Below are 230,686 nucleotides of genomic sequence, written 5' to 3'. Positions count from 1 at the left end.
TTGGCACTCTTTCAGGCAATTCCTGGTCGGTGGTCACAGTGGCTTTCAGTGCCGATGGGAAAAGGTTGATGACCGGCAGTAGAGACAAAACACTCAAGCTGTGGAGGGTGAGCACAAAAGAAGAAGTTGCTACTCTTTCTGGTCATGTAGACTCAGTATCTGGCGTTGCTGTTAGCCCTGTTGCACAACTGATTGCTAGTGGCAGCAGGGATAAAACCATCAAACTCTCGGAGCTTCTTCAACAGCAGGGCAGTTGATTATACAACTCTAGGCGCTACCTGTAAAGCCAACTTCGGGAAATTTTAACTGAGCTTCAGCCATCGGACGGTTTCTGCCTTCTTCTTGCCAGTAGTTAATAACTTCTGTGGCTTTATTGAGCAATTCCACCCGATCCAGTTCAGTAATCCAGTGTTTTGATTCTAGCTCCTTTTTTAACTCTTCCCAGGCATCATTCCTTGGCCAGAAAAAGTACTTAGTCAAAGGACTTGTGCCTTTGCCTACGACTTGATCGACTGCCAAAGCGACGTTTTCGTCTAACCACAGTATTTTCAAAATAAACTTGGACAATCACACCTCCCTTGGAGTATCCGGGCAACATTCACTAACGCATGCGATCGCTTATTTTAACGCAATATCTAGCAGCTTACCAAATAGGAATTAGGCTTTGAGTATTTTGGAATTTTGAATTTTCTCACCATTTCCCAATCTAAAATCTAAAAATCTAAAACCTACACGTTCTATGACCGAACAATCCTCAACAAAAGCGATAATCGTTTTCGATATTGACGGCGTTGTGCGCGATGTCAGTGGTTCCTATCGACGAGCGATGGCAGATACTGTGGAGCATTTCACGGAGGGAGCGTATCGCCCAACACCACTCGACATAGACCAACTCAAGTCCGAAGGCATCTGGAATAATGATTGGGAAGCATCCCAAGAATTAATTTACCGCTACTTTGAAACTCATTCCTACTCCCGTGAACAATTACAACTCGACTACAATGCCATTGTCGCCTTTTTTCAATCGCGCTATCGAGGCTTAGACCCCCACAATTGGACGGGATATATCTGCAATGAACCATTATTGTTACATCCTAGCTACCTAGAGGAACTGACAAAAGCTGAGATCCCTTGGGGATTTTTCAGTGGTGCAACTCGTGCTTCTGCAACTTATGTTTTGGAAAAACGCCTTGGCTTGAAGTCTCCAGTATTAATTGCAATGGAAGATGCTCCTGGTAAACCAGATCCCACTGGACTTTTTGCTACCATTCACCTGTTGGAGTCTTGTGGTAGTAAAGAGAATCACAAATCAATACCAGTCATCTACGTGGGAGATACAGTTGCTGATATGTACACAGTGGAAAAATCCAGGGTCTTGGAACCTACGCGCACTTGGATTGGTGTAGGTATTTTACCGCCACACGTACAGGAAACAGCAACGCGACGTGATGCGTATACTGAGACATTACTAACAGCAGGAGCATCGATAGTTTTGAGCAATGTACAACAACTGAGTCCGCTCAAAATAGAAGAACTACTGGGGATATAAGAGGTGTAGGAGGTAGGGATGTGCGTTAAAGGAAAACCCTTACCTCTTATATCCAATCTTAACCAACAAATAGATGCGTAAGTCCTATGAAAATTTGGCAAGCTGATTTTTATCGTCGTCCGCAGACAGAAGCATCAGGACAAGTGATGTGGGAGTTGTTGATTTGTGACGAAACTCGCAACTTTGAGTATCAAGCAACTTGTCCGCAATCGCAAGCAAATTCAAGTTGGGTTGCTTCTCAACTTCAACAAGCAGCTGGTGAACATTTACCAGATGTTATTCAGGTGTTTCGTCCTCAGTCTTTAAGTTTAATAGAACAAGCTGGACGCAGTTTAGGCATTAGTGTTGAACCAACCCGTCGCACATTGGCATTAAAACAGTTGTTGCAAGAAAAGCAATATGCCATATCCTTGGATAAACCACCCCCAATGCCATTACCAGAAAACCTTTGGGGAGAAAAATGGCGTTTTGCTTCACTGAGTGCTGGTGATATGGCAGAAGCGTTTAGCGATCGCCCCATTCCTATTTTAGAAATACCAGAATATCTCTTGCCGATCAATCTCGGTTTGGCGTCAACAGTTGCTGTCCCCGGTATAGTCATTGATGGTGGAAGGCAATCGATGCGTTTGGCTCGATGGCTGGAACAAGCGCATCCCGTAGCATTAAATTACGTTGCTGGTGCGCCTAATGGTTTAGTGTTAGAAGCTAGCTTGGTTGACAGATGGATTGTTGCCACGTTTGAAGATCAACAAGTCACTGCTGCTGCTCAAGTTTATCAACAGCGTCAGCAGCAAAGTCAAGGACTACATTTTTTGTTAGTGCAACCCGATGATTCCGGGATGACTTACACCGGCTTTTGGTTATTGCGTGAAGAGTGAGCGATTGCATTTTCAAATCTCTGAGTTCGTTGTTGGGTATAATACAACGTTTTCATAATGACTTCTTGCGCCACAGCTTTTACTACATTAATGCTCACCGAATTTCCCAATTGATGGTAAGCCTTATTATCATTGGGATGAAGTATAAAGCTATCAGCAAAACCTTGTAATCTCGCCGCTTCGCGGGGGGTTATTCGTCGAACTCTATTATTGTGGTAAACTCCTAACCTATTAGCATCACTGGCAACAAGTGTAACAGAAATCTTACTTGGATCTAGAAACTTATAAACTTCAAAAGAAAAGTTACCAGCTACAGGTTTATATTGACCATTAATAATCTTTAAATATCTCTTAGCAACTAAAGAATCTAAAATTTCTTCAAGGTTTGGATGGTCAAAAAAACTAGCTATTTGGTCTCTAGTTAATAATTTACCGTCTTGCTCATTGCCAAATATTTTGTTACGTCTCTTTAAAATAAAACGGTTCATTAATTCTATTTCATCTGCACTACACTTGCCACGTAATCCTAATTCCCATGAATGAATAGAGTTTCCTCCTCGATAATCGATTAACCGTACCCCGTGTAACCGATTTAAATCATTATTATATATCTGTTTCAAAACCTCAACAAAAGCTGATGAACAATCATACTTGTTGTCTGGATTCTCTTCCAAAACATCCGCAACAGCAACAGATTTTTTAAGCGGGTAAAATAAAGATAATTGCTGTGGATTATAAGAATGTGAATCTTTTGGTCCTACATCAGAAATCAATCCAAACGTAGGAGAAGCATCTAAAATTCCCACTAGATAAATTCTGACACGGTTTTGCGGTAAACCAAAGTTAGCACTGTTTAGCAAAAAAGCGTTAAAGCTATAACCTCTGTTTTCAATTTCGTGCTTAATTGTCGCTAGAGTTCTTCCTTTCTCATGGCTATACAGTCCCCTCACATTTTCAAAAATGAAAGCTTGTGGTTTATATGTATCAAGTAATCTCGTTATTTCAAAGAATAATGTTCCTCTCGTATCTCCAAAACCCTCTTTTTTACCTGCGTGAGAAAAAGCCTGACATGGAAAACCAGCTAACAAAAATTCATGTTCTGGTAATTGTTCTATGAGGTGAATGTCGCCTAAAGGCTTGTGACCAAAGTTTTTTTCATAAACAAATTGGGCATCAGAATCTATTTCGCTACTTAATACGCATTCAGCCTCTATCTCTAGGGAATAAGCAGCTTGTTCAAAGGCTAACCTTATTCCACCAATTCCTGCAAACAAATCTACAAACCGAATTTTTCCCATACTTCAATTTTTTATTATTTTTTTATATATAAAAACTAACATATCTAGTCTTCTCCAAAGTATGCTTTCAAAAAGCTACAAAGCAAATTAAGCTCCTCACGAGAAAATGCTACTGTACAATGACTGTATAAACAAATTATCGAGAGGGCATTTTCTCTTTGAAAGTTACCAGCACCATCTAGGACATAAGCTATTTTATAACCAAGACTTTCAATTTGTTCAAACCGGGATTTTGCTTGTCCTGCCTTACGCTCAATTACGCTATTTGTAGTTACCTGAAAGCTAACTTCTATGGCTACATACTTGTTTCCCTGAGAAACTACAATATCAAAATTTGTCGGACGGTTGTTATTTTCAGTATGGCTGACACCAGGTAAATTTCCATTAAGCTGAATCTTTACAGTAGTAATAGCAAGGTTGTCTTCTAAATAATTTTTTACAAATTTTTGAGTTATTTGCCCTAACGTATTTGATTGAGAACCAGAAGTGATACGACTAACCCATATATATCGTTGCTTAATAAATTTTTGCAGTTTGTCCGGTTGACCTACATAATTACCAATTTCACACTTTGTTAGTATTTCCGCAGTTTTTTCATCTGTGGAACTGCTACCAAACAAAAGTACCGCTATTACGTCTTTTTGAAGTTCTGAAAGAGGTTGGGTTTCCAGTAGTTTTTTACCTGTAATGCCAAGTTTAGTATTGTTGAGTTGTCCTTTCACAGGCAAAACACGAAAAGTATAACAGTAATTTTCTCTACTCCATAAGTAATCTAGCCTTCTTAAGGGTAAGATGGAGTTAAACTGGGTGTTTAACCGTTGTAACATTTCACCTCCAAAGTCAGCCAAAACAATTAAATGTTTAAGAAACAGATTTGCCTGCAAGTTTGAGGAATCGATGATTTGAAATAATCCATCCAGGGTAGCAACACTTACACTCAGAATTGCAATGAATTGTTCTTGAGTTTCTAAGAGTTTGGGAATTATACTAAGTTCTGCCTCTTGTTTCGATAATTCTGACGGCCAAAAAATAGATGCTAATTGACTTAGCTCCTTAACTGTTCTCCGATAATTTATCTTCGACATAAATAACTGATTCTATTAGGTGATATTGCAACACCTCATGATAGTGACAAAATTTGCTATTGTGTCCATTGCACACCGTTGCAGGCACTACTTGTTAATTATCAGTATTTTTACGTAAAATTACTGATGTAGAAGTTTTAGAAAAAATTAAGATTTAAGAATGGAACTTCTATGTCTAAAAATTAAGTTAAATATAGTTGCTTTGTATATTACGAATAAGGAGGATTGTTATTTACACTTACTTGAATGACTTCTAATTTAGATTAAATTTAAATTTTTGAACTTTTCTTACCCATATTTACGAAATCAACTGGGTCTACAGTGTAGCACAAGTATTAGGCAAAGTTATTGAAGCAAAGAGCTGATGAGCGCAACTAGCTATCGCCGAATTGTTATTGGGGACGTACATGGTCACTATGAAGGTTTAATGACATTGATGGAGGCAATAGCCCCCACATCAGATGATCAAGTCTATTTTCTTGGAGACTTAATTGATCGCGGACCCCAAAGTTCACAGGTAGTTAAATTTGTCAAGGATAGTTCCTACCAGTGTCTGCTGGGGAATCATGAGCAGATGTTATTGAACATTCTTACCAACGCACAAGTTCCCACCTCAATGGTGCAAGCATGGCTGTACAGTGGAGGGCAAGCAACGCTAGCCAGTTACCAACAAGCTACAATACCCCATGACCATCTGGAATGGTTTAAGGCTTTACCCACATATCTTGACTTGGGGGATATTTTGTTGGCTCATGCTGGTGTTGACCCCTCAATTCCTATCGCAGAACAAACCGCTGAACAGCTTTGCTGGGTGCGCGACAAATTTCACAGCATGGAAAAACCTTATCTCCCCGATAAGCTGATTATCGTCGGTCACACCATCACCTTTACCCTACCTGGCGTTACTCCTGGTAAACTGGCACAAGGACAAGGGTGGCTGGATATCGATACTGGCGCTTATCATCCCCGAAGTGGCTGGCTAACAGGACTAGACATTACAAATCAACTGGTTTATCAAGTCAATGTCTATCGTCATTGTCTCCGCACCTTGCCGTTAGAAGAAGTGGTGACAATTGTCGATCCAGCCAGAATCGAAGTTGAGCGCTGCAACAGGCGAGGTGCGTAAGTGGATAGTAGGTAGTGGAATAACCAACCAACAACCAACAACTAACGAACTAATGCTTTGATATTTGCTTGATAAGCAGCATTATCCATACCAGCACTTCCACCGCCAGGTTGAGCGTTGATAGAACTTTGTAAGGCTTTAATGCGATCGCCTGTTGCGGGGTGGGTACTCAAAAATGTGGGAGTCCCAGAACCCTTTTTAAGCAGCTTCTGCATGAAAGAAACCATCCCCGATTGAGCATAACCAGAGCGTGTTAAAGTTCTTAATCCTCTTCTATCGGCATCATATTCATCTTCACGACCGCGAGGACGGTTAAGGGCTAATTCTACACCAAGCGACACCGCTTGATTGCTGTCTAAACCGGCTGCTGATGCCAAACCACTTGCAACGGCTTTTTGCCGCATCTGCTTTAAAAGGTGCTTCCCGCCTATGTGACCAATTTCATGACCGATGACACTAGCTAGTTCCGCTTCATTTTCTGCGGTTTTCAGCAAACCTTTGTTGACATAAACAAAGCCTCCCAAGGTCGCAAAAGCGTTGATACCGTCATCATCAATGACTTGGAAGGTATAGGGGAGGTCAGGGCGATCGCTATTAGCGACTAGGCGCTGACCAATTTGTTGTACATAGCGATTAACTGCTGAATTGCGGTATAGCCGAACTTGACCGCTTACCAATTGCTTATCCATCTGCTTGCCAAGCTCAACTTCCTGCTTAGGCGATATATTAGAAAGCTGAATGACTTGGACTCCTTGCAAAATGAAAGGTAACCACCGTTGAGCATCAATAGCCCTGGCGGTGATTGGTGTATTTAGACACAAAATCAAGGCAACGACTATGGAAATTAACGGATAAAACCAGGGACGCCGAAAAACACGGGGATTTACAGAAAAGTGCTTTCTATTCATCATAATCCGGTTTAAGGAGAGATTTGGGGGAATGTAAAACTATGGGACGTATTTATAGCTTTATAAGTTGCATTCTAAACTCTTGCCAAGATATCGTGCATCTTCTCAACTACAGTCACTTAAAACAGCAAAAAGTCCATCCTAAATTAGGAAGTTGTGATAAACTGTCGCATGACCGCAATGCCCAGCTACTTGAAGTTCTATGACGTAAGTAAAAATGCACCGTTTCCACTAAACCATAATGCTACAATCAGCAACTTTACTCTTAATCTGGAAAGACTTCTTATGACTATTTTAGATTCAAAAGGTCGTTTATTCGGTAAAATTAATATCCTCGATTTAGGTGCTGCACTGGTCATTCTGTTAGTGATACTTGGCATCTTTTTCTTCCCTGGCGGTTCTGGTTCGGTTGCCCAAGTCGGTACAAAAACAGTACCTATTGAGGTAGACTTAGTTGTACGGGGATTAAACGTACTTGACACTCAACAGTTATACGCGCAAGGGTTTAACAAAGGCGGTAAAACTAACGTTATTATCCGCAATCAACCCTACGGTCAGATTGAGATTAAATCTGTGGAAGAACTACCCAGAACCGTATTGGTTCCCCAGCCTGATGGTTCCGTTAAAGAATTGCCAGAACCGAACAGAGCAAACAACTTTAGTAAAGATTTGCGCTTAACTGTGGCAGGCAAAGCGAAAATCACTAATGAGGGGCCAGTTCTAGGTAACAGTAAAGTTAAAATCGGTATGCCAATTGAGTTAGACGGCTTCAACTACAACTTTAATGCCACTGTCATTGATGTCAGATTGAAAGAAAAGTAGCATTTCCATTGTTTAGGTAAAAGCTTATTAAAGCCTCCTCAACTGGGAGGCTATTTTGTCAATAGAAATAATTCACTATGAATCGTATAGCCCTCGAAGCCTTTACCTTCTGCTTAATATGTCTTCCTCTTGCTTGCGCTTATGTGAAGGCTGAAAATCAGTGGACACCGCAAATGGAAGCAGAGTTTCAATTGCGGTCAAAGGAAGTTATTAAAAAACTTGCAGGAAGCAACTACGGAAATACGGCTTTTGAGAGCGAAAAGAGATCTTACCCCAAAGCAATGATAGATTTTCTTGCAGGAAATCAACAAAAGGCAATCTCTTTCCTGCAATCTAAGGATGCTGACGCTAAAAGTCACGCTCACACCTTGGGAATTGACTTCTACTCTGGCTTTACCCTCAAAGGTCAAGTCCGCAAATACTTTTATTTTGGCAAATATCTTGACCCAGCATATCGTCAGCGGATGAAACAGGCGATGCAAATTTGGACAGAGGTCGATCCGCTGACGCGCCGTTTTCCCAACCGTCAACAATTCTGGGCAAAATCAACAGACAATTGCGATAGCTGGGTAGACTGTCGCAACACCGATAACCTAAAAGCCATGCGCGAAGTCGCTGTCTACTTATTTGCTGAAGAAACAGGAAACGAAGCAACACGCAAACTTTATAAAGAACGCATCACAAGAAATGTCCGCACTCTCTACAACATTGGACAAGGTGAATGGGATTCGGAAAACTACCTAGGACACGCCGTAACGACTTATGTCAATCTTTATGATTTCGCTAAAGACCCAGAAGTGAAATCAGTTGCTAAATCTGCATTGGATTGGTTTTTCACTTCCGGGGCGCTGAAATATTGGCGGGGAGGATTTGGTGGTCCTTCCAAACGCGATTACAGTCAAGGGAACTGTGTTTGGTGTTCCCTCGCCACCCATGAATTAGGACTGTACTTTGGTGATTCACCCCTTGCAGATCCCAAACCATCTCCCGACTCAGTACACCTCATCACCAGCAGTTATCGTCCACCATCAGCGGTTGTCGCCTTAGCACGGAAGCAATTCCAAAAGCCACTAGAACTCCTCAATTCTAAACCAACATATGAGAACTGGAAGCCTGGTGGCGACGCTGCACCAGAGTTTTACGAAACTCTCTATTTCGGAAACACCTTTCAACTCGGTACATTAGCTCAAGGTTCCGGTGGAGACTGGAACGGCTTTAAAATGATGGCATACAATTCTCAACGCGGCGTCGATTATTTTATAGCTGCAACGGGAACAAACCCGACTCAAATTTCGTCAGCGTCTGTTGGTGGAGATAATGTTGCTCACTACCGCAATTTGGTTATTTGGCTCAACAATAAACCTAAGGTTCCATTCCAATTTTTTTTACCCAAGTCTGCCAAGCTAGAAACAAACAAAGGTGTGACTTTCATCCACTACGAAAAGACATGGTTGGCATTAACGCCAATTAATTTAAAAATAGAGGGAATCAACACCGCAGCCAGTGAGAAAATTCGCGATAAATATCCCAATGACCAAATTCTAACTGCTGTAGGCAATGGTGGAACCGAAAGCGGATTTGCTCTTGAAATAGGTGAGAACAAAACCCATGGTGATTGGAATCAGTTTCAGCAGTCTGTGCTGCAAAAGTCCCGCCTAAACCTGAGTCAGATGAATGATGGAGTGGTTGAGTATCAGGGTGTTTCGGGAAAAGTAAAACTTCAATATCAAAGTCAGGGATTACCTAAGGTTTGGCGAAATGGACTTTTTCACGACTGGCGAAATCATTATGCAGTCTACCAAAACGCTCAAGGTAGTAAAACGCCAATCTATCAAGGATGGAAACAAGGTCAACTGGAAGTGACAGCAGGTGGTTATAAATTGAGGAGTTATTAAACTTCTTGCAAAAGTATGTATTTAGAAGTGAAAACCACAGATCCACACGGATGCACACAGATAACTCATCTGTGTTCATCTGTGTCCATCTGTGGTTTAATTTTTATTTCATTTTTATTTTCTACTCATGACTAATGACTAACTCAGCAAAGGCAAAAACTGTCTGATTAAACCAATAGTCACCGCTGGCTGTTCCAATTGAGGTGTCAATCCCACATCATCCAGCAACTGAAAAATACGGATTGCTTGCGGATTCATTTGGGCGAGACGACGACCAATTTCTGGACCTGTAAGTTGGGACTTTTGACCCCAGATAATTGCCGTAGGAGTAGTCAGTTGTTGAATATAGAGCGACAAATCAAAGGATAAGTCGCCACGTACAAAAGACAGCGCCGCATATTCAGCATTAGGTTGTTGTGCCGACTCCAGGTAAGCGTTGACAATCTCCTCGTACACTCGACTAGGTTGAGCGAATTGCCTTTGCTCTAAAAAGCTGCGAATGCCCTCTTTTGTGGCGATTCCCGTACTATACACCAATCGGTCGAGAATGGGAATACTGATGAGCTGGGCAAAGAAGTTGTTGGAGTTATCTTCGCCAAAATCGGAAAGTCCGGCGGGTGCAGTGAGAATCAAGGACTTAAATAGTTCGGGATGAGCGATTGCAACTCTGATTGTCAATGCTGCTGTTAGGGAAGAAGCAATGACTATGACTGACTGATTGCAAGTTTGTTGCAAAAACTCCCGAATACTCGTCAGATAATCCTCAATCCTGTAATTCCGTGCTGGATGCTCAGATCTCCCCCAACCTATCAAATCTGGTGCGATGATACGATATTCGGCAGCAAAGGCTGGATAAATTTTTGACCACTCATATGCAGAAGACCCACCACCAAAGCCATGCAGAAATACCAATGTGTCCTTATCTGCACTGGCACTATTGTGGTTTTGCCACGGTGAGCCTTCATTAGTGAAATAGGTCATTCTACCTAAAGAGGTAATGATAGAGCGTTGCTCAAATCCTAGTGGTTGAAACATAAGTATTAATCTTTAGTTATTATTCATTAATTTTCTGGCTTCACTCTCTCCAAAAACTCCTCTTACCTCTATATATAGTCGATGGCATCTCAATACTACCTATCGCTGCTTCTAATTCAGCGACGGTATAAAAATATTACATAGTATGTAAAGATTTGGTGATTTTTTTTTCACTCTTAAAGTCTTTTTTACTTGTAAGTCCTATTATTGCAAGCCATATACTGGTAGCAGGTACAACTTAGGTATGAATCCCTCTATCACTTTTTTATGGTACTCTATCAGAAACATTACTGATATGTGTGAGCGTCCAGAAAAGTGTAAACGCTCAATGAATATATTAAGTAGACCCAGGTGTGCTTCATCCTGCTAGCAGATTAACTGGCTTTTGTAGCTAGAATCCTATGCAACTTAGCAAAATCAATAGATGTCTATGTAGTTAATAATCTAACAGTTCTCTAGACAATGACAAAGCGGGGTGTCGTGGTAAAACAGGTTAGTCTTCAATCTCATACAAAGCCAACTATTGAAGACAATAAATTCTCTGGTGATGAATTTGATTTGAAAAATCAAATTAAAAATTCACCTTCGCTAGATAAAGTGGAACAAGCTGTGGACAGCGACGTGGTATCAGTACCAACCTCTATCTGTTTGAATTTGGAAAATTTGCGATGTTTTGAAGCAGTGGAGCGACAGTATGAGCAATGGGGCATTGTTTTTAATAATTGTATAGCAATACAGCCATCAAATCCAGCATTCCCCACCCACTCTGGAGTGGTAGTCTTAATGGGAGCACCTAAGAATGGATATTTAGAAGCAACTTTTCTGCGTTCTGTCCATTTTGTAAGTGCCTATGTAACCAGTTCGCGACGGCTTGTGCTTTCAGCATACGGTCGCGATCGCCAACTGCTTACCCAAACGGTACTACCAGGAGCAAATCTTGCTAATTCTGACTCTGCAGTGCCTCCCAACGCCTTATTATCTGTATCAGCCAACGAAATCCACCGCGTTACCTTCTGCGCTTTTGATGGTCAATTCACCATTGATGAGTTTAGTTTCTGCTATTAACGAGCCAATCTAAACACTCCCTGTGCAAAGTTGGTGGTAAGCGCCTTATTCCTCAGTATTGTGTTAGTTGTGAGTTGTCAACGATTACAACTTATACCAAATCTGAGCCAATAACCAGTAACCATAACCACAAACACTTAACTTTTTCGATAAAGCCGACCATTTTGGACTTGCACCACTGGATGATTGCACCTCCGTACTAACTGTTCATCGTGGGTTGTCACAATCACTGTTGCTCCAAAAGAGTTTAACTTTTGGAGAATCTCGATCACTTGCCAGGCATTATCTGGATCAAGGTTTCCAGTAGGTTCATCAGCCAAAAGGATTGGTGGTGTTCCGATGATTGCTCGCGCAATGCTCACCCGTTGTTGCTCTCCACCAGAAAGCTGCTCTGGAAAGCAGTCTGCTTTGGAAAGTAAACCCACCAGTTTCAAACTAGGTTCTAAACGCCGTTGAATTTCCTTACGAGTATATCCTTGAGCTTGTAGCACGACAGTCACATTTTCCGCCACTGTCCTTTGAGGAATGAGTTTGTAGTCTTGAAACACAACGCCAATGCGTCGCCGCAAAATTGACAAGCGATCGCCCCTCAAAGCCGCCACATTGGACTCATCAACAATCACATCTCCTTGTGTTGGTAACTCATCGCCATACAGCAGTTTTAACAGTGTGGATTTACCTGAGCCGCTTGATCCTGTGATAAACAGAAATTCGCCTTTTTTGACTTCCAAATTCACGTTGACAAGGGCATGGCTGCCATTGGCATAGGTTTTTGACACACAATACAATTGCACCATAGCTACAGCAGTAGCATTGCTCTGTTGAGTTTCGTTGTTTTGAGTAGAGACAGCTTTTTCAGTAGCTTGCTTCGTTGTTATAGCAGTTTTCATTCGGCTCGAACACTCCTCGGATCACTGAATGTGGTACTCTATTTTTGGTGGCAGTAGCTAAGTTTTAAAAATCCCTAATAGGGATTGAAATGAAATAATACTGCCATTGCTAAATAGGAGTTTATACTTTAGATATGAGATTGAATACAATAAGTATTCCCAGGCAGAACCTGGGAATTTCAATCTGAAACCTAATTTTTCTTTAAACAAGAATTAACAGTTTGGGAAGGGTGTCTCATGTAACACCCCACATCGTTAGTTCCTAATTCGACGCTACACCTACCCCCCAGACTTGAAAGAATCGATAAATTAAGGCTTTCAAGGCAAACTCAGGCAAAGCTAACATCCGCCGCCAGCGCCAAGGTTCTTGATACAGCCGATACAGCCATTCCAAATTGTTATCTCCCAACCAAGCAGGAGCGCGAGTTTTGATCCCCGACCAAATATCAAAACTACCTCCAACACCAACCCATATTGCTTGAGGACATAAATGGCGATTGTTGGCAATCCATAACTCTTGACGTGGGACTCCCAAGCCAACAAAAACAACTTGTGGTTGTAGTTGGGTGAGAGTTTGTCGCAATTGTTCTTCTTCTTCTTTTGAATGGAAGCCGGAATGGGTACCTGTTACGACCAAACCTGGATTTTGAGAAAGCCAGAACTCTGATGCTTTTGCGGCTATACCAGGCGCTCCTCCGTAGAAAAATACCTTTGCGCCTCGTTGTCCCAGTTCTTGCAAGAGTGCTTCTGCTAGTTCAATTCCAGGAGTTCTTTGGACTTTTTGCCGTAATAGCCATCGCAGGTACAGAACGACCCCGGCTCCATCTGGAACCACTAACTCAGCATCTTTTATGACCTTAGCTAGGGATGAATTCCGCTCTCCCTGCATAGTCATTTCTGCATTGAGCGTTACCACATGAGTTCCCATACCGTTTTGCAAGCGTTCTAGCAACCAGCCTGGATAGTTAGTCATCACATGAACTGGTAGCCCTAATACTGAAAACTTTCTAGGCAGTTCAGACATAGCCTATTCTTAATAAGTCTCACACCTAACTATATAGAACGATAGCTTATCAAATTGTTTCCAAAAGCTAAATATGGGAATTTTACAAATTTATAACAACCCAACCCTCCCGCGCCAAATTGGACGGCTATGGCGTGAAACTTATCGCCCACTAGACTCCCCTAAGTTAAATCTATGGTATGCTGCTCGAATGCTCATACAGCATACTTCACCAACAAGCCACAAATTTGGGCATAGCTTGTGCTATCTATTTAGTTATTAGTTTACTCACTATAGTCATTAAAATGCAGAATAAAACTCATTAATATCAGGCACAGCTAGGCAGGAGTAGCACCTTTTATTTTTATTCTTGAAGCTCATGTCCTCAAGGAGAATCAGTAACTTCAGTACTATTTAACCTGACATATCAGCCGTGGGGGTTCGGTGGAGCTAATATCTCGGTGAATGCCTGCGGTACGAGAGCAATGCTTTTGTGTGCTAGTCTAACTCAAAAAGCTCTCTTCTTTCCCACAGACACCTTTAAACTGCATCTCCTGAAACTTTTTAGTAAACTCAATTCTACAGCTTTTGAGTGTAAGGGCGGTAATAGACCATGGCTAAAATTCGTGTGGCTTTGATTGAAGATCATGACCTCACCCGTGTGGGTATTCGGACAGCGCTCCTGCAAAAGGAAGAAATCGAAGTTGTAGGGGAAGCGACGAATGCAGTAGAAGGTCTGAGAATGTTAAAAACACTACAACCAGATATTGCGATTGTAGATATCGGTTTACCAGATAAGGATGGAATTGAGCTAACACGGGAGGTGAAATCTACAACTCATGGGGAAGATTTAACTACCAAAGTATTGATTTTGACGCTACGCGATAACAAAGAAGCAGTGCTAGCAGCTTTTGCAGCAGGGGCTGACTCTTATTGTATGAAGGATATCAGGTTCGATAATTTACTTGAAGCTGTACGAGTGACTTACAACGGTAACGCTTGGATCGATCCGGCGATCGCCCGAATTGTATTGCAACAAGCACAACAAAATCCACATAAGCCTGAAATCACACCCCAAGATAATAAGACTGTTGACACTCATTTAGAGTCCCCTGAGAATCAGGAGGATATGATAGATCCTTACACCTTAACAGAAAGAGAATTAGAAGTCTTGCAATTGATTGTAGAAGGTTGTAGTAATGCGGTCATTGCGGAAAGACTTTACATTACAGTTGGAACTGTAAAAACACACGTCCGAAACATTTTGAATAAGCTATGCGCCGATGACCGCACACAAGCAGCAGTCCGGGCTTTGCGTTCTGGGCTTGTGGGATAGGGTTGATTTTGGGGTGTGGCAAACTTTGAGGAGACTATATTGTAATTTACATAAAACTTTGAGAAATTATGCGTTCAAAGCCAATGAGTTCGATTTACTTTTGTTTTTCTAATTGTGCTTTAATTATTACGTGGAAGCCACACCACACGATCTCGTCATCAAAATATCTGGAAAGTCAAGTATGACTGAGACAGAGGCAGGCAAATTCAAGCTCATGGTAGTAGATGATGAGCCTGATAACCTAGATTTACTCTACCGCACTTTTAGGCGAGATTTTCAGGTATACAGAGCAAGAGATGCCCTGACTGCCCTAGATATCTTGGACAAAGAAGGCGAGATGGCTGTCATTATCTCTGACCAAAGAATGCCAGAGATGAATGGCACAGAATTTCTCGGTCGAACTGTGGAGCGCTTTCCTGATACAATTCGGGTTTTACTGACTGGTTTTACTGATGTTGAAGATTTGGTAGAGGCGATCAACTCTGGTCAGGTGTTTAAGTACATCACCAAACCTTGGAAACCAGATCAACTCAAGGCAGTTGTTGAGCAAGCAGTTGACATATACCGAGTCGTCAAACAACGCACACAAAAACTAACTCGTGCTTGGCGGCGAGAATCTCTGTTTAATGCAGTCACAACAGCGATTCGAGAGTCTTTGGATTACCATAGTATGCTACAAAAAATTGTAGCAACAATAGGACAGACTTTTGAAGCACATTATTGCCTGCTCAGACCAGTGGAGGGCGATCTCCTAACAGTAGATCAGTTCTGCTACCAAGATCCGAAATCAAGCGCAGCAAGTTATCATTTCGACCCAAATCCTTTGATTAAGAAGGTTCTCGAAACACGTCAATATCAAGTTGCTCAGTATACACATGATAACAAAGCCTGTCAGCAACTGGTTATGCCACTTATGTATCAGCAAAACCTGCTTGCTGTTCTTGCCCTCAATCAGTATCACCACGCTCGCTCTTGGCAAGAAGAAGATATCCAGCTCATTGCAGGTGTTTCTGAACAAGCAGCCTTAGCCCTCTCCCAGGCAAAACTCTATCAACGTCTACAAGAAAAGCAAGAGCAGACCCGTGTCGAGTTGGAAGTGGCTCGTCAAATTCAAAACAACCTGCTGCGCCAAACCATGCCTAAGATTGCGGGTGTGAGAGTGCAAGCTTGCTGCTACCCTGCGCGTGAAGTGGGAGGGGATTTTTTTGAAGTGTTTGCCCATCCCAACGGAGACTTGTGGGTAGCAGTGGGAGACGTGTCTGGCAAGGGTGTCCCAGCTGCTTTGTTCATGGCTAGTGCCATTTCGGTATTGCGCCGAGAGTTGTCTCAAGAATCGTCACCAATACCAAATGTGGTGATGCAAAATCTCAACCATGCTCTAAGCGATGATTTGATCAGCAATAATTACTTTATCACCCTCTTCTTAGCTCGTTATACTCCTACTACCAGGGAATTCGTCTATGCTAATGCAGGTCATATCTATCCCCTGCTTTGGTCACGTCAAGAAACTGTGGAAACAAACCCTAAGTATCTTGAGGAACGCAGCGTTCCCCTAGGTATCTTGCCTATATGGGAGGCAAAGTCTAGTCATTTGGTTCTTGCTCCTGGAGATATCCTACTGCTAGCTAGTGATGGTATTACTGAGGCAAAAGTTTTCATAAATACGAATCCATCAGTAAAAGCCGTGGATGGCACTCAACCAGTCAGCCGTTCTATGCTGAATCAAGAGGGTCTTTGGCAACTCCTCAAGATGGAAGCCCAACCACTTCATCTTAACCATTTACTAGCGCGTATCCAAGCAGACAACCAAGTTCAAGAAGATGACCAAACTATACTTTCGCTGGAGGTTTTATAACTTATGAAAAGTGAGCTTCATGTCCCAAGCGACTTAAAATTTCTGACCATTGTCGAAAACTGGTTGCTAAGTTGCTTAGAAGTCCAGTTCAACGATTCAGTTGATTGGTCCAAGCAATCAAGCCGCTTACGGCTGGCTTTGGTGGAAGCCTACTCTAACGTAGTGCGTCACGCTCACAAGGATCAGCCCTATTTGCCAGTTCTAATTCGTTTGGAACTAAGAGACCAAGATATTGCTTTGGAAGTTTGGGATCACGGTCAAGGCTTCGATTTATCCAACTATTTGCCTCCAAGTCCTACAGACAGACAAGAAGGTGGTTATGGTTGGCTCATTATGCATCGTCTCATGGATAAGGTGGAGTACCAGTTGCAGGTCAATGGTGGTAACTGTCTCAAGTTAGTGGTTTCTTTGCCAGAAGTAGCCCAATCTGCATAACTTAATACCTGCTCTAGCTTTTTTATGAAAGACAAGCGTGCCGACTACTCACACGCAAGCAATTAACATACCTGATACTTTTTCGGGCATTAGGTCATTTAAAATTTAAAATTAAATAACTCGTTACTAGCAAACAGCTTACCTACTGACAGTATACATAAGTTAAGAGTTGACTGAAATTCCACCTCAACTGTCAATGGTTCGGCGTGTTTTTCATGCCACTTGCCATAGCGGGTTCTGACACCTTTTAGAAAAAGGGTTTGAATAAAAACTTAGTAATTCTATCTAGAGTCAGTAGATTTTTTAGCGTAAATAAAAATTTTAAGAAACATTAATAAAATTAATAAGTTTTGCTACGTTTATTTGATTTACAGCGTCTAAATCCTTAAATCTTTAAACAGAAGCAGTAATCTAGCAAAAAAACTCAGAACTCAGGTGTCAAAAATTAGTAGAAATTCTGTACGACTGAGTGACTAGTCCACGGATAAACTAAGCCAATTTACTCGTGGTAAGCATCTAAATTCTGAGTTCTTTTTAGTAAATACTTATAACCAAAGTCATGATTCCGCCTATGGAAGCCTCGATTTGTTTGTCACCACGCTATCGCCTCGATGATGAATTACCTTGGCTCGAGGGAATTGACCCTAGTCGTCATTACTGGATTGCGGTGAATGGAGACAAAAATCTCACGGTAGCGATTCCTGGATTAACGGTTTCCTCTATAAGTGAGTTGAAGCAGACTATCCGCAAGTTTCGGTCGCTGCAACCTGGAGAACAAATGATTTTGGCTAGAGTAGCCAGTACTTGCACAATTCAGTGTGTCAGCCCCAACTGTTATGCAGTTGAAGCTCAAATCAATGGATTTCCCGTCTGGCATCTGTTCGATCAAGAAACTTTAGAGAGTCTATTAAGGACGGCACACCCAGATTGGCAATGCGCTCCTAAAGATATCGAGCTAGGACGAAAATTGTTAATGCGCTCCTTCCAACAAGCAGCAGTTACTAAGAGCTAAAAAAGACGCAAAGATAATGAGATACAGTGACGCAAAGAAAAAATGTCACCGTATCTCCGTGTCAGTCTTTTCACCGCCGCAAATTGAGTAACTCCTGGGGAGAGGCTAAAAGTTTTATTCTTGTATAAAGAATTTCGCTTTGTTGGTTGAGGATAAATGTCCACAGGACATTGACACCACACCAAGAAGTTTGTGCTTTGCCTGTCACCTGAAATTGGGTTTGCTCTTCATCTAATTTCTCTGCAATAGCTTCACGGGGGTAGGCTTTCACGTCTTTGGCTTCTTGTTGCAGATAATGAGCGATGGCATCTCGCCCAACAAAACCAGATTCAAATGGGGGATGCATGACACCATCTTCTGCAAACAAAGCAGCAGTTTCCTCAAATGTTCCTGCATTTAAACTTTTGAAGTAACGCAGTAGAGTCGGTTCTGTAATTCCCTCTATCTGGAGTGTTTCATCTACTGTTGTGGGTGTAAATTCAGCAGCTGCCATAGATTTACCTGTATCACGCTAGCTCTCCATCCATTGAATACAAAAGCAAGCGCCCTCGAAAGCTGCTTTCGAGGTATATTTCCTCAGTCAGTACAAATCATCCTGATGATGGAGATAACTCAAGATTTTGAAAGAAAGTTCCCAGACAAAACAGCCTAGGAACGAGAAAGGGAATATGGAAGGTTAGGAGGATCTGGCAGGGATATTAGTCAGCTAGTGGGTCAACGCCCATGTCTGCTACGATTTTACGGAAAACTGTAATTTGTTGACCAAAATCGAGTTGCTTGAGCTGTTCCAATACCTTGACACCATCACGAGAGAGTTGATAGCCGTTTGGCATAGGAACGACGAAGCCTTGAACCATTAATTCTGATAGTTCGTACCAAAAAGCCAATTTGGTATTGTTGCTCAGAATGCCGTAGGAGCGACAAACCTGGGTATTTCTTTTAGCAGCCAGGTCACGCATTACCTGTAACTGCTCATCATGATGAGACATTTGCTTAATTTGATTCAACAAACCTTCGGCTAACTGTAAACGCGCTACACCTGTGGCTGCTGGTGTGATAGAATTGCTCATCTCTGTGTAAGCATACCAAAGCACTGCCAACTGGTCATCTACGCTTAGGCTCTGGAAAACAACCACGGCTGAGGTAACAGCATCACTAGGTTGGGTGCTGTAATTGAAAGCATAAGGGTAACGGCTTTGTGCTGAATCAGTAGTAAAAGTCATGATTGCACCTCAGTCGATTAATAAGTACGCTGTGAATCAGTGGGAGGCTTGTATCTTTTTGTGTTGCCTCATCATTTACATGATGCATTGCTTCTTTACAAAATGCAAATAAAATTTACAAATAAGAACTGTAGGAAAAAGAAATAGGTGTATTGACTCGATGGTGTAGAATATAGGAGCCAGAGATTGGGCAAATTGAAATAAGATAAATGAATCGATCCCCGGGAACAAACAGCACTGAGGTAAAAAAGAAGGCTCTAGAGTTGGGATTCCACAAGGTTGGGATTGCTGCGGTAGACGGGGAAGATGCCACACAGACGCAAAGATTGCAAGCTTGGCTGGCATTGGGTTATCACGCTGATATGGAATGGATGGCAAATCCTAAGCGCCAAGATATTCGCTCTTGTATGCCAGAGGTGCAAACTATAATTAGTGTCGCTCTTAACTACTACACACCTCATCAACGTCCCGAAACAGAAGAACACGCCAAAATTTCTCGGTATGCTTGGGGACGCGATTATCACAAAGTCATGCACAAAAAACTCAAAGCACTGACAATTTGGCTGCAAGGACTTGATGAAGGCATTCAAGCACGATATTATGCAGACACTGGTCCAGTGCAAGATAAAGTATGGGCGCAAAGAGCTGGAATTGGTTGGATTGCCAAGAATGGGAATGTGATAACGCCCGAGTATGGCTCTTGGGTGTTTTTAGGGGAAGTGCTAACGAATTTGGAGTTGGAAAGCGATCGCCCGCATACAGAACACTGTGGTAGTTGTACTCGTTGTATGGAGGCGTGTCCCACAGATGCTATTACCCAACCGTTTGTGGTAGATGCCAATCGCTGCATTGCCTATCATACAATTGAAAATCGGAATGAAGAATTGCCCCAGACAGTGACACCCCATTTACAAGGCTGGGTAGCTGGTTGCGATATCTGTCAAGAAGTTTGTCCTTGGAATCAGCGTTTTGCCAACCAAACAGATGTTGCAGAATTTCAGCCATATTCTGGGAATCTTGACCCTAAATTGCTAGAATTAGCCCAAATCTCAGATCAGGAATGGGATAGACAATTTCCGGCATCGGCGTTGCGGCGGATTAAGCCAGATATGTTACGACGGAATGCCCGTGCTAATCTAAACGCATTCCCCCAGGCGAAAGAATGACCCAGAAAGTAATTATTTTTGATTTTGATGGCACAATTGCTGATACAGTAGATGCTTTGGTAAGTATTGCCAATCGTTTAGCCCAAGAGTTTGGTTATATACAAATCACTCACGAGGAACTTGCCCTCTTGAGAAACTTAAGCTCTAGAGAAATTATTAAGTACTCAGGAATCTCAATTTTGAAAATTCCTTTTTTGGTTAAAAAAGTTAAAGCTGAATTGAAAAGTAAAATTAAAGAATTAAAGCCAATTTCAGGAATTAAAGAAGCGCTAATAGTGCTCAAGAATGAAGGTTACAGATTAGGGATTATAACTTCTAATTCTCAAGACAATGTTACAAATTTTCTCAAAGCCAATGACTTAGATAACTTATTTGATTTTATCTACTCAGGAGTCACGATCTTTGGAAAAACAACGATAATTAACAACGTATTAAAACAAAAACAAATAAAACCTCAAGAAGTTATTTATGTAGGAGATGAAACCCGAGACATAGAAGCATCAAAGAAAGCAAATATTAAGGTGATTGCGGTAACTTGGGGGTTTAATTCACAAGAAGTTCTGGCAAAACAAAATCCAGATTTTTTGATTCATCATCCCTACGACTTGTTGGAAGTGATAAAGGGGTTAAGAAGCTGTTTGTAAACAGTAGTGAATTAGAAGAATTAGAAGAATTACTACTAATGGGGTATTTGTAACGTTTTCATGCCTGTAGAGACGCTTCAAACAGCATCTCTCTACATTAAGCGTCGCACCTAAAAACAATCTTATCTGAACCGTATTGCGCTATAAATGATGGGCAATGCTCTAGCATAAAAGCCTGCGTAGGCAGGCTTTGTTTGTAAGGAGAAGGCGTAATTTTACACTTAATACACATCCATTGGCAGACAAGAGCAAACAAAATTTCTATCGCCGTAGGCATTATCAATCCTACCAACTGCAGGCCAGAATTTATGCTCACGAGTCCAAGGTGCGGGGTATGCGGCTTGTTCCCGAGAATAGGGATGATTCCATTCCCCAACAATCAAGCTTTCTGCTGTATGAGGTGCATTCTTCAAGACGTTATCTTGAGCATCCATCTTACCTGATTCAATTTCAGCGATTTCTTGACGAATCGCAATCATCGCATCACAAAAACGATCTAACTCTTCTTTAGATTCGCTTTCTGTGGGTTCTACCATAATTGTACCCGACACGGGCCAGGAGACAGTGGGCGCATGGAAGCCATAGTCCATCAGGCGCTTGGCAACATCATCAATTTCGATCAGAGCAGATTTTTTGAGAGAACGCAAATCCAAAATGCACTCATGAGCAACTAAACCATTTTTCCCTTTATACAAAACGGGATAGTAAGGTTCAAGTTTCTTGGCGATGTAATTAGCATTGAGAATTGCCACTTTGGTTGCTTCCGTCAAACCATCTGCACCCATCATCGCAATGTACATCCAAGAAATCACAAGGATGCTGGCGCTACCCCAAGGCGCAGCGGAAACTGCACCAATGCGTTGTTCACCGTCCATTTTGACAACAGAGTGTCCTGGGAGAAAAGGCATCAGATGGGAAGCGACGCCAATGGGTCCCATACCAGGACCACCGCCACCGTGGGGGATGCAGAAGGTTTTGTGCAAGTTCAAGTGACAGACATCTGCGCCAATATCCTCAGGACGGCAAAGTCCGACTTGGGCGTTCATATTCGCCCCATCCATGTAAACTTGTCCGCCATGAGCATGGACAACAGCGCAGATTTCTTGAATTTGCTCCTCGAACACACCATGAGTTGAGGGATATGTTACCATTAATGCCGCAAGTTCTTTGCTATGTTTTTGAGCCTTAGCCTTGAGGTCATCTAAGTCAACATTCCCCTCAGAGTCGCAAGCAACAGAAACCACCTTCATCCCACACATCACAGCACTTGCAGGGTTTGTCCCGTGTGCTGACTGGGGAATCAAACAGATGTTGCGGTTTCCTTGAGAACGGCTTTCGTGATAGTTCCTGATGACTAGCAACCCTGTGTATTCACCTTGAGAACCAGCATTCGGTTGCAGCGAAATTCCTGCAAACCCTGTGATTTCAGCTAACCATTCCTCAAGCTGCTGAAACAGAATTTGATATCCTTGGGTTTGCGACTGAGGAGCAAAAGGATGTATCTTACCAAACTCAGCCCACGTTACTGGGATCATTTCAGATGTCGCATTTAGCTTCATTGTGCATGATCCTAAGGGAATCATCGATGTCGTCAGCGATAAGTCCTTGGTTTCCAGCTTATGCAGGTAGCGCAACAACTCAGTTTCTGAGTGATAGCGGTTGAAGATGGGGTGGGTGAGGTAGGTAGTGGTGCGCTTGAGAGGGAGATGGGGAGATGGGGAAGTGGGGAGAGCTAAATCTTCCACACAGAAAGGCAAATCATCTGTACCTGCGAAAATTTCTAGCAGGTCGATTAAGTCTTTTTCTGTAGTGGTTTCGTCTAGGGATATACCTACAGTCCTGGCATTGAAAATGCGTATGTTAATTTTACGTGCTTCACAAGCTTGTAAAATCTCTTCTAAACTGCGTTTTCCTAAATCTATCCGCAGGGTATCAAAGAAATGTTCCGAACCGATGCCGTAACCCAAACGCTTTAATCCTTCCGCCAGGATCATGGTTATCTGATGGATGTTTTCGGCAATTCTTTTAAGTCCAGTAGAACCGTGGTAGACAGCATACATACTCGCCATCACTGCCAGCAACACCTGTGCTGTACAAATATTGCTAGTCGCTTTTTCGCGACGAATATGTTGTTCCCGGGTTTGTAAGGCAAGACGCAACGCAGGTTTAGCCTGAGCATCTTTTGACACACCAACAATTCGCCCTGGAACTTGCCGCTTATACTCTTGTTTAGTGGCAAAGTATGCAGCGTGAGGTCCACCGTAGCCCAAGGGGATACCAAAACGCTGAGTGCTTCCCACGGCAATATCAGCGCCAAATTCACCTGGGGGTGTCAGCAAAGTTAGGCTTAAGGGGTCTGCTGCTACCGTTACCAATGCTCCCTCAGCATGTGCCTTTTCTACAAAAGCGCGGTAGTTGTAAATTGTGCCATCACTGGCGGGGTATTGCAGAATTGCTCCAAAAATCGGTTCAGAAAAATCAAAGGTTTGATGGTCGCCGACAATGATATCGATCCCCAAAGCTTGAGCACGTGTTTGTAACACGTCTATGGTTTGGGGATGACAATCACGAGAAACAAAATAGGTATTTGCTTTATTTTTACAAAAACCATAACTCATGCTCATCGCTTCTGCTGCTGCTGTGGCTTCATCTAGCAATGAAGCATTGGCAATTTCCAAACCGGTCAAGTCGATAATCATGGTTTGGAAATTCAACAGCGCTTCTAGTCGTCCTTGGGCAATTTCTGGTTGATAGGGAGTGTAGGCGGTATACCAACCAGGGTTTTCCAGGATATTGCGCCCAATTACGGGTGGGGTGATACAGTCGTAGTAACCCATGCCAATAAACGAGCGGAAAACTTGATTTTTTGAGGCTATTTCCTTTAACTGAGTCAGTGCGGCGTATTCACTTTGTGCCTTTGGCAACTTTAAGGGACGAGATAACCGAATTGCATGCGGTACTGCTTGGTTAATAAGTTCATCAAGAGGCGAAAAACGGTGAGATGATTCTTCCGTATTATTGCCGTTGGTATAGCCTAATACCTCAAGCATTTGCTGGGCGTCATTGGGTGATGGTCCAATGTGCCGTTCTTGAAAAGAACTGATTTGACTGCTTTCCTCCAGCATCTGCTGATGGTTTGATTTGGGATGAGAGGCGTACAATACCACAAATTGTTCTCCAGACGCGACTACTTCATATTTTGCAACAAGTATATTTGACGCGTCGGGTATGTGTGATTAATTTATCTAAATTTCTTGATATTTTTCCGGACGGTTTCGCCCATGGGGAAAGGAGTAGTAGAGACGCGCCATGGCGCGTCTCTACTACTACCCTTCTACCTGGGAACTATACTCATTTGCAGTCAAAGCATCATCAATTTCACTAGGGTCGTTGACGCGTAATTTCAGCAACCACCCCTCCCCGTAAGGGTCTTCTGCCAACTGTTCGGGTGATTCTATCAAGATTTCATTGCGTTCTATAACTGTACCAGTCATTGGGGAGTTAAGGTCTTCCACAGCTTTCACTGATTCAATTGTGCCAAAGCTTTCTTCCTTCATGAGAGCATCGCCGATTTCTGGGAGTTCCAAAAACACAATGTCACCCAATTGATCTACGGCAAAGGCGGTAATGCCAATGGTGGCAATTTCGCCCTCAAGACGCACGTATTCATGAGTATCCAAGTATCTCAAATCTTCGGGATATTCAAACATACATATCACTTCCTCTTCCACATCAAAAAATTACCACCCCAATAGCGATTAATACCATATTTGTTCATAAGTTTTGAGTTCCAAGCTATGAGTGCTGAGTCATTTACACTTGGCAATCAGCACTGTTGAGTGAATTAACAATACTGGAGATTTCGTCACTAACAACACATTATTCCTCAAAAACATGAACGGTTATCAGTGAGTGACACGATTTTTTGACCGATAAAACGGACGTTTTACCACAACCGCTGGGTAAGCTTTACCACGAATTTCCACTTCTAGCTGCTGACTAACAGTTGCTAGCTCGGTGGGAACGTAGGCTAAGGCAATGGGATAACCAAGCGTTGGTGATAGTGTACCACTGGTTACTTCACCAACGACTACACCTTGTGATAGTACTTGGTAGGCGTGACGGGCAATATTGCGTCCTTGCATTTGCAAACCTACCAGTCGGCGTTGAACTCCACCGGCTTTTTGCCTTTCTAGGACTGACCGACCAATAAAGTCTCCTTTGGTGTCAAGATGAACGAGCCAACCTAAACCAGCTTCCATTGGGGTCGTCGTGTCGTCGATATCTTGCCCGTAAAGTGCCATTGCTGCCTCTAGTCTTAGGGTGTCTCTCGCACCGAGTCCGCAGGGAATAACACCAGCATTGAGCAGACTTTGCCATAATTCTATCCCTACATCTGGATCTACCATCACCTCAAAGCCATCTTCCCCAGTGTAACCTGTGCGGGCAACGAATGCTGGTTTACCTAGTATTGTCGTCTCCAAGTGTCCAAATGCTTTGACTGGAGTTAAGTCTTCTGGCACAAAGGACTGAAGGATGCTACTTGCTTTTGGTCCTTGCACGGCAATTAAGACTTTTTCTGGTGAAAGGTCTTGGAATTTCACCTCATTCTGGTCAAGGTGTTGCAACAGCCATGCTTTATCCTTGTAAGTGGTAGCAGCATTGACAATTATCACTCCCCGTTGTTCACCAGTGCTGTCTTCGCCTTGGTAGTAAAAAATGATGTCATCGATGATGCCAGCTTGGGGGTTTAACAATACGGTGTATTGCGCTGTCCCTTGTTGCAAACGGCTTAAGTCTGAAGGAACTAAATATTGGAGTTGCGAAATCAGGTTTTTCCCTTGAAGGGTAAATTTGCCCATGTGGGAAATATCGAACATTCCTGCTGCATTTCTGACAGCTTCATGTTCCTTGGTAATGCCAACAAACTGTACAGGCATTTCCCAACCGCCAAAACTGGTGAGTCGTGCTTTCAGTTCTTGTGCAAGTTCATATAAAGGCGATCGCGCTAAGGATAGGGCAATTTCTTCTTGATTAGCCACAGGTCTTTTTGTTGTTATCGTTGGTCAACACTGTATAATTATGTCTTTTAAATCTTACGCAAAGACGCGCTTGTTAAACTTTGCTATGAGATATTAGTGGCAGCTTCATACTAGAACCTCAGTCGAGTCCTCACGGTTTTGTGCCAATCTATATTTCAGGTCGTCAGGTCGATGATTCCAAGGTCTGGACGAGTCCTGTGTTTATCACGTTTGAGAATTAAGCACGGATACTTCCTGAGAAAGTCTGTTTCTTAATAGGGTTTAATGTAGTTGTGGCAGTGTTGAGATTTATTAAGTTGGCAATATGAGGTATCGGCAAGTCCTAACTGGGTTGGTCTTAGCTATAGTTCTTTTCTTGTTTCCCCTGTCGGCAGAAGCAGCAAGTTCTTCCAGTATCAGCCGTTCTGCAGGCAATGCACTCAAAGGTCAGGATTTCTCTGGTCAAAGCTTGATTGGCGAAGAGTATAGTAATCTCAATTTGGAGAACGCTAACTTTAGCAATGCAAATTTGCGTGGTGGAGTTTTTAACAGTTCGGTATTGCAGGGAGTCAATCTGCATGGTGTAGATTTTAGTGAGGGCATAGCCTACCTTGTCGTCTTCAAGGACGCTGATTTAAGCGATGCAATTTTTACAAACGCAATGATGTTGCGTTCTACTTTTGATAATGTTGAGATCACAGGTGCTGATTTCAGCAATGCAGTTATAGATCGTCTACAAGTGAAAAAACTTTGTGCTGAGGCAAGTGGGGTAAATTCTAAAACTGGTGTTTCTACAAGTGAGTCTCTAGGGTGTAGTTAGAAAACTTTACCCCCTCTTTGCTAGCAAAGAGGGGGATAAATCAAATAATGAGTCTAGCATAACTAGGCATGAAAAATGACAACTCTTGGAAATTTATCTTTGCTCCAATGGGAGAACTTCAGGCTATAATTATGAGCCTCCATTTAAGAGGACTTCTGTTGCTTTTTGGGCAGAAAGCGGTCGGTAGAACAGGAAACCTTGGACATCCTCGCAGTTGATAGATTGTAAGAACTCCAGTTCTTCTTCCTTCTCTACCCCTTCAGCAGTGAGTCTCAACCCTAAGCTGGTTCCTAAAGCAACGATCGCCTTGACAATGTGAGCGACTTTGACATCTGTTGTCAAATTTTGGATGAACGACCTATCAATTTTCAAATTATGAAGTGGTAATAGTTGCAAGCGTGAGAGGGAAGAATGACCCGTACCAAAGTCATCAATGGAGAGGTGAACGCCCATATTCTCCAGCTTTTGCAGCACTGTTTTGGTAAAATCTAAGTCTTCGATAGCAGTCGTTTCAGTCACTTCTAACTCTAAAAAGTGCGGCTCTAGCCCCGTCTGGTTTAAAATCATTGCTACCGTCTCCACCAGGTTGGGTTGGCGGAACTGCTTGGGAGAGAGATTGACAGCCATTGTCAGCTGAGGCAATCCCGCCTCCTGCCAGGCTTTATTCTGTTCGCAGGCTGTCCGCAGAACCCACTCGCCGATGGGGATAATTAATCCACTTTCCTCAGCAAGGGGAATAAAAACATTGGGAGCGACCAATCCCATCTCAGGGTGCTGCCAACGCAACAGAGCCTCCATACCAGTAATACTTCGCGTTGCAATGTTAACCCGAGGTTGGTAGTACAAGACTAATTCTTCCCGTTCCAATGCATGGCGTAAGCTCTTCTCTATCGTCAGGAGATTGGGAGTTTTGGCACCAAGGGAAGCAGTGTAGAATTGATAGTTATTCCTGCCCGCATCTTTGGCTTGATACAGAGCAGCATCTGCATGCTTGATCAGAGTTTCGGCATCAGGACTGTCTTCATTAAACAAAGCAATGCCAAGGCTAGCACTGACATAAAGTTCGTGTCCTTCAAGATAGAAAGCACTCTCAAATGCTTGCAGGATTCTCCGGGCTACATGAACGACTTCTTCAACTTGATGAATGCGAGGTAGTAGGATAGTGAATTCATCACCTCCCCAACGGGCAACAGTGTCCCCTGCTCTGAGGGCATCTCTCAATCTTGTTGCAACGCTTTTTAACAAATGGTCTCCCAACGTGTGCCCGAGAGTGTCATTAATGGTTTTGAAGCGGTCCAAGTCGAGGAAGATCACGGCTAAACTTTCCCTACTCCGATCTGCATTGGGTAGAGCATTGGAAAGTAGCTCGCCAAATAGCAGGCGATTGGGCAATTCAGTGAGCAGGTCATGCAGCGCCTGGTAGCGAATCTTCTCCTCCACCTGCTGACGTTGTTTAGCACCACTAATACTGGCTGCCATTGTTAACAGAGTTGATTCTTCGTGCCTTGACCATTGACGCTGTGAGGAGCAGTCAGCCAAGCCAAGGTACCCCCAGAATTTCTCATCGAGCCGCAGGGGGACTAAAAGGAGAGACTGAATGCCGCATTGGGTAAGAAGTTCTCGTTCAGCAGTGGGAAATTCTTGGGTAAGTCCGCTGATGGAGTTTCCACTCTCAAGAGATGTGTTCCAGCGAGCGAGTCCGCAAGCCTGATCTGGCTGGTTTTGCCAGTGGTGAAGGGAAGGTTCATGGTTGGAACACGTCCATTCACACCTCAGGCTCAAAGCCATCTTACCTGTTACAGGATGAGGACGGCTCTCGCAGAGGTAAACACGATCCGCTTTGGCAGCTTCGCCTAACACAGCGAGGGCTTTGTCAATAGCTGTTTGGTAGTTCAATTCTGCCAGTAAATAATTCGTGGCTTCAGCAACTGCTTGCAGCAAGCGATCGCGTTGGCGGAGTTCTGCTTCAGCTTGCTTTTGTTCTGTAATCTCTCTAGTAATGAAAGTCCTGATTAAATCACTTTCAGCAAGGTAGTGAATGGATTGTTCAAAAACTTCTTTGCCAACTTCTACTTCCCGAACAAAAGAACTTTCCTTGTCATTCTGAACTGCGGTGAGGAGTCCTGCCAATATGGGGTGCTGCTGACCACTTTCCCTAAGATTGGGAAATTTGAAAGCAGCAGCGGGATTGAGATAAGTTACGCTTCCCTCCAAATCCATCTCAATTATCGGGTTGGGAATGAGTTCAGGGAATGATGCTAGACGGGCTAAGGCGACTTCACTAGCTCCTTCAAGAGTGGAATCAAGAGGGAAACTTAGGGTTTCAAAAGGATTAGCTGGATTGGCTTGCTCCAATATCAACCTAGATATATCCTCAGCTGTACAAGATTCAGAAAACGCTTGTTCTAATATGTTAGAAAGGGCATAGTATTTAGCCTGAACTTGATGGTTGCCAAAATCTATAACATCTCCATGTTTCAGGTCAGCAGAGAAGCATTTTGCACCGTTTAGAAACAAGCCATTTGTACTTCTTTTCCCCTTAAAGCTGCCATCAATAATCCGAAAACCATATTGATCAGTCTCTGGAACAGTAACCCGCAATAGAATCGCGTGTTGCCTAGAAACTGACCTAGAACGCAGGACAATAGCGTTCCTCGAATCCCGCCCGAGAGAATAAGTCGCCTCTTGAAGGGGGATAGTTCGCTGCCCTTGGAGGTCTTTTATAACCAAAAGGTGGCGTATTTTTTCCCGCTCATTTGTTGGCATCGCTCTTCCTTAAATTCTCATATCCTCGGGTTTTGGGTTGACAAATATGGCTATAGGTTCTGACCTTGCACACTCATTTCCTTGTTTGTGTAGGGGTCATCCAACTAATCTCCTAGCAATTGACAGTCTGGAACGAGATGCCCAGTTGTTCCTGCAATTGCCCAAAGCACACTACGCTGCACCCAATCGTCCTAGGCGTATTCTCATCTCACCAACTAGATGGGGAAACTTGATCTGTTGGGTCACTTGCCGGAACTCTTTTGCTTTGATAAGTACCAAGAATAAAATCAAACACCTGCTATTACACACGGTACATTTGCGGAATTTCGAAGCTGCGGTGAGAAGAAATTCAGAGAAAACCGAAATATCTCTGACAATAGCGTGGGCATTACCGACTGCTACCTGCTGGGAGTAGCAGTACTGTGTATTACAAAAATAATACAAATTCCCCCAATGTTAACCCTCTCGCCAGATGAGGCGTGCTACTTTTATGAAATATATTAAAATTTGTAAATAAAATCATACTAGCTCAAGTATTATGGCAGTTCGTCAAGATACAATCTGGGAGCGTTTTCTATCCCCTGTAGTACGTCTGTTGATTGATGAAGAAGAGTTGCGGCGATACGCTGACAATATTGATTGGGAAAAGGAAAGCGATCGCTTCCGACGCGCTGATGTGACAATTCCTGCATACTACAGCAGCCAAAACTTTCATGGGATTGAGCGTGGATATCTCAATTCTGGTGCAGCCGTTACCTATGACCCCATAACCCAATACGTTCTCCCGCCTAATGAAACCCTAGTACGTCAGGCTTTAATTGATACTATTAAAGTACAGCCGCGACGTATTCTTGACTTGGGCTGCGGTACAGGTTCCACAACTTTGATGTTAAAGCAGGCTTTCCCCCAAGCGCAAGTCATTGGCTTGGACTTATCGCCCTATATGTTGGTACGGGCTTCCCACAAGGCTGAAAGTGCTGGTTTAGACATTCACTGGCGACATGGGAATGCAGAGAACACAGGTTTGAGTCATGCTTCTTTTGACTTGGTCACAGCTTCTTTGTTATTCCATGAAACACCAACCGCAGTATCTGTGGCAATTTTGCGGGAATGCTTCCGGTTGTTGGTGGTTGGTGGACAAGTGTTGATTTTGGATGGAAATCAAAAAACCTTACGTCAGTTAGATTGGCTGAATAATATTTTTGAGGAGCCGTATATTCGTGAATATGCTGCTGGGAGTGTGGATGCGAGTATGGGTGCAGCGGGATTTGAAGCAGTGCAAACCGAGGATGTGTGGTGGATAAATCAAGTGACGAGTGGGGTAAAGCCAATTCCATCTGAAGATGCTAGTGTGCGAAAAAATGTACGGCGTTACACTGCTGTACAAGTAGACGGCACAATAGATAATGAAGATTTACAGGGCTTTCCATCACCAGCTTTTGACACAATGCCATGAGTTTAAAGGCAGTTTTATTTGATTTTAATGGTGTCATCATTCATGATGAGTCAATCCACGAGCGACTGATAGAGCAACTTTTGATTGAGGAAAATCTCACCCTCAAGCCAGGTGAGTATAAGAAAGTGTGTCTAGGACGAAGCGATCGCCTTTATCTACAAGATTTGCTTGCTAGTCGCGGTCGTGTAGTTAATGATAGAGACTTAACTCAGTTGCTTAATCGCAAAGCACAAGGATATGCTTTGGAACTGGAAAAAATAGAAAAACTGCCTTTGTACCCTGGTTTAGATGATTTGATATTTCAAGTGCGTTCACGCAATCTCAAACTAGCGATAGTCAGTGGTGCTATCCGCAAAGAAATAGAACTAGTACTCCATCGCACTCCTCTGACTGAATACTTTAAAGTTATTGTGGCGGGTGACGACATTAGTACCAGTAAACCAGAACCAGATGGTTATTTGCTAGCTGTAGAACGCCTGAACCAAGAAGATCCTGATTTAAATCTTCAACCACAAGAGTGCCTAGCAATTGAAGATACTCCTGCGGGTATCCAAGCCGCTAAACAAGCGGGTATGCAAGTGGTTGGTGTCGCCAATACTTACCCATTCCATATGCTTCAGCGTCAAGCCAACTGGACAGTAGATTATCTAAGCGACTTGGAACTAGAACGAGTACAGGAAGTTTTTTCACAAAAAGAGTTGCAGAGTACTCCAGAAAAATGATATTGTAAATGTTTGGTTGTATTTAACCGGGGAATTAGCTCAGTTGGTAGAGTGCTGCGATCGCACCGCAGAGGTCACGAGTTCGAATCTCGTATTCTCCATTCACCTCAAATCGATATACAGCAACCGTTTCAATGATTTTTAACAGAGGGGTTTGGGTGCTTCTATTGTCAATAATTATAGCTTGAGATAGGGCAAATCAGGATAAAGATGCGATCGTCAATCAAGGAGTTAAAAGTTGTATTTTGCATCCGTGCAATTACATTAGGTTAATGCAGTCAGTACCTATATTAATACCAAGATTGCGATCGCCAACAATCCCCACGCCATTATTAACTTGATTGCTGATACTGCGAATATTTTCTTGTGCTTCTGTTTTCACCTCATCCCATCCCTCGGTCGGTAAACCTTTCCCTCCCCGTAACAATGCCACCGGGAAATCTTCTGTTAGCACTCAATTAGCGTAAAATATCTAAATATTGCAATTCTGCAAGAATAGTTAACTTAACAACACTTAGGACATTTTAAGCCATGTCTCTACAAGAAGAGATTGACAAAACAAGGCAAGAAATTCGGACAGATGGCTACTCAATGTCTATTGGCGAGTGGATCAGTCTTTATGAGAACAATGAAATCGATATTCACCCAGATTTTCAAAGGTTTTTTCGTTGGTCAGATCATCAAAAATCCACTTTTATCGAATCAATTCTTTTAGGCATACCGATTCCGCCAGTTTTTGTTAGTCAAAGAGATGATGGTATTTGGGATGTTATCGATGGTTTACAGAGACTGTCAACTATATATGAATTTGTGGGTATTTTTAAACCCGATGTTCAAGAACAAGATACATCATCTACTCAAACACAAAATAAACCTTTGTTAGCTTTACAAAAAACTACATATTTACCTTCCTTAGAAGGTAAAAAGTGGGATGATCCAGATGATAAAGATAACTCTTTAACTCAGGCACAGCGTTTATTGATAAAGCGAGCAAAAATCGCAGTTAATATTGTTGAAAAAGAAAGTGATTCAATGATTAAATACGAGCTATTTCAGCGATTAAATACAGGAGGCTCAATTGCGACACCACAAGAAGTCAGAAATTGCATTCTTTTGATGTTGGATAAAGATTTATATAAATTGATGCGTTCACTTGCAGATCGTGAGTCGTTTAAAAGCTGTATTGCTTTGAGCGATAGACTTTATGAAGAACAGTATGATATGGAATTAGTATTGCGTTTTATTCTTCTATTTGATAAAGATGATAACAGTATTCAAACTTTGGGTGGAGATGTGAGCGTTTTTTTAACAGATAGAATGCGTGACATGGCTTTTAAAAAAGATTGGGATGGTAGCCATATAGAGAGAGCATTCGATGTGACATTCAATATTCTTAATGAAGTTATGGGGGATAATAGCTTCAAGCGATATAAATCGGAGAATGATAGATTCCTTGGAGGATTTTTATTATCTGCATATGAGGTAGTAGCACTAGGAATTGGATACAACTATCAAAATCCACCTCCAACAGACCAAATATCTGAGCGTATCAAAAATATTTGGTCAGATCCAACTTATCAAAAATGGTCAGGAGCGGGGGTGAATGCGGCAAGACGTTTACCCTATCTTATTCCGCTTGGTAGAAAGGTATTTTCACCTTTATGAGCATCCGAACTGCTGAACAATTAAGTGATAAGCTGTCTGGTGATCTTGCTTGGCGAAAGAAAGAACTTTCAGAAATCAAATCTTTGGTAGAAGCGAAAAATGTTTCTGAGCAAAGACATAAAGCATTACTTCGGAGTGGAGTATGTATTCTCTATTCCCATTGGGAAGGTTTTGTTAAATTAGCAGCCAACTCTTATCTAGAATATGTTAGGTCAAAAAAGCTTACCTATAAGGAGCTTTCTAGTAATTTTTTAGCTTTGGCGATGAAAGAAAAACTTAAGGAGGCAAAAGAGACAAATAAGCCATCATTGTATATACCTGTTTGTGACTTCTTTCTTTCCGAATTAAATCAAAGATGTATCCTACCTAAAGATGCCATATCTACTGCATTGAATCTCTCTTCTGAAATTTTAAAAGAAATAACTGATATTCTTGGAATAGACTTTTCACTCTACTCTACTAAGTCGGTGTTAATCGATACTAAGCTTTTAAAGACAAGGAACGAAATTGCACACGGTAATTATTCAGTCTTTGATAAGGGTGAATATATAGAGTTACACCTAGAAGTTATAGGAATGCTTGATATATTTCGTAACCAGATAGAAAATGCAGCTATAGAGAAAAAATTTATGCAGATTTCATCTTGATTCAACTTGATAGGAGAACCTGAAAAAAACCAGGATGAAGCAGAATAAAATTACATAAATCTCCTTGTTGTTTTAATTTCCAAATAAAATGCTTGGCAAACATTATTTGATAGCTTAACCCTCTTCTCTGAGGATTTTATGACAACTAGAGAACAACCCAATTCAGAACACACATGGAAATAACAAAAGTAACAAACGAAGGACAAGTAATTATTCCTGAACAATTACGAAAATCTCATGGCTGGGAAGCTGGTCAGGAGTTGGTTGTAATTGATACAGGTGAAGGAATTCTTCTCAAGCCTAAAAAACCTTTTGCAGAAACCACCTTAAATGATGTTGCAGGTTGCTTAAAATATCAAAGCACACCAAAATCCTTAGATGATATGGATGATGCTATCCGTCAAGGTGTAGAGGAATCATGGCTTTGTTGCGATGTTTAAGCCAAAACGGGCTTACCTGTAGATATTGCTTTTTCAACAATATCGGCAGCGCGAGTCACTCCCCCAGCACGGCGAATGGCTGCTTGTAACCTAAGAGCATTCTGCTTGTAAGAGTCTTGTGTAAGCACGCGCTGTATAGCCGCTCCCAGCTTGGGAACACTTAAGCGAGACAGGGGTATAAATTCTCCAGCGCCAGTCCACGCAATACGCGCCGCTACCCCTGGCTGGTCATTCGCAACAGGAATGGCAACCATTGGTACACCGTTACTTAAGGATTCCAATGTGGTATTTAATCCTGCATGGGTAATCGTGAGGGTGGTTTTTTTCAGCAAATCCAGTTGGGGTGCATATTTGACAATCAAAGGCTCTCCAGGCAGCTTGGGCAGTGCTTCTGGTTCAAGTGCGCCTCCCAAAGAAATCACCAACTGAACATCCAACCCCTCACACGCTTGGGCAATATCACGGAAAACAGACTGTAGCCGATTTTGTATAGTTCCCATTGAAGCATAAATCAACGGTTGCCCAGTCAACTTTTCATATGGGAAAGCAACAGGTTCGCGACCATCTAGACTATGAAATGGTCCTGTAAAATGGAAATATTTGGGCAAATGCTGCCTGGGAAATTCCAATTCAGCAGGTTGTTGACTGATCTGAGCGAGTTGAGAATAACCATTATTGGTGAGAGAAAGTGGGGGCAAGTTGCACTCTCGCCGATATTTAGCCATCACCTCCATGATGGATTTGCCAATGCCGTTGACCAACTCGTAACTTACTTTGTTGCGGAGGCGCGCCCACCAGGCTGGATGATAGCGCCAGTTTGTGAAATGAGGAGGAACACTCTCTTCTTGATTAAGTACGACAGCACTGCATATGGTCACGAAGGGAATGCCCAAAAATTCTGCAACAATTGCTCCCTCTGGTGAAACCTGGTCTATTAACAGTGCTTCTACACCTGCTTGTTTGATCACTTTCGGTGCATCCCGAAGGATGACAGCCGCCATCTGCTTGAGCAAACTCATAGTGTATGCTGTTGCTGCGATTCCGCTAAGTTTCCCAAGGTTTGTCAAAGATTGTGCGATCGCCCCAGTGGGAAACTCAGATTCACCAATCGCTTGGAATTCCAATCCTGCTGCTAGTGTCTTGGGTTGAGCATCAACAACCCCGATCAAGGTAACGCGATGACCGCGCTTTTGGAGTTCTTTCCCTAAGGGGAGCATAGTGTTGAGATGACCAGTTGACGCAGGACAAATCAGTCCAAAATGAGTCATGGCTGAGACTTTACATGAGTTCAATAAATTTATGAGACACAGCAGGTACAACCATGCTTTTGTGGCGTCTACAAGTTGCATCTACAAGTTGCACTTTTTAGGTTGTAGAACTCCTGCTGCAAGGCTATTGTGTAAGAAAATTGAACTCACAACAGCTTAACTCAAACTTTTTGACCAAAAAAGAACTCAGAACACAGCATCGGAGCCGGAGACTCCGAAAGCTTTGGTCAGAATATGCCCTCCGTGTGGCTGCGCGTTAACGCAGTTCCGACCTAGGAGGCACAGAAGTAAAACAGGCTTTATATCTGGCTTTAAGACCAAAGTTTTGTACCTCACTCATCTGCAAACCGCTGTAATTCATCCGGATGAGAACCGCTATATGTAGCAGACTTTGTGGAAAACTTTCAATTTAGGGGAGTCGTTCACGTAATTTTTACGCAAATTTCTCCATAATGCCGTTAAAATTCAAATGCCAATTTAGTTTGATACCTGAACTCAGACTCAGGATTCAGCATAATTCCTTATTAACTGGCATCTTGCACCAAGAAAAATTGATGTTTTTTTGACATTCAGTACAAAGCCTTAAGCCCTTATTTTACGGATAAAAGCCAAGAAAAGTGATGTAACTTTATTACCCTGTTTTTGACTGAGCTTAGGCTTATACGGATAGGTGCAAGATAAGAGTTAACTTTGTTCGCGCTATCTTAAATTGTCACGAATGATTTTAGCCATTATTCAAAGCGTGAGTCGTACCCTAGGGTAGTCGTACTGAACGTGTCACCAGGGGCAAAGTCGGCTAAAAAGTATCATGCGCGAATAATTCAAGTCTTTGAACTCTCATTTTGAAGTAGGAATGGGGGAGTTTTGGCATGACTGTACAAAACAAATCAAAACAAATAAATATTCAGTAGATAAGTGTATGCGTAGAATGAGATTTTGGTTAATAAGTATTCTGGGCGCGATTGCTACTGTTATCGGTGAAGGAATCCTAAAAAAAATTTTTGCAGTCTCACTGTGTGGAATTTTTGCCTTTAATTCAGGCTTGTGTCATGCTTATTTTCTTGACTCCAGCCGTGCTAGCGCTCAAGACACAACAGGAATTAGCAACTCTAAAACTGCCGCTCTTCAAATTATAAATAACTTCCGTACTCAAACAAATCCTAGTCGTTGGAAACTTCAAAGAACAGAAATTGCTGACCGTTTGGAAGAGTTGATCAGCGATCCAAATAAGGTGTTTCAAGGGAATCTAAATTTGTGCGGGCCGGCGGCATTTGTCAACGTCTGGTTAAAAATCGACCCAGAAGCGGTAGCCCGCTATGCGACAAAGTTATATGATGTGGGTGCTGGTGACGTTGGCACTATAACAGTCAAACCCGACGATGATTTAGTCAACAAAAATTACCGCTCAATTCCTGAGTTGTCAACTCCGCCAGCAGAGTGGATGATGTTAAGTTCTCTGCGAGACCAAGAAAATAATCTTTGGGACTATCAAGGCACACCAAGTGAGGATATTTCCGCAGTCACAAGTCCGGGAACTGTAGCCAAGTGGCTTGAGGCAACTGGTTCATACGAGACAGTTAGTGATGAAGGAAATTGGAGTTTAACTAAGGGTTTAGAACACGCCAAGAAATTGAATCCAAGTTCCGAAGAAGATGTCATCATGTTAATCAACGCGCACGTCTTAACTGCATCTGCTCAAGCTGGGAATAAAAAGTCTATTGAGTCTATTGAGGAGTTTATTACAAGTTCATTCCCAAGCCACTTTATTGTTCTCACATCAAAGGTTAAAGAAGTGGGAGATAAGGTTTCATTTGAGTATTGGACTTGGGGTGAACCTTCCACACAGATAACAGTGCCAGCGAATGTATTCAAAGCCAATTATTACGGTGCAGTCATTGCCAAGAGAAAGCAATCGAAGAAGCTAGCAGAACCGGAAAAACCAGCAAAAAAAGAAAATCTATGTACATTGGAAAGCAATAAAAAACGCAAAGAGTGCGAACATAAGGAGGGAAAAAGTTACGGCGACCCTCATCTAGCGACATTTGATGGTTTAAGATACAGTTTTCAGACAGTGGGAGAATTCACGCTAGCGAAATCTAACGATGGTGAATTTGAAGTTCAAGCACGACAAGCACCTGTCAATTCTTCCCTCTCACTCAATAGTGCCGTAGCGATGAAAGTTGGTAGCGATCGCTTGGCGTTATATTCCCAAGATTTTCCTGATACACAAACCAGCACTCCCATACGAGTTAATGGGAAACCCGTAGTTATTTCAGGTGAGAAATTAGTATTACCTGGTAGTGGGGCGATCGCTAAAAATGGCGATACCTACGCAGTTGATTTTCCCACAGGTGAGAAAGTTGTCATTAGTCAAGCCACTGCTGGGGGTAATACTTATTTCAACGTTTCACTCTTTGTCTACAACCAACCAGGGAGATACACTGGTTTACTGGGAAATGTCAACGGAAACCCCAATGACGACCAACAGGTTCGCGATGGAGGGAATGTTTTACAATCTAAGTCAACCTATGGTGATGTCAAGCAGGTGTTAAGCCTAGTTGGGTTGAGAGTTCCCGGTGTCCTTGATGGCGGCGAAAAACTGTATTTTGACCAACTTTACAAGGAATTTGGTAACAGTTGGCGTGTAAAACAAGAGCAATCACTGTTTGATTATGCTTCTGGTAAGAACACAAAAAATTATGTAGACTCCAGTTTCCCAGATAAGTATCTAAAACTAGAAATGCTTTCGTCAGAACAAGTAGAAAAAGCGCGAAAACACTGTACAGAAGCTAAAGTAGACCAAGATTTGATGGAAGGATGCATCTTTGATGTCGGTTTCTCAGGATTTTCTGAATTTGCTCGCACCACAGCGACAATCAACGGTTACGTAGAAACCATCAACAAACTTTCCCCTGGTTTAAACATTCCTACACCTGAACGGGCTATTAATAGTGTGATAGAAAAGGTTAAACCCAAAGTTTGCTTACCTTTTGTAGGTTGTTTATAAAGAATAGGACTTACGCATTGACAAAAAGTATCATCGATATGCGACCGATGGAGCGATTTGATGCCATTAATGACTTGGGAGTTGTGGTTGGCTCGTGATATTGTGAGACCAGCGCTGCAGGCGGGTTTCCCGCCGTAGGCGACTGGCGTTGGCGCAGCCTCTCCGGAGGAGATACCCGAAGGGTCAATGACAATCCGCTTCCCTGGCAAAAAGCAATAATTCAATTGACTCCAGGACGGGTAGCACAAGCAATACCTGGGATTTTGATCCACGTTTCCACTCCTCCTGTGACCAACCGCCAAAACCACGAGGTAAATCTCCTGGTTGGAAGACTGGCAAACAACGCCAACGTAGAATTCGCTATCCGATTGTTAAAAAGCGTACTTCCCCTTCTCCTCAAACAGCGCACAAATCTGCTTAATTTCTCACCTTTTATATTTTTTGCATTGGTTATTCTCAACTCAGCTTCCCTGAGTCATTTTGTGCTTCTTAGTCTAGAGTACAGTAGAGAGGCTTAACGGGAAAACTCAGGCGGAGTGGGGATGCGACCAGGCAACTCTGCCAACTCTTATCGTTGCCTGGTCATAGTCCGCCTGTCTACACTCCACATAAGCTTTTGGAGCTTGTGAGTCACTTAATTCTCAAGAAGCCCTATTTTTGCTATGAGCAGTTACACGCCCTCATAAGTATCTAAACTAATACAAAACGTGACATCAGGATGCGGTTCAAATTCACTTCCTTCTGCTCTATAAGTTGTTTCACCAGCTCGTAAAACAGCCGGACCACCACATTCTCTAATTAAATCAGTACCATTACTGACTCGGATATTGTTACACTGGTATTCAATTTCGCCTTCTGGACCAATAATTTCGATCCGATTCACTATTCCAATCTCACCAGGAGGCAATGAAACTATAGCAGAGCGGATGGTCATTTCCGTTGGCACAGAGCCTGATACATCGACTTTAAACGCGCCGTCGAGAATCTGAATACATTCCTCTACTGCCTCAATAAAACTTATTGATGAATTCATGATAATTCTCCTTGTTTAGATTCTGATTTTGAGTGCAAAGTGGTACGGGAGCATTATTTATTTGGAATTGGCGTTTTTATAGTAACCGAACAATTTTCGTCGTTTAAGCAAAATTGTCCTGACAAAGCTGCTGATAATACGTCTTATCAGTAGCCAATGCCCTGAAATACTTCTGATAATGCGTTGAATGACACTGATTTGGAGGATGTAATTACTTCTGATAACAGGAACTAATTCCTTACAGAGCTTGATTTTTAGGCTTAACGACGTTTTTTGTTCCGCTGCTACGAAAACCCCATATGCGTCTATAGCTCTTAAATCGCAACTGTGCTAGCTAGATGCAACCAACCCCAAAATGTCTTGTGTGCCCTCTCAATTTGGCACTCCAACAACTTTCAATGCTGTGACTTGAATCATAATTTGACGTGCGATTCGTTCAGCCGAAACTGGGAAAACCCTTGGGATGGCTGGCTTCTCCAAAGTAACTGATATGCCCGTTGCTCGCACTTAAATCCTTTGGAGATGACAACTTAATCATCCCAAAAAGGGACAAACAAAAATCTATTTCAATTAACGGGCTATTTTTTCTTTAGAAAATAGCTTTAAATCATTATAATTTTATTCTTTTTTTAGAGATTTCATTCAGTAATTCCCGTTTGTGACAATTGGGGTGCGGAATGGGGGTTCAAAACCAATCTGCTTTTGGTGAAAATACCTTCTGTCAAACTCATGTCTTACTTGAGTGTTAAAAACCTGTCCAAAGCTTCTACCATGCTGGGGGGCCATCGGCGGACATTTGCCACCCAGTTGATATCTTTGTAGCGTCCGTCCAGTCCGACTGCTGAAACCCAGTTACTTTCCGCTTCACCTTGTTTTCCCTGTACCCAATAGGCAGCGGTGATGGCAGCACGTACATCAGCAAAGTTAGGATATTTACGGAGAATATTCCGCATCTCACGAACTGCTTGGTCTATTTGACCAGTTTCATACAAAGCGAGGGCGTAGTTAGCACGGGCAAAAGCAAAATTCGGGGAAACTTCAGCGGATTTTTTGTAATCTGCGATCGCCTCCTCCCATTTCCTCAAACCAGCATTGGCATTGCCCCGATTGTTATATGCCATTGCATCTTTGGGATCAAGTTCTAGAACGTGATTGTAATCTGCGATCGCCTCTTCCCATTTTCCCAAACCCTCCAACGCCGTACCGCGATTCAAGTAGGGGTCGGTCACATTGGGCGCAAGTTCTACCGCCTTATTATAATCTGCCAATGCTTCTTGCAACTTGTTTTGGCTGACTCTAGAATTTCCTCGGTTACTCAAAGCAGCTGCATTATCGGGGGATTGCTCAATAATCTGCGTCCAGTAACGTTCAGCCGTAGCAAAATCACCTTTATCTGTAGCTGCAAAAGCCTTAGTAGCTAACTCATCGCGTTGCTGTAACTGTTCTTGAGTCAAATTAGGGGGTTGGGTTTGTGCCATAACAACCTCACCCCACCCAAACGTCAGCAACAGAATTAGAAAAATAACAATTAACTTAATCATCTGTGTTCATCTGTGTTCATCTGTGGTTTTAAATCCAAAATTAATCATGACTGGAAGTAAAGGTCAAAGCAATCAGCACTCAACCAGCAACTAAGAAGAGGAACCGGGGAGGGGAGGTAACGGGGAGAACAGGTAACGGGGAGAGGAGGAAAGAACCATCGCCCCCACTCCTCGACTCCTCCACTCCTCTACTTCTCTACTCCTCCACTCCTCTTCACGGCAACAATGACAATTGTTCATTAGGCGGTTTAAAACCCAAATGCTTGTATGCTATGGGTGTCGCCACCCTACCACGGGGAGTCCGGCTTAAATACCCAATCTGCATCAGATAAGGTTCGTACACTTCCTCAATCGTTTGTGTATCCTCACCCGTCGCTGCGGCAATTGTTTCCAATCCCACCGGACCACCGTTAAAGTTTTCAATGATGACGCTTAACATGCGGCGGTCTGTCCAATCTAAACCGCAAGGATCGACTTGAAATAGTTGCAATGCTTCTGCTGCTACCTTTTCAGTAATCTCCCCAGATGATTTGACTTGGGCATAATCACGGACTCGCTTGAGTAACCTATTGGCAATACGCGGTGTTCCTCGCGAACGACGGGCAATTTCTGCAGCACCATCTTCGGTCACGGCTGTTTCGAGTAATTGGGCGCTTCGCAGGACAATTTTGCTCAGTTCCTCGACTTCATAAAATCTCAGTTTTTGAATTAAACCAAAGCGATCGCGTAGTGGGGAAGTCAGCGCCCCTACACGAGTTGTTGCCCCAACCAAGGTATATTTTGATAGCGGTAAACTCCGAGTCTTGGTACTGGAACCTTTACCAATAGTAATATCTAGGCGATAATCCTCCATTGCCGGGTATAAAATTTCTTCGCTCATCCGTGACAGGCGATGGATTTCATCGATAAACAGAACATCTCCTGGCTGAAGATTCACCAATAACCCTACAATATCCCTGGGACGTTCTAAAGCTGGCGCACTGGTAATTTTGCAGTTTACCCCCATTTCAGCTGCTAATATCATCGCCATTGTGGTTTTCCCCAATCCAGGAGGACCGTACAACAGCAGGTGATCTAGCACCTCACCCCTAGACTTGGCTGCTTTAATGGCAATTTCGAGCACATCCTTTAAATCTTTTTGCCCGATATAGTCAGCAAACCGTTGCGGTCGTATACTTTCTTCTTGTTTACCTTCATCAACAGCTGCTTCAGGTTGCAAAAGATTGTCCTTCGGGGGTGCTTTTGCCACCTCCCGACGCTGCTTCGGTTGTCCGTTGGGTTCTGGGGGCTGTTTTTTCGAGGAGATAATCGCCATAATTGCTGCTATTAACTTGCGGTATACGACTTTTGCGCTGGCAGTGTAAGAGGGTAGGGTGTAGGAGAACAAAAGTGGAATTGACTCTTGAGTGTTTACGATGCAAAAATGTTCACCACTTCCACCCCTACACCCTATATTTTCCCCTACACCCCTATTTCCCTGCACCCCTACTTACGTGCGAAAATTTTGTTTCTGTATTACTCTCGCCAATTTAAAATTTAAATTCCGGATAACCACAACAGGAGTGTAAAACTACTCATGCTAGCTAAAAGAATCTTACCGTGCCTGGATGTGAAGGCGGGACGAGTTGTAAAAGGAGTTAACTTTGTTAACTTGAAGGATGCAGGCGATCCGGTAGAACTAGCAAAGGTTTACAACGATGCTGGTGCAGATGAGTTAGTGTTTCTTGATATTACAGCCACTCATGAAGACCGAGGCATTATTATCGATGTGGTGTACCGAACTGCTGAACACGTCTTCATTCCTCTGACTGTGGGTGGTGGCATTCAATCCTTAGAAAATGTTAAAAATCTTTTACGAGCTGGAGCAGACAAGGTTAGTATTAATTCTGCGGCGGTACGCGATCCAGATTTTATTAATCGAGCAAGCGATCGCTTTGGCAACCAATGCATAGTCGTTGCTATTGATGCCAGACGACGACTAGACCCCAATAATCCTGGTTGGGATGTGTATGTACGTGGTGGTAGAGAAAATACTGGCATTGATGCCCTACTTTGGGCGCAAGAAGTTGAAGGGCGCGGTGCAGGAGAACTCTTGGTCACAAGTATGGATGCCGATGGCACTCAAGCAGGTTATGACACACAGTTAACTCGGGCAATTTCTGAAGCCGTACAAATTCCAGTTATTGCATCTGGTGGTGCAGGTAATTGCGAACATATATATACTGCGCTTACAGAAGGTCAAGCAGAAGCAGCATTACTGGCATCGCTTTTACATTACGGACAATTAAGCGTAGCTGAGATTAAAACTTATCTGCGCGATCGCCAGGTTCCAGTAAGAATGTAATCCCCATTAGCAAATTTTTATCCAACCAAAGATAGACCCAAACTAGAGTATTTCAACACAGTTCTTGAAAACGATGTTAATATAAATTAACTAGAATTAAGAAATATTAAAAGATATGTTGATACCTATTTTAGTCTTTGATGTAGCGCTAGTAGCCTGGTCGCTGCACCTGATGGAAAAGGCATATGAAAATAAAGAATTTTCCTTAATGTTAGCTGGTACGCTTGTTGCCTTAGCAGCAGCAGCAATGTTGGTAGTTTACTTCTTGATGGGGCACTGTATGAGCTACTTGCTGCAAGTATCTTGAATTGACAGTTGCCATCAGCTAGTGGCTAATAGCAGTAATTAGCAATTAGCAATTAGCCTGTCTTCGATTAGAGGTGTTGACAAACAGCAGATTTCTAAAGCATAATTGATAATGCACAACTGTAAGGGGTTATAGCTCAGTTGGTAGAGCGCTGCAATGGCATTGCAGAAGTCAGCGGTTCGAACCCGCTTAGCTCCATTAAGGGTAGTATTATTATATTTTAATGTAAGTGTGACTACGTAGTAGAAATTCAGGCGTTACCAAAGGCTGTATATCGCCGACGTTGGCGAATTGAAAAAGCTTTTCACACCGTTAAACGATTGCTGGCGTGATCTTATTTGTGGACTGGTGAGCCACTGCGTTGGACGGGTTCCCCGGCAGTCGTGCAAGTGGTGAACCCGAAGGGTTCCATCAATGGTATCAAGTTACAAGGAAACATGCCTTTGTGATCGCCTCTTAGGTTGGATGCTCTAATGCAATCCTTTCCGCAAGCTCCAGAACTGCTGGATCTCGCCAATCAATTATTTCGCTTGCTTGCAAATATTCTTCCATCTCGATAGCTCACAGACAATACCAACAAGGTTGGTTTCTTCAGATGGTTTAGCCTACCCCTGGAGCGAAGCCGTAAATAAGCGTGAAATTATTAGATGGCATATCAATTCTTTCTTTCAAATCCAGCCCGTGCTTTTGTGCAGCTAAAGTTATATCTGCGATGTCCTTGAGTCCCCACTCTGGTACTTTGTAGGAGAGAAGGGTTGTGTCAAATTCTTCATTTGACGGTGTTATGTACCTGCCATCTACTTTAAACGGACCGTAGATGAATAACAAGCCACTGTTTTTAAGCAGGTTTGCCGTACACTCCATCATCCCATCCGCAATGGCAATCGGTGCAACCTGGAACAGATTGATACAGAAAATAGGGCGTTGCTGAATCAAAATATGAATCATGCGATTGCGCGGAGCGCAGTGCCCTAAAGGGCAATCGCTTCAAGGTTGCGGGCGCGTAGCGCTCGCACTGGCACGGAACCATATTTTAGATAATGTATTACCAATCGAATAGATAGTTTAAGCATTTCTTCTGACTTAGAGTAACAAAAAGTTTTACGGTGAAGCCGAGCGAGGTAATGTCGAAAACGGCTATTTTCACCTTCGACCCGTGTCATATATGTTTTACTTACAAGGTGATCACCTGAATCAATAAAACATGGATAAACTGGATAACCGTCTGTAACATAAAAATAAGAATGCCAACACTTTATTCGTTGCCATAAACGTTTAAATGTTTCTGCGCTTCTGTCGCCCAAAACCCAAGCTATAACTCCTGGAACCTTATGGTCCACCGCTGTCCATAACCAAATTTTGTTTTTTTTGAGCCGATAAAAGTTTCAAGCTCATCAATTTCAGTCACTTCTGGTATTTCCTGAGATTCCGGTGCGTCCACTAAGGTGTTGCCAACCTCTTTGACCCAATTTATAACAGTTGTATGATGTACTTTTTTAACCCTTTCAATCGCACGGAAACCGGAGCCGTTTACATACATTTCTAGACACTCACGTTTAAAATCTTCGGAGTATCCTTTGGGTTCGTAACTATCGATAAACTGACGACCACATGAAACACATATGTAGTTTTGTTTACCACGTTGCCAACCATTCTTACGAATGTGAGTTGATTCACATCTTGGACATTGCATAGTGATCGCTCTAATTCATATTTCTATTCTGCAACGCCAGATTTTCTTACTAGGAGACTGAGTCATAGTCATGTTTTTCTAATTGGCTAACAAATCTTTACGTAATGAGAAAATCACATAAATGCCTGTTGTTAAAAATTATTCTTTAGATAAAAATCCTTCTTTTAAAAGCAGTTACTCAAGAGGATATCAAATTCAGCGCATAGTTTCATCACGGAACATTGGCGAAATTATTGAATGGCTAAGACAACAGAATTTGAAGGAGTAACTAATGACTGAGTACAAATACTTGGGTATGAAAGTTGGTAGCGATCGCTAACCCAAAAACGATTTTTTCTACCACGGGTTTTGGTATACTTTTCATTCATTAGGTATATTGACAAATGCACTATAACCTTAAAATGTCACTAATAATACAGTGGGACGTGATTGGGTATCCGGATGAGCAACAAAGTGCATCTTGATCAGTAAAAGCAGTAAGTGGCTGCTATGTTCAACAACAAAAATGTCTTATTTTCTCCATTCATCTTGCCCAGACATTGCATAAGCATTTATACTTATTTATAGCTTGCCATTTTATTAAAGAACAGTTTCGCAGCATTTCATGCCATTTAAAGCAGTCTAAAAACAGCTATCAATGGCTGAGTTTCCGTTGCCAATTTAAGGATGTGAGGATAAAAACTCCTCTTTGCAAAGCTGTGTTTGTTGCAGTGAGTCCAAAAATTTGGACAATAAAATTTACTGGAGTTTTAAAGTCCTCTATCAAGTTCCCCACTGAATATTGTCGATACTCGCGATTCACTCAGGTCAATCCCTGCGTGTGTAACGTGGAGTGAATGTTTATCGCAATCCACCATAACAATATATTTTCCCTTTGTGATGTACCGTCAAAGAGGACGGTTCTGTTTGTGTCAATTATCTACATACAGGAATATCAGCCATGACTCTTGCTACAGCTAGCTTCCCGATTAATCTTGATGCTTACAAGCCACTGGCACTAAACCCAAGTAATCCAAACCTCACCAATGAGCAGCGGGAGACGCTGAAAGCCAATATTGCGCTGTGCCGCGATACGATTGTTTTCTTCACCGCCACGGGGGCTGCTAGAGGTGTGGGTGGACACACTGGAGGTCCTTACGACACAGTACCAGAGGTTGTTATCCTGGATGCGTTATTCAGGGGAGCACCAGATAAATTCGTGCCGATTTTCTTCGATGAGGCAGGACACCGGGTTGCTACGCAATACCTGATGGCTGCCTTGCATGGTGACTTACCAGTTGAGCAACTTGTTCGTTACCGCGAAGCTGATGCAAAACTGCCTGGACACCCCGAACTAGGACTGACACCCGGAGTGAAGTTCAGTTCCGGACGGTTGGGACATATTTGGCCCTATATTAATGGCGTGGCAATGGCAAATCCCAACAAAGTAGTTATCTGCCTTGGTTCCGATGGTTCCCAGCAGGAAGGCAATGATGCGGAAGCAGCACGTTTAGCCGTTGCCAAGAATCTCAATGTGAAGCTGATTATTGATGATAATGATGTCACCATCGCCGGACATCCTTCTGAATACCTGCCAGGGTTCAGTGTTGGGAAGACACTAGCAGGTCACGGACTCAGCGTGAATGAGGGAGATGGTGAAGACCTAGATGATTTATATCGTCGCATTTGTGAAGCAGTGACGACTGACGGACCTATTGCCTTAGTGAATAAGCGGAAGATGGCTGTGGGGATTGAAGGTATCGAGGGTTCGACCCATGGTCACGATGTTATCGCGGTAGATAAGGCGATCGCCTACCTAGAAAAGCGGGGACAAACTGAAGCCGTTAGATACCTCAAGAGTATCCAAAAGCCCAAGAACAACTACACCTTCTTAGGTTCCAGCGACAAATTGGGTTCCAACCGCAACGTGTTTGGTGAAGCCGTGGTGTCCGTTCTCAGCCGCATGAGTGAAGCGCAGAGAAAGGAAAAAGTGATGTGTATCGACAGTGACCTCGAAGGTTCCTGCGGACTGAAGAAGATTCACGACTCCTACCCAGAAATCTTCATTAGTTCTGGCATTATGGAACGGGGTAACTTCTGTGCAGCTGCCGGATTTGGTATGGAAAAAGGCAAGCAGGGCATTTTTGGCACCTTCAGCGCGTTCTTGGAAATGTGCATTTCAGAAATCACAATGGCGCGGCTGAACTACTCCAATGTCCTGTGTCACTTCTCCCACTCTGGCATAGATGACATGGCGGATAACACCTGTCACTTCGGCATAAACAATATGTTTGCCGACAACGGGTTAGATGATGGCTACGAAACGCGGCTATACTTCCCCGCAGACGCTGCTCAAATGACAGCCTGTGTCGAAGCAGTTTTCTTCGATCCAGGACTCCGGTTTATCTTCTCCACCCGTTCCAAAGTACCAAACATTCTTGACGCTAATGGGAAAGACCTTTATGGCGAAGGTTACACCTTTACTCCTGGGAAGGATGAGGTTGTGCGTGAAGGTACGGCTGGTTATATCATTAGCTTTGGCGATGGATTGTACCGCGCAGTTGATGCTGTGGAACGCCTTAAACAGGAAGGAATTGATGTCGGCTTAATCAATAAGCCCACTCTCAACGTCATTGATGAAGAAATGCTCGCAAAGGTCGGTGCATCACCATTTGTACTGGTTGTTGAATCGTTCAACCGCCGCACAGGATTAGGTAGCCGCTTTGGTACCTGGCTGCTTGAGCGCGGACTGACACCGAAGTTTGCCCACCTCGGAACTCACAAAGAGGGTTGCGGCGGTTTATGGGAGCAGTTCCCTCATCAGGGAATCGATCCTGAAGGCATCATCAAGAAGGTGAAGGAGTTAGCTAGCTAACTTCATATTTTTACTGACTACAGTTCCTCGCTCATGCACGACCATAAGCGAGGATTTTCTTAACGCTCCAAAAATACCCATATCCAGAAGTCCCTAAGTAGTTTCACGGGATAAAACTTCTTTCCTCCCTATCGCATCCCACACCTTGACAAAAGTCATCTATCCAATTAGATAAATTACGATATTTACTGTCAGGTGGTGAATTTACTTGGTTATGAATATCTTTTTGTAGAGTTCTTACAAGCCTACCTTTGCTTTCCACTTGTGTAGCAAAGGCAACAGATTGGACAGCTTTGCTCTCCATTTCTCTAGTAATAACCGCAAGCAATGAAACAGGTTTACTTTTGCTTTCCACTTGAGAAGAGGTAACTGTAACCAATGACCTAGGTTTGCTTTTGCTCCCCACCTTGCTAGAAAAAAATACACCCACCATAGGGTTGCTTTTGCTTTCCACCTGAGTAGCAGCAAATGCCCCAGATTGTACAGATTGGCTTTGACTTTCCGCCTCACTGGCAATTGCACTCAAAGTCAAAGGTTTGCACTCGCTGAGTGTTTGCAAAGGAACTTCGGGAGTCACTGCAACAGATGCTAGAGGTTTAGTATTGTTTTCTACCTCGGTGACAACTACACTGGGAGTCAAAGGTTGATGCTCAGGCAACATCTGGTCAGGAGATTCACTCTTAACCTCGTTTTCAGCCACAGAATTGGATGATTCTAATAAATCTAACTCCTCCTCAGGATTAAAGTTAAGACCTAAAGCTGCAACAATCTGATCAGGATCGTTGTTCAGTTCCAAAATAAAAGGAAAAATTTGTTCCAGTTGTGGCTCCAAAACAGACAGAGTTGCCAAAATAAAACTAGAGGAAGGACGACGTTGACCATCGTACGTTCCCCAAACTCGCATCTTTTCCAGCCACGAATGATTGTTGTAGTAGTAACTCACCCACTTAAGTTTTAAAGACTGACGTAGCTGTTGAATATTCATGAGATGTCCCGCTTCAGTCAAAAAGAGTGCAGACCTCTATAAACCGTTAATAATGAACTTTATCCCTGTGGATCAAACCGATAATAGAGCATCTGTGTCACTCTTTAACCACCGCGTAAATGTTGTTCTACCACTAGAGGTACTTCCTTAGGATGAACGCGACTATACCAGACACGCTCTGGTAATACCAGCACCATAGGTCCGTTACCGCATTGCCCCAAACAGCCGCAACCAGTTACCGTCACTCCAGAAACTGCTTGTGCCTCAAAAGCTGCTAATACCTTGGCTGCACCTTGCTTGCGGCAAGTACGATTTTGACACACGCGGACGCACTTAGGAGATAAGGGTGACGGCGTTGCTGGAAAGTTAGATGATTGAGATGTATTGTCCATTTGTTCTTTGTCATTTCAGTTGTTAGTTGTTGATTGTTCTACTAACCACTAACTACTAACTAATCTGGTAAAAGACCTTTTGATTCTAGCCATTCGTGATTGAATATACGTGACTGGTAACGGGAACCGCTATCACACAAAATGGTGACGATGGTGTGTCCTGGTCCCATTTGTTTTGCTAAAGCAACAGCTGCAGCAACATTTATACCTGTAGAACCACCCATGAATAAGCCATCTTTTCGCAGTAACTGATACACGACTCGTATGGCTTCCCGGTCATCAATCTGGATGGCGTCGTCAGCAGGTGCGCCTTCCATATTGGCGGTGATGCGACTGTTGCCGATGCCTTCGGTAATAGAATTGCCTTCGGTCTTGATTTCGCCTGTTTTAATATAGCTGTAAAGCCCGCTACCCTTCGGATCTGCTACAACGCATTTGATTGCTGAATTTTTCTCTTTCAGATACATTGCTACACCTGCAAAGGTACCACCAGTGCCTGTTGCAGTTACCCAAGCGTCAACTTTACCATCTGTCTGTGCCCAAATTTCTGGTCCTGTAGTTTCGTAATGGGCGTGGCGGTTTGCTAAGTTATCAAACTGATTTGCCCAAATGGCATTTTCCATCTCGCTAGCGATTCTGCCAGAGAGTCTGACGTAGTTGTTGGGGTCTTTATAGGGAACCGCAGGGACGGGGCGAACTTCTGCGCCTAATGCCCTTAAGGCATCCATCTTTTCTTGGGACTGAGTGTTGGGAATTATGATCAGGCATTTATAGCCTTTGGCGTTGCATATATGTGCCAGCCCAATACCAGTATTACCAGCGGTTCCTTCTACGACTGTGCCACCAGGTTTGAGTAAGCCTTTTTCTTCGGCATCTTGAATAATGTAAAGTGCTGCTCTATCTTTAACGGAACCACCAGGGTTGAGAAATTCTGCTTTAGCGAGGATTTCGCACCCAGTTTCTTCACTAAAGCTGTTTAAACGAATCAGTGGTGTATGACCTACGCTACCTACAAAGCCGTTTTTGATATCCATGTTGAATTTTACCTATATTCTGTTTCCCATGAGTTTGAGTTGACCTATCTCAAACTTATCGGTAAACGAGACTATGCTTTTTACTCATCAGATAGTTTCAATCAGACGTAACTCCTCACGCATGACGCCTTATTGACCCTATACTGATTCTAAAGAGGTCTTTGTTAAAGATTAAGCAATTCCCCTAACACACTCCAATATTTTCAAACATATCCCCAACCCCTCTCCTTGCATTGCAGGAGAGGGGCTGAAGAGGGGGTCATGGGAAGAAACGTAAAACTTGTCAGCTGTAACCTATCTTGGATGTCGCAATTCATCTCACCGTTAAGGCGAAGCCTGTAACGGTGAGATGAATTGCGACCAATAAAAAACATTGCTTCGCAATACCTTGCTGTAGTAGAATATACTTGCCACCAAAAAAGTTAGGGTTAGGCAAGATTGGTGTTTCTCCACCAGACAACTCGCATCACCAAAAAGAAATACCTGATTAACAGGGGGGTCGAATGTTGTGAATCAGACAAACGATACATCAGAATAAGTATTTTGTGACTGCGGTCGGGCAGCCCGTGGTAGTAAAACAGATGCTTGTGGAGGGGAATCTGTCGGGGTCAGTGCCTGTGGGAGAGTTTTTAACTCGTTATACCACAGTGGGCTAGAAAAACCTGTTGAAGCAAGAATCTCCCTTCACAGGCGAAGCCTTGAAGGTGAGAGTGTCAAAGGCCGTAACCTACTTCTCACTCTCCACTCCCTTTTGCCGGGACTCTAACCATATAGGGATAGCAATCACGGCGACTAGAATTAACAATGCCACGAGTGCAAACTGACTTACCCAAGCAACCAATTGTTCTAAGGAAACAAGTCTTCCAGCAAAGAAAGCTAGTGTCACCATAACACTAGCCCAAGCGATCGCTCCTGCCAGGTTGTATACAAAGAATTTTCCGAAGGACATTTCGACTATGCCAGCAAGTGGCGCAGCAAAAATGCGTAGCAATGCAAAAAAGCGACCAAAAAACACGGCTTTAGCGCCATTTTCACTAAATTGCTCTTTTATACTCACAATTCTGGCTTCTGAAATTCTAAACAGGCTCCCAAGGCGCACAAGCAATGACCAGCCGCCAGTTCTACCAATCCAATAACCGCAAGTCCCTCCAATAACAGCACCTGCAATGGCATCAGTGATAACCAGCCAGTAATTTAGCTCCTTGCTACCAGCTAGAAACCCGCCTACTAAGGTAACGGTTTCACCTGGAAGGGGAATGCCTAGATTCTCTAACAATATGCCCAAAAAAATTGCCCAATATCCATATTCATGAGCAATTTTCTGGATGTTTTCTAGCGATATGAACTCAAGAGACATCCAGCACCGCCCTCTTCACAAATGTTTACTTTTCTTCTATGTTGACTCTTTTTTGGGCAAGGTGTCAATTGAGTCGTTACGCAAAGTCCAAATTTTCTAGTCAGTGGTTCCTTTTGGGCTTATTTGTATTTTTGCAAGCAGTCTAATGACTATGGCGGCTACCACATCCGCGCGCGTACTGAGACAAAACAAAAACTTTTTATAAAAAATTTATAAATTAGTCACTAAATTGTAAAAATTTAGTAAAAGATACGGTTGATACCGAAATTCTCATAGAGTTCTGCCTATATTGGGTGAAGTTAGGACAAATTATACGGCATGGATACTGAAAATATCTATTTTGACCGCATAGCTGCAAAGTCCCAAGTAACTGGGTGAAGCAGCATTTTTTTGTGGTTGAAAGTGAATAAGTATCTGTGTCTGTTTTTTGCTTTTTTGGAAAGTGTTTCAACTACCCGGTTAGATTTATGACTATCACATCAGAATGTCAAGTCGTTTTATTTAAACCCGAAGGACGCATAGATTTACAGGGTGGTATGGCTCTCAACGAAAGGATGGCTGCCGTAGTTCCTCAACGGAATCAACTTTGGGTTATTGACCTAACAAAAGTTGATTTTATGGATAGTTCTGGGTTAGTTTCCCTAGTGAAAGGATTGAGGTCTGCACGTCAAAGCGGTTGTCGCTTGGTTCTTTGCAATGTTCAAGCCGCTGTACGGTTGATTTTGGAATTGACCCAACTAGATTCAGTGTTTGAAATCTTCAACACTTACGACGATATATTCACCGTTGTTCAAGAAAGAAGCCTAGTCACAGCAGACTAAACTTCTATTCAGCAGTGGGAATGATAGTCAAGTCGAGTATTGGCTTTGCTGTTAGGCAGTACCAATGGCTAGTAAATAAATCTGGCTGTTGGATGCCGACGCTAGCCAAAGCAGGTGCAGTGGGAAATGGCCAAAGACGGTCAAAACAAATTTCACTCCTTTGCAACCCAAACTGCATCAAGTACACAGCTGGTGGTGCTAATAAAGATTCCAGAATATTATGTGCCATTTGATACAGAGGCTGTCGCAAGGCATCTGATAAATGGAAAGGCTGATAGTAAGTTAAGTCACACAGCAGCAATAAATTTTCTGGTAATTTCCCATAGAATTCTTCTGCCAAAGCAATAACCTCACCGTAGAGGGGTCCTTTAGCCGTGAGTACCACTGGTAACCAAAAGCAACCATCACCAATCGCTACTTGTATCTGCTGTGCCAATTGTTGACGTAACCTGAGAACTTCTCGGCAAGCTTTGATAATTCCTGTAAATGGCAGTACCACATTCTCAGGTAATGAGAGGGTGAGGGGGCAAAAAATCATCTCCTGCGATTCGGAAATTTGCCAACCTAGAGGGTTAAATTCCAAGATGTAGTCTTTTAATATTAATTGATCTGCTGCAACCACTTCCACAGAGGTTGCTTGCTTAGAATCTTCTGCAATTGCCGTTTCTATCGCTGACAACATCCTACTCAAGGTGGGATTTGTCATTTCTCTCTCACCAGATGCGACTATAACGACAACTTTAGGCATTTTGCGTGGAAATATTACTTTGGGAGGATGCTAGGCGGGGAAAATTAGGCAAATCTATACCACTGTGAGAAGCTGTACGGGTTTTCAGCGCCAGACGGTAACTGACACTTTGGAGTTCTGCCTGGAGTTGGCGATTTTCACGCTGTAGCATTGCTATTTTTTCTCTAACTGGAGCCATACGCTCCTCGAACTTACGACGATAGATTTGAGGCAATTCCTGTACGACTTGCTCCAGCATGCGACTGCGATCTGTGAGTTCTTGCACTGACTGTCTCGATTGATAGATCTCAGTGTCGCGTGCCGATATTTGCTCTTGGTAAAAAGTCACCTGTTGCTCCACAGCTTGCAGTTGTTCTCGTAGTTCTTGCAACTGAGTCAGATGACGCTCAGAGACTTCTGGTTGGGACATAAAATGAGTGTTGCCCTTAACCAGTCGGAAGAGTTCTTGAGACAGCTGTTGCACTAGTTGGTCGCGAAGCTGCAATTCTTGGCGTAGCTTCGAGACTTCTGCAGAGAGAGCTTGGATAGTAGAGGTATCAGTTTGGCTCACAGTGGCTTACAGCTCCCATTAAGAATCTTTTCCTTTCTCATGTATTACTGCGGCAGTCATACGTTGGTCAATTGACATATCCCCTTAAGTCAAACCTAGGAGATGATTTGGCTGAACCCACTTCGTTTGGTTTGCCTATACCGTGCGTTAGGTGCTCCCTATTATACCTTATGTTTAAGAAAATATTTTATGCGCCTTGCTTACATCTTACTTAAACCTTGGCGAATAGAATATGCGCTAAGGCACATGCACTCGCGTTCGCAGCTATACAACTAACGGAAAATTAAGGTTTTCAAACCCTTGTCTTGCGGGTTTAGTTTGTGTAGCCGCGATTCAACCGCCAGATGCAACAAGTGAGCCTTGTATATATTTTTGCGGCTCATCCCCTCACTTAATAAAAGTTAAGGGCAAGAGAGCCGCGCATAGACTCAATTAACCAATACCCTTACCCTTTAAGCAACTGAGGCTGTTTCCTCAGTTTTTGGTTCTTTGACCTCTTGCTTAATAGTCAGGTAGCGAATCACTTCCTCGCTCAAACGCATAGCGCGTTCCATGGGAGCAATGATCTTGGCAGCCCCAGTGTAATTCATCTGTATGTATATGCCATCTCTTTGCTTATGGATTTCATAAGCAAGACGACGCTTACCTCGATTTTGAATCTCGATATTCTCGGCTCCCTGTTCCCGGAGCAAGTTCTCGTATTTAGCGATCGCTTGCTCTACCTGTTCGTCTGTTAAGTCGGGACGCAGGATGTACATTGTTTCGTAAACGATTTGCATGGTTTTCATCTCCTTATGGACTATATGGCTGCTGATGTCAATCCATGTGGTGTCGCCATTTGACGATACCAACACCAATCAACATTTAAAGCAACAAGGAACTTTGCCAGTTCTTTGAATTATAAATCGGGAAATTCTTGTGCTAAACCTGTCCTTTGTGATCACCCTACGGTAAACCGGTTTCCCAAAACTATTTTTCTGGTACTCACTCTGGTGTTAGGAGTGCCTAGCTACTCTTAAAGTTGTGTTCACAACCAACTTTAGTAGTGTTGCAGCACTTGCAGAACGTAGGCAATTTTTCAGCCAACATTTTTACAACTGCCTACACAGACATTTTTAACCACCCGATTGTATCACGCTTACTAAAAATCTGCGTGTCTACTATGTCTCGGTCAAAATATATTGGTTTTTGCACTTTCCCGTCAAGTCTTATAATCTTACCAGTTTTTAATTTTAATGCTTAGCCAAATCGCTCATTTACTATTGCATTGTGGCGGTTTAATTGCATACGAGGGACGAATCAAAGTTATGGCGCAGCGGTATGTGCGAGTTCAAAATCCAGAAGGACAAATTTACTATGGCTTGCTACAACTCTCTTTTAAGGTGCAGGTGCTGGATGCTCCACCCTGGCTCCAAGGGCAATCCACCGATTTAATTTTGGAACCAGAAAGTTATCATATCTTAGCTCCCTGCGCTCCTTCAAAAATTGTGGCGGTGGGCAAGAACTATGCTGACCATGCGGCTGAAATGGGAACAGAAGTCCCCACTGAGCCTCTGCTCTTTTTTAAGCCACCCACGTCTATCATCGGCTCGGGTGCAGAAATTCAGTATCCGCCGCAGTCGCAGCGGGTAGACTACGAAGGAGAATTGGCGCTGGTCATTGGCGATCGCGCTTTTGAATGTACACCCCAAGAGGCTCAAACAAAAATTTGGGGTTACACCATTGCTAATGATGTCACAGCAAGGGATTTACAAAAACGGGATCATCAATGGACACGAGCCAAGGGTTTTGATACTTTCTGTCCCTTAGGACCGTGGATTGTGCGAGAAGTCAGTCCAGCAGCTAGATTGCAGACTTTTGTGAATGAGGACACTCCTGTACAATCTGCCTGTATCGACCAGATGGTGTTTCCCCCAGATTTTCTGGTTTCCTATATTAGCCAGGTGATGACGCTGCTACCTGGAGACGTGATACTGACGGGTACGCCGTTGGGGGTTGGTCCTTTGCACCCAGGCGATCACGTTCGTGTGGAAATTGAAGGCATTGGTCGCCTAGAAAATACCGTGACAGCTAGGCAAGCAGTATAAACAGCGACAGATACTAAGTAATGATTAGCACTATTAACCTGCACTGTCTCAGTGTTTCCACTAGCTTGGCAACACTGAAATTCCATGTGCTGGCTTTTTTCGCACCCAACTTAGTATTCTCGTTTCTTGTTAGTAGCTAGATGAGTTTGACAAACACCTGTCAGAATTTCACCAAGTTAAAGCAATAATACCTAATGTTAGTATAAATCCACCAATAGAGTAGTAAAAAATACTGGCTCCTCGCTCACCAAACCAACTCCTGACTCGGCTAACCTGCTCGCTTTTCCAGTAGAAATCTGGTTTTAAGCGAGTCATGACAATCAAGCCAATGCTTAATAAATAGCAAATGGGGCACATAAGCAAGTCAAAATTTCAAATCAAACAACTCAGTGCCGACAAGTATCTTACCTGCTGACAGTCTGAAAACTATCTACCTGACAGCATTTCAGGTTAGTTGATTGCAAAAACTACAGGTGTTACCTTCCCAATACTGAACTGCAACCTTTTGGAACCGATAACCGAAGCATCAAGTTCGAGTCGGATTTGGTCAGACTTCGAGTCCTAGTAATGAATTCCTGCTTCAGCGGCTTGGGAGATTAAGGGAATTTTAGTGTAGAGTCCTCTTACCGCTTGAACAATACTGTATATTGATGCAACCACAACTGCTAGGAAAATCAAGGTGAACATGACATTCCCCAACAGAGGTACTGATAGTGATGCCCCTTGTTGCACAATCCCTATAAGTTGTAAAATTGCCATGCACAAATAAGCAAATATAGATAGCAAAAGAGCCTGCAAGGTATGGAACCGAATAAAGTGTTGAACTTTTTCGTTTCTAACCACACCAAGATACAAAGCAAAGAAAATGATAAAATCTGCACCAATGAATGGTATAATTTGATTCAAGTAGTTATACAGTTGTATAACAGGAAGAAGAGGCACATACAGCCATTGCAAAAAGGGGAACTGTGAAAACAAGAAGATGCCAAATCCATAAACTTGAATTAATGGCAAAATGTATGGCAAGCAAGACAAAAGACGATGTTGAGTTGTGGTGCCTCCGCGCCAAGCCATTTTGATTTCTCCTGTTGTTGTACATTAATAGTTACTATGCCAAGGATAACGCACTTGACTTGGTAGGGAAAAATAAAAGTAACTGTTAGTAAAAGTGAATGCTCAGATATTTATTGTTTATTTTTGTCTGAAAACAGAACATCAATAGCCACTCAATACAAGCATAGCTCCTTGGTTATTCAATATTGGCAACTCGAAAACCCATGAGACACTCATACTGGTCTGGCTGGTGTTCAGTAAGCTTGCGAATAGCGTGACCACAGTGCAGTTTACCTTGACGCCAACGGGGTTGACCGCTCCCGTCAGCGAGTAAACAAGATTGGCATACCTGTTGAGGAGCAAAAATTTGGTCGTTCATTAGAATCACTAGCATCCAATCCCTCCTGTTAATCCTCATCATTACCTACATTTGCTTTTGAAGAGAACACTAGTAAAGGTAGCAGTCAGTGAATGTTGTAGCGGATGGTTTATCTGTCAATTCCAAATAAGACTTCTCCGTCACATCTGTTATGTCATTCGTTGCCTAACCTTCTATGCTCACTTTGGAAGAGCGCGGGTAATTACAATTCGATCAAAATCCCTAAGTGGACTTTAGTTTATTGTATGTTGAATATTTAGGATTGTAGTAAAAACTAATACACAAATTAACTTATGCACCCATAGTAATAAGCAGGTATAGTTATCATGGTTAACGCATTTATGGGGTTGGCGTTCCATAATTAAGTAAGTCGGGGTAAATAAATGTCATAAGTCATGAGTCATGAGTCAACAACTTTTAGACTACGGACTCTTGACTTGTGGACACTGACCGACGGTTTTACAAATTTCCATAAGGATAGTTGAAGTGACTCTGACTAACTCAGATTTTCTTGCCTCCTCCGACCCTGCTGCTACGGAATTAATCAACCAAGAATTGCAACGCCAACGCGACCACTTGGAGTTGATTGCTAGTGAAAACTTTACCTCTGCTGCTGTACTAGCAGCTCAAGGTTCCGTATTGACAAATAAATATGCAGAGGGATTACCTGGTAAACGTTACTATGGCGGCTGCGAGTTCATAGACAAAATTGAGCAACTGACAATTGACCGTGCTAAACAATTGTTTGGTGCTGCTCATGCTAACGTACAACCTCATTCTGGCGCACAGGCAAATTTTGCAGTGTTTTTGACGCTGCTAGAACCAGGGGATAAATTCATGGGGATGGATTTGTCTCATGGCGGACATCTAACCCACGGTTCGCCTGTCAATGTATCCGGTAAGTGGTTTCAAGCTTGCCACTACGGCGTCAATCAGGAAACAGAACAACTAGACTATGAGCAAATTCGAGAGCTGGCGCTTAGGGAGCGTCCAAAGCTCTTAATTTGCGGTTATTCAGCATATCCCCGTATCATAGACTTTGAAAAGTTCCGCAGCATCGCCGATGAAGTAGGCGCATACTTATTAGCAGATATTGCCCATATTGCCGGTTTGGTAGTGACTGGTCTTCACCCCAACCCCATTCCCTATTGTGATGTCGTGACCACAACAACCCACAAAACTCTACGTGGTCCTCGCGGTGGCTTAATCTTGACCCGCGACCCAGAACTTGGTAAAAAGCTGGATAAATCAGTTTTCCCTGGAACTCAAGGCGGACCTTTGGAACATGTCATCGCTGGTAAAGCAGTAGCTTTTGGCGAAGCCCTCAAGCCAGAGTTTAAAACATATTCTGCCCAAGTCATTGAAAATGCCCGTGCCTTAGCGAACCAACTCCAAAACCGAGGCTTAAAGCTGGTATCAAATGGAACTGATAACCATTTGATGCTGGTTGATCTGCGGTCTATCGGGATGACAGGTAAGCAAACAGATCAGTTAGTAAGTGGTGTCAATATTACCGCCAACAAGAATACAGTTCCGTTTGACCCAGAGTCGCCATTTGTCACCAGCGGTTTGAGGTTGGGTTCCCCAGCCATGACAACGCGGGGTTTGGGAATTGAAGAATTTACGGAAATTGGTAATATTATCGCCGATCGCCTATTAAATCCAGACTCCAACACCGTTGCTGAAGATTGTCGGCGACGGGTCAAAGCGTTGTGCGATCGCTTCCCCTTGTATCCTCACATCATAATTCCCGTACCTGCCTTAGCATGAAATTATAGTTAAGAGTTATGAGTTAGGAGTTATGAATTAATAATTCCTAACTCATGACTTTTTGATGTTTCCATTCAGCAATCTTAAATTTAAAATCCAAAATGTAAAAATCTTCTGCTGATAAAAAATTGAATTGTAGTAGATAGTAGGTAGACAAGTCCTCGGCAGATTTTTGTCTTCAAACCTAACTTATTGAATATACAGATGCCTGCTCAGATTTATCATCTGATTGCTTTCCTCTTTGCCGCCGTAGTCGTTCTCTGGACTACGCCTGATGTTAAAAACATTGGCATCAAAAGTGGACGCCTAGATAAACCAAGTGACCGAAAAGTTCATCAGCGCCCGATGGTGCGCCTGGGAGGAGTTTCTATCTTCGCAGGTACTATCATCTCGCTGCTCATTGTTTGGTGGTTAGGCGGATTTGGAATTCTGCCGACAGAAAAAGAATGGCAAATTTGGGGAGTCGCCCTAGGAGGTGTTTGCTTCTTTCTGATTGGTTTAGCAGACGATTTGTTAAACCTGTCTCCCAGAGCACGCTTACTGATGCAAATTATTGTTGCAGCGCTTGCTTGGAAAGTAGGTGTCAGTATAGATTTTTTGAGCATTCCCACAGGTGGGGTAGTTCAACTTGGTTGGTGGAGTTTGCCCATCACAGTTGTTTGGCTGGTGGGAATGGTCAATGCGATTAACTGGATTGACGGTTTAGACGGCTTAGCTGCTGGAGTTTCTGGAATTGCATCTGTGGTGATGCTGGTTGTAGCGTTGTTTATGCAGCAAAGCGCAGCAGCCCTGATTGCCGCAGCTCTTGCTGGTGCTTCACTGGGATTTCTTCGTTATAATTTTAACCCCGCGCAAATCTTTATGGGAGATGGCGGGTCTTATTTTATGGGATTTACCCTAGCAGCGGTTGGCGTAGTAGGTCTGGTGAAAACTGCTGCCACTGCGGTGTTATTGCCTTTCCTAATTCTGGCAGTACCAATTGTAGATATGTCCGCAGTGATTTTGGCACGACTGCGCCGTGGCAAATCGCCTTTTATTGCAGATAAGAGCCATCTGCACCACAGATTGCTTCAGGCAGGTTTGTCCCACAGATTGACTGTTCTATTCATTTACGCCTTGACCCTATGGGCTGGGAGTTTGGCATTGGCTATTGCTGGTATACCCAGCGGTATTGCCTATGCTTGTGGTGCCACTTCTTTGTTAAGCTACACTAGCTGGAAAGTTTGGAAACACTCCCGGTAGTCCTAGGTGGTTAGTGGTGAATGGTTAGTCGTTATTGTTAGTGGTATATTTTGACGACCAACAACTAACAACTAACAGTATCCTAATTTTATGAGTGCAGAAATTATTTGTGTTGGGACAGAACTACTATTAGGAGACATCCTTAACAGTAATGCTCAATATTTGGCGCAACAGTTAGCTAAGCTAGGTATTCCCCACTACTATCAAACCGTGGTAGGGGATAACCCAAAAAGGTTAAAACAGGTTATAGAAATTGCGAGTCTTAGAGCGCAAATTCTGATTTTCACTGGAGGTCTTGGTCCCACACCCGATGACTTAACCTGCGAAACCATTGCTGATTTTTTTGGCGCTGCTTTGGTAGAACGTCCAGATATTATTGAAGATATCACTAGGAAATATGCTCAACGCGATCGCACCATGACCCCTAGCAATCGCAAACAAGCTTTGATTCCCCAAGGAGCAGAAATTTTACCAAACCCCGCAGGAACAGCACCTGGTATTATTTGGCAACCCCGTCCGGAGTTAACGATTTTTACCTTTCCTGGGGTTCCAAGTGAAATGCATCGGATGTGGGAAGAAACGGCTGTCCCTTTCCTCAAAAGTCAAGGGTGGGGCAAGGAAATTATTTACAGTCGGATGTTAAAGTTTTGGGGTATTGCAGAATCGGCTTTAGCGGAAAAGGTGAGTGCTTATCTCAAGATGCCTAACCCGACAGTCGCACCTTACGCTAGTAAGGGGGAAGTCAAATTACGAGTTTCTGCGAAAGCCCTTTCGGAAGCACAAGCACAGGATTTAATTGCACCCATTGAGAAACAGATTAAAGAAATTGCAGGATTAGATTATTATGGTGCCGATGATGACACTCTTGCTTCAGTTGTCGGTCAGTTGTTGCGTGCAAGGGGGGAAACTCTTTCCGTCGCAGAATCTTGCACGGGTGGCGGACTGGGACAGATGTTGACTGAGATATCTGGAAGTTCTGATTACTTTTGGGGAGGGGTGATTTCTTACGATAACTCAGTGAAAGAAAGGCTTTTGGGAGTTAACTCAGAAGACTTGGCAAAGCATGGGGCGGTCAGTTCTATTGTGGCAGAACAAATGGCTACGGGAGTGCGAGCACGCCTTTCGACCACTTGGGGACTGAGTATCACGGGTATCGCCGGACCAACAGGTGGTACGGAGACTAAGCCTGTAGGGTTGGTTTACATTGGGTTAGCAGGACCAAAGGGGGAAGTAGAAAGTTTTGAGTATCGCTTTGGTGTTTTGCGAGGTCGGTCTTTAATTCGCCACATTAGCGCCTGTACGGCGTTGGACAATCTGCGAAGGAAATTGTTGAAACAGTGAACAGTTATCAGTTACCAGTTACCAGTTACCAGTTATCAGTTATTTCTTGCTGTTCATTGTTCACTGATCCCTGGTCACTGTTCACTGTTCACTGTTCACTGTTAAGCACCTTGGCGCAGCTTATCCAACACGCCTTTATCTTCTAGGGTAGAGGTATCGCCGGAAACTTCTTGCCCTGCAGCCAGATTCCGCAGCAACCGCCGCATAATCTTACCAGAACGAGTTTTGGGCAAAGCGTCGGTAAAGCGAATTTCTCCAGGACGGGCGATCGCCCCAATTTCCTGCACAACGTGTTTTTTCAGTTCTTTACTCAGTTCTTCACTGGGGTTATTACCACCTTCTAAAGTTACAAAAGCAACTATCTCTTCCCCTTTCAGGTCATCGGGTTTGCCTACTACAGCGGCTTCAGCTACGGTGGGGTGCGAAACTAAGGCTGATTCAATTTCCATTGTTCCCAGTCTATGCCCGGAAACATTTATAACATCATCGACGCGCCCCATCACCCAGAAGTAACCATCTTCATCGCGTCTTGCGCCATCACCAGCAAAGTAGAGATAGTTTCCATCCTGGGGGGGGATATGTTCCCAATAAGTGCGGCGGAAGCGTTCTGGATCGCCGTATACTGTTCGCATCATACCAGGCCAAGGATGCCGCACGACCAAGTAACCGCCTTCGTTGTCGCCTACAGGGTTGCCTTCTAAATCCACGACATCGGCTAAGATACCAGGGAAGGGACGAGTGGCGGAACCAGGTTTGGTAGGAATTGCCCCAGGTAACGGTGTAATCATGATACCGCCAGTTTCTGTTTGCCACCATGTATCAACAATTGGACAATTTTCGCCGCCAATCACTCGGTGATACCACATCCAAGCTTCTGGGTTAATTGGTTCGCCCACCGTTCCCAGCAAGCGTAGGGAAGATAGGTTTCGCGCGTTGGGTAAGTGTTCGCCCATCTTGATAAAGGCACGAATGGCAGTAGGTGCGGTATAAAAAACGGTAACGCCGAGTTTCTCGATAATGTCCCACGTGCAGCCAGGGTTAGAGGCACGAGGCGCGCCTTCGTACATCACCGTTGTTGCACCATTGGAAAGGGGACCGTAAACGATGTAGCTATGACCCGTAATCCAACCTACGTCAGCAGTACACCAATATACATCTGTTTCTTGCAGGTCGAAAATCCATTTGGTGGTCATGTGGGTATATAAGTTATAACCACCCGTTGTATGCACAACGCCTTTAGGTTTGCCAGTGCTACCAGAAGTGTAGAGGATGAACAGCATATCTTCGCTGTCCATCGGTTCGGCGGGACAATCTGCAGAGACACCTTTTTGTAAATCATGCCACCATTGGTCGCGTCCCGATGTCATATTGGTATCTTGTCCGGTACGCTTGACAACTAGAACATTTTCTACGCTGGGAACAGCACCGTCAGCTAAAGCTTTGTCTACTTGCTCTTTGAGAGGTACAATTGCATCCTTGCGCCAACCACCATCAGCGGTAACTACGAGTTTTGCTTGAGCATCGATCAGCCTGTCTCGCAAAGCTTCTGCACTAAAACCACCAAAGACAACGCTGTGAGGTGCGCCTATTCTCGCACAGGCTAGCATGGCGATCGCCGCTTCGGGAATCATTGGCATATAAATGCCCACGCGATCGCCCTTTTTCACACCCAGTTGCTTCAGCACATTAGCAAACTGGCAAACTTCCCGATGCAGTTGGGCGTAGGTGAGAGTGCGCGAGTCTCCTGGTTCCCCTTCCCAAATAATCGCAGCTTTATTCTTGCGCCAAGTGGTGAGATGTCTGTCAAGACAGTTGTAAGAAATATTAATTTTGCCGTTGACGAACCATTTAACAAAGGGCGGTTGCCAATCTAGAATTGTGTCCCACTTTTGGAACCAGTGCAACTCTTGTTCTGCCAATTCCGCCCAGAATTTTTGGGGATCAGCTTTCGCTTTGTCGTAAAGGCGCTGGTATTCTTCCAAGCTTTTGATTTGGGCTTTTTGGGAAAATTCTTGGCTTGGGTGGAATAAACGCTTTTCTTGAAGGATTGATTCTATCGTGGGTTGAGACATAATTGTTTCTACAAATTGGCGATGTGACTGAAAACTATTGTGTACGCAGATTTACCAGAAAGTGTTTTGATTTTCGTTAAGATGTGTCAGTATTACAAAGTTAATTTATACATAGCCTCAAGGAGTGGGCGCTAAGAAACCTATTTTTGATTTTCATATTGCAAGATGTTAGGTAGTACCCAAAAACATTGCCACCACCCATGCCAATTACTGTAGAACCCAGCAGTTTATCCCTCAACGACGTTCATCGCCTGCTGAAACTGCAAGAAGAGCCTATGGGTTCATTCACAGACTTCCTAACTCTAAACTCTCTAAGCGAATTTGAACAAGAGGATTTATTGAAAATTAGGAATGACTTCTGGCGTTATTTCGCAGCGAGTAAGATTTCTGAGGGTTTAGTTAAATTTTTGACGTTAGCGCCCTTGATGCGAACGGCTGGATTCTATGATGTGCCTATTCGCCTGACGATGGAGGATGTGATAGCCATAGCGATCGAAGATGAGGAGACAAGCATTAGAGGACGGATGGATATTTTAGCAGTTAATAATGCTCAAGCGACCACTGCGCCACCTTTTTGGATTTTAGTGATTGAGACGAAAAACAGTGCGGTAGATGTATTTGAGGGTTTACCACAATTGCTCACTTACGCTTTTAAGAGTTTAGAGCAGCAAACATTAGTTTGGGGGCTAGTGACAAATGGACGTAGTTATCTGTTTGTGCATTTGAGACAAGGTAGTCCCCCAACTTATCAGATCATGCCAGAACTGAGTCTGATTGATACTGAGGGTTCAATTCGGTTGTTGCAGGTTATGAAAGCGATTTGCCACCTAGAGAATTTTCAGGTGAAAGCGCCAGCCCGAAAAGCAAACTAGTCAATAAACCTTTCTGGAATTCAAGCTGTTAAGCTGGAAATTATTAGTATGATGCCGCTTGACAAAAAACCCTATGGAACCATTAACCGCAGGTGCGATCGCAAAAAGATAGTTGAAAAATCTGCTTAAAGCTCCTGAAAAGCATACCTGGCATTTGGGCTTTTCTGCCAATGCGTAAGTCCTAATTTCTACAACTCACAAGGACGCTACAGCGAAGCCGAACCGTTGTACCAATAAGCTTTAGAACTGTACAAACGCCTGCTGGGAGAACAACATCCCTCTGTCGCACTCAGTTTGGACAACCTGGCTTATTTCTACAACTCACAAGGACGCTACAGCGAAGCCGAACCGTTGTATCTGCAAGCTTTAGAGATTGATCAGCAGGTGTTTGGGGAGAACCATCCAAATACAGCTACTGTCCGCAAAAATCTGGAAATCTCCGGGCTAAGAGACGTGCTAGTAATTCTTGGTGGGGCAAACTTCTAAAGTTTTGGTGAGGAAACAAGTTTGTAACGTAAATATTAAATTTTTATATTGCGTTACGCTTACTCACTATTTGATATTTCTTTTACTCAGAAAAAGGCTGACGAATACGAAACTTATTCTTAAGTGCAATCACAATCAAGCCATTCATTAAATCTTGAATGTGGAACTTTCAAGCATCTGCAAGTAAGGCTTATCGTTCAGAACGAGGTAAATTTTCTAAACGTAAAATTCCACAATGAGGTTTTTTCTGGAGCCAAATCATTTGTTCAAAATCATTATCTGTTGTGACAATAACTCGACTTTCTCTAACTGCCCATTCTAAAATCTGCTCATCCGCCATTGTTGGGTCAGTACCATTGACAAAAACGACATCATGACCCATTTGGCTTAACCAATTGCCTAAAGCACGACTGGCATTGACATCAATTAAAAATTTCATGTTCTGCTTCTACGATGCAGCCGTCCTTTCGACAATTTCTTCTTGAGAAACTAAGTGATATGCATAAAGTAATGCCGCACGCAAATCTTCTGGTTCTAACTCTAGATAATCTTCGAGAATTTCTTCAGTAGTCACTCTTTTGGCTAAAAGTTCCAAAATCATAGCAACAGATATACGTAAACCACGAACTAGAGGTTTTCCACCAAGGACATATTTATCAAAAGTAATACGTTCTAATAAATTTAGATTGTTCATATCAATTTTTCTTCAGCGAGCAATTTTGTTAGATTACTAACACATAAGGCTTGCCATAACGTACCAGATACCTAACAGAAGCTTGCCCTTCTAAACTTTCAAAATATCCTCAACCGTTAATTGCAATTCTGGAAATGTGGGAGATACGATGCGATCAGAGCTTCTGTAAGCAGTTGGCTGGTAAACCCCGTTAGCATTTAACTGATACACAAAAACAGTAGGAACCTTGGGATTACCTAAGTAATTTCTGCTACCAAGAGCCAAGTAGTCTACAATCCAATACTCTGGAATGCCCAAACGTTGATATTCGTCTAGTTTATCGATATAGTCATCCTCCCAGTTGCTTGATACCACTTCTACAGCCAGCTGTAGGGGTTCACGCAGTGCAGAACTCGCAGAGCGGTTTTTTCGCCAAACATCCAAGCTAACCACGCTTACATCAGGGTTTCGTCCCTGCTCCTGACCGTCTTGTGTCACGGTTGCAATCATCATCCTACCAGAGACCTTATAGTTCAAACTAAGTCGGTCAACCTCTTTGTCCAGTTGTTTGGCAATAAAATCTGCTACATCTTCGTGCAGCCTAGTTGCTAGTATTCTCACTATTTCTCCATTCACCAGTTCATAACGACCATCCTCAGGGCATTGCTCAAGGAATTGCTCAAAGGTCAGCTTTTTCCCAGTCGTAGTTGTTGTCATGCTTTTTACCTCTGGTAGCCGTTATAAGGTAACACAGCGTTATAGCTGAACTGCTGGTGTCTGTATCAACTTAAAATATAATAAATTCGCTCTTTTCTGTTCATTTTTAAGTTTTGCAGCTTGAGAAACCTGGAATGCTAGACCAAATTTTTGATTATCTTCACTTTCACTTCAGCATTGAAACCTCTATAGTCCTGCTCATTCTGATTTTTCTAGAGGCGGTGCTGTCTGCTGACAACGCGATCGCCCTCGCTGCGATCGCTCAAGGACTGGAAGACAAAAACAAAGAACGTGAGGCGCTCAACATTGGTTTGGTAGTCGCTTACGTCCTGCGAATCACCTTACTCTTGACAGCTACCTGGGTCCAAAAGTTCTGGCAGTTTGAGTTACTAGGTGCAGCTTACCTACTATGGCTCGTATTCCAACATTTTACTTCCGAAGAAGGCGAAGACAATCAACACCACGGTCCTCGTTTTAGCTCTGTGTTGCAAGCCATACCTGTCCTTGCCTTCACGGATTTAGCATTTTCTCTCGATAGCGTCACCACTGCAATAGCCGTTTCTAATGAAACGTGGCTGGTGATTACGGGTACGACTATTGGTGTTGTCACCCTGCGCTTTATGGCGGGTTTGTTTATCCAATGGTTAGATGAATATGTGTACTTGGAAGACGCAGGCTATATCACTGTGGCTTTAGTGGGCTTGCGCTTGCTCCTAAAAGTGGTGAACGATTCTCTAGTTCCGCCACAATGGTTCATGATTACTGCGATCGCCCTCATTCTGGCATGGGGATTTTCCAAGCGCACTGAACCAGAAAAAGTCATAAAAGAACTAGAAAAGACTGAAGTTGTAGAAGGAAGTAGGGAGTAGGGAGATGAGGGAGACAAGACAATTCAAAATTCACGCATTCAAAATTCAAATCTCCCTCATCCTCCCCCATTGCTTAAATTACTCGTGCAACCAAGGTATTAAACTTGGTTGCCAAGAAACCAATTCTTCTTCCTTAAACCACAGGGCAATTTCCCGTTGCGCTGTTTCGATCGCATCGGAACCGTGAATGAGGTTGCGACCAATATTAATGCCAAAATCGCCTCGAATTGTTCCTGGTTCTGCGGAAAGCGGGTTCGTTGCGCCAATAATCTTTCTGGCGGCTGCAACAACGCCTTCGCCTTCCCAAACCATCGCCACCACTGGACCAGAAGTGATAAACTCTACCAGCCCAGCAAAAAAAGGTCTTTCTCGGTGAACATCATAGTGCTGTTCAGCCAATTCTCGACTGACTTTGAGAAACTTCAAACCAACGAGGGTAAAGCCTTTATTTTCATAACGACGGATCACTTCACCTACCAATCCGCGCTGCACGCCATCAGGCTTAATTGCTAAGAATGTACGCTCCAAAGCTATCTCCTCAATTTTAACAACTTTGTTCTTTGTCCTTTGTTACGCGTCATTTGTCAATAATTAATGACACATGAGCAATGACAAATGACCAATCTGAGAATATCTCAGAAAGTATCTCTAAGAGCATATGCGCTGAAAGACGAATGCGCTAAATTGTTATTTCGTGGGTGTAACATAGAGGTCAGGAAGAAATGCGTGCTGAGTCAACTGATACATCAGAAGAGGTGGTGAACCCTCCGTCCAATGGACACAAAACTGAATTGAAAAATAACAAACAAAAAAAGCTACTACCACCAGCCTCGTCCCCAGATACGTCTCGGCTATGGAAAATTGAGGACAGCGAAGAACTTTACCGGATTGAAGGTTGGGGACAGCCTTACTTTTCGATTAACGCTGCTGGTCATATCACTGTTTCTCCCAGAGGCGATCGCGGTGGTTCTTTGGATTTGTATGAACTCGTCAACGCCCTTAAGCTGCGTAACTTGGGACTACCCATGTTGATTCGTTTCTCGGATATTTTGGAAGACAGGATTGAGCGCTTAAACGCTTGTTTTGCCAAAGCGATCGCCCGCTACAACTACCCTGGCGTTTACCGTGGTGTCTTCCCGGTCAAATGTAATCAGCAGCGGCACTTAATTGAGGACTTGGTACGTTTCGGCAAACCGCATCAATTTGGTTTAGAAGCTGGTTCCAAGCCAGAGTTAATGATTGCCTTAGCTTTATTGGATACACCGGGAGCGCTGTTAATCTGCAACGGCTACAAAGACCGAGAATACATCGAAACAGCGATGCTAGCACAAAGACTGGGGCAAAAGCCGATTATTGTCCTAGAACAAATCGAAGAAGTCGATTTGGTGATTGAGGTCAGTCGTCAGTTGGGGATTGATCCAATTGTCGGTATGAGAGCTAAACTGAGCACTCAAGGCATGGGACGCTGGGGAACCTCTAGCGGCGATCGCGCGAAGTTCGGTCTGACTATCCCCGAAATTATTCAAGCCGTTGACAAGTTACGCGAAGCTAACCTTTTAAGTTCTTTACAGCTCTTACACTTTCACATCGGCTCGCAAATTTCCGCCATTAATGTGATCAAAGATGCCATCCAAGAAGCCAGCCATATCTATGTAGAATTAGCGGCACTGGGGGCAAATATGAAGTATATCGATGTTGGTGGCGGCTTAGGTGTAGATTATGACGGCTCGCAAACCAACTTCTACGCCTCGAAAAACTACAATATGCAGAACTATGCCAACGATATTGTGGCAGAGTTAAAAGATTCCTGTGCAGAGCGAAATATCCCCGTACCAACACTGATAAGCGAAAGCGGAAGGGCAATTGCTTCCCATCAGTCGGTGCTGATTTTTGATGTTCTCAGTACTAGTGTTGTCCCCCTTGACCCACCAGAACCGCCACGAGAGGGAGAACCCCCAATTATTACTTACCTGTGGGAAACCTACCAATCTGTTAACGAAGAGAATTACCAAGAGTTCTACCACGACGCTACCCAGTTCAAAGAAGAAGCCATCAGTCGCTTCAACTTGGGGATTTTAAGTCTTACGGAACGCGCTAAAGCTGAAAGGCTTTACTGGGCATGTTGTCAAAAAATTCTTGAGATAACCAGAAAGCAGGAATATGTACCCGATGAACTGGAAGACCTGGAAAAAATCATGGCTTCCATCTACTATGTTAATCTTTCTGTCTTTCAATCAGCACCAGATTGTTGGGCAATTGACCAGCTCTTCCCCATCATGCCAATCCACCGCTTGGATGAAGAACCAACACGGCGAGGGATTTTGGCAGACTTAACGTGTGACAGTGATGGCAAAATCGACCGTTTTATTGACCTGCGCGATGTAAAGTCAGTTTTGGAACTGCACTCCTTAAAATCAGGAGAACCTTATTATTTAGGAATGTTCCTGAATGGGGCTTACCAAGAAATTATGGGCAATTTGCACAACCTCTTTGGCGACACCAACGCGGTTCACATCCAATTGACACCAAAAGGGTATCAAATTGAACACGTTGTCAAAGGCGATACCATGAGCGAAGTGGTGAGCTACGTGCAGTATGACTCTGAGGATATGGTAGAAAGGATCCGCCAGCGTTGCGAGTATGCTTTAGAAGAAAATCGCATCACCCTAGCGGAATCTCAAAGACTGATGCAAACCTACGAACAGAGTTTGCGAAGATACACATATTTAAATAGTTAAATGTAGAGACGCGCCATGGCGCGTCTCTACATCTGTTGGAATATATTTAAGTAAGAGAACCGATGTAATGACTAACTGCTGGTGTTTGTCCCCAACAATTCAGCAATGGCTTGCCGTTCAACTGGCGTATGGGATGGTGGCTCTTGACGAGCATCGGTAATCAGCCAGTCTAAAGCAGCGGCTTGGACATCTATCGTTGCTCCAGTCTTGTCTACGCAGTAACGTCCAAAAACCAATTTGTCAACGAGCCGGACTCCGGGACCGAGTCGTGACCATTCAAAAATCACGCTGTTCTCAACTGTTGCACCACTGCATACCCAACAATTGGGACCTATCATCGTAGGGCCGACGATTTTGGCTCCGTCTTCAATCCTGGTCATGCCGCCAATGTAAACTGGACCTGTAATATCCACTTTGTCCCAATTTACGGCAACGTTCATACCAGTGAAGATACCAGGAGCAACTTGTTGTCCTGGAATTTGCACGTTCTTAATTTGCCCTGAGAGGACACCACGAATTGCTCGCCAGTAGTCTGGTACTTTACCAATATCAACCCATTCAAACTCCATTGGGATAGCGTAGAAGGGCGCACCGATTTCCACCAGTTTGGGAAACAGCTGGCTACCGATGTCATACTCTACTCCAGAGGGGATATAATTGAAGATCTCTGGCTCAAAAATATAAATACCTGTGCTGATATTGGTGCTAAGAGCTTCCTCTACCTTTGGTTTTTCTTGGAAAGCTTTTACGCGACCATCTTCGTCAGTGACAACTATACCATAGCTAGAAACTTCTTCCAGGGGAACGGATTTCATGATGATGGTGGCAATAGATCCCTTAGATTTATGCCACTTCACTGCTGCTGTCAAATCTAGGTCAATCAGGGCATCACCGCACAGTACCACAAAGGTATCGTCAAAGAATGGGTAAAAGTCTTGGATTTTCCTCATTCCTCCTGCAGAACCGACGGCTTCCCCTACGAGAGTACCCTCAACAATGCGACCTTCAAAAGAGTAGGCAATTTGGACACCAAACCGCTGTCCATCGCGGAAATAATTTTCAATTTCCTCTGCTAAATGGCTAACATTGACCATAATCTGGTCAAACCCATGCCGGCGTAAAAGCTCCAGTAAAAATTCCATCACTGGCTTTTGCAGAATGGGAATCATCGGTTTGGGAATTGTGTAGGTAATTGGACGTACGCGAGTACCTTTACCAGCCGCGAGAATCATCGCCTTCATATATCTCTATTCCTCAACCACAAGCCAGTTTAGTGTTATCAATTGATACTGTATCATCAGTTTATTTCCGCTTCTTCGTCATCCCTAAAAGTACGGATAACAGAAATCAAGAGACTTGGTGCAACCTATACACATAGCCAAAGTAAAATGTGAATGACAAAGTATAAAGAAAGTATAAAATATAACCCATAAAGTATGAAAATTTCATACTTTAGCTTTCATACTTCATGCTTTCCATCATCCTCTATCGTTCATATTTTGATTGGTCATCTTTTCAATTTAATCGGATTTTGGGGTTTGCTGAAGCCAAAGTCTGAAAATTATGAATATTCCTATGTTGTACACTCTTGATTCAGAGGAACATCTATGGATTTGTTGTTGTTGGCTGAATCTGTTAGTAACCTAATTTTGATGTCCTGGTAAAACTCCTCTTGAAATAGCTCCACCTTTGATTGAGCACAAAGCAGTAGTAGTGCCCAGAAAACGCTAACAACAAGATGGCTATGTTGGGACGTGTGTGTACTATTCTGTTCTGGATGCTTTGTTTGAGTCCACAACTCCACGAGCTGTTCCAGATTCAACCAATTTTTTTGTAAACTCAGCCGTGGAGCCAAACTTTGCAACACCTGCTCCAGCTCATATGCCACCTCTGTGAGATTTTCCTGGTGAGCCAGCTCCAATGCTGCTCGCATACTTTGGAGGCTAGGCTGGCGTCTAGGACGGACAGGTTTATTGACTTTTTCTACCAGTTTCAATTGTTGCGCCATGACTTGCAATTGCTCAATCAGCTCTTGCAGAGTCACGCGACGCTTTGGCGGTGGCATTGCTGCTGGACGACGACGCAAGTGCCGCTCTAATGGTAAGCGTTGAGCTTGATAGATTACCCCATCTTCACTTTCTGGCAATGCATCATCTTCCACAGCTTCTTGTTCTTGTGCTGATGATTGCAATTGCATCAAGGTGTTTGCTTTAAATAACACAAGCTTAGATGCCGATAAAAAAGCCTGCCCTGATTGTGATAAGTCGGCTTCATAGCCCCTGGTGGTTACCTCCGGTGCCATTAGTTCTAAGTAACGGTCAATCACCTCAATCACTTTGACATCCCAAGGGTCTATTTCCCCAAGTTCCGCCTGATGAATAAGGAGTGTAATTTTTTCTAATAGCTCGGAAGCATCCATTAATTCTTTGGATTTTAGTTGTTAGTTGGAGCGTTGTTAGTTGGAGCGTTGTTAGTTGCACTAATAACCACTAACGACTACCAACTAACCACTCAGCAATTCCTTTATTGAGTGATTGCTTGTGCTTCTTTTGCTAGAGAATCATTGACTGGTGGTAGAGCAAGCTTCAAAGATTGAACTTCTGCTTGGTACTGTTGAACCTTGCTTTCTAGTTCCTTAATTTGGACATTTTTCTGTCGCACTTGTTGACCAGAAACTAGCAGTCGCTGCCAATGTGTCCAGATGCTATACAACCAAGCTAAAACCGCTCCTATGCCACTTGCCAAAAGCAACTCAACCGAAATTGGCGCTTGCACCTGCACTTCTGGAACTACATTTATTGTTCCAGGTTGGGTGTTCTCAAGGGCAAATAAAGCCAAGGCTAAACAAAAGATAAAAATTATCACAAAGTTGATTTGTCTCATTTGGAACCAAAGACTAGGTAATTTTTTCTGCCCAATGCTTCCCTGACAATTGTAGCTAATACCATTTTGAATTGTGTTTCAAGATTGTGCAACTTTTCATCTAGGGAATTTTGAAAACATTAGCTTTGCACATCTAGAGCAAAATGGTATAAGAATGAATCTATCTCGTACAGTATACCATGATAGTTTTATACACTTACTTATGTAAAAAATAGCTATATAAATAATGGTTTATATATTAAATTTTTTATCAATCATTCAAAATACTCCTACTCACTTGCATTGTTTCCCGTATTACCACTTTTGATAGCATCGAAGGTGCCCTTTATGGTACCAGCAATAGGAACAGCAACCAGTGTTCCTAACAAACCAGCAATCTCGAATCCCATTAAAATAGCTACAAAAATCCAGATGGGATTAACGCCAATAAAATCGCCAAGTAACTTGGGACCTAACAGGTTATCTTTGATTTGCTGCATGATAATCGCAGCGACAGCTACTTGAACTGCCAACCACCAATTTTGCAACAACACTAAAAAAGTAATCAAACCAATACCTAAACTTGCCCCAATGAAGGGAATGAGTTGGGATATGCCTATGAGTATGGCAAATAATAGGGCAAAAGGCACCTTAAGAACTAAGAAAATAGGGATGAGGCTAATCACCATGAACAACGCCAGCAAAATCTGGCTGAGGAAAAAGTAGTGGAAATTGAGTCGCAAAGATGTGGTCAAGGGGAATCGAATATGAGGCGGTAGGAGGTTGATTATGCCATACCATACGCGATCGCCATACAGAAGCATATAAAATGCCAACACCACCACTAACACCATATCAAGTAAGCCTGATAGCAGCGTCCCTGCAAATCCCACAGCCGCAGAAGCCAACTGTTGCACCAAACTCTGAATGTTGGCATTGATTTGATTGCTGACCACCCTCAAATCTAAGGGTAAACGCCGCTTTTGCGCTAAAGCTTCAATATGCTCCAAATTTGCTTGACTAGTGGCGAGCCAATCCGGAATTTTATTTAAAAGTTGTATTGTTTGGTCAATCACCATTGGCACGAGCGTCACGCCAAGAATGACCAAAAGCGTTAGAGTCACCAGCAACACGATGATAACTGCCAGAGGGCGGGTCAAGGCAACGCGTTCAAAGAACTTTACTGGGTAGTTCAGTAAAAAAGCCAGAATTGCCGCAATGCTCACAATAGTGATTGGGTGCAGGAATAAGCGAAAAAGCAGATACAGCAACCAGAGATTGAGAGCGATAATCGGACCGCCCAGACCGTATATTAACAGACGTTGAACTGAGGCTGAACGGTGCATCTTATGTTATCTATCTTAAAAACGCCTTGACACATTAGGTACAACACGGTTAAAGCTGATGACTATATATGGATTTTTTAGCAAAAACACGCACTAGCGTACTTGATGATAGGGAAGCAAATTACGATGGACAAAACTATAGCCGACCTTCGCAAAGACTACACCCTGCAAGGTCTTAGCGTCTCGGATGTTGACCCTAATCCTTTTATACAGTTTAGACAATGGTTCGACCAGGCTATAGCCGCCCAACTGCCTGAACCGAACGCCATGACTCTTGCCACTGCCACACCCGATGGTAAGCCCTCTGCAAGAATGGTGCTGCTGAAAGGTTTTGATGAGCGGGGCTTTGTCTTTTACACTAACTACAACAGTCAAAAAGGACAGGAGTTAGCAGAAAATCCTCAAGCGTCTCTAGTTTTTTGGTGGGCAGAATTGGAACGTCAAGTCCGCATTAGCGGGCGTGTAGAAAAAGTTTCAGAAAACGAGTCAGACGAGTATTTTTACAGTCGTCCTTTGAACAGTCGCCTGGGTGCGTGGGCTTCTAACCAAAGCGAGGTGATAGAAAGCCGAGAAATTCTTGAGCAACGGATGCAAGAACTGCAAATTAAATATCAAAATGAAGATGTTAAACGACCGCGACACTGGGGAGGCTTGCGTGTAATTCCAACAGAAATCGAATTTTGGCAAGGGCGTTCTAACCGCCTGCACGATCGCTTGCTTTATACTCGCTTAAATAATGGTAGTTGGGAAATTATGCGTTTATCACCCTAAATAAATAGAAATTATAACTATAACGTGTTTCTCGGTCTTGATTTTTCAACATTATTTACCCTGATTTTACTTTGGAGGATTTTTATCCTCCTCGCTATTCCAAAGCAGAATTTCTCCTGTTATATGCACACCACTATTACCTTGGTCATCATCCCAGGGTAGTATTTCAGTGATGCAAATAGCCGGAAAAGGCGGCTGAGTCTCCGCAAGACCTATATCTTGGTCATCATCCCACGGCGGTATATCCCCAGTGCAAATAGCCTGAAAATGTATCTGGTGGGAAGTTGTTTGTTTCTGTTCTGTGTCAGGGGGTCCGCTTTTGAGGATAGGCAATTTTTCTTGTTGTTTGTGGTTCATCTCAATGAATCTCCTTTGTCATTACAACCAATTAACCTGTTGCAAGACTTCTTGTATGGGCTTGGCAAAGTCCTGATGTTTGAGCTTGGGTAATTGAGGAACTTCATTTAATTTCTTCAATAAAGTAAATTGCAATTCCGCAAAACCTTCATTAATCCCTTGAAGATCCGGGTCTTTACTTGCCCAGTACCAAAGGTCGCGATCGCTATTTCTGGCCAGAGCGTAAGCTAAGTAAAGGCGAGCTGTTTTCTTGGCGCTTGCGTCTTCAAAGCCTTGATTGAGAGCGATCGCATACCAAGATGCTAGGTTATATAAAAATTGAGTATTTAGCTCTGTTGTTGCATCCCAATTCTTTTCAACGTTCTGTATTTCCTGTTTTGCTTCTTGAATGAAAGTGTCATTACCTGTTACTAGCTGCGCCATTGCTTTGCCAACTCTAATTCGGCGCTTGATAGCTTCATCCTGACATCTTTCAAGTGCTTCTTCGTATTGCAAAATCGCTTGCCGTTGCAATTTCACACCTTCTTTAGCCTGAAACTCTCGCCCTTGAGTACTATAGATGTCAGCTAGATTCTCGTAAGGTTGATACCAATCTGGGTAAAGCTCTATTGACTGCTGCAAATCCTCAATAGCCAACTGGTAAAAGAACTTGCCATGAGTCGGAACGCTGGCAAAGTTCAGCACACCAAAGAAGTTGTTAATTTGTGCTTGATACTTTTTGCGCCTATTACCAAAGTATGTCCAAGGTACGGCATCCACCATTTCCCGCCTACACAGTTCTATTGCCAACCAGCGAGCAGCGGGTCTTAATAACTCCCTGTAGCGGTCTTTGAGCGCCTGTGATGAATCATTTTTGGTATCTGGTGTCTTGTCGTCGGTTGGCTCCCATATAGTGTAGAGCTTAGAGGAAAGGCGACCTTCTATATTTGTGATTTCAAATGTAATACCCAGCTTGCTATGTTCTTGACCCTGGCTTTGGAGGATACTGGTCACTTTAGTTCCAAAGGGCGGGAATATAACCTTAAGTAGTTGCACCACTGGATCGATCTGATCGGGTGTCAACTCGTTCAGTGAAGCCACTAAATCAGCCAGTCGTTGATCTGGGGTGACTTGTGGTAGCGGTAACTTATTAGGAGGGCGATAAGTTTCAGGTCCTACACTTTTGATATGCTCCTTCACCCGTTGGCGGACGCCTTTCATCTCCCGCACCAGTCTTTCCCGTGCCAATTGCGAAAGACTTGGTAACACTTTCTCAAGTTCATCAGCACCAGAAGCATTGCTAACGTTATCGATAACTAACTGGGATGAGCGATAAACAATCAACAAGACAAGCCGATAGAGTACGAGAAGACTCAGTGCGGCTACCATCACCTTAGCCAAGGAAAATGCAATTGAGGTTAAGCTTTGATCAATCGCTTCCAAATCTTCTGCCAATTTTCTAATAGAAAAGGTTTCTTTCTTTGACTGATTTGGTGTTGATGTTGCACTAGGTGTTAGCGTAGAAACCGGAGTTTGAGCAGAAACTGAGGCAGAGGAGACGATAAAAAAAGTAACTATTAATAACAGCTTTGCTTTCACAACTTTAATATTTTGCAATTCTATTTATTAATAATAGATATTGACCAAAGAGCAGAAGCATAGTAATTTACAGATATTTACTGTTGAAAATTTTAACGATCTATCATAAGCGTTAATTCCTAAGCGATCGCTAAAATCCTCTTGCAAAGTCAAATTTATGACAATGAAACCACAGATGAACACAGATGACTTATCTGTGTTCATCTGTGTGCATCTGTGGTTCTAAATATCTATTAATCATATTTTTGCAAGAAGTGTATTGCATTCAACAAATACGTGGTTAGTAGTTAGTAGTTCCTAACAACTACCAACTACCAACTATCAATCCCCACTCCCGTTTCTACTGACCCCCGGTGACTGCTGGTGGAGCAAACTGAACTCTGGGATCAGGCATAAAAGTATATCTCAAGTAAAACCCAGCCCAGACAAACAGAATAATTAACAAAGTCCCGATACCGAGAGGACTAGGAAGCCAAAAAACTGTTTCTATGTGGTTTAGTTCTCCAGGCTTAAGCTTCCACACTAACTGATGTCCATTCTTTTCTGGAAGGATGGTATTTTCGGTCTTTTCCACACTCCTTGCGCCCCAAGGAGTGTTTAAGCTAAATTCTAAATTGAGAATTGAACCAGGATTCGCCAAGACATTTCCGTTGCTGGAAATTAGAGCAAGCGATCGCAAATCCAAATCATAAATCAATCGATTCCGCACTAAAAGCAAGAAATTATTTTGAAACACAAGTAAGTTTGATTCAATTTTTGGCAGTTCTGAGTTAGATTCACTTCCGACGGACTCCGATTTTTGAGTACCATTAGGGTGGAAAAACTCGTTAAACTTTGCTTGTAATTCCCGACCGCTACTAAAGGGAATCGAAACAATAACCTCTTGTTTGGAAAGTCGCCGTGTTTTGCCTTCCAATTTGCGAGCGCGACGCTCTATACTATTCAACCATTCATAAACAGAATCGCCACTAAAACTGGTTAGCTTTTCTTCCAACTTAATATGCTGCACAAATTCGCCGCGATTCGGATTGTCAAAGTTAACGCCCAAGTCATAGTTGACACAACCAGATAGCAGCAGGGACATTAACAGCACAATCCATAAAATAGGATTTTGGATTGGAAAAACACGGTTCAATTTCCCACCCACAAAACTCTTTGCAAAAGCAGACGAATTCATCATTATACAACTCCCCAAAAGTTAATTTTCTGTTTTCTTATTCCCTTTGTTCTCTGCGCTTTCTCTGGTTTAAAAACTTAACCAAACCAAACTACCTAAGGTTAAAGCAACGACAATCAATGCCAGCCAAATAAATCGATTATCTCTGGTATTCACCTGGCTAAGGTCAACCAATTCTGGCTCAGGAGGCATCTGTCCCTGGGAAGACTTAGTATTATTTACAGCCAGACGAATTTTGGTTTCATTGTCAGGGACTGCGCCTAAATCGGGAATTTCGGTCATCCATTCCCTTGGTCGTTGCAACCTGGGCGCTTTGAGGATGTAATGCAACTCCTTTGCTTGTTTACTAGTTTCTGTATGAGGATGGCGCTTAAGTTGTTCGCAAAGGGTAAGAGCATCTTCTGTGCGCCCTGCTGCTTCATAAGCTGTTACCAGCCAAATTTGTACCTCACCACCAAGGCGAGAATTACGAGCCAAAAGGGCGCTAGCCTTTTCCAATTGTTCAACAGCTTCTCGGTACTGCCCTTTTTCAAAGGCAACTTTCCCACTTTGGTACCTAGCTTTGGCTATTTCTAAACTTTCAGAATTCACGGTTTGCACAAAAATCAGCACTGCCTTCATTTTGCCAACAGCAGCTACCAAAGGTAGCAATATTTTTGGAATCCTTTACTCCAGCAGCAAAGTCAAAAAAGTTATTGATGTGGGTCATAAAAAATCTGCTTAACATCACAGGTGGGGAGGTGGGGAGAAAATCACCCCACTTCCCCATTTCAAAAAGCTCTGCTATGGTATAAACTGCGACCCAAGGAGCATTGTACCGATACCAACATCGGTGAAGATTTCAAGTAGCAGTGCATGGGGGATGCGACCATCGATGATGTGAGCTGCACGAACTCCTTGAGCAAGGGAGCGCACACAACAATTGACTTTGGGAATCATTCCACCACTGACTACACCAGTTGTCATCAATTCGCGGGCTTCTTGAATGTCTACTCTTGGAATCAGGGTAGAAGGGTCTTTATAGTCTTTGAGAATGCCCCTCGTGTCAGTCAGCAAAATCAACTTTTCTGCCCCGATTGCTGCTGCTATTTCTCCAGCGACAGTATCTGCATTAATGTTGTAGGGTTGTCCTGTCTCGTCTGCTGCAACGCTGGAAACGACGGGAATATAGCCACTATTGACGAGTGTCTCTAAAATTTTGATATCAACAGTGCAAACTTCCCCTACAAAGCCGATCCCCTCTTCACCTTGAGGTCGGGCTGTAATTAAGTTACCATCTTTGCCGCACAGTCCCACTGCTGAACCACCAGCTTTGTTAATCAAGGCGACTATTTCTTTATTCACTCGACCAACTAACACCATTTCCACCACATCCATTGTGGGGGCATCAGTCACTCGCAAACCATTTTTAAATTGCGGCTCAATTCCCAGTTTATCCAGCCAACTATTAATTTCCGGTCCACCGCCATGTACCACAATTGGTCGTAAGCCAACGCAAGATAAGAATACGATGTCGCGGATGACTTTATCTTTGAGATTTGTATCTTTCATTGCTGCGCCACCGTACTTGACAACAATGGTTCGACCTGTGAATTGTTGAATGTACGGTAGTGCTTCGCTTAACACTTGCACGCGGGTGGCTGCATCTTGCCTTATGTACTCAGTTTCTCTGACCATCATGAGGAGATATTGAGAGATATCTTTAGTTTTAGTTTGGATAAATGATAATAACGGAAAAGGAAAAGTGTATAATGCGATGTTTGCCTACAAGGTTGTGACCTGATAGCAAAAAGGTAGATACAGCAGGAGTCAGGAGTCAGAAGTCAGGAGTCAGAAGGAAAATTTGCTCTATATCTGGCTCTTGAGTTGAAAATGTATACCTCATAAAAAGTGCAAACTGCTGTATTTATATTAATAATCCGTATTATGGACTCAAAATGAATAAAATCCTCTATTGAGCCGAAATATCTTCTATGTACAAAGTGGAATTTTTGAATTTTTACTTTCAACTATTAATTTTTTGTTAGGAAGGTTCAGCAGGAGAATGTTCTGGTTTCAGGACGCAGGGAATCTCCTCCAGAACCCGCGCGGCAATTTGTTCTGGTGTTTCTTCCTCGCTCACGGTGATTTGCAGATCCGCTTGTGCGTAAAGAGGTTGTCGTTGTTCAAGGAGCGATCGCAACTTCCCTTGTGGATCAGCATCTTGCAGGAGTGGTCTTGTTGTATCTTCTGCAAGTCGCCTATACAGGACTTCCGCCGGTACATCAAGCCAAACAATTAAGCCGTGGTGCAGGTAACTCCAGTTTTCTCGCCTGACAACAATTCCCCCACCTGTTGCAATGACAAGCTTGGTGAAAGCACACACTTGTGACAGCACTTTACTTTCCAACTTGCGAAACACGGCTTCTCCGTCGTCGGCAAAAATTTTGGTGATCGGTTTATCACCAGCCACTTTCTCAATCACGGTGTCGGTATCAACAAAGCCATAGCTTAAATGCTGTGCCAATAAGTGTCCCACAGTTGTCTTACCAGCACCCATCATGCCAATTAAGTACAGGTTGACTCCTTGCAACAAGTCATTCGTCATTGGATGTTGTTGGTTGTTCTTGACCACTAACTACTAACCACTAACCAATTTACTTTAAATCTCGGTGCCCAGACGCATATCTCTGATGTAATTTTCGATTTGTGCTTCAAAAATTGAATGGCTTATTAGTAATGTTGCAAATTCTTCTTCTACCTTATTTGAATCAGATAGCGTCATTACTGTTATTTATTTAGAGTAACCCAAGGCAATATCTTATCTATTTGTCTATAAAGTAAAAATAAATACACTGTGAAATTATAACGATTTTAGTAACGTTTGTTAGGTGACTTGTCAGTTCTTACTTAGGTATCTTTAGGCTTAATGGAAATTTAATAAATCTTGATTGAAACTTTATCCTGACAATGTCGGTCAAGATAAACAAGCGTGACTCACTACTTGGTGGGGCAATTCTATATATTACACAACACTGTGTTTCTACCGACACTATATAAGCGATCCAGCAATTGCTTGCAGCAGACACTAGTACTCTGTCCCATTAATTTTGCGGGATTCGTAGTGAGCGCAAGAGCGCTCTCGGAGTCTAGGACTAAAGTCCTTACTACGAACTTGTACAACCATCAGAATTAATGCGATGAACCATTAGTAGTCTGCCAACCTAAAAATGACGGGTAAGCGTAGTTTGTAGTTGGTGCTGTCTAGCCTGCGGCACGCCTGACGGCGAACGCGCTTAGCGCTCACTACAAACCCCTCAAACTTGGGGTGGTGAAGTACTAGTCAACAAGTTAGTGTTTTAGTTCAAGGTGTAAAATATGACTTATTATCTGATAAGGAGCAAAAAAGCTTTGCCAACTAAGCGGTTGAGGCACAAAGCCAGTACATATTTTATCTAGGAAAGCCTGATTAAATTAAGTGTGCTCTAAGTGTGGTCGTTTGAGGTTTCAACCATGACTCGGATTCGAGATGTTGTGCAAAAAGCTTTAGCCACTGGCTATCTGACTGTTGAGGCAGAAAATCAATTGCGACAGTTGCTGACAACCCGGTATGACGTGGAGGACTTAAATGCTTTCATGACCTTGCAGGAAGCTGCCATGACCGGAAAAGTCAAGCAGGAGTCCCGGGAGCGGTGTGGCATCTAGTAAAAAATACTCAACGACGAGGACGCTTATCCTCATCCTCAGAATCGTCGTCATCCAAGAAGCCCCAATCATCATCCTCGGCTTTATCAGTCGTTGAGGGTTGATAAGGGGGGATAATAACCCGATAATCAGCATCGTAAATAGATTCAGTTTTCCCCACTCCAGAATTTTTCGGTTCGCGGTAGCTGTAAGAGTAGGCTGAATCAGATTTAGAACTGCTTTTGGGTTCTTGCTGACGTTCGTATTCGTAAGTGTTAGAGTCTCTGACCTGTGTATTTTGAGGATTGGGTGTAGGCGCTTCTTCTTTTTCTTCAAAGTCCCAATCTTCCGTGCTGCTATCTGTTTCCCAGTCATTGGGTGCATCACTCGTTCGCGGTGACTCGGTTTTACTACTTGATGGTGGAGGAGAAGGACGGGGTGCTGGTTCTTGGGTGCGAGTTTGGCGTGCATGGGTTGAAGCTGTGGATGACCTCAGCGGGGTTTGACGTTGTTGTCGCGCAAAATAATTAGACAAATTAAATAAGCTTGTGACGAATACAGTTGTAAAAGCACCAGCAGCAGTACTGAACAACATCCAAATCGCCAGTGGAATTGGTTTGGATTTCATCCCCAAAAATACCACAGAGAGGACAGGTGACCAGTTTTGCACTAGCAAAAGCGTTAGTCCTCCCAGCACCACCACTAACAAAATTAAGCGAAATACAGCCATAGATATTAGTCAAGAGTCAAGAGTCAAAAATTATTCTCCCCATCTCCCCATCTCCCCATCTCCCTATTTTGACTAATCTTGACGACCTTGCCATCTTTGAATTGGTATACAATCGATGTCGAGTTGATCTAGCACACGGGCAACCACAAAATCAACTAAATCCTCAATAGTTTTGGGATTGTGGTACCAAGCGGGAATGGCGGGAACAACTCTGACTCCGGCTTCTGCTAGGGTGGTTAAGTTGCGAAGGTGAATCAAGCTAAAGGGAGTTTCACGCGGAACGACAACCAATTTTCGCCCTTCCTTGATCTGGACATCCGCCGCACGTTCGAGTAAGTCAGAACTTAAACCAGCTGCTAGCTTTGCTACAGTACTCATACTGCATGGAATAACAATCATCCCTAGGGTGTGAAAGGAACCGCTGGCAATGTTGGCTCCGACATCACCCCAAGGATGACAACGTAGTTTACCCGCGCGTTCAACGACCGCTTGCTGTCGCCAAAATTGCTCTTGTTGAGCGGGTTCTACTGGCATACGAATATTCTGCTCAGATTGCCAAACCATGTAACTTGACTTGGAAGCAACCAATTCAATTTCGTAGTCAGCTTCTAGTAGAAATTTGAGAGCACGAATGGCGTAAATCAGACCAGATGCACCTGATACGCCTAAGATGAGTGGTTTGGTATTCTCGGACACGCTGTTATGTAAGGAAGTTAGGAGGAATTGGGGATGAGGGATTGAGAATTGTTAGTTGTTAGTTGTGAGACCAGTGCTGCGGGAGGGAAACCCTGCCGCAGGTGACTGGCTCTCCCGTTGGGTTCGTTGTTTATTAAATTCTCTATTTAACGACTAACGACTAACTCATCCCTTCATTCTTCGTCTGTATACGGTTCTAAGTCATCCGGCTCCATATCCTCGTGGTGGGATAAGTAGAGGTCTGTGTCTTCGCCGTTGGAGACGCCGACATCTTTACCAAAGACTGAGCCATCGCTACCAACAGTGACTAAATCGATTTGCTGGCGGTAATAATCAACACTCTTAACTTGCACAGCTACGCGATCGCCTAGTCTGTAAGAAGCGCGATTTTTGCGACCAAACAATGCCTGTTGTCTGGCACGATACTCATACCAATCGTCTTTGAGAGAACTGACGTGTACCAGTCCTTCCACCCGCAGAGGTACGCGAGGATTGCCAACTTTTTGTGACTCGGTTGCTGGAACTTCTATTTCTACAAAGAATCCGTAGGATTGGACACCTGTGATCACACCAGTAAAAACCTCGCCGATGCGCTGTTTCATGAGTGAGGCTCTTTGCAATCCTGCTAAGTCAGCTTCTGCTTCTTGAACTTCTTTTTCTCTATCGTTGAGCTGGACGATGACTCTGGTCAAATCGCTTTGGAGTTCTTGTTGCAATTCTGGTGGGAGGACATTCCAGTTAATTTCACCGTGGCTGGAGGAGTGGCGTAGGTTGACACGCTCTTTGACACGGGTGTTGCGGCGATCGCGTCCGTGTTCAAGTAATGCATAAAATACCCTTTGCATGAGCAAATCTGGGTAACGCCGCAAGGGAGCGGTGAAATGGGTATATTCTGCTAATGACAACCCAAAGTGATGTCCTTTTGTTGTGCTGTACGTAGCTGGCTTGAGCGTGTCTTGCAATAAGTAGGTAAGAACTTGCTCGGATACTGATTCTGCAAAAACTCTGGTCAACTGTTGATAATCAAGAGGTTGGATATCTATTTCTGGATCTAGCGACAGTTCGACGCCGAGATTGATTGCTAATTTCAGCATCTCTTGCACATCTTCGGGATCGGGTGCGCCTTGGACTCGCCAAATGGCAGGGATACCCAAGGCGTTAAAATGGGCAGCCATGAGTTGGTTAACGAGTAGCACCATCTCAGTTAACAGCGAGTGTACAGGTAAATCATTCACCACGACACAGCCTAAAGCGCCCTCATCATAATAAGGGTTTTGATTTGGTGGTAAATTTAACTGCAAGCACCCACGATCCAAGCGTACCTGTCTTAACAAGACCCGTACAGTATCGAGTTGTTGCACCATCTCTGTAACAGACGGTCCAAGTTCGGTCGATTGGTTTGTCAGAATTGCCTCTGTTTGTTGTTCGCTCACTGAGGAGTCTACTTTGACAACGCTAGGTTGAATTTCCCACTCCAGCACTTGTCCCGATTTTGAATCAACCGTTATTAAAAAAGATAGAGTTAAGCGATCGCTTCCGGGCAATAGAGCACAGCGTTCGGCAACAACTTCTGGTAACATAGGTAACACCAATTCTCCCAGATACACTGAGCGCCCCCGCTTGAGTGCTTCTCGGTCGAGGACTTCGTCTGGTTGAACATAGTGAGAAACATCAGCAATGTGAAAGCCCAACTGCCAATGTCCAGCGCTTGTTTTTTCCAAGCTGAAAGCATTTTCTACCATCATTAAGTCATTGCCGTTGCCAATGATGGTCAAGGTAAACTTCTGACGCAAATCCAGCCGATTTTTCAATTCTGCTTTTAGCAGTTTTTTGGGCAGTTTTGAGGCTGCTTCCTGTACGGCTTCTGGAAAACTCCGCGAAAGGTCGTGCTTGCAGGTCACTAAGTCTATATCCGCCGCCGCTTCAGCATCGCTTCCTAGGATTTGCACGACCCGACCTAATGGAGGGTATTGTGCTAACGGGTAACGCAGAACTTCGACATGAGCCAAGTGGTCAACTGCTTGTTCCAAGTTGATACCATTTGCTTGCACTTTAAGTTCAAACAGCAACCTATCGTCCAAGGGGACAGCACGATATCCACTTTCTATCTGTTTAATTCGCGCCAGTAAAGTGTGATTGGAGCGTTCTAAGATTAACTTGACCTCTCCTTCTGGGGAGCGCCGACGACTCCCTTCTTTAAGAACCCTGACCAAAACGCGATCGCCATTCCAGGCGTTACTGAGATGGCTTTCCCGAATGTAGATATCTTCGGCTCCTTCTACATCTTGAATTGCAAAGCAAAAGCCTTTACTGGAACAACGGAGTTTTGCCTCAATCAGCCCTTCTTCTGTGACTCGACGATACTTGCCACGTTCTTTAACTAAAACCCCAATTCTTTCCAGTATTTCTAATGCAATATGAAGTTTTTGTAAACTGACTTCATCTTCGCAACCAAGTTTCTTTTCCAACAGTTTACGAGCCACCAATTTATCATCAGTGAAATTGGCCAGAAGTGTAGCGATTGAAAATTCCATGCAGTGAACCGACCTTTGGTCAAAACATCATTTTTTTTTGAATTTGGTTCGCATGCTGTGTACCCTCACGACTACAGACACTAGCTGAAAACGAATTGCCCAAAATAAAGGGCACTGCACGAACATCTCAGAGTGTAGGTGCGTTAAAGCTCCTAGTGCAAGACAATCGTTCAAAGTACGCCCGTTTTAGATGTTGCCCCCTCGGTAATTACGTAACGGGTTTTTGAGTGACGTACGTTGGAGAACTTTCCACGCTGCCCAAAAGCACTCTTTAGGGAAACCGCAGGTGTTGGATTGTCTGGTGTGAAGGTACTTTTACGCCATGCAACTCTGATTTTTAACTAGGAGAAACTGCCGACAAATCTAATTGACCCATATGTAGGATCGGAAACAATTAGGTCAGCAGCTAATAAGCTGTGAGGACGAACCATTACTTCATTATTGTAGATATAGAGCGTACTTACAGAAAATAGTTCTAGATCACCAATTAGGTAATTAGTATAGCAAGGACAATCAGAGCACTCTTGGTCAATAAGCAGTAGCCAAAAGGTTGCCCTGAAAACCTCATGCTACAATCAGGACACGGGATTAAAGTGCGAATAGTACCTTGGTTACTGAAGCTGCCCTTAAAAAAACAAGTATTAAAACTGTCGAGTAGCTTTCCCAGATGGAACCAAGCTTTAAACTTGGCAAAATTCAGTTAGAGTATGTTGTCCATAACCGAACAACGAGTCCAATTTTGGATACACAGGTAGCAGCAACCCCTTTATAAGAATTTAGATTGGTGACAGTATTATGTTGGCTCAATTTCAGAGCAAATATCCCCAGGGCAGTCTTATTTCTGAACTAGTGCAAATTTATCACGGCAAATATATTGTCCGCTCATGCGTCCAAATTGATGGCGTCACCCGCGCCACTGGTATGGCTGCAGCAGAAACACTTGAGGAAGCAGAAGACCAAGCTAGGAATAGAGCGTTGGAAGTTTTGGGAATCACCAGTTCGTTACAGGAGTCGGTTGTTAGTTCCCCAGAACCTGTAAAGCAGGTCAAACCAACCCCTTCTTTAACAACACCAAACGGATTAAACGAGTCTGCCTATTCCCCGGCTCTCAACATTCCTCAAACGGAACCAACCCCAACCCCAACCCCTCCAGTAGTCTCATCCATACCAGGTAAAAACGATACGAAAAACCAGGACATCACTGAAGGTTTTTCTGCGACTAACAAGCAGGAAAACCAATTCGACTTCGACACTGCATTGGAAAGCTTGGAAATGACTTCTGATACTTTACCAGAAGATAATACGATACCTGGGATTTCTTCAAGTAACGTGACAGCATTTCCGTCACGCAGTTACAGCAGCTCACAAGAAGATGTGGGAACCCAGACAGTAGCAACGAAGAAAAAGAAGAAGAGCGAACCTGTGGATCAGTCCGATGATATTGCTAAAATCGGCGTTGAAATGCAGCGCCTAGGTTGGACAACAGACCAGGGGCGAGATTATCTGATTAAAACTTACGGCAAGCGATCGCGTCATTTACTAACTGACGAAGAATTGCACGATTTCCTCAGATATTTAGAATCTCAAATGACGCCCCCAGATCCATTAGCAGGATTTTGAAAAGTTGTAGAGACGCGCCATGGCGCGTTTCTACATTTAACTAAACAACAGCCATTGGACGGCTACCAGCAGCGTGACGGTCAATCACTTGGTCGATTAAACCATAATCCTTTGCTTCGTCAGGCGACATAAAGAAGTCTCTTTCTGTATCTTCAGCAATTTTGTCATATGGCTGACCAGTGTGCTCAGCTAAATATTCATTGAGCCGCTGCTTGTGGTAGAGGATTTCGCGTGCCTGAATTTCAATATCAGTTGCTTGTCCCTGAGCGCCACCCAGAGGTTGGTGAATCATAATCCGGGAATGGGGTAAACTCATCCGCTTACCGTTGGTACCAGCGCTGAGGAGGAAAGCACCCATACTTGCCGCCAATCCGGTACAAATTGTACAGACATTTGGACGGATGTGCTTCATAGTATCGAATATCCCCATACCTGCCGTCACCGAACCACCAGGAGAGTTGATGTACATATAAATGTCTTTCTCCGAGTCTTCTGCATCCAAGAACAGCAGCTGGGCAACAATCAAGTTAGCTACGTTGTTATCAATCGGCTGTCCTAAAAAAAGGATGCGCTCACGCAACAGTCGTGAGTAAATATCAAAGGCGCGTTCGCCACGACCTGATTGTTCAATAACGATAGGAATCATGCAGACTGTTTGTGACTAATTTACATACATTTTATCGATTGCAACGGCTGATTGTTTTGGCGAACCACAAGCCCAATTTTCCAAAGAAACTAGGTTTGTGGAGAAGATTTGATTTTTCTGGAACGTTGTCATAAATTTTACTAAGGATTTTCCGGAATATCAGGGCTTGGTTCGGTAGATAAATAATACAGGGCGCAATAAAATAACAACTTCTAACTAAAATGTCATCCACCTAAAGCTAGAGGAACCTGCCATGCTGGAAAAACTTGTGCAAGCCGCCATCATCACCTTCTTACTCCACCTGATAGCAGGTCTTAGCCCAACGACAATTAACACAGAGGCAGCACCACCTTCAGGTACGATGTCAACACCAATTGCCAGAGCATTGCTTAACTCTGTTGAATAAATAATATTCTTATTTCAGCAAAGCGATAGGAAGAGGAAATTCTCAGCCTCCTACTTATGAGGTACGCCTAAGCACAGAGTTATTAGAGGCTGTGAACTCAATATCTCTGTAACAGGCTAGACTGGGCAAAGAAGGCTGTCAACGCGCATCTTATCATGACTAATCGTCTGGCTCAAGCTCAAAGCCTCTACCTCCGCAAACACGCCGAAAACCCTATTGATTGGTGGTCTTGGTGTGACGAAGCACTCGCAACGGCAAAAGCTCAGAATAAACCGATATTTCTTTCTATAGGCTACTCCAGTTGCCACTGGTGTACCGTCATGGAAGGTGAAGCTTTTTCCGACTCAGCTATTGCCGAGTACATGAACGCTAACTTTCTTCCTATAAAAGTAGATAGAGAAGAAAGACCAGACCTTGACAGCATTTATATGCAAGCTTTGCAAATGATGAGCGGTCAAGGGGGTTGGCCTTTGAACGTTTTTCTCACCCCAGATGATTTAATACCGTTCTATGCTGGTACTTACTTCCCAGTTGAACCACGCTACGGTCGTCCCGGCTTTTTGCAAGTCCTGCAAGCAATTCGTCACTACTACGACACAGAAAAAGAAGATTTACGCGATCGCAAAGCAGTGATTATTGAGTCACTCCTCACTTCCGCAGTCTTGCAAGAGGAGGGATTAACAGAAGCTCAAGATAAAGAATTGTTGCACAAAGGCTGGGAAACCTCTACTGGCATCATTACACCCAATCAAGCCGGTAACAGCTTCCCGATGATTCCTTACGCAGAACTAGCACTGCGAGGAATTAGGTTTAACTTTGAATCTCGATATGATAGCAAGCAAGTTTGTACCCAGCGAGGACTAGACCTGGCATTGGGCGGCATTTATGATCACGTGGCAGGTGGCTTTCACCGCTACACAGTTGATCACACTTGGACAGTACCGCACTTTGAAAAGATGCTCTACGACAATGGTCAAATTGTCGAGTATTTGGCTAATTTGTGGAGCGTAGGATTTCAAGAGCCAGCTTTTGAGAGGGCAATTGCAGGGACTTTCCAATGGCTGAAGCGAGAAATGACCGCACCAACTGGGTACTTCTACGCAGCTCAAGATGCTGATAGTTTTACCACTCCCACAGAAGCAGAACCAGAGGAAGGCGCGTTTTACGTCTGGAGTTACAGCGAATTGCAGCAACTGCTGACTCCAGAGGAACTAACGCAATTGCAGCAACAGTTTACAGTCACGCCTAACGGCAACTTTGAAGGTAACAATGTGTTGCAAAGGCGTCATGCAGGACAACTGAGTGAAACACTGGAAACAGTACTAGCAAAGTTGTTTGTTGTTCGCTATGGTACAGCACCTGAGTCCGTAGAAACTTTCCCACCCGCCCGCAACAACCAGGAAGCGAAAACCGGAAACTGGAAAGGACGCATTCCGGCGGTGACAGATACAAAGATGATTGTCGCCTGGAATAGCTTAATGATTTCCGGTTTAGCAAGGGCGTATGGGGTCTTCCAACAACCAGAGTATCTGGAACTTGCAGCAAGAGCAGCGAATTTTATCTTGGATAATCAGTTTGTCGATGGGCGCTTCCACCGACTAAATTATGAAGGACAAGCTACCGTACTCGCTCAATCTGAAGATTACGCCTTTGTTATCAAAGCGCTGCTAGATTTACACGCTTGTGATCCTGAGCAAAAAAACTGGTTGGAAAGAGCGATCGCCATTCAAGAGGAATTCCACGAATATCTTTGGAGTGTGGAATTAGGTGGTTATCATAACACATCAAGTGACGCAAGTCAAGATTTGATTGTGCGAGAGCGCAGCTATGCAGATAATGCCACACCATCCGCTAATGGAGTTGCAATTGCCAACCTTGTCCGTCTTGCTCTTTTAACCGACAATCTTGATTATTTGGATTTAGCCGAACGAGGGTTAAAAGCATTTAGAAGTGTGATGAGCCGTGCTCCTCAAGCTTGTCCCAGTCTGTTTACAGCCTTAGATTGGTATCGTAACTGTACCTTAATCCGCACTACCACTGAGCAGATACACTCTCTCAACCCTATGTATTTACCTAGTACTGCGTTTGTTGCGGTCTCGAAGTTACCAGAGGGAAGTGTTGGCTTAGTTTGCCAAGGTTTGAAGTGTCTTGCACCAGCAGAAAGTTTGGATAAGTTGTTGCAGCAAGTGCAGCAGACTCAGGTCAGGGGATGATGTAGACCCTAATTGAGTTGACTAGACTTCTTCCAAAAGTCAATTAGATGGAAATAAAACCACAGATGGACACAGATAAACACAGATAAATCATCTGTGTCCATCTGTGTCCATCTGTGGTTCCAAAATTCCTTATCTGGATTTTTGCACGAAGTCTACTGTTGAAACATTGCCATGACGACTAATCTACAAATAGGTGAGAAATTTCCCGACTTCCAACTTCCAAATCATCGTAACGAAATCACGCAACTATCCCAATTGACTAAGCCCAGTTTACTAGATGAAAAGTTGGGATTCCTAGATGGTTATCCACTGATTTTGGTATTTTACCGAGGCTTCTTTTGCCCTCGTGACCAACAGCAAATGCGGCAATTTGTGCAGTTTCAAGATGAACTCAAGGTGAACTATTGCCAACTGGTGACAGTAAGTGCAGACTCACCTATTGCACAAGCAGCATTTCGCGCTGGTTTGGGGGCGCAATGGACATTTTTATCAGATGAAAAACGCGAAGTTATTAGGCAAATTCATATTCTCGATGAGACAGAGGGTGAGTATGCTTATCGCGCACAACCATACACCTTTGTGTTGCGACCTGACCTCACCATTCACAAAATATACAACGGTTGGTTCTTTGTCGGGCGACCAACACTAGAAGAGTTGCGACTCGATTTGCGGACTATTATGGAAACCCATTCTAATTATCGTTATGAGGCGTATAACACGCCAGAAGTTCAGCAAATTCGCATTCCTCAGCAAGAATGGGCGGAGGGTCAGCCACTACTTGGTGCTAACGGTCTTTTAGTGGCGCAAGGTGTAGTGAGTTGGTTCGACTTCCAAACAGGTCACGGTATTATCGCCACAGATGCGGGAGAGGAAGTCTTTTTCAACTTTACCGCCATTCCTGGTGAGGGGTATCGCACGATTAAACCTGGTACACGCGTGAAATTTGAAAGAGTCCACAGCAAATCTGGTATGACGGCGCGTAATATTCAGCAGGCGTAGGTTAATTTTTTCCGGAATTACGCTCTCAAACAGTTGAAGCTGGTGCAGCAAGCAGCGCTAGCCAAAACTCATAAGTGAGGAAGCCAAGGATAGGGGCGGTTTTGCAAAACCGCCCCTACAGCCTATGAATGCTAGCCCTCAAGGCTGCTGACTCCTCCTGAGTAGAGAAAATTTTCTGGCAACAAAAATATCGGGAAAATCGTCCGGAACACTGGAAATGGTGTTTGTAGTTAAGAGTGTTCCCAAAAAAGAGAACAAAAGAACGAGAAACAACTGCATAAGAAAGCCAAACCGAACCTAATAAATATATAGGAAAGGTTTCAAACCCAACCAACAAGAGTCAACTTTGAAATTTTTAATGATGAGGTAAGCAATTATGACTAGCTTTGCTCAATTCCAAGGACAAAATGACTTACTCCAACCAATCCGTCAGTGGTTGGATTCGATAGAAATTCATAACATCAAATTAGCTCATTCCTTGTGCAAGTTAATCCCCGCCCAATGTCCTTTTGAGCGTGACATTATACTGTTTGGTCGCAAGTTATTTCACATTCCACCCATGTGTAAGTTAAATCCTCTTTATGAGGAAGTGGTGAGTCTGCGTTTCCGAGCCTTGTGTTATCTTGCTGACGAATGCGGTGAAGATGTCACAGCTTATTGCTAATAGTAAGTGTGATAGTCGTATCATGGAGCAATCATAGGTAATCGCACTCTTACCGTAGTTCCTTTCGGAAAATTTGAATCAAGTTGTTCTATATCTGGCTCTTGACTTGAAAAGGCGTACCTCATTAACTTACAAACCGCTGTATTATTAAATATCCATGACGACGCATATTTTACTTGTTGAAGATGAAGTTAAACTAGCTCGATTTGTGGAATTGGAACTAAGTTATGAGGGCTATAAAGTCAGCGTCGCATACGATGGATTAACGGGACTCACAGCTGCACGGGAGTCTCATCCAGATTTAGTAATTTTAGATTGGATGCTGCCTGGTTTATCTGGATTGGAAATTTGCCGCCGCTTGCGAAGTACTGGAAATCAGGTGCCCATCATATTATTGACCGCAAAGGATGAAGTGAGCGATCGCGTTGCTGGTTTAGACGCAGGCGCTGATGATTATGTCGTCAAACCCTTTAGTGTCGAAGAATTGCTCGCCAGAGTCCGCGCACACTTGCGAAGAACCCACGAAGCCGACAGTGATATTTTACCATTTGAAGACTTGAGTTTAAATCGTCGTACGCGGGAAGTGTATCGTGGAACGCGCTTAATCGAGTTAACCGCCAAAGAGTTTGATTTACTGGAGTATTTACTCGCCCATCCGCGACAGGTCATGACACGCGATCGCATTTTAGAAGAAGTTTGGGGCTACGAGTTTATGGGCGACTCCAACATCATTGAGGTTTACATTCGCTACTTGCGCCTTAAACTGGAGGCGAATAACGAAAAACGCCTCATCCAAACCGTGCGTGGTGTTGGTTACGTACTGCGTGATTGACACTCCTTGAAAAGCCTGACAGGAGTCAATACTGTTGAGTTAGGGTTATTGGTTGGATTTTTAGCTTTGTAGAGGCGTTGCATTGCAAGGTTTCTACAAAATCATCCATAGGGTATGAAATTACCAATTTAGTTACCGCTACCATTAAAAATGGTAGACAACTTCAGGAGTGCGATGAGTTATCTCGAAACAGCAGCGCAATTTTATAGTGAAGTCGCCCAAACACCGCAAGTGGGACTTTGTTGTGTGCAAAGCACACCCCTGCAACTACCAGGACTGCGTATTCCTTCCCAAATGCAGGAAATGAACTATGGTTGCGGTACGACCGTTCATCCCACAGAACTAGGAAATCAACCCACAGTGTTGTACGTTGGAGTTGGCGGTGGATTAGAAGCTTTGCAATTTGCCTACTTTTCCCGGCGTCCTGGTGCTGTCATTGCGGTTGATCCAGTAGCAGAAATGCGTCAAGCTGCTACACGTAACTTGGAAATTGCTGCTCAAGAAAACCCTTGGTTTGACACCAGCTTTGTAGAAATTCGCGAAGGCGATGCCTTTAATTTACCTGTTCCTGATGATTCTGTCGATGTCGTAGCGCAAAATTGCCTGTTCAATATCTTTGAACCAGAGGATTTAACCCGTGCTTTGCAACAAGCATATCGGGTGTTAAAACCAGGGGGAAGATTGCAGATGAGCGACCCAATTGCGACTCGTCCCATTCCACAACATCTGCAAAAAGATGAGCAGCTGCGAGCAATGTGTTTATCAGGCGCACTTACTTATGACGAGTATATTCAACGTATTATAAATGCTGGTTTTGGACAAGTAGAAATTCGCGATCGCCGTCCTTACCGTTTGCTTGATTCCCAGACTTACAATCTAGAAGAAAATCTTCTTTTAGAAAGTCTAGATTCTGTGGCTTTCAAAGTTATGATTCCTGAAGATGGTGCTTGTGTATTTACAGGAAAAACCGCAATATACTTTGGAACAGAACCATTTTTCGATGATGGAGTCGGTCATATTCTTCAGCGTGGAATTCCAGCATCAGTGTGTGATAAAACTGCTGGCAAATTTGCAGCATTTATGCGAGATAAAATAATTATTACTGATTCAACCTGGCACTATAACGGCGGCGGTTGTTGTTAGTATTGTAGAGACGTTGTATGCAATGCAACGTCTCTACACCAGGGATAAATTATGATTCAAACAACAGTCACACCTTTCAAACAAAAACTCACATCTCTGACAAAAAAAGGAATCTCTGTTTTACAAATTAATTTAGGTAAGCGCTGCAACCTTGCCTGTCACCATTGCCATGTAGAAGCAGGACCAAAACGTACAGAAGAACTTTCTCCAGAAATTTGCCAACAATTGATTGAGCTAATTCAGAGATTTCCACAAATTCAGATTGTTGATTTGACTGGTGGCGCACCGGAAATGAATTATGGATTTAAGCCACTGGTAGAAGTCGCAAGGGCAACTGGTAAACAGGTGATTGTCCGGTCTAATTTGACCATTTATTTTGAAGATGGATTTGGTGATTTGCCAGAATACTTTGCTAAACACAAAGTTCGGGTTGTTGCTTCTCTGCCCTGTTACTTAGCAGACAATGTAGAGAAACTGCGCGGTACAGGCGTATATAATGATTCAATCAAAGCGTTGCAATGGCTGAATCAACTAGGTTATGGGAAAGAGCCAGATTTAATTGTGGATTTAGTCTATAATCCACAATTACCCGTAAGTGATAAATTTTCCTTAACCGCAGAACAAGTAAAGCTCGAAAGAGATTACAAACAGTTCTTAGAAGAGAGTTTTGGGGTTAGTTTTAATAACTTATTTACAATCACCAACCTACCAGTTGGGAGAACAAAACTGTATTTAGAAAAAAAGAAACTGTACGCTCTATATTTAGAGTTTTTAGAGTCGCATTTCAATTCTGGTACAGTTGAACATTTGATGTGTTTGGATGAGCTTTCAATCGATTATCTGGGCAATGTGTATGATTGCGATTTCAACCAGATGATGAATCTACCAGCGAAAACTCGCGACGGGGAAAACCTCACGGTTGCTAAATTGCTGGAAGTTGGTGATTTAGACTTGATAGGTGAGGTACAAACGGCAGCTTATTGTTATGGTTGTACAGCCGGCAGTGGTTCGAGTTGTGGTGGTGCTTTGGTATGAAGTCTTTATATGATTGCCTAGCAAAGGCGTTTAGCAACTCACTTGTGCTGCTTATTGAATAATCTTGTTACCAAAACTGTTACCAGCGCTTTACTAACACGCGTATAAGTTTATGATCAATCACAGTTAAGTCTCCTCACACCATATCTCTAACCGTGGACTCTATTTAGATTCCACGGTTTTTATTTTGTCATGAAATGCCAACAGACACATACTTAGCCTGAAGATGACACGTAAGGATGTTAGTTCACTGTAGGCAAGGAGGTGCGTGAATAAGGCTAAAAAATTGTTGTTACCAAAATTGTTACGAGCGTGTTTATACTGCTGAGTTACCATTATGATGATATTGAGTTAAGCTCCTCACATCACACCAATAGCCGTGGAACTGAATGTTTCACGGCTTTTATTTTTATGTGTACAGTCACAGATTGTTGTCGCTGTGACAAATTAATTGTTATTCCAACTCCTAGAATACTGAGTCCTAGGTAATTAAAAGAATTAACAAATTTTTCCTAGGGGCACAACATTGTTGTGCCCTAGCCTTGGGGTGTTAATTTACACAGAAGCTTTCAATTGTTCCTCAGAAACCCAAGCACCGTGGAACCCATAAGGCACTCGTTGGGGAATGAGCACCCGCGCCACTGGTTCACCTGTTATATCCTGAGCATTCACAACCACCAGTTCAGAAGTCTCTTCACCTGTGTCATACACAAAAGTTACTAGCCAGCCGTCATCTTCAGCCGTTGCACTCGGACGCGGTACAAACACAGCTTCACCGCCATAACATCCCTGTCCGAATTCGTGGGTTTCGGACTTGCCACTGCTCAAGTCATACTTAATCAAACCATCGAACAGAGGCAGGGAACTTTTCGCCATTCTGCCAGTATATCCATATCGCGTTTTTTGCCCTAACAGATTCTCATTGACACGGGGAAATTCGGAGGCTACATCATCCAGCATCTCCTCGCTCACTTTGCCCGTTTTTAGGTTAAACCGCCAGCGATGCAAGCGGGGGATATCTGCTTGAGAGTCGGTGTGTGTGTCTTGCGGCACAGACAAGACAGTAGTGGAATTCATGCGACAAGCAACAAGCACCACCTCGTCTCCTTCCTCATAAGCATTGAGGGTATGGAAGATGTAGCAAGCGGGACTCTCAAACCAGCGAATGTTACTGTTATTACCGTAACGGGGAACAATACCAAAACGACTGGGTTTATCGCGCTCAAACATCATCAGAGGTTTGCCCCCTTTCATCCTTTCTTTGCTAAAAGTCAGTGGCAAATCCATGAAAATTGTGTAGTCTTCAGTGATGGCAAAATCATGCATCATGACTGCCGTTGGTATGTCAATAGGCTCTGTCTGCAAAAGTTCGCCTTCTGGTGAAACCACGCTGTATTGCAGGTACGGTCGTGTGAAACCGTAACCGAAGAACATCATCTCACCGGTTACTGAGTCTACCTTAGGGTGAGCAGTCACCGCCGAAACGAGTTTGCCATTGTAGGTATATTCACCAATAGTCTTTAACTCAGGAACCCTAATTGCGTGAGGCGCACCCCCTTCCCAAAGTGCCAACAGTTGCCCTGCGTGCCACACAAGAGCAGTGTTAGCCGGGTTCTTGCTCGGTTTTTGAGGCTTGTCCTTTTGTGGCGGTTCTACTAACCCAGTCCAAAGAGCTTTACCCGCTTCATTCTCGATTTTCCAGGCTTTTGTCCGCACATAGCGGTTGCGATAGGTCGCTTTGCCGTTGCTAATTCGCACCCCATGCAACATCCCATCGCCATCAAACCAATGATACTTTCCGATGGGTGTCCACTGAGGATTAGGACCATTCCGCACGAACATTCCTGACAAGTCGGGAGGTAGTTCACCTATGACTTGCAGGGTGTTAGCGGTGATTTCTTCATGCACTGGCGCAAAGTTACTATCGAGAAAAGAATTGACTTCTGTTGTTGCCATTGTTCCTGTCCCAAGCTGAAGTGAATATATTATCGGCACTTCGTTATATTAGCCATAGCCCTTACTATAGTTAACAATTGTGGATCGGGAGTACAAGCGCAACGGGCGTGGGAGACAAAGAAATGACTAATCTAGAGACGACGCGCCATGGCGCATCTCTACAATGACTAATGATGAATCTAAAATCCCAAATGGTATGAGTCTAACTCTTTATTTCCTCCGTCACGGACAGACAGAATGCAGCCGTAATAATTTCTTTTGCGGTTCGATAGACCCAGAACTTACCCCAGATGGCTTGGAGATGGCAAAAGCTTTTGCTGCTGCATACAGTTCTACTCCCTGGACAGCAATTTTTTGCTCTCCTATGGGACGAGCGATGGCGACAGCAAAACCTTTGTGTGAAGCTATAGGAATACAACCAGAACTGCGAGATGGCTTGAAGGAAATCAACTATGGCAAATGGGAAGGCAAAACACCCGAGACGGTCAACCAGGAATTTCATGATGATTATATTCGCTGGTTGGCAGATCCGGCTTGGTATGCGCCTACAGGCGGGGAAATGGCAATTGCTATAGCATCTCGTGCTACGCAGGTGATTGAAGAAATCAAGCAGCGTTACAGCAGTGGCAATGTTTTAATTGTTGCCCACAAAGCAACGATCAGAATTATGCTGTGCAGTTTGTTGGGAATTGATGTGGGACGCTTTCGCTATCGTTTAGGATGCCCAGTTGGATCTGTCAGTATTGTAGAATTTGGCTCACATGGTCCTCTACTGAAGGCATTGGCTGACCGTACTCATTTGGACGAGCGGTTACGTAATTTACCGGGAACTTAAATGAGACATGGCGGGCATCTTGCCTGCCCCACAAGAAAAGACTGATATTATATTTGTGAATATTGTGAATCATCACACAATTGTTCAGTAGTGCCCAATTTTTACCATGCTCCCTACTGTTTCTACCATTCCACTGCGCCATATGGCTTCTGGTGATGTCTTATCCCTTCAAGTCTACAAATTTATTGGCGCTCACCCTGGTAAAAAAGTTTATATCCAATCCAATTTGCATGGTGCTGAAATCGTTGGCAATGCTGTTATTCACCAACTTATTGAGTTTTTACAGGCAGTAAATGATACAGATTTATTGGGTGAAATTTGGTTAGTTCCTGTTTGTAACCCAATGGGAACAAATGCGCGATCGCACATTTTTTCTTCTGGACGCTACTGTGTTTACGAAGCGAAGGATTGGAACCGTATCTTTTGGGACTACGAAAAAGATACTGATGATTTATTAGCATTTGCTAACTCTCAAATAAATTTTGACCCCAAGGTGGTGAGAAGGAATTACCTCACCGCAATTAAGCAAAAATTTGACAAACTTTTAGAAAAAATTCATTCTCCCAGTGGTAGCCCTTACACTCAACGGTTTAGCTCCAAACTACAATCTCTGAGTTTGGATGCAGACTATTTAATTGACTTACACAGTCACACGAATCAAGGATTAAACTACCTTTATTTCTTCCGTAACAGAGAAGAAAGTGCAAAATATTTCTTACTTCAATTTGGAATTCAACTTGATACATACGATGGGGATGCTTTTGATGAAGCCTTTATCAAACCTTGGTTAGCCTTGGAAGAGTGTTTCAAACAGCTTGGTAGAGAAATGAGGTTTGATGTGGAAGCTTGGACACTCGAACTTGGTACGGGGATGCAAATGAATCCAGATTCCGTGGAGAAAGGTATTCGAGGTGTGAAAAACTATTTAGCACAGAAAGGAGTTTTACGAATCTCTGGCTTTCCTATAGAGTCAACATCTCATGAAATGAGTTTGAAATTAAAAACTGTTGTGAAAAAATATTATGCTCCAACAGGCGGAATGATTCAATCAAGAGTAGAATTGGGGAATTCAGTAAAAGCTGGAGAACGACTTTATCAAGTTTTGAATTTTAATAAAGAAGGTAAGTTACCTACTGTAATTGATGTCAGTGCGGAAGAAGATGGGTTAGTTTATGATCTTTGTTCCAACCAGGCGGTAAACGAAGGCGAGTTTGTACTAGCAATTATTGGTTAGTCTGTTCCGGCTTCATATTGGGATTAAAACAGTGACCAGTGAACAGTGAGTCCAGCGCTGCAGGCGGGTCTCCCGCCGTAGGCGACTGGCGTAAGCGCAAGCGCACGCCTGACGGCGAAGGCGCAGCCTCTCCGGAGGAGATACCCGAAGGGTGAACAGTGACCAGGTAACACGCAGGGGATTTAGACCCCAAGTGAAACGTACCATCTTTGATGGGGGTCTCCTTCCTCTCGCTAAAAACTGGTAACTGGTAACTGGTAACTGCTCACTGCAAAAGATGAATATCACAAGACATCGCAGACAGTTATGTAATATTTGCGACAGCAGATAATTGTAATATTATACTTTCTCTTATATCAAGTGGTAGTGAAAGATAATAAGTAGTAAATTAGACTTAAGTCAAGGTCATTGCCAGAAAATCCAGGGTGATTTTATGTGTGTTTTGTGTTTGCAAAAACTAACTAATCCTAAATGTAAAATATGACGGTGGAGCCACAGGTGAATAGTAGTCAGCATGACATCATCTCTATTTCAGGAGAAGTGATGATTCCACAGGCTCCTCCTGGATTTAAGTCGGGTTTTATCGGCATTATTGGTCGCCCTAATGTCGGTAAATCTACGTTGATGAATCAATTAGTAGGACAAAAAATTGCCATTACATCACCAGTAGCACAAACGACACGCAATCGGTTACGAGGAATTTTAACCACACCAGAGGCGCAGCTGATTTTTGTAGATACCCCAGGGATTCATAAACCCCATCATCAATTGGGGGAAGTGCTGGTGCAAAATGCCAAAATAGCCATTGAATCGGTGGATGTGGTGCTGTTTGTAGTGGATGGCTCGGTTTCTTGTGGTACAGGCGATCGCTATATTGCCGATCTACTGAGTCGCAGCACAACACCAGTGATTTTGGGGTTAAACAAAATCGACGAACAACTGCAAGATTCCCAAACAATAGATGATAGTTACACCCAACTGGCAAAGTCACATCAGTGGCAAACAGCAAAATTTTCTGCCAAAACTGGTGTAGGATTACCCGAACTGCAACAATTATTAATTCAACAGTTAGAAACAGGACCGCTATACTATCCACCAGACTTAGTAACAGACCAACCGGAACGCTTTATTATGGGCGAATTGATTCGAGAACAGATTTTGCTGTTAACTCGTGAGGAAGTTCCCCATTCAGTAGCGATCGCGATTGATTTAGTAGAAGAAACACCAACTATTACCCGTGTACTCTCCACTGTACACGTTGAGCGCGATTCCCAAAAAGGAATTCTCATTGGTAAAGGTGGCGCGATGTTAAAAGCAATTGGTAGTGCAGCTCGCGAACAAATTCAAAAGTTAATTGCTGGAAAAGTTTACTTGGAACTGTTCGTCAAAGTGCAACCAAAATGGCGCCAGTCTCGGACACGTTTAGCAGAGCTTGGGTATCGCGTGGAAGAATAGAAAAGGCATTGTAGAGACGCGCCATGGCGCGTCTCTACATCTTTGTCATTAGTCATTTATTCCTGACAAAGAACAAATGACTAAATCCAAAACTGGAAATAGAAAATCAATATAAAATGTCTCAGGATAATACCTTTCGCTTAAATCTACCAGCCAATGTTTCTGTGCTGCGGATTTTAATTGTAGAAGATGATCCGATGATGCAACTGGGATTAGAACAGTCATTAATGGCTTATCCCCAGATGGAGATTGTGGGACAAGCGGAAGATGGTTATTTGGGTGTGCAAGCAGCACTCAAACTGAAACCGGATCTTGTGGTGATGGATATTGGTTTACCCCGGTTGGATGGGATAGCTGCGACACAGCAAATTAAAGCAGCACTACCAGAAACTCATGTCGTGATGCTGACATCCCACCAAACAGACACAGAAATTATTGCAGCGCTTTCCAGTGGTGCCGATGCTTATTGTATCAAAGGAGCTAGTGTAGAGCGACTTTTGAGTGCGATCGCGGCTGCTGTTGAAGGTGCAACCTATCTTGATCCCCAAATTGCTCGACGAGTCATTGATAATCTCAAACCACCTTCCCCTAGTGGAAACGCAGCAAATCTATCTCAGCGCGAGTTAGAAGTGTTGAGACTGATGGTAGACGGTTTGAGTAACCCGGAGATTGCGGAAAAACTTTATTTAAGTCCTAACACGATCAAAACTCATGTTCGTGGGATTATGAACAAATTATCTGTAGACGATCGCGTGCAAGCAGCAGTTGTTGCACTGCGTTCTGGGTTGGTGTGAAAAAATATCCAACTTGTATCTAAAATCTCGTTTCGGTGGTTCCACCTGGAAATGCAGTTTCAGCGGCTCTTGAGCAAGTAAGCAAGGCTTGCAATGGTATTCCCAGCCAGAGGCTGGAAGGCACGAGTTGACGATTCTACAATGATTAAAGGACAAAAAGTAGGTGTAATTGTTATGCAATCTATTTTCTGGAGTGTGGAAGAAGTTGCTCTAAGAGCCAAACAGTTTTACGAAAACGATATTCGTCAATATGTTGAGCACGGCGATAATATTGGTCAGATGATTGTGATTGATGCAGAGACTGGTGAATATGGAATCGATCCAACTGGTGTAGAGACAGCGTTAAAGTTAAAACACCAAAAACCAAACGCTAGATTGTTTACTATACGAATTGGTTATGACGTTGCTGTAAGCTTTGGTGGCGCAATGGAACGTATTGCCAAATGATTTATGGAAAAGTGACTGATGGTAGAGCAATAGTTCCAGTGGTTTTCCGTTTACCTTCACAGCCAAATTTTTCTTTGGATTTTGTAATTGATACTGGATTTAATGACCATCTTACTTTACCACCACAGGCAGTCAGTGCTATGAATCTTCCTATGTATTCTAGTACATCTGCAAGGTTAGCCGACGGTCGCGAAGCTTTATTGTCTATACATTTGGCAACAATTGTATGGGACAATATAGAAAAGTTAGTTCCAGTTTTAGCTTCTGGTTATAAACCTTTGCTAGGAACTAGTCTGATGGCAGGATATCATCTAGCAATAGATTTTCAAGAGAATGGTTTGGTTTCGTTAGAAAAACTTTAACCGATTAGTATTGGCGATCGCGAAGCGGGCGCTCTGCGCCATCGCCCTTTTGGCAGTGTTGCTTGCCCAATCGCCTCTGACTCTCCTTTGGCAAGACGGAAAGCTTCAGCATCCTAAGTATTCTGCATCCAATAGCTTCTAACTCTCCTTTGCCAATACGTTCATTGAGCGCGATTGGCAAGGCTAGGAAGATTATTCTTAGCCTGTGAGACAATAAATATCGCAGAAGATAATGACAGAAAAAAGTTATGAAACGAACTTTTACTGCAAGTGTATGGCAGGAGGGTAATTGGTTTGTAGCACAATGCCTAGAAGTTGATGTTGCAAGTCAGGGGGAGACTGAAGCCGAGGCATTGAATAATCTAGCTGAAGCGTTGTCACTACATTTTGAGCCACCAGTAGCTACGATAACTCCCCAAATTAAGACACTTGAGGTAGAAGTCGGTGCCGCTTAAACCACTAGCTTATCGTGAGGTGAAACGTAAATTACTCCTCAGCTGGCTTTGAGGAAGTTAGCCAAAAAGGTACTCACGTAAAGTTTGCCAAATCTACAGATGAAGGAACTCGTACAGCGATCGTACCTCATCATCGGGAAATTACTGTTGGCACGCTGAGCAGTATTTTACGGCAAGCTGGGATAAGTGTTGAAGAGTTTGACGTTTTGTAATTACGTGTCCCTTTCAACTGATACTAATACCTTCATTGAGCGCGATTGGCAAAACGAGTTTATCTGCTCAAATTACGGATAGTACCTGTTTAGCGATCGCGCTCAATGGTATCGAGCTTGAAGAAAATCAATGCGATCGCCTTCGGCGGGCGCTCTGCGCCATCGCGCCTTGCGATGCTCCGGAGGAGCCGCGCCATTAGACTTCTTGCAAAAGTAGAAAAGTTGTGGATGTCATTCTGAGCGAAACGCAGTGTAGCGAAGAATCTCAAGAGATGTTTCGCTTCACTCAACATGACATTTCAAGCATTTTTGCAAGAAGTCTATTAACTACTCGGTAGTTTGTCTGATGAGCCATTTTCTGCTGCGAAATCTATTTATTCCTTCAATGATGCCAAGCCTGATAAAAGCAGGGGTAGGGCATATTTTGGGCGTAGTCCCAAAGGACTTGGTAGAACTTAGAGTATCGCAAAATATTGAATTTAACAATTGACATAGTTATACCCAATGGGGATAAGCAGTACTTTAAGGTGGTGACAACTTCCGCCATCTGATCCACTGTCAAAATATCTTTTAAGCTATATGCCGCTTCCCTACGGGTATAATCATCCTAGGAGTTGCGGGTTAAATCGACTAAAGCGCTGATGGCATCAGAGTTGCCAGCACCAATTTTTCCTAAGCTATATGCCGCTTCCCTACGGGTATCATCATCCTTGGAGTTGCGGGTTAAATCGACTAAAGCCCTGATGGCATCAGAGTTGCCAGGATCAATTTCCCCTAAGCTTTCTGCCGCTTCCCTACGGGTAGAATCATTCTTGGAGTTGCGGATTAAATCGACTAAAGCCCTGATGGCATCAGAGTTGCCAGGATCAATTTCCCCTAAGCTTTCTGCCGCTTCCCTACGGGTAGAATCATTCTTGGAGTTGCGGATTAAATCGACTAAAGCCCTGATGGCATCAGAGTTGCCAGCACCAATTTTCCCTAAGCTCTCTGCCGCTCGCCAACGGGTAAAATCATCCTTGGAGTTACCGATTAAATCGACTAAAGCGCTGATGGCATCAGAGTTGCCAGGATCAATTTCCCCTAAGCTCTCTGCCGCTCGCCAACGGGTAAAATCATCCTTGGAGTTACCGATTAAATCGACTAAAGCGCTGATGGCATCAGAGTTGCCAGCACCAATTTTCCCTAAGCTCCATGCCGCGTGGCTACGGGTAGAATCATCCTTGGAGTTGCGGATTAAATCGACTAAAGCCCTGATGGCATCAGAGTTGCCAGCACCAATTTTCCCTAAGCTCTCTGCCGCTCGCCAACGGGTAAAATCATCCTTGGAGTTACCGATTAAATCGACTAAAGCGCTGATGGCATCAGAGTTGCCAGGATCAATTTCCCCTAAGCTCTCTGCCGCTTCCCTACGGGTATAATCATCCTTGGAGTTGCGGGTTAAATCGACTAAAGCCCTGATGGCATCAGAGTTGCCAGCACCAATTTTCCCTAAGCTTTCTGCCGCTTCCCTACGGGTAAAATCATCCTTGGAGTTGCGGGTTAACTTAACAAGGGAGTTAATGGCTTTTGGGCGATATGTCTCTGCCAGTACTGCCTTAGCTGCCTTTTGAAGAGGAGAGTCTGGTGTGATAAATAATCCTCCTAAGATAATGCTCATTAAGAGCCATTTGATGGTAGCTTCTTTGATAAGTTGGAAAAGTATGTTAATGAGGGAAGGATCAAAATCCCACTTAACAATTTGCTCTACGATTTCATCAGCTTTAGAACAATCTCCAAACTCAGCGATTCCCGTTGCAGCTAGAATATACGCTCGATACTTATAAAAGTTATTGCAATTATCCTCAAACTCTATTAATGCTTTGATAAACTGCTCTTTCTGCTCTGTTTTTACTTCCTCGCAACCCAACCACAGCAAAATCACCTGCTTCCATTGGGGTTCAAATATGCGATAAGTTCCTTGGGATGGGTTGTTGGGGATGTGGTTAAGCAAAAAGTGCCAATCATCAATCGCTAATGCCGCAAAATATTCCTGAAACGTGGCATGGTAGAAAGCATAAAACGGTTCATCTGTTTGTTTCTCTCGATCTACCTGATTCAGCCACCCTAAACGACAAGCGCAATTAAAGAGGTTCTCCCCCATCTTGTCGTAGGCAAATTTCTGTCCAATGCGAAATCGGGTTTTTCCAGAAGCTATCGCCTCCCGTGCCAACTTTCCTAAAGCTGCATTCAACTCATACTGTTGTGCGAGCGTTGTTGGAAATTCAGCCTGTTTCCATTCATAGTGGTATAGCGTAAATCGCTTGTAAAGTGCAGCTTGAGTTTCTGGTAAATCCTTAGTCGTGTCCCAGACTTGACACATCAAAGCTAATCTCAGGGGGTTTTTTACCAAGTCAAGCAAGCGTTCTCTCCCGGATTCATTCAGCTTTTGCCATAGCTGTTCCCCTTGCTGGATTCTTAAGGAAACATCTGTAAGATTCTTCGCTTCACTGACGTTACGCTCAGAATGACACACCTCACTTTCCTCTTCCTCAGCGCGTTGGAACCACTTCAGAATAAAAACCCGTACTTGCTCGCTGCTAAACTCCTGAGTTTTGAAATTCTGAAAGTCAAGCAGATTTTTGGTGCTAGCATCCCAGACATTCAGCCGACAAGTTAACACAACTCGCGCCGCAGCAAGTTTGCTAATGTCTTGGCTAATCTTATTTAAAGCGTCAACAGAGGATGCAGCTTGCATCTCATCCAAACCATCCAGCAGAAACCACACCCGCTGTTGCTGCAACAATTCTTGCAGTTGGTTTGATGTCACTGGATTTTCCAGCCAACGGTTCAGCAGGTATTCTTTCAGGGTGTCCCCAGACAAATTGCTCAAAGGAATATAGATAGGCAAACCGTCATGTTTGATTAAGTACTCGCCTATCTTTTCCAGCAAAGTAGACTTTCCCGCTCCTGGTTCTCCGATAATGGCTATATTCTTGCCTTTAGTGTTGGAACCATCCCCAATCACCTCTGTGAGAAATTTATCATGCTCATAAGTCGTCTTGATAACTTCCTCAGGGAGTTGATACGCAAGCATTCCCTTTTCAGGGGAGATATCCTCACTGCGGCGAGGCTGTTGTTTGCGCTCAACAAGTCCTAAAGGTACATCTTCAATATGGAGTTCAAATCCCCTTCTTGTTGCTAGCCGTCGCTGGCGATTATCATGAAGTTGCTGTTGGAATTTGTTTTGGCACTCTTCGCGCCAGTTGATGGGAGTTGACTTTACCCGATTCTCCCCGTCGGGCGACTGCAGTCAAAAAGTGCCACCAATAATAGTATTTCCTTGGAAAACGTTTTTAATTGAATCAGCTAATTTCGTGGAATTAATGACGGTTGCTGGTTGAGAGTTGATGTCATTTTCTAACGTCTGAACTTTTGCAGCAATTTTTGGATCAGCTTTCGCTGCTGCTTCTACTTCCACAACTCCTTGAGCAATTTCTGGATCTTTGTCTGCTACTGCTTTGAGTTCCAGCACAGCTTGTCCATAATCTAATCGTTGCTGTTCGTTACCTTCTGTAGCATTGGTGAGTAATGGTAACTTATTCTTATCACGAAGCTGTTCTATTAACTTGCGACTTTGCTGCCATGCAGCATCTCCAAGATTTTCGCCAGTTTTCTCCAGTGCTTTTGTTAAAAGTAGGGTGGCGATCGCCGTAGCCACAGCCGTTAGAGTGACTGGTTCCATAAATTATCTAATAGTAGATTCTTCTGAATTACATATACCGTAGCATCTACCAGTTTTTCGGGAATAAACATAGCGATTCTCATCCAGATAAGCTACACATTTATCTGCGTTTATCTGCGTGCATCTGCGGTTCCTTAATTCTTTGATGTATTGCACCCAATTGAAAACCGCCCACTATCCACTACCCAGTTCCCACTCAGGTATGATGAGCAATGACCCTCCAACCTGACAGAATCGCACTATATGGCGTGATAAATGACCCATGCAAAGGATGACGGGGCATGATTAAATCTTGGATGGTGATTGGGGGAGTAGCTTTCTTAGTAGCGTTGGCTGCTAACTTCATCACTCCTGGCGATGTCAAATGGTTCAAGCGTCTACAAAGACCGAGATGGTTAACTTTTGAAGCAGCGATTCCAGTTATTTGGACTATTGTATTTGTTTGCGGCGCTTGGTCAGCTTATATTGTTTGGGAAAAAGACCCAGGAACCACCACAACCTGGTTGCGTATGGGATTATACCTGCTCCTAGAAATTGTTACCATTGCCTTCAATCCTGTGATGTTGAGGCTTCGCAGTCTTAAGGCGGGTACGATTATCGGCGGCACGGGTTTCGTTATAGCCATTATATTAACACTTATCGTTTTACCTGTTTCGGGTTGGGCAGCGCTGCTACTCGTTCCTTACTTGCTTTGGAGTCCAATAGGTACATACACCACTTGGACGATGAAACGACTCAATCCTCAAGATGCCTAAAACAGTTAACAGTTAACAGTGAGCAAGAAATCACAACTGCTAACTGATAACTGGTCACTGGTCACTGATAACTGATAACTGGTCACTGGTTGAAATATTCAACCCTGCGGTTGATTAAACTCATATCCTAAATTGCCACACTTGTCTTAAAGACATTGACAAAATTATTAAAAAGTGCATCGAATATGATTCAATCTTGGATGGTAATTGGGGCTGTCACTTTTGCAATTATGATCGGTAGTTTTTTCATCACACCTCGTGATGTCAAGTGGTTTGCACGGTTAGCACGTCCCCGCTGGTTGGTTTTTGAACCGCTTATCCCGATCATCTGGACTGTTATCTTTGTTTGCGGTGCTGCTTCTGCCTATATTGTCTGGGAAAAAAATCCAGGAAGCTTGACTAGCTGGGTGCTCATGGGTTTATACCTCCTGCTAGAGGTTATCACCATTGCTTACATCCCAGCAATGCTGAGGTGGCGGAGTCTTAGAGTGGGGGAAATTCTTGGTTCAGTCGGTGTAATCTTAGGAGTGTTGCTCACACTCTCCGTTTTGCCAATTTCTGGACTGGCGGCGCTGTTACTCGTCCCATATCTCGTTTGGAGTCCAGTGGGAACCTACACGACTGAAGAATTAATCCACCTAAATCCTCAGGATGCGTAGGTACATAGCACTACACAACGCGCCCGTAGCGTGCAACCATGGAATTGCTTGAATTGGCTTCATTATTCAACCAAGCCCACATCTGATCACCGATAGAGAAGTGCCACCATTCTCTAGGGTTGCGTTTAAATCCGGCTTTTTCCATAACATCGCACAATAACTGGCGATGAGCTTGGTATTCTTGTGCTAGTGGGTCGGGAGAATTGGCAAAGTAGTCAGGATGCGACGCTGGTGACAGTTCATCTATGGGCGAACCCATATTGACAATCTCCGCCCGATCATCTACCAGTGTCACATCCACAGCAGCGCCTGTACTGTGAGGAGGTGGTGTTTTTTCATCCAGACTAGGTTCAGCCCAAATTTTATAAACCTCCTCCCAGATAACTTGGCTTTGGGTTGGTGATAACTCAACCTCGGTGAGTCCCGCCATTTGCAGGGCTTCGCCAAAAGCATAATTCACCATAAACTTTTGCACAGCGACAGGGCGATAAGCGTCAAAGATTTGGATACGCCAGTTAGGACGCCGCAGTTGGAGGTTATTTTGGGCGGCTATGAGGCTGTCAATAATAGTTTTGCGGAGAAAATAAGGAGAGCGATCGCCATAAGGCGCACCCAGTTTTTCATAAGGATGGGGAGATTCCACCGCGAATAGTTCCAAAGGAATCTCCACCAACGGTTCACCACAATCGATAATTGGTACTTTATGATAAGGTCTCATTCGTGATGTTGACAGCAAGACGACTGTTTTGTTGCTGTTCCTAACGCTTCTGGTACGGGATCGTAGCCCCCCGGATGAAACGGATGACACCGCAGGATGCGCCGAATTGCCAACCAACTACCGCGCCATACTCCAAATCGCTCAATTGCTTGAATAGCATACATTGAACAAGTTGGTTGAAAGCGACAGGTGGGCAGAAAGAGCGGCGAGATAAACATTCGGTAGAAGCGAATCAGCAAAATCAATAATAATTTCATTGCTGTCACCTAAATCTAATAAAGTGGTAACAAGGGTTATAATTTTCCATTTTGTTGCATCTTTGCTAAGTTCATTTTTTGATTTAAAGTCCATTCCCCCTTTGTGGCTGCAAAGTGCCACCGTTGCAATTTGGGTATTGTTCATACTTTTGATTGCATGGGTGGTCAATCGCTTTGCCAATAAAGATCCAGAAATTGTGCGGAAGATAGTCCACATTGGCACTGGCAATGTGATTTTATTAGCTTGGTGGCTAGATATCCCCCCAAGTGTGGGCATTACGGCTTCGATTGTAGCGAGTGCTGTTACCTTATTGTCCTACCGATTTCCTATTCTCCCAGGTATTAATAGCGTGGGACGCAAAAGTTTCGGGACATTTTTCTATGCCGTGAGTATTGGTGTTTTAATCGCTTGGTTCTGGACGCTACAACAACCCCAGTATGCTGTACTAGGAATTTTGGTTATGACATGGGGTGATGGACTAGCAGCTTTGGTTGGGCAGAAATTTGGTCAACATAAATACAAGGTTTTTGACAGACAAAAAAGTTGGGAAGGTTCCCTGACAATGACGGTTGTGAGTTTTCTGATCACTAGTTTGATTTTAGTGAGTGTAGAAGGGAACATCTGGCAAACTTGGCTGATATCTTTGACGGTTGGCTTAGTCGCTACTGGTTTAGAAGTTTTTTCGTTTCTTGGTATTGATAATTTGACAGTTCCTTTAGGTAGTGCTGCACTGGCTTATGTTTTAAGCCAGTTCTTGTATTAATGGTTATAGCGCCCGTGACGGTAATATCTGTAGGGGTTGCGATACAGATGGCGCTCATGAATGTACTGGGGATGGTAGCGCCTCTGATGGTAATATCTGTTGCGACGGTGAAGTGATTTGCGGTAATGAATATAGCGCGGCTGAACTCTGCGACGGTAATGATATCTCTTGCCTTGTGGGTAAGCTCTATGACGACGGTAATATCGACGGCGGGGCTTATGATGGCGGGGTTTATGATGGTGGTATTTATGGTGTTTTAGTTGTTCGGGATCAGTCTCCCAATCTATCTGAGTTGATGAATCCTCTCTAATCTGAGCAACTTGCGCTCCCATTTCCTCAGACTTTGACTGTGTCTGAACTCCTTTTTGTAAGGATGCTGCGGCTATCTCAAATCCGAGACAACTCGGCAACAGTAAAACACTAACTATGAATTTCCACAACATTGTTTCACGCTCCTTATTTCTCGTTCCCTAGCAAAAATAGGGAATATCTACTTGGATTTTGCTGAAATAGGATTTACGCAGTGAAACAAAAAATCAAGGCTGATTTGTGCTGAAGAAAAGCCTATTTGACACTCCCACGGCTACGTGAATATCGCGCCGAAGCGCTCATTCCCGCAAAAAGCCGTGGGATTCTTGGTTCGTCGACTCGCCGTTAGACGACAGGCTTGCGCCAATCGCCCAAGAGGGCAAATCTCCCCAAGCGTAAGTTCCCGTGTGCCCCACGGTACTGAGTCCTAACTTTAGGATATTGATAGCTGCGTTGACATCCCTATCCTTTACGTACCCGCAATGCGGGCAAACGTGAGTTCGAGTAGACAGGGATTTTTTCACTTTCTTGCCACAATTGGAACAATTTTGACTTGTGTTATGGGGAGGGGCAGCAACTGTCAACTTCCCATACTTGTGACCAAAATATTCCAACCATGAACGGAAGGTTGACCAACCAGCATCAGATATAGATTTAGCCAGTCGTCGATTACGTACCATGCCTTTCACATTTAAGTCTTCATAGGCTACCAAATCGTTAGATTGGATGACGGAGTATGCAACACGCTTGCAATACTCTTTTCGTTGCCTACTTACTCTTAAATGTTTCTTTGCATACCTATTTCTGGCTTTGTGGTAGTTGGTTGATTGCGGTTGTTTCGCTTTCTTCTTTTTAGGGTCGAACTTCTTGGATTTTTTACGGTTAGCTCGATTCAACTGTTTTTCAGACTTACGGTAAAACTGAGGTGATTGTTCTATATTGCCTTTATTATCAGCAATGAAGTACTTCAATCCCAAGTCAATACCTACGACTTGACCTGTCGGTTGTGTTTCAATCTTTAAGTCAGTATCAATTGCAAATTGAGCGTAGTATCCATCAGCACGGCGTACTAATCGAACACGCTTTATCTGTTTAATGTCGTAGTAGTTTAAGTCATAAGTTCCTTTTAGTTTTAAGGTTTCAATGCCTTTTTTATCTCTAAAAGTAATGGTTTTTCTATTAGTTGAAAGTGCCCATCCGCTGGTTTTATACTCCACGGAACGACAATGTTTCTTGAACTTTGGGAAACCTTTCTTGCCTTTGATTTTCTTTTTGCAGTTATCGTAAAACCGAGATATCGCACTCCAAGCACGTTCAGCCGCAGATTGCCTAGCCATTGAATTGAGTTCATCAGCAAAGGGAAATTCAGCAGCCAGTACAGCGCAATATTTGTTCAATACGTACTTGTCAACTTTTTTGTCTTTGTTATCCATCCAATAATGCAAACATTTGTTCTGAATGAATTGACTAGTGCGAATAGCATCGTCTATTGCCCTGTACTGCTTGTCTTTTCCCTTGACTTTAAACTCGTAGATTATCATTTGGCTCGACCAACCAACTACATTCTTATGCTAACACATTTGTTATAAAAAATTATGTAATGCAAATCACTCAAGGCACCTAAAGGTGCAACGCTTTCATCTCATTTGACCCCTAAAAAATGGGGCAGGCTTAGAAACCCCTCGATTAATCGTGGGGAGTACTAACTAACCCGTGAAGCCTGCCCCATTTTTTCACGTGTTGGTCTCTCATCCCAGGACTAAAGCCACTGGGTTTTCAGCTTTAGATTGGTATAAATGGATTACCACTTAAAGCAGGGTGAAGAGAGTTCTTGGTGAGCGCTACTCCACTCTTTAAAAAAGAGAAGAACAATGTTAAGATTTATAAACTTTATTTAAACAAAACAAATTATTCTGAGTGGCTATTCACCATTCTCTCATCTGCTTATACGCAAAAAACAAAAAAATATGTATATGTATATACTATTTTACAGACTAATCTGCATTAGAGAATCAGTAGTGTTGTAGGTTTTTACTGTTTCTACGATGCTATCACCAATGTTGTTCAACCATAAGACACTGCTACGGTGACTGACAATAATCAAAATAAAGCCTTAAGAAAATGTCGTAGTTTTCTAACAAAAAATTTTTGGGCACGAATCTGAAAAATGACTTCCCCTAAGAGACTTCTTTATAGGTGATGTATTTGTCTTTTTTTATATGTAAAAACTCTCACAAAACTACACCAATGGACAGAATATAACATAACTGAAGTCATAGCTAAAGAGAGATTTAGATTAGGACATTGCTAAATAAACATAAGAAAGAAATATGGCGATGAAAAGCCCTAAGAAGTTAAATAAACCTAAATTCAGCAATGACTAAAATGAGCTTTTTTAATAATTCCGTACCACCTCTGCGTCGCAAACAAGCACCTTTGGATATTGATCACGACTTAGAAGGACTTTGGCTAGTTAACTGGCAAATAGGCAAAATTAAGCTTTATTCAAATTTTTATACCCGCCTAGACCAAGCTTTCATAATTTGGGGTTTGGTTCTCATACCAATGTTTGCAACTGCCCAGTTTTTACCTGTGGGTTGGGACTTGCAGGCGGCTTTGTGGTCAATCCTCTCTTTTATTGGTACTGGAGCAATGGTCTATTGGACTCGCCATTGGGTCAGCCGAAGACGGGTCAGCTGGATACTCTATTGCTGGGGACTGCTGATGTTATTGGGGGTAGTATTAACTGATTTGGGTGTCTTTCTCGGCTGGGGAGAAATATTATTAAATCTTTGCCCACTGTGGTTGGGACTATGTGCCCTTGGCTATTTGTGTACTGGGTTAGCAGTGCGATCGCGCACCCTGATATTGACAGGTATAATTCATGCACTAGGAATTTTCATCTTACCCTATATGACTGGTTGGGAATTTCTGACGACTGGCGCTGTGATGGTTGTCTGCTTACTACTATTAGCTGAATTCGAGTGGGACCATTGTTAACAGAGATAGGGAGAACGAATGACTAATAACTAAAAAAATAGGTGGATTCAGGATTTCCCTCTCCACCAACTTTTATTTTACAGCGGTTTGCAATTGGGTGAGGTACACAAAGAAATAATGAACCACAGATGGACGAGGCAGTGCGTTGCGGTGAACCAGCCCTGCAGGCGGGTTTCCCGCCGTAGGGGACTGTGAACCCGAAGGGGGGTTCCCCCCGTTGAAGCAACTGCCGTACAGATGGACACAGATAAATTAGTACTTCATTCAGATGAGAAGCGCTGTAATTGACTTATTTGATCGCATCATTTACCAAGTGTCGGCTGTCCTTTGCTTATAAGGCTCTCCTGTAAATGGTTGTACACCGATATTGGGATATGCATCGTCATTAGGTCCAAAAATACGCATTGCAGCTTCAGAAATATATTGCATGACCTTAGCAAGCATTCTGGAGATAGCCATAATATAAGACCCCCGTTTTTTGTAATCGCTTTAATTGCGATATATCGCCTAACATATTTACTGTAGTTCTTGATATTCTCTCTTGGCTCTGGTTGGCAATATATCTACATTCTCCGCAATAATCATTGATAGAGAGTTGCAATACTTTAAGATAAGAATTCAGCCAACTCAAGGCTGAAGTATTAAGTATGAACTGAAAAATAAGGGTTTGAAGTGTAAGGATCGCCGTATTTCATCCTTCATTTGGCATACCTTTACATTTCACTTGGCTCTTTATTAGAGTAACATCATCATTATTCATAAGTTTAACTATTAAAAAAAATTAAATAAGTTCTGAAAAACAGAATAAAAGATCTGTAAAAAGACTAGTTCCAAGCATTTTTTTGCAATTATCATCCAACAGTTGACATTATTTATGGTAAAAATTACCATAAAGCAAAGAGGTATTCTTCCAAGGGCGCTATGCCATGACAAGTTTCCCAAACTTGAACTATGCATCTACAAACAATCAGCAACAGCAGAACAGAGAGAATCAAGAACTGACAGTTTCTGCTATTGATTACAGCCTGCTCACAGACCTTTACCAGTTGACGATGGTAGCTTGTTACACAGGTGAAGGTTTAGAACAACGACGGGCAAGTTTTGAATTGTTTGTGAGACGTTTGCCAGAAAATTTTGGCTATTTGATTGCTATGGGGCTGGCGCAAGGGTTGGAATATTTGGAAAAATTCTGCTTTGATCCCTCGCAAATAACAGCTTTGCAGGCGACAGGAATTTTTGCCAATGCGCCGGAGAGCTTTTGGTCACTGCTTGCTGAGGGACGTTTTAGTGGCGATGTTTGGGCGATACCTGAGGGAACAGCAGTGTTTGCAAATGAACCTCTGTTACGAGTGGAAGCGCCTCTATGGCAAGCGCAACTGGTAGAAACTTACCTGTTGAACACGCTTAATTACCAAAGTTTGATTGCGACACGCGCAGCAAGATTACGGGATGTGGCGTCTGGTGAAGCAACACTACTGGAATTTGGGACAAGACGGGCATTTAGTCCCCAAGCGTCTTTGTGGGCGGCGCGTGCAGCGCTAGCTGGGGGTTTGGATGCGACATCGAACGTGTTAGCTGCGCTACAACTGGGAGAAAAACCGAGTGGTACGATGGCTCACGCTTTGGTAATGGCACTGTCAGCTATGGAAGGGAGCGAAGACCAAGCGTTCACAGCGTTTCATCGTTATTTCCCAGGTGCGCCTTTGTTAATTGATACTTACGATACCATCGCTGCTGCCCAGCGGTTGGCAGCAAAGGTAAATTCAGGGGAAATGCAATTAGCTGGGGTTAGGTTGGACTCTGGTGATTTAGTGTCATTGTCAAAACAAGTGCGATCGCTTCTTCCCGGTGTGTCAATTTTTGTCAGTGGCGATTTGGACGAGTGGGAAATTGCACGACTCAAAGCGGCTGGTGCCCAGATTGATGGTTATGGATTAGGAACGCGACTGGTGACAGGTTCCGCTGTCAATGGAGTCTACAAACTGGTGGAAATTGATGGCATACCCGTCATGAAACACTCGAGTGGCAAGGCAACTTATCCAGGACGCAAGCAAATTTTTCGTTCGTTTGAGGGGGATAAGGTGAAAGCAGACTCTTTGGGTTTAGCTGACGAAGAATTTCTTGACTCTTCAATGAGCAATCATCATTCTTCACAAGTGCCTTTGTTGCAGCTATTTGTTAAGGAAGGTAAACGGGTGCAACCCCTGGAGACTTTGGCGCAAATTCGACAAAGAACCGCCGCCTCAGTTGCCAGTTTGCCAGAACAAACGCGCCGTTTGGATCATCCTTTATCGGTGAGAGTGGAGATTTCTGCCCAGTTACAACAGTTGAGTGAAAAAACGAAGAAACAAACCGCAGAGTTACTAAGAACACAGAGGAAGGAGAGTGGTTAGTTGCTACTACACCAACTACCAATGACCAACGTTTGTAGAGACGCGCCATGGCGCGTCTCTACAACCAACTACCAACTAACAACTAACTATGAGAATTGCTTTATTTGGTACGAGTGCTGATCCACCAACTGCTGGACATCAAGCGATTATTAGCTGGTTGTCGGAGCATTATGATTGGGTGGCAGTTTGGGCGGCGAATAATCCATTTAAGTCGCATCAAACCCGTTTAGAACATCGGGTGGCGATGTTGTGCTTGTTAATTGCGGATATCGATTCGTCAAAGCACAATATTGGTTTGGAACAGCACTTGAGTAGCTTGAGAACGCTGGAAACTTTGGAGAAAGCGAAAGACCTTTGGGGAGAGGCAGAGTTTACGTTGGTGATAGGTTCAGATTTGCTAGCTCAATTACCACGTTGGTATCAGGTTGAAGATTTGTTGCAGCAAGTACAACTTCTAGTCGTACCACGTCCAGGATATGCATTAGATGAATCTAGTTTGCAGCTCGTGCAAAAACTCGGGGGGAAAGTCGCAGTTGCCAACTTTATTGGTCCAGATGTTTCCTCAACAGCATATCGTGAAAAGGGCGATCGCGAAGCTCTAACACCTCTTGTTGTTGACTATATTCATAAAGAGCATTTGTACAAATGTTTGTCCGAAAATTTGACTTTTTGAACTATGAGCGCCCCCACTACCGTATAATCCTGTCATCCCTGAACAGACGTGCCATGACGCGTCTGTTCAGAATATCGGCTAATTGTTCAGGTATCTATTCCATTAACATCATAGAGTGACTAGGTAGAAATCTGAAAATGTAGAGGGAATACCAAATGAAATAGCCATCTATTTTTAAACCTGTAGAAAGAAAAAGCAAGGCTTTGAACAATGAGTTCCTATGCCAGGACGCAACCAAAGAAAGATTGCAGACCCTCTAAAACAACCACCTTTAGCAGATTTCAAAGTTGGTGTTGATAACGTAATTTTCTCTGTAGATACCGCACAGAACCAACTGCTAGTTCTATTAGTGATGAGACAGCAGGAGCCATTTTTAAATGATTGGAGCCTTCCTGGTACTTTGGTGCGTCAAGGTGAGTCTTTAGAAGATGCTGCTTATCGCATTATGGCTGAAAAAATAAGGGTCAAAAACCTTTATTTGGAACAATTGTATACTTTTGGAGGACCTGAGCGCGATCCACGAGAAGCAACCGATAGTTATGGTGTGCGTTATTTATCAGTGAGTTACTTTGCCCTGGTGCGGTTTGAGGAAGCAGAATTGATTGCTGATGGAGTCACTGGGATAGCTTGGTATCCTGTGAAGCAAGTACCGCAATTAGCTTTTGACCATAATAAAATTTTGGCATATGGACACAGGCGTTTGCGAAATAAGTTGGAGTATAGCCCAGTGGCGTTTGAAGTTTTGCCAGAGATGTTTACCTTGAATGATTTATATCAGTTGTACACGACAGTTTTAGGGGAAAATTTTTCTGATTATTCTAATTTTAGAGCGCGTCTCATCAAGTTAGGTTTTTTATGCGATACAGGGAAAAAAGTGTCGCGGGGTGCTGGTCGTCCTGCGAGTTTATATCGTTTTGATGCGGAAGCTTTTGCTCCATTTAAGGATAAAGCTTTGGTTTTTATTTAACCACGTACTTACAGCAGAATTCAGAAGTCAGGAGTCAAGAGTCAGAAGTCAGAAGTAAAATTGGCTTTGTGTCTAACTTTTAGACAAAGCGCGTTGTACTTCACCTACTTGCAATGTGCTGTATCTAAGCTTTATTTGTTTATTTATCTGTTATCTGTAGAAACTCGATAATCCAAAATGAAAATTGCGATCGCTCAAATTAATCCTACAATTGGTGATTTGTCGGGAAATGCTCAAAAAATTCTAAAGGTAGCACAAAAGGCATCTCGCTATGGTGCGCGTTTATTGCTCACGCCAGAACTTTCTTTGTGTGGCTATCCACCACGAGATTTATTGCTTAATCCTAGTTTTTTGCAGGCAATGAACATTGCCTTGGAACAATTAGCAAGAGATTTGCCACCAGAACTAGCTGTTTTGGTAGGAACAGTTGAAGAGAATTTAAAAGCACACACTGATGGTGGTAAAACTTTATTTAATAGCATTGCTTTGTTAGAAAAAGGTAGGGTACAGCAAGTTTTTCACAAGCGCCTTTTGCCAACTTATGATGTATTTGATGAACATCGCTATTTTGAACCTGGTTTAGGAGCTAATTATTTCACATTGGATGGTGTTCATATTGGGGTCACCATTTGTGAAGATTTGTGGAATGACGAAGAATTTTGGGGCAAGCGAAGTTATATCACCAATCCAATTGCTGACTTAGCAATTTTGGGTGTAGATTTTATCGTTAATTTGTCTGCTTCTCCTTATAGTGTTGGCAAACAAAAGTTTCGAGAAGCAATGCTCAAGTATAGTGCAGTGCGTTTTCGGCAACCGATTATCTATACCAATCAGGTAGGAGGTAATGATGATTTAATTTTTGACGGCAGAAGTTTTGCCTTGAATCGTCAAGGTGAAATAGTGTGTCGTGCCTCTGGTTTTGAACAAGATTTGGTATTCGTAGAATTTGAACAAGTGCAACAGGATTTGCAGTTAGGTTTCATAGCACCAGAATATGAGTCTGAAGATGAGGAAATTTGGCACGCTTTGGTTTTAGGATTGCGAGATTATGTCCGTAAGTGTGGCTTTTCTAAAGTTGTGCTGGGGTTAAGTGGCGGAGTAGATTCTTCATTGGTAGCGGCTATTGCTACCTCAGCACTCGGTCAAGAAAATGTCCTCGGTGTTCTGATGCCTTCTCCCTACAGTTCCGAGCATTCTATCAGTGATGCTTTGGCATTAGCGGAAAATATTGGTATTAAAACACACACTATACCAATAGGGGAGTTAATGCAAGGCTATGACAAGACCTTAGCCGAGTTGTTTGCTGGAACAGAGTTTGGGCTGGCAGAGGAAAATCTTCAATCCCGAATTAGAGGGAATTTATTGATGGCAATTTCCAACAAATTCGGTCATCTCCTCCTATCGACTGGAAATAAGTCAGAAATGGCAGTTGGTTACTGCACCCTCTACGGTGATATGAATGGGGGATTAGCAGTGATTGCTGATGTTCCTAAAACCCGTGTTTACTCGATTTGCCGTTGGTTAAATCGCAATGGGGAAATGATTCCGCAAAACGTCATTACCAAAGCACCCAGCGCCGAACTCAAACCCGGTCAAGTTGACCAAGACTCGCTACCAGCTTACGATATCTTAGACGACATCTTGCAACGCCTGATTCACCATCACCAATCAGCAACACAAATTGTTGCTGTCGGTCATGATCCAGCGACTGTAGACCGAGTGATTAAGATGGTGGCGCGTGCAGAATTTAAGCGGCGACAAGCACCACCGGGATTGAAAATTACAGATCGCGCCTTTGGGACTGGTTGGCGAATGCCTATTGCGAGTCAATGGGCTGCTATTAAAAATACTTACGATCAGGTTTTTTCTCTACGCCAATAGCTACCTTGCTAGATTTACAATTCCTTTGATGGTGTAGAAAGTATTGCTCAAATTATGACGAATCAAACTCCAATCCCAGTTGTTGTCATCGGTGCTGCGGGCAAAATGGGTCGTGAGGTTGTGAAAGCGGTAACGCAATCATCGGATATGAACCTTGTAGGTGCTATTGACACAACACCTGAACATCAAGGTAAGGATGCAGGAGAACTGGCGGGTTTAAGTGAACCTTTGGAAATTCCAATTACCAATCAGTTGGAACCGATGCTGGCGTTTGCAGCTCAAGGAAGACAGCCAGGGGTAATGGTAGACTTTACCCATCCCAGTTCAGTGTATGACAACGTTCGCAGTGCGATCGCCTATGGTATTCGTCCGGTTGTTGGCACTACAGGCTTAAGTCAAGAACAAATTCAAGACTTAGCAGAATTTGCTGATAAGGCGAGTACGGGATGTTTAATTATTCCCAACTTTTCTATTGGGATGGTGCTGCTGCAACAAGCCGCCGTTGCTGCATCTCAATATTTTGACCACGTTGAGATTATTGAACTGCATCACAACCAAAAAGCTGATGCACCCAGCGGTACAGCGATTCAAACTGCTCAGATGCTAGCAGAATTTGGTAAAATATATAACCAGCCTGTTGTGGAAGAAACTGAGAAATTACCAGGGGCACGGGGTAGCCAAGCAGGCGATGGTATCAGGATTCACAGCGTGCGTTTACCGGGATTGATTGCCCATCAAGAAGTGATTTTTGGTGCAGCTGGTCAAATTTACACTCTTAGGCATGATACAAGCGATCGCGCTTCCTTTATGCCAGGAGTCCTACTGGCAATTCGTAAAGTCCTCCAGTTAAAGTCATTAGTATATGGATTAGAAAAAATTCTTTAAAAGACTTAGCACCTCACCACTCAGCACTCATGATAGTCCCACTGACTCGCCAGAAATTTGAACAAATCATGCCCCTAATTGCCACAGGTCCGCAGTACAAATACTACTGGGGGGGGTTTCCAGACTTTTTACAACGACTACTCATTTCTGTGGTAGCAGTGGCTGTTACATTCCTAATCAAAGTTCTTCTGGGAATTGATTTTGGTATCGTCTTTGTCATCGGGCTAATTGGTGCCTTTTACTGGCTCTGGGGACCAGTGTTTTGGGCAAGTATGCGAAATGCCAAATGCCGTCGTTATAAATACAGCGGTTTTCTCTGTGGTCGAGTGCTAGATTACTGGATCACAGAAGAACTGATTGGGAAACAAGAAACCGTTGATAAAAAAGGCGATTTGGTGATTGTCGAAAACCGAGAAAAACGCATTCACTTAGAAATCGGCGATGACACAGGATTTACTGCTGAGTATAAAGCGCCACTGCGAACTGCCTACAAAGTCATAGCTCGTGGTCAAAGGGCAGAATTGTTAGTCATGTCAAATCGACCCGATTTAAGCAGCATTGACGAAATCTCTGATATTTATATCCCCAGTCGTGATTTATGGGTAAGTGATTATCCTTATGTCCGACGAGATTTCTTTACTGAGGTTAGTAGCCGGCTACGCCGGGATGAAGAAAATGAAAGACCGCGCCGCCGACGCCGCAGGGTAGAGAGATGAGTGAGTTTATCTCCATGAGTGTCAACTTAACGTAAAACTCATGTCCCACAAGGAACTTCAGTTCCTTGCTCATAGCTCAAGTTATCTAAAGATAACTAAATAATCTGAAAAATCTTGAGTCTACTTCAGTAGACTTTGGCTGTCAGCCATGAAATTCATTTCATGGTGGGCGTGGAAGCCAATAGATAAGTGATTTCTAGCTTAAGTTGACACTCATGGTTTATCTCCCCCCACTCCCTCATCTCTCCTTCCTCTCTCCGTAGACTTGCCACGCTAAATCTATCAGCCCATCAACAATGGCTGCTGCCACAACAGCATTACCTTTGGGGCTATCGATTGTAATATTTGGGACTAAAGAATTTTGCAAGCGTTCTTTATCAGCATCCAGATTAAGAAATGTCGCTGGCGTGGCAATAATCAAAGCGGGTTTAACTTCCTCTGCTTCAATTAAATCAACGAGAGTTGTGAGAGCAGTTTGAGCTTGACCCACAACAAATATGCCCTCTGGGTAACGCTTGGCTAAGGTTTCCATTCCCCATGCCACAGAAGTTTTTTCTGTTTTAGGGCGGGTAGGAGTGTCCATGCTGCAATACACTGGATTGGCAAATGTGTTTTGAATGCCTTGGGCGATACTTACTTGTACCATTGGGACATCTACCACAATAGTTGTACGTGCTGCCAGTGCAGCTGCGGCAGCCTGCAAGGCACGTTCAGAAAAGCGCATCAAAGATTTATACTCAAAGTCAGCAGTTGCGTAAATCACCCGCCGGACAATCTCATACTCTGCGGGTGAAAAGAGATGATCGCCTACTTCGCTATCAATGATTGCCAAACTTTGAGCATCAGTTACGTGCCATTCCATGAGAAAGTCCACCAGTTCCAAGTAGTGAGTGCTGAGTTATTTTTTCTTACAATAATCAAGGATTTGAGAGCCTGCTCTGGCAGGCTTTGTTAGTGTAGCCTGGGGCTTCCAGCCTCTGGGTGACAAAGTACAAGATCTGAGTATATCCTACTCAGCACTCGGTACTCTTGCAAAAATCTGGTTTAAGAGTATTTGGAACCACAGATACACGCAGATAAACACAGATAAATTAACGGACACTTGGACGCCAGCCGCTTCAGGGGGGAAACCCCTTTCGGCAATGTTCTCATCTGTGTGCATCTGTGTAGCCTACGGCACGACTTACGCCTACATCTGTGGTTTCATTCTTATTCTTGACTTTTTAGGACTCAGCACTTGGAGAAGACCGACTGAAAATAGGGGACAGATAGGCAACCAAAACACCGATGAGAAAACCGGAAATATTACGAATGAGGGGTACCCAGTCGCTTGTTCGTGTGACTACTGGTCCAAGACCAAAGGCAAGAAATAAGATTCCCCATAAAGGAGAAAAGATTAAAGCCCATTGCCAAGCAATAAGTTGTCCTTCGCGACGAGGTTGAGCTGCAAATCCACAAATGATTCCACCAATAATTGAAGTAATCAGAGTGAGAATCCACTGCTCCCGTGGTAATCCAGGAACAACAGCGCAACCGCCTTTAACTAAACAATTTTCGACTGTTTCCATAGCTTGTAGAATGGCTTGGTCTTCGCCCTGTTCTCGCACAAAGTACAAATTGCCAAAGCGGGTTTGTAATTCAATCCAGAAAGTGCGCGGTAGGAGTTCATAAACTGCATCGCCAACACTAAAGCTGAGAATGTTACCGCCACGGGAATCAGCAACTAGTAAAACGCTTTTGTCATCCAAACCCCAAAAATTAATGACTGCCCGACCTGGAGTACGGTCATATTGGGTCAATACTCGCAGCTTCCAGCCGGTTTGGTCTTCAAATTGCTCTAGTTGCTTAACAAGATTTTCTTCTTGAAGGCTGGTTAAAGATTTAGCTAAGTCTACAACTGGGGTAGGTGTATCGGGTAGTAATTCAGGATTGTCATAAGCGTATGCGCTGGGAGAATGGGTCACCCAAAGTGAGCCAGCTAGGAAAAATACCGTTACCAAAGCCAGAATTCGTCGCCAAAAACTATGCTGCATGAGCTTTTTTATACAAATCTCAACAGAAAAGTGAACAAGTGGTTTTAAAAGAGTACGAGAAAAGTGATACTTCTTTACACTTTTTAACTTTAATCTAATCTACTGCCTTAGATCCAGAACTTACACAGCAAGTTTCAGGTGAGTTATATGAGAGTAGGGACACAATACTTTGCGTCCCTACTCTCATATACCCTGATACAAGTTATTCTTTATCAGACCAATTCTCAGATTCTGTCTTACGGTTCAAATCTTCTTCATCAAAACTGCTTTCCCAATCGGCAGCATCATTGTAATCGTTGTAATTGTTATTAATGCTGTAACTGTAACCTTCTTCCGTTGGTGTGAAGCGATTCTCCTGCCTCAAGGCTTCCCGCTCTCGCATTGTCAGCGTCGCTTTTTGAGATGGTGGCAGACGCTCAACTGTTCGCCTTGAAGATTTGGAGCGCGTGAAGGTTTTCCAAGCAGCTTTCACGCCGGACAAGATACTGCGCGTGCCTACTTGAACGTTTTGCGCTTGCTTTTTGGCGCTCTCTAGACTTTGATCAACTTGTTTCACCACTTGACCAGCACTTTTTACACCCTCACTAACATCATCAGTTAAGTCAGTGATTTCCAAGCTGGTCATGCGGATGGCATCTAGCGTGGGTGGTAACTCTCTATAAAGAGTGTCAAATAACTTTTGGGCGCTGCGAGCTGCTCTTGCTAATTCCTGCACAGCTGGTATCGCCGCCACCAAAACAGCAGTGAGACTGGCGGCGACTAGGAGTATAGATAGTCCCAGCCAAAACAGGGGGTCAATCACTTTGATATCTTCTACTAACTATCTAGATGTTGAGGAAGCGAATCGGAGTTTTCTTGAGTACTTTGCTGCTTCGTTGCTTGGCTTTCGCGCATACTGGCATCTATGCCAGCGGAGATCGCCTCACGCAGTCGGTCTAAAGTCTCATCCCAGTTAGAGCGTGCGTTTGCAGAAAGCCGATCTGCCTGAATTTGAACACTCGTTGATAAATCTTCTGCCAATTCTGGCAAAGCACTGGCAGATTTCTTCAACAATTGACGAGTTTCGCGTCCCGTACGTGGAGCAACAAGCAACCCAGTTAAGGCACCGATGGTAGCTCCTAGCATCATACCGCCAATAAATAATCCAGAACGGTTGTTAGACATTTTTTTGTTTCTCTCCTTACACCCATTTTAGGCAGGTTTTCACGCCTTGGAAAATCAAAAAGATTTTATCTTTCTACAATTTAGAGAGACAATGTATGAGCCAAAAAGGTTGCCTTGACGTGCTGTAACCTATACTCTACTCCTTAGTTTCTCTTTTTCACTAATTTTGAACTTAGCCTAAGAAAATAGCGACGCCAGACTTGCTGTCCAACAGCAAGCAGGCTGAAAATCTGTCGCACCCGTTGGATTTGTAGCCGTGGTGGTTGGTTTCCCTGCCGCAGATTATGAAGATTTCGCTGACCCATGTAAATAGCTTCGGGTGCTCCAAATAGTACCGCATGGGAACTACGTTCAGCAGCAACGAACATATTAGCTATTCTCGTCAGTCGCCTTTTGAATCGCCGTACTCGCCAAGCTACATAGAGAAGAGTTAGCGAGATAAGTATATTGATGACAACAACGACTGTAACCATTGCTTAATTTTCTGCGCCCACTGCAAGTCTTGCTCGATTATGACTGTAATTGAAGCTATGAAAATCGCTCTTAAGTTAAGTTACAGACACTATATCGGGCACTACTTGAGCTGCTGAGTCAAACCAATTTGAGATTTTATTTAGGAGGAAGTTAAGGCGTGTTTTTTCAAATCATCCAGGGAAACCACTTCCAAAGCTCTAGGATGGGTCGCCGAGAGGACGACGGGGGGAGCAACGCCAGCTTCAAGAGCCTCTTTCCAGCGTTCAGCACATAAACACCAGCGATCGCCTGGTTTTAGACCAGGAAATTGATATTCTGGCATAGGGCTACTCAGGTCATTTCCTTGGGATTTGGTAAACTCAAGAAATTCTGCTGTTACCTGGGAGCAAACAACGTGCGACCCAAAATCCATACCTCCTGTACGACAAAACCCATCACGGTAATATCCTGTCATGGGAGAAGAGCAGCATATTTCTAGGTTTCCGCCGAGTACGTTTCTTGCCTCTGTCATCGCTCATTCCTTTACTTTTTTTGGAGAAAGTAGGCAAATTGGCTCAGCCGTTCAACTCACGACTTTTGCAACTTTCCTTAATAATATGACTTAATAATAATTGAATATCTTAGGACTCGCGCATTGACAAAAATTATCAAATGTGCATTATCTTTTGACTGTAACGAGTTCATTCCCAAATCATTTGTAAATCTAAAACCAACCCTGGTAAAACTTCTTCACCAGACAGGGTTTGAGGCGATTGCAGGACTTCCTTTTCGCGTTGAGGACGATAAATTTCGACTTGCCGATCCTGGTAGTTCATCAGCCAACCCAAACGGCAGCCGTTGTCCTGATATTCCTGCATTTTTGCTTGTAAGGGTTTAAGCGAATCAGTTTTGGAGCGCAATTCAATGACAAAATCAGGACAAAGTGGGGGAAAAGAATCTTGTTCTTTTTGGGTGAGAGCATTCCAGCGTTCTAGGATTATCCAAGCAGCATCAGGGGAACGTTCTGCACCGTTGGGTAAGCGAAAAATGGTAGAGGAATCAAAGACAACGCCTAAACGAGTTTGACGGTTCCACAAATTGAGGTCAGTTGTAAGATCAGCATTGCGTCTGCCCGTATTTCCGCCAGTGGGAGGCATAATAGATAACTCTCCATCAGCACTAAGTTCTATCCGTAAGTCGGGGTTAGCAAGAGCAATTTGCTCGAATTGTTCGTGAGTGAGGCGAATGACAGGGCGAAGGTCAAGGGTTAGGGGATTCATAGTAGCATTCGCAGGAGTGAGGAGAATGTCATCTATCAGCCTACATCTATAGATCCGTGTCTGGCGAACCGAGCGATCCAAAATGTAGTGGTAGTGGTGCGATCCCCTTGGGGGGCATTCCGTGCCATCGCACAAGCTTTGAACTAATTATTCATTTATTGACTCAACTGCGATCGCTTCTGAAGAAAATTTACAAAAAAATCCTACAATTCAGCAACTGCTTAAGATAGAGGCGGATGCAAGTCGGCAGATAGCACAGCAATTGGCGGATAAGAAGCAAGAGTGTGGCAAGAACAAGCGCAAGTGGCAAGAGTATTTGCAAGAAAACGGTTTAACAGAACGCGACGCGAATAAACGGATAAAGCTTGTCCGGTTGCCATTGGTGTTATGGCAGGTTGGGACTATTATGGCGCTTCAGTTAGTCACACCAATGATGGAGCCTGTACGAGATTACTTTACCGCTACTGGTGTAATGGTGACTCAAGAGGCTGTGCAAGCCAAGATGGACGACGCCAAGCTGATGCGGAAAATGGAGCGCGAACTCCTGGCGGAAGAGGAAGAGGTAAGTGTCTGGAAGGTGGATAAGAATGGGCGACGGTATTGGGAGAGCGGGAAAAGTTATGACCAAGAGGCGGGAGTTGTATTGGAGGAATTGGTCAAAGAAACTGGGAAACTTCCTCAAACGATAATTTCTGAGGCGCTTTTGCTGATGGTACATGGTGGCGTGAGTGTCTCGCGCTTGGTAAATGACAAAATCCTCAATGGCGATGATACAGCAGAATTGAGGAGTCAGGAGTCAGGCTTAAGAGAGGGTCAGCCGACGGGAGTCAGGAGTCAAACAGGTTTCATATCTGGCGCGTGAAGTCTAGGTTGTGTACCTCCTACGCGTTGCAAACTGCTGTAATTTCTGTGCAAACAGGAAGGTATAACAGCGCTCATGTTCTTGTCGGTTCCGGGTTACCTCCTTTTATCCCTGCTTCAACTCTTTAATAACTAGTCTCAGGGCTGAGGGATACGCTGTCACCACTGCACCTGTGGGATAGGACTTGGCTTCTATTGCCTCACCTATATAATTCTACATTTGTCAAGGTAATTAACCTATTTTTTTACCTAGCGGCTAGTCCTCCAAATCCTTAATCTGACTGGTTTCTAGCCAACGAATCGCACTACATGCTACACTTTACAAGTCGCAATGCGAGAGAAGAAGATATCCATACCTGCTATAAATATCGAGTAGAAAAAGATTATCCCAGCCCCCAAGGCCCCACGACAGTGAGCCTGGTACCGACCCAAAGAATGGTAGGCTCCCCACAACTTGTGGATGACTTTTTATACCGTGCAACAGTTCTTCGTAACTTCTCACCAACCTGTCTCCACCCCCACCACGTTCATCATCCCTAGTTTTTCTATACCATCCAACTGCCTTGGCAAACCGAATATAGTTTCTGTAATCTTTGCTTGTCCAGTCTTGTTTTTTTATACCCAATCGATTCCCAGTCTTAATCCATATTTCTTTTTGTACACTAAAGCCAAAACGTTTGTCTGAATTGGTGACCCAAAGTTGGTCTATTTTTTGCAGGTCTGGACAAGAAACACCATTAATGCTGTCTTCATCTAACCATGGTTCTTTTTCTCTTTTAGCAATATTGAGTATGAGTGGGAATGTTTGTCTATCTGCTGCTTCCCAATTTTTTGATTTTAAAGAATTTTCAAGTTGAGCATATAAATGTTGGGTCAGAGATTGTTCAACCTGTTTTCTCAATTCTTCTTCTGTGTTACTTTGGGAGAGCACTTTTATTAAACCTCGATGAACTAATTCAATATTTTCGGCTGTAAGCAACTGATTACCTTTGGTAAAATCAGTTTCCTTTGGATGCTTCTTTAAAAGATTAAATGCTATAGTGTAAGATTCAATAGCTCTCTGTTGTGTTTCTTTTCTTTGAGCTAGTAAACTCCCTTGAAATTTATAAAATAATACTTGAATTTGTAAACCCTGACTGGAATCTAAAGCTTTTTTATCTGCCTTCGATAAATTTTCCTGGCTTTTGTTAATTTCTTGTTCTGCTTCTTTTGGCTTTTTTAGCTGTTGATCTGCTTGGGAACTAGCAGCAAATACTAATGCTTGTTTCAGTTGGTGATTATTGATGTTAAAAGATAAGGCAGATAACCTTAAAGCTTTGTTGTAATCGAAGGTAAATTGATCTAGATTCAAGTTACTCTGTTCTTGTAATTTTCCAGCTAGTTTGTTTAAGTGTTGAACAGCCTCAACTTCTTCGTGAGTTTCATCAAGTTGCTTTTTGGACAATAGCCCTACAGTTGCTGCTCCTAGCACTGTAACAACCAAGACAGCAACTCCAACTTTAATTCGTCGTTGAGCTTTTCTATTAGCTTCACTGAGTAATTGATTTCTTTTCTCAGCCGCTTCCCTATCCTTCCTTTCTCTCTCCAAAGCAGCTTCTTGTTCCTTAGCAGCAATTTCCTCTTGAATTTCTTTCTCTTTACTAGCTGCTAAATACTGTTTATCCTGATAACTTAAGTTTTTATCCTTTGCCCATTCTTCAGCTTCTTGTAATGCCTTCCCCCTCAACAATCGTGACTCATCGCTTCCTCCAGAAGCCACCCAAAACCTAAAACTTTCGGAGTAAGGACGCAGATTCTTTAATTGGTTTTCAATCCAGTTGGCGTCAAAAATCTCCTTGTAAATTGGGTTGTAAACTCTTAACTTATTTTGTTGTCTAACGACTAATCCTGAAAGCTGTAGTTCACTTTGTTCCAGAGTATCATCTGCTGTAACTTCAGATTGCTCCTCCGTTACCCGAATTTGCTGATACAATTCCAACAAATAAGATGCGCGTTGTTCATCCCTGAGAATCCTATCTCGAATAGTTCGCAGATGTTCTGGTTCATCTTGGGGTTCCCAATTCTCAATAATGCGCGATCGCACAACCTGTTCAACAGTACGGGGATTATCTGTTTCTGACTCTTCCACCATAAACTGACACAGCTTTTGCGTCAGAAACGGTTGTCCTCCCGTCCAGTGTAAGATTTCTTTCATCACTGCTTGAGAATCAGAATACCTTCCGTGCAATCCCTTCTCTAACGGTTCAACTTCGTGCAATTGAAATCCTTTAAGAGAGATAGCTTTCCCAATATTAAACGGGGTGCGCTTCTTATCTTCTATCAAATTACTTGGTGATGCGACTCCCAACAAACAAAAGGTGAGGCGATTATATTCAGGATTATCAACACGCTGATTGTAACAGGCACGGATAAATGCAAAGAAGTCGTCTGTGGGGAAATTCAGGCTGAGAACACTATCAATCTCATCAATAAAAATGACAATATTTTCTTTAATCTCAGCAAGTAGTATCTCTTCAAGAAACTTCCGAAATCGCGTGACAAGCGAATTTAATTGATTTTGTGACCACCAATCCCCAAATTCTACATCCAATCCAAAACTCTCAATCAGCGTATCAATCAAATCTGCATACCATTGTTCTGGTGGAACATTCTGAATACCTCCAGCAGAAAGGTCAATAGCACAACATTCTACGCCAGACTCTCGTAATCGGCGCATGGTTCGGACTCGCAAGCTGGACTTTCCACTTTGTCTGGAGTTCAGCACATAACAAAATTTACCCGCCTTGAGTCCTTCATACAATTCGCCATCAGCTTCTCGCGTCACATAAGTGGTGGCTTCTTCCGGTAAACTTCCAGAGAAGATGTATTGGTCAACCATAGTTTACCCCAAACGCATTAAGAAGTACTGACGATATAAATCGCAACTGGGAACGCAATCATTACCAGAGAGTTTCACTAACCCCAAGCTGTGCAGTTTAAACCCAACTTCCGCATCAAGTCTCATAGGTTCATCTGCCATCACCACTTTTTTATAAGCTGATTCTAACTGAGGATTATGTTGTAAATTCCATAGTTGCTGTCGCAGATGGTCGCTAAAAATTCCCTGTTCCGTCGGCGCAAGGCTTAAAAGTTGTTCTAGAGTTATTTGCTGACTCTTGAGATTGGCTAAAGCCTGCTGTATAAGATATGGGTGTCCTCCTACCAACCCCATCAACTGAATCAATCCATCTTCTCCCAACTGTCCATCTAATTCATACTGGTTGGCAAGAGTTATGACCTGAGAAAGGTTAAATTCGGGTAACTCTATCGCTAACCCAACATTAAACGGTGAATGATTGGTATCCAAGGATGGATAAACTTCGGTGGAATGAACGACAACTAACCGCAGTTTCTTCCAAATATTACCAACTCTGTCCCCTTGTTTCGCTGTTTCATACCAACTCCGCAGAAGTAAGCAAAATGGAGAGAAAATATCAGGATATTCAAATAGCCGTTCAAAATTATCTATAGCAAAGACTAGAGGAGTTTTGATATCTGAGAGTAAATACTTTTGAAAGTAACGAGTACAGTTTTTATTCAGCCCGTAGATATCTTGCCAGTATTCGTCCACTTTGGGTTGAAGTTCTAAACTGTCAGAAACATCAACGCATAACCACTGCAAGAAACTTTTTAAGCTAGTTAAGGTATCAGTATCAGCAAGTTTCAAATCTAATTTAGCTGTTTGATAACCCTGCTCTCTCGCATGGTTGAGTACTTTCTCCAATAGTAAAGTTTTTCCCATCCTCTGGGGTGCTTTCAGGCGAATCAGCGCCCCTGGTTGTACAATCGCACCAAAGCTTTTCTCCTCAATGGGCGGTCGTTCAATATATATGATTTTATCTGGTTTTGGTGTATAATTACCAGGTAGTGTTTCTTTTGAACGTTGGGATTGTAAATTATTCTGAGTCATAAGTTGAGGGATGAGCTGTTGTGGAATCCCTGCTACCTGAATGAGACTACAACCTAGTTTATAAGCAAACTCATAACTCTTATCTGCTCCCAGTGCATCATAAAAACCCACAGCAAATTCAATTGCTGCTTTATCTTGGATTGCCTGACTCATGCCTACGACATAATGAATATGTTGTGCGATCGCTCTTGCCTGGTACTCTGAATAACAAGCATTAAGGACAACACACTCAACTTGGTCAGCAAACAGTTGAAACAATCCCGCCAAAGCTTCTGCATCAACTAACTTGATTTGACCCGTTTCATCTTCAAATACCAATCCTTCTTCTCCAGAACCATGCCCAGAAAAATGAATGATGTGCGGTTCATATTCCAGAATAGCTCTGTGTATATCTCTGTAGCGTACTGCTTCTGCCCTATCTATCGAAAAGCGATCGCGCTTTTTTGCTCGTTTTAATCCCTCTTTAATTTCGCGCATCTCCTCATCCAGACGAAGTCGGCTGGTACCTTTAGGATTTGCTGATAACAGCAGGATTTTTCGAGTTCGATTATTACTACTCATTAAAAGCGATCGCTTTCTAAAAACCTGATTCACTCATCAGGTTGACATTAAATTTGATAGCACGGCAAGGACGACAAAACAATTTGTTACTCAACAACTGCTGGCACAAAAACACCTGCCAGTTCCAAATTGCGAAACGAAGCGATGAGAAGCTAGTGCTACCGTTATTTCTGCATAGTTGACAAGCGAGTTAACGACTCGAGCAAAGTTGATCGCGCTAAAACTTATTCCAAACAATAATATCAATTACCAAATTTTTGCCATCCGCAAGACAAATCCTGGTAACTCTGGAGCGCCGCTCACTGTTTCGGGATTATCCAAGATTTCCCGTTCTTGATTCGGGCGGTAGATGTAGACTTTGCGGTTTTTGCGATCAATCAATAAGCCTAGTGATGCACCGTTGTCAATATATTCCTGCATCTTGTTTTGCAATCCACTAACAGTATCGCTAGAAGACCGTAACTCAATCACAAAATCTGGACAAATTGGAGCAAATGAGGATTTTTGTTCTTCAGTTAAGGCATTCCAGCGCTCTAGTTTAATCCACGAGGCATCCGGGGAGCGGGTTGCTCCATTGGGCAAGGTAAAGCCTGCACTGGAGTCAAATGTTTCACCTGTGCCATCTTGCTCTGCCCAATTTGCCAATTGTTGAGCGATTTTAATGTTGCGATTACCAGTATCTGAAAAAGCCGGTGGCATAATGATAACTTCTCCACTGGCATTACGCTCAATTCTCAAATCGCGATTGGCTAGACAGAATTCGTAGAATTGTTCAACACTCATCGATTTGAGCGCAGGAAGATTAACCGTCAGTGGGACGCTCATGCTTTGAATTAGCAGTGTCGTCATTGTTTTTCCTCTGCTGGTGTAGGCGTGAAGTCGTGACAGAATACCTTGAGCTTCTCCGCTCCTATGTTTTAGCGACTAAAGCGATCGTACACTCAATCAATGCTTAGTTCATCAGTCAATGCCCTACGGGCAAGGGGGGTAAAGGTGTAGGGGAAAAAATATGTATAAGATAATTCTTCTGTCCCCCTATTCCCAACAAGTATTGCGGGCTTGGTCAGATAGCCTTTAACATTCCTGACAATCAATGCGATCTCGCTTCAAAGAACAAAACCCTTGAAACATAAGATTTTCAAAGGTTTTAGTGTTATGCCAGGAACCAGACTTGAACTGGTGACACGAGGATTTTCAGTCCTCTGTCTTGATTACTGAAAAGCTTACTAATTAAGAATAGTCGCTCATAGTCATTAATATTCATAGTCAAACCATAGTCAATCCTTTGGGGGTTCTGGAGGCATAGGTAATTCTGGAGGTTCTGGAAGAGTAGCACCGTCATAGAAAACAGCCGCTTTACCTTCACTTCTAGCTACATTAACAGCAACTCTTGCTTCTTCCCATGTAGGAAATGTAAAAAACTGCCATTCTCCAGTCTCATCGTTAGCAATGGCTATAGTAGTTTCCTGTTGTCTCCAGTCATCATCCGGCATAACTTAATATAGTCACAACCAGCAGCTTAAGTATAGAACAATAGCTGTCTAAGGCTTACTAAGCCAATGCGTGAATTTACATGATTTATACCTAATAAACTGAATGACTCCTTTTTTGGGCGATCGCCTACGGCGCAGCGTTCGCGCAGCGTGTCCGTTCGGCAAAGCCGTGCCGCAGGCTCAGGACTCAGCTGATCGCACTCACGAACTGTTGCACCAAAACCTCAAACCCTGTGCTATGTAATATCAAGCCATACGATGCTGCATATAGATGATTATCAGCCCTGGTGTACTGTTGGTAGAGACTAACCTTTCTTTTTGTATTCTTAAAATCTCTAAAGCTAAAATTTATACATAATTGAGTGTCGAAAGGTATTAACAAATTTTATAATGCATTAGCTTGGATTATTCTGATCACCTTTCTCCTATGCCTGCTAACACTACCGATTTAGAAAAACGTTTATGGGATGCTGCTGATGAACTAAGGGCTAACTCTAAACTGAAGTCTAGTGAATATTCCATCCCAGTCTTAGGGTTAATCTTCCTACGTTATGCAGACTGGAAGTTTACCAAAGTTGAGGAAGAGTTAAAAAACACAGGTAGTAGAAGACGTGGCATTAGTAAAACAGATTATCAAGCAAAAGGTGTACTGTACTTACCTGAATCAGCAAGATTCTCTACACTGCTGAATTTACCAGGAGATTCAGATATTGGTAAGGCAATCAATGATGCCATGCGAGGTATTGAAGCTGAAAATGAAGAATTAAAGGATGTCTTACCTAAAACCTACAATCGTTTAGAGAATGATTTATTAGCTGACTTACTCAAAAATTTTAATCAAGTTGAGTTAGGAACAGACTTACCAGGAGATGTCTTTGGCAAAATTTATGAATATTTCCTGGGTAAGTTTGCTATGAGTGAAGGACAGAAGGGAGGAGAATTTTTCACTCCTACTTCTGTAGTTAAGTTGATTGTAGAAGTGATTGAACCTTATCATGGGCGGATATATGATCCTGCTTGTGGTTCTGGAGGTATGTTTGTCCAGAGTGCATCTTTTGTAGAAAGACACAAAAAGAACCCTAACACAGAAATTAGTATTTATGGTCAAGAAAAAGTTGGAGAAACTGTACGGCTATGCAGAATGAATTTAGCTGTACATGGAATTTCAGGAGATATCAAACAGAGTAATACTTACTATGAAGATATTCACAAATCTGTAGATAAGTTTGACTTTGTGATGGCAAATCCACCATTTAATGTAGATAAGGTGGATAAAGAAAAAATGAAGGGAGATCCCCGCGTTCAAGAATTTGGGATGCCCAAAGCTGATAATGCTAATTACCTGTGGATTCACTTTTTCTGGAGTGCTTTAAATCAAACAGGTAGGGCTGGATTTGTCATGGCTAACTCTGCTAGTGATGCTAGAGGTTCAGAGTTAGATATTAGGCAGAAACTTATTCAATCATATGCTGTGGATGTGATGATTGCTGTAGGTTCTAATTTCTTCTACACAGTCACTCTTCCCTGTACTCTTTGGTTTTTAGATAAGGGTAAAGCAGATACTATCCGCAGAGATAAAGTATTATTTCTGGATGCTAGGCACATTTACCGTCAAATTGACCGTGCCCATCGGGAGTTTAGCCCAGAACAGATTGAATTTTTGGCGAATATTGTGCGGCTGTATAGGGGTGAACCAGTAGAGATTACTAATAATAGCAAATCATTGCTGGATGAGAAATTTCCACAAGGTCAATATATTGATGTACCTGGACTTTGTAAAGTAGGAACTCTTCAGGAAATAGAAGCACAGGGATGGAGTCTGAACCCTGGACGTTATGTAGGTGTTGCTGAAAGGGTAGTTGAAGATTTTGATTTTGCTGAAAAGTTGGAAGAGTTGAATGAGGAATTGGAAGTTTTGAATGTCGAAGCAAGGGAGTTAGAGGAGAGAATTGCTGAGAATGTGGCGAAATTGTTAGAACAAAGTTAGATAAAAGTTGAGCAGGATAAATAATGAACGCCTATAAAACCTACATCACCATTACAGATCCAAAGCAGCTAGTATTATCTGATTTACCATTTCAACCAGGACAGAAAGTTGAGGTGATTATTTTAGCTGAGGATAATCAAAGAGCTACTTTAGCAGCAGAATTAAAAAAATTATTCAAAGAAATACAAGCGACACACGCAGATCATCCCTTGACTGAGGAAGAGATAGCAGCAGAAATTGAAGCATATAGGCGAGGGGAATGAAGGTTATTATTGATACTAATATCCTAGTTTCTGCTGCTATAGCTGATAAAAATCCAGAAGCAGTAATTTTATTTGTGGTTGCTAATTCAGATTTTGAGTGGGTTGTATCAGCAGAAATACTAGCAGAATATAAGGAGGTTTTAAAGCGTCCTCGTTTAAAGTTAACTGAGGCACAATACCAAAGATGGGTTTATTTGATTGATTCTGTGACAACACTAATTAATGTGGATGTGGAGGTTGATTTTTCCAGAGATAGGAAAGATGCCAAGTTTTTAGCTTGTGCTATTGCAGCAGAGGCAGATTTTTTTATTACAGGTGATGCTGATTTTAATGAAGCGCAAACTTTGTTGAATACAACTATTATTTCTCTGTCTTTATTTAAAAGATTAGTTTGTGATGTAAGTAAATAAGCTTCACTCTGGTAGTGTGCGTTATAAACTTTAGTTTTAACGCACTAAAAATTTAGGATGGTGCGTTAGCCTTCGGTATAACACACCCTACAAAACAACTTTATTTTAGCTGAGGTAATAGTTATGAATATCACACTTAAGCCAGAAATCGAGCAATTTATCCAAGCACAACTTGCAACGGGTAGGTTTGCTAGTGCAGAGGATGTGATTAATGAAGCTTTTAAGTTGCTTCAAGAAAGAGAACGGCGCATTGAAGAATTACGTCAGAAAATTGCTGTGGGAACTGAACAAATTGCTAAAGGACAAGTAACTGATGGTGAAGTTGTTTTTGCTAGGTTGCAAGAAAAAATTCAAGAGAAAGTTGCAACTGGTAGATATGAAAATACTGAACAGGTGATTAGGCTGGCTTTAAAATTACTGGAAGAATGGGACAAGGGTTATCAAGAGTGGATAGAAGAAACTCGTCAAAAGGTAGAAGTAGGACTTGGGGAAATTGAACGGGGAGAAGTGCTGGATGGTGAGACTGTAGTGATGCAAATACTCGAAAGATTACAAAAGGCGCGAGATAATCAAAAATGTTGTGGGAGAGAATAGTTTAATGATATGGGTTAGACGTACCCTTGGAGAAATTTGTGATGAAGTTAAGGGCATTATTCGTACAGAGCCTTTTGGCTCACAACTACATCAATCTGATTATCAAGATGAGGGCTTGCCAGTTGTCATGCCCAAAGACATTATTGATGCAAAAATATCAGTAGAAGGAATTGCTCGAATTGGTGAAAAAGATGTAGAACGTCTTGCTCAACATAGGCTTAAAAAGGGTGATATTGTTTATGGTCGCAGAGGTGATATTGGTCGTCGTGCTTTAATAAATGATCGAGAAGCTGGTTGGCTATGTGGGACAGGTTGCTTGCGTATCAGCTTGGGTAATTCTGTACTTAATCCAAATTTTCTTTACTACTATCTAGGCGAATCTAAAGTCATAGCTTGGATTTACAATCAGGCAGTTGGTGCAACGTTAGCAAATTTAAATACTACAATTATTCGCAGCATTCCAATCACTTACCCCCCACTCCCCACGCAGAAGAAAATCACCGCCATACTCTCAGCCTATGATGACCTAATTGAAAACAACACAAGACGCATCAAAATATTAGAAGAAATGGCACAAACCCTCTACCATGAGTGGTTTGTCAAATTCCGCTTCCCTGGTCATGAACAAACCAAAATGGTTGATTCAGAATTGGGACTGATTCCTGAAGGTTGGGAGGTTAAAAAACTTAGTGACATTTGCAACATTACTATGGGTCAATCTCCTAAGTCTGAATTCTACAATCAAAATCAAGAAGGTTTACCGTTTCATCAAGGTGTAACAGATTTTGGCGATAGATTTCCAATTGACCGTATTTTCTGCACTGTACAAAATCGTATTGCTGAAGCTGGAGATATTTTGTTTAGTGTTAGAGCGCCAGTTGGACGTATTAATCTTGCAAATAAGAAAATTATCATTGGTCGTGGTTTATGTGCCATCCGTAGTAAGAGTGCCAATCAATTATTTGTATTTCAACAGTTGAAAGATAAATTTCAAGAAGAAGATTTAATGGGAGGAGGTACTATCTTCAAGTCTGTGACTAAAGAAGATATGCATAACCTCAAAATAGTTGCCCCAAATTCAATACTTGTACAAAGTTTTGAAAAATTTGTTCAACCTATATTCCGCAATCTTGAAATTCTTACAGAGAAAAACTTAAACCTCTGCAAAACCCGTGATCTACTCCTTCCCAAACTCATCTCAGGTGAAATAGATGTAGAACATCTGGATATCAATACAACAGAAGATGTAGCCGCCTAATATGGCGGGTTACTAACATGATGGTGCATAGTGGAAATATAAATCAATACTAACTCCATCTAAATACACTTACCTATGCACCCTCCTCATCCTGACTCAGAAGAAGCTTTAGAGAATGCAACCATTGAGCTATTCTCTCAACTCCACTGGGAAACAGCCAACTGTTATAATGAAAACTTTGGTATAAACAGTACAGTAGGGCGAGAGACAAAGGGTGAAGTCGTTTTAATTCCCAAACTGAGGACAGCTTTACAAAAGTTAAATCCTAATATACCAACAGAAGCTATCCAACTTGCCATAGAAGAATTAACTCGTGACAGAAGCACCTTGAGTTTAGCCAATGCTAACTCCCAAATCTATCAACTCCTCAAGGATGGGGTGAAAGTTAGCTTCAAAAATGATGATGGTGAAGACCAAACAGAAACAGTCAAAGTCATAGACTGGAATAAACCGGAGAATAATAATTTCTTTCTTGCTTCCCAATTCTGGGTTACAGGAGAAATCTACACCAGACGTGCTGACTTAGTAGGGTTTGTCAATGGTTTACCTCTAGTCTTCATTGAACTTAAGGCACATCACAAACGATTAGAACTTGCTTATAAAAACAATCTCACAGATTATAAGCAAACCATCCCCCAACTGTTTTGGTACAATGCCTTCATTATTCTCTCCAATGGAACTAAAAGCCGTATTGGTAGCTTAACTGCTAAATGGGATCATTTCTCTGAGTGGAAGAAAATCAACAGTGAAGGGGAAGAGGGTATTGTTTCCCTAGACACTATTATCAGAGGCACTTGTGAGAAAACTAAATTACTAGATATAGTAGAGAATTTTATTTTCTTTTATTTAGCTAAAGGTAGCTTAGTTAAAATTATTGCTAAAAATCACCAGTACTTAGGTGTCAACCAAGCAGTTACAGCAGTTCAGCAAATTAAATCCAACAAAGGGAAACTAGGAGTATTCTGGCATACCCAAGGGAGTGGTAAGAGCTACTCAATGGTCTTTTTCTCCCAGAAAGTACTCAGAAAACTCTATGGTAACTGGACATTTGTGATTATCACAGATAGAGAAGATTTAGATGAACAAATCTATAAAAACTTTGCTTATGCTGGTGCAGTTACAGAAATAGAAAAAAATGTCAGAGCAAGCAATGGGGAACACCTAAAGAAACTTCTCAATGAAGATCATCGTTACATCTTCACGATGATTCAGAAGTTTCGTATAGAAAAAGGTGGAACATATCCCCTCATTTCTCCACGTTCAGACATTATAGTCATTGCAGATGAAGCTCACCGTAGCCAGTATGATACATTTGCCCTCAACATGAGGAATGCTTTACCCAATGCAGCTTTTATTGGTTTTACTGGTACACCCTTAATGATCGGGGAACAAGAAACTAAAAAAACTTTTGGTGACTACATCAGCATTTACAACTTCAAACAATCAATAGAAGATGGGGCAACAGTTCCACTCTACTATGAAAACCGTATCCCAGAACTGCAACTGACCAATGATGAACTCAATGAAGATATAGAAGAAATCATTGAGTCAGCGATGCTGGATGAAGAGCAAGAACGTAAACTAGAAAGACAATGTGCTAGAGAATATCAATTAATTACCAGAGATGACCGTTTAAATAAAATTGCTCAAGATATAGTCACTCACTATCTGGGGCGGGGCTACCAAGGTAAAGCAATGATAGTGAGTATTGATCGCTTTACTACAGTTAAGATGTACAACAAAGTCCAGCACCACTGGCAACAGTATTTACAAAATTTAAAAGTTCAGCTAGCTGAAAATAACTTGAGTGAATTTGAACAAAAGAAATTATCTGTCACTATTAAATATATAGAAGAGACTGACATGGCAGTCATCATCTCTCCGTCTCAGAATGAAGTGGAAGAGTTCCAAAAAAAGGGACTAGATATCACTCCTCACCGTAAAAGGTTAGTGAGTGAGTCTCCTGCATTAGATGAAAAATTTAAAGATTCATCTCACCCACTACGTATAGTGTTTGTTTGTGCAATGTGGATAACTGGGTTTGATGTCCCCAGTTGTTCTACTATCTACCTAGACAAACCTATGAAGAACCATACCCTCATGCAAACTATTGCTAGGGCTAACCGTGTTTTTCAAAATAAAATTAATGGACTCATAGTAGATTACATAGGAGTCTTCAAGAATTTACAGCAAGCACTCGCTATCTATGGTTCTGCTTCTGGTGGTGGAGTTACAGAAGGAGATACCCCAGTTAAAGATAAATCGGCTTTAGTAGAACAATTAAGATTGGCGATCGCAGAAGCTACAGAATTCTGCACTGCTAAAGGAATTAATTTTAGCAAGTTAGAAACCACCCAAAATGCATTTGCACGTACCAAAGTTTGGGATGATGCGGTAGAAGCTATTTTAGTTAACGATGACTCCAAACGCACCTATTTTTCTATCACCAGGAACGTCACCCGTCTTTATAAAGGCATCCTTCCTGATACTACTGCTAATGAATTTTCCAAAACTCAAGCACTTTTAGAAAGACTCGCAGAAAAAATCCGTCTTGAAACACCAGATAACGATATATCTAATGTGATGGACACAGTAGGGGAAATATTAGATGATTCCATTACTGCTGGAGAATTTATAATTCCTAGCAATCCCAGACAACTCGTTGATTTAAGCCAGTTAGATTTTGATGCACTGCAAGCCAAATTTGCAACAGGTTATCAACATACAGAAGCAGAAAAACTCAAAGGGACAGTTAACCACAAATTACAGCAGATGGTGCAATTAAACAGAACTCGCATCAATTATCTAGAAAAATTCCAGAAAATGATTGATGAGTATAACGCGGGTTCTCGTAACGTTGAGTGGTTCTTCAATGAATTGATAGCATTTGCCCAAGATTTAAAGACAGAAGATAAACGTGCCATTTCTGAAAATTTGACAGAAGAGGAACTAGCAGTTTTTGATTTGCTGAAAAACACAGAAATAAAATTAACGCAACAGGAAGAACAGGAAGTAAAACAAGTAGCCAAAGAACTATTAGAAACTTTAAAGCGCGAGAAGTTAGTTTTAGATTGGCGTAAACGTCAGCAAACTAGGGCAAGTGTAGAAGTAACTATTAAAGATATTTTGGATAAACTACCAGCCAGTTATTCATCAGAATTGTATGAAAAAAAGTGCTTGGAAGTTTATCAGCATATTTATGAATCCTATTCTGGCTAGAGACATAGCATCTACCTCTAATGGATTATTTTTTATTATTTAATTTGAAATTACAACACAACACAAATTAAAAATATTACAATATAGATGTGGTTTTTCAACATAATAAATGGCTAAATACATAACATTTAGAGTAACAGGATTAGAACATTATGAATTAAGTTTATGGGCTGCATTACGCGGTCAAAACACTAGTACACTCATCAGGGAAGCACTTAATGAGTTAAAAACCAAGTGCCCAAATGAAGTCAATCAAGTAAAAAATCTAGTTAAGAAATAAGCGATGATGATTATGAACAACAAAAAAAATACAATAACAATTGAATTAACTGAATATTTAAGTTACAGAATAGAATCAGAAGCTATAATTCGTAATATCTCGAATAGCGATATAGTGGTAGAATGGTTAGAAAAAAGATATAAAACACACGATGAATGTTACCCTCAATCAGTTGAAGAACTATATGGAGAGTTAGAAAAAATATATTCTCGATACAAGCCTAGGTCTAATAATTATGATAATAGTTTTTATATTTTATCTAATGATGACGACGAATAATATGGTGAAAAGATTTTGTGTATTATAGTAACTAATTAATAAAAAGAATTTTAACTATTAAAGGATATATACAATTAGTATATATCCTCTTTTTTGCTAGTCATCAAAATTTAGAAAAAATATAAGTTATAAATTAATTTTATAGATGCATGATTTGCTTTACATCTAAAAACTAAAGAAGTACGTTATTGGCTCAAGTAACACCACCTAAAATCAGTAAGCTTAGTTGTACTAAAGTTAAATTAAGTGCGTTAAGCGGCGAGAATAGTAATTCCAGTAACTACTCTTACGTTAGAAGAATATTACAGATAAAAAATATACATTAATAGCTCCAATTATTTATCTTTTTTATTGTAATTAAGTTTGTAGAATTAAGGTGAATCAATACCATAATGAACTTATTACATTGGAATAACTAGCGATAGAGATAGAAAAATAATAGCGGCGCTTTAGTTAATTAAGTTAATTAGTGATAAGCTAGATAGTTTAAATTACATACATTAGTAATACTTTATAAAATAAAGATAATAGTAGTAATTTAAATATTTTTTTATTTAATTAATTAAAGGTAAAAGTAATTAAGTTAGTTGTATATAAGAACTATAATAGTAGTTTTACATTCGTAAACTAGTGTATATTTTCTCTATTTCTTTATAATTTTTAAGAAAAAATTCTCTACAAACTTTACTAATATTATTAATTGCGTCATTATTCTCACCTTTAACTAAAGTAATCCAATTATTAAATTGGTAATCTTCAATAATTTTATTTTTTTCTACATAAATCATACTTAAGAAGTGTTGTTGAAATATCTGTAATCTTTGTGTTCTATCTTGAATGAAACTACTAATTTTTGTACTGGTACTATAAACTGATGCTCTCAGTTCACATTCTTCTACTTGTCTAGAACAAGTGGCATGAAAATGAGCAAAATAAGGTTTTCTAATATTACCCTTCCTTAAATAAACTTCTTGTTTACAGAAAGGACAAAGTAAACCTAAATTTTTATAGGAAGCAAAGTCACATTCATCTGCATGAATAATTTTGCCACCTTTATACATTGCTCTTGCAATATCCATATTCAATTGATACTACTGATACTCTCATTCTTAGGAGAGTAACTCTTAATACTTAGAAAGTGCCTGAGTGAAGTTACTTATATTACTTATGAGTGCCTAGATTACTTTAGGTGTGTATTGTTAACACTACACTGTGCAGAGTCAAGTGTAGTGTTGTAACCCTTATACTCACTGGGTTATGTAGAGTGTGTAGGGTTATAGATATATCTTTTTGTGATTATCTAATATCCTTTCAAGTTAGAGCATCATTCCTCAATATATAAGGAATAATGCTCAAACCCTACACAACCTACACAACCCTTATCCTAACTGAGTTAGGATGCTACACCCCACTCTTCACTGTGTAGGTTTGGCTCTACACTAACTGCTAGTGGTGAAGGAATATGGTCATCCTTATCCAGTTGACGTAATCTCAAGCCATTAATAAAATAACCTTTGTTGGTACGTGGTAGCTTTATAACATCAGACCACCCAAGGGTAGAGTTACAAAAATCTAATAGATTAGGGCTAAATTTAGGCAAACTTTGAGCAGTGCTACCACACTTAAAACACCATTGAGTATAGCTACCAAATAGAGTATTAGTATCTGTCTTATCACTCCCTATTGGACTTTTACTACTGCTATCTCGGATAACACATTCATCAATCCAAGCAGCAATAGGATTACTATTTATTTGATGATCTAAAGTATGTTTAGCTAGTTCTGGGTTATCGGCTGCACACCTCAATATCTGAGTAACCGTCTCATCAGAAATCTTCAGTAAATATTGAGTTAATGCATTCAACTCAGGTTGAAACTCTTTTTCTAAATCTCTACGCTTTGTTTTATCTATAGTTTTTGTAAATGGAACTAAAATCTGTCTCCTCGTCAACCAGGATGAGTTACGAGTATCAAATACAGAGTCGTTTGATGCCATGATGACCATACCATCAAATTTGAATTGAAACCCTTGCTTACCTTTTTCTTCCGCAAAAATGAAGTCTTGTCCTGTAATGGACTTGAATTTTTGTAAGTCTCCACGATATCTGTCTTGATCTGGGAATACTACCAGTCGCTTTTTGAAAGCATTTGATGTTCCAAACCGATTATTACAAAAATCTTTGAGATTAGTTATACATATATTATTATCACCTACAAGCATTTGTGCAAGCCTAACAAATGTACTTTTACCTGTACCACCAGCACCAATTAAATGTAAGAACAGTTGAAGGTCAGTACGACCTTTGAAAATAGCAGCTAAGTAAGCTAGTAATATTTTTTTGATTGACTCATTATTGTTTGTGACTTCATCTAACCACCCATTAATAACTGGAAACTCATTACTAGAAGTATCAAAATCACGCGGTAAACACCAAGTAAACTTATAGTCTGGTGAATGATGGAGAACATTTCCTGTAGCTATTTCTAGGACGCAGTTTTGAAATGGTAGTAACTTTTTAGGAGAGTTTTCTTGCCAACTCATCTCTATCAATTCCATTCTTATTTTATCCCTGATATTATTTATATAGCTAGAACTTCCATAGCCAGCTATTTCTTGCTCTTTGAGTTCTTTATTGATTAATACTTCAACATAATAGTCCTTTACTTGACTCCAAATACCAGGTTTTTTTAATTCATAAACCATCCAACAATTAGCTTCACCGTTAAATATCCATTTACCTCTATTTTTTTCAGCTATCTGTTTACCTACAATATCGGCTTGTGGAATTTTACCTTGTGTATTTCTAGATATCTTACTAATTTCATGATTAACTTTTTGAAGGCTACTACTGTCATTTTTTGATGTTAGTAATAGTAATTGTGGAGAAGGCTCATTCTGTCTTAAATTAACTATTTTTTGGGTTTCATTATTATGAAAACTGTTAAAATTATTATTATCCATGAGTAAATTGTTTTTATGAGTAACTGTTATAGTTGAACTTGTAAAAAATTAGAAATACCAGTACTTAATTATTAAGTGCTGGTATTTCTTTATGTTGTAGATATATATACTTTATAGCTAACTTTCTAAGTAAAGCAGAAATTGTAATTTTCTGTTGTTTAGCAACATCCAATAAAAGTTCATAATCGTTAATGGTTAATCGAGTTGGTACAACACAAGTTAGAGAATTTTGCTTAATACTCATAGTTATCATTATGGTTAAATTTATTTTAGCAATGCGACCTAGCTATCTTCTAAATAGAAAGCTAACCCTCTCTTTAAAAGAGGAATAATCAGGCTTTTAAAAAAGCGTGATTAGGTAATATGCAGTTTTCAAGGCTCAACGTTTTTTATTCATCTAAATTTTATTGTAAACATACAAATCCAAATTTGTAATTATTCCTTAAGGAGTAATAATAATTTTTATCAAACTTGTATACAAAATTCGCTATTTTACTTATTTAAAATTTGAGCAGTTAATTTTATTTTTAATATAAAAAAATATTTGTATTATTAAAACGGTTTTCTTAATGCATTCAATTTTTAGAAAAAAAATGTTTTATTTACTGCAATTATCTATTTTTTATACACTTTAATTTATTAACCTTAAAATCAAAAATATTAATTTAGTTATGTTAGTACTATTAAGGCAATTATCTAACGTAAGAAAAAGGGATAGTAATGCATATTTACTATCCCTTGTTATTTTTTATTTTTAAGTGCTGTTAAAACTCTGGTACTTGAATCTGTCTTATTGTGCCTGCGTAATGTTTCATGATTATCTCTGGTGAGTTTCCTACCCACTTAGCAACCTGTACAACACTCACACCAGCTTCTAAGCACTTTGTGATAAAGGTATGTCGTGTATGATACTGAGGACGGTAAGGAATATCTAACTCAGACAGTACTGTTTTCCATGCACGATTAAGGAAGTTATGAGCATCGATTAAACCACCTTTGGGAGCTTTAAAGACTGGTGTTTCTGGATTAGGATTGTTTGGCTTAATGGAAAGTAACAATTCTTTAAGTGATTGATTAATAGGAAATTTGCGGCTTTTATGAGTCTTGGTGTCTTTACGATTCCCTTCTACAACTGCTTCACTGAAGGTAATCAAAGTCAAATTACTATTAATGTGACCCCAAGTTAGCCCTATAGCTTCAGAAGTCCTACAACCTGTCATAAACAGGAAACTAACATAGTTTGTATAGTGACTGTAGTATATATTCCTCTTAAACGCCGCGATAATTTGTTCTTGCTCACCTTTGTTAAATGGGTTGATTGCCTCATCTTCATCTTTCACAGCTACTTTTACTTTTTGTGACATCCCCACAAATGGGTTACTACTAATCAACTCAGAGTCTATTGCCCAATCACAACAAGCTTTTAATTGAGTTAGGACACGTTTTGCTGCATTAGGGGTTAATTTTTCAAGTAAGAAGTCTCTAATGATTACTGCTTCTGAAAGCTTGTATGTTGGCAAACTAGCAATGTGGTTTCTAGTCTTCTTAAAATCCTTGTTAATAGTGGTTACACTTACAGTTTTAGACTTATAAGCCGTGTACTTATCCCATAACTCAGTCAATGTTAGCTGTTCCTGACCTTCTGTTATGGGTACAACCAGAGTTAAATGACTTTGAGGTTTATATTTAGCTAGTGTAGGGTCAAAACGTTCAAATACAATATCAGATTCGATCTGTTTTGCCTTAGCCTCTGCCAGCTTGCGATTCTCTGGTGTATCTGCCATTCCCAAAGTTAGATACTTTTGTTTCCCCCCATATAGGTTACGTGGCAAACGTAGTCTCAGTCTGTCTTGGAATGACTCAACACCGACTGAACCTTTAGTTGCTTTATGTTCTACTTTCATTACCATATCCTTAAAATGAATATGAAAATTCCTCTGCTCTATATAGCTATCATAGTCAATTCATAGTCAAAGTCAAGCCCAAAAATGCAAAAACTCCCACTAGAAGCTTAATAAGTTCTAGTTAGGAGTTTCTTGAATACCTTGATAAACCAAGGCTTTCAGCTATTTGATTGTATGCCAGGAACCAGACTTGAACTGGTGACACGAGGATTTTCAGTCCTCTGCTCTACCAACTGAGCTATCCCGGCGTGGTGTTTTTTGTTGACCACGATTACTTAATTTAGCAAACTCCTTAGATTTTTGCAAGTCCTGAGCGAAAAAAATTTATGCGGCTTTTGTCTTCACCTTGACCCAACTGAAAACTGTCAGAAATACCACAAACTGAACAAGAACGATACTAGGACCGGAGGCAAAGTTGAAAAGACCCGATACGATTATGCCAGCAAAGCTGCTTGTTGCACCAATAATCACTGATAACAACAAGAAACGGTTAAAGTGGTGACTCATCAGTTTGGCACAAGAAGCGGGAATGACCAAAAAGGCGTTGACGAGTAAAACACCGACAGCTTTAATTGCCACAGCAACAGCTAATGACAGCAATACGACAAACCCATAACGATACCACTGAACTGGGATGCCTTGAACCTTTGCCACAGCAGGGTTAAGTGTTAACAAAATTTGCTGTCTGAGGGTTGATAATAAGAATAGGCTGCTTCCAACAAGTACAAGCAGGGTCAAAACCAAATCTGTCAGGTCAATAGCGAGAATATCGCCAAATAGCACTCCCATGAGGTTACCTCGATATCCTTTAATTGAGCTGCTAAGAATCACTCCTATTGCCAACGCGCCTGACAGGACAATGCTCAGAACGCTGTCGCTAGCTAAATCCGTTTTCTCTATAAAGTAGAGGACAAGTAACCCAAAAATAAGTGTGAATGGTAGCAGCATCCAAGTGGGATTTAACTGTAACAGCACACCTAACGCCACACCTACTAAAGCAGCATGACCAACAGCATGGCTGAAAAAAGACAACTGGCGCAAGGTGACAAAACTGCCTAGTAAACCGCCAAGTATTCCCATCAAAACAGCACCTGCAATAGCACGTTGCATAAAAGGAAACTGTAGCAAGGTCATCAGGTCATTGGCATTGGTGACGGCAAGCCACGCTATTTGACAATCATTTAGGAAACGCATATGTTATCTTCCATACATATTTATTAAATAATTTTGAGTTTATAAGATTTCTTTTTTACTAAAAAACAACAACAAGGTGTCCACAATAATACTATGTCAGCTAATATCACCAATTCTCTTCCCCAAAAAGAAATTGCTAAGTATAATCAAATACAAAATCTAGAGACTGATGAGGTTCAACCTCTATCACATCAGGTTCTCAACAGTGAGAAAGCGCAGCGTATGGCAGAATTTTTTAGCTTTTTAGGGGATGCTAATCGTCTCAGAATTCTCTCACTGTTAGCTCAACAAGAACTTTGTGTGAGTGATTTGGCAGCAGTACTAAGTATGAGTGAATCTGCTGTCTCCCACCAACTAAGAAACTTACGGGCAATGCGTTTGGTCAGTTACCGCAAGCAAGGTCGTAATGTCTTCTATTGCCTCCACGATAGTCATGTTTTGGCTCTTTATCTATCTGTTGCTGAACACTTAGATGAACAGGAGTGAACACAGAAGAATGAAGAATGAAGAATGAAGAATACAGAAATTGTTTTATTTTCTATCTTCTTTCTTTCTCATAATTTAGTTATGATTATGTTGATAGCGACGGAAGGCAGGACCGTATGTTGCTAAAAGGTTTTGCGCCGAAAGGGCAATTTCTGGAACTCCAGTACAAACGATAGTTTGGTTGAAGCAAATAACGCGATCGCAATAGCGGCTGACCATATCAATGTCATGGGAAACCTGCAACACTGTCCATCCTTCTTCCTGCTTCAGTTCATTCAGCAGGGTATAAAAATCCGCTGCACCTTGCACATCTACCCCTGCGAACGCCTCGTCTAGAACCAAAAGTTTCCGAGGCATGACCAAACAGTATGCTAACAACACCCGCTTGAGTTGACCGCCACTGAGAGTGCCAATTGCTTGATTTCGCAGATGGTAAGCATCGGTTCGCCGCAAAGCTTCAGCAACTGCTGCTGATTTTTCTCTACTAGATCCCCCTAAACCCCTGCGAAAAAACTTTTTTCTGATCTCTCCCCCGCTTGTGAGGGAATTGGAACGAGATGAACCAACCCATCCCAACCCCACCAATTCACTAACAGAAATGGGAAAGCTGCGGTCAAAGATAAAATTTTGTGGCATATAGCCCAACTGGTGACGTAAATTCCCCAAGCGTGTTATTGGGCGACCAAGTATTTCAATCTTGCCAGCACTTCGGGGAATCAAATCCAAAACTGCTTGCACCAGTGTACTTTTACCGGCACCATTAGGACCAACTATGGCTGTATTCGTTCCTGAAAATAATTCAAACGAAACATCTCGAACAGCTAGGTAGCTGCCTTGATAAACAGTCAATCTTTCTACTTTTAAGACAGGAAAATGGTTAATCATCAAGCATTCATCATTAAGCATTCATCATTCGTCATTAGCACTTGTAAAAAGGACAAATGACAAAGAAAAAAATTATTTGCAGGCTGATTCTAAGGTTTGCAAATTATTTCGCATTGCCTTGAAATAATACTGTGGATCTGTATCGCCACTTTCCAAAGAATCCAGGGGACGCACAGTTAAATTCAAGTCCTGAGAAAGGCTTGTTAACAATTTGTTATCTACTCCAGGTTCGCCAAATAAAGCTTTAACTTTATACTTTTTCACTACATTAACTGCATTTTGTACGTCCGTCGGTGCAAGTTGGTCTTCGGGAATTTCCACGACTGCGACTTGGTTTAGGTTATAGCGTTTAGCTAAGTATGGATAGGCATCATGGAAGGTGACAAAGGTACAATTAGGAGTCTTCTGCACAGTTTGCTTAAAGTCGCTATCTAGACTTTCTAATTGCTTAACGTACGCTGCTGCATTTGCCTCATAAGTTGCTTTATTGGCAGGATCAGCAGCAATTAACCCATCTCGAATATTAGCAATTTGTTGTTTTGCTAAAACTGGATCTAACCAAACATGAGGGTTCCCCTCAGCGTGTTCGTGGTTGTGTTCTTCCTCTTTGTTACTAGTTTTCTCAACAGGGGAAATTTCATTTAACGGTTGGATACCTTTACTGGCATCAATTTCAAACAATTTGGGATTTTGGGCATTTTTAACCGTGTCTTCTAAAAATTCCTCCAAACCCAAACCATTTTCTACCAACACATTTGCCGTGGCGATCGCCTTCACATTCTCTGGTGTCGCTTGGTACTCATGCACCTCCGTTCCTGGCGGCACTAAAATTTCCACATCTGCTGCATCCCCAGCCACAGCTTTAGTAAACAAATACATCGGTAAAAATGTCGTCACAACTTTGATTTTTCCTGACTGCGGTGATGAAGTGGTAGCCGCTTCCTGTGCTTGCGGTGACTGATCAGTAGTTCTTGCCTGGTTGGTGTTGGATTGAGTACACCCAGCACTAAGCCATAACATAAGCAGAGCAATCAGAGGTATAATACCGCTTCTTTGTCTGTCTGTTCTACATCCTACGTAAGTCCACACTGTTTTCTCTCCTTACGGAAAGCTGTTTGCTTTCCCTTGGTTGAAATTTCTATTGATAATGAGACTTATTTTACATCTATTCTTATAATAATTCTCAGTCTCATATAATGGGGTCTGTGGCTGAGTGCTACCCTTCAAAGGGGTGTAGAGGTGTAGGGGTAGAATGTGTTTTTAATGCAGGAGTGAAAAAAGAATTCTTTACCTTACCCCCAGCCTACGGCTCGCTCTCGTCCCAAGGGGACACGCTGCGCGAACGCTAACACACCCTTACACCCCTAGTTTTTGTAACAACAGAATTTTTGCAGGGAGTGCTAGTGTCTGAACCCTAAGGTGGCTTGATAAATAGATTTTTCTAGAAATTAAGCCTTATGTTTTGTTCTATGACGGTCATCTCTTTATTAGGACAGATGATTTTTGCAATTTCTTGTTAAAGAATTTGCAATTTCTTATTAGAGAATATACTTATTCGTGATAAATTGATGAGAATCTTTTCTAGTAAGAAGAAGCTTTTACAAAGCAGAGTGTGGAAGTTAACTGAGAATTAGTGTGAGGAAAAAATGGCAAAATTATGGAAATTACTGCTGGCTAGTTCAGCAGTTTTTAGCCCAATATTAGGGATGAGTGCCACTGCAATTGCAGGGGAAACACCTGCCAATTTGGAAATCAAAGAAGCTGAGAATATTCCTCAAGACAAGACAATTGCACAGGTGACTTCAGTGTCTCAGTTATCAGATGTGCAACCCACTGATTGGGCATTTCAAGCACTGCAATCCCTAGTGGAGCGATACGGCTGTATTGCTGGCTACCCGAATGAGACTTATCGAGGGAATCGGGCAATGACGCGGTATGAGTTTGCAGCCGGTTTGAATGCTTGTCTAGACAGAGTTAACGAACTCATTGCCACTGCTACAGCAGACTTAGTCTCTCAACAAGATATAGCCACAATACAAAGGCTACAAGAGGAATTTACCACAGAACTGGCGACACTGCGAGGTCGCGTGGATACTTTGGAAGCGAAAGCTGCTGAATTGGAAGCAAATCAATTTTCTACTACGACCAAATTACAAGGGGAAGTTGTCGCAGCACTCACCGATGTTTTACAAGGCGACAGGGTCAACGATGAAGACATTGATGAAAAAAATACCGCTTTTGGGGCGCGAGCGCGTGTAGAATTTGTGACCAGCTTCACAGGAGAAGATGAACTTTTCACAAGAATCGAGGCTAATAATATTGTCAACCCTGAGATTGGAACACCAGAAGGTAGCTTCTCCTTTGCCGATGAAGATGGTACCACTGATGCCTTCATTGATACGCTGTATTACAGATTCCCCATTGGTGAACAGACAGAGGTGATTGCACTTGCGAATGCGGGTGCAGCGGATGACCTAACCGACACAGTGAACATCTTTGATGGGGACGGCTCATTTGGTGCTTTGTCAAATTTTGGGACTCGTAACCCAATTTATTACCAAGTAGAAGGTGCGGGGTTGGGAATCACCCATGAATTTGGTGATGCATTGGCGCTCACTTTGGGGTATTTGGGAACTTCAGCCAATGACCCTTCCTCTGATAATGGTTTGTTCAATGGTCCATACGGTGCTCTCGCACAGCTCACCATTAAACCCAGTGAACGTTTTACCGTGGGCTTGACTTACATTAATGCCTACAACCAGGAATTGGCTACTGGTAGTAATGCCGCAAATCCCATATCCTTTCTTGGGACTCGCGATGACCTTTCTGGGGTCGATGTCCCATTTTCCAGCAATTCCTTCGGTGTACAAGCATCCCTTGGCTTGAGTGAAAAATTTGTCCTAGGTGGTTGGATTGGATACACTAACGCTCGTAACTTATCCACCGAGGGAGGGATAGTTGACCGTGGAAAATTAGATATTTGGAACTGGGCTGTGACTCTGGGATTTCCTGACCTTGGTAAAAAAGGAAACTTAGGAGGCATCATCGTTGGTATGGAGCCTAAGGTCACAGATTCGAGCATTAATGAAATTTCCAGCGACAGAGACACTTCATATCACATTGAGGCGTTCTACCAATACAAAGTGACCGACAATATCACCATTACTCCTGGAGTCATCTGGCTCACAGCGCCAGACCATAATAGTGACAACGATGATGTTGTCACTGGTGCTATCAGAACTACACTCAGTTTCTAATTAATGCTCTTTGGGTGGAGTTTAGGGGCATAGGGGTTTAGTTAAAGAAAAGAAGGATTAATCTTGACCAAAGAAAGAACTCAGAACGTAGAATTCAGTATTCAGCAATGTTAAACAGTAAAAAGGATACAAACCCCTAAATTCATTTACGGGGATATATTCTGAGTTCTGTGTTCTGTGTTCTTCTTAAAATATTTCCTGACACCCTTATATCCCCTTCCCAATCAGTACAAAAAGACCAGCCTACCACAGCTGGTCTATTAAAATTTTTCTTCGCGTTGTCTTCTCAAGAGAGTCAAACCCAAAATTACGCGTTCGCAAAACGCAACGGGAAACTTTTCTTAACATTATTGTAACAGTCAGTACAGATTTTTCATGGATTTTTATCAAAAAAAGATATTTGCGTAGGAAAATAGCTTCTATCTTGAAGAAGAATTCAAAACATGGTATTTAGGAGGGAAGAGGGAATTAATTTAAATCAAAAATCAAAAGTTAAATAACATTTTGTATTTTGAATCACATTCAATCCCCCCGAATTCATTCGTGGGGATAAACTTGCAACTCAGGATGCAGAATTTAGTACTAAGGACTGCGGTTGTCCCCAAATAATACGCTCCTGCTTATAAATGGCAATTCCTGGTTTGGCGCCTTTGGGTTTGTAGACGTGCTTTGGCTGAGTGTAGACAACTGGCACTTGGTCACTCTGACGACCGCGACTGTAGTATGCTGCCAAGTTAGCAGTATATTGCAAATCAGTCTCTTCTGGAACAGCACCGGGTTCTAGACGCAGGAGCACATGGCTTCCTGGAATTTCTTGAGCGTGAAACCATAAATCGTAATCGTTGGCTACACGAAAGGTTAATTGGTCATTCTGACGATTGTTGCGACCAATTAAGACTTCAAAACCGCTGGGGGTGCGGTAACTATAAAAGTTAATGGTAGGCGCTTCAGTAGAACTGCGACGTCGCTGCTCCGAGAGGGAGCCGCCCAAAGGGCGAACGCCTGAGTCTTCTAAATACTGCTGTCCAATGAGTTCCTCGCGGATTTCTTCTAAAGCTTGTAAATCTTCTGCTGTTGTGTAATTCTCTATTTGAGAAATAGCTGCTTCCACTTGCTCCAAATATTCAATTTCTGCCTTAACCTCAGCCAATAACGGTTCTACAGCAGTACGAGCGCGTTTGAGTTTTTGATGCTGTTTATAAAGACCTTGAGCATTTTGCACGGCATTTTTATCTGGCTCTAAAGAGATATTTATCGGTTTGCCAGTTTCAAAATCGGGGAGAATAATTTCCTTCATTCCCAAGAGCCACTCATGCAAGTGTGCCATCAACAAATCAGCCTTTTGTCGATACTCATCTGCTTTTTCTGACTGCTGCAAGCGTTGTTCAAAGTTAGCGGCTTTTAGTCGTAATTTTTCCAGAATATTATTCAGTTTCTGACTCAATTGATGCCGCAGTTGGGAAAATATTTGTTGATTGAGTTGGTCGGTGTAGTAACGGTTGAGTAACTCTTGGATATCTTTTGCACTCTTGAGAATACCCCAACCAAGTACAGTGTATCCTTGTTGTGTCCAAGCAGGTTCAAACTTCTGGCTTTCCACGCTATGCAGCCATTCTTGCCAATGGTGAAACAGGCGTTGCCAGTCATCGGGTTTTAGGGTGTCTGTCGAACTTTCAGGATCGATATCTGACACCAACAGCATTGACTGTATGAGTGAAGGAGAGACACCGCGATAGGTTTTGAGCAACTGACGCTTGATAGCGCCTGGGACTAAGCTGACCCGTTCTTGCCAGCGTTCCTGAGATTCGCTCAAACTAGGTATAGCAGCAGTTAGACTGGGTGGTGTTTCATAAGGCTGTCCTGTGAGAATGGGACGGACGCTGGATTGTTTTTGGTTGACTTGATGGGCAACGGTGATAATGCTGTTATGAGCATCGGTGAGAATAACGTTGCTGTACTTGCCCATGATTTCAACGTACAGATGATATAGGGCGCTTTCTCCCGGACGACGGGCAAATTGTAAATCAACGACACGTTCCCAAGGAGCTATTGTCTCCAGCCCCACCAACGCTAAACCACCCAACTGGTGCAGTAGTTGTTGGCTGAAGGTGAAAGTATCTGGTGTTCTTGGTGGTGGCTCGCCGATATGAAGGCGAGCTGCTTGAGGATGCCAGGAAATTTCCAGCCAACCCCGTGGTTTGAGAGTGCGGAGTGCTATGGCAATGGTGTAGCTATTGCGCTGATAGACCTGCTCTATGCGAGCTGGCAACCAGTGAGCGCGGATGTCGCTACAAACAGCTGTAAGAGTCGTAAAGTCGAATGTTTGCACAACGATTTGTCGTTGTTGTTCAAGTGTCGATTGTCAGTATACTTCCATCTTCTCTGATTCAGCGTAGAATCAGGCAAGCAAAAAGCGGTCAACTGCACTGATTTTCTCAAAGGTCATGCTGAGTGCTGCTTTTGTGACAAGTATTTGGGCTTGTTAGCTAGCTACTTTTTTCTTCTGCCATAACCTACCCCTGCCGCTGTCGCTAAGAAGATAGCACCAACTGTACCTGATTCAGGTACGCTAGTGCTTGAGGAACTGCCAACCTTAATTTGAATATGGCTTCCTAAAATGGCGATAAAAAGTGTTGGATTTTACAGAAAATTTTACTAAACATGAAATTTTCACGAGACCTGCCTTGAAAGTCTACTTTCAAGTCAGGTCTGTTTTACAATTTCACTTGTATAACCGTTATTAACGAAAATAAAATTTGAACAGGTGGTATGAACAAGTTGATAGGGGAGTTTTGAAAAAAAATCTTTGATTCTGCCTGAATTGTCAGCTAAACCTAAACTGTAGTATTCAATGATTACAACTTTGGGTTTATGTTTTTCATAATCAAAAGTTTTCCAGACTTCCAATTCAGTTCCTTCCACATCTATGTCTAAGATGTCGATGACACCAATATTATAGTTTTCTAATATAGTTTCAAGCTTAAAAGATGGAACTCGTACAGTATCTTTGAATGGAACCTTAATTAGTCCCCCATATTCATCCTTTTGCACAGTAGTTGACAATTCAGGCAAAAAAGCCTGAAAAAAATTTATTTCTCCTTCTTCAAGTGAAATAGCTGCCCACTCTACGTTAGATCTTTCTTTTTTTAATAATTTGACTTGATTAATATCAGCATCGATACAGACGCCTTTCCAACCATTTTTTTCAAAAAAGTAAGTATTTGAAAGATAAATTGGGTGCCCCGCTCCAATATCAACAAATACTCCTTTTTGCGGTAAGTCTATCTTCTCTAGAAGATATCTATCTTCTCCAAACTGGGAATGAAAATTCGTGTATTTATAGTCTTTGTTGCTTAGTTTAAAGTACTTGTTTTTAAAACTAAAAAATAACATCACTATAGCACTCTGTATAAGTTTTGCTAGATTTAATATTTCGGCTTTCATTGTACTTTTTATCTAATTAGGAGGGTCAGTAGCATTAGAGTCAAAAACCTAGTTAAGAATTTGGTTCATATGACAAGGTAGTCCCTTCAGAACAACAGAGATAGTGGGTAAATTAGAGTTATTGCAAAACTGGTTGATGGGTATAATAAATGACTTAAAAACAGCTTTCTCCTTTGAAGAATTGTAGTCATTAAGGTGACGCATATCTCTATCAGTACAAAATTAATCTTTAATTGTACCACGAGATGACTTTTGTAAAGGGTCTACTTTTTCAGAGGCAAAATTATTAAATTAAAATATAAAAATATAAGTTTTTAGTTATATAAAAATTTTCTTTAACAACTAAAAATACATCAACAAATAAAAAGACTTCTTTATGAAGTCTTATGGAAAACACCTAGTGTTAAAAATCTTAAATGTATAATAGCAAGTTGCTTGTTGGTGAGAGATAATTGACGCTTGGGATAGTGTCGGAAGTTGACAATCTAAAGTGTGAGTTTCACAACTAAGTGACTATTAACTTCTTTCATCCTGTTTTCTTTACCGTTAACTCGCCAAGATCGCTTCTTTTTGTGTGTCTTCGGGTTTTTCCTGCAACAACTCGGTGTAAAGTTGAGCTAGCTGAGATGCGACTCCTTCCCAACTGAACTTGGTTTCGACCCGCTTTCTAGCACCGTCACCCAATTCGTCTCGCCATTGGGGGTTGCCCAGAATTCGGTCAATCGCAGTGGCGAAAGCAGCTACATCTTGTGCTGGCGCTAATAAGCCAGTTTCTTCAGGAACGACTGTAAACTGAAGTCCGCCAACATCACTTGCTACCACTGGTGTTTTACTCGCCATTGCTTCAATTGCCACTAATCCAAAAGGTTCATAGTGGCTGGGAACAACACATATATCAGCAGCAGCGTAGTAATATGGCAGGATTTCTTGACTGAGACGACCAGGCAAGGTTGTAAAGTCGCTCATCCCTAACTCGGCGACAATATTCTCAATGCGATCGCGTTCCATTCCGTCGCTGTGACCTGGACGGCTTCCGCCACCAATAATTAACTGGAGTTTTCCAGAAGATCGCAATTGAGACTGTGCGACTGCACGCACCAGTGTTTCTATACCTTTGCGTGGATCAAAACGTCCTACATACATCACAAGTTTCGCTTCGGGGTCGATTCCCAACTGCGCTCTTGCTGCTTGTCGATCTACGCAACCAAACTGCTGAATATCAGTACCACAAGGAATGATATCGATACTCCCTTTTGTGGAAACAAGCGATCGCATATGTTCTTGTTCCTGCGGACTTGTCGCCACAATTCGTTCAGCTGTCTCCAACACCTGTTTTTCCACTGCTAGCCGAGTACTAGCAATCAAAGGAATCGTATTAATTGTGTTGTACTTGACTGCTCCTAGAGAGTGGTATGTATGAATCTGTTTGCTCCCTTGGATTTCCTTCAACTGCATTCCTACCCAACTCGAGAGCCAGTAGTTTGTATGAACCAAAGGATATATGAAGCCGTTTTCTTGCTGGAATTTGAGAAAATTATCCACAAATTCTGGCAAGTATCCGAACAAATTGTCTCGCGGCACAAATTCAACAGCACCAGATTCTAATCGAATAGTTCGACAGTTTGGGCTATGTTGAACTATTGTTTCTTGTTCCGCACTGACTTTGCGGGTAAACATTTCAACTTGCCATCCAAGTTTGGCGAGCGCTTCTCCAACTTGGCGCACGTATACATTTTGTCCTCCAGCTTCTTCTTTCCCAATTTCAACCGCCGGATCTCCGTGTACTGAAATTAAGGCGATGCGTTGTTCAGTTCTAGAGTTCATAGTTTGTTGGTGTCTTCTCTTCAAGAGGTTTCAGGCAAATTCAGTTGGTGAATCTTCCTTTACCTCTATGTATGCAGAAAGTTTAACTAATCTTTATTTTAATTTAATGTGTCCATCATTTTTATACATCTGCTACTAGAAGTAATATTTTCCTGTACGTATTCTCATCCAATTCATTTATACTTAAAGTGATATATTTTTAGCTAATATCCTTGATCAAAAAACCTAAAGGTTGTAATTATTATTACACCACTATATTTTTATCTATAGTATAGATTTTTATAAAAAGATAGTAAAAAATTAAGTATGTTCAAATACTTAATTACAATATTTGTTAGCTGGGTTCTCTATTCAAAAAAATCTACCTACTTAATAGCAAGATTTCTAAACACTACTTTTATAAGTAGACCTCTATTAAACGAGAATTACTTATAAAAATTTCATTCAAATTAAAAGTCGAAACTTATACTGCGGTTGTGAAAAGCAGTTTTTTACAAGGCTGTTTCTCAGTAAAAATTAGTACTAATAAGTTTGTACCCTCAAGTACATCTTATGAAATGTTAAGACAATTTTCAGGTTGCACCTACCGAAATTTGCCTCCATCTGAAACTATTCCTACTAGAAGAGCTATTCATCTGTGGAAACTTTGCAAGTACTACCCAATTTTGTTGCAAAGCCGCCCTCTTGATGTTTTTATACAAAATATCTCGGCTTGATGGTCAGTTAATTGACAACAACGAGCGCTTTGACAAAATGACTTAAGATACCAGTTTCTGGCAACCTCTCACAGATATCTTATGCAATTAGAATTTATTCCTGTTGAAGATTTTTACTTTGCCCTAACTTTGGCGCTTAGGACTCTGGAAGATTTGGAAAAACCAGGTCTAGTCGAACAAGTGCGATCGCGACTGTTGGTAGAATACGGTCAACCTTCTACCGTCGCTCCTGGCAAACAGAATACTTTTAACTATGTATTCAGTGTACAAGGTGTAGACAATAGCCCTGCATCTGGACTTGTCGTTTCCATTTCTGACTGGCAGAATAAGCTGCGTTTAAGTAGCGATTACGGTTGGACGCTAGATCAAGAACGCAAGCCTATTCGTACAGAAAAATATAACCAGCGATCGCAGTTCACCCAACAGTTGCGATCGCACTTCCAACACTGGTTACAACTTCCCTTAAGCTAGATAGCTCAGGGATATTTAATCATTAATTAAAAATTAAAAATCAAGAAAATTTGATTTTTAATTTTTAATCTTTCTTGCTTGCGGATTAACTTGTTGTTTGTGCGGCAAGCATTTGCTTGAGCTTTTCCAACTCATTAGCCCAACGGGGATCTGGACGAATCGCGTCATCCGTAGCAGCAGATGCTGGTGTGTGTTCCCTAGGACCGCCACCACGACGAGACTTCTTGGAACTGGAGCTTTTCTCCCTACGGCTATTTTCTCTTGTTGGAGCAGGATGAGCGTTGCTACTTGCAACATTAAGAGTCGGTTTAGCCGGTTGCTCCTCGTTGTTTTCCTCTCCTTTGGTACGAGGTAATGCCTTCTCGATTTTGATCGGAGACTCTTTGAACATCAGACCATTGTACTTTTCAATAATTTGGTCTGCTTGTTCGTCACTGTTTACCGTGATAAAACCGAATCCACGGCATTTGCCTGTTTTTCGGTCTTTAATCAGTTTAGTGGTAACACTATCGCCTTCTGCTGCAAAAACTGCTTGCAGTTCTTGACGATCTATTTCTTCTTTCGGCAAATTGCCTATATATAGGCGAACGGACATGAACTATACCTCCAACAGTTGAGTGAACAAGACCAGGCAAAAAACAGTAGCTTGGCTTCAGCTTTCGATAGATACTGTTGACCAATGCTGCGACAAACCAATTTTTCTACTCCAAACTGTTAACCTATACAATACTGTTTTTTACCAAGATCAAGCTTGCTTAACACAAAAGCGCACAATTCTAATAGCACCTTTATTTATTCTAAGAATTCTAAATTCTACAGCGTAATGCTTGCCACTGGAAACTTCTTCTATACTTTTTAGCGAAGAATCAAACACCATTCCTTACATTATCACGCTATTTTACACGTAGCTAGTTCAGATTACACATTTCCAGCGATCGCATAATCGCATAGTAGCATAAAATACACTTTCTCTTAAAGTTTGGTTTTTGGGAAACAAAAACCAGCCTGTGGCTGGCTAATTAATTGCTGTGTTGGGAAGAAAAAGGGAATCTATTGGCGCAAGCAGCCACATAGATAACTAAGCTTGAGCGCGAAGTCACATCAGTTGCAGCTGTTACTATTAACAAATGTAACATTTTATTTAGATTTATGCAACTTTTGTTTACATTTTGTAGATGGGAATCAGAAATTGGTAATCGGTCATTTCTCCACCCCTGTCTCATTCCCCATTACCCCTTAAGCAGAATGTACGCACCCCAAGCCTCTGCCGCAACAGCCAAAACTGTAGACCAAATGGGATGAGGACTATAGATGGTTTTACCGTTTTGAGTTTGCAAACTTTGGATGTCAATCCAGGGAGTTGCTCCTCGCCGTAACCAACCTGTCACCGTAATCTGGCGACCAATCAAGTCTTGAGGATTGACCTGTTGTCCTAGCCACCAGATATAGTGTAATTTGACCAAAGCCGTGCTGGATTGCAGGATGAAATCTTGTCCCAAGGAGTTAGTTGTACCTCGGCGACCCAATAGCTTACCGACCAGACGTACGCTCATGCTGTCAGATGGGAGGGCTGCTGGGTTGGATAACAGGTTAAGTAATCGGTCATCGGATTGTGCGGTAGTAATTTTAATTTCTGGAAAAAAAGCATTGATCCGGATTAATGTGCCGATGCTAAATCCAATCAGCATACAACCCATAACAAAAGACCAATCATCGTATATCCACTTTAAGTTCAAAAACTTAAGTGCATAAGCGATTTGCCAAACGAACCAAATCACAAAAGCTAACACAACACCCACGAGAATTCCCAAAAAGGGAGCAATTTGAAATAAAAAAGATTGACGCTTGACCAACAGAGGCTGCTGAGTTTCCAAATTTAATTCTGTTTCTAAATGCCAATACCGGGCTATCGACAAAAGACGTTGCAGGCGATCGCCCATCAAAGGATGAGTATTGTTGATGACAAACCACCAGCGGTAGGGATTGAGATAATCCCACATTAAAAATGACTCAAAGGTCGTGTGAGGAGCAATGCCACCCAAACCAATACTTTGCTGGTAGCCTACAGGCATGATTATATTTAAGCTTTCCAACTGCCTACTAGTCTGTTCTTGTCTTTGAATATCACCAGCAATACCAATAGCAATTTTGAGTAAGGCACGCACAAGACCATTAGGATTACCAGTCATTTCAACAGCAAGGCGATCGCTGTAGTATTGCCGCAACTGTGACAACCATAGACTAGTTCCACTCAGCAAACACCAAACTCCATAGGTAAGGCTTGCCATGATAGTCGCAACCGTACGCCAACTGCGTGCTGTTGTGCTATCTCCCCATTGAGAAAATTGCTCATAAACTTTGTACACTGGAATTGTTACCAGTAGCACTAAAGACATAACGATAAAATCCCAATGGGCAATATGCCCGAGCTGACTGGCGTAAATTGTAGCTATCTCATCATCTGCCAGTTGCTCTAATAGCCCCTGACTCACTACAATTCGGGCAGTACGGGGTAAATTCCCATAGGTTAATGCCAAGGGTACCGCCAATGGCAAGACACCAAGTTTTGGTAACTGCCAACCTCGCTGCTGGCAAAAACGTTGCAGCACCCGGACTGTTTCTTTGCTGTATTGATCTAAAGTGTTCTGCTCTAGTTCTCGCCGACCGTAGAAAACTGTGAGTGTTCGGTCTAGCAACCAAGGAGACAAGCCTATCAAGATGAACAATACAAGTAGCAACAATGAAGTAGGATTAGCGTATAAAACTTGTATTGGCTCCAAATAAGGTAATTTTACGAGGATATCATTGATAAATCGCATCACCAATACCAGCAGTTCCCGCATCACCCAAAACAGAGCAATAAATGTTCCTGCTATCAGCAGCCGAAAGGGTAACAAGTTCTGCTGTTGTAGGGGTTGCCAAGTCTTCGCTCTTGTTGCTTGTCGCCAATGAATTGTCAGTGGTCTAGGGTTTTCGCGGATTGCAGGAGGAGGAGGCTGAAGTGGGGAGATGAGGGGCCGTTCCTCTCCTAATTCCCCTATCCCCTTGTGCCTTTGTCCTCGCGTCCCCTTGTCCTGTTCAAAAGGGACAAATCCAGTGACATCAGTTGTTAATGTTTCACTCCCTTTGCGGGGTAGCGTCAACTGCTCTAAAGTCCGATCTGCCCACTGCTTAACTTGGGGATTTTGACTCTGAGTGAGAGTCTCGCATAAGGCGATCGCCTTTGGAATATTGCCGCTCTTTGCATAAGCCACAACTAAGCCTATCTGCGCTTGTAAAAGAGCATTGCTGTTGCCAACTCCTGCCACTACTGCTTCTAGAGTTGCGATCGCACTTTGGAAATCACCCTGCTTAACTGCGGATAAACCTGCCTCCAAAGATGGTTCGGGATGTGAAGGCATAAAAATTCTCTCACTCTGGTCTTTCTTAAAATACCCCTCTTTCGGCTTTTTCAAGCAACTGCGTTAGAAAATTGTTAGTGGTTGGTTGAGAGTTGAGAGTTGTTAGTTGTGATACCATTAACCATTAACTATTTGAATCATTTGTCAGTTGTTGTCCAACAACTGGAGCAATAGCGCTCAATTTCAATGCTGGATGGTCTTCTTGTAATTGATGACAATTCCATTCATTACGGAACAGTAACACTGGACGCCCCATACTGTCTTTCACTGTTGTTGTATTGAATAAGCGTCCTATCTTGTTCAACTCTTCCCATCCGCCCTCAACCCAACGGGCGACACTGTAAGGCAACAGTTCTAGGAGAGTTTCCACTCCATACTCGTTTTGCAACCGGAACTGTACCACCTCAAATTGCAACTGACCCACTGCTGCCAAAATTGGGTCACGTTTAGCTTCATCCACTGAGTACATAATTTGCACAGCCCCTTCTTCGCGCAACTCAGAAACACCTTTTTGGAATTGCTTGAACTTGGAAGGGTTTGGGTTACGAAGAACTGCAAACAACTCTGGTGAGAAATAGGGAATACCCTCATATTCCAGCTTTTGACCAGTATAAATAGTATCACCAATTGCAAAAACACCAGGATTATTCAAACCAATGATATCACCAGCATAAGCCACATCTATGGATTCCCGTTCTTGAGCAAATAATTTTTGTGGGCGAGACAGGCGGATAGTTTTGCCAGTGCGGGCGTGATTCACTGTCATATCTTTTTCAAACCGACCCGTACAGACGCGGACAAAAGCGACGCGATCGCGGTGCTTGGGGTCCATGTTTGCTTGGAGCTTGAAGACAAACCCAGAGAACTCTGGGTATATTGGGGGAAGTTCACCAACAGTGCTGTTATGGAGACCAGGTTTGAGGGCATAATCCAGAAAGTATTTGAGGAATAACTCTACCCCGAAGTTGGTCATGGCACTCCCAAAGAAAACAGGCGTCATTTTGCCTTGATGTACCAATTCCAAATCTAATGCTGGTCCCACCCCTTCTAGCAGTTCTAAATCGTTTTTCAGTTGGTAGTAGAGGTCTTGTTCTAAAAGTTCTTCTATTCTCGCATCACCCAACTCAACCACTGTATTCACAGCTTCGCGACTCCCGTGGGCGCTTCTTTCAAACAGGTGAATTTGTTGTTGTTTGCGGTCATAAACACCTTTGAAGCGATCGCCCATTCCAATGGGCCAATTAACAGCATAGGTTTGCAAGCCCAATTCTTGCTCAATTTCGTCCAACAGTTCCAAAGGTTCCCTTCCCGGACGGTCGAGTTTGTTAACAAATGTGAAAATAGGTATGCCGCGCATCTTACACACTTCAAACAACTTCCGCGTCTGGGGTTCCAAACCTTTCGCCGCATCAATCAGCATCACGGCATTGTCTGCTGCTGCCAAAGTACGATAGGTATCTTCACTAAAATCCTGGTGTCCGGGCGTATCTAACAAATTTATCTGACAGTCCTGATATTCAAACTGCAATACTGTAGAGGTAATCGAGATACCTCGTTGTTGTTCCATTGCCATCCAGTCAGAGGTTGCTTTGCGCTGCGCCCGTCTTGCCTTGACTGCACCAGCTTCATGAATGGCTCCTCCGTACAGCAGTAGCTTTTCTGTCAGTGTCGTTTTCCCAGCATCTGGGTGAGAAATAATTGCAAAATTGCGGCGGCGATCAACTGCTTGGTGCAGTTCCGACTGAAGTTCAGTAGACATAATGTATTTGATTCGTTGTAACTTAACTTAACTTAACTTTTTCCAACTTTAGCGAGTCTTTTAATCTTAAGACAACAATGCTCGTGATAGGGTCGTTATATAATCACAAACCTAACTGCATGGGAGAAACAAATGTACGACACCGATAGGCGAAAGCTTTTATCAGCACTGAGTCATGGAGCAATCTTCTTGAGTACTACGTTCATATCTATAGGATTACCCATTGGCATACTTTTCATAACTGACGATCCGGTTGTCAAAGATAACGCCAAAGAAGCCATCAATTTCCACTTTAATGTATGGCTCTGGGGAGCTATTATTGCAGTACTGATTTTTGTCAGCTTTGGATTGTTGATTCCACTGGCTGGTTTAGGGTATTTGCTGCATTGGGGACTGACAATTTGGGCGATTTTCCATGTTCTTAACGATCCAGATAAACCCTTCCGTTATCCCTTCATTTTCCGGGTTTTTTAGTCATTAGTCATTAGCCTTTAGTCGTTCATCAAAAAACTATGGGCTGCTGGACTATTTATTCTGCACTAATTGCACGCACATCACCATTAATTTTTAATGACGTCCAGAGGGAGAAATTGAGCGATTTTTTAAAATTTTTGTTTGGCAATAGAGCTGTAGAATACAAAATTACCCCACAACGTCACAAGTTTGCTGGTGATGCTGCTTCATACATCAGCCGCACTGTTGGTTCCGACGTTGTCGCTCGGCTCAACCAGCAGGTCAACAGCATTCAAGAGGCAGCGAGGCAACCTGTACTTCTTAATGTTTCATAATAGAGTGAAAACTTGGCTTAAGCGCGTCGTACTATACTTCATGGGGTAAGCAAGCGCCCTGAGTGCAGCATTGCCCCAGAAGTTAGTTGTTAATTTTAAAAAGCCCTATGTTTCCTACTCATCGCCCCCGTCGTCTGCGTACCCATCCACAACTACGCCGCATGGTACGCGAAACAGTTTTAACTACAAGTGACTTAATTTACCCTCTGTTTGCCGTACCAGGTGAGGGAATTGCCAATGAAGTCAAATCTATGCCTGGAGTCTTCCAACTTTCGGTAGATAAAATAGTGGAAGAGGCAAAAGAGGTTTACGACCTGGGAATTCCCGCCATTATTTTATTTGGCATACCTGCGGACAAAGATGTAGATGCCACTGGCGCATGGCATGATTGCGGTATTGTTCAAAAAGCGGCTACCGCTGTTAAAGAAGCAGTACCCGATTTGATTGTGATTGCTGATACTTGTTTGTGTGAATACACCAGTCACGGACACTGCGGTTATTTGCAAGTGGGTGACTTAAGCGGACGGGTTTTGAATGACCCAACACTGGAATTACTAGGCAAAACAGCAGTTTCTCAGGCAAAAGCAGGAGCAGATATCATTGCACCTTCTGGGATGATGGATGGATTTGTGCAAGCCATTCGCAGCGCATTGGATGAAGCTGGATTCCAAGATACCCCAATTTTGTCATATGCTGCGAAATATGCTTCAGCTTACTACGGTCCATTTCGAGATGCCGCAGATTCAGCCCCACAGTTTGGCGATCGCCGAACATACCAAATGGATCCCGGTAACGCCACCGAAGCCCTCAAAGAAATTGCACTCGATATCACTGAAGGCGCTGATATGCTGATGGTGAAGCCAGCTTTGGCATACATGGATATCATCTGGCGTGTTAAGGAAGCTTGCAACTTGCCTGTTGCGGCTTACAACGTTTCCGGTGAGTATTCTATGATTAAAGCCGCAGCTTTGAATGGCTGGATTGACGAACAGCGTGTGGTAACGGAAACTCTCATCGGCTTTAAACGCGCTGGAGCAGACTTGATTTTAACCTATCATGCCAAAGATATGGCGCGGTGGTTGCGTTAGACTGTGGTTGCCTCAAGTGCCACAAAATTAAATTTTGATAACTTTGCTGATAATCTCACCTTAAGCCGCAAAGGCTGGGAGCCAATCTAGGTGTCTTTGTGTCTTGGTGTGAGATTATCCTCTAATCTGGAGATACATTTGAGCGCCAAGACTGTTTCCGTGCCACATCAATTTACACTATTCATAGAGGCTGATTCCCCAAGGGTAGGAAAACAGTGACTTTCAGGGGTGAGGGTTATCGCCCGTTTGCCAGATACGTAAGTAATAGATTATAAAATAATATAGTTAACAAATAATCCTCAGTTGGCTTTTTTACGTCAATTGATTTAATAAATAAGTACTATAGTTTTGGAAAGGGAGCATTGGGTATGGATATGCAAGTCCTGAGAGAGCGTGCGGGGCTTAGCCGTGCGGAGGTTGCCTTCAGGCTTGCAATTAGTGAAACTAGTGTTCGCAACTGGGAAGCAGGGCGAACAGAACCTACCATGACACCCAAAAAATTTTTAGACGCATTGCGGCTGTTCAAATGTACACCAGAAGAACTGGCTGCAGCTAGCGAAAAATCGATAAATCAAAGACATAAGCGTAAGCCAGGAAGACCCAGAAGGTTTCCTGAAAACCCAGTTAATCAAGCTCCTCCAATCAATCAGGTGGGTCAGGTCAATCAGGTCAGCGATTCGCCAAGTTTCCACTTCAAAGAGGCTGGCTATTAAGGAACGTGGATACTTTTAAATGAAAATATGGAGGCGGAGCCTCCATTTGTTGAGGTCGAGACAGAGCCTTGAAGCAGGCGTTCCCCCGCTTTGCGGGGGAACGCCTTTTTAAACACAACCACATCTAGGAAAACTTCTAATGCCCATAGCCAAAGATTCCGTGCCAATACAAAATCGGCTACTTGGCGCTTTGCCTGCAAGTGAATACCAACGCCTTGTACCCCACTTGGAACTTGTCACACTTCCACTCCATCAAGTTCTCTACGAGCCAAATGAACCGATCACACACGTCTATTTTCCCCATCAGGCAGTGATTTCTTTAATCACCACTATGGAAGACGGTTCAACCATTGAAGTTGGCTTAGTGGGTTCTGAAGGGATGGTGGGTCTCCCGGTAATTTTAGGCGGCAACATTACGAACAATCAAGCGTTTGTGCAAATTCCAGATGCTGGTATGCGGATGGATGCAAATATTTTTAAAACCGAGTTCCATCGGGGTGGAGAGCTGCAAAGACTGCTGCTGCGCTACTGTCAAGCGCTACTCACCCAAGTTTCACAATCAGCAGCCTGCAACCGCTTTCATACCATAGAGGAACGACTTGCCCGCTGGATGCTTTTAGTTCAGGACTGCGTGGACTTAGAGGAGTTTCCTCTGACTCAGCAATTTATCGCCGAGATGCTGGGCACGCGACGCTCTGGCGTCACGGTGGCTGCTGGCACTCTTCAACAAGCGGGAATGCTCCGCTACACCCGTGGTAAAATTACCATCGTCAATCGAGAGGCTTTGGAAGCAACAGCTTGCGAGTGCTATCGAGTTATCTCTGACGAGTTCTCACGGTTGTTAAGTTAAGAATCAGGGCGTCATTCCAGAGGAATCGATTAAGAGTTGTTGGCTGTGTCTGAAACCGTACAGACACCAATACTAAGCTTCTTTATACTAGTTCAGATGGAAACTAGATTATTGTGTCCTGTCGATGAGTGATAAATTCCTGAAGCTTGACGGTTTGCGCTTGCTTGTTGTGGATGACGATGCTGATGCCAGAGAGTTACTCACCTGCCTGTTCTCATGGGAAGGAGCAGAGATTATAACAGCTACCTCGGCAGTTGAGGCTCTAGACGCACTGGCGGGTTTTCAACCGGACATCTTAATTAGTGACATCAGATTGCCTGATGAAGACGGTTATTCGCTGCTTTTGAAAGTGAGAAATTTAGATGTATCACAAGGCGGAAAGATTCCTGCCATTGCTCTAACCGCAGATGCTGGGGAGGAATATCGCATACGTGCATTATCAGCAGGTTTTGACAGATACATAGCCAAGCCGATAGATTTAGACGAGTTGTCCTCTGTGGTGAAAAGCCTTGCTTTTTCCAAGATCAGCAAGATAAGTGAGTCTGACAAGCTTAACGCCTAGATGCACGAAATATATTAATAGTTTTAAAGAAAAATAAATTAACCGCCTAATTATCCATAAGTATTGCTAATCTCCGGAAATAAAGCGACCATCCAAAATCGTCAACAATTAGGGGTATAAGGGTGTAAGGGTGTAAAGGGGAAGAAAAATTATTGAGCATTGACTCTTTTCCCCTACACCCCCAGTCTTGGTCAAACAGCTTACTGTACAAGTCTTGTTATCTTCTGCTCTGGGCTACTTTTGCCTTGTGCCTTTTTGTACAATGTATGCACATTTCTCTAGGGAAAAATAAGCCTTCTGATATGAGCAAAAGAAGTGCGAACGCGCTTTGCGCGGCTCCTTTTTGGAGCATCGCTCACCGTCTTAGAGAGCAGATGCGCGATAAGATTCAAGAACAATAATCGCAATATAAGGTCTAATGGCAGAAACACTGTTCTTCAACGCTTTACGGGAAGCCATTGATGAAGAAATGGCGCGTGACGCAACTGTATTCGTTCTTGGTGAAGACGTAGGACACTACGGCGGTTCCTACAAAGTGACTAAAGACTTATACAAAAAATATGGCGAACTCCGACTTCTAGACACCCCTATCGCCGAAAACAGCTTTACGGGTTTAGCTGTTGGAGCTGCGATGACTGGGTTGCGACCAATCGTTGAAGGCATGAACATGGGCTTCTTGCTTCTTGCTTTCAACCAAATAGCCAACAATGCTGGAATGCTGCGCTACACCTCCGGCGGTAACTTTAAAATCCCAATGGTCATTCGTGGTCCAGGAGGTGTGGGAAGACAGCTTGGTGCAGAACACTCCCAGCGCTTAGAAGCATACTTCCAAGCTGTACCGGGGTTGAAAATTGTCGCCTGCTCCACACCTTACAACGCCAAAGGATTGCTGAAATCAGCTATCCGTAATGATAACCCAGTGTTGTTCTTTGAACACGTTCTGCTGTACAACTTGAAAGAAGACTTACCAGAAGAAGAATATCTGCTGCCTTTAGATAAAGCAGAAGTTGTCAGGCAGGGAAAAGATGTGACAATTCTGACATACTCGCGGATGCGACATCATGTGATGCAAGCGGTAAAAACCTTGGAAAAACAAGGTTATGACCCCGAAGTTATTGACCTGATATCGCTCAAACCCCTAGATTTTGATACAATAGGTGCATCCGTAAGAAAAACCCATCGAGTCATGATTGTGGAAGAGGGCATGAGAACAGGGGGCATTGGAGCAGAATTAATTGCCTCTATCAATGAACGCTTATTTGATGAGTTGGATGCACCTGTACTGCGACTTTCTTCTCAAGATATTCCCACGCCTTATAACGGCACTATGGAGAGATTGACCATTGTTCAACCAGAGCAAATTGTTGAAGCTGTGGAAAAAATGATCGCTTTGCGCGTTTAGGAATGGAAAGTGGATAGTGGGTAGTAGTTAGTAGTTAGTAGTTAGTGGTTCCTACCAACTATCAACTAACAACTACCAACTCACAACTCTTCCAAAGAGCGCTATCATAGCGTTTGTCGCAGCGAGTAAGGGTATGCAAAGACAGCGATCGCTATTAGCTTTGATTTTAGTGTTGGTAATCGCCGCCATTACGGTGATTGCTACAATTCCTCTATCCCTGGGTTTGGACTTACAGGGAGGTTCACAGCTTACCATTCAGGTGAAAACCACACCGGAAATTCAGCAAATTACCGAACGAGAATTGGAAGCTGTCAAAAGAGTCGTCGAAGGTCGGATCAATGGTCTAGGCGTTTCAGAACCAATCATCCAAGCAGTAGGCACAGACAAAATTTTAGTACAACTACCTGGAGTCAATAACCCAGAGCAAGCAGAACGGGTTCTGGGAGGTACCGCGCAGTTAGAGTTCAAAAAGCAAAAGCCAAATACGGAAACTCAACTGTTTGCTTTTCTAGCACCCAGAACACAACTTAAGGCAAAGCAGGCAGAACTGCGAAAGACTAACGATAAAGCAGCAATTGAAAAAAATCAGCAAGAACTGCAAAAGAATAGCGAAGCGATCGCTGAATTATTTGAAAGCATAAACCCACCACTAACTGGTAAATACCTTGAGGACGCCTATGGCGAGCCAACTCAAAGCAGCAACTGGAATGTAGCCATTCGCTTCAATGATAAGGGCGGTGAACTTTTTGCTGAACTGACAAAGCAACTTGCTGGTACCGGACGTAGCATAGGTATTTTCCTAGATAATGAACTTATCAGTTCTCCTACCGTAGGTCCAGAATTCGCCGCCACTGGTATCACCGGAGGCGCTGCTGTCATCACAGGTCGGTTTACGACACAAGAAGCCAATGACTTAGGCGTGCAGCTACGTGGTGGGGCACTCCCTGTACCAGTGGAAATTGTAGAAAACCGCACAGTTGGAGCAACTTTGGGGAAAGACAGTATTCAAAGCAGCATCTATGCCGGAGTCGGTGGTTTGCTTTTAGTATTAATATTTATGGTGGTGTACTATCGACTACCAGGACTGATTGCGGATATAGCTCTTGTGATTTACTCCCTCCTAACTTGGGCAAGCTTTGCTTTGTTAGGCGTCACCCTGACACTGCCAGGAATTGCCGGTTTTATTCTCAGTATTGGTATGGCAGTTGATGCCAACGTCCTCATTTTTGAGCGTACGCGGGAAGAATTGCGAGCGGGTAAATCCCTATATCGTTCTGTAGAATCTGGTTTCTACCGAGCATTTTCCAGTATCTTAGATAGCAACGTCACAACATGGATTGCTTGTGCTGCGCTTTTCTGGTTGGGGTCTGGCTTGGTGAAAGGCTTTGCCCTGACCTTAGCTTTGGGCGTAGGTGTAAGTATGTTTTCAGCTATCACCTGTAGTCGCACATTCATGTTTTTGGCAATTTCTTTCCCTGCGTTGCGGAAAACGGAACTTTTCTGTCCGAACCTGCCAGTGACAAATAAGGCAGAGGTGGCTCGATGAAACTAAGGATCAACAAATCGCGATCGCTGTGGTGGACTATTTCTGCCATCGTTATTCTTGCTGGTATCATCTCAATGGTGATTTCTTGGCAACAAATTGGTTCTCCCCTACGTCCCGGTCTAGACTTTGTCGGTGGTACGCGGTTGCAGTTTGAACGGGATTGTACCAAGCCGGGCAACTGCGACAAACCAATAGATATTAACGTTGTGCGGGAAGTCGCGCAACAACAAGGGTTGGGTGACAGCAGTATCCAAGTTGTCGCTGACAAAGACACAGGCAAAGAAAACGGCATATCACTTCGGACAAAAAGCTTAACTCCAGAGCAACGTACCCAACTACAAAATGCCCTGAGCGAAAAAATAGGCGCTTTCGACCCACAAAAAAACCAAATTGACACGGTTGGTCCTACCCTGGGGCAAGAACTGTTGAGGTCTGGTTTAATCGCTCTTTTAGTTTCCTTCATTGGCATTGTTGTCTACATGGCTGTCCGCTTTCAGTTGGACTACGCAGTGTTTGCCATCATCGCCCTATTTCACGATGTATTTCTTACAGTAGGGATTTTCTCGATTTTAGGTTTAACACTAGGTACGGAAGTAGATAGCCTTTTCATTGTCGCTCTGCTGACGATTACAGGTTTTTCGGTTAACGACACTGTTGTCATTTACGACCGCATTCGCGAAACCATCAAAACAAATCCCAATCGTCCGATTGCCGATATTGTCGATGACGCAGTTAATCAAACCCTGACACGGTCAATAAACACAACCTTAACCGTGTTACTGACATTATTTGCTATCTTTCTGTTTGGGGGAGAAACACTGAAAAATTTTGCCTTGGCATTGATTGTTGGCTTTGCAGCTGGGGCTTATTCAAGTATTTTCATCGCCAGTACCCTCCTTACCTGGTGGCGAGAGCGTCAAGGAGAATCGACATTATCTCAAGGCGGTGCTGAATCAATTGATGCACAAGCAGATAATTAGTCAAGAGTCAAGACTCAAAAGTCAAAAAACTTCTCCCCATACTCCCCCACCTTTGCACCTTCCCCTGCTCCCCTTCATCTATGGACGAACCAGAACAACCATCACTTAATAGCTGGTATACTGACGGCTGCGACCCGTCTTTTGCCAAACAAGTACAAAAGCTACACCAGCTACAGGTATACAGCAGGTGGTTGTTTGTCAGTTTTTTGTGGCTGACTATTGCACCTGTGTGTGTGTGGGATTTGCGTTCAGAAATTGCTCTATGGCGACAATATTTTACCTGGGTAGCTGTGCGATATGGGCTGTACTATCATACCTTAGCTACCCTTGGTCTATCTTTTTGTCTCGGCACCACCCTTGCTGTTCTGGTTTGGCAAAGTCGGAATATCCTATTTGGACTACCACAACAGGAAAAGCAACGTCTAGAACAACAGGTTGGTCGGATACGTCAACAAGGACCAAGTCATCCTTTATGGAGATGGGTTTGCAGTTAAATTAAAGTATTAATTTTTTTAAGTTTGTTATTGATATAACTCAGCCGCTGTCTTGCAAAATCCGATTAAGGATAGCACATATACTTCTGCACTTCGGGAAAATTCATGAATTATAGTCATACTCAGATTCGATTTAGCGATCGCAAGTCTGAAATCGACCTTTATCAGATTCAGCAGTTATTAAATGTTTCTGCTTTCTGGGCAAAAGGTCGTAGCATTGAAGATTTGGGCATAGCCATTGCAAACAGTGACCCTGTAATTACCGTTTGGGATGGAGAACAACTCGTTGGCTTTGCCAGAGCAACTTCCGATGGCATCTACCGTGCCACTATTTGGGATGTTGCCATTCATCCAGAGTACCGTGGTGTTGGGCTGGGAAGCAAGTTGGTGGAAACCGTTTTGAGCCATAAGCGCATGAACCGCGTTGAGCGTATCTACTTGATGACCACTCACCAGCAGCAGTTCTATGAAAGGATTGGTTTCCAACCTAATTCCACCACCACGATGGTGCTAAATAATCAACATAATTTTAGTTCTCTTCCATCTGAAAATCAGCTTCAGGAATCACTCGGGGGATAGAGACTTGTAGCCTCGTTACATCATCGGCTTGCTCCTTTGTGGTGGGAGAGGGAACTATTTCCAACTTTCCCGCCATGACTTCCAAAAGAGTTTGATTGAGCAATAACTTCATTCCTGGTAAGAGAACGTCGTTTTTGCTTTCAACCTCAGGTGGCTTGTCTTTCAACGTCATGGAATTTATTGGCTCATTCTGGGGAGTAGCATGGGTTGGCACATCCAACCAAATGTCAACACAATCGCTTGTGTGCGAAGCTTTGGCAGAAATACAAATGCTGCCTTCCTCCATCAGAGCAATGCAAGTTTCCACTAAATTTACTAATACTTGTCGCAGCCAGAATGGATCTGCTAAGATATACAATTCTGGATCTGACGGTAGTACCTGGAAGGGAAAATTGCGATTTTCCGCCAGCATATAAGTTAGGCTGTGAACTTCCTGCAATAGTTCCGCTAGTCTTAAAGGCTGAATATTTAATTTGTTCGTACCATGTTCGATTCTGGCAACGCTGAGAATTTCATCAATCAGCTTTAGCAGCTTCAGCGCTCGCTCGTGAGCTTCAGTAATAAATTCTCGTTCTTCTTCTGGATTTTCACATAAGTCAGATAAAATTAACTGATGCAAGCCAATGAGACCATTGAGGGGCGATCGCAATACATGGGTAGTCCGTGCTAAAAACCCCGCCTTAAACTGGCTCATTTCTCGTGCCATTTGATAGGCTAGCTGCGTTTCCTTCATCTGTTGCAGGAGTGCTGGTACAGCCTGTTGTTCTTCTACTGACGATACTGTGGATGAGCTAGAAGACACCCCCCGCCGCGCAAATAACCCACGAAGACTTACCCCCAATGCTAGTCCTGCTCCTAGATATACCCAGTTGCTCCAATTCATAATCTGGCAATTATCACCTTTTTAATTAACCCTAGAGGCGCAAAACAAAGCTTCGGAGTTCCTATTTCACCACTTTCCAACACAGTCCTCCAATCCTGAATTTCTAGCTACAGGTGAAGATTCTTCTGTTTCTGAGTCAGTTTCAGAAGAGGAAACTTTGGAATTATTTACACACAGTACTCAGTAGAGAGCACTGCGATGTGCCTTACTCCCAGTACTGAATTGTTCGGGAGCATTTGACAAACCAAGCCTGCTTACAGCGCTTTTCAAAAAATTCAACCACAAATTGTAGGGTGGCATTGCCCGTAAAAGCTTATGTGATAGGCATTTGAGATATTGGTAAGCAATGCCCACCTTACAGAAAACCGCTGTAAATAAGTTGAGTTTGCTGAACTCAGAGTTGCCTGCCTTCAGATGCACCCTTTTATAGGTTTATAAGCTCTTCGACAAAAACGATAATTGCCCTTGGCGCAACGCCCCTTATGCAGAAAATAATGCCCTAGCTGCTGAATTCAAGGCTTAAAACTCTACCTTTATAGCACCTTGCCGTAAAATTTGCCAATTCTTTTCAGTCCATTTTACAACAGTGGAAGGCAGACCAATCCCGTGTCTCTCATCTTTAAATTCCGTCGCCGCTAAAGTCAAAACATGGGGAAACTGTGCCTCAATCTCTGCCATCGTTTGTAAGGGGGGTTGACCTGATAAATTGGCGCTAGTGGTTGCCAGAGGACCTGTTTGCGTCAAAATAGTTTGGGCAATCCTGGAGTTAGGCACTCGAATCCCTATTGTCATGGGGTGAGTAGGCTTGTCCTTCTGGGGGTCAAAATCTTCATCAGAAACGGAATTCATCGCTTTTGGTACCCTTGCTGAAGCAGGCAATACCAAAGTTAGTGCTCCTGGCCAATATTTCTTTGCAACTCTTTGCCAAATTTCATACTCATTGCCACGACCTGTGACAAAAGACCAGATTTCTTCAGCACTTGCTGCCATTAATATTAAGGGTTTATCCTGACTGCGCTGCTTCGCTGCATAAATTAATGCTCCTTGTTCTGGTAAAGCTGCCAGTGCGGGAACAGTATCTGTGGGAAAGCTTACTAATTGACCAGCACGTACGCCAGCCACAAGGGCGTCTAAGGAAACTTGGGTCATCTTTAAAAAGTGAAGAAAGAAGAAAGAAGATTGCAAAAATTTGTCTATCTTAATGAAGCAAGAGGACTCCCGTTACAGGCTTCGCCTTAAGGGTGAGATGAATTGCGACCAATAAAAAACATGGCTTCGCAATACCTTGGTGTAGTAGAATATACTTGCCACCAAAAAAGTTAGGGTTAGGCAAGATTGGTGTTTCTCCACCAGACAACTCGCATCACCAAAAAGAAATACCTGATGAACAGGGGGGTCGAATGTTGTGAATCAGACAAACGATACATCAGAATAAGTATTTTGTGACTGCGGTCGGGCAGCCCGTGGTAGTAAAACAGATGCTTGTGGAGGGGAATCTGTCGGGGTCAGTGCCGGTGGGAGAGCTTTTAACTCGTTATACCACAGTGGGCTAGAAAAACCTGTTGAAGCAAGAATCTCCCTTCACAGGCTTCGCCTGTGAAGGTGAGAGTGTCAATTTCTTTCGTCTATCTTTTTTTAAATGCCAGAGCAAAGCGCTCAATGCCAGCTAAATCTCGATGAATCTGGATGTTGCAATAACTACCTTGATTTTGCAACATTTCTCGCACGGCATCTGCTTGTCCTGCCATCATCTCTATGAGCCAAACCCCACCTGGTTGTAAATAGGTGGGGGAAAGTTCTACCAAATGGCGGATACAATCTAAGCCATCAACACCACCGTCTAAAGCTAGATGTGGTTCATGGTTAACGACTTCAAGTTGTAGGGTAGGTATGATGTTGGTGGGTATATAAGGTGGGTTCGACACCATTCCACTGAACTGACCCTTCAACGATTCTAGAGGCTCCCACCAAGAACCTTGATAAAATTGAATGCGCTCCCCAAAACCTGAATTTCGGGCGTTTGACATTGCGACGACAAGAGCTTCGTGACTGTAATCGACAGCGTGAATGCTTGCTGAATTGAAAACATCTGCCAGTCCAATCGCGATCGCGCCACTACCAGTTCCCAAGTCAGCCCAGTGTCCTTGCTCTAAAAACGGTGTCGTCCCACTTTCACTAGCAGCAGCGACAGCTAAATCGATCAAGTCCTCTGTTTCTGGTCTGGGAATTAAAACCGCGTTTGACACAGCAATTTTATACTTTCGCCAGGGAGTAGCTCCTACAACATACTGTACTGGCAAGTGTTCATTTAATCGTCGCTGCCAGAGTTTGTCCAAATCCCCTAGAGATAACTCCAAAGGAATCTGACTCCAGTCTTTGAATGATTCTATACGCAATGCCAAACGGTCTAACCCAGCGACCTCTTGTAGTAACCAATCTACCTCAGCAGGTGAAACGCCAGTGGCGATCGCAGCTTGAATTGCCGCGTTACGCCACTGCCAAAGTTGTAAACCAGTGACCGATGACTGCTTATCCGCCATGCCTCTATCTTAAGGCATAATTTTATTATTTCTTGGGAGCAGCAGGTGCAGCGGGTTTGGGTGCATTATTTTGCTTGCTAACGATATACTGCATAGTTTCAGAAGAGGGGACTATGGTAACTTGGTTTAGCCATGGATCATTTTTTGCTCGCAATGTTTGAATGATTCCGTCTATGTCCACCACCTGAATGTCAGCCTTAGGAACTTGTTGTTTCACTTGGTTCAACAAACCTTGGGCGTCTTTTTGACTTAAGAACAGAGGAATAACTTCCTTATTGTCAGTTTTCCGTTTGACAGAAACATACCCCTTTTCTGGCGACCTAACGATAAAAATCGGTACACTGGGGAACTGCTTGACTTCTTTACCGCTTTGGCGTAGCAATGCCATAGCCCCTTCTATATCCTGCTTTCCAGGATTAAAAGCAAACACGAGGCTGTCTGGTTTTTTAGCATTATCTCGAAGTCTCTGATAAATCATTCCCAAGGGTACTGGTGTCACTTGCAGGCTTTTTAACATTTCTGCCATTTTCGGGTTTTTGCCTTGCACGTTCCGCAGTTGGTTGATAAAAGCCTGAGCCTCCTGCCCACTCATAAAAACGTCTGTCACCGTGGCTTCTTTCTTTTGTGCATTTTGCCCATTGTTAGGCACAGTACGAGTGAGAGGGACACCTTGGTTGTTAGTAATCAAAAACACAGGTACTGGGTCTAATTTTTCTTTAATTTGTTGTTCTGTCAATGCGAGCACTGGAGCATTTCCGCTAAAAACTGTTGCCAGCAGAGTACTCCCCACTAAAGTTAATGTTGTGCCCCAGCGAACTAATAAATTCATGACTTCTCCTCGCATTAATACTCTTCTGAAATTAAGTCCGACAATTGGTTGGGTTTGCACACAGATCCAACTAGTTTTAGTTATAGTATCCTTTTGGCTAATTGACTGTGCTGTTGTTGGTGTTTGAATTTCGCCTTGTTGGGAACTGGGTTTGAACCGTAGATGCCTGCTGTATGTTAACAAGAGCGGCGAAAAAAGTCCTCTTTAACAGAGGTGTCACATGCCATTTTATTGGCTTTCTTAGCTATAGTTGACGATAATAAATATTAAATCGTTCCTCCTATGGCTGCTGCAAAATGTCTCAATGTTTACACGTTTTTGTACTTCTCCAATGATTTTCTGCTAAGAAATAAGTTTGTCTAGTAGAGAATAAATAGTAAAACAGCACAATTACAGCTTACGAGAAAATATGCAATTTAACTGTACATACACTTACAAATCAAACTAACAGTCAGAGTCAACTCAAATTTGGAAGTTTTGATTTAATTTATTGATGGTTTGTGGAAAAAAAACTAGATTCATTTATGGGTTAAGATTTAGTGATTTGCATTACCAAATTGGGATGACAGGATGTGTAGATGCCCAACAGGACAACTTCCCGGAGGGTATCTAGACAAATTTTTCATAATTCCGTCCATATCTGTTGGGAAGTTGCTGCTTCATCTCGTTTAACAAATCTTGCGTGTCTTTTTTAGATATAGTATGCTCTTGGCTTGGGCTAATTACCTGCTGGACTATGTAAAAAACCCTAGCTCCGTTTACAGATCTAGGGTTTTTTGACTTACTGTTGTAGCAAGTCGGGATGACAGGATTTGAACCTGCGGCATCCTGCTCCCAAAGCAGGCGCGCTACCAAGCTGCGCTACATCCCGATTAAAGCATCATTCAGAGCTAATCTTTAGTTTTGTAAAGCACTAAGAGTGCCTTAGTTGACTTACTTGTGTAATTTTTTAGATTAGCATTGTAATGCTATCACGCTTTTTGACTTTTTGCAATCACTTCCTTTTGCTAAACTTTGCTTCGCTTATTTTCACCAACTTCAAACAGGTAACAACTACTTGCCTGTTCCTTAGAGTTTGGAATAATCCACAAGAGAAATTACCGATTTTGGCTCTACAGCAAACAGCATTTAATAGTCAAATTCTAAGATTATAGCTTAGTTTGTGGTAAAAGCTACTGTGTTTATTTAAAAATTAATGAGGGTACCAAAACATACCTTTGATGCCTTCTGGATCGGACATGAACCCCAAAGTCTGGTAGAAGTCTACAACATGGGGGTCAGCAAAAAGAGTAACATTACTAATTTCTTCACTCCTAAGTTTTTTGAGTACATATTTCATAAGTGCCTTCCCCAGCCCTTTCCCTTGAAATTCTGGGTGAACTACCACATCCCAAATTGTGGCATTAAAGGCATGATCTGATGTTGCACGGGCAAAACCAATGAGTCGCTTTTTGTTTCCTCGCACTTGCCACATGGAGGCTACGAGGAAACTATGCTCAATAGCTTTTTTCACTTTTCGTAGAGGACGACGCGACCAACCAACTGAATCACATAGTTCTTCTAGTTCATACAGATCAATATCTCGCTCAGTACTAAAAACTATGCGAGATTCCTGCTGATGTTCGCCAACACCAGTAGAGCTTGAGTTGCCCACAGTTTCCACTGCATACTCTTCAAAGGGTGTTGTCCTGGTCGTTGAGGCAGCTTCTGATGTACTAAACCAAGTTTTCCAAAAACCCATGCCAACGCGGTTCGGGTAGTATAACTGAATTGCTTTTCACTGAGAAGAGTGCTGATTCACGTATCACCGAACTACCCACCTTTATACCCTCTTACACATACGGCTTTTTGTGTGTTTTCGGGATTTTCAATGACAGTAGTTGGCAAGCGCGTGTCTCACACTAATCCTTTTCAACTTTAGCATTTTGTTGCAAAGCCAAGGAGAAATTAAATAAAACGGAAGTTTTTACTAGATCTAGGTCACAAAATTGCTGAAGGAGTGCGACCTAAGTTGTTGGGAAGATGAGAAAGTGGGAGGATGGGGCAATGGGGTCAAACAAGAAACTCTGCTACTCTCTCCTCCTCCCCAACTGTCCAACTCCCCACCTCCCTATCTCCCCAGCTGCCTCCCTGAAGGGGGTACGATAAGAGTATGGCAACCATCGAAATCTTGGGCGTTCCACACGCATACGAGCTAACAGCTCCCACTTCCTACCCCCACACCTTAGTATTTATCCACGGATGGCTCAATAGCCGTGGGTACTGGCAACCTGTGATTTCCCCGTTGTCAGATGATTTTCAATGTCTTTCCTATGATTTAAGAGGTTTTGGAGAGTCCCAGCCCAGGCTAAAAACTGATTTTAGTCGAGAACAAAATTATTTCAGCCTAAGTGCTAAATCTAGTAGTGCGGTTGTTAATCCCTTTGATTCTGTTTATACTCCGGCTGCCTATGCTCAGGATTTAGTAGCTCTCCTGCAACAACTCAACGTTAAGAGCGCTTGGCTGGTTGGTCATTCTTTGGGAGGTACGATCGCCCTTTGGGGTGCCGCCCAAATGCCAGAATGTGTTAAAGGAGTCATCTGTATTAACTCAGGTGGTGGAATTTATCTCAAAGAAGCCTTTGAGCAGTTTCGTTCAGCGGGTCAGCGGTTTTTGCAAGTTCGCCCCAGATGGCTTAGCCAAGTGCCTCTGATTGATTTGCTATTTACCAGAGTGAGTGTAGCACGCCCTTTGGAGCGCAATTGGGCACGTCAGCGGGTGATTGATTTCGTTGTTGCAGATCCAGAAGCTGCTTTGGGAGCACTGCTAGATTCTACAACAGAAGAAGAAATTAATCACTTGCCTCAACTCGTTTCTCAACTTAAGCAACCGATTTATTTCCTGGCTGGTGCGGAAGACAAGGTTATGGAACCCAAGTATGTCCGCCATTTAGCTAGCTTTCACCCTCTTTTCAGCTACTGTGGCGACAATTTTATCGAAATTCCTGATTGCGGACACCTGGCAATGTTAGAACAGCCAGATGCAGTTGCTACTCACATCCGCTCTCTCGTTCTCCAGCGCTCTAAAGGAGAGGAAGAAAGGAAAAGGGGAGAAGTCCTTGGGTGATTCCGTTTGTTCCTTTCCCCCTTATTCCTCATGCCGATACAACTCCATGACTTGGGTCAGCGCTAGTCTAGACTGAACGCCTGTGGTGAGAGGGGAGGTATGACCTCTGTTGAGATGGTCAGCCGCAGCAGCGCCAATCATAGCGGCGTTATCGGTGCAAAATTTTAGAGGGGGGAAGAGCACGCGCAAGTTATGAGTTTCTGCTGAACGTTGTAAATGTTGTCTCAAAGCAGTGTTGGCTGCTACACCTCCACCAATAGCAATGGTGGAAAGACCATAGTCTTGGGCACAGGCAATTGCCCTTTTGGTGAGGGATCGTGCTATAGTCTCCTGAAAACTAGCCGCTACATCTGCCGTTGGCAGAGATTGCCCATTTTTTTCAAACTGCTGCACCAACCGTAGTACCGCTGTCTTCAACCCACTAAAACTCGTATCATACCGATGATATCCGCCACCTGGTAGGGAGACTTTCCCTTCTGGTAGGGTAAAGGCTTGTGAATTTCCCTCTTTTGCTAGCCTGTCAATCATTGGTCCACCAGGATACCCCAAATGCAACAGACGTGCCACTTTATCAAAAGCCTCACCTGCTGCATCATCACGAGTTTCGCCCAAAGTTTCATACACACCACAATCCTTAACATAAATCAAGCTTGTGTGACCACCAGAAACCAATAAGCTAAGGAAAGGAGCCTCTAAAGTTGGCTCGCTCAAATAAGTGGCGTAAATGTGACCTTCGAGGTGATGAACTCCTAAAAATGGCTTGTTATGTACCACTGCCAAGGTTTTGGCAGCAGTTAACCCGACCAACAGCGCCCCAACCAATCCAGGGGCACAAGTAGCTGCGATACCATCAATTGTGTCCCAGTCTAGTTCTGCTTGTTGCAAGGCTTGGGCGATCGCCCCATTGATCGTTTCTAAATGCTGGCGCGATGCCACTTCCGGCACGACTCCACCATACTGCTGATGGACTGGGATTTGCGAGGCAATAATACTACTACAAACTTGACGATTGTTAACAATTGCCACGGCGGTTTCATCACAGCTGGTTTCTATAGCTAAAACGGTTGCCATTGAAGAATTTTGCTGATAAGGGTTTGTCTCGAAGCTTTAACTTTTATTTCCTTCAACTTTACTCGGTTCACGCGCAAGAGTATTATGACTTGCTAGTTATGTAAATCAAGATTGTACAAGCCGCTTCGTTTTGTACAAAAAACTTTTTGTTTCGTAATAGAAGGAAACAACTTCATGCGATGCTTGTTAGCTCTGATTTTAGCGATTTGTGTTTGGTTCAACTTTGCCCCGTCAGCCAAAGCGCAGACTCCAGGGGCAAATCTTGTGCCTTGCAGTGAATCTCCTGCCTTCCAAGAACGGGTACAAGCTGCCCGTGCTACTAACTTTGACCCCGCTTCTGGAGAAAAACGATTTGAGCGTTATTCTCAGCAGCTGTGCGGCCCCGAAGGTCTACCTCATCTAATAGTGGATGGTCGTCTCAGCCATGTTGGTGACTTCACAATTCCTGGCATTATCTTCCTCTATATTGCTGGTTGGATTGGCTGGGTAGGTCGTACCTATCTGCAAACAATCAAGAAAGAAGGCGGTGACGTGGAATGGAAAGAAGTCAAAATTGAAGTGCCAAAAGCGCTGCCAATTATGCTCTCAGGCTTTACTTGGCCTGTAGCCGCCCTGAGAGAATTGCTGTCAGGCGAATTAACAGCCAAGGATGAAGAAATTCCCATTTCGCCACGCTAGTCAGGATTTTAGATTGGAAGTGGGTTAGTGGTGAGCCACTGTGTTGAGCGGGCAATGCCCGACAGTTCCGCAACTAGCTTTCACCGTGCCTCCTGCAGAGGAGCTGCCCTAACGGCAAAGCCGTGGCGTCAGCCATAGGGTTAGTGATACTTGTTGACAGCTAACAACTAACAATTCTCAATCCAAAATTCATTCATTGAACTAACTTATTTAGGAGAATGGTTCATGGCGCAAAATCAGCCAAATTATCTCGTTCAATATCTTTCCCTGGCACCAGTTTTGTTGTTTGCCAATTTGATTGTGACTGCCGTTTTGTTGATTGTCTTTAACTACTTCTTCCCAGATCTACTTTTCCATCCACTGCCGTAAATTACGAAGAAAAGTTATGAGTTAGGAATTTCAAATTATGAATTATGAATTCATGATTCATAATTTAAAACTCCTAACTCATAGCTTTCCTGAAATTAAACTTTAAAACTACTGCTTTCAAACTCGTGATACTATAGGCAGAATGCAAATTGTAAATGTTTAAAAATATCTAAAACAGGTAAATTAATTTTTATAAACTTCAATAGTAAAAATGAAATTTAGTCACAATTAACAATTATTATTAATTTGAAAATAATGCCACGATTCTATCTAGAGGCAAACATAAAATATGGCAGATATAGCACAAGCAGTAGATGCATCAAAAAATCGCCCTAGTGATCCAAGAAATCAGGAGGTTGTCTTTCCCCAATGGCGCGATCCACAACAAGGTAACCTGGAGACACCGATTAATGCTTCTCCCTTGGTCAAATGGTACATTAATACCTTGCCTGCCTATCGCTCAGGGATAACTCCATTCCGAAGAGGACTAGAAATTGGCATGGCTCATGGTTACTGGATTTTTGGTCCCTTCGCCAAATTGGGTCCCCTGCGCGATACGGCTAATGCCAACTTAGCTGGATTACTGGCAACCTTAAGCTTTATTGTCATTCTGACTGGTTGTCTGTCTCTATATGGCAATAGCAATCCCCCTCAACCACACGTTACTGTCACCACACCCAACCCTCCAGATGCTTTTAGATCAAAAGAAGGTTGGAACGGCTTTGCCAGTGCTTTCTTAATTGGTGGCATTGGTGGTGCAGTAGTTGCTTACTTTTTAACTAGTAATCTAGGTCTACTTCAAAGTCTGTTTGGTTAATTAGTCATTGGTTCTTGGTCACTCGTTATTAGACGAAGAACAAATGATAAAAAAAGGGCACAAAGAAAAGGCTTACATGGCTCTTTGTTTGTGTCCTTTTTTTACTATTCTTAACCGAACAGAAGTTCAAAGGAGGGGTGAGGGATAAGGTTTTGTGGAATTTATGAAGTCATTATCAAATATGTTATTAAAATCATCCAAATATAGCCGCTTCTATAGAATTTAGAGCAGTTTCAAAATCGTCATTAACGATTTGAAGATCAAATTCATCAGCGGCACTGATTTCTTCTTGGGCACGGTGCAGACGACGAGCGATCGCCTCTTGCGAATCTTGGGCGCGACTGCGTATCCGTTTCTCTAATTCACTCAAAGAAGGCGGCAAAATGAAAATGCTGAGGGCGTTAGGATAAGAAGCGCGAATTTGTCGTGCCCCTTTTAGCTCAATTTCCAGCACAATCCACTTGCCAGAGTGAACTTGGTTAATTACGGCTTTCCGGGGAGTACCGTAATAGTTACCAGCAAATTCTGCCCACTCCAGTAATTCTCCAGCAGCCACCAATTGTTCAAACTCTCTACGGCTGATGAAGTAATAATCTTTGCCGTCAATTTCCCCCTGACGAGGAGAACGAGTCGTCACGGATATGGAATATTGCAGTTGGGGATGACGCTGGAGGAGCGATCGCATTAAAGTGCCTTTGCCAACTCCACTTGGGCCAGTCAAGATAATCAGCTTGCCCACAGTTGGGCATTCCTTAGTACTAGCAGCACTTTTGGTAGATATAACTTGCATCATCCGCTTAACCTGTAAATTAATCAGTAGACACTATTCATTAGTCAATAGTCTTTAGCTGGATGACTCTTGACTTACGGAGCTTTGTAGCCTGGGTGACATAAAACTAGTTTAATTCACATGGTACTACTGATATGGCGCAAATAGGCGTGGCGCTATAGACCTACCTTTAGTCAATTATCTACAGCTTGATGATGATCGCGGGTAATCACAAAGCGATTCGCTACCGTTTCCGGCTGAATCGCCGAAAGAATAACGTGACTGGAATCAGTGATAATGACAGCTCTAGTGCGTCGACCGTAAGTTGCGTCGATCAGCTGACCTCGATCACGTGCATCGGTAATGATCCGCTTAATCGGAGCAGACTCTGGACTGACAATGGCAACGACTCGGTTGGCAGACACGATGTTGCCAAAGCCGATGTTGATTAACTGAATGTCCATAAAAAACTGACGCCAAACGCGGTGTGAGAAGCTTGTAATGAATTATTTTCCATGTTATCCACAAAAAATAGGAGTTACAACGCTTAAATTAACGTCAGTCTTCGTTTTTAAGTAACAAATGCTTTTTTTAGCTCTTTATTCGCAAAGTTGATTGAAAATCTACCTAAAGATATAGGTAAAGCAAGGGTAAGCCAAGCTAATAACTTGACACTTAAGAAGAACTCAGAATGCAGAACGCAGAACACAGAATATCCCCACGGATGAAATCCGCCCTTATTTTAAATAAAGAAAGAATTCTTTTCTTCTCCATATAATGAATTTAGGGCTTAGGACTATCACGAGGAACAAGAACGGACAAACCTTGGCTTTGCTATTATCACTTATCCATTCTGAGTTCTGAGTTCTGAGTTCTTTCTCGCTCAATGCCCTTAGGGCAGGGTGTATAAAAATACAATTCCCTCTTTTTCCCCTACACCCCTACACCCCTACACCCCTACACCCCTACACCCTTAGTTTGGTCAATTCCTCGTGGCCTTTCTCACCTCTTGCCATCTTTGTCGCAGTCGGTTCAAGTTAGGAGCATGACCGCCATACCGCCAGCTAACATAAGCTTGACAAATTTCATCTATGACTTCAGCAGTAGCAGAGGACTGATGCTGGTAAGAGACTTGGGCGTACTCTAGGGGTGTTTGTGCTGGATGTTTACTCAAGCCTTTTTGACTTGCCCATGTCAGCATTTGTTGATAAAGGCTTTCCATGGGTGGTAATTTACTGAGTGCAAAGCGATAGCGCCACTCTCGCCACTGCTCCCACCCTATCCAACCTAAGAAAGCTATTGCAGTCGCCAAAATGACACCAGTCAATATACCTAGCCACCCCTGAGAAAATAAGGAGAAAAACCAAGAGAGGACTCTAGCTATCCAGCTAAATATTGCTCCAAACACTTTATTCAGCAAACCTGTCACAGGAGAAGGCAACCACCCAGCAACCCACTTCCAAAACTGGTGCAGAACGCTGAAAGTTTCCACATCCTCAATTGAAGGAGGTATCAGGGGATGGCTAGGAATGGGGTCAAAGGCAAACCAGCCGTATTTCGGGAAATACACTTCCGTCATTGCATAAGCATCAGTGTTACGGACAATGTACATTCCTGTAAACGGATTAAACTCTCCTGGGCTAAACCCCGCCACTAACCGCGCTGGTATACCGATGGAGCGTAGCATCACCGTCAACACTGTGGAGAAATGGTCTGGGTAGCCTCCTTTGTATTTGTACAAGAAAGCTTCTACCAAGTCTTCTTTTGCACCTAAATATGGTAAATCTGAAGGATTTTGAGGGATACTGTAGTGTTGCTTTAGGTACTGAGCTAAATAGAGAGCTTTTTCATACGGTGAATCTAGAGTTTTTTGGGACTTGCCGACTCTTTCGGTGTTGTAATTGGCTAAGATTTCTTCGGTGTGCTGCCTAACTTTGTCAGCAATTTCGGGGGGGATTTGTAGATAGTATTTTTTTATACCCTCTGGATATTTGGTTGAGGCTTGTCCCAACAAAGTGCGATCACGGTACGGTACTTGCGAAACGACTGTATAGGTAAGACCTTCTGATAATTCCACAGGCGATCGCAAAGAGCCTTCTGTATCCGCAGCTATCATTGGTGTCGGAAAATAAATTTCTTTGGGATAAGCCAAAGCTGGAATCAAGTTTGGCAAATCCGACACCACTGTGTATGTTTGTACTATTTCTTGAGTCTTCCCAATGATAGGTGTTGGGGGAAGAAAAATTTGGTAAGACCAAGGCGATCGCTTGAGGGTTTGCACCTGCTGATTGCGGGAAATTTCCCATCCTTGAGTGGTGTAGCGGTCAAAAGCCAAAACCCTCCAGAAACCCGCGCCTTGCGATCTCACTCGCATGACGACCTTGGGTTTCATCACACCTCGCAGGTTTTGGTTTATCCGGCTATTAAAACCGTAATAAAAACTATCATTTAATATCCCTGGTTCACCAGTTTGGTTTTGTTCTCCTCCACTACTATCACCACTGCCTTGATTTTTGCCATGACCTTGGCGAATATAACCAGGGTTGATGATGCTACGTCCTGTAAAATCTCCTTTGATGTTTATAGGAGAACTTACCGGAAACATTCGCAACTGATACCCTGGGAATCGGGGTAAAACAGCAAAAATCCCCAGTCCCAATCCCACAACGAGAATAAAAAGTAAAAAGTAAAAAGTAAAAAAAGAAGAGAATTTTTTATTTTTATCTCGTTCCCAGGCAGAGCCTGAGAACGCTTTTAATGACTGCAAGCCGAGGCGTGAACGGTAATCTAGAACGAGAGTTGGTAGGGCGAGCACTAGAAATAACAGCAGCACTGGGCCAAATGCTAAAGTTTGACTCAGCGTAGCGGCAACACCAAGTAATATCAACCCGATGACAATTGAGTATCCTAAGTCTTTGCGACGTGGCATATCAAAACTGTGAAATACTTGGAGTTGAATTAACAACTCTGCTAAAGCCAGCCGCGTATCATTCAACTCGCCAAACAATTGCCCAAAGAAAGCCCCCAGTGCTGCTAACATTCCTATGGCGATAAAGAACTTAACCGAGACATTACGATTATGGCGACGGTAGTAACTCCAAATCGCGCCTACCACCGAAAGCGGCATTGACCAAAGACTCAATTTAGTCTCAGCCGCAATATCCGTCGCCACAATTCCTACAATTACCAACGCTAGCACCAGCACCCGCAAGGTAATTGAACCTTCCACTTCCATCAACGGCGACTCCTGCATAATTTGCCGCCATAAAAGACTTGCAGGTAGACGCCAACCTATCCTGGATCTGTTAAACATTGCAAAGGAGAAAGCAGTCTATGGGTATGTTAGTCAAGCGATAATCCGGACGCCACAGACACAAAACGAGTCGGTAAAACCGAACTCGCACGTATCTTCCTCATAGCAGCTTTCTGTAGACGCCCTAATGACCGCTTCTGTAAAAATGGGTTATTTTTCCAAACCAGGATATTCATTTTATATCAATGGCATTTATCAATGTGGATTGCTAGCGATGGTAAACTTGTTTACACCGTGGGAACAATCACAAATAAAAGCGGTCGTTGGTCTATTTCTTTTAACTCAACTTCCAGGGTATAAGTTTGGTTCAGTTGTGTGTCGTGTAATTCTACACTTAGGCATCCCGGACTGGATGACTCAGCTATTGCTTGCGAGGCATCTCCCTGGAGCTTCACAATCGCTTTTGAGGGCAACTCAGTCTGAACTCTTAGCTTCGCCACTTGGTTCTGAGTCTGATATTCTACCTTGAGGGTAAGAACACCTACACGGGTTAGCCATTGCTTTTCTACCACTGAATTGGTAATTGAAATTGGCAGAGTCAGATCGTCTAGCAGCTGTTTTGCCGCCAGCAACGACAGCGCCATCTGTTGACGCGGCTGTAAATCTGAGTAATCACTCTCTAGATTTGGCATAGTTTCTAGAGCATCCACAGAACGATAAGGAGTTCTTAGCACCATTCCTGCTAAGTCGTTCAGTGTTTGAGAATCGTCAGGGAAGAGGCTTTCTACAGCCTGAACCAGTTTTGCCCCTAACGGCACTGAAGTGGCAATCAGCGCCTGACACTTCTCCAGCAATTGCTGGAAAACTCTTTCCGGCAGTGGAATCGGCAGATTCAGCTTAGATTGCTGTGCCGTCCACCCCCAAACCGGAACTAATTCCATAGATGAGTTGTCTACCCACTCAGGGTATTCTGTAAGTTGTGATTCCCACGGGAATAGTGGTGGATGGTTTTGAATTTGACTTTGTAACCGACGTTTAAGGACGGCTTGGAAACGTTCTTGCACAGTAGGAATTTCTCCCAGTTGAAAGGTTTGGGGTATACATCCTAACTCAAAAGCGCCACCGTTTCCAGCGGCGATTTCATCAAGATTTTCTACCCCTTCAAAGTCCTCACACTCGACCGAGTTTTGCTTGTTGGTTTGGGCGTTTTGTGCCAATAACCAAGCAAGTAACTGGTCTTGTAAGGATTCTGAGTCACTATTCATGAGTAGATGCACCCGATCCGGACACTAAAGAGTTACGAATTTCCCAAGCTTGTTCAAGAATTTTAAACCACCGTTTTTGCAATTGTGCCATTGATAACCCTAAAGTTTTAGCAATTTTTTCATCCGGATGACCCTGTTGTTTCAACTCTAGTAGAGACCGTTGTTTATTGTCCAGTTGATCTGTGTACACTTCCCATTGCTGAGGAGTCAAGCCCAAATTTGTATGCAAATCTGCTTCTAACCACTCATGAACCAACTCCCAGCGATGCAATAAGGCAAACCGGATTAAATGGTATTTAAAGCGCTGCTGTAAATAATCTCGCTGGCGAGGAGTTAACCCCAAAATTGACTCAATCTCCTGCGCTGATAAATCTTGGAGGCGGAGGGCGAAGTAATCAGCACAGTCTGATTGTTGCCGCTCTTCGAGATAATTCATCAGTTCAGTAATCACGACAGAGCGTAATGTATCTTCTTGGGGTTCTGGCTCTGGTTGTGTCGCCATCGCACTTCGCAATTGCTGTACCGCTGGATCTTCCCAAGAGCCATCAGCTTCATTACCACTCCCTTCTGCCGCCTGTTCTATATCTACGCAGGTTTCCGGAGGTTGTTGTTGGGAGAATGTTTGCGCCCGTAGAATAATCAGCTGTTGCTGACGCCCTGGTAGGGGAATCCGTCGCTTGGCATAGCGCTCAGTAAATGCCATGTATTCTGCTAATTCCAAAAGGGTTTTGGGACTATAGGTAGCACCCAGTTGGTTCTCCCTTCGGAAGGCGTTTAATGCCTCTAGGTAAAAACTCTGCAAGAAATCTTCAATGACGACAAGCCGCCCTTGATAGCTCAATTGTCTTTGGGGAGGATTGATGTAGCGATAGATAATCGCACTCAAAGTACTGTGTAATTCTATTCTGCCCCGATTGGAACCCAACTCGTAGTACCTCAGACACTGTTGCAACCGATGTCGGGCAAGGGTGATTGCAGAATTTTCCACAGTACCGGCAGCTTGGATACGCTTGCTTTCACTGCAAATTCTATAAACTTCGGCAGCAATTCGTGTTGCCACATCGCGGCAATTTTGCTCCGAAGCTTTGGTTGATTGCTGAAGCTCCTTCAAAAGGAGTTGAAATATCGCCTCCACGCCGATAGAACTTACTCCCTGAATTGTTGTGGTTGCGGCTGAATTCATAGTCCAGTATTTAGAAAGACCGTAACATACTTATGTATCACTTGTAAGACTGAGGGTATTGGGTTGAGGATGCGTACAAGTCAAACGAGTCTAAATAATGAGTTTAAGATTAGGCTGAATTTATTATTCCCGAATTTCGTTTGATTGTTCGCTCTTGATAGATGTTATTACCACTACCCAGTCATCAGTTTACAGGTCATTATGGATTTACAAGCACAAATTCAATTGCTGATTAAGAATGCACCCCAAGATGGTGTTATACCGCAACTTGTCACAGCAATCGCTCCTGTCCTTAGCGCGATCGCGGTAGAATTACGTCATTCCCAGTACTATATTCTCCAAAACATGGAAGAGGGCTGGGTTTTGACTACATTGAGCAATCGCGCAAATCCACAGTTGGAAAAGCGCGTAATTTATGCTTTTCCTACAATACAGGATGTCCCAGTCAGATCATCTGCTGGGCTTGACCCTCAATTGATAGCTGCACCCATCCCTGTTACTCACATTTTGTTCCAACTGGTAGCAATGGAACCCGTAGATAGTATAGTTTTTTTTGAAACTCCTGGCATTAACACCGACTCAGTCGAAGTCCGACGATCTGACCTGCAACACTTAATTCAACAACAGTTGCAGCAAAACCGACCAAAAAGACAAATTCCTCCGGATATTGCCTGAATTGTTATTTGGTAGTGGGTAGTAGTGAGCCAGTACGGTTTTGGGGGTTTCCTCCATGAGCAACTGGCGTTCGCCCTTTGGGCGTGCGCTCCGCGCATACCCGAAGGGCTAGTCAAAATTTTTACTAATCACTAACAAATAACCAGTCTCTAAAAAGGTCTACTTAGGACGTAATCAGCAATCTTAATCAAGGCTTGGCGAGATTCAGACGGAGGGAGAACCGAAAGATGGTCAACGGCTTGTTTGGCATGATCTTCGGCTAACTCTTTTGCCCGCTGAATACCTTGACTATCATCTATCAAGCATAGAGCTTGCTCTAAGTCTCCTTCCTGGGCAAACTCTCTTTCTATCAGAACTTCCAAGTAAGGTTTCTCTTCTAATGCAAATAAAACTGGCGCAGTCAGATTACCGCTTTTTAAATCCGATCCCGCTGGCTTACCTAAGGTATCTATCGAACTTGTGAAATCTAAAATATCGTCTACAATCTGGAATGCTAAACCAAGATGACGCCCATAGCTATACAGATGTTCGGCTGTTTCTTGGGAAACTTCACTGAGTAAACCAGCTGCTTTTGAACTGTTGGCAATTAACGACGCTGTTTTGTAATAGCTTTTCTTAAGGTAAGTCTCAATCGAGATGCTACTATCAAAGCGGCTTAATCCCTGCTGAATCTCGCCCGACGCCAGATCCATAATCACCTCCGACAGCAGTTTCACCACCTCCAAATTGTCTAAGTTTGCTAAATACCACGATGATTGAGCAAACAGAAAATCTCCTGCTAATATCGCTATTCTGTTGCCAAACAAACTGTGAACTGTGGGAACGCCGCGCCGCATCTGAGATTCGTCCACCACATCGTCATGCACCAAGCTTGCTGTGTGAATCATTTCCGTAATCTCAGCTAAGCGTCGGTGACGGGGTGTAATGTCTTGTTCGAGCATTGTCGCCCGCGAGATGAGGAGGACAATTGCCGGTCTTATGCGCTTTCCCCCAGCTCCAAATAGGTGTTCGGCTGCTGCACAAAGGATTGGATGACCTTTTCCCACTAGCTGTTTCAAGTTGTCAGCTAGTGTTTGCAGGTCGGCTTCCACTGGGGAAAAAAGGGAGGTGGCTGGGGTCATGGATGGGCAGACTCTGGCTTTATTTACGAAAGTTTACATATCCTATAATTATTTTAGGATAACCCTGTGCTAGCGCAAAGTTTTCATGAGTCATTAATCATTCGTTTTCTCTCCCTACTCTACGTCAGTCGCACGCTACTTACAGGCTCGCGGGTAACTCCCCGTGCCTGCTACGGAGGCGCTGAGCGCCAAAGGCGGAAGCTGCCCCAAGGGCTTAGGACATAGTTTTGATTGCCCAAAGGGCAAGCCGCTCCGCGTACAGACAACTTTGGGCACGACACTGCCTCCCCTACTTCCCCTACTCTGTTAGTAGAGTCAACAAAACTTTGACACAACTTTTCATTTTCTCATGATCATAGAAAAAAGATACTGATGGATTTAACCGTATATTTTCTATTGTAAATGATACTTTAAATACTTTTGCCTAATGAGTCAAGAACTCCTGTAAAGTAGATTAAATCCATATTTTTAACAAAATCTTTATTTTTTGCGCTCACCTCTTTAGGTAAAAGTGATAACCAATTAATGGAAAGTCCCCTACCTCTTACTTATCTCCTATTACACTTTACTTATTTTCCCTTAAAGAAAAATTAAGCTCAGTCTTGTATAACTTACAGTAGAAAATTTCAAATTTAGCAGAAAAATTGGCTGAAAAGTCAGGGTCGTTGTGTTACGCTAAAATCAAGGGATTTGAAATTTTTGAGATATTCACCCCCAGAAAAAAATCACAATTAGGTGTTTTTTACTTCTGGTGTTGTAAGTCTGAATAGAGCATCGTGGGCTGCGACCAAAGGAGTTACTTCATTGGTCTGAGTCTCGATATGCGAAACTCTAAGGTTAGAACTATGCGCTACCCGCAAGGGAAAATGCTGCACTTAATTTAGCGCAGTAAAAGCGCAGACCTTGTAGTACAAGGTAAAGTGTTTGCGTAAAAATGCAGACTGGGGAGACTGCTGAATCAGTAGTTTAGAGTTGCTGTTTAGTAATTTGACTGCTGTTATAGGTATAGTCTGCAAAAAAAGAATACAAACGAGGTGCTCGGAGAGAGTGAGAACTCTACCGAAACTTTTGTAACGAAAAGAAACAGCTACTAAGAATGGATTTATGTAGCTGTGATTCTGTTAATTTTATTCGTTTATTCGATTTTATATTCCTTAGACAGGGGTGCTGGTAGAAAAAATGATTTACGGAAAGATGCCTATGATGATTTTTATATTAGCTTCTGGTTATTTGTTAGCAGTTTACCTATTACTAGCACTAGCAAAGAGAACCGGAAAAAAAACGGCTCCTACAAGTGTTTCTTTGGTTTCTCAAGGAAAGCACAAGCAGGAAGTTACAGTAACGCCGAAGATTACGGAAGCAACAAGCCTTCACTAGTTAAGAGTTATTAGTCATTGGTGATTAGTAAAAAGACTTTTACTAATCACCAATGACTAATGACTAGAAACTGGGGTGTTTATCAACTGCACTGCCTCAACAGTTGGATGATACCCCAGCCACTGTACAGAGGATTGGGCAAATTGTTGTGGACAACCACTGACGGCGAAGCGAGTTGGCATAGGTGGATGGGTATTTCTCAAGCCCAAGATGTCTAAATCTTGGGCACAAGCAGCAACAACATATTCTGCCGGATCAACTAGCTTTACATAGGAGGGGAGAAGCGATCGCAGTACGGGTGCAAGGTGAGGATAGTGAGTACAGCCATAGACTAAAGCATCTATTTCCTGTTGTAACAATGGTTCCAGATATGAGCGTGCCACCTGTAGGGTGTAGGGGTCATGAATGCGGCTCTGCTCAATAAGTGGCACAAACTCTGGACAGCTCACTTGCCAAACTTGGACATCGGGATTTATTTCCACAATAGCATGGCGATAGGCATTGCTCTTAGCAGTTGCAGGAGTGGCAATCACACCAATACGCTTGCCACTGTTAACTGCTGCTCTTGCCCCAGGCAAGATAATACCGAGAATTGGTAGAGAGAATTCCTCACGTACCGCCTCCAGCGCCAGGGCTGAACTGGTGTTGCAAGCCATGATGACCATTTTTACGTGCTGCTGTTGCATCCAGATAAGGATTTCACGCACATACTGTAGAATTTCTGCTTGTGAGCGAATACCATACGGAAGTCGAGCTGTATCCCCAAAGTAAATAATTGATTCATTGGGGAGTAGGCGATAGAGTTGGCGCAGTACTGTTAAGCCACCCACACCGCTGTCAAAAATGCCAATTGGGGCACGTTGGGGGGCTTCAGAAAAATCGTAAAGATCGCTTTCAAAAATAGAAGAAGGAAACACAGGCAGATATCGTTAATTTGGTAGTTGTTAGTAGTTAGTTGTTAGTTGCTAGCTAAGAGTGATTATTTGTTAGTCATTAGTGGTTAGTTGTCAGCTGGTAGTTGTTAGTGGTTAATTCTTCTACTAACTACTACCACACACCCACTCTCTACTTTATCTTTGCCGTAGGTACAGAAGTATACCATTAGCAATTGCCTCTGCCATTCGGTTTTGGTATTCTGGACTTCCCAGCCTAGGGTTATCCTCCTGACCACTCATATAACCTGTCTCTACTAAAATCGAGGGCATTGAACTTTTTCTGAGAACGTAGAATCTTGCTTTGCGTACTCCTCGGTCTTTGAGGGTAGGGATACTTTGGAGAATAGTACTGTGGACGACACGAGCCAGACCTAAACCGCTGTCATAAAAATAAGTTTCCAACCCGTTGACGTCACGGCGACCATCAACAGAATTAGCGTGAATGCTGACAAACAAACTAGCATTTGCTCGTTCTGCCATATCTACCCGTCCCTGAAGTTCCACGAAATAGTCAGCATTGCGCGTTAACATCACCTGTACGCCCTGTTGCTGTAATATCGCTGCTATTCTTGTACTAATGGGCAGAACGACATCTTTTTCCAGCAGTCCACCCAAACCAGGAGCGCCAGAGTCTTTCCCGCCGTGTCCGGGGTCAATCATGACGACAACTTGTCCATTAGGCACCGGAGAACGCATCTGTGGTTGCGGTAGAGGCAGGGGATAGTTTGTCATTGGTCCTGACGGTAATGGTCGTGGGTTTGGTCGTGGTAAGGGAGGTAAACCAACGCGGGGAGTTAACGGAGAAAACGAGCGTTGTAATTCCAAAGACAAAAGCTGACCAGTCAGTTGGTTAAGTTGCCCAATTCGCACTCCTGCTGCTGGTTGGACGTAGACGACAACAGTACGGGGGTCTTGTTGTTGTAAGCGTACGCGGAGGACAGGACTACTAGCATCAAAATTTGGACCTCTGACTGCAGCAGCCAACTTAGCATTGGGAATGGTGATGCGGAACATACCAGAAGACCTATCCCAACCACCATTACCAGATAGAGGTTGATCGCCTTTAATCAGCAGTTGTGTACCGGAAACAGTCAATTCTATAGACTGAATTGTAGATGGTGAGTTGCTGGCTGGTGAAGTTGGGTTGAGGTTTCGGGGGTTTACACTCCCAGCTATGTCTGAGTTAGGAAGTGAACCATTATCATTATCATCTCTGGACAACTTCCTCGTATCACCATTAGGCAGAATCACCAAACCGCCAAAGCTGCTCGTAGTTGCTCGCCAGTCCGGGCTATTTTTATCTACCCACAGCGTCATGCGAACACCAGGTGGTGTTGTTTTTAGTTGAGTAAATTCAACCCGTTTCACACCATACCTATTGACCGACACATTCTGCTGCAATAAACGAGGTGACAGATCTGCACCCAACAGATCGATGTTAATAGCGCTCTTGTCACTGCTACGAAATATCTGAATTCGAGGATTCCTGCCATTGGTGCGGACAAAGAAACCATCACCTGTAACGCGTAGGCTCTCAATTTGAGTCAACCCTTCAGCATTGCTGACCAGTGTTTCTTTTTGAGTTGACCCTTCAATAGTATTGACAACTGTGTCTTTACTAGCTATGGAGTCAGGTCTTACCACACTATAAACATTGAGAGAAGATGGAGTGGCTTGTTGCACTTGTGGTGTTGGTAGTTGTACCATCCAGCGACTGGCAGTTCTCCCTTCAAATTTCACTTGCTTTGGGTCGAGGGTATAACCCGGAGTGAGTTCGATGACTATACGAGTTGTTTGTCCGTCAAACTGACCGACACGGACAGTACGAATTGCACCACCTACTGGTTGAATCAACTGCGGACGTCCATGGTCAGTTCCTGGCAAATCAATAACCAATCGCGTGGGGTTGAAGATGAGTTGCGCCTGGGGTTGAACAGGACCATCAGTGTTGATTTCTAATCGGTTTTGATTGGCATCAAACCGCCAAGATTGCAGTTTCGCTGCTTGAGCTGGCGACATTAACATGAAGATAGTGGCAGTTGCAACAGTACCAGGTAATAACCAGTTGATTTTCACAGTGTTTTCTCCTGATTCATATTCATGAGAGACGTTAAGATGTCAAAGTTGTGGTAAATCCTCACACAGTCACCGCTCAAACCTTAGCTGCAAAAACGTTGTTAACTCGTATAAAGATGTCAATAGCGCTCAAATGTAGCATGGTCTTTTCATTTTTGTATGCTTTTATGGCATAAAAAATGCAGTTTGCAAAGCATTAGATGACACCAATATAGAAATAATAGAGCAGTCTATCTTGGTCATTTCTACTGAACTCCTTCAGAACTCTATATTAATGTGTGATTCCTAGATATCTTAGAAGGTGTTCACTATTGTGGTAAAGGGAGTATATTGTACGGAGTAGAATATAGGACGCAAGGCAACTGAAATCAACAGACAAAGTTTTTTTGTCAAAAATTATACTTAATCTTTAATAAAAAGAATAGTTTACAGGCAAGCTAGCCTTCAGGTATCAGTGTGTAGCAAGCTAGGGACGCAATGCTTGGCTCCCGTATAGGGATAATCATCGAAGACAACCTCAAGTCAAAGTATTTCCCTACACCCTCTAGAAATGAGGTCAAAAATAAATACCGGAACCTAAGTTCCGGTAAAGGAGTATCACCAAGCCTGCAGCAAATAGTCGTCAGGCATCTAAATTGTTTTATTTTTGCTTTAAGTACTGGAGGACACCACGAGCGATCGCATCTGCCATTTGATTTTGATACAGTCGGTTTGATAGTTTAGCAGCGTCCTCTCGACCAGTAAGATAGCCTGCCTCCACTAAAATTGAGGGCATAGAACTTTTTCTAAGGACGTAGAATCTGGCTTTACGTACGCCACGGTCTCTCACATTGACACTTCTAAGAATGTTGTTATGAACGATGCGAGCTAGGCTCAGACCGCTGTCATAATAGTAAGTTTCTAAACCACTCACCTCCGGACGATCAGCACCCGCTGAGTTAGCATGGACACTGACAAAGACATCCGCATTGACGCGATCTGCTATGTCCACCCGTCCTTGAAGGGTAACGAAATAATCAGAATCGCGGGTTAGCACTGCTTGAACGCCATTTTGCTGCAAAATCTCTGCCACCCTTTTACCAATAGGCAAAATAATATTTTTCTCTTGAATTCCCCCAATACCAAGCGCTCCAGAATCTTTACCGCCATGTCCAGGGTCAACGACGATGACGACTCGTCCTTTAGGAGCGCGAGGATTCCGGGCTGGGGGATTGCTTGTTATCGTTCTTGATGGCAAAGGTTGCGGGTTTGGTCGTGGTAAGGTAGGTAAAGCAATTGGGGGTGTCATTGAACGAGTACGCTGTAATTCCAAAGACAAAAGCTGACCGCTCAATTGGTTGGCTTGCCCAATTCGTACGCCTGCTGCTGGTTGGACATAGATGACAACAGTACGAGAGTCTTGTTGTTGTAAGCGTACCCGCAGAACAGGGCTACTAGCATCAAAATTTGGACCTTTGACAGCAGAAGCCAACTTAGCATTGGGAATAGTGATGCGGTACAGACCAGAAGCCCTATCCCAACCAGTGCTAGTAGGAGATAGACGTTGGTCTGCTCTAATGAGTAGTTGTGTACCAGTCGCAGGTAGTTCCACAGACTCAATTGTAGAGATTGAGTTACGTGTTGGTACTTCCACAACAGGCTTGGAAGAATTGTCTGATGAGGTGTCGGAATAATTATTTTTGGGCAAGTTACCCGCATAACGATTAGGTAGAACGACCAAACCGCTAGAAACACCAGAACTGCTTGTGCTTATGCGCCAGTCAGGAGTATCTTTGTCTACCCGTAGCGTCATCCGGACAGCAGGTGGTGTCTTTTGGAGTTGAGTCATTTCAACACGGTTGACACCATGCCTATTTACAGATATGTCGCGATCACCAAAATTAGGTGACAAAGTGGCACCAGAAATGTCCATGAAGATGGTTTTGCGATCGCGGCTGCGAATAATGTGAGTCCGAGGATTCCCTCCATTGCTGCGGACAAAGAAACCATCCCCTGTGACTTGTAGGCTCTCAACTTGAATTGTTCCTTCTGCGACGACAACACCTTTGGAGAACTCAGGTTTTTTCTCCGTTTCAGAATCTATTGTCACCACGTTGTAAACATTTTTTTGCGGCGAGATGATGACTTCTTCACTTTTTGGGCTTGGGGCTTTTGGGCTGGGAGATGGGGGCGAGGAGGCGACTCCCTCAGCTTGTGGTGTTGGTAATTGTACCGTCCAGCGACTGGCAGTTTTCCCTTCAAATTTCACTTGCTTTGGGTCGAGGGTATAACCTGGACTGAGTTCGACTACTATACGAGCTGTTTGTGGGTCAAACTGACCGACACGAACAGAACGAATAGCACCGCCTATTGACTGCGTTAACTGCGGACGTCCAAAATTAGTTCCTGGCAAATCAATAACTAACCGCGTGGGGTTGAAGACGAGTTGCGCCTGGGGTTGAACAGGACCTTCGGTATTGATTTCCAATCGGTTTTGCTTGGCATCAAAACGCCAAGATTGCAATTTCGCTGCTTGAGCTGGCGACGATAGCATCAACAGAGTAGTGGTTACAAAAGTACCAGGTAGTAACCAGTGGGTTTTCACAGTGTTTTCTCCTGTTCATAAGAGCCGTCAAGATTTGAGAAGAACACAGAATACAGAACGTAGAACTTAGAATGAACCCACGGTACATACTGGGGGATTTGAGTAACGATAGCGTGGCGTTAGCCATAGAACTTTTCTTTTCTCCAGGGTGTATACCGCACAGAAGTCCTGCAAGCGACCAGACCAGTGCTGTAAGCGCTAAGTCTACGGTGCTGCTAGGCGTACGCGCACACTTGGCGAACGGAAGGCTAGTTACTTCAACTCTCCAACCAGTCGCACAGAATTTAGAATGAATTCTGAGTTCTGAGTTCTGAGTTCTTTTTTGGTCAAAGTTTCGGTAAATCCTCACACTATCACCGCCTACATCTTGGCTTCGGTACCATCAGTATCGTTTTCTGCTCTAATAAAGACACAGTTATATCGGTTATCTTTTGGATACAATCCAATTCGGCTGATAGGACGTCTCATTTACCTAATACCTATTAAGGTTTTACCATTAGGAGTAGATGTTGTTCTGTATTAATCCTTATTAAGAACCTAAATGAAATAGTGGCGTCAAATTCTAGCACGCCCCTAATGATTTTCCATGCCGTTATGGCATTTTAGATATTGGATATAGATTTTTAGATTGTGGATGATTGTGTTGATTTGTTAGTTGCCAGATTTTTTGGATTTTCACCAATCTTCCTCAATCTAAAATCTAAAATTTCCAAGCATTAGTCAATTCCAGCCAGCGTCACTCGATTCGAAAAGGAATTTTTTGTATTATTTGATTTCTGGTAGTTAACGCACCAATAATGCACCAATTGATAACTTTGCTGCGACTGTTTACTGTTGTGGTATTGACTTATGGGTGCAACTGTTTAATTGCTAGAGAAATATCCAAGGTTGGATGGACGAGCGAGGAGGAAGATAAAACAAAAATAACATTCTCACTGTTGGTCGTGTTTACAGAAAACTCCTAAAATTTTTAATTTTACGAGACGAAGATTTGGAGATAAAAGTTTCCATCAGTAATATAGGACTCCTATTTGATTTTTGAACGACACGTAAGGTGGGCAGTGCGAACGCAAAACCCGGATGTAGTCAGCAAAATACGGTAAGCACTGCCCACCCTACAATACTTAAGATTTTTCATAAATCATTTAGGATTGCTATAGCAATGTTTCAAAGTATTCATAGTGGCAATGGCTGAAAACTCAGAACAGGTCTGGAGTACAGACGCTGTCAATAATGCGTCTGTACTTAGATTTTTATTTCGTTTCCTGAGAATTTGGTGATTCCATCACCAATGGTTTTCCTGGAGAATCATCTAAAATCAGTTCCTCTGTTGCTATATCTCCCGTTTTTGGTTCTGGAAAGACAAACCGCAAAAGGGGAGGCGCTAAAAATGTTGTCAGGATGACCATCATGATAATTGCTGCCTCCAAAGGTTTCGAGAGAATACCTATAGAGGAGCCGATACCAAGAAATACCAATCCGACCTCGCCCCTGGGAATCATTCCGACACCAATTGCCAAACGGTTGAGTTGAGGTTGACCAAACACACTAAAGCCAGTGACGACTTTACCAAGGATGGCGACGACAATCAGGAAAATTGCCATCGTTAGACCTTCCCGGTTGCTAGGAATGGCTGGGTTTAAAACTCCTAAATCAGTTTTTGCGCCAACAGTTACAAAAAAAATCGGCACCAGCATATCGGCAATTGGGATAACTTGCTTTTGCAGTTCTACACGCTCATCCGTTTCGTCTAAGACCAAACCAGCGGCAAAAGAACCTAAAATGGCTTCTAATTGGATGGCAGCAGCAAAGTATGCCATCACAAAAGCAAAGATGAATGCTGGTATCACTAATCCACCACGAGTTTTTAGCTGTTTAGCAATTGCGACAAAGGTCTTACTGAAAATACTTCCTAGCACAATTGCGCCCAACAGGAAACTACAGGCGCTAATAATCAAATAAATGACTTTGCTTACATCTACTGAGCCTTCTTTTGCAAGACTTGCTACCACCGCCAAAACGATAATTCCCAGTACATCGTCAATAACAGCAGCACCTAAAATAATTTGCCCTTCTTTTGAATTGAGTCGTCCCAGTTCCGACAACACCTTGGAAGTGATACCAATACTCGTAGCAGTCAGCGCTGCACCTGCAAAAATTGCTGGTACAGCTGGAATGCTAAACAAAGTCATCAACCCTACTGTACCAGCAGTAAAAGGTACCACCACCCCGACCACTGCGACCACAAGCGCTTGGACACCTACCGCCATCAAGTCTTTTATGTTTGATTCCAAACCAATTTCAAACAGCAGAATGATGACACCTAGTTCTGCTAATACGGAAACGACTTCAGACTGTGCTTTAAACACAGCATCAGCGGCGTCTGGAGTTAGACCAGCAGTGCTTTGCAGGAAGGTCATGACCAAAGAGCTAGAACTATCTGCCCCTCCTTCTGGAAACACCAACAGATGTAGGACAGAGATGCCTACCACTACACCACCTACCAGTTCTCCCAAAACTGGCGGTAAACCAAAACGGCTTAATAATTCCCCACCAATTTTGCTGGCGAGGTAAACGACTACTATGCTGAGCAGTACGGCTGCCAGTACTAGTGAACTATCTGCGGTTTCTGTTGCAGTTGCCAACAAAGGTAATGAGAAGGTTATGTGATCTAAGTGCATTGGTTATTTTGGAAAACCCTTCCCTTTAATTTACAAGTTTGTTGAAAGCAACTATCTATAGATGCGCTACAGAAAGCATTGATAAATTAATTCATGTCGCCTGTTAATTGGAGCAGGTGTTGCCAATGAGACTCTGATACTGGCACTACCGATAGTCTGGAAAGGCGCAGTAAGTCAAAACCTTCAAAATTTCCGTCCTGCTTAATTTGGGTCAGGGTGAGTGGCTGAGGGACTCTTCGTAAGGCTTGCACCTGGACAACGACTCGTTTGGCATCATCGAATTTTGGGTCAGGGTAAGGTTGACTAACTACTTTTGCTACACCTATCACTCGCCGTTCTTTGCCTGTGTGATAAATGAGCGCCAAGTCACCAATTTCCATCGTCCGCAGATGTTTGAGAGCCAACGCATTGCTAACTCCATTCCAAACTGTACTACCATCCCGTTCTAAATCGCAGTAGGAATACTCTTCTGGTTCTGTTTTCAGCAGCCAGTATGCCACAAATATTCTCCTCTAATTGTTTACAGTTAACAGTTGACTGTTGATAGTGAACAATGAATAGTCAACGGTGAACCAAAGGCTATTTTTTTAGTTTCTAAAAATGTAACTGCTCTGACTTTCGACTATAGTCGTGTCAAAGTAAAAACATATCTCCTGTATGGACGCACTGTTAGCTGCGTCTTCAGGAACGCCTAGGGATTGAGTGTTGTGTTGTGTGTTGTGTGTTGTTAGCAATGGGTGGTTAGTTGTTTACAGCTAACCACTCTTTACTTCCCACGACTTACTTCATCCCCAGACATTAATTTTTAGAGGAGTGAATGTGTAATGAATACAGATGCTATGTCTGGTTCTCAGTTAAATACTGGGAACTTTTGGAAAATTCTATTTTTAGCCTTGCTTGTGTATGTTAGTTTTACCGAACCAGTTTTGGCACAACAGAAACAGAGGATGTTGCGTACCCTGAGTGTCAGTGGTCGTGGAATGGAGACAATTCCTACAACTCTATCTCAAGTCAGTTTGGGGGTAGAGGTTCAGGGGAAAACAGCACAGGAGGTACAACAAGAAGCTGCTCGTAGATCCGAGGCTGTGGTAGCTTTACTCAAGAGCCGTAATGTGGAAAAGTTACAAACCACTGGCATTACTCTTAACCCAATTTATAGTTACACCAATAACGTGCAGCGTATCACAGGATATGCTGCTGCTAATATTGTGAGTTTTCGTATTTCCACTGAGCGCGCTGGTACTCTGTTAGATGAAGCCGTCAAAGCTGGTGCGACTCAAATCAGTGGCATTAGTTTTGTCGCTAGCGATGAAGCGATCGCACAAGGAAGACAACAAGCACTCAAAGAAGCCACCCAGGATGCTCAACAGCAAGCCCAAGCTGTTTTTAGTGCTTTGGGTTTCCAGCCTAAAGAAGTGGTTAGCATTGAAGTGAATGGTGCGAGTGCGCCTCCACCGCCACCACAACCCTTTTTGCGTGCTGAGAATGCCAAGCAAGCAACACAAGATGCTTCTACCCCCATTGTTGGTGGTGAGCAACAGGTGGAAGCTACAGTGACTTTGCAAATTAGTTATTAGTGAGTGGGTAGTGGTGAACCAGTACTGCGGGAGGGTAACCCTGCCGCAGGTAACTGGTGTGCCTCCTGCGGAGGAGCTTCCGCTAACGTCGCAGACGTGCCGCAGGCATACCCGTTCGCCGTATGGCGTGGCGTCAGCCATAGGGTTAGTGGTAAAGAATAACCAACAACGACCCACTATCCACTACCAAATTTAGAAATTATCAGGGTTCATATCTACGTCTGCATCTTCAGCTTCCCGTTTAGAACCCAATAATTGCAATTGATCGACTATGATGACAGGTGTGGAGCGATTTGCTCCTGTGGTGCGATCGCTCCAAGTGTCAAATTTTAAGGAACCTTTGACAGCAATTTGTTTACCTTTACGCACGTAATCACCCGCCACCTGTGCTGTTTTTCCCCACAATTCGAGATTGAACCAATCAGTATGGTCGCCGTCTCTTGTGCGCCGATTAACAGCTAGTGTCAATTTACACTTAACGCTACCAGACTCGAAATACTTCATATCCGGGTCAGTTCCTACACGACCGATGAGGGTGACAATATTTATGCTCATGTGCATTCCTTGTAGTACAAGTGTACTTATTGCTTGTGAATATACATAATAGCGAATTGATAGGTTATTAGCAGAGTGTTAAATAAAAAACAATTATAATTACTGAGACAAATGATAAAAATGACTCTGTAGAAACTCCAAAACCATACGGATACAGTTCCACAGCTGGAGAATATAAAACAGTAGAAGCTTGAGACTGGTTAAAGCTGGTTAAAGTTTATAAAAAAAATATATGAAAACATAATCTACTTTACTAGACTCAAGTCAAAAAACGTAATAGAATCCAGCACAATTCTAACTTACGGTAGTCGTCAAAAAGTATCGAATTAGGGGGCGTAGAGACGCGTGGGCCTTTTTAGTAAGTTTTCCTTATCGCGGGATATGGGTATCGACCTTGGTACCGCTAACACCCTCGTTTACGTATCAGGTAAAGGCATTGTTCTGCAAGAACCTTCAGTGGTAGCGATTGACCAAAACGAAAAGGTCGCGCTAGCCGTTGGAGAAGAGGCTAAAAAAATGCTCGGTCGGACACCTGGGAATGTGGTTGCGCTGCGCCCCTTGCGCGATGGTGTAATCGCTGACTTCGATACAGCCGAGCTTATGCTCAAAAGCTTTATCCAGAGAGTAAATGAGGGCAAATCACTCGTATTACCTAGAATTGTCATTGGTATTCCCAGTGGGGTAACAGGAGTAGAGAGAAGAGCTGTCATGGATGCGGCTTCTCAAGCTGGGGCAAGAGAAGTTTACTTAATTGATGAGCCTGTGGCAGCAGCAATTGGGGCAGGATTACCTGTAGCTGAACCAACGGGCAATATGATAATTGATATCGGTGGTGGCACAACAGAAGTTGCTGTACTGAGTCTCCAAGGGACAGTGCTTTCTGAATCAGTACGTATTGCAGGAGATGAACTGACTGAAGCGATCATGCAGTATATGAAAAAAGTTCATAACTTGGTAATAGGGGAACGTACTGCTGAGGATATCAAGATTCGTATTGGCTCGGCATATCCCACTCATGATGATGATGATGCAATGATGGAAGTCCGAGGCTTGCACCTGCTTTCTGGTTTACCACGAACTGTCACAATCAAAGGACCAGAAATTCGTGAAAGTATGTCGGAACCTTTGTTGGTGATTATCGAAGCGGTGAAGCGGACTTTGGAACGCATCCCTCCAGAGTTAGCAGCAGACATTATTGACCGAGGAATTATGCTAGCTGGTGGAGGTGCCCTGCTTAAAGGGTTGGATACACTGATTAGTCATGAAACGGGAATTGTGACACACGTTGCTGCTGACCCATTATGCTGTGTTGTACTGGGAACAGGTCGTGTTTTAGAAAATTTCAAACAGCTGGAAAGAGTTTTCAGCGGACGTTCTCGCAATATGTAGCAAACTCAGCAAGATTCAGATATTGGGTTCTGTATAGAATCCAATATCTTAAGTAATATTACGGCTAGAAAAGGTTTTTTATGTTTACGGCACGTCGCTGGTGGGAGCGTAGAGGATTACAAATAGGGTTGCTAGGCTTAGTCGTTGGGAGTGCCTGGGTACTTAGACAGACTCAAGGTGCTATTCTGCTTGAGATATACCAGGGTGTTACGCGTCCAATCCAGATGTTACAAACACCACCAGTTCAAGAAGAACGCCTTAGGGATGCCCGGTTTTTAGAACTGCAAACCCAGCTTGTAGAACTGGAAAGCCAAAATAAAAAGTTAAAAGAGTTATTGGGCTATGTGGAGAAAGAACCTCTCTCATCGCGCCCAATTCCAGCGCGAGTCATGGCACGGAGTGCTGACAACTGGTGGCAACAAGTGACTCTCAATCGTGGAAGCCTTGCAGGGATCCAGGAAGGTTATGTCGTTAAGGCTGATGGTGGATTAGTAGGTTTGGTGGAAAGTGTGACTCCTAATACCAGCCGCGTGCTATTAATTAGTGACCTTAAAAGTCAAGTGGGTGTAACAGTGAGTCGTACAGGGGCAAAGGGTGTTTTGCGGGGAGATTCCTCTGCTGAAGCAGTCCTGGAGTTTTATGAAAAAGTCCCAAATGTGAAACCAGGGGACTTTGTTGCTACATCTACCTACAGTCAGAAGTTTCCCTCAGGATTGGCTGTAGGACGGGTGAAGTCGCTGGATTTGAAGAAACTTCCAGCATCAGTAGCGAAAGTGGAACTTTTTCCGCCAATACGCTCTTTAGATTGGGTGACGGTCTATCCCAAGCCAGAAAACCCGCAGTCAGAAAATATCGGTTCTGCAAATCAACAGTTAGAAACATCTAATTAAACAATGAGGATTCCTGAATTACAGGGTAACAAGCAGAAAAAGCCAAAATCGCCAAGGAGAAGATCCAAAATTCAAATCAGCCCCCTTTCTCGTTGGCATCCACGCTTACGTCTACTGACGGATTGGGCGGTAACGGTTGGGTCAGTAATGCTATGCTTACTGATGCTGCTCATCCGCTTCCCCGGGATGGAATTATTGGGTATTGGACCGAACTGGCTGTTGATTTGGGTGGTTGCTTGGAGTGTCAAGCGTACAGCTTTTGAAGGCGCATTGGCAGGTGCTGTTTTGGGTCTCCTTCAAGATGCTATGACATCACCTGACCCTACTCATGCTTTAAGTTTGGGGGTGGTGGGGGGTCTGACTGGTATGATACAGAAGCAGCGTTTCATACAAGAAGACTTTATTTCTATTGCCTTAATTGTGTTTGCTATGGCAGTCTTGTCAGAGACTGTTTTTGCATCGCAATTGAGTTTAATGGGCGATCGCAATGTGGCAGATATTTGGGTATATTTCCAAAAGGTGGCTCTTGCCTCTGCTATTCTCACTAGCCTCTGGGCACCAGTGGTTTATTTTCCTCTAAATCGTTGGTGGCGGCGGCTAAAATTAGCGGAACAGTCATGAACAATTCAAAATACTCTAACCGAGTACCGAGTGCGGAGTGTGGATAAGCTGGGGCTTAAACCCCCACCAAAGGAGTGAGGAGTGAGGAGTCATATAGTTGACCCTCACTCCTAAATTTTTCTGGAATCTAGGCATCCTCTGGCAATATGGATTCAAGCTAGAGTTATGTGAAATCGCAATCATCACAGAGGCTGGTTTAATTTGAAACAGTCTTGTGCAGCTAGCGTACAAAATATTCACTCTGTGGCTAAGAATTATGGATAATTCGCCAGTGGTCGCTCAACCGGATGCTTCCGTCGTGGAGTCAGGATTTCAGGATGATTCAAACCCGAAGCAAACAGGAACCGAGTTTGATCGAGCTATGATGCAACGGTGTTTGGAACTCGCCCGCCGCGCCTTGGGATACACCTCCCCAAATCCGATGGTGGGGGCGGTGATTGTTAAAGATGGAGAGATTGTTGGGGAGGGGTTTCATCCGCGTGCAGGCGAGCCGCATGCAGAAGTTTTTGCCCTACAGGCAGCAGGTGAACGCGCTCGTGGAGCAAGCATTTATGTTAGCCTGGAACCTTGCAATCACTACGGACGCACTCCCCCTTGTTCAGAAGCGTTGATAGCCGCTGGGATCGCTAAGGTGGTGGTGGGGATGGTTGACCCCAATCCACTCGTAGCTGGTGGTGGTATCGCCCGTTTGCGAGGCGCAGGGATAGAAGTTGTGGTGGGTGTGGAAGAAGAAGCCTGCAAGAAGTTAAATGAAGGCTTTATCCATCGCATTCTCCATCATCGACCTCTTGGCATTTTGAAATATGCCATGACTTTAGATGGCAAAATTGCCACGACGACTGGTCATAGTACTTGGGTGACAAATCAAGATGCCCGTAGCGAAGTTCATCAACTACGAGCAGCTTGTGATGCGGTCATTGTTGGTGGAAATACAGTCAGACAAGATAATCCTTATTTAACGAGTCATCGCCAAGGAGCACATAATCCCCTACGGGTAGTGATGAGCCGCAGTCTCAACTTACCTCAAAAGGCTCACCTATGGCAAACCGCAGAGGCTCCCACTGTGGTTTTGACAGAAAAAGGAGCTAACACCGATTTCCAAGAACTGTTGCGGAAGCATTCTGTGGAAGTGGTGGAGTTAACACCACTCACACCAGATCAAGTGATGGGGTACTTATACGAGCAGGGTTTTTGCAGCGTATTGTGGGAGTGTGGTGGTCTTTTAGCTGCCAATGCGATCGCCCAAGGAGCGGTGCAAAAAGTTCTTGCCTTTATTGCTCCTAAAATCATTGGTGGTGTTCATGCTCCCACACCTGTGGGTGACTTAGGTTTTACCACCATGACTGAGGCTCTATCCTTGGAACGTGTGGAGATCCGCGTAGTTGGTTCTGACTGTTTGGTAGAGGGTTATTTGCCCAGTCGTTAGTCATTCGTCATTAGTTATTACTTTTGAGTTTTGACTTTCAGGAATACTGACGTTCTTGGGCAAGATCACGGATAAGTGTCAGCCGGGATTTTATGTAGTCACTGAGGAAATCAGTTTCATGGCAATCTAGCAAAGCTTGGTTTTTGATTTGTTTTACCAACCAATGTACCAAGCTAGCATCATCGAGCTGCAACAGCGTTTTAGCTTGTGTGGTTTCGACCACAGACCAAAGCTGACGCATAACCTTAGGAGTCATTAGACCTCCATTGAACATTAGCCTAGCTGTTTTCAGGATACACAATTCTGGTATGGCTTCCGGTCTGAATGTAGAGGCTGACACAAGTGTTATTGAGAGCTTAATATATCGAGTTATAACTTGATAAAGATTAAGAATCAGGAACTTAAAGCAATACATGAACGCAAACTCATCTTATTTTGCGCTTAATAGACTTGTCCGGAAAGCGGAAAGCAGTCTCTACAGGGATTTCCAGGAAACTTGCTCAGGGTGTCGTCTACGCAGTCATCATGTGTTGATGTTGATATCGTTACTAATAGTTTAAAACAGAAAAATACAAGACTAAGTATACAGGCGATCGCCTGCATTTATTAGCTGCATGGCAGCGGGAGAACTAAAGTACGAATTCGTAGCCGAACCAATCCGGAAATGGTCAGCATTGCGATAATGTCTCGTGACGACCTCCTCCTGCTGCGTTAATCCTAATTTTCTTTTTTTCCTCTGACTGCTTCAACTTTATATGACAACTAACAGCTAATTCCACCAGCACTTAAAATTGTTCGTATAATTCACCTAGACACATTATGTTAAAATCGCCCCACCCATTAACCGCTCATACCGATACTTCAACTCTTCTTTCATCAAATACCAACGCTCTAAAGTTGCGTCTATCTCTATCACTTTCTCAGCTGCTTGCCGTGCTAAAATCAACACTTCTTCATCATCTACTAAACTTGCCAAGGTAAAATCTGGCACACCAGATTGACGAGTCCCCAAGACTGCCCCAGGACCGCGAAAGCGCATATCCATTTCAGAGATGAAAAAGCCATCCTGAGACTGTTCCAAAACCCTTAGACGTTGCTGTGCATCTGGACTTCGAGAGCTGCTCATTAACAAACAGTAGGACTGAGCCGCACCACGACCAACACGCCCTCGAAGTTGGTGCAACTGAGATAAGCCAAAGCGCTCCGCATTTTCAATGAGCATAACTGTTGCATTTGGCACATCAACGCCGACTTCTACAACAGTGGTAGAAACCAAAATTTGAGTTGTGCGATCGCGGAATTTGCTAATCGCTTCCTCCTTCTCGGCTGAAGTCATGCGACCGTGAAGCAGTCCCACCTGAAACTCTGGAAAAATACTTTCCTGTAACTTTTTATGCTCTTCCACCGCTGAACGCAGATCCAATTTTTCTGATTCTTCCACCAACGGTAACACCACATAAACTTGTCGTCCTTGGACAATTTCCCGGCGGATGAGGTCGTAAGCATGGGTGCGTTGTTGCCCCGATAGCACGGTTGTTTGAATCTTTTGCCGTCCCGGTGGCAATTCATCTATTTGACTCACATCCAAATCCCCGTGTATTGTCAGTGCCAGCGTTCGGGGAATGGGAGTTGCAGTCATAGTTAATACATGAGGTTGCTCGCCTTTTTGCTGTAAACGCGCCCGCTGTTCCACCCCAAAGCGATGCTGTTCATCAATCACGACCAAACCCAATTGCTGAAAGTTTACGGGGTCTTGAATTAAAGCATGAGTCCCTACTAATAGCGGCAATTCACCCGTTTCTAACTGGGCGTGAATTTGTCGCCGTTTTGCCGTTTTGGTAGAACCCGTCAGTAATTCTACTGGTAAATGCAAAAGATTAAACCAGCTCACTAACTTGCGATAATGCTGTTCTGCCAATACTTCTGTGGGAGCCATCAGTGCTGCTTGATACCCAGATTGAATGGCAGCAAGGATAGCAATGACAGCGACAACGGTTTTACCAGAACCGACATCTCCTTGCACCAAACGGTTCATCGGTACAGGTTTTTGCAAGTCATTGAGAATGTCGTTGATGACTCGTTGCTGGGCATTAGTTAATTTAAACGGCAGTATCTCGTAGAATTTTTTGACTAGCTGACCTTTTGGGATAAGAATGGCACTGGTTTGATTTTGCCTCGCTTGATGCTGACGTTGCAGCAACCCAAGTTGCAGGTAGAAAAATTCATCGAAGACGAGGCGGCGACGGGCAACTTGAAGGGTAGCGCTGTCTGGAGGGAAGTGGATATTATTAATTGCATCCTTCAATTCCATCAAATTATACTTAGCCCGCAAACCACTGGGCAGTGAGTCTTTCAGATGGACAGTAGAAGGCAAAGCAGCTATAACAGCTTGTCGTACCAAGTCAGCCCCCACTCCCTCTGTCAGAGCATAAATAGGAACAACTCTACCGATAGCCAGGGACTCAATGGTATCTCCTGGATGTCCCAAAATTTCCAGTTCTGGGTCTTCCAGCGTCAATCCGTATTTACTTTCTTTCACCAACCCACACGCTGCCACAATACTACCTTCTGGGTAGCGACGTTTTAAACTTTCCTGCCAAGCGCGACTGCTAAAGCGCGTACCAGCGAAAAAACGGTTGATTTTGATGTGACCTGTCTTATCGCGTATCAGCAGTTCTAGAATGGTTAATTTTTTGTTTCGTGGACTTGTAAAGCAGTTGCAACGTTTCACTGTTGCTACTATCGTCACCGTCTCACCCGCCACCAACTCCTGGATATTCACTTGACGCGCATAGTCAATATGGTCACGGGGATAGTAGAAAAGCAAGTCACGCACGGTTAATAAACCAAGACGTGCCAAATTTCCAGCTTTTCTCACGCCTATTTCTGGTAAATCACTCAGCTTTTGGTCTAGGTTAGGGGCAAGTCTGCGACTTAACTCCGCAACAATTTGAGATTTTGGATTTTGGATTTTGGAGTAGGAAGATGAGGAAGACAAGGGAGTGTATTTTTCTCCCCCGACTTCCCGGACTCCCCCGACTTCCCCGACTTCCCCCACTCCTCCTTCAGTCGCTTGCTGTAGTTGATACAGATACCTACGAGTCTCTGCGACTAAGTGTTGTCTGTCTTCCAGTACCAGATTTGGATAATTAGCAAATTCAGCCGCTAGTTCTTGCCAGCGACGACGTTCGGCGCTGGGTAAGCCTGTGGGGAATTTACCAAAAGTCAGCGTCAGAAACTCACTGAAACGGTATTGTTTACCCATCAAGTCAGTAAAGCCCTGTTCTGCTTCTATTGCCAAGGCTTTGTGCAATCGTATCCAATCTGGTTTGTCATTAGTCATTAGTGATGAATCATTAATCATGAGTCATTAGTCATTTGACTTAGGACAAAGAACCCTTCAGGTATCTCCTTTGGAGACGCACTCGCGTTCGGCGAACACGAGTGCGTGCGCTTTGCGCTTACGCCAGTTGCCGTGACAGTTGGAAACCAACTTGGCTGCGAGTCTGTTCGCCTAGCGTCTGGAACCTTGAGAAAGAAACTGCGGTGCTGGCTCACAAATGACTAATCATCAGACCAAATAGCACGCCATGCTGCTTCAGCTTCGGCAACTGAACGTTCCCGCTGTTTTTTTTGATACTCCTGTCCTATTCTACTGAGTTGAACTAAGAGACCGCGAATCTGCTTGCGATAAGACGAGAGTGTCGGGTCAGCAAATTCAATTTCCCCAAGCCGCAGATTGATAGCCATGATTTGTGTCAGGCTAGAGTCTTCTGACTGCTGCTCATTTTCAATTTCAACAACTAAGTTTAGTAAGTTGGGAGGTCCCGGCATCACTTCGGCAGATGCTTCTGAGGCTGCAGCTGCAGCTGCTTCTAAAATTGGTTCTGGTAATTTTTTGGGTAATATCCCTGCTTTCTGTAATAAAAGATTAGCTTCACGAGAAACCAATTTCAGCTTCTGTTGTGTTGCTCTCTCTATATTCTGTTGCCACTTTGCCAAATCCACAGGGTTAGAGGTGTTTGGGGAAGAGGACACGGGGTAAAAGGAGGATAAGGAGAAGAGATTGGGGGGAGTTGGTGAAGTGGGGGGCTTTGGGGTTCCCAGCGAGTGGGGTTGGGGGGAAGTGGGCGAAGTTGGGGGAATGAGGGGAGGCAGCGCTGCGGGAGGGTTTCCCGACCCAGGCGACTGCGGTGAAGTTAGGGAAGTGGGGGGAGTTAGGGAAGTTAGAGGAGTTAGGGAAGTGGGGGAAGTTGGGAGAGTGACCGGAGTGGGGGAAGAGAGTTCATCTGTTTCCTCATCTTCATTCATTTCCTCCTGTTCTCCCTCCTCTTCGCTTGCTTCCTCCTGCTGCTCCTGCTCATTCTTTATCAGAGTCGGCAACTCTTCAGCCGTCTGTTGACCTAACTCGCGGATGGTTTGTTGCAATTGTTGCCGCTGATGTAATGATAAACTCAAAAAGCTTTCAGGATACCCTTGGGTACACAGGTGATATGTCGCCAAAATCAACTGCTTGCGGACAGTTTGTCCCAAACTGGTTAGATAATTGGTATAGGCACTTTGAAGTTCTTTTGCGATCGCCCGTATCGCTTCTTCTAGTGCTAATATATCCTGCTCAATTCGCTCAATTGCTTTCGCCATATCTTCTTCCTATTGCCCATCTGAACCTTTTTGTAGTACAAATGTACGCATTTTTGGAAAATAATCATCTAAAGGATTTGAGATTTTGGATGTTGAATTTTGAATTTAAACAGATAGGGACTCTAGTCTAGAGTAACGTTAGGCAAATAATAGTAAATTTTATTACCAAGTCCTATCTAAAATCTGAAATTCAGCTGAGCGTGAATGAAAAACAGGTCAGCCTAGCTTGCTTGACCTGTCTTGGAAATAGTCCTTTGTCCGTTGTCTTTTGCCCAAAACTAATGACAAATGACTAAGTTACTTGCTGCCTACTTGTGCAGCCACTTCTTCAGCAAAGTTGCTTTCTTGCTTCTCAATACCCTCGCCCAGGATATAGCGAACGAAGCGACGAACTTGGATGCTTCCGCCCAGTTGTGATCCGCTCTGCTTAATCAATTCTTCCAGCGTGATACTCTGATCGCGAATATAAGGTTGATCCAGCAAAGTCATTTCTTTGAGGCGTTTTTCAATCCGTCCCTGCACAATCTTTTCTTTAATGTTCTGTGGCTTGTTTGCCAAGTCATCCCGCCCCATTTCAATATCCTTTTCTTTTTGGGCAACTTCAGCGGGAATTTCGTCTACGTTCACATACTCAACATTTGGGCAAGCCGCAACTTGCATCGCTACGTTCCGTGCCAGAGTTTGAAACTCTTCACGACCAGATCCTAAATCATTTTGGTTGTTTAGTTCAACTAACACACCAACTCGACCGCCAGTATGAATGTAACTGTCTACTACCCCTTGTGTGTCTTGGGAAAGTGCAAATTTGGCGAAGCGACGCACTTGAATGTTTTCACCCAATTGGGCAATCGTTTGCTTAATAAAAGCTTCGACCGTTAAACTTTCATCTTCAATGTAGGGTTGAGCCATCAAAGACTCAAGACTCTCAACGGTCGTTGCTTGCTTCGCCAGGTTCTGAACTACAGCTTTGAAAGCCTCGTTACGGGCAACAAAATCAGTTTGGCAGTTGACTTCTATTAGTACACCCACCCGACCTCCGGGTTGAATGTATGCGTCCACTAGACCCTCTGCCGCAATACGTCCTGCTCCCTTATCGGCTTTGGCGATGCCTTTTTGTCGCAGCCACTCAATGGCTTTTTCCTGATCACCATCAGTTTCTTTTAGAGCCTTTTTGCAGTCCATCATACCAGCACCAGTTTTCTGGCGTAGCTCTTGGACGATTTTTGCAGATATTTCCGCCATGTTGCCTCAATTCCTACTTGACTGACAGTTTTAGTTGCTCTCAAATAAATTTTTGAGTCCTGAGTCTTAAGAGAGTCCTGAGTAATAAGCCCTGAGTGCTGAGTCCTTTCTACTCAACACTCACTACTGAGAACTCAGCACCGACTTAAGATTTTACCTGCGGCTAGGGACTCATGAATAGGCAGTACCCTAGAGTACCAAGTACTACTATCTTACTCGGCACTCGGCACTCAGCAACGCACTGGCTCTCCACAGTACTGGCTCCTCAGGACTGATTATTCTTCTTCGTCATCGGGAATGAGCGATCTGGTATAATCGCTTTCGCCTTCGTCGTAGTCAAACTCGTCCTCAGCGCCTTCGTAATCTTCGTACTCTTCTTCTCCATCCAATTGACCGTGACGACCTTCGTAAATGGCATCTGCTAATTTGCCTACTATTAGCTTAATCGAGCGGATGGCATCGTCATTTGCTGGAATGGGGATATCTACGACATCCGGGTCACAGTTAGTATCTAGCATGGACACAATCGGAATTGCCAGTTTTTGGCATTCTTGCACTGCGTTATATTCCCGCCGTTGGTCTACAATCACCACCACATCGGGAACTTTTCGCATGCTTTTAATGCCGCCCAGGTATTTCTGAAGCTTCGCCATTTCCCGACGCAGCATTGAGGCTTCTTTTTTCGGTAATAAATCGAGAGCGCCACTTTCCTCCCGACGTTCCAAATCTTTCAGGCGGTCTACCCGGGTTTTGATGGTCGCCCAGTTGGTGAGCATTCCACCCAACCAGCGCTGGTTAATGTAGTGAGAACCACAGCGGGAGGCTTCTTGGGCAATAATTCCTGCTGCTTGTCGCTTGGTACCAACAAACAGGAATTTCTTTCCAGCCTCAGCTTGCGATCGCATATAACTATATGCCTCTTCCATCAACTGGGCAGTCTGCACCAAGTCGATGATGTGTACTCCGTTGCGAGCGGTGTAAATAAAAGGAGACATCTTTGGGTTCCATCTACGGGTTTGATGCCCAAAGTGAACTCCTGACTCCATCATTTGAGCCAATGAAACAACAGCCATGTTTTTTACTCCTATTCGGGTTAAACCTCCATCCAGGTGGATCTCCAAAAGCAGGAAACACCCGAACTCCCGGATGTGCGAGAATTAATGAACCATACTAGGGTAGCATACTTGTGGCAGCTATTGGGGAATTGGAAGTGTTGAGAACTTACGAACATAATGCCTTACACTCCTACCCTCTTTTCAGGTTGCCTTTTGGATTTGGGCATAAGCTTCATAGACACCCTTGACGTTATACCAGTTAAGAAAAATTCGGGCAATTTCTAACGCCAACTGGGGTTTACCTAATTTAATGAGCCATTGTAAAAATGGAGCCATTGTACGTTCATTGAGGATGCCATTCAGTGATAAAACTCCCCAAAGCAAGCGATGCAACCAAGTCATTTGAATCATCATCCGCACTTCCCAAGTGGGGTGCTTTTGATAAAACAAAACTCCCATACGTCCGCGCTGAATTTCTTTGTCAATCAAGCGGGGAACTTGTTCTAAGCTAAAAGGAGGATGCCAGTGATACCCAACGGCATCTGGACATTTAATGAGTTTTAAACCCAGATTTTTGAGTCTGACACCTAGTTCTAAATCTTCCCAACCATAGAGTTGAAAACGAGTGTCAAAAAGCCCTGCTTTCTCCAGCCAATGCTTAGGAATAGCTACATTTCCTGTGGCAAAAAAGGCGGCGGAAAAATCTGTTAATTTATATGGTTCAGATGTGGGTTGGTCAAAATTACAAGTATTAATCACCGCACCATAGGTAAAGAAGCGATCGCCTCCAAATTTCTGCTTTCCTTGTTCTAGTGCATTAGCATGAGCTTGCAGAAAATTTTCTGTAACGACTAAATCACTATCAATGAAAATAATAGTGTCCCCTAGTGCCTTTTCTACTCCCAAATTTCGCGCAGCAGCTGGTCCAGCGTGGTTTTGACAAAACGTTCGCACATGGGGAAACTCGTCTTTACGTGCTTCCAACCATTCTAATGTGCCATCTGTAGAACCATCATCCACCAAAACAACCTCGTAACCTAGCACAGACGCGCCATGGTGCGTCTCTACATCGCTGAGTTTCTGCGCCTCTAAGGCTCTGAGGCACTTTTCCAAAATTGGCTTGCGATTGTAAGTTGGAATAACAACACTAAAAAACACAGTCTCACCCACAACACTATTGCCCATCTCCAGGATAGGACAGCAGTGGCTACAACACTGTTCCTTGAGGCGAAACCACCCCAGTCCTTCTATGGCGAGGTGGTTGAGATGATAATAATAGTGCAACGAGCAGCTTTTTTCAATTGAAATTTGTTTTACGCCGATGTTTGCGTAGCAGGACTGCCCCAGTGACACCTATGCCGACTAATGCTGTAGTCGCTGTTGGTTCTGGAACCGCCCGAGGAGTTTTTATGGAGAAATTTAGTATAGCCAGACCCACAGAAGGACCTCCATCTGAACTCAGTGCGTCCTCCTCGGTAAAAGTTATTGTGCCAGTCGCGTTCTCAAATATGCCCGTTCCATCGGTGATTGTTATGGTACCAGCACCCTTAATTGTGCCTTCGGTGAAGTTAATTTCAGCACTGTCGTTCGCTGTTCCAAATAACTGATTGGGCCCGTCACCGTAGTATATGTCAGAAAGTATTGGTTGATCTGTTAAGCCAAACACTCCTGGGTCTGAATTAAAGTTGTATTTGGTTATGGATGGGTTATCACTGGGCTGCACCTGACCGTAAGTATTGCTGATAAAAGAATCCAATCCGTAAGGAGCAGAATCGGTACTCTCACCTGTGATGGTTGCCCTGATGATACCCAAGTCCTCGTTGAAAGGATTAATTTCTACTAATGTGTTGTAATTAGCAGTAAATTCATACGTATCATAGGTAGTCTGCGCGCTCGCGCTTTGCACATTCAACCCGAAACCGCCAAATGCTAAGGCTACTGGCATTAGCCATGCGATGTGTGAACGGAGCATAATTGACCTTGTGTACTATATTAGGTAGTCAATGAGTATAAAGTAACAGTGTGTCTTTCTAAATAATACGTAATAATGAATGAACTTGTTATAAATGGTTACAAAGTTGTCGTAAAGCTATTGTGAAATTCAGTAAAGCTTGATATGTACAAATGGATACATTATGGAACTCGTACCGCGCCCTAAAGCGTCAAATGTCTGGTAATGCCCACTCATGAACGTATAGTGGGCATTATTCATGCTAAAAATAGAGTTTACATAGGGTTATTTGGGTCATGCTGTTAGAGCAACATTACAACTGCGGGTGTTCAGATAGTTCTGTGAATGGAACTCAAAACAGGCAAAAAACTCAACTTTTATCAATAACTGTTTGTTTACTTACCGGGTTTTTGGTCACTGAATGGAGTGTCGGTTTGTGGAGTGGAAGTTTATCTCTACAGGCAGATGCAGAACACATTCTTTCTGATATAGCAGCCTTGGGAATATCGCTGTTTGCCAATTGGTTAGCACATCAACCTGCTGCTGGTCGGGCAACATTTGGACATCGCCGCATCGAAATTCTAGCGGCTTTGGTGAATGGTTTGAGTTTGGTTGCGATCGCTGTTGTGATTTGTTGGGAGTCTGTTCACCGCTTTGGCAGCCCTCATGGGATTTCTGGCTTGCCAATGTTAGCGGTAGCAGTGTTAGGTTTAATCGTCAATTTGCTCAACATGACTTTGCTGCATCCCCACTCTCATGACGACTTAAATCTACGCGGTGCTGTGCTTCATATCATCGCTGACATAGCTAGTTCTCTAGGGGTGATTTTTGCTGCTGTGACGATTCACCTGTGGAATTGGTTGTGGGCAGATGCAGTTATGAGCCTAGTAGTTGCTGGCTTTACGGGTTTAAGTGCTTTGCCACTTGTCCGCGAAAGTCTCTCAATTCTTTTAGAGTATGCACCAAAATCAATTGACCCGGATGTGGTGGAAATCTCTCTCAAATCTTTTCCTCAAGTTTTGCAGGTAGAAAAACTCTACGTTTGGAGAATTAGCAGGGAGCAGGTGATGCTTTGCGCTCATCTGAGTGTGGATTGTGCAACTGTTGAAGAACGCGATCGCCTGCTTGGGCAATTACAGACTCATCTGGAGCAAAGTTTTGGTATTAATGAGATAACTTTACAGCTAAATAACCACAAATCTTGGGCAGCAATGCCAATTCATCCTTTATTCAAGCAAGATTTAGTTTCAATGCTATCTGTAGAAAATAAATAATGAGAAGAAAAGATTTGGATGAATCGGTGATGCTATTAAAAATATTGCGTATATCAACATATCATGACTAGCTCGCTGAGTTGAAAAATACACGTAAATAAGTTAGATAATAGTGACTCATTGTTGAGTTTTGCCAACTGGAGAAATAAATGGGTCGCGCAAAGAAAGTTGTTTTGGCTTATTCCGGCGGTGTAGATACCTCAGTATGCATTCCCTACCTTCAGCATGAATGGGGTGTAGAGGAAGTCATTACCCTAGCTGCAGATTTGGGACAAGGGGATGAATTAGACCCTGTCAGAGAAAAAGCTCTGAAATCAGGTGCAAGTGAATCATTGGTGGCAGATGTCAAAGAAAGCTTTGTGAAAGATTACGCTTTTGCTGCAATTCAAGCAAACGCCCTCTATGAAAATCGCTATCCTCTGAGTACTGCCCTTGCCCGTCCATTGATTGCCAAGGCATTAGTAGAAGCAGCAGAAAAATACGGTGCTGATGCGATCGCTCACGGATGCACTGGCAAGGGGAACGACCAGGTGCGCTTTGATGTCTCTATTGCTGCCCTAAACCCCAATCTCAAGATACTTGCACCAGCACGGGAATGGGGAATGAGCCGTGAGGAAACCATCGCCTACGGGGAACGGTATGGCATTCCCTCGCCAGTGAAAAAAAAGTCTCCCTACAGCATAGACCGTAATTTGCTAGGTCGCAGCATTGAAGCAGGTCCTCTGGAAGATCCCACAGTGGAACCACTAGAAGAAATTTATTTAATGACGAAGGCGATCGCTGACACCCCAGACGAGCCAGAGTATGTTGAAATTGGTTTTATCAGAGGAATTCCTACCACCCTCAATGGTGAATTCAAGAACCCAGTTGATCTCATCCAACAACTTAACCAGGTGGTTGGGAATCATGGTGTCGGACGGATTGACATGATAGAAAACCGCTTGGTCGGTATCAAATCACGGGAAATTTATGAAGCGCCTGCTTTGCTGGTGTTAATTCAGGCACACCGAGATTTAGAAAGCCTAACTTTGACCGCAGATGTTACCCACTACAAGCGTGGTATTGAAGAAACTTACAGCCAATTAATCTACAACGGTCTGTGGTACAGTCCCCTAAAAGGTGCACTGGATGCCTTTATTCAAAAGACACAAGAGCGAGTGTCTGGAACTGTGCGAGTGAAACTTTTCAAAGGCAACGCTACCATAGTTGGGCGTAGTTCTGATAATTCTCTATACACTCCCGACTTGGCTACCTACGGTGCTGAGGATAAATTTGACCATAAGGCAGCCGAAGGTTTTATCTACGTTTGGGGACTACCAACGCGCATTTGGTCACAGCAGGAAAAGGGTAGATAAATAACGGTTCGTAGTCTTGCACTCATACCATTTCACGTTAATCGCGATACATTTCAATTCTGTAGAGACGCGCCATGGCGCGTCTCTACACTACGGATCTCTACACTACGGATTTGTATCAAGAATTTCGTGAATTCGTAGTCAGGACTTTAGTCCTAGATTCTTTGAGCGCTTAAGCGCTCAAAGAATCCTTCAAAACTAATGGGACAGACTACTAAGTAAATTCGATGGTATCAACAAAATTTAAAACATTCTGCTTGATACCCTCAGCTTCTTCTTCAACAGAACCTGGTTTTTCCCCATCCAAGAAGCTGCGTTGGTTGCTGACGACATACAAAAAGTCGCCATAGATAAATGCCAGAAGCCCTCGGTACGCATTGAACTTAGTCGCAGTACCGTTATTTCCTGTTTTGGAAATTTTTGAACCTTCAGGCATATCAACTAACACGAAGTAAGCCCCCTCTAATGCGTCTTCCAGATATTCGGTATATTTTACCTGAGCATCTGGTAAATTAGCAACAATTGTTTGAGGCACATACTTATTAAGGAGAAGTGAACGCAGATATTCTTCCTGTCCCACAGAATCTATTTCCTCTGTCTTTTGTGAGGAAAGAGGGTAATAATCGATTCTCAGTAAAGTGCCAGAGTCATCAGAAAAGTTGACTAACCCTTCTTGAGTTTGAACCCTACCACCTTGCTGAACATCGACTGGAATCAGGAGTGTAAAATTACCGGAAGGTGACTCATACAGGTTTGGGCTTGAGTCTTCAAGTCCTGTTTCATCCTCGTCTTCTGCGAAGTCTTCATCTTCTACCTCTTCAAAGGCGGCGATGACCTCATCTACAATTTCTTTAGCTTCTTCATCGTCAATTTCCAAGGCTTCCTGGAGCTTTTTGAGCAAAGTCGTTTTGCCTTTGGGAATACGCAGTTCATCTTCATCTACAAGTACACTCACCCCCGCAGCATAAGCATCCAGCAATAAGTCTTCTGTCAGGACATTATTTGCAGTCTTAAATAGCACTCCAAGTCCATTTTCCTCTGCAAGGACTATGACTTTATCAAGTGTTTCTAACAACTCGTCGTCTGAGTATTCTTCAAAAACCTCGAGTCCCCAGAGGATATCTGCTAACAAGTCTGGATCCACCTCTTCCAATGAAGAATCAGCAGCAGCTGTGACAACTGCGATCGCTGCTACTGCTTCGTCTGAACTCAGTGATTCTTTTAATGTCTTATCTGAGTTAAAAATCTTATCATATTTACCCATGACTGCTCCCTCCTAAATGGCTTGCTGGTAATAACACAAGTCTAGTGCCAATGGGTAGTTTAGCAATGAAGTGAGTCTGTTCTGTTCCATCTTCACAGAAAGCCTTTCCCCGTAAGGTGTACTGACACGCTTAACACATCCAGAAGCAACGCTTAAACACGGCTTCCTAACCGAACAAAGAACTCAGAACTCAGGACTCAGTAGTCAGAATAATAAAAGGATGCTTGCCCCGTGTATTCATTTTGTTTTTCTATTCTTTTTGGTATGACAATCATACTCAAAGGACTTTCTGTTTTAGCATCTGTTGCTTCAGCTTCATATATAGTTTCACCGATTTGACGGATGACTTAATTACGTATTTGGGCTAAATCAACTCCCAAATTCTCTAAAATTCTGACAGCTACTCCATCGTTCGTTTTCTAGAATCAAACCTAACAGTAAATATACAGATTTTGTATTCTCTGCCACTCCAAAATCTAAACTTTCTTATACAAAATCTAAAGATACTATAAAACCTTTTCCGATTGAATGTGATATACCTTACATAGAGGCAAGCAATCGTCGAATAAGCAGGGCATAAATAGGGGGTAAATACAGATGGGAACAGTAAAAAAAGATACTTTATCTCAATCATCCTCCAAAGAGCGATCGCTTATCCTCTGGTTTAATGAGGTTGGCATTACCGATATACCCATAGTTGGTGGGAAGAATGCGTCCTTAGGGGAGATGATTCAACAGCTGACGCCTAAAGGCATTAATGTTCCATTTGGATTTGCCACGACTGCCTATGCCTATCGCTATTTCATTCAATCAGCGCTTTTAGAACAAAAGCTGCGCGAACTCTTTTGTGACTTAGATGTAGAAGATGTAAAAAATTTACGAGAACGAGGAAAAAAGGCGCGATCGCTCCTGCTACACACACCATTTCCTGCGCCGTTACGAGAAGCAATTGTTAAAGCATACCAAACCCTATGTGAGCGATACAATTACGATACAGACGTAGCAGTGCGTTCTAGTGCTACCGCAGAAGACCTTCCTGACGCTAGTTTTGCCGGACAGCAAGAATCTTACCTCAATGTGACTGGTGTAGAAAGTGTTTTAGCCGCCTGTCATAAATGCTTTGCTTCCCTATTTACAGACCGTGCTATTTCCTACCGCCATACCAAGGGATTTGACCACTTCAGTATTGCCCTCGCTGTTGGTGTGCAAAAAATGGTGCGCTCAGATTTAGCCTGTTCTGGGGTCATGTTCTCCATACAAACAGAAACAGGCTTTAAAGATGCTGCACTGATTACAGCAGCATACGGTTTAGGAGAAAACGTTGTCCAAGGGTCAGTCAACCCAGACGAATACCACGTTTTTAAACCAACTCTGAAAGTTGGTTTCCGCCCAATTATTGATAAAAGATTGGGTAGTAAAGAATTAAAAATGGTCTATGATGACGGCTCCAAATTCACGAAAAACGTCCTCGTTCCTGAGAATGAAAGAGGCAAATTCGCCCTGACAGATGAAGAAATTTTGGAACTAGCTCGTTGGGCGTGTTTGATTGAAGACCATTATTCTAAAGTGAACGGCACCTATACCCCAATGGACATTGAGTGGGCGAAAGATGGCATAACCAACGAATTGTTTGTCGTGCAAGCGCGTCCGGAAACCGTGCAGTCTCAAAAGACGCAAAATGTGTTGCGGAGTTATCGCCTTCTAAAGAGAGATGAGGCAGATCAGGGAGATGGGGGAGTAAAATCTTCCTCATCTCCCCAACCTCTACTCACCGGGCGTGCTATTGGGGAAGCCATTAGTCAAGGTAAAGCACACCTGATTCTAGATGTAAATAAGATCGAGCAATTCCAAGCAGGGGAAGTCTTGGTTACAGATAGAACCGACCCCGACTGGGAACCGATCATGAAAAGAGCAAGCGCGATTATCACCAACCAAGGCGGACGCACCTGTCATGCGGCGATTATTGCGCGAGAATTGGGTGTACCTGCAATTGTGGGATGCGGCAATGCTACGGAAATTTTGAAAAACGGTCAAGAAATAACAATCTCTTGCGCCGAAGGGGAAGAAGGACGGGTTTACGCAGGATTATTGCCCTTTGAAGTTAAAGAAGTTCCGCTAGAAAACTTACCCCGCACCCATACCCAAATCTTAATGAATGTGGGCAATCCCCAAGAAGCATTCAGTTTGTCTGCCATTCCTAATGATGGGGTAGGTTTAGCCCGGACAGAGTTTATCATTGCCAACCACATCCAAACCCATCCGATGGCATTGATTTATTATGACCAGCTAGAAGATGAATTTGTTAAAGCCAAAATTGCTGAAATCACCGCACTTTACGACGACAAAACCCAGTATTTTGTCGATAAGTTAGCTCAAGGTATCGCCAGGATTGCTGCCGCGTTTTATCCCAAACCAGTTATCGTGCGAATGTCCGACTTTAAGAGTAACGAATATGCTAACTTGTTAGGTGGCAGACAGTTTGAACCTAAAGAAGAAAATCCAATGCTTGGCTGGCGAGGGGCGGCGCGTTACTACGATGAAGCCTACAGAGAAGCTTTTGCTTTAGAATGCCTTGCCCTCAAGCGAGTTAGGGACGAGATGGGATTGACCAACGCGATCGCTATGATTCCCTTCTGTCGCACTCCTGATGAGGGGCGTCTGGTATTGGCAGAAATGGCAAAAAATGGTTTGAAGCAGGGAGTTAATGATTTGCAGGTCTATGTGATGTGCGAATTGCCCAACAATGTCATTATGGCTGAAGAGTTTGCACAAGTTTTTGATGGGTTCTCAATTGGTTCCAATGACCTCACTCAACTGACACTTGGTATAGATAGGGATTCGAGTTTGGTGGCGCGGTTGTTTGACGAACGCAGTGAGGGTGTCAAACGGATGGTACAGTTAGCAATAACAGCGGCGAAAAAGTACAATCGTAAAATTGGGATTTGTGGACAAGCGCCCAGTGATTACCCTGAATTTGCCCAGTTCCTAGTTGAACAGGGAATTGACTCTATCAGTTTGAATCCGGATTCAGTTTTAAAGACTATGCTGGAAGTGGCAAAAGTCGAACAGCAATCTCAAGTTCATGAATGATTCTGTCTGTTGCAAAACGTGTGGACGTAGTTCATGAAAAGTCAACAGTCATGAAAATGAAACCACAGATGTAGGCGTAAGCCTACATCTGTATGCATCTGTGGTTCCAAATATTGGAATATCATGTTTGCAAGAGAACTAGTGACTATTGACTCTGAACCAATGAAGAAAAAATGGTTTCGGATTGGCATTGCGGGTGTGTTCCTATTATCACTCACCTTACGATTTTGGGGGTTGGGGCGATTTAACACCTTTGTCTTTGATGAAGTTTACTACGCTAAATTTGGTAATAACTATCTCACCCATACACCATTTTTTGATGGTCATCCACCATTAGGTAAATATTTGATTGGGATTGGGATTTGGATTGGCAATCATATTCCCTTTTGGCAAGATGAGGTAAATGGGTTTACGGGTTCGGTGATATCGCCTCTGAGTTACCGTTGGATGAATGCCTTTTCTGGTTCATTTATCCCATTAATTGTCGCCGCCATTGCCTATCAGATCAGTTACCGTCGCAGTTTTGCTTTACTGGCTGGTTTGTTCACAGCTTGTGATGGCATATTTCTCGTAGAATCTCGCTATGCCCTGATCAACCAATATATTGTCATTTTTGGACTATTGGGACAGTGGTTTTTATTATTGGCACTAGCAAACCAAAGACAACAACGCAACTTCTGGTTAATACTTTCTGGCATAGCTTTTGGTGCGTCAGCTGCTACCAAGTGGAATGGTTTATGGTTTCTACTAGGTGCTTATCTTATTTGGATATTAGCTTGGGGAATTCGTTGGTTGCAGTCTTTTAGCTTTGTTAACAAAGAAACTCATCCTCAACTCCAACAGGAAAAGTTTCTTTCTCATCGTTCCCTGACCAGTGGGAGGAAAAAAAGCACTAAAAGAAGTTTTTCCTTATCTTCCTTAACTCTGTTTACCTCTGGCTTATCCAGCAATAGAAGATATAAAATTATTCCTAATAAGGGAAAGTTTAGGACTTTTAGCAAGAGCAAAAAGAGCAATTTAACGCCCTTGCAAAACTTAACTCAACTCAATCTTATTCACATTATTATTTATTTAGGTGTTATTCCTTTAATAGTTTACAGTTTCATTTGGATTCCCCATCTTTTATTAGATAAAAGGTATGGATTTATAGAAGTACACAGACAAATTTTGCTGTTTCATGAACGTCTTGGTGGGAATAGTCCCAAGGTACATCCTTACTGTGCTGCTTGGTATAAGTGGCCCTTGATGACTCGACCAATGGCGTATTTTTACCAAACGGTGCAAAATATTAATGAACCGTTACCTGTGATGGGACCTCCTTTGCCTTCCGGTACCGGGAAAGTCATTTATGATGTCCATGCAATGGGCAATCCCTTTTTATGGTGGTTTGGTGCTGCGGCGCTTTTGTTTTTAATAGGAATGTTGGTGTGGCAAGTCTTAATTCCTCTAATAAGGCAAAAGAGTTTTTCTCCTTCTACGATGCTTTGTGTTGATACTTGGATTGCCTTGTACTTAGTAGTCAATTATGCTGCTCATTTACTGCCTTGGGTGCAAGTCAACCGTTGCGTTTTTATCTACCACTACATGACGGCTTTGATATTTGCATTTTTAGCAATTGCTTGGCTTGTCGATCAGTGTTTACGCAGTTATCGTATTGAACTCCGCGCCCTTGGTGTAACCATTACCTTTATGATTGTAATGGCATTTATTTTTTGGATGCCTATTTATTTAGGTTTACCACTCTCAGCTTTTGAATATAGACCAATGCGAATGTGGTTCAATTCTTGGATTTAGGATTTGAGATTTTATACAGCGGTTTTCATTTGAATGAAGTACAAATAGCCTACGGCACGGCTTACGCCTACATCTGTGTCCATCTGTGTCCATCTGTGGTTCATTATTTCTTTGTGTACCTTACCCAATTGCAAACCGCTATATCTAGGGTTCTTGAGGGAATATCTCTCGAAGTAAGAAAGCTTACATAACAGTATCCTGTCGTTTTTTCAAATATCTAATTTGAAGCTAGTAATTGCAGCGACTCTCGATTGAATGCAAGATATCTGTAGGAGCTTTCCGAACGGAAAGCCCTACAATAAGCTCTATTTCACCCGAATGAGAACCGCTATATTCTGATGTTTATTGCCAAATATAAATAAGGACAAACAAAACAATCCAGATGACATCAACAAAGTGCCAGAATAGAGAGGTTGCATTCACACCAAAATGACCTGTGTCGTAGTTACCTGGAATGAAAGAGCGACCCAAAACAATGATTTGCAATAAAACGCCAGTGAGAACGTGCAAACCGTGGAAGCCTGTTAGTAAATAGAACATCCCACCAAAGACTCCTGTGGTAAAGCCAAATGAAAGGTGGCTCCACTCGATCGCTTGTCCAACTAAAAAGTAACTTCCCATTGCGATCGTTAAGAAAAGAAACTGGCGAAATTTCGTCAAGTCGTGGCGTGCAAGGGCGCGTTCTGCCAAGTAAATGACAAAGCTACTGGAAACAAGAACCACCGTATTAATTGCAGGATCTCTGATTTCTAATCCTGAAACACCAGCAGGTAACCAGTCAGGAGTTGTTGTTTTGTAGACAATATATGCTGTAAAAAAACCAAGGAAAATGAAAGTCTCTGAAAACAAGAACACAATGAAGGCGAACATTTTGCTGCCTTCTTCATCATGGGTATGCTCATGTCCAGAATGCTGTAACTCTTGTGAAACGATGGAACTGTCCATTTGATAAATTCTCCTTTAGAGGTTGTTATGGCAGTCCTAAATGATTTGTAAGAAAAATGAACCACAGATGGACACAGATGCACACAGATAAAATATGACGCTCTCACAATTCATTTAGGATTGCTCTAGCGGTTGGTAGTTAGTGGAAAAATAAATGGTGTAGAGACGCGCCATGGCGCGTCTCTACAATTAACGCTCTTGCACCAATGGTTCAGATTTCCCATATCCGTAGGGTTCACCTAGAACAACTGGAATTTCGTCAAAGTTCTCTACAGGAGGTGGTGAAGAAACGAGCCACTCGAGTCCAATTGCTCGCCAAGGATTTTTCAGTGCTTGCTGATCATGCATCCAAGAACCAATCATATTAAGAATAAAAGGCAAAGTGGACACACCTAGCAAAAATGCTCCAACACTGGCAACAATATTCCAAAATTCATACTCTGGAGGGTAAGAAGAAACTCGACGCAACATTCCTTGCAATCCTAGTGGGTGCATTGGGAAGAAGTTGAGGTTAATGCCAATGAACGCCAGCCAAAAATGCAATTTACCCAAGCTTTCGTAGTACATACGTCCAGTCATCTTGGGGAACCAGAAGTAAATTGCAGCAAACATCCCCATCGTTACTGTGCCGTATAGAACATAGTGGAAGTGACCCACCACATAGTATGTGTTGTTGACGTGGACATCAACGGGAACAGAGGAGAGGGTAATGCCAGTAATACCTGCAAACACAAATAATACTAATGCACCTAGCGCAAACAGCATTGGTGTATCAAACCGCAGCTTACCGCCCCAAATCGTTGCAGTCCAGGCAAACACCTTAATACCAGTGGGCACAGAAACAAACATTGTTGTGAGCATGAAAAACATCCGCATCCAGCCTGAAGTACCGCTGACGTACAGATGATGTACCCAGACTATACCGCTCACTCCAGCAATCAGAAGTGATGAAATGGCGACAATCTTGTAGCCAAATAGAGGTTTGCGAGCAAAAACAGGGAAAATTTCCGAAAAGACTCCAAAGACCGGCAGAATGATTACATATACAGCAGGGTGGGAGTAGAACCAGAAAAAGTGCTGAAATAGAACTGGGTCGCCTCCTTTTGCAGGGTTAAAAAAGCTAGTTCCAGCTGTTATGTCGAGTAAAAGCATGACTGCACCTGCTGTCAAGACAGGTAGTCCAAACAGCTGGATAATCTGGGCACTCAACACATTCCAAACAAAGATGGGCATACGGAAGAACGTCATGCCTGGTGCCCGCATCTTGACAATTGTAGTGACAAAGTTCACCGCCCCCATGATTGAGGAAACACCTGATACTGCCACTGCTAGAAGCCAGATAACTTGACCATTGATTAAGTTTCCTGTAGGGTTTTGCAGGCTGACGGGAGGGTATGACCACCAACCTGCTTGGGCTGGACCGCCAGGTATAAAAAAGCTAACCATCAGCAAGATAGCGGAGATTGGTATCATCCAGAAGGCAACAGCGTTGAGTCTGGGAAACGCCATATCTCGCGCACCAATCATCAGAGGCACAAGATAGTTAGCAAAACCTGTAAGTATGGGGAATGTCCATCCGAACAGCATCACGGTGCCGTGCATGGTGAACATGGCATTATAGACAGTACGGTCAACGAGGTCTGATTCTGGGGTAATCAATTCCCCACGAATGATCATTGCAAATATGCCACCTACTAAAAAGAGAATGAAAGCGGTAACAATATACTGAATACCTATGACTTTGTGGTCTGTACTGAAGCTAAAGTATCTCTTCCAGTCCGTTGTAGGTTCCTGTTGAGGTATGTCATTTGTAATGTCTTCAACGGAAATATTTGTCATTGTCTGCGTGTTGGTGATTGATTATTGGTTGTTAGTTGTTGCTTGTTAGCTACTAGCCACTAACTAATTGCTGTAATTGACGACAGGGGGTTGTGCAGGTGCTACCGTAACCCAGCTTTTGATTAACGCTTTTGATTGTTGGGCATATTCAGAAGCTGCTTGATTGTTTGCAGCGGATGGTTTGCGGTTTGCTGCTTGGGCAAGCCATTTTTTGTACTCTTGCGGCGATTCAACAACGACATCTGCTTGCATGGTTGCAAAGTAAGTGCCGCTGAATTCAGAATCGGTTAATAGATATTTTCCAATGCGGATGGGGGTGAATTCAAAGTCAATGTTGCGGTTGGGAATAATGTCTTGCTTGACTCGGAACGCAGGAATATACAAGCCATGGAGAACATCCTCCGACTGCATCGCTAAACGGATGCGATGATTGACGGGTAGATGCAGTTCGGTGCTGGTGACTCCGGTTTCTGGGTAGCGGAAAACCCAAGCCCACTGTTTGGCTTTGACTTCAATGTCTTCAACTGGGAGGAGATTTGATGTAGCGTCAGTTGACGCAGTTGAGGAAGACGCGGAAACGGAAATTGGCGCAGCATATGCAGATTTCATGACCCCTGGAATATGCACATGAACAGCCTCCATAGGTCCTTGAATCCCCATTTGCTCGTAGATTTGGTAGCTGTAGCTTGCAATCCAAAACACTAGCAATACAGGAATTGCAGTCCAGACAAATTCTAGTGTTAAATTCCCTTCAATGGGGGGACCATCGCTAGTATCATACTCCGCTGCTCGATGGAAAATCACTGAATACATGAGTGTTCCTGTGACTCCAAGGAAGATAAATGCTCCCAGCGTTATTAAGAAACTAAACAAATTATCAACGAGTCGCGATTCTGCTGCGGCTTGAGGCGGTAGCCAAGAATACGCTAATTGTCCTACCCAAAGACTAACAGCAGTTAAGGCGATCGCGCTCGCACTCAGGATCAAAATATTTCGGATTTTCATAGCGACAAATTCAGTTAATTGTTAGTTGTTAGTTGTTAGTAGAACAACTAACAACTAACCAACAGCGATTACTTCAGTAGTAAGTTGGGGTTTTTGCCCAATCGCAACAACATATCAGCGGTATTGTGAACCCCAAATTCAGCAGCTAAGTGCGCTCCTAGCGTACCGTGGACGTACATGAGAAGCATGATGAATAGCCCGGAAAGTAAATAGGTCAATTGCACTTGTTGACTATTATCCTTACGCCAAATATAGCGCTGGAATCCTCTCCAAATAGTCATGCCAACAATCAGCGCTAGAAGAAAAACACCACCCACACCATGCCAAAGCATTGTTTCCACCGCTTGCAATCCCCAGGCACTCTTTACTTCAGTGGATGGTTCTGCCAACAGCATTTCGTAAAAACCTACTGCTACCGTAAAAAATGTGATGATTGCTGAACCCAATATGTTGTACCAACCAACATCAAATAAGTTAGAAGGAGTGACAGGAATTACTAAAAATTTGAAGAGTGGTCTTTGTATGAATAACAGCACACCAATCAAATCAAAGGCAATGCCAAGGATGAACAAACCCAGAGTGAGATGGACTAGATTTGGGTGAATGGGTATAGCATAAGGCAATCCATTTGCTCCAAGCTGAGTTTTCAATTGGTCAATAACTTCAGGGTTCATTGCAGCAAGCCCTCCTTCACGGCTTCAACAACTGGCACAGTGTGTAGCCCATAGACCCAAACCAGTTCATCTCCGAAATACACCTGTGTGCCTACCAAAACAGTCAAAAGTAAACCTGCTGCTAGGTAATAAATTGATATCTTTTCTGGATTGCGGGAACGAATGACATAACGCCAAGCTGTAATGGCTGCAAGAATTCCTGAAAGTGACCACCCCAAGAGCGTATGTAAATTGAGCACTGGTTCAACTGCGTTATAAGGTTCTGCCAAACCTGCTTCAAATTGACCAAAAATGATGGCGATGAAGATGGATATTGTCGCGAAAAACATATTCCACCAACTCACCTCAAAAAGACGGTGATTACGGGTAAAGTACCCAATGACATCACATAAGAAGGCAAATAAGACCATCGCAATCACAAAATGGACAACGATGGGATGCATCGTATCGGGATACGGTAAATTATGCTCATTTAGAGACAGAGGGTACTCAAACATGGTATTCTACTCAATATATTAGTTAGGAGTTAGTAGTTAATAACCAACAACTAACTCCTAACTCCTAACACTCAACAATCACAGTCTTTTGACTTCTATAACAACTCAGGTTGAACTTGAAATCTGTCCAAACAACAGCAGCAATGTAGAGATAGTGAGTTAAAGTTCGCAAGTCATCGAAAAAGGTTTTACTGGTTAGCAAATGCTAACGAATAAGTTAGTACTTTTCATTTCTAAGGTTAAGCAGGGTATGAAATGCTAGTCCCACCTCATTCAACAAATC

Annotated in this window: 214 protein-coding genes, 4 tRNA genes and 4 pseudogenes (1 of these 222 cut by a window edge); 103 read left to right on the top strand and 119 right to left on the bottom strand. The window is 43.0% G+C overall.

All coding sequences use genetic code 11. The annotated features are described in order from the left end of the window. A pseudogene (locus MAS10914_RS0128930) lies at positions 1–257 on the top strand (WD40 repeat domain-containing protein) (its annotated part extends 43 nt beyond the left edge of the window); the annotation flags it as partial. 10 nt (positions 258–267) lie between these two features. Here MAS10914_RS0128930 and MAS10914_RS0128925 read toward each other — a convergent pair. After that, positions 268–567: a 30S ribosomal protein PSRP-3 gene (locus MAS10914_RS0128925; protein ID WP_017319442.1), complete on the bottom strand. Its 300-nt coding sequence runs from the start codon at positions 565–567 to the stop codon at positions 268–270. A 172-nt stretch (positions 568–739) separates the two neighbouring features. On the opposite strand from MAS10914_RS0128925, the gene MAS10914_RS0128920 reads away from it, so the two are divergent. Next, positions 740–1,549 carry a TIGR01548 family HAD-type hydrolase gene (locus MAS10914_RS0128920; RefSeq protein WP_017319441.1) on the top strand — a complete coding sequence of 270 codons (810 nt, stop codon included), beginning with the start codon at positions 740–742 and terminating at the stop codon, positions 1,547–1,549. 86 nt (positions 1,550–1,635) lie between these two features. Next, positions 1,636–2,427: a Tab2/Atab2 family RNA-binding protein gene (locus MAS10914_RS0128915; protein WP_017319440.1), complete on the top strand. Its 792-nt coding sequence runs from the start codon at positions 1,636–1,638 to the stop codon at positions 2,425–2,427. On the opposite strand, the gene dcm is transcribed toward MAS10914_RS0128915, so the two are convergent. Continuing rightward, positions 2,394–3,725, bottom strand: coding sequence for a DNA (cytosine-5-)-methyltransferase (gene dcm, locus MAS10914_RS0128910; RefSeq protein WP_017319439.1), 1,332 nt, complete (start codon positions 3,723–3,725; stop codon positions 2,394–2,396). The genes MAS10914_RS0128915 and dcm overlap by 34 nt on opposite strands. Positions 3,726–3,769: 44 nt before the next feature. Beyond that, positions 3,770–4,810: a hypothetical protein gene (locus MAS10914_RS0128905; protein ID WP_017319438.1), complete on the bottom strand. Its 1,041-nt coding sequence runs from the start codon at positions 4,808–4,810 to the stop codon at positions 3,770–3,772. A gap of 364 nt (positions 4,811–5,174) precedes the next feature. On the opposite strand from MAS10914_RS0128905, the gene MAS10914_RS0128900 reads away from it, so the two are divergent. After that, positions 5,175–5,936, top strand: coding sequence for a metallophosphoesterase family protein (locus MAS10914_RS0128900; protein WP_017319437.1), 762 nt, complete (start codon positions 5,175–5,177; stop codon positions 5,934–5,936). 41 nt (positions 5,937–5,977) lie between these two features. On the opposite strand, the gene MAS10914_RS0128895 is transcribed toward MAS10914_RS0128900, so the two are convergent. After that, positions 5,978–6,844, bottom strand: coding sequence for a M48 family metallopeptidase (locus tag MAS10914_RS0128895; protein WP_017319436.1), 867 nt, complete (start codon positions 6,842–6,844; stop codon positions 5,978–5,980). A gap of 285 nt (positions 6,845–7,129) precedes the next feature. On the opposite strand from MAS10914_RS0128895, the gene MAS10914_RS0128890 reads away from it, so the two are divergent. Next, positions 7,130–7,666 (top strand): DUF4330 domain-containing protein, encoded by a 537-nt coding sequence (locus MAS10914_RS0128890; RefSeq protein WP_017319435.1) that lies wholly within the window; start codon positions 7,130–7,132, stop codon positions 7,664–7,666. Positions 7,667–7,839: 173 nt separating this feature from the next. Beyond that, positions 7,840–9,561, top strand: a complete 1,722-nt coding sequence (locus MAS10914_RS0128885; protein WP_026082892.1) for a hypothetical protein — start codon at positions 7,840–7,842, stop codon at positions 9,559–9,561. Positions 9,562–9,699: 138 nt separating this feature from the next. Here MAS10914_RS0128885 and MAS10914_RS0128880 read toward each other — a convergent pair whose 3' ends face one another. After that, entirely contained in the window at positions 9,700–10,596 is an 897-nt protein-coding gene (locus tag MAS10914_RS0128880) for an alpha/beta fold hydrolase (protein WP_017319433.1), read from the bottom strand. A 462-nt stretch (positions 10,597–11,058) separates the two neighbouring features. Here MAS10914_RS0128880 and MAS10914_RS0128875 point away from each other — a divergent pair, with 462 nt between their 5' ends. After that, positions 11,059–11,661, top strand: coding sequence for a hypothetical protein (locus MAS10914_RS0128875; protein WP_017319432.1), 603 nt, complete (start codon positions 11,059–11,061; stop codon positions 11,659–11,661). A gap of 137 nt (positions 11,662–11,798) precedes the next feature. Here the strand turns inward: MAS10914_RS0128875 and ftsE are convergent, their stop codons facing one another. After that, positions 11,799–12,551 carry a cell division ATP-binding protein FtsE gene (gene ftsE / locus MAS10914_RS0128870; RefSeq protein WP_017319431.1) on the bottom strand — a complete coding sequence of 251 codons (753 nt, stop codon included), beginning with the start codon at positions 12,549–12,551 and terminating at the stop codon, positions 11,799–11,801. 262 nt (positions 12,552–12,813) lie between these two features. After that, on the bottom strand, positions 12,814–13,575 hold the full coding sequence (locus tag MAS10914_RS0128865; RefSeq protein ID WP_017319430.1) for a WecB/TagA/CpsF family glycosyltransferase: 762 nt from the start codon (positions 13,573–13,575) through the stop codon (positions 12,814–12,816). Between the two features lie 592 nt (positions 13,576–14,167). Between MAS10914_RS0128865 and MAS10914_RS0128860 the strand changes: the two genes are divergently transcribed. The 4 genes from MAS10914_RS0128860 to MAS10914_RS0128845 all read left to right on the top strand — a co-directional run bounded on the left by MAS10914_RS0128860 (position 14,168) and on the right by MAS10914_RS0128845 (position 18,192). Then, positions 14,168–14,890, top strand: a complete 723-nt coding sequence (locus MAS10914_RS0128860) for a response regulator transcription factor (RefSeq protein WP_017319429.1) — start codon at positions 14,168–14,170, stop codon at positions 14,888–14,890. 181 nt (positions 14,891–15,071) lie between these two features. Beyond that, positions 15,072–16,745, top strand: a complete 1,674-nt coding sequence (locus MAS10914_RS0128855) for a SpoIIE family protein phosphatase (RefSeq protein WP_017319428.1) — start codon at positions 15,072–15,074, stop codon at positions 16,743–16,745. Positions 16,746–16,748: 3 nt separating this feature from the next. Further along, positions 16,749–17,180, top strand: a complete 432-nt coding sequence (locus MAS10914_RS0128850) for an ATP-binding protein (protein WP_017319427.1) — start codon at positions 16,749–16,751, stop codon at positions 17,178–17,180. Between the two features lie 571 nt (positions 17,181–17,751). Beyond that, positions 17,752–18,192, top strand: coding sequence for a hypothetical protein (locus tag MAS10914_RS0128845; protein ID WP_017319426.1), 441 nt, complete (start codon positions 17,752–17,754; stop codon positions 18,190–18,192). Between the two features lie 70 nt (positions 18,193–18,262). Here MAS10914_RS0128845 and MAS10914_RS0128840 read toward each other — a convergent pair whose 3' ends face one another. Further along, on the bottom strand, positions 18,263–18,685 hold the full coding sequence (locus tag MAS10914_RS0128840) for a nuclear transport factor 2 family protein (RefSeq protein WP_017319425.1): 423 nt from the start codon (positions 18,683–18,685) through the stop codon (positions 18,263–18,265). A gap of 205 nt (positions 18,686–18,890) precedes the next feature. Further along, positions 18,891–19,415 carry an orange carotenoid protein N-terminal domain-containing protein gene (locus tag MAS10914_RS0128835; RefSeq protein ID WP_017319424.1) on the bottom strand — a complete coding sequence of 175 codons (525 nt, stop codon included), beginning with the start codon at positions 19,413–19,415 and terminating at the stop codon, positions 18,891–18,893. Between the two features lie 209 nt (positions 19,416–19,624). Between MAS10914_RS0128835 and queG the strand changes: the two genes are divergently transcribed. Continuing rightward, positions 19,625–20,581 carry a tRNA epoxyqueuosine(34) reductase QueG gene (queG, locus tag MAS10914_RS0128830; protein WP_017319423.1) on the top strand — a complete coding sequence of 319 codons (957 nt, stop codon included), beginning with the start codon at positions 19,625–19,627 and terminating at the stop codon, positions 20,579–20,581. Further along, on the top strand, positions 20,578–21,225 hold the full coding sequence (locus MAS10914_RS0128825) for an HAD-IA family hydrolase (RefSeq protein WP_017319422.1): 648 nt from the start codon (positions 20,578–20,580) through the stop codon (positions 21,223–21,225). The genes queG and MAS10914_RS0128825 overlap by 4 nt, the downstream gene beginning before the upstream one ends. A gap of 221 nt (positions 21,226–21,446) precedes the next feature. On the opposite strand, the gene gcvP is transcribed toward MAS10914_RS0128825, so the two are convergent. From gcvP to gcvT, 3 genes are all read right to left on the bottom strand, one after another. Beyond that, positions 21,447–24,392, bottom strand: coding sequence for an aminomethyl-transferring glycine dehydrogenase (gene gcvP / locus MAS10914_RS0128820; protein WP_017319421.1), 2,946 nt, complete (start codon positions 24,390–24,392; stop codon positions 21,447–21,449). 159 nt (positions 24,393–24,551) lie between these two features. Further along, entirely contained in the window at positions 24,552–24,941 is a 390-nt protein-coding gene (gcvH, locus tag MAS10914_RS0128815; RefSeq protein ID WP_198015063.1) for a glycine cleavage system protein GcvH, read from the bottom strand. Between the two features lie 189 nt (positions 24,942–25,130). Continuing rightward, positions 25,131–26,267 (bottom strand): glycine cleavage system aminomethyltransferase GcvT, encoded by a 1,137-nt coding sequence (gene gcvT / locus MAS10914_RS0128810; RefSeq protein ID WP_017319419.1) that lies wholly within the window; start codon positions 26,265–26,267, stop codon positions 25,131–25,133. 304 nt (positions 26,268–26,571) lie between these two features. Here gcvT and MAS10914_RS0128805 point away from each other — a divergent pair, with 304 nt between their 5' ends. Then, the gene (locus MAS10914_RS0128805) at positions 26,572–27,066 is read left to right on the top strand and encodes a pentapeptide repeat-containing protein (RefSeq protein ID WP_017319418.1); all 495 of its coding nucleotides are present in this window, start codon (positions 26,572–26,574) and stop codon (positions 27,064–27,066) included. A gap of 129 nt (positions 27,067–27,195) precedes the next feature. Here MAS10914_RS0128805 and MAS10914_RS0128800 read toward each other — a convergent pair whose 3' ends face one another. Further along, positions 27,196–29,832 (bottom strand): EAL domain-containing protein, encoded by a 2,637-nt coding sequence (locus MAS10914_RS0128800; protein WP_017319417.1) that lies wholly within the window; start codon positions 29,830–29,832, stop codon positions 27,196–27,198. 538 nt (positions 29,833–30,370) lie between these two features. Here MAS10914_RS0128800 and MAS10914_RS0128795 point away from each other — a divergent pair. The 3 genes from MAS10914_RS0128795 (at position 30,371) to MAS10914_RS0128785 (ending at position 32,111) form a co-directional block, all read left to right on the top strand. Next, positions 30,371–31,288, top strand: coding sequence for a class I SAM-dependent methyltransferase (locus tag MAS10914_RS0128795; protein ID WP_017319416.1), 918 nt, complete (start codon positions 30,371–30,373; stop codon positions 31,286–31,288). Next, complete coding sequence (locus MAS10914_RS0128790) at positions 31,285–32,010, top strand: HAD family hydrolase (protein WP_017319415.1); 726 nt, start codon at positions 31,285–31,287, stop codon at positions 32,008–32,010. The genes MAS10914_RS0128795 and MAS10914_RS0128790 overlap by 4 nt, the downstream gene beginning before the upstream one ends. Positions 32,011–32,038: 28 nt before the next feature. Continuing rightward, a tRNA-Ala gene (locus tag MAS10914_RS0128785) sits at positions 32,039–32,111 on the top strand. A 158-nt stretch (positions 32,112–32,269) separates the two neighbouring features. Here MAS10914_RS0128785 and MAS10914_RS0128780 read toward each other — a convergent pair. Continuing rightward, positions 32,270–32,443 (bottom strand): hypothetical protein, encoded by a 174-nt coding sequence (locus tag MAS10914_RS0128780; RefSeq protein WP_156818261.1) that lies wholly within the window; start codon positions 32,441–32,443, stop codon positions 32,270–32,272. A 98-nt stretch (positions 32,444–32,541) separates the two neighbouring features. Between MAS10914_RS0128780 and MAS10914_RS0128775 the strand changes: the two genes are divergently transcribed. From MAS10914_RS0128775 to MAS10914_RS0128765, 3 genes are all read left to right on the top strand, one after another. Continuing rightward, complete coding sequence (locus tag MAS10914_RS0128775; RefSeq protein ID WP_017319413.1) at positions 32,542–33,675, top strand: DUF262 domain-containing protein; 1,134 nt, start codon at positions 32,542–32,544, stop codon at positions 33,673–33,675. Continuing rightward, a complete protein-coding gene (locus tag MAS10914_RS0128770) occupies positions 33,672–34,322 on the top strand; it encodes an MAE_28990/MAE_18760 family HEPN-like nuclease (protein WP_017319412.1) in 651 nt (216 codons plus the stop codon). Before MAS10914_RS0128775 ends, MAS10914_RS0128770 begins: the two co-directional genes overlap by 4 nt. A 173-nt stretch (positions 34,323–34,495) precedes the next feature. Next, positions 34,496–34,762, top strand: coding sequence for an AbrB/MazE/SpoVT family DNA-binding domain-containing protein (locus MAS10914_RS0128765; RefSeq protein WP_017319411.1), 267 nt, complete (start codon positions 34,496–34,498; stop codon positions 34,760–34,762). On the opposite strand, the gene MAS10914_RS0128760 is transcribed toward MAS10914_RS0128765, so the two are convergent. Beyond that, a complete protein-coding gene (locus MAS10914_RS0128760; protein WP_026082890.1) occupies positions 34,759–36,030 on the bottom strand; it encodes a glycosyltransferase in 1,272 nt (423 codons plus the stop codon). The two genes, MAS10914_RS0128765 and MAS10914_RS0128760, sit on opposite strands and share 4 nt — an antisense overlap. Before the next feature lie 919 nt (positions 36,031–36,949). Here MAS10914_RS0128760 and MAS10914_RS32360 point away from each other — a divergent pair. Beyond that, positions 36,950–39,037, top strand: a complete 2,088-nt coding sequence (locus MAS10914_RS32360) for a VWD domain-containing protein (RefSeq protein WP_198015014.1) — start codon at positions 36,950–36,952, stop codon at positions 39,035–39,037. A gap of 10 nt (positions 39,038–39,047) precedes the next feature. Here the strand turns inward: MAS10914_RS32360 and MAS10914_RS35135 are convergent, their stop codons facing one another. The 4 genes from MAS10914_RS35135 to ruvB all read right to left on the bottom strand — a co-directional run bounded on the left by MAS10914_RS35135 (position 39,048) and on the right by ruvB (position 42,926). Further along, on the bottom strand, positions 39,048–39,230 hold the full coding sequence (locus MAS10914_RS35135; protein WP_198015011.1) for a hypothetical protein: 183 nt from the start codon (positions 39,228–39,230) through the stop codon (positions 39,048–39,050). Positions 39,231–39,707: 477 nt separating this feature from the next. Further along, entirely contained in the window at positions 39,708–40,070 is a 363-nt protein-coding gene (locus tag MAS10914_RS31305) for a hypothetical protein (RefSeq protein WP_017319407.1), read from the bottom strand. 734 nt (positions 40,071–40,804) lie between these two features. Further along, positions 40,805–41,611, bottom strand: coding sequence for a tetratricopeptide repeat protein (locus tag MAS10914_RS0128740; RefSeq protein ID WP_017319406.1), 807 nt, complete (start codon positions 41,609–41,611; stop codon positions 40,805–40,807). 214 nt (positions 41,612–41,825) lie between these two features. After that, the gene (ruvB, locus tag MAS10914_RS0128735) at positions 41,826–42,926 is read right to left on the bottom strand and encodes a Holliday junction branch migration DNA helicase RuvB (protein ID WP_017319405.1); all 1,101 of its coding nucleotides are present in this window, start codon (positions 42,924–42,926) and stop codon (positions 41,826–41,828) included. Between the two features lie 261 nt (positions 42,927–43,187). Here ruvB and hisF point away from each other — a divergent pair, with 261 nt between their 5' ends. From hisF to MAS10914_RS36760, 4 genes and pseudogenes are all read left to right on the top strand, one after another. Next, positions 43,188–43,955 (top strand): imidazole glycerol phosphate synthase subunit HisF, encoded by a 768-nt coding sequence (gene hisF, locus MAS10914_RS0128730; protein WP_017319404.1) that lies wholly within the window; start codon positions 43,188–43,190, stop codon positions 43,953–43,955. Positions 43,956–44,070: 115 nt separating this feature from the next. Next, on the top strand, positions 44,071–44,262 hold the full coding sequence (locus MAS10914_RS0128725) for a hypothetical protein (protein ID WP_017319403.1): 192 nt from the start codon (positions 44,071–44,073) through the stop codon (positions 44,260–44,262). Positions 44,263–44,387: 125 nt separating this feature from the next. Next, positions 44,388–44,460, top strand: a tRNA-Ala gene (locus MAS10914_RS0128720). 41 nt (positions 44,461–44,501) lie between these two features. Further along, positions 44,502–44,693: pseudogene (locus tag MAS10914_RS36760) on the top strand (hypothetical protein); the annotation flags it as partial. Between the two features lie 169 nt (positions 44,694–44,862). Here MAS10914_RS36760 and MAS10914_RS31300 read toward each other — a convergent pair. Both MAS10914_RS31300 and MAS10914_RS33305 read right to left on the bottom strand, forming a co-directional pair. Further along, positions 44,863–45,210, bottom strand: coding sequence for a DUF938 domain-containing protein (locus tag MAS10914_RS31300; RefSeq protein WP_017319401.1), 348 nt, complete (start codon positions 45,208–45,210; stop codon positions 44,863–44,865). 23 nt (positions 45,211–45,233) lie between these two features. Next, positions 45,234–45,955 (bottom strand): IS1 family transposase gene (locus MAS10914_RS33305; RefSeq protein WP_156818064.1). Its coding sequence is split into 2 segments (ribosomal slippage): positions 45,234–45,634 and positions 45,634–45,955, totalling 723 coding nucleotides; the frame shifts between segments, so codons are not numbered across the junction. A gap of 940 nt (positions 45,956–46,895) precedes the next feature. On the opposite strand from MAS10914_RS33305, the gene MAS10914_RS0128695 reads away from it, so the two are divergent. Continuing rightward, positions 46,896–48,809, top strand: a complete 1,914-nt coding sequence (locus MAS10914_RS0128695; protein ID WP_017319400.1) for a transketolase C-terminal domain-containing protein — start codon at positions 46,896–46,898, stop codon at positions 48,807–48,809. A 103-nt stretch (positions 48,810–48,912) separates the two neighbouring features. Here the strand turns inward: MAS10914_RS0128695 and MAS10914_RS0128690 are convergent, their stop codons facing one another. The 4 genes from MAS10914_RS0128690 to MAS10914_RS0128675 all read right to left on the bottom strand — a co-directional run bounded on the left by MAS10914_RS0128690 (position 48,913) and on the right by MAS10914_RS0128675 (position 52,577). Continuing rightward, positions 48,913–49,794, bottom strand: coding sequence for a DUF5331 domain-containing protein (locus tag MAS10914_RS0128690; RefSeq protein ID WP_017319399.1), 882 nt, complete (start codon positions 49,792–49,794; stop codon positions 48,913–48,915). 104 nt (positions 49,795–49,898) lie between these two features. Continuing rightward, complete coding sequence (locus tag MAS10914_RS0128685) at positions 49,899–50,186, bottom strand: (2Fe-2S) ferredoxin domain-containing protein (protein WP_017319398.1); 288 nt, start codon at positions 50,184–50,186, stop codon at positions 49,899–49,901. A gap of 59 nt (positions 50,187–50,245) precedes the next feature. Beyond that, positions 50,246–51,220: a cysteine synthase A gene (locus MAS10914_RS0128680; RefSeq protein ID WP_017319397.1), complete on the bottom strand. Its 975-nt coding sequence runs from the start codon at positions 51,218–51,220 to the stop codon at positions 50,246–50,248. Positions 51,221–51,947: 727 nt separating this feature from the next. Further along, positions 51,948–52,577: a DedA family protein gene (locus MAS10914_RS0128675; RefSeq protein ID WP_017319396.1), complete on the bottom strand. Its 630-nt coding sequence runs from the start codon at positions 52,575–52,577 to the stop codon at positions 51,948–51,950. A 467-nt stretch (positions 52,578–53,044) separates the two neighbouring features. On the opposite strand from MAS10914_RS0128675, the gene MAS10914_RS0128670 reads away from it, so the two are divergent. Then, complete coding sequence (locus MAS10914_RS0128670) at positions 53,045–53,398, top strand: STAS domain-containing protein (RefSeq protein WP_017319395.1); 354 nt, start codon at positions 53,045–53,047, stop codon at positions 53,396–53,398. Positions 53,399–53,402: 4 nt separating this feature from the next. On the opposite strand, the gene MAS10914_RS0128665 is transcribed toward MAS10914_RS0128670, so the two are convergent. The 3 genes from MAS10914_RS0128665 to rpsF all read right to left on the bottom strand — a co-directional run bounded on the left by MAS10914_RS0128665 (position 53,403) and on the right by rpsF (position 55,475). Next, positions 53,403–54,146 carry a hypothetical protein gene (locus MAS10914_RS0128665; RefSeq protein ID WP_017319394.1) on the bottom strand — a complete coding sequence of 248 codons (744 nt, stop codon included), beginning with the start codon at positions 54,144–54,146 and terminating at the stop codon, positions 53,403–53,405. Further along, on the bottom strand, positions 54,139–54,696 hold the full coding sequence (locus MAS10914_RS0128660) for an Npun_F5560 family protein (RefSeq protein WP_017319393.1): 558 nt from the start codon (positions 54,694–54,696) through the stop codon (positions 54,139–54,141). The genes MAS10914_RS0128665 and MAS10914_RS0128660 overlap by 8 nt, the downstream gene beginning before the upstream one ends. A 452-nt stretch (positions 54,697–55,148) precedes the next feature. Beyond that, on the bottom strand, positions 55,149–55,475 hold the full coding sequence (rpsF, locus tag MAS10914_RS0128655) for a 30S ribosomal protein S6 (protein ID WP_017319392.1): 327 nt from the start codon (positions 55,473–55,475) through the stop codon (positions 55,149–55,151). A 528-nt stretch (positions 55,476–56,003) separates the two neighbouring features. On the opposite strand from rpsF, the gene MAS10914_RS0128650 reads away from it, so the two are divergent. After that, entirely contained in the window at positions 56,004–56,783 is a 780-nt protein-coding gene (locus MAS10914_RS0128650; RefSeq protein WP_026082888.1) for a fumarylacetoacetate hydrolase family protein, read from the top strand. 168 nt (positions 56,784–56,951) lie between these two features. On the opposite strand, the gene MAS10914_RS36045 is transcribed toward MAS10914_RS0128650, so the two are convergent. The 3 genes from MAS10914_RS36045 to MAS10914_RS0128635 all read right to left on the bottom strand — a co-directional run bounded on the left by MAS10914_RS36045 (position 56,952) and on the right by MAS10914_RS0128635 (position 58,230). Next, on the bottom strand, positions 56,952–57,098 hold the full coding sequence (locus MAS10914_RS36045) for a hypothetical protein (protein WP_232224253.1): 147 nt from the start codon (positions 57,096–57,098) through the stop codon (positions 56,952–56,954). A 246-nt stretch (positions 57,099–57,344) separates the two neighbouring features. Continuing rightward, on the bottom strand, positions 57,345–57,857 hold the full coding sequence (locus tag MAS10914_RS0128640; protein ID WP_017319389.1) for a Tic20 family protein: 513 nt from the start codon (positions 57,855–57,857) through the stop codon (positions 57,345–57,347). A gap of 175 nt (positions 57,858–58,032) precedes the next feature. Then, on the bottom strand, positions 58,033–58,230 hold the full coding sequence (locus MAS10914_RS0128635) for a hypothetical protein (RefSeq protein WP_017319388.1): 198 nt from the start codon (positions 58,228–58,230) through the stop codon (positions 58,033–58,035). Positions 58,231–58,701: 471 nt separating this feature from the next. On the opposite strand from MAS10914_RS0128635, the gene glyA reads away from it, so the two are divergent. The 3 genes from glyA to MAS10914_RS0128620 all read left to right on the top strand — a co-directional run bounded on the left by glyA (position 58,702) and on the right by MAS10914_RS0128620 (position 62,568). Beyond that, the gene (gene glyA, locus MAS10914_RS0128630; RefSeq protein WP_017319387.1) at positions 58,702–59,985 is read left to right on the top strand and encodes a serine hydroxymethyltransferase; all 1,284 of its coding nucleotides are present in this window, start codon (positions 58,702–58,704) and stop codon (positions 59,983–59,985) included. Between the two features lie 204 nt (positions 59,986–60,189). Continuing rightward, positions 60,190–61,227 (top strand): glycosyltransferase family 4 protein, encoded by a 1,038-nt coding sequence (locus tag MAS10914_RS0128625; RefSeq protein ID WP_017319386.1) that lies wholly within the window; start codon positions 60,190–60,192, stop codon positions 61,225–61,227. A 90-nt stretch (positions 61,228–61,317) separates the two neighbouring features. Beyond that, a complete protein-coding gene (locus MAS10914_RS0128620; protein WP_017319385.1) occupies positions 61,318–62,568 on the top strand; it encodes a competence/damage-inducible protein A in 1,251 nt (416 codons plus the stop codon). 101 nt (positions 62,569–62,669) lie between these two features. On the opposite strand, the gene acs is transcribed toward MAS10914_RS0128620, so the two are convergent. Further along, a complete protein-coding gene (gene acs, locus MAS10914_RS0128615; RefSeq protein WP_017319384.1) occupies positions 62,670–64,640 on the bottom strand; it encodes an acetate--CoA ligase in 1,971 nt (656 codons plus the stop codon). 200 nt (positions 64,641–64,840) lie between these two features. On the opposite strand from acs, the gene MAS10914_RS0128610 reads away from it, so the two are divergent. Together MAS10914_RS0128610 and MAS10914_RS0128605 are read left to right on the top strand one after the other, a co-directional pair. Further along, positions 64,841–65,512: a hypothetical protein gene (locus tag MAS10914_RS0128610; protein WP_017319383.1), complete on the top strand. Its 672-nt coding sequence runs from the start codon at positions 64,841–64,843 to the stop codon at positions 65,510–65,512. A gap of 246 nt (positions 65,513–65,758) precedes the next feature. After that, positions 65,759–65,998: a tetratricopeptide repeat protein gene (locus tag MAS10914_RS0128605; RefSeq protein ID WP_051151141.1), complete on the top strand. Its 240-nt coding sequence runs from the start codon at positions 65,759–65,761 to the stop codon at positions 65,996–65,998. A gap of 190 nt (positions 65,999–66,188) precedes the next feature. On the opposite strand, the gene MAS10914_RS31295 is transcribed toward MAS10914_RS0128605, so the two are convergent. From MAS10914_RS31295 to MAS10914_RS0128590, 3 genes are all read right to left on the bottom strand, one after another. Continuing rightward, entirely contained in the window at positions 66,189–66,437 is a 249-nt protein-coding gene (locus tag MAS10914_RS31295) for a DUF5615 family PIN-like protein (RefSeq protein ID WP_017319381.1), read from the bottom strand. Between the two features lie 9 nt (positions 66,438–66,446). Further along, positions 66,447–66,692 carry a DUF433 domain-containing protein gene (locus MAS10914_RS0128595; RefSeq protein ID WP_017319380.1) on the bottom strand — a complete coding sequence of 82 codons (246 nt, stop codon included), beginning with the start codon at positions 66,690–66,692 and terminating at the stop codon, positions 66,447–66,449. A 90-nt stretch (positions 66,693–66,782) separates the two neighbouring features. Further along, positions 66,783–67,388: a Uma2 family endonuclease gene (locus MAS10914_RS0128590; protein WP_017319379.1), complete on the bottom strand. Its 606-nt coding sequence runs from the start codon at positions 67,386–67,388 to the stop codon at positions 66,783–66,785. Between the two features lie 134 nt (positions 67,389–67,522). Between MAS10914_RS0128590 and MAS10914_RS0128585 the strand changes: the two genes are divergently transcribed. Then, a complete protein-coding gene (locus MAS10914_RS0128585; RefSeq protein ID WP_017319378.1) occupies positions 67,523–68,257 on the top strand; it encodes a TerC family protein in 735 nt (244 codons plus the stop codon). Between the two features lie 78 nt (positions 68,258–68,335). Here the strand turns inward: MAS10914_RS0128585 and ndk are convergent, their stop codons facing one another. Further along, positions 68,336–68,785: a nucleoside-diphosphate kinase gene (gene ndk, locus MAS10914_RS0128580; protein WP_017319377.1), complete on the bottom strand. Its 450-nt coding sequence runs from the start codon at positions 68,783–68,785 to the stop codon at positions 68,336–68,338. Between the two features lie 194 nt (positions 68,786–68,979). Between ndk and speA the strand changes: the two genes are divergently transcribed. Continuing rightward, a complete protein-coding gene (gene speA, locus MAS10914_RS0128575; protein WP_017319376.1) occupies positions 68,980–70,995 on the top strand; it encodes a biosynthetic arginine decarboxylase in 2,016 nt (671 codons plus the stop codon). A 71-nt stretch (positions 70,996–71,066) separates the two neighbouring features. Here speA and MAS10914_RS0128570 read toward each other — a convergent pair whose 3' ends face one another. From MAS10914_RS0128570 to MAS10914_RS0128555, 4 genes are all read right to left on the bottom strand, one after another. Continuing rightward, the gene (locus MAS10914_RS0128570; protein ID WP_017319375.1) at positions 71,067–72,236 is read right to left on the bottom strand and encodes a sugar phosphate nucleotidyltransferase; all 1,170 of its coding nucleotides are present in this window, start codon (positions 72,234–72,236) and stop codon (positions 71,067–71,069) included. 332 nt (positions 72,237–72,568) lie between these two features. Beyond that, positions 72,569–73,414, bottom strand: coding sequence for a segregation/condensation protein A (locus MAS10914_RS0128565; RefSeq protein ID WP_017319374.1), 846 nt, complete (start codon positions 73,412–73,414; stop codon positions 72,569–72,571). A 104-nt stretch (positions 73,415–73,518) separates the two neighbouring features. Continuing rightward, on the bottom strand, positions 73,519–73,878 hold the full coding sequence (locus MAS10914_RS0128560) for a lipopolysaccharide assembly protein LapA domain-containing protein (protein WP_017319373.1): 360 nt from the start codon (positions 73,876–73,878) through the stop codon (positions 73,519–73,521). 269 nt (positions 73,879–74,147) lie between these two features. Continuing rightward, positions 74,148–75,203: an AI-2E family transporter gene (locus tag MAS10914_RS0128555; protein ID WP_017319372.1), complete on the bottom strand. Its 1,056-nt coding sequence runs from the start codon at positions 75,201–75,203 to the stop codon at positions 74,148–74,150. A gap of 126 nt (positions 75,204–75,329) precedes the next feature. On the opposite strand from MAS10914_RS0128555, the gene pdxH reads away from it, so the two are divergent. Beyond that, the gene (gene pdxH / locus MAS10914_RS0128550; RefSeq protein WP_017319371.1) at positions 75,330–75,974 is read left to right on the top strand and encodes a pyridoxamine 5'-phosphate oxidase; all 645 of its coding nucleotides are present in this window, start codon (positions 75,330–75,332) and stop codon (positions 75,972–75,974) included. Between the two features lie 66 nt (positions 75,975–76,040). Here the strand turns inward: pdxH and MAS10914_RS0128545 are convergent, their stop codons facing one another. The 6 genes from MAS10914_RS0128545 to MAS10914_RS0128520 form a co-directional block, all read right to left on the bottom strand. Further along, positions 76,041–76,331: a hypothetical protein gene (locus tag MAS10914_RS0128545; RefSeq protein WP_017319370.1), complete on the bottom strand. Its 291-nt coding sequence runs from the start codon at positions 76,329–76,331 to the stop codon at positions 76,041–76,043. Positions 76,332–76,352: 21 nt separating this feature from the next. Further along, a complete protein-coding gene (locus MAS10914_RS0128540) occupies positions 76,353–77,909 on the bottom strand; it encodes a hypothetical protein (protein ID WP_017319369.1) in 1,557 nt (518 codons plus the stop codon). Positions 77,910–78,249: 340 nt separating this feature from the next. Beyond that, positions 78,250–79,089: a DUF3153 domain-containing protein gene (locus MAS10914_RS0128535; protein WP_017319368.1), complete on the bottom strand. Its 840-nt coding sequence runs from the start codon at positions 79,087–79,089 to the stop codon at positions 78,250–78,252. Between the two features lie 66 nt (positions 79,090–79,155). Next, positions 79,156–79,677, bottom strand: a complete 522-nt coding sequence (locus MAS10914_RS0128530) for a tetratricopeptide repeat protein (protein ID WP_026082886.1) — start codon at positions 79,675–79,677, stop codon at positions 79,156–79,158. A gap of 192 nt (positions 79,678–79,869) precedes the next feature. Continuing rightward, positions 79,870–80,763 (bottom strand): acetylglutamate kinase, encoded by an 894-nt coding sequence (argB, locus tag MAS10914_RS0128525; protein WP_017319366.1) that lies wholly within the window; start codon positions 80,761–80,763, stop codon positions 79,870–79,872. A 346-nt stretch (positions 80,764–81,109) separates the two neighbouring features. Continuing rightward, on the bottom strand, positions 81,110–81,673 hold the full coding sequence (locus MAS10914_RS0128520) for a shikimate kinase (RefSeq protein WP_026082885.1): 564 nt from the start codon (positions 81,671–81,673) through the stop codon (positions 81,110–81,112). A 905-nt stretch (positions 81,674–82,578) separates the two neighbouring features. Between MAS10914_RS0128520 and MAS10914_RS0128515 the strand changes: the two genes are divergently transcribed. Next, the gene (locus MAS10914_RS0128515) at positions 82,579–82,770 is read left to right on the top strand and encodes a hypothetical protein (RefSeq protein ID WP_017319364.1); all 192 of its coding nucleotides are present in this window, start codon (positions 82,579–82,581) and stop codon (positions 82,768–82,770) included. A 10-nt stretch (positions 82,771–82,780) separates the two neighbouring features. On the opposite strand, the gene MAS10914_RS0128510 is transcribed toward MAS10914_RS0128515, so the two are convergent. The 3 genes from MAS10914_RS0128510 to MAS10914_RS0128500 all read right to left on the bottom strand — a co-directional run bounded on the left by MAS10914_RS0128510 (position 82,781) and on the right by MAS10914_RS0128500 (position 86,709). Further along, complete coding sequence (locus MAS10914_RS0128510) at positions 82,781–83,479, bottom strand: LapA family protein (RefSeq protein ID WP_017319363.1); 699 nt, start codon at positions 83,477–83,479, stop codon at positions 82,781–82,783. Between the two features lie 72 nt (positions 83,480–83,551). After that, positions 83,552–84,175, bottom strand: a complete 624-nt coding sequence (locus MAS10914_RS0128505) for a flavin prenyltransferase UbiX (RefSeq protein ID WP_017319362.1) — start codon at positions 84,173–84,175, stop codon at positions 83,552–83,554. Between the two features lie 173 nt (positions 84,176–84,348). After that, entirely contained in the window at positions 84,349–86,709 is a 2,361-nt protein-coding gene (locus MAS10914_RS0128500; RefSeq protein WP_017319361.1) for a ribonuclease R family protein, read from the bottom strand. Between the two features lie 795 nt (positions 86,710–87,504). On the opposite strand from MAS10914_RS0128500, the gene MAS10914_RS0128490 reads away from it, so the two are divergent. Then, a complete protein-coding gene (locus tag MAS10914_RS0128490; protein WP_017319359.1) occupies positions 87,505–88,329 on the top strand; it encodes a hypothetical protein in 825 nt (274 codons plus the stop codon). A 40-nt stretch (positions 88,330–88,369) separates the two neighbouring features. Here the strand turns inward: MAS10914_RS0128490 and clpP are convergent, their stop codons facing one another. Then, positions 88,370–88,975, bottom strand: coding sequence for an ATP-dependent Clp endopeptidase proteolytic subunit ClpP (gene clpP / locus MAS10914_RS0128485; RefSeq protein ID WP_017319358.1), 606 nt, complete (start codon positions 88,973–88,975; stop codon positions 88,370–88,372). A gap of 253 nt (positions 88,976–89,228) precedes the next feature. On the opposite strand from clpP, the gene MAS10914_RS35130 reads away from it, so the two are divergent. The 7 genes from MAS10914_RS35130 to arsS all read left to right on the top strand — a co-directional run bounded on the left by MAS10914_RS35130 (position 89,229) and on the right by arsS (position 96,270). Beyond that, complete coding sequence (locus MAS10914_RS35130; protein ID WP_017319357.1) at positions 89,229–89,381, top strand: hypothetical protein; 153 nt, start codon at positions 89,229–89,231, stop codon at positions 89,379–89,381. 155 nt (positions 89,382–89,536) lie between these two features. Next, the gene (locus MAS10914_RS0128475; protein WP_017319356.1) at positions 89,537–91,594 is read left to right on the top strand and encodes a thioredoxin domain-containing protein; all 2,058 of its coding nucleotides are present in this window, start codon (positions 89,537–89,539) and stop codon (positions 91,592–91,594) included. A 174-nt stretch (positions 91,595–91,768) separates the two neighbouring features. Continuing rightward, a complete protein-coding gene (locus MAS10914_RS0128470) occupies positions 91,769–92,596 on the top strand; it encodes a redoxin domain-containing protein (RefSeq protein ID WP_017319355.1) in 828 nt (275 codons plus the stop codon). A 376-nt stretch (positions 92,597–92,972) separates the two neighbouring features. Further along, on the top strand, positions 92,973–93,260 hold the full coding sequence (locus MAS10914_RS0128465) for a Mo-dependent nitrogenase C-terminal domain-containing protein (RefSeq protein WP_017319354.1): 288 nt from the start codon (positions 92,973–92,975) through the stop codon (positions 93,258–93,260). Positions 93,261–93,417: 157 nt separating this feature from the next. Beyond that, a complete protein-coding gene (locus MAS10914_RS0128460; protein WP_017319353.1) occupies positions 93,418–94,092 on the top strand; it encodes a response regulator transcription factor in 675 nt (224 codons plus the stop codon). Between the two features lie 174 nt (positions 94,093–94,266). Further along, entirely contained in the window at positions 94,267–95,235 is a 969-nt protein-coding gene (gene arsM / locus MAS10914_RS0128455; protein WP_017319352.1) for an arsenosugar biosynthesis arsenite methyltransferase ArsM, read from the top strand. Between the two features lie 51 nt (positions 95,236–95,286). Continuing rightward, positions 95,287–96,270, top strand: coding sequence for an arsenosugar biosynthesis radical SAM (seleno)protein ArsS (arsS, locus tag MAS10914_RS0128450; RefSeq protein WP_017319351.1), 984 nt, complete (start codon positions 95,287–95,289; stop codon positions 96,268–96,270). Positions 96,271–96,825: 555 nt separating this feature from the next. On the opposite strand, the gene MAS10914_RS0128445 is transcribed toward arsS, so the two are convergent. Further along, positions 96,826–98,226 carry a carotenoid oxygenase family protein gene (locus MAS10914_RS0128445; protein WP_017319350.1) on the bottom strand — a complete coding sequence of 467 codons (1,401 nt, stop codon included), beginning with the start codon at positions 98,224–98,226 and terminating at the stop codon, positions 96,826–96,828. Between the two features lie 196 nt (positions 98,227–98,422). Here MAS10914_RS0128445 and MAS10914_RS0128440 point away from each other — a divergent pair, with 196 nt between their 5' ends. From MAS10914_RS0128440 to MAS10914_RS0128415, 6 genes are all read left to right on the top strand, one after another. Further along, positions 98,423–99,061, top strand: coding sequence for a histidine phosphatase family protein (locus MAS10914_RS0128440; protein ID WP_026082884.1), 639 nt, complete (start codon positions 98,423–98,425; stop codon positions 99,059–99,061). A 106-nt stretch (positions 99,062–99,167) separates the two neighbouring features. Then, entirely contained in the window at positions 99,168–100,295 is a 1,128-nt protein-coding gene (locus MAS10914_RS0128435) for a succinylglutamate desuccinylase/aspartoacylase family protein (protein WP_017319348.1), read from the top strand. A gap of 480 nt (positions 100,296–100,775) precedes the next feature. After that, positions 100,776–101,750, top strand: coding sequence for a GTPase Era (gene era, locus MAS10914_RS0128430; RefSeq protein ID WP_017319347.1), 975 nt, complete (start codon positions 100,776–100,778; stop codon positions 101,748–101,750). Positions 101,751–101,866: 116 nt separating this feature from the next. After that, positions 101,867–102,544: a response regulator gene (locus MAS10914_RS0128425; protein ID WP_017319346.1), complete on the top strand. Its 678-nt coding sequence runs from the start codon at positions 101,867–101,869 to the stop codon at positions 102,542–102,544. Between the two features lie 174 nt (positions 102,545–102,718). Beyond that, positions 102,719–102,991, top strand: a complete 273-nt coding sequence (locus MAS10914_RS0128420; RefSeq protein ID WP_026082883.1) for a hypothetical protein — start codon at positions 102,719–102,721, stop codon at positions 102,989–102,991. After that, positions 102,988–103,353: a clan AA aspartic protease gene (locus tag MAS10914_RS0128415; protein ID WP_017319344.1), complete on the top strand. Its 366-nt coding sequence runs from the start codon at positions 102,988–102,990 to the stop codon at positions 103,351–103,353. The genes MAS10914_RS0128420 and MAS10914_RS0128415 overlap by 4 nt, the downstream gene beginning before the upstream one ends. A 4-nt stretch (positions 103,354–103,357) precedes the next feature. Here MAS10914_RS0128415 and MAS10914_RS34770 read toward each other — a convergent pair whose 3' ends face one another. Continuing rightward, the gene (locus MAS10914_RS34770) at positions 103,358–103,534 is read right to left on the bottom strand and encodes a hypothetical protein (protein ID WP_156818260.1); all 177 of its coding nucleotides are present in this window, start codon (positions 103,532–103,534) and stop codon (positions 103,358–103,360) included. Between the two features lie 67 nt (positions 103,535–103,601). Here MAS10914_RS34770 and MAS10914_RS0128410 point away from each other — a divergent pair, with 67 nt between their 5' ends. Then, positions 103,602–103,808, top strand: coding sequence for a type II toxin-antitoxin system HicB family antitoxin (locus MAS10914_RS0128410; protein WP_017319343.1), 207 nt, complete (start codon positions 103,602–103,604; stop codon positions 103,806–103,808). A 50-nt stretch (positions 103,809–103,858) separates the two neighbouring features. Next, positions 103,859–104,020, top strand: a pseudogene (locus MAS10914_RS33300) (type II toxin-antitoxin system HicA family toxin); the annotation flags it as partial. A gap of 89 nt (positions 104,021–104,109) precedes the next feature. On the opposite strand, the gene MAS10914_RS0128405 reads toward MAS10914_RS33300, so the two are convergent. The 4 genes from MAS10914_RS0128405 to MAS10914_RS0128395 all read right to left on the bottom strand — a co-directional run bounded on the left by MAS10914_RS0128405 (position 104,110) and on the right by MAS10914_RS0128395 (position 107,741). After that, positions 104,110–104,313 (bottom strand): hypothetical protein, encoded by a 204-nt coding sequence (locus tag MAS10914_RS0128405; protein ID WP_017319342.1) that lies wholly within the window; start codon positions 104,311–104,313, stop codon positions 104,110–104,112. An 89-nt stretch (positions 104,314–104,402) separates the two neighbouring features. Next, positions 104,403–104,513 carry a hypothetical protein gene (locus MAS10914_RS36755; RefSeq protein ID WP_408605891.1) on the bottom strand — a complete coding sequence of 37 codons (111 nt, stop codon included), beginning with the start codon at positions 104,511–104,513 and terminating at the stop codon, positions 104,403–104,405. Between the two features lie 114 nt (positions 104,514–104,627). Continuing rightward, positions 104,628–107,093: an NACHT domain-containing protein gene (locus MAS10914_RS31860; protein ID WP_017319341.1), complete on the bottom strand. Its 2,466-nt coding sequence runs from the start codon at positions 107,091–107,093 to the stop codon at positions 104,628–104,630. 216 nt (positions 107,094–107,309) lie between these two features. Next, on the bottom strand, positions 107,310–107,741 hold the full coding sequence (locus tag MAS10914_RS0128395; RefSeq protein ID WP_017319340.1) for a hypothetical protein: 432 nt from the start codon (positions 107,739–107,741) through the stop codon (positions 107,310–107,312). A 281-nt stretch (positions 107,742–108,022) separates the two neighbouring features. Between MAS10914_RS0128395 and MAS10914_RS0128390 the strand changes: the two genes are divergently transcribed. Then, on the top strand, positions 108,023–108,496 hold the full coding sequence (locus MAS10914_RS0128390) for a TspO/MBR family protein (RefSeq protein WP_017319339.1): 474 nt from the start codon (positions 108,023–108,025) through the stop codon (positions 108,494–108,496). A 185-nt stretch (positions 108,497–108,681) separates the two neighbouring features. Continuing rightward, positions 108,682–109,155: a TspO/MBR family protein gene (locus MAS10914_RS0128385; RefSeq protein WP_017319338.1), complete on the top strand. Its 474-nt coding sequence runs from the start codon at positions 108,682–108,684 to the stop codon at positions 109,153–109,155. A 10-nt stretch (positions 109,156–109,165) separates the two neighbouring features. On the opposite strand, the gene MAS10914_RS0128380 is transcribed toward MAS10914_RS0128385, so the two are convergent. Both MAS10914_RS0128380 and yidD read right to left on the bottom strand, forming a co-directional pair. Continuing rightward, positions 109,166–109,873 carry a M15 family metallopeptidase gene (locus tag MAS10914_RS0128380; RefSeq protein WP_017319337.1) on the bottom strand — a complete coding sequence of 236 codons (708 nt, stop codon included), beginning with the start codon at positions 109,871–109,873 and terminating at the stop codon, positions 109,166–109,168. After that, the gene (yidD, locus tag MAS10914_RS0128375) at positions 109,870–110,130 is read right to left on the bottom strand and encodes a membrane protein insertion efficiency factor YidD (RefSeq protein WP_017319336.1); all 261 of its coding nucleotides are present in this window, start codon (positions 110,128–110,130) and stop codon (positions 109,870–109,872) included. The genes MAS10914_RS0128380 and yidD overlap by 4 nt, the downstream gene beginning before the upstream one ends. A 62-nt stretch (positions 110,131–110,192) precedes the next feature. On the opposite strand from yidD, the gene MAS10914_RS0128370 reads away from it, so the two are divergent. Continuing rightward, positions 110,193–110,894: a diacylglycerol/polyprenol kinase family protein gene (locus tag MAS10914_RS0128370; protein ID WP_026082882.1), complete on the top strand. Its 702-nt coding sequence runs from the start codon at positions 110,193–110,195 to the stop codon at positions 110,892–110,894. Here MAS10914_RS0128370 and MAS10914_RS34765 read toward each other — a convergent pair. Further along, positions 110,891–111,337, bottom strand: coding sequence for a hypothetical protein (locus tag MAS10914_RS34765; protein ID WP_156818259.1), 447 nt, complete (start codon positions 111,335–111,337; stop codon positions 110,891–110,893). The two genes, MAS10914_RS0128370 and MAS10914_RS34765, sit on opposite strands and share 4 nt — an antisense overlap. 165 nt (positions 111,338–111,502) lie before the next feature. Further along, a complete protein-coding gene (locus MAS10914_RS0128355) occupies positions 111,503–112,744 on the bottom strand; it encodes an RNA-guided endonuclease InsQ/TnpB family protein (RefSeq protein WP_017319332.1) in 1,242 nt (413 codons plus the stop codon). Positions 112,745–113,588: 844 nt separating this feature from the next. Here MAS10914_RS0128355 and MAS10914_RS0128350 point away from each other — a divergent pair. Next, positions 113,589–114,203 (top strand): hypothetical protein, encoded by a 615-nt coding sequence (locus MAS10914_RS0128350; RefSeq protein ID WP_017319331.1) that lies wholly within the window; start codon positions 113,589–113,591, stop codon positions 114,201–114,203. Positions 114,204–114,509: 306 nt separating this feature from the next. Here the strand turns inward: MAS10914_RS0128350 and MAS10914_RS35125 are convergent, their stop codons facing one another. After that, positions 114,510–114,662 carry a hypothetical protein gene (locus tag MAS10914_RS35125; RefSeq protein ID WP_198015009.1) on the bottom strand — a complete coding sequence of 51 codons (153 nt, stop codon included), beginning with the start codon at positions 114,660–114,662 and terminating at the stop codon, positions 114,510–114,512. A gap of 467 nt (positions 114,663–115,129) precedes the next feature. Here MAS10914_RS35125 and MAS10914_RS0128340 point away from each other — a divergent pair, with 467 nt between their 5' ends. The 6 genes from MAS10914_RS0128340 to MAS10914_RS0128315 all read left to right on the top strand — a co-directional run bounded on the left by MAS10914_RS0128340 (position 115,130) and on the right by MAS10914_RS0128315 (position 121,718). Beyond that, complete coding sequence (locus MAS10914_RS0128340) at positions 115,130–116,596, top strand: nicotinate phosphoribosyltransferase (RefSeq protein ID WP_017319329.1); 1,467 nt, start codon at positions 115,130–115,132, stop codon at positions 116,594–116,596. 88 nt (positions 116,597–116,684) lie between these two features. Further along, on the top strand, positions 116,685–117,269 hold the full coding sequence (locus MAS10914_RS0128335) for a nicotinate-nucleotide adenylyltransferase (RefSeq protein ID WP_017319328.1): 585 nt from the start codon (positions 116,685–116,687) through the stop codon (positions 117,267–117,269). 220 nt (positions 117,270–117,489) lie between these two features. Next, a complete protein-coding gene (locus MAS10914_RS0128330; protein WP_017319327.1) occupies positions 117,490–118,236 on the top strand; it encodes an NUDIX hydrolase in 747 nt (248 codons plus the stop codon). 177 nt (positions 118,237–118,413) lie between these two features. After that, the gene (locus MAS10914_RS0128325; RefSeq protein WP_017319326.1) at positions 118,414–120,117 is read left to right on the top strand and encodes an NAD+ synthase; all 1,704 of its coding nucleotides are present in this window, start codon (positions 118,414–118,416) and stop codon (positions 120,115–120,117) included. Positions 120,118–120,171: 54 nt separating this feature from the next. Further along, entirely contained in the window at positions 120,172–121,002 is an 831-nt protein-coding gene (dapB, locus tag MAS10914_RS0128320) for a 4-hydroxy-tetrahydrodipicolinate reductase (protein ID WP_017319325.1), read from the top strand. A gap of 29 nt (positions 121,003–121,031) precedes the next feature. Next, a complete protein-coding gene (locus MAS10914_RS0128315) occupies positions 121,032–121,718 on the top strand; it encodes a hypothetical protein (RefSeq protein ID WP_017319324.1) in 687 nt (228 codons plus the stop codon). Positions 121,719–121,956: 238 nt separating this feature from the next. Here the strand turns inward: MAS10914_RS0128315 and MAS10914_RS0128310 are convergent, their stop codons facing one another. The 7 genes from MAS10914_RS0128310 to MAS10914_RS0128280 form a co-directional block, all read right to left on the bottom strand. Next, a complete protein-coding gene (locus MAS10914_RS0128310) occupies positions 121,957–122,580 on the bottom strand; it encodes a precorrin-8X methylmutase (protein ID WP_017319323.1) in 624 nt (207 codons plus the stop codon). A gap of 361 nt (positions 122,581–122,941) precedes the next feature. Next, complete coding sequence (locus MAS10914_RS0128305; RefSeq protein ID WP_017319322.1) at positions 122,942–123,751, bottom strand: TPM domain-containing protein; 810 nt, start codon at positions 123,749–123,751, stop codon at positions 122,942–122,944. 202 nt (positions 123,752–123,953) lie between these two features. After that, a complete protein-coding gene (locus MAS10914_RS0128300; RefSeq protein WP_017319321.1) occupies positions 123,954–124,553 on the bottom strand; it encodes a hypothetical protein in 600 nt (199 codons plus the stop codon). A gap of 14 nt (positions 124,554–124,567) precedes the next feature. Continuing rightward, positions 124,568–124,915 (bottom strand): YtxH domain-containing protein, encoded by a 348-nt coding sequence (locus tag MAS10914_RS0128295; RefSeq protein ID WP_017319320.1) that lies wholly within the window; start codon positions 124,913–124,915, stop codon positions 124,568–124,570. Positions 124,916–125,058: 143 nt separating this feature from the next. Beyond that, positions 125,059–125,388, bottom strand: coding sequence for a hypothetical protein (locus MAS10914_RS0128290; RefSeq protein ID WP_026082881.1), 330 nt, complete (start codon positions 125,386–125,388; stop codon positions 125,059–125,061). Between the two features lie 140 nt (positions 125,389–125,528). Continuing rightward, the gene (locus tag MAS10914_RS0128285) at positions 125,529–125,900 is read right to left on the bottom strand and encodes a DUF2237 family protein (protein ID WP_026082880.1); all 372 of its coding nucleotides are present in this window, start codon (positions 125,898–125,900) and stop codon (positions 125,529–125,531) included. 169 nt (positions 125,901–126,069) lie between these two features. Next, entirely contained in the window at positions 126,070–126,648 is a 579-nt protein-coding gene (locus MAS10914_RS0128280; protein WP_017319317.1) for a Uma2 family endonuclease, read from the bottom strand. A 56-nt stretch (positions 126,649–126,704) separates the two neighbouring features. Here MAS10914_RS0128280 and MAS10914_RS36040 point away from each other — a divergent pair, with 56 nt between their 5' ends. Beyond that, on the top strand, positions 126,705–126,878 hold the full coding sequence (locus MAS10914_RS36040; protein WP_232224252.1) for a hypothetical protein: 174 nt from the start codon (positions 126,705–126,707) through the stop codon (positions 126,876–126,878). Between the two features lie 32 nt (positions 126,879–126,910). Beyond that, entirely contained in the window at positions 126,911–127,510 is a 600-nt protein-coding gene (locus MAS10914_RS0128275) for a hypothetical protein (protein ID WP_017319316.1), read from the top strand. 318 nt (positions 127,511–127,828) lie between these two features. Here the strand turns inward: MAS10914_RS0128275 and MAS10914_RS35120 are convergent, their stop codons facing one another. From MAS10914_RS35120 to MAS10914_RS0128255, 4 genes are all read right to left on the bottom strand, one after another. Beyond that, on the bottom strand, positions 127,829–130,387 hold the full coding sequence (locus MAS10914_RS35120) for an AAA-like domain-containing protein (RefSeq protein WP_017319315.1): 2,559 nt from the start codon (positions 130,385–130,387) through the stop codon (positions 127,829–127,831). A 3-nt stretch (positions 130,388–130,390) separates the two neighbouring features. Continuing rightward, the gene (locus MAS10914_RS0128265) at positions 130,391–132,019 is read right to left on the bottom strand and encodes an AAA-like domain-containing protein (RefSeq protein WP_017319314.1); all 1,629 of its coding nucleotides are present in this window, start codon (positions 132,017–132,019) and stop codon (positions 130,391–130,393) included. A gap of 246 nt (positions 132,020–132,265) precedes the next feature. Then, positions 132,266–132,868, bottom strand: coding sequence for a Uma2 family endonuclease (locus MAS10914_RS0128260; protein ID WP_017319313.1), 603 nt, complete (start codon positions 132,866–132,868; stop codon positions 132,266–132,268). Between the two features lie 428 nt (positions 132,869–133,296). Next, a complete protein-coding gene (locus MAS10914_RS0128255) occupies positions 133,297–133,512 on the bottom strand; it encodes a hypothetical protein (RefSeq protein ID WP_017319312.1) in 216 nt (71 codons plus the stop codon). Positions 133,513–133,615: 103 nt separating this feature from the next. Here MAS10914_RS0128255 and MAS10914_RS34760 point away from each other — a divergent pair, with 103 nt between their 5' ends. The 7 genes from MAS10914_RS34760 (at position 133,616) to MAS10914_RS0128225 (ending at position 141,243) form a co-directional block, all read left to right on the top strand. Then, complete coding sequence (locus MAS10914_RS34760; protein ID WP_156818258.1) at positions 133,616–133,756, top strand: hypothetical protein; 141 nt, start codon at positions 133,616–133,618, stop codon at positions 133,754–133,756. A 183-nt stretch (positions 133,757–133,939) separates the two neighbouring features. Beyond that, a complete protein-coding gene (locus MAS10914_RS0128250) occupies positions 133,940–135,499 on the top strand; it encodes a type I restriction-modification system subunit M (protein WP_017319311.1) in 1,560 nt (519 codons plus the stop codon). A gap of 23 nt (positions 135,500–135,522) precedes the next feature. After that, positions 135,523–135,762 (top strand): hypothetical protein, encoded by a 240-nt coding sequence (locus MAS10914_RS0128245; protein ID WP_017319310.1) that lies wholly within the window; start codon positions 135,523–135,525, stop codon positions 135,760–135,762. Further along, entirely contained in the window at positions 135,759–136,172 is a 414-nt protein-coding gene (locus MAS10914_RS0128240; protein WP_017319309.1) for a putative toxin-antitoxin system toxin component, PIN family, read from the top strand. Before MAS10914_RS0128245 ends, MAS10914_RS0128240 begins: the two co-directional genes overlap by 4 nt. Before the next feature lie 123 nt (positions 136,173–136,295). Beyond that, positions 136,296–136,766 carry a type II toxin-antitoxin system ParD family antitoxin gene (locus MAS10914_RS36330; protein ID WP_017319308.1) on the top strand — a complete coding sequence of 157 codons (471 nt, stop codon included), beginning with the start codon at positions 136,296–136,298 and terminating at the stop codon, positions 136,764–136,766. Then, the gene (locus MAS10914_RS0128230) at positions 136,753–138,024 is read left to right on the top strand and encodes a restriction endonuclease subunit S (RefSeq protein ID WP_198015008.1); all 1,272 of its coding nucleotides are present in this window, start codon (positions 136,753–136,755) and stop codon (positions 138,022–138,024) included. The genes MAS10914_RS36330 and MAS10914_RS0128230 overlap by 14 nt, the downstream gene beginning before the upstream one ends. A 75-nt stretch (positions 138,025–138,099) precedes the next feature. Further along, a complete protein-coding gene (locus tag MAS10914_RS0128225; protein ID WP_017319306.1) occupies positions 138,100–141,243 on the top strand; it encodes a type I restriction endonuclease subunit R in 3,144 nt (1,047 codons plus the stop codon). A 1,173-nt stretch (positions 141,244–142,416) separates the two neighbouring features. Here the strand turns inward: MAS10914_RS0128225 and MAS10914_RS0128215 are convergent. From MAS10914_RS0128215 to MAS10914_RS0128195, 5 genes are all read right to left on the bottom strand, one after another. After that, positions 142,417–142,881, bottom strand: coding sequence for a competence protein CoiA family protein (locus MAS10914_RS0128215; RefSeq protein WP_017319304.1), 465 nt, complete (start codon positions 142,879–142,881; stop codon positions 142,417–142,419). Positions 142,882–143,195: 314 nt separating this feature from the next. Beyond that, positions 143,196–144,764, bottom strand: a complete 1,569-nt coding sequence (locus MAS10914_RS0128210; RefSeq protein WP_017319303.1) for a DNA primase family protein — start codon at positions 144,762–144,764, stop codon at positions 143,196–143,198. Positions 144,765–145,528: 764 nt separating this feature from the next. Next, positions 145,529–146,674, bottom strand: a complete 1,146-nt coding sequence (locus MAS10914_RS0128205) for a site-specific integrase (protein WP_232224251.1) — start codon at positions 146,672–146,674, stop codon at positions 145,529–145,531. A 169-nt stretch (positions 146,675–146,843) separates the two neighbouring features. Next, positions 146,844–146,916, bottom strand: a tRNA-Phe gene (locus MAS10914_RS0128200). Between the two features lie 76 nt (positions 146,917–146,992). Continuing rightward, positions 146,993–147,862 (bottom strand): metal ABC transporter permease, encoded by an 870-nt coding sequence (locus MAS10914_RS0128195; protein WP_017319301.1) that lies wholly within the window; start codon positions 147,860–147,862, stop codon positions 146,993–146,995. Between the two features lie 93 nt (positions 147,863–147,955). On the opposite strand from MAS10914_RS0128195, the gene MAS10914_RS0128190 reads away from it, so the two are divergent. Then, positions 147,956–148,348: an ArsR/SmtB family transcription factor gene (locus MAS10914_RS0128190; protein WP_017319300.1), complete on the top strand. Its 393-nt coding sequence runs from the start codon at positions 147,956–147,958 to the stop codon at positions 148,346–148,348. 75 nt (positions 148,349–148,423) lie between these two features. On the opposite strand, the gene MAS10914_RS0128185 is transcribed toward MAS10914_RS0128190, so the two are convergent. Both MAS10914_RS0128185 and MAS10914_RS0128180 read right to left on the bottom strand, forming a co-directional pair. Then, positions 148,424–149,233 (bottom strand): metal ABC transporter ATP-binding protein, encoded by an 810-nt coding sequence (locus MAS10914_RS0128185; protein ID WP_017319299.1) that lies wholly within the window; start codon positions 149,231–149,233, stop codon positions 148,424–148,426. Positions 149,234–149,305: 72 nt separating this feature from the next. Continuing rightward, positions 149,306–150,253, bottom strand: coding sequence for a metal ABC transporter solute-binding protein, Zn/Mn family (locus tag MAS10914_RS0128180; RefSeq protein WP_017319298.1), 948 nt, complete (start codon positions 150,251–150,253; stop codon positions 149,306–149,308). Positions 150,254–150,879: 626 nt separating this feature from the next. Here MAS10914_RS0128180 and MAS10914_RS0128175 point away from each other — a divergent pair. Then, positions 150,880–152,490, top strand: a complete 1,611-nt coding sequence (locus MAS10914_RS0128175; protein WP_017319297.1) for an iron uptake porin — start codon at positions 150,880–150,882, stop codon at positions 152,488–152,490. Between the two features lie 562 nt (positions 152,491–153,052). Here MAS10914_RS0128175 and MAS10914_RS0128170 read toward each other — a convergent pair. From MAS10914_RS0128170 to MAS10914_RS0128160, 4 genes are all read right to left on the bottom strand, one after another. Further along, on the bottom strand, positions 153,053–154,819 hold the full coding sequence (locus MAS10914_RS0128170; RefSeq protein ID WP_017319296.1) for an Rqc2 family fibronectin-binding protein: 1,767 nt from the start codon (positions 154,817–154,819) through the stop codon (positions 153,053–153,055). A 161-nt stretch (positions 154,820–154,980) separates the two neighbouring features. Then, entirely contained in the window at positions 154,981–155,088 is a 108-nt protein-coding gene (locus tag MAS10914_RS36750; RefSeq protein WP_408605902.1) for a PEP-CTERM sorting domain-containing protein, read from the bottom strand. A 105-nt stretch (positions 155,089–155,193) separates the two neighbouring features. Beyond that, entirely contained in the window at positions 155,194–155,934 is a 741-nt protein-coding gene (locus tag MAS10914_RS31270) for an FkbM family methyltransferase (RefSeq protein ID WP_084786429.1), read from the bottom strand. A gap of 546 nt (positions 155,935–156,480) precedes the next feature. Beyond that, complete coding sequence (locus tag MAS10914_RS0128160) at positions 156,481–157,758, bottom strand: glycosyltransferase family 4 protein (protein ID WP_017319294.1); 1,278 nt, start codon at positions 157,756–157,758, stop codon at positions 156,481–156,483. A 797-nt stretch (positions 157,759–158,555) separates the two neighbouring features. Here MAS10914_RS0128160 and MAS10914_RS0128155 point away from each other — a divergent pair. After that, positions 158,556–158,945, top strand: a complete 390-nt coding sequence (locus MAS10914_RS0128155; RefSeq protein WP_017319293.1) for a hypothetical protein — start codon at positions 158,556–158,558, stop codon at positions 158,943–158,945. 85 nt (positions 158,946–159,030) lie between these two features. Here the strand turns inward: MAS10914_RS0128155 and MAS10914_RS0128150 are convergent, their stop codons facing one another. The 3 genes from MAS10914_RS0128150 to MAS10914_RS0128140 form a co-directional block, all read right to left on the bottom strand. Beyond that, positions 159,031–159,540 (bottom strand): RNA recognition motif domain-containing protein, encoded by a 510-nt coding sequence (locus MAS10914_RS0128150; protein WP_017319292.1) that lies wholly within the window; start codon positions 159,538–159,540, stop codon positions 159,031–159,033. A 634-nt stretch (positions 159,541–160,174) separates the two neighbouring features. Then, entirely contained in the window at positions 160,175–162,346 is a 2,172-nt protein-coding gene (locus MAS10914_RS0128145; protein ID WP_017319291.1) for a M48 family metalloprotease, read from the bottom strand. 124 nt (positions 162,347–162,470) lie between these two features. After that, a complete protein-coding gene (locus MAS10914_RS0128140) occupies positions 162,471–164,105 on the bottom strand; it encodes a peptide chain release factor 3 (RefSeq protein ID WP_017319290.1) in 1,635 nt (544 codons plus the stop codon). Between the two features lie 132 nt (positions 164,106–164,237). Here MAS10914_RS0128140 and MAS10914_RS0128135 point away from each other — a divergent pair, with 132 nt between their 5' ends. From MAS10914_RS0128135 to MAS10914_RS0128085, 11 genes are all read left to right on the top strand, one after another. Then, the gene (locus MAS10914_RS0128135) at positions 164,238–164,579 is read left to right on the top strand and encodes a DUF4870 domain-containing protein (protein ID WP_017319289.1); all 342 of its coding nucleotides are present in this window, start codon (positions 164,238–164,240) and stop codon (positions 164,577–164,579) included. A 116-nt stretch (positions 164,580–164,695) separates the two neighbouring features. Then, on the top strand, positions 164,696–164,893 hold the full coding sequence (locus MAS10914_RS0128130) for a hypothetical protein (RefSeq protein WP_156818257.1): 198 nt from the start codon (positions 164,696–164,698) through the stop codon (positions 164,891–164,893). Positions 164,894–165,000: 107 nt separating this feature from the next. Beyond that, positions 165,001–165,981 carry a porphobilinogen synthase gene (gene hemB, locus MAS10914_RS0128125; RefSeq protein ID WP_026082877.1) on the top strand — a complete coding sequence of 327 codons (981 nt, stop codon included), beginning with the start codon at positions 165,001–165,003 and terminating at the stop codon, positions 165,979–165,981. 368 nt (positions 165,982–166,349) lie between these two features. Further along, positions 166,350–166,694, top strand: coding sequence for a helix-turn-helix domain-containing protein (locus MAS10914_RS0128120; RefSeq protein ID WP_017319286.1), 345 nt, complete (start codon positions 166,350–166,352; stop codon positions 166,692–166,694). Between the two features lie 139 nt (positions 166,695–166,833). Continuing rightward, complete coding sequence (locus MAS10914_RS0128115) at positions 166,834–167,544, top strand: Crp/Fnr family transcriptional regulator (protein ID WP_017319285.1); 711 nt, start codon at positions 166,834–166,836, stop codon at positions 167,542–167,544. Between the two features lie 124 nt (positions 167,545–167,668). Beyond that, positions 167,669–168,106, top strand: coding sequence for a response regulator (locus MAS10914_RS0128110; protein WP_017319284.1), 438 nt, complete (start codon positions 167,669–167,671; stop codon positions 168,104–168,106). Between the two features lie 418 nt (positions 168,107–168,524). Beyond that, the gene (locus tag MAS10914_RS0128105; protein ID WP_017319283.1) at positions 168,525–169,508 is read left to right on the top strand and encodes an alpha-ketoacid dehydrogenase subunit beta; all 984 of its coding nucleotides are present in this window, start codon (positions 168,525–168,527) and stop codon (positions 169,506–169,508) included. A gap of 133 nt (positions 169,509–169,641) precedes the next feature. Continuing rightward, a complete protein-coding gene (secD, locus tag MAS10914_RS0128100; protein ID WP_017319282.1) occupies positions 169,642–171,054 on the top strand; it encodes a protein translocase subunit SecD in 1,413 nt (470 codons plus the stop codon). Continuing rightward, positions 171,051–172,034, top strand: a complete 984-nt coding sequence (gene secF, locus MAS10914_RS0128095; RefSeq protein ID WP_017319281.1) for a protein translocase subunit SecF — start codon at positions 171,051–171,053, stop codon at positions 172,032–172,034. The genes secD and secF overlap by 4 nt, the downstream gene beginning before the upstream one ends. A gap of 80 nt (positions 172,035–172,114) precedes the next feature. Further along, positions 172,115–172,528: a hypothetical protein gene (locus MAS10914_RS0128090; RefSeq protein ID WP_017319280.1), complete on the top strand. Its 414-nt coding sequence runs from the start codon at positions 172,115–172,117 to the stop codon at positions 172,526–172,528. A gap of 105 nt (positions 172,529–172,633) precedes the next feature. After that, a complete protein-coding gene (locus MAS10914_RS0128085) occupies positions 172,634–173,107 on the top strand; it encodes a GNAT family N-acetyltransferase (RefSeq protein ID WP_017319279.1) in 474 nt (157 codons plus the stop codon). Here MAS10914_RS0128085 and MAS10914_RS0128080 read toward each other — a convergent pair. The 6 genes from MAS10914_RS0128080 to MAS10914_RS0128050 all read right to left on the bottom strand — a co-directional run bounded on the left by MAS10914_RS0128080 (position 173,058) and on the right by MAS10914_RS0128050 (position 179,100). Continuing rightward, positions 173,058–173,990 (bottom strand): sensor histidine kinase, encoded by a 933-nt coding sequence (locus MAS10914_RS0128080; RefSeq protein ID WP_017319278.1) that lies wholly within the window; start codon positions 173,988–173,990, stop codon positions 173,058–173,060. The two genes, MAS10914_RS0128085 and MAS10914_RS0128080, sit on opposite strands and share 50 nt — an antisense overlap. 519 nt (positions 173,991–174,509) lie before the next feature. Further along, positions 174,510–175,139 (bottom strand): L-threonylcarbamoyladenylate synthase, encoded by a 630-nt coding sequence (locus MAS10914_RS0128075; RefSeq protein ID WP_017319277.1) that lies wholly within the window; start codon positions 175,137–175,139, stop codon positions 174,510–174,512. 476 nt (positions 175,140–175,615) lie between these two features. Further along, positions 175,616–176,530 (bottom strand): peptide chain release factor N(5)-glutamine methyltransferase, encoded by a 915-nt coding sequence (gene prmC, locus MAS10914_RS0128070; RefSeq protein WP_017319276.1) that lies wholly within the window; start codon positions 176,528–176,530, stop codon positions 175,616–175,618. A gap of 25 nt (positions 176,531–176,555) precedes the next feature. Continuing rightward, positions 176,556–177,359, bottom strand: a complete 804-nt coding sequence (locus MAS10914_RS0128065) for a Tic22 family protein (RefSeq protein ID WP_026082876.1) — start codon at positions 177,357–177,359, stop codon at positions 176,556–176,558. 797 nt (positions 177,360–178,156) lie between these two features. Continuing rightward, positions 178,157–178,230 (bottom strand) — tRNA-Pro (locus tag MAS10914_RS0128055). 321 nt (positions 178,231–178,551) lie between these two features. Further along, entirely contained in the window at positions 178,552–179,100 is a 549-nt protein-coding gene (locus MAS10914_RS0128050; RefSeq protein ID WP_017319274.1) for a GNAT family N-acetyltransferase, read from the bottom strand. A gap of 411 nt (positions 179,101–179,511) precedes the next feature. Here MAS10914_RS0128050 and MAS10914_RS0128045 point away from each other — a divergent pair, with 411 nt between their 5' ends. After that, positions 179,512–180,465 (top strand): alpha/beta fold hydrolase, encoded by a 954-nt coding sequence (locus tag MAS10914_RS0128045; RefSeq protein WP_017319273.1) that lies wholly within the window; start codon positions 179,512–179,514, stop codon positions 180,463–180,465. A 21-nt stretch (positions 180,466–180,486) separates the two neighbouring features. On the opposite strand, the gene tsaD is transcribed toward MAS10914_RS0128045, so the two are convergent. After that, positions 180,487–181,536 carry a tRNA (adenosine(37)-N6)-threonylcarbamoyltransferase complex transferase subunit TsaD gene (gene tsaD, locus MAS10914_RS0128040; protein ID WP_017319272.1) on the bottom strand — a complete coding sequence of 350 codons (1,050 nt, stop codon included), beginning with the start codon at positions 181,534–181,536 and terminating at the stop codon, positions 180,487–180,489. A 174-nt stretch (positions 181,537–181,710) separates the two neighbouring features. On the opposite strand from tsaD, the gene MAS10914_RS0128035 reads away from it, so the two are divergent. From MAS10914_RS0128035 to MAS10914_RS0128025, 3 genes are all read left to right on the top strand, one after another. Further along, a complete protein-coding gene (locus MAS10914_RS0128035) occupies positions 181,711–182,214 on the top strand; it encodes a photosystem I reaction center subunit III (RefSeq protein WP_017319271.1) in 504 nt (167 codons plus the stop codon). Between the two features lie 225 nt (positions 182,215–182,439). Beyond that, the gene (locus tag MAS10914_RS0128030) at positions 182,440–182,583 is read left to right on the top strand and encodes a hypothetical protein (RefSeq protein ID WP_017319270.1); all 144 of its coding nucleotides are present in this window, start codon (positions 182,440–182,442) and stop codon (positions 182,581–182,583) included. A gap of 298 nt (positions 182,584–182,881) precedes the next feature. Beyond that, the gene (locus MAS10914_RS0128025) at positions 182,882–183,400 is read left to right on the top strand and encodes a photosystem I reaction center subunit XI (protein ID WP_026082875.1); all 519 of its coding nucleotides are present in this window, start codon (positions 182,882–182,884) and stop codon (positions 183,398–183,400) included. Between the two features lie 193 nt (positions 183,401–183,593). Here MAS10914_RS0128025 and gmk read toward each other — a convergent pair whose 3' ends face one another. From gmk to hetZ, 5 genes are all read right to left on the bottom strand, one after another. Then, positions 183,594–184,193, bottom strand: coding sequence for a guanylate kinase (gene gmk / locus MAS10914_RS0128020; RefSeq protein ID WP_017319268.1), 600 nt, complete (start codon positions 184,191–184,193; stop codon positions 183,594–183,596). A 170-nt stretch (positions 184,194–184,363) separates the two neighbouring features. Further along, the gene (gene remA / locus MAS10914_RS0128015) at positions 184,364–184,633 is read right to left on the bottom strand and encodes an extracellular matrix/biofilm regulator RemA (protein WP_017319267.1); all 270 of its coding nucleotides are present in this window, start codon (positions 184,631–184,633) and stop codon (positions 184,364–184,366) included. 518 nt (positions 184,634–185,151) lie between these two features. Further along, entirely contained in the window at positions 185,152–187,482 is a 2,331-nt protein-coding gene (locus MAS10914_RS0128010) for a transglutaminase TgpA family protein (RefSeq protein ID WP_026082874.1), read from the bottom strand. Positions 187,483–187,709: 227 nt separating this feature from the next. Further along, positions 187,710–188,687, bottom strand: a complete 978-nt coding sequence (locus MAS10914_RS0128005; protein ID WP_017319265.1) for a hypothetical protein — start codon at positions 188,685–188,687, stop codon at positions 187,710–187,712. After that, positions 188,680–189,870, bottom strand: coding sequence for a heterocyst differentiation protein HetZ (gene hetZ / locus MAS10914_RS0128000; RefSeq protein WP_017319264.1), 1,191 nt, complete (start codon positions 189,868–189,870; stop codon positions 188,680–188,682). Before hetZ ends, MAS10914_RS0128005 begins: the two co-directional genes overlap by 8 nt. 201 nt (positions 189,871–190,071) lie before the next feature. Here hetZ and MAS10914_RS0127995 point away from each other — a divergent pair, with 201 nt between their 5' ends. After that, positions 190,072–190,545: a hypothetical protein gene (locus tag MAS10914_RS0127995; protein ID WP_017319263.1), complete on the top strand. Its 474-nt coding sequence runs from the start codon at positions 190,072–190,074 to the stop codon at positions 190,543–190,545. A gap of 149 nt (positions 190,546–190,694) precedes the next feature. Here the strand turns inward: MAS10914_RS0127995 and sds are convergent, their stop codons facing one another. Continuing rightward, positions 190,695–191,666 (bottom strand): solanesyl diphosphate synthase, encoded by a 972-nt coding sequence (gene sds, locus MAS10914_RS0127990; protein ID WP_017319262.1) that lies wholly within the window; start codon positions 191,664–191,666, stop codon positions 190,695–190,697. Positions 191,667–191,732: 66 nt separating this feature from the next. Between sds and MAS10914_RS36030 the strand changes: the two genes are divergently transcribed. Together MAS10914_RS36030 and MAS10914_RS0127985 are read left to right on the top strand one after the other, a co-directional pair. Then, positions 191,733–191,891 (top strand): hypothetical protein, encoded by a 159-nt coding sequence (locus MAS10914_RS36030; protein ID WP_232224250.1) that lies wholly within the window; start codon positions 191,733–191,735, stop codon positions 191,889–191,891. A 954-nt stretch (positions 191,892–192,845) separates the two neighbouring features. Next, the gene (locus MAS10914_RS0127985; protein ID WP_017319261.1) at positions 192,846–193,043 is read left to right on the top strand and encodes a hypothetical protein; all 198 of its coding nucleotides are present in this window, start codon (positions 192,846–192,848) and stop codon (positions 193,041–193,043) included. 56 nt (positions 193,044–193,099) lie between these two features. Here the strand turns inward: MAS10914_RS0127985 and murI are convergent, their stop codons facing one another. The 3 genes from murI to MAS10914_RS0127970 form a co-directional block, all read right to left on the bottom strand. Continuing rightward, the gene (gene murI, locus MAS10914_RS0127980) at positions 193,100–193,960 is read right to left on the bottom strand and encodes a glutamate racemase (protein WP_017319260.1); all 861 of its coding nucleotides are present in this window, start codon (positions 193,958–193,960) and stop codon (positions 193,100–193,102) included. A 153-nt stretch (positions 193,961–194,113) separates the two neighbouring features. Then, the gene (locus MAS10914_RS0127975) at positions 194,114–196,054 is read right to left on the bottom strand and encodes an N-acetylmuramoyl-L-alanine amidase (RefSeq protein WP_017319259.1); all 1,941 of its coding nucleotides are present in this window, start codon (positions 196,052–196,054) and stop codon (positions 194,114–194,116) included. A gap of 640 nt (positions 196,055–196,694) precedes the next feature. After that, on the bottom strand, positions 196,695–198,638 hold the full coding sequence (locus MAS10914_RS0127970; protein WP_017319258.1) for an N-acetylmuramoyl-L-alanine amidase: 1,944 nt from the start codon (positions 198,636–198,638) through the stop codon (positions 196,695–196,697). Positions 198,639–198,709: 71 nt separating this feature from the next. Here MAS10914_RS0127970 and MAS10914_RS34750 point away from each other — a divergent pair, with 71 nt between their 5' ends. After that, positions 198,710–198,931 carry a hypothetical protein gene (locus MAS10914_RS34750; protein WP_156818256.1) on the top strand — a complete coding sequence of 74 codons (222 nt, stop codon included), beginning with the start codon at positions 198,710–198,712 and terminating at the stop codon, positions 198,929–198,931. Between the two features lie 960 nt (positions 198,932–199,891). On the opposite strand, the gene MAS10914_RS0127965 is transcribed toward MAS10914_RS34750, so the two are convergent. Next, positions 199,892–201,319, bottom strand: a complete 1,428-nt coding sequence (locus MAS10914_RS0127965; RefSeq protein ID WP_017319257.1) for a cation:proton antiporter — start codon at positions 201,317–201,319, stop codon at positions 199,892–199,894. 86 nt (positions 201,320–201,405) lie between these two features. Further along, entirely contained in the window at positions 201,406–201,819 is a 414-nt protein-coding gene (locus tag MAS10914_RS0127960; protein ID WP_017319256.1) for an EVE domain-containing protein, read from the bottom strand. A gap of 324 nt (positions 201,820–202,143) precedes the next feature. Between MAS10914_RS0127960 and MAS10914_RS0127955 the strand changes: the two genes are divergently transcribed. After that, entirely contained in the window at positions 202,144–202,896 is a 753-nt protein-coding gene (locus MAS10914_RS0127955) for an SIMPL domain-containing protein (RefSeq protein WP_017319255.1), read from the top strand. 192 nt (positions 202,897–203,088) lie between these two features. Here the strand turns inward: MAS10914_RS0127955 and MAS10914_RS0127950 are convergent, their stop codons facing one another. After that, entirely contained in the window at positions 203,089–203,451 is a 363-nt protein-coding gene (locus MAS10914_RS0127950) for a single-stranded DNA-binding protein (protein WP_017319254.1), read from the bottom strand. A 381-nt stretch (positions 203,452–203,832) separates the two neighbouring features. On the opposite strand from MAS10914_RS0127950, the gene MAS10914_RS0127945 reads away from it, so the two are divergent. The 4 genes from MAS10914_RS0127945 (at position 203,833) to ribD (ending at position 207,777) form a co-directional block, all read left to right on the top strand. Next, the gene (locus MAS10914_RS0127945) at positions 203,833–204,840 is read left to right on the top strand and encodes a rod shape-determining protein (protein WP_017319253.1); all 1,008 of its coding nucleotides are present in this window, start codon (positions 203,833–203,835) and stop codon (positions 204,838–204,840) included. An 80-nt stretch (positions 204,841–204,920) separates the two neighbouring features. After that, complete coding sequence (gene mreC / locus MAS10914_RS0127940) at positions 204,921–205,730, top strand: rod shape-determining protein MreC (RefSeq protein ID WP_017319252.1); 810 nt, start codon at positions 204,921–204,923, stop codon at positions 205,728–205,730. 3 nt (positions 205,731–205,733) lie between these two features. After that, positions 205,734–206,351: a rod shape-determining protein MreD gene (gene mreD / locus MAS10914_RS0127935; RefSeq protein WP_026082873.1), complete on the top strand. Its 618-nt coding sequence runs from the start codon at positions 205,734–205,736 to the stop codon at positions 206,349–206,351. 256 nt (positions 206,352–206,607) lie between these two features. After that, a complete protein-coding gene (ribD, locus tag MAS10914_RS0127930) occupies positions 206,608–207,777 on the top strand; it encodes a bifunctional diaminohydroxyphosphoribosylaminopyrimidine deaminase/5-amino-6-(5-phosphoribosylamino)uracil reductase RibD (protein ID WP_017319250.1) in 1,170 nt (389 codons plus the stop codon). A gap of 37 nt (positions 207,778–207,814) precedes the next feature. Here ribD and MAS10914_RS0127925 read toward each other — a convergent pair whose 3' ends face one another. The 7 genes from MAS10914_RS0127925 to MAS10914_RS0127895 form a co-directional block, all read right to left on the bottom strand. After that, positions 207,815–208,033, bottom strand: a complete 219-nt coding sequence (locus MAS10914_RS0127925) for a hypothetical protein (protein WP_017319249.1) — start codon at positions 208,031–208,033, stop codon at positions 207,815–207,817. 561 nt (positions 208,034–208,594) lie between these two features. Next, on the bottom strand, positions 208,595–211,120 hold the full coding sequence (gene recG / locus MAS10914_RS0127920) for an ATP-dependent DNA helicase RecG (RefSeq protein ID WP_017319248.1): 2,526 nt from the start codon (positions 211,118–211,120) through the stop codon (positions 208,595–208,597). Positions 211,121–211,341: 221 nt separating this feature from the next. After that, the gene (locus MAS10914_RS0127915; protein ID WP_017319247.1) at positions 211,342–212,418 is read right to left on the bottom strand and encodes a hypothetical protein; all 1,077 of its coding nucleotides are present in this window, start codon (positions 212,416–212,418) and stop codon (positions 211,342–211,344) included. Positions 212,419–212,715: 297 nt separating this feature from the next. Continuing rightward, positions 212,716–213,660 (bottom strand): translation elongation factor Ts, encoded by a 945-nt coding sequence (gene tsf, locus MAS10914_RS0127910; protein WP_017319246.1) that lies wholly within the window; start codon positions 213,658–213,660, stop codon positions 212,716–212,718. Positions 213,661–213,935: 275 nt separating this feature from the next. Beyond that, complete coding sequence (rpsB, locus tag MAS10914_RS0127905) at positions 213,936–214,733, bottom strand: 30S ribosomal protein S2 (protein WP_017319245.1); 798 nt, start codon at positions 214,731–214,733, stop codon at positions 213,936–213,938. Between the two features lie 183 nt (positions 214,734–214,916). Next, positions 214,917–215,900 (bottom strand): glycosyltransferase family 2 protein, encoded by a 984-nt coding sequence (locus MAS10914_RS0127900; RefSeq protein ID WP_017319244.1) that lies wholly within the window; start codon positions 215,898–215,900, stop codon positions 214,917–214,919. Positions 215,901–216,012: 112 nt separating this feature from the next. Further along, positions 216,013–216,687, bottom strand: coding sequence for a hypothetical protein (locus MAS10914_RS0127895; protein ID WP_156818255.1), 675 nt, complete (start codon positions 216,685–216,687; stop codon positions 216,013–216,015). Between the two features lie 320 nt (positions 216,688–217,007). Between MAS10914_RS0127895 and MAS10914_RS0127890 the strand changes: the two genes are divergently transcribed. Both MAS10914_RS0127890 and MAS10914_RS0127885 read left to right on the top strand, forming a co-directional pair. Continuing rightward, entirely contained in the window at positions 217,008–217,940 is a 933-nt protein-coding gene (locus MAS10914_RS0127890; RefSeq protein WP_232224249.1) for a cation diffusion facilitator family transporter, read from the top strand. A gap of 149 nt (positions 217,941–218,089) precedes the next feature. Then, positions 218,090–219,295: an argininosuccinate synthase gene (locus tag MAS10914_RS0127885; protein WP_017319241.1), complete on the top strand. Its 1,206-nt coding sequence runs from the start codon at positions 218,090–218,092 to the stop codon at positions 219,293–219,295. Between the two features lie 214 nt (positions 219,296–219,509). Here MAS10914_RS0127885 and MAS10914_RS0127880 read toward each other — a convergent pair whose 3' ends face one another. Further along, positions 219,510–220,559 carry a tellurite resistance TerB family protein gene (locus tag MAS10914_RS0127880; protein WP_017319240.1) on the bottom strand — a complete coding sequence of 350 codons (1,050 nt, stop codon included), beginning with the start codon at positions 220,557–220,559 and terminating at the stop codon, positions 219,510–219,512. A gap of 347 nt (positions 220,560–220,906) precedes the next feature. Next, positions 220,907–220,969: pseudogene (locus tag MAS10914_RS36745) on the bottom strand (Clp protease N-terminal domain-containing protein); the annotation flags it as partial. Between the two features lie 187 nt (positions 220,970–221,156). Here MAS10914_RS36745 and ppsA point away from each other — a divergent pair. Further along, on the top strand, positions 221,157–223,649 hold the full coding sequence (ppsA, locus tag MAS10914_RS0127875) for a phosphoenolpyruvate synthase (protein ID WP_017319239.1): 2,493 nt from the start codon (positions 221,157–221,159) through the stop codon (positions 223,647–223,649). Positions 223,650–223,811: 162 nt separating this feature from the next. Further along, the gene (locus MAS10914_RS0127870) at positions 223,812–225,443 is read left to right on the top strand and encodes a dolichyl-phosphate-mannose--protein mannosyltransferase (RefSeq protein ID WP_026082872.1); all 1,632 of its coding nucleotides are present in this window, start codon (positions 223,812–223,814) and stop codon (positions 225,441–225,443) included. Positions 225,444–225,785: 342 nt separating this feature from the next. On the opposite strand, the gene MAS10914_RS0127865 is transcribed toward MAS10914_RS0127870, so the two are convergent. From MAS10914_RS0127865 to MAS10914_RS0127845, 5 genes are all read right to left on the bottom strand, one after another. Then, the gene (locus MAS10914_RS0127865) at positions 225,786–226,388 is read right to left on the bottom strand and encodes a cytochrome c oxidase subunit 3 (protein WP_017319237.1); all 603 of its coding nucleotides are present in this window, start codon (positions 226,386–226,388) and stop codon (positions 225,786–225,788) included. A gap of 189 nt (positions 226,389–226,577) precedes the next feature. After that, positions 226,578–228,227 (bottom strand): cytochrome c oxidase subunit I, encoded by a 1,650-nt coding sequence (gene ctaD, locus MAS10914_RS0127860; protein ID WP_017319236.1) that lies wholly within the window; start codon positions 228,225–228,227, stop codon positions 226,578–226,580. Between the two features lie 63 nt (positions 228,228–228,290). After that, complete coding sequence (locus MAS10914_RS0127855; protein WP_017319235.1) at positions 228,291–229,232, bottom strand: cytochrome c oxidase subunit II; 942 nt, start codon at positions 229,230–229,232, stop codon at positions 228,291–228,293. A 68-nt stretch (positions 229,233–229,300) separates the two neighbouring features. Next, complete coding sequence (locus MAS10914_RS0127850) at positions 229,301–229,906, bottom strand: DUF2231 domain-containing protein (RefSeq protein ID WP_017319234.1); 606 nt, start codon at positions 229,904–229,906, stop codon at positions 229,301–229,303. Continuing rightward, the gene (locus MAS10914_RS0127845; RefSeq protein WP_026082871.1) at positions 229,903–230,403 is read right to left on the bottom strand and encodes a DUF2231 domain-containing protein; all 501 of its coding nucleotides are present in this window, start codon (positions 230,401–230,403) and stop codon (positions 229,903–229,905) included. The genes MAS10914_RS0127850 and MAS10914_RS0127845 overlap by 4 nt, the downstream gene beginning before the upstream one ends. Positions 230,404–230,686 lie beyond the last annotated feature (283 nt).

This window comes from Mastigocladopsis repens PCC 10914 (assembly GCF_000315565.1).
Taxonomy (GTDB): Bacteria; Cyanobacteriota; Cyanobacteriia; order Cyanobacteriales; family Nostocaceae; genus Mastigocladopsis; species Mastigocladopsis repens.
This window is presented reverse-complemented; position numbering and strand designations above follow the sequence as displayed.

Bases quoted from the DNA above. Each gene is read 5' to 3' on its own strand.
- MAS10914_RS0128875 (WP_017319432.1), top strand. From the start codon at position 11,059: ATGACAAAGCGGGGTGTCGTGGTAAAACAGGTTAGTCTTCAATCTCAT.
- era (WP_017319347.1), top strand. From the start codon at position 100,776: ATGACGGTGGAGCCACAGGTGAATAGTAGTCAGCATGACATCATCTCT.
- MAS10914_RS0128155 (WP_017319293.1), top strand. From the start codon at position 158,556: ATGCAATTAGAATTTATTCCTGTTGAAGATTTTTACTTTGCCCTAACT.
- MAS10914_RS0128860 (WP_017319429.1), top strand. From the start codon at position 14,168: ATGGCTAAAATTCGTGTGGCTTTGATTGAAGATCATGACCTCACCCGT.
- MAS10914_RS0128335 (WP_017319328.1), top strand. From the start codon at position 116,685: ATGAGAATTGCTTTATTTGGTACGAGTGCTGATCCACCAACTGCTGGA.
- MAS10914_RS0128035 (WP_017319271.1), top strand. From the start codon at position 181,711: ATGCGATGCTTGTTAGCTCTGATTTTAGCGATTTGTGTTTGGTTCAAC.
- MAS10914_RS0128570 (WP_017319375.1), bottom strand. From the start codon at position 72,236: ATGAAGGCGATGATTCTCGCGGCTGGTAAAGGTACTCGCGTACGTCCA.
- argB (WP_017319366.1), bottom strand. From the start codon at position 80,763: ATGGTCAGAGAAACTGAGTACATAAGGCAAGATGCAGCCACCCGCGTG.
- MAS10914_RS0128590 (WP_017319379.1), bottom strand. From the start codon at position 67,388: ATGACAACAACTACGACTGGGAAAAAGCTGACCTTTGAGCAATTCCTT.
- MAS10914_RS0128740 (WP_017319406.1), bottom strand. From the start codon at position 41,611: ATGATTAAGTTAATTGTTATTTTTCTAATTCTGTTGCTGACGTTTGGG.
- MAS10914_RS0128775 (WP_017319413.1), top strand. From the start codon at position 32,542: ATGTCTCTACAAGAAGAGATTGACAAAACAAGGCAAGAAATTCGGACA.
- MAS10914_RS0128850 (WP_017319427.1), top strand. From the start codon at position 16,749: ATGAAAAGTGAGCTTCATGTCCCAAGCGACTTAAAATTTCTGACCATT.
- MAS10914_RS0128280 (WP_017319317.1), bottom strand. From the start codon at position 126,648: ATGAATCCCCTAACCCTTGACCTTCGCCCTGTCATTCGCCTCACTCAC.
- MAS10914_RS0128180 (WP_017319298.1), bottom strand. From the start codon at position 150,253: ATGTTATGGCTTAGTGCTGGGTGTACTCAATCCAACACCAACCAGGCA.
- MAS10914_RS0128650 (WP_026082888.1), top strand. From the start codon at position 56,004: ATGGCGCAGCGGTATGTGCGAGTTCAAAATCCAGAAGGACAAATTTAC.
- MAS10914_RS0128185 (WP_017319299.1), bottom strand. From the start codon at position 149,233: ATGATTAACCATTTTCCTGTCTTAAAAGTAGAAAGATTGACTGTTTAT.
- MAS10914_RS0128510 (WP_017319363.1), bottom strand. From the start codon at position 83,479: ATGGCTGTATTTCGCTTAATTTTGTTAGTGGTGGTGCTGGGAGGACTA.
- MAS10914_RS36755 (WP_408605891.1), bottom strand. From the start codon at position 104,513: ATGTCAATTGTTAAATTCAATATTTTGCGATACTCTAAGTTCTACCAA.
- MAS10914_RS0128865 (WP_017319430.1), bottom strand. From the start codon at position 13,575: ATGTCTGAACTGCCTAGAAAGTTTTCAGTATTAGGGCTACCAGTTCAT.
- dapB (WP_017319325.1), top strand. From the start codon at position 120,172: ATGACGAATCAAACTCCAATCCCAGTTGTTGTCATCGGTGCTGCGGGC.
- MAS10914_RS0128340 (WP_017319329.1), top strand. From the start codon at position 115,130: ATGACAAGTTTCCCAAACTTGAACTATGCATCTACAAACAATCAGCAA.
- rpsF (WP_017319392.1), bottom strand. From the start codon at position 55,475: ATGCAAATCGTTTACGAAACAATGTACATCCTGCGTCCCGACTTAACA.
- MAS10914_RS0128195 (WP_017319301.1), bottom strand. From the start codon at position 147,862: ATGCGTTTCCTAAATGATTGTCAAATAGCGTGGCTTGCCGTCACCAAT.
- MAS10914_RS0128305 (WP_017319322.1), bottom strand. From the start codon at position 123,751: ATGCAGCATAGTTTTTGGCGACGAATTCTGGCTTTGGTAACGGTATTT.
- MAS10914_RS31300 (WP_017319401.1), bottom strand. From the start codon at position 45,210: ATGATTCATATTTTGATTCAGCAACGCCCTATTTTCTGTATCAATCTG.
- MAS10914_RS0128625 (WP_017319386.1), top strand. From the start codon at position 60,190: ATGCCTGCTCAGATTTATCATCTGATTGCTTTCCTCTTTGCCGCCGTA.
- MAS10914_RS34760 (WP_156818258.1), top strand. From the start codon at position 133,616: ATGACTCCTTTTTTGGGCGATCGCCTACGGCGCAGCGTTCGCGCAGCG.
- MAS10914_RS31270 (WP_084786429.1), bottom strand. From the start codon at position 155,934: ATGAAAGCCGAAATATTAAATCTAGCAAAACTTATACAGAGTGCTATA.
- MAS10914_RS0128585 (WP_017319378.1), top strand. From the start codon at position 67,523: ATGCTAGACCAAATTTTTGATTATCTTCACTTTCACTTCAGCATTGAA.
- MAS10914_RS0128295 (WP_017319320.1), bottom strand. From the start codon at position 124,915: ATGTCTAACAACCGTTCTGGATTATTTATTGGCGGTATGATGCTAGGA.
- MAS10914_RS0128045 (WP_017319273.1), top strand. From the start codon at position 179,512: ATGGCAACCATCGAAATCTTGGGCGTTCCACACGCATACGAGCTAACA.
- MAS10914_RS0128420 (WP_026082883.1), top strand. From the start codon at position 102,719: ATGCAATCTATTTTCTGGAGTGTGGAAGAAGTTGCTCTAAGAGCCAAA.
- MAS10914_RS0128915 (WP_017319440.1), top strand. From the start codon at position 1,636: ATGAAAATTTGGCAAGCTGATTTTTATCGTCGTCCGCAGACAGAAGCA.
- MAS10914_RS0128120 (WP_017319286.1), top strand. From the start codon at position 166,350: ATGGATATGCAAGTCCTGAGAGAGCGTGCGGGGCTTAGCCGTGCGGAG.
- MAS10914_RS0128435 (WP_017319348.1), top strand. From the start codon at position 99,168: ATGCTCCCTACTGTTTCTACCATTCCACTGCGCCATATGGCTTCTGGT.
- MAS10914_RS0128005 (WP_017319265.1), bottom strand. From the start codon at position 188,687: ATGAATAGTGACTCAGAATCCTTACAAGACCAGTTACTTGCTTGGTTA.
- MAS10914_RS0128310 (WP_017319323.1), bottom strand. From the start codon at position 122,580: ATGGAATGGCACGTAACTGATGCTCAAAGTTTGGCAATCATTGATAGC.
- MAS10914_RS31295 (WP_017319381.1), bottom strand. From the start codon at position 66,437: ATGAAATTTTTAATTGATGTCAATGCCAGTCGTGCTTTAGGCAATTGG.
- MAS10914_RS0127855 (WP_017319235.1), bottom strand. From the start codon at position 229,232: ATGAAAATCCGAAATATTTTGATCCTGAGTGCGAGCGCGATCGCCTTA.
- MAS10914_RS0128825 (WP_017319422.1), top strand. From the start codon at position 20,578: ATGACCCAGAAAGTAATTATTTTTGATTTTGATGGCACAATTGCTGAT.
- MAS10914_RS0128880 (WP_017319433.1), bottom strand. From the start codon at position 10,596: ATGTTTCAACCACTAGGATTTGAGCAACGCTCTATCATTACCTCTTTA.
- MAS10914_RS0128190 (WP_017319300.1), top strand. From the start codon at position 147,956: ATGTCAGCTAATATCACCAATTCTCTTCCCCAAAAAGAAATTGCTAAG.
- dcm (WP_017319439.1), bottom strand. From the start codon at position 3,725: ATGGGAAAAATTCGGTTTGTAGATTTGTTTGCAGGAATTGGTGGAATA.
- MAS10914_RS0128090 (WP_017319280.1), top strand. From the start codon at position 172,115: ATGGACGAACCAGAACAACCATCACTTAATAGCTGGTATACTGACGGC.
- MAS10914_RS36045 (WP_232224253.1), bottom strand. From the start codon at position 57,098: ATGACTCGCTTAAAACCAGATTTCTACTGGAAAAGCGAGCAGGTTAGC.
- MAS10914_RS0128405 (WP_017319342.1), bottom strand. From the start codon at position 104,313: ATGTTGAGTGAAGCGAAACATCTCTTGAGATTCTTCGCTACACTGCGT.
- remA (WP_017319267.1), bottom strand. From the start codon at position 184,633: ATGGACATTCAGTTAATCAACATCGGCTTTGGCAACATCGTGTCTGCC.
- MAS10914_RS0127850 (WP_017319234.1), bottom strand. From the start codon at position 229,906: ATGAACCCTGAAGTTATTGACCAATTGAAAACTCAGCTTGGAGCAAAT.
- MAS10914_RS0127950 (WP_017319254.1), bottom strand. From the start codon at position 203,451: ATGAGCATAAATATTGTCACCCTCATCGGTCGTGTAGGAACTGACCCG.
- MAS10914_RS0128675 (WP_017319396.1), bottom strand. From the start codon at position 52,577: ATGTCTCTTGAGTTCATATCGCTAGAAAACATCCAGAAAATTGCTCAT.
- MAS10914_RS0127965 (WP_017319257.1), bottom strand. From the start codon at position 201,319: ATGCACTTAGATCACATAACCTTCTCATTACCTTTGTTGGCAACTGCA.
- MAS10914_RS0128695 (WP_017319400.1), top strand. From the start codon at position 46,896: ATGACTCTTGCTACAGCTAGCTTCCCGATTAATCTTGATGCTTACAAG.
- MAS10914_RS0128885 (WP_026082892.1), top strand. From the start codon at position 7,840: ATGGAAGCAGAGTTTCAATTGCGGTCAAAGGAAGTTATTAAAAAACTT.
- MAS10914_RS0128105 (WP_017319283.1), top strand. From the start codon at position 168,525: ATGGCAGAAACACTGTTCTTCAACGCTTTACGGGAAGCCATTGATGAA.
- secF (WP_017319281.1), top strand. From the start codon at position 171,051: ATGAAACTAAGGATCAACAAATCGCGATCGCTGTGGTGGACTATTTCT.
- MAS10914_RS0128140 (WP_017319290.1), bottom strand. From the start codon at position 164,105: ATGTCTACTGAACTTCAGTCGGAACTGCACCAAGCAGTTGATCGCCGC.
- MAS10914_RS0127870 (WP_026082872.1), top strand. From the start codon at position 223,812: ATGAAGAAAAAATGGTTTCGGATTGGCATTGCGGGTGTGTTCCTATTA.
- MAS10914_RS0128610 (WP_017319383.1), top strand. From the start codon at position 64,841: ATGCCAATTACTGTAGAACCCAGCAGTTTATCCCTCAACGACGTTCAT.
- hetZ (WP_017319264.1), bottom strand. From the start codon at position 189,870: ATGAATTCAGCCGCAACCACAACAATTCAGGGAGTAAGTTCTATCGGC.
- MAS10914_RS0128080 (WP_017319278.1), bottom strand. From the start codon at position 173,990: ATGAATTGGAGCAACTGGGTATATCTAGGAGCAGGACTAGCATTGGGG.
- MAS10914_RS0128855 (WP_017319428.1), top strand. From the start codon at position 15,072: ATGACTGAGACAGAGGCAGGCAAATTCAAGCTCATGGTAGTAGATGAT.
- MAS10914_RS0128205 (WP_232224251.1), bottom strand. From the start codon at position 146,674: ATGGTAATGAAAGTAGAACATAAAGCAACTAAAGGTTCAGTCGGTGTT.
- MAS10914_RS0128470 (WP_017319355.1), top strand. From the start codon at position 91,769: ATGACGACTAATCTACAAATAGGTGAGAAATTTCCCGACTTCCAACTT.
- MAS10914_RS0128685 (WP_017319398.1), bottom strand. From the start codon at position 50,186: ATGGACAATACATCTCAATCATCTAACTTTCCAGCAACGCCGTCACCC.
- MAS10914_RS0128640 (WP_017319389.1), bottom strand. From the start codon at position 57,857: ATGGCTTGGCGCGGAGGCACCACAACTCAACATCGTCTTTTGTCTTGC.
- MAS10914_RS36330 (WP_017319308.1), top strand. From the start codon at position 136,296: ATGAATATCACACTTAAGCCAGAAATCGAGCAATTTATCCAAGCACAA.
- MAS10914_RS0128895 (WP_017319436.1), bottom strand. From the start codon at position 6,844: ATGAATAGAAAGCACTTTTCTGTAAATCCCCGTGTTTTTCGGCGTCCC.
- MAS10914_RS0127895 (WP_156818255.1), bottom strand. From the start codon at position 216,687: ATGCTCCGTTCACACATCGCATGGCTAATGCCAGTAGCCTTAGCATTT.
- MAS10914_RS0128150 (WP_017319292.1), bottom strand. From the start codon at position 159,540: ATGTCCGTTCGCCTATATATAGGCAATTTGCCGAAAGAAGAAATAGAT.
- MAS10914_RS0128560 (WP_017319373.1), bottom strand. From the start codon at position 73,878: ATGAGACAAATCAACTTTGTGATAATTTTTATCTTTTGTTTAGCCTTG.
- MAS10914_RS0128725 (WP_017319403.1), top strand. From the start codon at position 44,071: ATGTTGATACCTATTTTAGTCTTTGATGTAGCGCTAGTAGCCTGGTCG.
- MAS10914_RS0128905 (WP_017319438.1), bottom strand. From the start codon at position 4,810: ATGTCGAAGATAAATTATCGGAGAACAGTTAAGGAGCTAAGTCAATTA.
- MAS10914_RS34765 (WP_156818259.1), bottom strand. From the start codon at position 111,337: ATGTTGTGGAAATTCATAGTTAGTGTTTTACTGTTGCCGAGTTGTCTC.
- speA (WP_017319376.1), top strand. From the start codon at position 68,980: ATGCGTGCTGAGTCAACTGATACATCAGAAGAGGTGGTGAACCCTCCG.
- MAS10914_RS0128620 (WP_017319385.1), top strand. From the start codon at position 61,318: ATGAGTGCAGAAATTATTTGTGTTGGGACAGAACTACTATTAGGAGAC.
- MAS10914_RS35130 (WP_017319357.1), top strand. From the start codon at position 89,229: ATGCTGGAAAAACTTGTGCAAGCCGCCATCATCACCTTCTTACTCCAC.
- MAS10914_RS0128635 (WP_017319388.1), bottom strand. From the start codon at position 58,230: ATGCTAGTGATTCTAATGAACGACCAAATTTTTGCTCCTCAACAGGTA.
- MAS10914_RS0128050 (WP_017319274.1), bottom strand. From the start codon at position 179,100: ATGGGTTTTTGGAAAACTTGGTTTAGTACATCAGAAGCTGCCTCAACG.
- hisF (WP_017319404.1), top strand. From the start codon at position 43,188: ATGCTAGCTAAAAGAATCTTACCGTGCCTGGATGTGAAGGCGGGACGA.
- MAS10914_RS0128395 (WP_017319340.1), bottom strand. From the start codon at position 107,741: ATGGAACCAGTCACTCTAACGGCTGTGGCTACGGCGATCGCCACCCTA.
- MAS10914_RS0128440 (WP_026082884.1), top strand. From the start codon at position 98,423: ATGAGTCTAACTCTTTATTTCCTCCGTCACGGACAGACAGAATGCAGC.
- MAS10914_RS32360 (WP_198015014.1), top strand. From the start codon at position 36,950: ATGCGTAGAATGAGATTTTGGTTAATAAGTATTCTGGGCGCGATTGCT.
- MAS10914_RS31860 (WP_017319341.1), bottom strand. From the start codon at position 107,093: ATGCTTGCGTATCAACTCCCTGAGGAAGTTATCAAGACGACTTATGAG.
- MAS10914_RS0128110 (WP_017319284.1), top strand. From the start codon at position 167,669: ATGAGTGATAAATTCCTGAAGCTTGACGGTTTGCGCTTGCTTGTTGTG.
- ruvB (WP_017319405.1), bottom strand. From the start codon at position 42,926: ATGGCGATTATCTCCTCGAAAAAACAGCCCCCAGAACCCAACGGACAA.
- MAS10914_RS0128065 (WP_026082876.1), bottom strand. From the start codon at position 177,359: ATGAATTTATTAGTTCGCTGGGGCACAACATTAACTTTAGTGGGGAGT.
- MAS10914_RS0128845 (WP_017319426.1), top strand. From the start codon at position 17,752: ATGGAAGCCTCGATTTGTTTGTCACCACGCTATCGCCTCGATGATGAA.
- MAS10914_RS0128690 (WP_017319399.1), bottom strand. From the start codon at position 49,794: ATGAATATTCAACAGCTACGTCAGTCTTTAAAACTTAAGTGGGTGAGT.
- MAS10914_RS0128790 (WP_017319415.1), top strand. From the start codon at position 31,285: ATGAGTTTAAAGGCAGTTTTATTTGATTTTAATGGTGTCATCATTCAT.
- MAS10914_RS0128350 (WP_017319331.1), top strand. From the start codon at position 113,589: ATGAGCTTTTTTAATAATTCCGTACCACCTCTGCGTCGCAAACAAGCA.
- MAS10914_RS0127955 (WP_017319255.1), top strand. From the start codon at position 202,144: ATGAATACAGATGCTATGTCTGGTTCTCAGTTAAATACTGGGAACTTT.
- MAS10914_RS0128355 (WP_017319332.1), bottom strand. From the start codon at position 112,744: ATGATAATCTACGAGTTTAAAGTCAAGGGAAAAGACAAGCAGTACAGG.
- gmk (WP_017319268.1), bottom strand. From the start codon at position 184,193: ATGATGCAAGTTATATCTACCAAAAGTGCTGCTAGTACTAAGGAATGC.
- MAS10914_RS0128215 (WP_017319304.1), bottom strand. From the start codon at position 142,881: ATGGATATTGCAAGAGCAATGTATAAAGGTGGCAAAATTATTCATGCA.
- MAS10914_RS0128545 (WP_017319370.1), bottom strand. From the start codon at position 76,331: ATGAACCACAAACAACAAGAAAAATTGCCTATCCTCAAAAGCGGACCC.
- MAS10914_RS0128115 (WP_017319285.1), top strand. From the start codon at position 166,834: ATGCCCATAGCCAAAGATTCCGTGCCAATACAAAATCGGCTACTTGGC.
- MAS10914_RS0128315 (WP_017319324.1), top strand. From the start codon at position 121,032: ATGATAGTCCCACTGACTCGCCAGAAATTTGAACAAATCATGCCCCTA.
- MAS10914_RS0127845 (WP_026082871.1), bottom strand. From the start codon at position 230,403: ATGTTTGAGTACCCTCTGTCTCTAAATGAGCATAATTTACCGTATCCC.
- MAS10914_RS0128265 (WP_017319314.1), bottom strand. From the start codon at position 132,019: ATGAGTAGTAATAATCGAACTCGAAAAATCCTGCTGTTATCAGCAAAT.
- MAS10914_RS0128670 (WP_017319395.1), top strand. From the start codon at position 53,045: ATGACTATCACATCAGAATGTCAAGTCGTTTTATTTAAACCCGAAGGA.
- MAS10914_RS0128490 (WP_017319359.1), top strand. From the start codon at position 87,505: ATGTTGGCTCAATTTCAGAGCAAATATCCCCAGGGCAGTCTTATTTCT.
- MAS10914_RS0127865 (WP_017319237.1), bottom strand. From the start codon at position 226,388: ATGGACAGTTCCATCGTTTCACAAGAGTTACAGCATTCTGGACATGAG.
- MAS10914_RS0128245 (WP_017319310.1), top strand. From the start codon at position 135,523: ATGAACGCCTATAAAACCTACATCACCATTACAGATCCAAAGCAGCTA.
- ftsE (WP_017319431.1), bottom strand. From the start codon at position 12,551: ATGAAAACTGCTATAACAACGAAGCAAGCTACTGAAAAAGCTGTCTCT.
- yidD (WP_017319336.1), bottom strand. From the start codon at position 110,130: ATGAAATTATTATTGATTTTGCTGATTCGCTTCTACCGAATGTTTATC.
- MAS10914_RS0128805 (WP_017319418.1), top strand. From the start codon at position 26,572: ATGAGGTATCGGCAAGTCCTAACTGGGTTGGTCTTAGCTATAGTTCTT.
- tsaD (WP_017319272.1), bottom strand. From the start codon at position 181,536: ATGGCAACCGTTTTAGCTATAGAAACCAGCTGTGATGAAACCGCCGTG.
- tsf (WP_017319246.1), bottom strand. From the start codon at position 213,660: ATGGCGGAAATATCTGCAAAAATCGTCCAAGAGCTACGCCAGAAAACT.
- MAS10914_RS0127900 (WP_017319244.1), bottom strand. From the start codon at position 215,900: ATGGGCAATAGTGTTGTGGGTGAGACTGTGTTTTTTAGTGTTGTTATT.
- MAS10914_RS0128800 (WP_017319417.1), bottom strand. From the start codon at position 29,832: ATGCCAACAAATGAGCGGGAAAAAATACGCCACCTTTTGGTTATAAAA.
- MAS10914_RS0128330 (WP_017319327.1), top strand. From the start codon at position 117,490: ATGCCAGGACGCAACCAAAGAAAGATTGCAGACCCTCTAAAACAACCA.
- MAS10914_RS0128135 (WP_017319289.1), top strand. From the start codon at position 164,238: ATGTACGACACCGATAGGCGAAAGCTTTTATCAGCACTGAGTCATGGA.
- pdxH (WP_017319371.1), top strand. From the start codon at position 75,330: ATGGACAAAACTATAGCCGACCTTCGCAAAGACTACACCCTGCAAGGT.
- secD (WP_017319282.1), top strand. From the start codon at position 169,642: ATGCAAAGACAGCGATCGCTATTAGCTTTGATTTTAGTGTTGGTAATC.
- MAS10914_RS0128285 (WP_026082880.1), bottom strand. From the start codon at position 125,900: ATGACAGAGGCAAGAAACGTACTCGGCGGAAACCTAGAAATATGCTGC.
- MAS10914_RS0128160 (WP_017319294.1), bottom strand. From the start codon at position 157,758: ATGAACTCTAGAACTGAACAACGCATCGCCTTAATTTCAGTACACGGA.
- MAS10914_RS0127945 (WP_017319253.1), top strand. From the start codon at position 203,833: ATGGGTATCGACCTTGGTACCGCTAACACCCTCGTTTACGTATCAGGT.
- recG (WP_017319248.1), bottom strand. From the start codon at position 211,120: ATGACTAATGACAAACCAGATTGGATACGATTGCACAAAGCCTTGGCA.
- MAS10914_RS0128795 (WP_017319416.1), top strand. From the start codon at position 30,371: ATGGCAGTTCGTCAAGATACAATCTGGGAGCGTTTTCTATCCCCTGTA.
- MAS10914_RS0128890 (WP_017319435.1), top strand. From the start codon at position 7,130: ATGACTATTTTAGATTCAAAAGGTCGTTTATTCGGTAAAATTAATATC.
- MAS10914_RS0128225 (WP_017319306.1), top strand. From the start codon at position 138,100: ATGCACCCTCCTCATCCTGACTCAGAAGAAGCTTTAGAGAATGCAACC.
- MAS10914_RS0128460 (WP_017319353.1), top strand. From the start codon at position 93,418: ATGACGACGCATATTTTACTTGTTGAAGATGAAGTTAAACTAGCTCGA.
- MAS10914_RS0128770 (WP_017319412.1), top strand. From the start codon at position 33,672: ATGAGCATCCGAACTGCTGAACAATTAAGTGATAAGCTGTCTGGTGAT.
- MAS10914_RS0128465 (WP_017319354.1), top strand. From the start codon at position 92,973: ATGACTAGCTTTGCTCAATTCCAAGGACAAAATGACTTACTCCAACCA.
- MAS10914_RS0128145 (WP_017319291.1), bottom strand. From the start codon at position 162,346: ATGCCTTCACATCCCGAACCATCTTTGGAGGCAGGTTTATCCGCAGTT.
- MAS10914_RS0128535 (WP_017319368.1), bottom strand. From the start codon at position 79,089: ATGATGAATTCGTCTGCTTTTGCAAAGAGTTTTGTGGGTGGGAAATTG.
- MAS10914_RS0128385 (WP_017319338.1), top strand. From the start codon at position 108,682: ATGATTCAATCTTGGATGGTAATTGGGGCTGTCACTTTTGCAATTATG.
- MAS10914_RS0128260 (WP_017319313.1), bottom strand. From the start codon at position 132,868: ATGACGACACTGCTAATTCAAAGCATGAGCGTCCCACTGACGGTTAAT.
- MAS10914_RS0128010 (WP_026082874.1), bottom strand. From the start codon at position 187,482: ATGTTTAACAGATCCAGGATAGGTTGGCGTCTACCTGCAAGTCTTTTA.
- MAS10914_RS35120 (WP_017319315.1), bottom strand. From the start codon at position 130,387: ATGGTTGACCAATACATCTTCTCTGGAAGTTTACCGGAAGAAGCCACC.
- mreD (WP_026082873.1), top strand. From the start codon at position 205,734: ATGAGGATTCCTGAATTACAGGGTAACAAGCAGAAAAAGCCAAAATCG.
- MAS10914_RS0128900 (WP_017319437.1), top strand. From the start codon at position 5,175: ATGAGCGCAACTAGCTATCGCCGAATTGTTATTGGGGACGTACATGGT.
- MAS10914_RS34750 (WP_156818256.1), top strand. From the start codon at position 198,710: ATGAACCCACGGTACATACTGGGGGATTTGAGTAACGATAGCGTGGCG.
- acs (WP_017319384.1), bottom strand. From the start codon at position 64,640: ATGTCTCAACCCACGATAGAATCAATCCTTCAAGAAAAGCGTTTATTC.
- MAS10914_RS0128665 (WP_017319394.1), bottom strand. From the start codon at position 54,146: ATGCCTAAAGTTGTCGTTATAGTCGCATCTGGTGAGAGAGAAATGACA.
- MAS10914_RS0128475 (WP_017319356.1), top strand. From the start codon at position 89,537: ATGACTAATCGTCTGGCTCAAGCTCAAAGCCTCTACCTCCGCAAACAC.
- MAS10914_RS0128240 (WP_017319309.1), top strand. From the start codon at position 135,759: ATGAAGGTTATTATTGATACTAATATCCTAGTTTCTGCTGCTATAGCT.
- MAS10914_RS0128250 (WP_017319311.1), top strand. From the start codon at position 133,940: ATGCCTGCTAACACTACCGATTTAGAAAAACGTTTATGGGATGCTGCT.
- MAS10914_RS0128565 (WP_017319374.1), bottom strand. From the start codon at position 73,414: ATGGATGCTTCCGAGCTATTAGAAAAAATTACACTCCTTATTCATCAG.
- MAS10914_RS0127995 (WP_017319263.1), top strand. From the start codon at position 190,072: ATGGATTTACAAGCACAAATTCAATTGCTGATTAAGAATGCACCCCAA.
- MAS10914_RS0128500 (WP_017319361.1), bottom strand. From the start codon at position 86,709: ATGGAATTTTCAATCGCTACACTTCTGGCCAATTTCACTGATGATAAA.
- MAS10914_RS0128210 (WP_017319303.1), bottom strand. From the start codon at position 144,764: ATGGATAATAATAATTTTAACAGTTTTCATAATAATGAAACCCAAAAA.
- MAS10914_RS0128390 (WP_017319339.1), top strand. From the start codon at position 108,023: ATGATTAAATCTTGGATGGTGATTGGGGGAGTAGCTTTCTTAGTAGCG.
- MAS10914_RS0128255 (WP_017319312.1), bottom strand. From the start codon at position 133,512: ATGCCGGATGATGACTGGAGACAACAGGAAACTACTATAGCCATTGCT.
- MAS10914_RS0128380 (WP_017319337.1), bottom strand. From the start codon at position 109,873: ATGAGACCTTATCATAAAGTACCAATTATCGATTGTGGTGAACCGTTG.
- MAS10914_RS0128840 (WP_017319425.1), bottom strand. From the start codon at position 18,685: ATGGCAGCTGCTGAATTTACACCCACAACAGTAGATGAAACACTCCAG.
- ctaD (WP_017319236.1), bottom strand. From the start codon at position 228,227: ATGACAAATATTTCCGTTGAAGACATTACAAATGACATACCTCAACAG.
- MAS10914_RS0128920 (WP_017319441.1), top strand. From the start codon at position 740: ATGACCGAACAATCCTCAACAAAAGCGATAATCGTTTTCGATATTGAC.
- sds (WP_017319262.1), bottom strand. From the start codon at position 191,666: ATGACCCCAGCCACCTCCCTTTTTTCCCCAGTGGAAGCCGACCTGCAA.
- MAS10914_RS0128595 (WP_017319380.1), bottom strand. From the start codon at position 66,692: ATGAACAATCTAAATTTATTAGAACGTATTACTTTTGATAAATATGTC.
- MAS10914_RS31305 (WP_017319407.1), bottom strand. From the start codon at position 40,070: ATGAATTCATCAATAAGTTTTATTGAGGCAGTAGAGGAATGTATTCAG.
- hemB (WP_026082877.1), top strand. From the start codon at position 165,001: ATGTTTCCTACTCATCGCCCCCGTCGTCTGCGTACCCATCCACAACTA.
- MAS10914_RS0128425 (WP_017319346.1), top strand. From the start codon at position 101,867: ATGTCTCAGGATAATACCTTTCGCTTAAATCTACCAGCCAATGTTTCT.
- queG (WP_017319423.1), top strand. From the start codon at position 19,625: ATGAATCGATCCCCGGGAACAAACAGCACTGAGGTAAAAAAGAAGGCT.
- MAS10914_RS0127925 (WP_017319249.1), bottom strand. From the start codon at position 208,033: ATGACTCCTAAGGTTATGCGTCAGCTTTGGTCTGTGGTCGAAACCACA.
- MAS10914_RS0128680 (WP_017319397.1), bottom strand. From the start codon at position 51,220: ATGGATATCAAAAACGGCTTTGTAGGTAGCGTAGGTCATACACCACTG.
- ribD (WP_017319250.1), top strand. From the start codon at position 206,608: ATGGATAATTCGCCAGTGGTCGCTCAACCGGATGCTTCCGTCGTGGAG.
- MAS10914_RS0128085 (WP_017319279.1), top strand. From the start codon at position 172,634: ATGAATTATAGTCATACTCAGATTCGATTTAGCGATCGCAAGTCTGAA.
- MAS10914_RS0128765 (WP_017319411.1), top strand. From the start codon at position 34,496: ATGGAAATAACAAAAGTAACAAACGAAGGACAAGTAATTATTCCTGAA.
- arsM (WP_017319352.1), top strand. From the start codon at position 94,267: ATGAGTTATCTCGAAACAGCAGCGCAATTTTATAGTGAAGTCGCCCAA.
- MAS10914_RS0128410 (WP_017319343.1), top strand. From the start codon at position 103,602: ATGAAACGAACTTTTACTGCAAGTGTATGGCAGGAGGGTAATTGGTTT.
- prmC (WP_017319276.1), bottom strand. From the start codon at position 176,530: ATGGCGGATAAGCAGTCATCGGTCACTGGTTTACAACTTTGGCAGTGG.
- MAS10914_RS0127885 (WP_017319241.1), top strand. From the start codon at position 218,090: ATGGGTCGCGCAAAGAAAGTTGTTTTGGCTTATTCCGGCGGTGTAGAT.
- MAS10914_RS0128515 (WP_017319364.1), top strand. From the start codon at position 82,579: ATGACTCGGATTCGAGATGTTGTGCAAAAAGCTTTAGCCACTGGCTAT.
- mreC (WP_017319252.1), top strand. From the start codon at position 204,921: ATGTTTACGGCACGTCGCTGGTGGGAGCGTAGAGGATTACAAATAGGG.
- MAS10914_RS0128835 (WP_017319424.1), bottom strand. From the start codon at position 19,415: ATGACTTTTACTACTGATTCAGCACAAAGCCGTTACCCTTATGCTTTC.
- MAS10914_RS0128520 (WP_026082885.1), bottom strand. From the start codon at position 81,673: ATGACGAATGACTTGTTGCAAGGAGTCAACCTGTACTTAATTGGCATG.
- MAS10914_RS0128075 (WP_017319277.1), bottom strand. From the start codon at position 175,139: ATGACCCAAGTTTCCTTAGACGCCCTTGTGGCTGGCGTACGTGCTGGT.
- rpsB (WP_017319245.1), bottom strand. From the start codon at position 214,733: ATGGCTGTTGTTTCATTGGCTCAAATGATGGAGTCAGGAGTTCACTTT.
- MAS10914_RS0128175 (WP_017319297.1), top strand. From the start codon at position 150,880: ATGGCAAAATTATGGAAATTACTGCTGGCTAGTTCAGCAGTTTTTAGC.
- MAS10914_RS0128445 (WP_017319350.1), bottom strand. From the start codon at position 98,226: ATGGCAACAACAGAAGTCAATTCTTTTCTCGATAGTAACTTTGCGCCA.
- MAS10914_RS0128325 (WP_017319326.1), top strand. From the start codon at position 118,414: ATGAAAATTGCGATCGCTCAAATTAATCCTACAATTGGTGATTTGTCG.
- MAS10914_RS0128760 (WP_026082890.1), bottom strand. From the start codon at position 36,030: ATGACTCATTTTGGACTGATTTGTCCTGCGTCAACTGGTCATCTCAAC.
- ppsA (WP_017319239.1), top strand. From the start codon at position 221,157: ATGGGAACAGTAAAAAAAGATACTTTATCTCAATCATCCTCCAAAGAG.
- MAS10914_RS0127915 (WP_017319247.1), bottom strand. From the start codon at position 212,418: ATGGCGAAAGCAATTGAGCGAATTGAGCAGGATATATTAGCACTAGAA.
- arsS (WP_017319351.1), top strand. From the start codon at position 95,287: ATGATTCAAACAACAGTCACACCTTTCAAACAAAAACTCACATCTCTG.
- MAS10914_RS35125 (WP_198015009.1), bottom strand. From the start codon at position 114,662: ATGGCTATCTCCAGAATGCTTGCTAAGGTCATGCAATATATTTCTGAA.
- MAS10914_RS0127880 (WP_017319240.1), bottom strand. From the start codon at position 220,559: ATGGGTAAATATGATAAGATTTTTAACTCAGATAAGACATTAAAAGAA.
- MAS10914_RS0127985 (WP_017319261.1), top strand. From the start codon at position 192,846: ATGATTTACGGAAAGATGCCTATGATGATTTTTATATTAGCTTCTGGT.
- MAS10914_RS0128030 (WP_017319270.1), top strand. From the start codon at position 182,440: ATGGCGCAAAATCAGCCAAATTATCTCGTTCAATATCTTTCCCTGGCA.
- clpP (WP_017319358.1), bottom strand. From the start codon at position 88,975: ATGATTCCTATCGTTATTGAACAATCAGGTCGTGGCGAACGCGCCTTT.
- MAS10914_RS0128415 (WP_017319344.1), top strand. From the start codon at position 102,988: ATGATTTATGGAAAAGTGACTGATGGTAGAGCAATAGTTCCAGTGGTT.
- MAS10914_RS0128290 (WP_026082881.1), bottom strand. From the start codon at position 125,388: ATGGTTACAGTCGTTGTTGTCATCAATATACTTATCTCGCTAACTCTT.
- MAS10914_RS0128555 (WP_017319372.1), bottom strand. From the start codon at position 75,203: ATGCACCGTTCAGCCTCAGTTCAACGTCTGTTAATATACGGTCTGGGC.